At 74.3% G+C, this 224,866-nt stretch carries 214 protein-coding genes, 1 tRNA gene, 3 pseudogenes and 2 riboswitches (2 of these 220 only partly in view); of the genes and pseudogenes, 120 read left to right on the top strand and 98 right to left on the bottom strand.

The features are described 5' to 3' along the window. The 4 genes from CLT72_RS19565 to CLT72_RS19550 all read left to right on the top strand — a co-directional run. Positions 1-567 carry the 3' portion of a methyltransferase domain-containing protein gene (locus tag CLT72_RS19565; RefSeq protein ID WP_101413032.1) on the top strand. 207 nt of this gene lie to the left of the window's left edge, so 567 of the gene's 774 nt are visible here — the last part of the coding sequence; its start codon lies off the left edge, out of view; the stop codon is at positions 565-567. A 44-nt stretch (positions 568-611) separates the two neighbouring features. Next, positions 612-1,778 carry an acyl-CoA dehydrogenase family protein gene (locus CLT72_RS19560; RefSeq protein WP_101413031.1) on the top strand — a complete coding sequence of 389 codons (1,167 nt, stop codon included), beginning with the start codon at positions 612-614 and terminating at the stop codon, positions 1,776-1,778. 100 nt (positions 1,779-1,878) lie between these two features. Further along, positions 1,879-2,937, top strand: a complete 1,059-nt coding sequence (locus CLT72_RS19555) for a type III polyketide synthase (RefSeq protein WP_101413030.1) — start codon at positions 1,879-1,881, stop codon at positions 2,935-2,937. A gap of 31 nt (positions 2,938-2,968) precedes the next feature. Further along, positions 2,969-3,694 carry a hypothetical protein gene (locus tag CLT72_RS19550; protein WP_101413029.1) on the top strand — a complete coding sequence of 242 codons (726 nt, stop codon included), beginning with the start codon at positions 2,969-2,971 and terminating at the stop codon, positions 3,692-3,694. 119 nt (positions 3,695-3,813) lie between these two features. Here CLT72_RS19550 and CLT72_RS19545 read toward each other — a convergent pair whose 3' ends face one another. Continuing rightward, positions 3,814-4,497 carry a hypothetical protein gene (locus CLT72_RS19545; RefSeq protein ID WP_101413028.1) on the bottom strand — a complete coding sequence of 228 codons (684 nt, stop codon included), beginning with the start codon at positions 4,495-4,497 and terminating at the stop codon, positions 3,814-3,816. A 327-nt stretch (positions 4,498-4,824) separates the two neighbouring features. On the opposite strand from CLT72_RS19545, the gene CLT72_RS19540 reads away from it, so the two are divergent. From CLT72_RS19540 to CLT72_RS19525, 4 genes are read left to right on the top strand one after another with little or no spacing between them, the layout of a single operon-like run. Then, positions 4,825-5,310, top strand: a complete 486-nt coding sequence (locus CLT72_RS19540; RefSeq protein WP_091626665.1) for a CarD family transcriptional regulator — start codon at positions 4,825-4,827, stop codon at positions 5,308-5,310. Between the two features lie 56 nt (positions 5,311-5,366). Then, complete coding sequence (gene ispD / locus CLT72_RS19535; protein WP_101413027.1) at positions 5,367-6,062, top strand: 2-C-methyl-D-erythritol 4-phosphate cytidylyltransferase; 696 nt, start codon at positions 5,367-5,369, stop codon at positions 6,060-6,062. Positions 6,063-6,078: 16 nt separating this feature from the next. Beyond that, on the top strand, positions 6,079-6,561 hold the full coding sequence (ispF, locus tag CLT72_RS19530; RefSeq protein ID WP_091101607.1) for a 2-C-methyl-D-erythritol 2,4-cyclodiphosphate synthase: 483 nt from the start codon (positions 6,079-6,081) through the stop codon (positions 6,559-6,561). A gap of 10 nt (positions 6,562-6,571) precedes the next feature. Beyond that, the gene (locus CLT72_RS19525) at positions 6,572-7,597 is read left to right on the top strand and encodes a tetratricopeptide repeat protein (RefSeq protein WP_101413026.1); all 1,026 of its coding nucleotides are present in this window, start codon (positions 6,572-6,574) and stop codon (positions 7,595-7,597) included. A 50-nt stretch (positions 7,598-7,647) separates the two neighbouring features. Here the strand turns inward: CLT72_RS19525 and CLT72_RS19520 are convergent, their stop codons facing one another. The 6 genes from CLT72_RS19520 to CLT72_RS19495 form a co-directional block, all read right to left on the bottom strand. Then, positions 7,648-9,384, bottom strand: a complete 1,737-nt coding sequence (locus CLT72_RS19520; protein ID WP_101413025.1) for a thiopeptide-type bacteriocin biosynthesis protein — start codon at positions 9,382-9,384, stop codon at positions 7,648-7,650. A 17-nt stretch (positions 9,385-9,401) separates the two neighbouring features. Beyond that, positions 9,402-12,272, bottom strand: a complete 2,871-nt coding sequence (locus tag CLT72_RS19515; RefSeq protein ID WP_101413024.1) for a TOMM precursor leader peptide-binding protein — start codon at positions 12,270-12,272, stop codon at positions 9,402-9,404. A 16-nt stretch (positions 12,273-12,288) separates the two neighbouring features. Then, positions 12,289-13,422, bottom strand: a complete 1,134-nt coding sequence (locus tag CLT72_RS19510) for a lantibiotic dehydratase C-terminal domain-containing protein (RefSeq protein WP_101413023.1) — start codon at positions 13,420-13,422, stop codon at positions 12,289-12,291. A gap of 91 nt (positions 13,423-13,513) precedes the next feature. Continuing rightward, on the bottom strand, positions 13,514-16,300 hold the full coding sequence (locus CLT72_RS19505) for a lantibiotic dehydratase (protein ID WP_101413022.1): 2,787 nt from the start codon (positions 16,298-16,300) through the stop codon (positions 13,514-13,516). A gap of 103 nt (positions 16,301-16,403) precedes the next feature. Next, a complete protein-coding gene (locus tag CLT72_RS19500; RefSeq protein ID WP_144082276.1) occupies positions 16,404-16,586 on the bottom strand; it encodes a thiopeptide-type bacteriocin in 183 nt (60 codons plus the stop codon). A 274-nt stretch (positions 16,587-16,860) separates the two neighbouring features. After that, positions 16,861-18,027 (bottom strand): homogentisate 1,2-dioxygenase, encoded by a 1,167-nt coding sequence (locus CLT72_RS19495; protein WP_089003131.1) that lies wholly within the window; start codon positions 18,025-18,027, stop codon positions 16,861-16,863. 95 nt (positions 18,028-18,122) lie between these two features. Here CLT72_RS19495 and CLT72_RS19490 point away from each other — a divergent pair, with 95 nt between their 5' ends. The 8 genes from CLT72_RS19490 to CLT72_RS19455 all read left to right on the top strand — a co-directional run bounded on the left by CLT72_RS19490 (position 18,123) and on the right by CLT72_RS19455 (position 24,999). Beyond that, positions 18,123-18,995, top strand: a complete 873-nt coding sequence (locus tag CLT72_RS19490) for a hypothetical protein (RefSeq protein ID WP_101413020.1) — start codon at positions 18,123-18,125, stop codon at positions 18,993-18,995. 76 nt (positions 18,996-19,071) lie between these two features. Continuing rightward, positions 19,072-20,271 (top strand): fumarylacetoacetase, encoded by a 1,200-nt coding sequence (fahA, locus tag CLT72_RS19485; RefSeq protein ID WP_101413019.1) that lies wholly within the window; start codon positions 19,072-19,074, stop codon positions 20,269-20,271. A 178-nt stretch (positions 20,272-20,449) separates the two neighbouring features. Beyond that, positions 20,450-20,659 (top strand): DUF397 domain-containing protein, encoded by a 210-nt coding sequence (locus tag CLT72_RS19480; protein WP_089003827.1) that lies wholly within the window; start codon positions 20,450-20,452, stop codon positions 20,657-20,659. 100 nt (positions 20,660-20,759) lie between these two features. Continuing rightward, positions 20,760-21,233 (top strand): SRPBCC family protein, encoded by a 474-nt coding sequence (locus CLT72_RS19475; protein WP_101413018.1) that lies wholly within the window; start codon positions 20,760-20,762, stop codon positions 21,231-21,233. A gap of 174 nt (positions 21,234-21,407) precedes the next feature. Then, positions 21,408-22,697, top strand: coding sequence for an outer membrane protein assembly factor BamB family protein (locus tag CLT72_RS19470; protein ID WP_101413017.1), 1,290 nt, complete (start codon positions 21,408-21,410; stop codon positions 22,695-22,697). 58 nt (positions 22,698-22,755) lie between these two features. Further along, on the top strand, positions 22,756-23,289 hold the full coding sequence (locus tag CLT72_RS19465; protein WP_101413016.1) for a hypothetical protein: 534 nt from the start codon (positions 22,756-22,758) through the stop codon (positions 23,287-23,289). A gap of 59 nt (positions 23,290-23,348) precedes the next feature. Then, on the top strand, positions 23,349-23,891 hold the full coding sequence (locus CLT72_RS19460; protein ID WP_101413015.1) for a hypothetical protein: 543 nt from the start codon (positions 23,349-23,351) through the stop codon (positions 23,889-23,891). A 25-nt stretch (positions 23,892-23,916) separates the two neighbouring features. Beyond that, a complete protein-coding gene (locus CLT72_RS19455) occupies positions 23,917-24,999 on the top strand; it encodes a hypothetical protein (protein WP_199184603.1) in 1,083 nt (360 codons plus the stop codon). A 49-nt stretch (positions 25,000-25,048) separates the two neighbouring features. Here the strand turns inward: CLT72_RS19455 and hisC are convergent, their stop codons facing one another. The 5 genes from hisC to hppD are packed head-to-tail and all read right to left on the bottom strand — an operon-like array spanning position 25,049 to position 29,167. Continuing rightward, positions 25,049-26,152 (bottom strand): histidinol-phosphate transaminase, encoded by a 1,104-nt coding sequence (gene hisC, locus CLT72_RS19450; protein ID WP_101413014.1) that lies wholly within the window; start codon positions 26,150-26,152, stop codon positions 25,049-25,051. Then, a complete protein-coding gene (locus tag CLT72_RS19445) occupies positions 26,149-27,183 on the bottom strand; it encodes an RDD family protein (protein ID WP_101413013.1) in 1,035 nt (344 codons plus the stop codon). Before CLT72_RS19445 ends, hisC begins: the two co-directional genes overlap by 4 nt. Positions 27,184-27,205: 22 nt before the next feature. Next, positions 27,206-27,649, bottom strand: coding sequence for an RDD family protein (locus CLT72_RS19440; RefSeq protein WP_486484284.1), 444 nt, complete (start codon positions 27,647-27,649; stop codon positions 27,206-27,208). 23 nt (positions 27,650-27,672) lie between these two features. Next, the gene (locus tag CLT72_RS32920) at positions 27,673-27,951 is read right to left on the bottom strand and encodes a hypothetical protein (protein WP_486484283.1); all 279 of its coding nucleotides are present in this window, start codon (positions 27,949-27,951) and stop codon (positions 27,673-27,675) included. 10 nt (positions 27,952-27,961) lie between these two features. Further along, on the bottom strand, positions 27,962-29,167 hold the full coding sequence (hppD, locus tag CLT72_RS19435) for a 4-hydroxyphenylpyruvate dioxygenase (RefSeq protein ID WP_101415268.1): 1,206 nt from the start codon (positions 29,165-29,167) through the stop codon (positions 27,962-27,964). Between the two features lie 150 nt (positions 29,168-29,317). Between hppD and CLT72_RS19430 the strand changes: the two genes are divergently transcribed. The 3 genes from CLT72_RS19430 (at position 29,318) to CLT72_RS19420 (ending at position 33,072) form a co-directional block, all read left to right on the top strand. Beyond that, the gene (locus tag CLT72_RS19430; protein ID WP_101413012.1) at positions 29,318-29,806 is read left to right on the top strand and encodes an Lrp/AsnC family transcriptional regulator; all 489 of its coding nucleotides are present in this window, start codon (positions 29,318-29,320) and stop codon (positions 29,804-29,806) included. Between the two features lie 106 nt (positions 29,807-29,912). Continuing rightward, positions 29,913-31,337 carry an outer membrane protein assembly factor BamB family protein gene (locus CLT72_RS19425; RefSeq protein ID WP_101413011.1) on the top strand — a complete coding sequence of 475 codons (1,425 nt, stop codon included), beginning with the start codon at positions 29,913-29,915 and terminating at the stop codon, positions 31,335-31,337. A gap of 67 nt (positions 31,338-31,404) precedes the next feature. Then, the gene (locus CLT72_RS19420; RefSeq protein ID WP_101413010.1) at positions 31,405-33,072 is read left to right on the top strand and encodes a fumarate hydratase; all 1,668 of its coding nucleotides are present in this window, start codon (positions 31,405-31,407) and stop codon (positions 33,070-33,072) included. A gap of 58 nt (positions 33,073-33,130) precedes the next feature. Here the strand turns inward: CLT72_RS19420 and CLT72_RS19415 are convergent, their stop codons facing one another. After that, positions 33,131-34,978: a DNRLRE domain-containing protein gene (locus CLT72_RS19415; RefSeq protein WP_101413009.1), complete on the bottom strand. Its 1,848-nt coding sequence runs from the start codon at positions 34,976-34,978 to the stop codon at positions 33,131-33,133. 171 nt (positions 34,979-35,149) lie between these two features. Between CLT72_RS19415 and CLT72_RS19410 the strand changes: the two genes are divergently transcribed. Further along, positions 35,150-36,559, top strand: coding sequence for a class II fumarate hydratase (locus CLT72_RS19410; RefSeq protein ID WP_199184602.1), 1,410 nt, complete (start codon positions 35,150-35,152; stop codon positions 36,557-36,559). A 78-nt stretch (positions 36,560-36,637) separates the two neighbouring features. Here the strand turns inward: CLT72_RS19410 and CLT72_RS19405 are convergent, their stop codons facing one another. Next, positions 36,638-37,183 carry a CGNR zinc finger domain-containing protein gene (locus tag CLT72_RS19405; RefSeq protein WP_101413007.1) on the bottom strand — a complete coding sequence of 182 codons (546 nt, stop codon included), beginning with the start codon at positions 37,181-37,183 and terminating at the stop codon, positions 36,638-36,640. Between the two features lie 75 nt (positions 37,184-37,258). Here CLT72_RS19405 and CLT72_RS19400 point away from each other — a divergent pair, with 75 nt between their 5' ends. Together CLT72_RS19400 and CLT72_RS19395 are read left to right on the top strand one after the other, a co-directional pair. Then, positions 37,259-38,221: an EamA family transporter gene (locus CLT72_RS19400; RefSeq protein WP_101413006.1), complete on the top strand. Its 963-nt coding sequence runs from the start codon at positions 37,259-37,261 to the stop codon at positions 38,219-38,221. A gap of 133 nt (positions 38,222-38,354) precedes the next feature. Next, positions 38,355-40,043 carry a S8 family serine peptidase gene (locus CLT72_RS19395; protein ID WP_101415267.1) on the top strand — a complete coding sequence of 563 codons (1,689 nt, stop codon included), beginning with the start codon at positions 38,355-38,357 and terminating at the stop codon, positions 40,041-40,043. A 95-nt stretch (positions 40,044-40,138) separates the two neighbouring features. On the opposite strand, the gene CLT72_RS19390 is transcribed toward CLT72_RS19395, so the two are convergent. Both CLT72_RS19390 and CLT72_RS19385 read right to left on the bottom strand, forming a co-directional pair. Continuing rightward, the gene (locus CLT72_RS19390; RefSeq protein WP_101413005.1) at positions 40,139-41,128 is read right to left on the bottom strand and encodes a hypothetical protein; all 990 of its coding nucleotides are present in this window, start codon (positions 41,126-41,128) and stop codon (positions 40,139-40,141) included. A gap of 176 nt (positions 41,129-41,304) precedes the next feature. Further along, positions 41,305-41,952 (bottom strand): IclR family transcriptional regulator, encoded by a 648-nt coding sequence (locus tag CLT72_RS19385; RefSeq protein WP_101413004.1) that lies wholly within the window; start codon positions 41,950-41,952, stop codon positions 41,305-41,307. 64 nt (positions 41,953-42,016) lie between these two features. On the opposite strand from CLT72_RS19385, the gene cysS reads away from it, so the two are divergent. Further along, positions 42,017-43,432, top strand: coding sequence for a cysteine--tRNA ligase (gene cysS / locus CLT72_RS19380; RefSeq protein ID WP_101413003.1), 1,416 nt, complete (start codon positions 42,017-42,019; stop codon positions 43,430-43,432). Then, entirely contained in the window at positions 43,432-44,565 is a 1,134-nt protein-coding gene (gene rlmB / locus CLT72_RS19375) for a 23S rRNA (guanosine(2251)-2'-O)-methyltransferase RlmB (RefSeq protein ID WP_101413002.1), read from the top strand. Before cysS ends, rlmB begins: the two co-directional genes overlap by 1 nt. Before the next feature lie 127 nt (positions 44,566-44,692). Here the strand turns inward: rlmB and CLT72_RS19370 are convergent, their stop codons facing one another. Beyond that, on the bottom strand, positions 44,693-45,784 hold the full coding sequence (locus CLT72_RS19370) for an ABC transporter ATP-binding protein (protein ID WP_101413001.1): 1,092 nt from the start codon (positions 45,782-45,784) through the stop codon (positions 44,693-44,695). A gap of 331 nt (positions 45,785-46,115) precedes the next feature. Between CLT72_RS19370 and CLT72_RS19365 the strand changes: the two genes are divergently transcribed. From CLT72_RS19365 to CLT72_RS19355, 3 genes are all read left to right on the top strand, one after another. Beyond that, positions 46,116-46,192 (top strand) — tRNA-Thr (locus tag CLT72_RS19365). 347 nt (positions 46,193-46,539) lie between these two features. After that, positions 46,540-46,986: a helix-turn-helix domain-containing protein gene (locus CLT72_RS19360; RefSeq protein ID WP_199184601.1), complete on the top strand. Its 447-nt coding sequence runs from the start codon at positions 46,540-46,542 to the stop codon at positions 46,984-46,986. 10 nt (positions 46,987-46,996) lie between these two features. Continuing rightward, positions 46,997-47,416: a VOC family protein gene (locus CLT72_RS19355; RefSeq protein ID WP_101413000.1), complete on the top strand. Its 420-nt coding sequence runs from the start codon at positions 46,997-46,999 to the stop codon at positions 47,414-47,416. 67 nt (positions 47,417-47,483) lie between these two features. Here the strand turns inward: CLT72_RS19355 and CLT72_RS19350 are convergent, their stop codons facing one another. Both CLT72_RS19350 and CLT72_RS19345 read right to left on the bottom strand, forming a co-directional pair. Next, positions 47,484-48,686 carry a LysR family transcriptional regulator gene (locus tag CLT72_RS19350; RefSeq protein ID WP_101412999.1) on the bottom strand — a complete coding sequence of 401 codons (1,203 nt, stop codon included), beginning with the start codon at positions 48,684-48,686 and terminating at the stop codon, positions 47,484-47,486. 39 nt (positions 48,687-48,725) lie between these two features. Further along, a complete protein-coding gene (locus CLT72_RS19345) occupies positions 48,726-49,946 on the bottom strand; it encodes a LysR family transcriptional regulator (RefSeq protein WP_101412998.1) in 1,221 nt (406 codons plus the stop codon). A gap of 483 nt (positions 49,947-50,429) precedes the next feature. Here CLT72_RS19345 and CLT72_RS19340 point away from each other — a divergent pair, with 483 nt between their 5' ends. Beyond that, entirely contained in the window at positions 50,430-51,026 is a 597-nt protein-coding gene (locus tag CLT72_RS19340) for a hypothetical protein (protein WP_101412997.1), read from the top strand. Between the two features lie 283 nt (positions 51,027-51,309). Here the strand turns inward: CLT72_RS19340 and CLT72_RS19335 are convergent, their stop codons facing one another. The 3 genes from CLT72_RS19335 to CLT72_RS19325 all read right to left on the bottom strand — a co-directional run bounded on the left by CLT72_RS19335 (position 51,310) and on the right by CLT72_RS19325 (position 54,105). Further along, complete coding sequence (locus tag CLT72_RS19335; protein WP_158242043.1) at positions 51,310-51,900, bottom strand: TetR/AcrR family transcriptional regulator; 591 nt, start codon at positions 51,898-51,900, stop codon at positions 51,310-51,312. Between the two features lie 2 nt (positions 51,901-51,902). Then, positions 51,903-53,522, bottom strand: coding sequence for a succinic semialdehyde dehydrogenase (locus CLT72_RS19330; protein WP_101412996.1), 1,620 nt, complete (start codon positions 53,520-53,522; stop codon positions 51,903-51,905). Positions 53,523-53,625: 103 nt separating this feature from the next. Beyond that, positions 53,626-54,105 carry a protealysin inhibitor emfourin gene (locus tag CLT72_RS19325; RefSeq protein ID WP_101412995.1) on the bottom strand — a complete coding sequence of 160 codons (480 nt, stop codon included), beginning with the start codon at positions 54,103-54,105 and terminating at the stop codon, positions 53,626-53,628. A 183-nt stretch (positions 54,106-54,288) separates the two neighbouring features. Between CLT72_RS19325 and CLT72_RS19320 the strand changes: the two genes are divergently transcribed. Next, a complete protein-coding gene (locus CLT72_RS19320; RefSeq protein WP_101412994.1) occupies positions 54,289-56,682 on the top strand; it encodes a M4 family metallopeptidase in 2,394 nt (797 codons plus the stop codon). Between the two features lie 123 nt (positions 56,683-56,805). Beyond that, the gene (locus tag CLT72_RS19315; protein ID WP_101415264.1) at positions 56,806-57,579 is read left to right on the top strand and encodes an enoyl-CoA hydratase/isomerase family protein; all 774 of its coding nucleotides are present in this window, start codon (positions 56,806-56,808) and stop codon (positions 57,577-57,579) included. 96 nt (positions 57,580-57,675) lie between these two features. On the opposite strand, the gene CLT72_RS19310 is transcribed toward CLT72_RS19315, so the two are convergent. The 4 genes from CLT72_RS19310 to CLT72_RS19295 all read right to left on the bottom strand — a co-directional run bounded on the left by CLT72_RS19310 (position 57,676) and on the right by CLT72_RS19295 (position 61,743). Next, positions 57,676-58,119 carry an HNH endonuclease gene (locus CLT72_RS19310; protein ID WP_101412993.1) on the bottom strand — a complete coding sequence of 148 codons (444 nt, stop codon included), beginning with the start codon at positions 58,117-58,119 and terminating at the stop codon, positions 57,676-57,678. Positions 58,120-58,370: 251 nt separating this feature from the next. Next, on the bottom strand, positions 58,371-59,579 hold the full coding sequence (locus CLT72_RS19305; protein WP_486484282.1) for a hypothetical protein: 1,209 nt from the start codon (positions 59,577-59,579) through the stop codon (positions 58,371-58,373). Positions 59,580-59,628: 49 nt separating this feature from the next. Beyond that, on the bottom strand, positions 59,629-61,161 hold the full coding sequence (locus CLT72_RS19300; protein ID WP_101412991.1) for an FAD-dependent oxidoreductase: 1,533 nt from the start codon (positions 61,159-61,161) through the stop codon (positions 59,629-59,631). Between the two features lie 90 nt (positions 61,162-61,251). Next, positions 61,252-61,743, bottom strand: coding sequence for an MSMEG_6728 family protein (locus tag CLT72_RS19295; protein WP_101412990.1), 492 nt, complete (start codon positions 61,741-61,743; stop codon positions 61,252-61,254). A gap of 100 nt (positions 61,744-61,843) precedes the next feature. On the opposite strand from CLT72_RS19295, the gene CLT72_RS19290 reads away from it, so the two are divergent. Further along, entirely contained in the window at positions 61,844-63,622 is a 1,779-nt protein-coding gene (locus tag CLT72_RS19290; RefSeq protein ID WP_486484281.1) for a potassium channel family protein, read from the top strand. A gap of 45 nt (positions 63,623-63,667) precedes the next feature. On the opposite strand, the gene CLT72_RS19285 is transcribed toward CLT72_RS19290, so the two are convergent. Both CLT72_RS19285 and CLT72_RS19280 read right to left on the bottom strand, forming a co-directional pair. Next, a complete protein-coding gene (locus CLT72_RS19285; RefSeq protein WP_088998113.1) occupies positions 63,668-64,906 on the bottom strand; it encodes an APC family permease in 1,239 nt (412 codons plus the stop codon). A 9-nt stretch (positions 64,907-64,915) separates the two neighbouring features. Further along, positions 64,916-65,683 (bottom strand): phosphatase PAP2 family protein, encoded by a 768-nt coding sequence (locus CLT72_RS19280; RefSeq protein ID WP_101412988.1) that lies wholly within the window; start codon positions 65,681-65,683, stop codon positions 64,916-64,918. 112 nt (positions 65,684-65,795) lie between these two features. Between CLT72_RS19280 and CLT72_RS19275 the strand changes: the two genes are divergently transcribed. Beyond that, positions 65,796-67,007, top strand: coding sequence for a DUF4032 domain-containing protein (locus tag CLT72_RS19275; RefSeq protein WP_101415263.1), 1,212 nt, complete (start codon positions 65,796-65,798; stop codon positions 67,005-67,007). A 295-nt stretch (positions 67,008-67,302) separates the two neighbouring features. Here CLT72_RS19275 and nagA read toward each other — a convergent pair whose 3' ends face one another. The 3 genes from nagA to CLT72_RS19260 are packed head-to-tail and all read right to left on the bottom strand — an operon-like array spanning position 67,303 to position 70,258. After that, positions 67,303-68,412, bottom strand: coding sequence for an N-acetylglucosamine-6-phosphate deacetylase (gene nagA / locus CLT72_RS19270; RefSeq protein WP_101412987.1), 1,110 nt, complete (start codon positions 68,410-68,412; stop codon positions 67,303-67,305). Next, positions 68,412-69,332 (bottom strand): ROK family protein, encoded by a 921-nt coding sequence (locus tag CLT72_RS19265; RefSeq protein ID WP_101412986.1) that lies wholly within the window; start codon positions 69,330-69,332, stop codon positions 68,412-68,414. The genes nagA and CLT72_RS19265 overlap by 1 nt, the downstream gene beginning before the upstream one ends. After that, on the bottom strand, positions 69,329-70,258 hold the full coding sequence (locus CLT72_RS19260; RefSeq protein ID WP_088998117.1) for an SIS domain-containing protein: 930 nt from the start codon (positions 70,256-70,258) through the stop codon (positions 69,329-69,331). The genes CLT72_RS19265 and CLT72_RS19260 overlap by 4 nt, the downstream gene beginning before the upstream one ends. Before the next feature lie 195 nt (positions 70,259-70,453). On the opposite strand from CLT72_RS19260, the gene CLT72_RS19255 reads away from it, so the two are divergent. The 19 genes from CLT72_RS19255 to CLT72_RS19165 all read left to right on the top strand — a co-directional run bounded on the left by CLT72_RS19255 (position 70,454) and on the right by CLT72_RS19165 (position 83,249). Next, complete coding sequence (locus CLT72_RS19255; RefSeq protein WP_088998118.1) at positions 70,454-71,239, top strand: DeoR/GlpR family DNA-binding transcription regulator; 786 nt, start codon at positions 70,454-70,456, stop codon at positions 71,237-71,239. Between the two features lie 142 nt (positions 71,240-71,381). Further along, positions 71,382-72,392: an ATP-binding cassette domain-containing protein gene (locus CLT72_RS19250; protein WP_101412985.1), complete on the top strand. Its 1,011-nt coding sequence runs from the start codon at positions 71,382-71,384 to the stop codon at positions 72,390-72,392. Beyond that, positions 72,389-73,405, top strand: a complete 1,017-nt coding sequence (locus CLT72_RS19245) for an ABC transporter permease subunit (RefSeq protein WP_101415262.1) — start codon at positions 72,389-72,391, stop codon at positions 73,403-73,405. Before CLT72_RS19250 ends, CLT72_RS19245 begins: the two co-directional genes overlap by 4 nt. 183 nt (positions 73,406-73,588) lie before the next feature. Further along, complete coding sequence (locus CLT72_RS19240) at positions 73,589-74,140, top strand: DUF3263 domain-containing protein (RefSeq protein ID WP_101412984.1); 552 nt, start codon at positions 73,589-73,591, stop codon at positions 74,138-74,140. Positions 74,141-74,360: 220 nt separating this feature from the next. Further along, complete coding sequence (locus CLT72_RS32915; protein ID WP_101412983.1) at positions 74,361-75,074, top strand: hypothetical protein; 714 nt, start codon at positions 74,361-74,363, stop codon at positions 75,072-75,074. Beyond that, positions 75,071-75,463 (top strand): phage holin family protein, encoded by a 393-nt coding sequence (locus CLT72_RS32910; RefSeq protein WP_101412982.1) that lies wholly within the window; start codon positions 75,071-75,073, stop codon positions 75,461-75,463. The genes CLT72_RS32915 and CLT72_RS32910 overlap by 4 nt, the downstream gene beginning before the upstream one ends. 22 nt (positions 75,464-75,485) lie before the next feature. Then, positions 75,486-76,193: a DUF3618 domain-containing protein gene (locus CLT72_RS19225; RefSeq protein WP_101412981.1), complete on the top strand. Its 708-nt coding sequence runs from the start codon at positions 75,486-75,488 to the stop codon at positions 76,191-76,193. Continuing rightward, the gene (locus tag CLT72_RS19220) at positions 76,162-77,061 is read left to right on the top strand and encodes a hypothetical protein (protein WP_101412980.1); all 900 of its coding nucleotides are present in this window, start codon (positions 76,162-76,164) and stop codon (positions 77,059-77,061) included. The genes CLT72_RS19225 and CLT72_RS19220 overlap by 32 nt, the downstream gene beginning before the upstream one ends. 152 nt (positions 77,062-77,213) lie before the next feature. Further along, entirely contained in the window at positions 77,214-77,723 is a 510-nt protein-coding gene (locus CLT72_RS19215; protein ID WP_101412979.1) for a GNAT family N-acetyltransferase, read from the top strand. 263 nt (positions 77,724-77,986) lie between these two features. Then, positions 77,987-78,463, top strand: a complete 477-nt coding sequence (locus CLT72_RS19210) for a hypothetical protein (protein ID WP_101412978.1) — start codon at positions 77,987-77,989, stop codon at positions 78,461-78,463. A gap of 2 nt (positions 78,464-78,465) precedes the next feature. Beyond that, on the top strand, positions 78,466-79,563 hold the full coding sequence (locus CLT72_RS19205) for an SRPBCC family protein (protein ID WP_101412977.1): 1,098 nt from the start codon (positions 78,466-78,468) through the stop codon (positions 79,561-79,563). Next, entirely contained in the window at positions 79,560-80,003 is a 444-nt protein-coding gene (gvpJ, locus tag CLT72_RS19200) for a gas vesicle protein GvpJ (protein WP_101412976.1), read from the top strand. Before CLT72_RS19205 ends, gvpJ begins: the two co-directional genes overlap by 4 nt. Before the next feature lie 2 nt (positions 80,004-80,005). After that, on the top strand, positions 80,006-80,761 hold the full coding sequence (locus CLT72_RS19195; RefSeq protein WP_101412975.1) for a GvpL/GvpF family gas vesicle protein: 756 nt from the start codon (positions 80,006-80,008) through the stop codon (positions 80,759-80,761). 3 nt (positions 80,762-80,764) lie between these two features. Beyond that, positions 80,765-81,076, top strand: a complete 312-nt coding sequence (locus tag CLT72_RS19190) for a gas vesicle protein GvpG (RefSeq protein ID WP_101412974.1) — start codon at positions 80,765-80,767, stop codon at positions 81,074-81,076. Beyond that, the gene (locus CLT72_RS19185) at positions 81,030-81,374 is read left to right on the top strand and encodes a gas vesicle protein GvpO (RefSeq protein ID WP_088998130.1); all 345 of its coding nucleotides are present in this window, start codon (positions 81,030-81,032) and stop codon (positions 81,372-81,374) included. Before CLT72_RS19190 ends, CLT72_RS19185 begins: the two co-directional genes overlap by 47 nt. Before the next feature lies 1 nt (position 81,375). Continuing rightward, the gene (locus CLT72_RS19180) at positions 81,376-81,744 is read left to right on the top strand and encodes a gas vesicle protein (protein WP_088998131.1); all 369 of its coding nucleotides are present in this window, start codon (positions 81,376-81,378) and stop codon (positions 81,742-81,744) included. Then, positions 81,728-82,579, top strand: a complete 852-nt coding sequence (locus tag CLT72_RS19175) for a GvpL/GvpF family gas vesicle protein (protein WP_101412973.1) — start codon at positions 81,728-81,730, stop codon at positions 82,577-82,579. The genes CLT72_RS19180 and CLT72_RS19175 overlap by 17 nt, the downstream gene beginning before the upstream one ends. Next, a complete protein-coding gene (locus tag CLT72_RS19170) occupies positions 82,576-82,830 on the top strand; it encodes a gas vesicle protein (RefSeq protein ID WP_101412972.1) in 255 nt (84 codons plus the stop codon). Before CLT72_RS19175 ends, CLT72_RS19170 begins: the two co-directional genes overlap by 4 nt. Continuing rightward, entirely contained in the window at positions 82,827-83,249 is a 423-nt protein-coding gene (locus CLT72_RS19165) for a gas vesicle protein K (RefSeq protein ID WP_101412971.1), read from the top strand. The genes CLT72_RS19170 and CLT72_RS19165 overlap by 4 nt, the downstream gene beginning before the upstream one ends. Before the next feature lie 34 nt (positions 83,250-83,283). On the opposite strand, the gene CLT72_RS19160 is transcribed toward CLT72_RS19165, so the two are convergent. From CLT72_RS19160 to CLT72_RS19130, 7 genes are read right to left on the bottom strand one after another with little or no spacing between them, the layout of a single operon-like run. Next, the gene (locus CLT72_RS19160; protein ID WP_101412970.1) at positions 83,284-85,584 is read right to left on the bottom strand and encodes an AAA family ATPase; all 2,301 of its coding nucleotides are present in this window, start codon (positions 85,582-85,584) and stop codon (positions 83,284-83,286) included. Positions 85,585-85,606: 22 nt separating this feature from the next. Continuing rightward, positions 85,607-86,155: a hypothetical protein gene (locus tag CLT72_RS19155; protein ID WP_101412969.1), complete on the bottom strand. Its 549-nt coding sequence runs from the start codon at positions 86,153-86,155 to the stop codon at positions 85,607-85,609. 44 nt (positions 86,156-86,199) lie between these two features. Continuing rightward, a complete protein-coding gene (locus CLT72_RS19150) occupies positions 86,200-86,937 on the bottom strand; it encodes a GTP-binding protein (RefSeq protein ID WP_101412968.1) in 738 nt (245 codons plus the stop codon). Then, positions 86,915-87,388, bottom strand: a complete 474-nt coding sequence (locus CLT72_RS19145) for a DUF742 domain-containing protein (protein ID WP_101412967.1) — start codon at positions 87,386-87,388, stop codon at positions 86,915-86,917. Before CLT72_RS19145 ends, CLT72_RS19150 begins: the two co-directional genes overlap by 23 nt. Beyond that, positions 87,385-87,855, bottom strand: a complete 471-nt coding sequence (locus CLT72_RS19140) for a roadblock/LC7 domain-containing protein (RefSeq protein WP_088998136.1) — start codon at positions 87,853-87,855, stop codon at positions 87,385-87,387. The genes CLT72_RS19145 and CLT72_RS19140 overlap by 4 nt, the downstream gene beginning before the upstream one ends. After that, the gene (locus tag CLT72_RS19135) at positions 87,852-90,482 is read right to left on the bottom strand and encodes a nitrate- and nitrite sensing domain-containing protein (RefSeq protein WP_101412966.1); all 2,631 of its coding nucleotides are present in this window, start codon (positions 90,480-90,482) and stop codon (positions 87,852-87,854) included. The genes CLT72_RS19140 and CLT72_RS19135 overlap by 4 nt, the downstream gene beginning before the upstream one ends. Next, positions 90,469-91,638 carry a hypothetical protein gene (locus tag CLT72_RS19130; protein ID WP_101412965.1) on the bottom strand — a complete coding sequence of 390 codons (1,170 nt, stop codon included), beginning with the start codon at positions 91,636-91,638 and terminating at the stop codon, positions 90,469-90,471. Before CLT72_RS19130 ends, CLT72_RS19135 begins: the two co-directional genes overlap by 14 nt. Positions 91,639-92,000: 362 nt before the next feature. On the opposite strand from CLT72_RS19130, the gene CLT72_RS19125 reads away from it, so the two are divergent. Next, entirely contained in the window at positions 92,001-94,865 is a 2,865-nt protein-coding gene (locus CLT72_RS19125; RefSeq protein ID WP_101412964.1) for an alpha/beta fold hydrolase, read from the top strand. Continuing rightward, positions 94,862-95,737, top strand: a complete 876-nt coding sequence (locus CLT72_RS19120) for an ABC transporter permease (protein ID WP_101412963.1) — start codon at positions 94,862-94,864, stop codon at positions 95,735-95,737. The genes CLT72_RS19125 and CLT72_RS19120 overlap by 4 nt, the downstream gene beginning before the upstream one ends. Here CLT72_RS19120 and CLT72_RS19115 read toward each other — a convergent pair. Further along, the gene (locus CLT72_RS19115) at positions 95,674-95,997 is read right to left on the bottom strand and encodes a DUF4232 domain-containing protein (RefSeq protein ID WP_144082274.1); all 324 of its coding nucleotides are present in this window, start codon (positions 95,995-95,997) and stop codon (positions 95,674-95,676) included. The two genes, CLT72_RS19120 and CLT72_RS19115, sit on opposite strands and share 64 nt — an antisense overlap. Before the next feature lie 492 nt (positions 95,998-96,489). On the opposite strand from CLT72_RS19115, the gene CLT72_RS19110 reads away from it, so the two are divergent. Then, positions 96,490-97,413 carry a hypothetical protein gene (locus CLT72_RS19110; protein ID WP_144082273.1) on the top strand — a complete coding sequence of 308 codons (924 nt, stop codon included), beginning with the start codon at positions 96,490-96,492 and terminating at the stop codon, positions 97,411-97,413. 76 nt (positions 97,414-97,489) lie between these two features. Here CLT72_RS19110 and CLT72_RS19105 read toward each other — a convergent pair whose 3' ends face one another. After that, positions 97,490-98,227 carry a hypothetical protein gene (locus CLT72_RS19105; RefSeq protein ID WP_101412960.1) on the bottom strand — a complete coding sequence of 246 codons (738 nt, stop codon included), beginning with the start codon at positions 98,225-98,227 and terminating at the stop codon, positions 97,490-97,492. A 176-nt stretch (positions 98,228-98,403) separates the two neighbouring features. Here CLT72_RS19105 and CLT72_RS19100 point away from each other — a divergent pair, with 176 nt between their 5' ends. The 4 genes from CLT72_RS19100 to paaN all read left to right on the top strand — a co-directional run bounded on the left by CLT72_RS19100 (position 98,404) and on the right by paaN (position 103,507). Further along, entirely contained in the window at positions 98,404-98,832 is a 429-nt protein-coding gene (locus tag CLT72_RS19100; protein ID WP_101412959.1) for a DoxX family protein, read from the top strand. A 120-nt stretch (positions 98,833-98,952) separates the two neighbouring features. Then, positions 98,953-99,088: riboswitch (SAM riboswitch) on the top strand. A gap of 10 nt (positions 99,089-99,098) precedes the next feature. After that, the gene (gene thrC, locus CLT72_RS19095) at positions 99,099-100,385 is read left to right on the top strand and encodes a threonine synthase (RefSeq protein ID WP_101412958.1); all 1,287 of its coding nucleotides are present in this window, start codon (positions 99,099-99,101) and stop codon (positions 100,383-100,385) included. 376 nt (positions 100,386-100,761) lie between these two features. Further along, positions 100,762-101,781: a GNAT family N-acetyltransferase gene (locus CLT72_RS19090; RefSeq protein ID WP_101412957.1), complete on the top strand. Its 1,020-nt coding sequence runs from the start codon at positions 100,762-100,764 to the stop codon at positions 101,779-101,781. Positions 101,782-101,833: 52 nt separating this feature from the next. Beyond that, entirely contained in the window at positions 101,834-103,507 is a 1,674-nt protein-coding gene (gene paaN, locus CLT72_RS19085) for a phenylacetic acid degradation protein PaaN (protein WP_199184600.1), read from the top strand. Between the two features lie 74 nt (positions 103,508-103,581). Here the strand turns inward: paaN and CLT72_RS19080 are convergent, their stop codons facing one another. Beyond that, the gene (locus CLT72_RS19080) at positions 103,582-104,115 is read right to left on the bottom strand and encodes a GNAT family N-acetyltransferase (RefSeq protein WP_101412955.1); all 534 of its coding nucleotides are present in this window, start codon (positions 104,113-104,115) and stop codon (positions 103,582-103,584) included. 210 nt (positions 104,116-104,325) lie between these two features. On the opposite strand from CLT72_RS19080, the gene CLT72_RS19075 reads away from it, so the two are divergent. From CLT72_RS19075 to groL, 3 genes are all read left to right on the top strand, one after another. Then, positions 104,326-104,529: a cold-shock protein gene (locus tag CLT72_RS19075; RefSeq protein ID WP_067305333.1), complete on the top strand. Its 204-nt coding sequence runs from the start codon at positions 104,326-104,328 to the stop codon at positions 104,527-104,529. Positions 104,530-104,704: 175 nt separating this feature from the next. Next, positions 104,705-105,778 (top strand): hypothetical protein, encoded by a 1,074-nt coding sequence (locus CLT72_RS19070; protein ID WP_101412954.1) that lies wholly within the window; start codon positions 104,705-104,707, stop codon positions 105,776-105,778. A gap of 274 nt (positions 105,779-106,052) precedes the next feature. After that, positions 106,053-107,675: a chaperonin GroEL gene (gene groL / locus CLT72_RS19065; protein ID WP_088998150.1), complete on the top strand. Its 1,623-nt coding sequence runs from the start codon at positions 106,053-106,055 to the stop codon at positions 107,673-107,675. 57 nt (positions 107,676-107,732) lie between these two features. On the opposite strand, the gene CLT72_RS19060 is transcribed toward groL, so the two are convergent. The 3 genes from CLT72_RS19060 to CLT72_RS19050 all read right to left on the bottom strand — a co-directional run bounded on the left by CLT72_RS19060 (position 107,733) and on the right by CLT72_RS19050 (position 109,701). Then, positions 107,733-107,930, bottom strand: coding sequence for a hypothetical protein (locus CLT72_RS19060; RefSeq protein ID WP_101412953.1), 198 nt, complete (start codon positions 107,928-107,930; stop codon positions 107,733-107,735). A gap of 91 nt (positions 107,931-108,021) precedes the next feature. Further along, positions 108,022-108,951: a GNAT family N-acetyltransferase gene (locus CLT72_RS19055; RefSeq protein ID WP_101412952.1), complete on the bottom strand. Its 930-nt coding sequence runs from the start codon at positions 108,949-108,951 to the stop codon at positions 108,022-108,024. 129 nt (positions 108,952-109,080) lie between these two features. Continuing rightward, on the bottom strand, positions 109,081-109,701 hold the full coding sequence (locus CLT72_RS19050; protein ID WP_101412951.1) for a winged helix-turn-helix domain-containing protein: 621 nt from the start codon (positions 109,699-109,701) through the stop codon (positions 109,081-109,083). Between the two features lie 63 nt (positions 109,702-109,764). Between CLT72_RS19050 and CLT72_RS19045 the strand changes: the two genes are divergently transcribed. Then, the gene (locus tag CLT72_RS19045) at positions 109,765-110,355 is read left to right on the top strand and encodes a dienelactone hydrolase family protein (protein WP_101412950.1); all 591 of its coding nucleotides are present in this window, start codon (positions 109,765-109,767) and stop codon (positions 110,353-110,355) included. A 16-nt stretch (positions 110,356-110,371) separates the two neighbouring features. Here the strand turns inward: CLT72_RS19045 and CLT72_RS19040 are convergent, their stop codons facing one another. Beyond that, positions 110,372-112,927 (bottom strand): S8 family serine peptidase, encoded by a 2,556-nt coding sequence (locus tag CLT72_RS19040; RefSeq protein ID WP_101412949.1) that lies wholly within the window; start codon positions 112,925-112,927, stop codon positions 110,372-110,374. A 78-nt stretch (positions 112,928-113,005) separates the two neighbouring features. On the opposite strand from CLT72_RS19040, the gene CLT72_RS19035 reads away from it, so the two are divergent. Both CLT72_RS19035 and CLT72_RS19030 read left to right on the top strand, forming a co-directional pair. Continuing rightward, entirely contained in the window at positions 113,006-114,823 is a 1,818-nt protein-coding gene (locus tag CLT72_RS19035) for a glycerol-3-phosphate dehydrogenase/oxidase (RefSeq protein WP_101415261.1), read from the top strand. 123 nt (positions 114,824-114,946) lie between these two features. Beyond that, entirely contained in the window at positions 114,947-115,444 is a 498-nt protein-coding gene (locus CLT72_RS19030) for a hypothetical protein (RefSeq protein ID WP_250101502.1), read from the top strand. A gap of 72 nt (positions 115,445-115,516) precedes the next feature. On the opposite strand, the gene CLT72_RS19025 is transcribed toward CLT72_RS19030, so the two are convergent. Then, positions 115,517-116,917 carry an FAD-binding oxidoreductase gene (locus CLT72_RS19025; protein ID WP_088998157.1) on the bottom strand — a complete coding sequence of 467 codons (1,401 nt, stop codon included), beginning with the start codon at positions 116,915-116,917 and terminating at the stop codon, positions 115,517-115,519. 67 nt (positions 116,918-116,984) lie between these two features. On the opposite strand from CLT72_RS19025, the gene CLT72_RS19020 reads away from it, so the two are divergent. Next, a complete protein-coding gene (locus CLT72_RS19020) occupies positions 116,985-117,395 on the top strand; it encodes a DUF4031 domain-containing protein (protein WP_101412947.1) in 411 nt (136 codons plus the stop codon). A 143-nt stretch (positions 117,396-117,538) separates the two neighbouring features. Here CLT72_RS19020 and CLT72_RS19015 read toward each other — a convergent pair whose 3' ends face one another. Beyond that, positions 117,539-118,180: an HD domain-containing protein gene (locus CLT72_RS19015; RefSeq protein ID WP_101412946.1), complete on the bottom strand. Its 642-nt coding sequence runs from the start codon at positions 118,178-118,180 to the stop codon at positions 117,539-117,541. Positions 118,181-118,254: 74 nt separating this feature from the next. On the opposite strand from CLT72_RS19015, the gene CLT72_RS19010 reads away from it, so the two are divergent. Further along, the gene (locus CLT72_RS19010; RefSeq protein ID WP_250101511.1) at positions 118,255-119,511 is read left to right on the top strand and encodes an FUSC family protein; all 1,257 of its coding nucleotides are present in this window, start codon (positions 118,255-118,257) and stop codon (positions 119,509-119,511) included. Here the strand turns inward: CLT72_RS19010 and CLT72_RS19005 are convergent. Continuing rightward, positions 119,439-120,920, bottom strand: a complete 1,482-nt coding sequence (locus CLT72_RS19005; RefSeq protein WP_101412944.1) for an aminotransferase-like domain-containing protein — start codon at positions 120,918-120,920, stop codon at positions 119,439-119,441. The genes CLT72_RS19010 and CLT72_RS19005 overlap by 73 nt on opposite strands. Between CLT72_RS19005 and CLT72_RS19000 the strand changes: the two genes are divergently transcribed. Further along, positions 120,919-121,857 (top strand): DMT family transporter, encoded by a 939-nt coding sequence (locus tag CLT72_RS19000; protein WP_101412943.1) that lies wholly within the window; start codon positions 120,919-120,921, stop codon positions 121,855-121,857. The two genes, CLT72_RS19005 and CLT72_RS19000, sit on opposite strands and share 2 nt — an antisense overlap. 117 nt (positions 121,858-121,974) lie before the next feature. Here CLT72_RS19000 and CLT72_RS18995 read toward each other — a convergent pair whose 3' ends face one another. After that, on the bottom strand, positions 121,975-123,267 hold the full coding sequence (locus CLT72_RS18995) for an aminotransferase class V-fold PLP-dependent enzyme (RefSeq protein ID WP_101412942.1): 1,293 nt from the start codon (positions 123,265-123,267) through the stop codon (positions 121,975-121,977). Between the two features lie 46 nt (positions 123,268-123,313). Continuing rightward, positions 123,314-123,434, bottom strand: a riboswitch (SAM riboswitch). Between the two features lie 22 nt (positions 123,435-123,456). Between CLT72_RS18995 and CLT72_RS18990 the strand changes: the two genes are divergently transcribed. Then, complete coding sequence (locus tag CLT72_RS18990; protein WP_101412941.1) at positions 123,457-124,950, top strand: PrsW family intramembrane metalloprotease; 1,494 nt, start codon at positions 123,457-123,459, stop codon at positions 124,948-124,950. Positions 124,951-125,014: 64 nt separating this feature from the next. Here the strand turns inward: CLT72_RS18990 and CLT72_RS32335 are convergent, their stop codons facing one another. Further along, positions 125,015-125,182, bottom strand: a complete 168-nt coding sequence (locus tag CLT72_RS32335) for a hypothetical protein (RefSeq protein ID WP_165947924.1) — start codon at positions 125,180-125,182, stop codon at positions 125,015-125,017. A 98-nt stretch (positions 125,183-125,280) separates the two neighbouring features. Further along, on the bottom strand, positions 125,281-125,619 hold the full coding sequence (locus tag CLT72_RS18985; protein ID WP_101412940.1) for a GroES family chaperonin: 339 nt from the start codon (positions 125,617-125,619) through the stop codon (positions 125,281-125,283). A gap of 158 nt (positions 125,620-125,777) precedes the next feature. On the opposite strand from CLT72_RS18985, the gene CLT72_RS18980 reads away from it, so the two are divergent. Beyond that, complete coding sequence (locus tag CLT72_RS18980; protein WP_350822380.1) at positions 125,778-127,076, top strand: AI-2E family transporter; 1,299 nt, start codon at positions 125,778-125,780, stop codon at positions 127,074-127,076. 9 nt (positions 127,077-127,085) lie between these two features. On the opposite strand, the pseudogene CLT72_RS32905 reads toward CLT72_RS18980, so the two are convergent. Continuing rightward, positions 127,086-127,781: pseudogene (locus CLT72_RS32905) on the bottom strand (ATP-dependent DNA helicase); the annotation flags it as partial. 147 nt (positions 127,782-127,928) lie between these two features. Continuing rightward, positions 127,929-129,349: pseudogene (locus tag CLT72_RS32900) on the bottom strand (ATP-dependent DNA helicase); the annotation flags it as partial. A gap of 69 nt (positions 129,350-129,418) precedes the next feature. On the opposite strand from CLT72_RS32900, the gene CLT72_RS18970 reads away from it, so the two are divergent. Further along, the gene (locus tag CLT72_RS18970) at positions 129,419-129,925 is read left to right on the top strand and encodes a DUF402 domain-containing protein (protein WP_088998166.1); all 507 of its coding nucleotides are present in this window, start codon (positions 129,419-129,421) and stop codon (positions 129,923-129,925) included. A 25-nt stretch (positions 129,926-129,950) separates the two neighbouring features. On the opposite strand, the gene sigJ is transcribed toward CLT72_RS18970, so the two are convergent. Then, positions 129,951-130,907, bottom strand: a complete 957-nt coding sequence (gene sigJ / locus CLT72_RS18965; RefSeq protein WP_358164690.1) for an RNA polymerase sigma factor SigJ — start codon at positions 130,905-130,907, stop codon at positions 129,951-129,953. Between the two features lie 313 nt (positions 130,908-131,220). On the opposite strand from sigJ, the gene CLT72_RS18960 reads away from it, so the two are divergent. The 3 genes from CLT72_RS18960 (at position 131,221) to CLT72_RS18950 (ending at position 133,992) form a co-directional block, all read left to right on the top strand. Next, on the top strand, positions 131,221-132,213 hold the full coding sequence (locus CLT72_RS18960) for a PPK2 family polyphosphate kinase (RefSeq protein WP_101412936.1): 993 nt from the start codon (positions 131,221-131,223) through the stop codon (positions 132,211-132,213). Positions 132,214-132,356: 143 nt separating this feature from the next. Beyond that, the gene (locus tag CLT72_RS18955) at positions 132,357-132,983 is read left to right on the top strand and encodes a DUF47 domain-containing protein (RefSeq protein WP_088998168.1); all 627 of its coding nucleotides are present in this window, start codon (positions 132,357-132,359) and stop codon (positions 132,981-132,983) included. Between the two features lie 4 nt (positions 132,984-132,987). Then, positions 132,988-133,992, top strand: coding sequence for an inorganic phosphate transporter (locus CLT72_RS18950; RefSeq protein ID WP_088998169.1), 1,005 nt, complete (start codon positions 132,988-132,990; stop codon positions 133,990-133,992). Between the two features lie 44 nt (positions 133,993-134,036). Here the strand turns inward: CLT72_RS18950 and CLT72_RS18945 are convergent, their stop codons facing one another. Next, the gene (locus CLT72_RS18945) at positions 134,037-135,005 is read right to left on the bottom strand and encodes a Gfo/Idh/MocA family protein (RefSeq protein ID WP_101415260.1); all 969 of its coding nucleotides are present in this window, start codon (positions 135,003-135,005) and stop codon (positions 134,037-134,039) included. A 71-nt stretch (positions 135,006-135,076) separates the two neighbouring features. Here CLT72_RS18945 and CLT72_RS18940 point away from each other — a divergent pair, with 71 nt between their 5' ends. After that, positions 135,077-135,910: an NUDIX hydrolase gene (locus CLT72_RS18940; RefSeq protein ID WP_088998170.1), complete on the top strand. Its 834-nt coding sequence runs from the start codon at positions 135,077-135,079 to the stop codon at positions 135,908-135,910. Between the two features lie 113 nt (positions 135,911-136,023). Here CLT72_RS18940 and pstB read toward each other — a convergent pair whose 3' ends face one another. The 7 genes from pstB to CLT72_RS18905 form a co-directional block, all read right to left on the bottom strand. Then, positions 136,024-136,800 carry a phosphate ABC transporter ATP-binding protein PstB gene (gene pstB / locus CLT72_RS18935; protein WP_101412935.1) on the bottom strand — a complete coding sequence of 259 codons (777 nt, stop codon included), beginning with the start codon at positions 136,798-136,800 and terminating at the stop codon, positions 136,024-136,026. 20 nt (positions 136,801-136,820) lie between these two features. Continuing rightward, positions 136,821-137,909: a phosphate ABC transporter permease PstA gene (pstA, locus tag CLT72_RS18930; protein ID WP_101412934.1), complete on the bottom strand. Its 1,089-nt coding sequence runs from the start codon at positions 137,907-137,909 to the stop codon at positions 136,821-136,823. After that, positions 137,906-138,997 (bottom strand): phosphate ABC transporter permease subunit PstC, encoded by a 1,092-nt coding sequence (gene pstC / locus CLT72_RS18925; protein ID WP_101412933.1) that lies wholly within the window; start codon positions 138,995-138,997, stop codon positions 137,906-137,908. Before pstC ends, pstA begins: the two co-directional genes overlap by 4 nt. A 45-nt stretch (positions 138,998-139,042) precedes the next feature. Further along, positions 139,043-140,149, bottom strand: coding sequence for a phosphate ABC transporter substrate-binding protein PstS (gene pstS / locus CLT72_RS18920; RefSeq protein ID WP_101412932.1), 1,107 nt, complete (start codon positions 140,147-140,149; stop codon positions 139,043-139,045). A gap of 382 nt (positions 140,150-140,531) precedes the next feature. Beyond that, positions 140,532-141,458: a mycothiol synthase gene (gene mshD / locus CLT72_RS18915; RefSeq protein WP_101412931.1), complete on the bottom strand. Its 927-nt coding sequence runs from the start codon at positions 141,456-141,458 to the stop codon at positions 140,532-140,534. A gap of 102 nt (positions 141,459-141,560) precedes the next feature. Further along, positions 141,561-142,490, bottom strand: a complete 930-nt coding sequence (locus CLT72_RS18910) for a polysaccharide deacetylase family protein (protein WP_374208852.1) — start codon at positions 142,488-142,490, stop codon at positions 141,561-141,563. Between the two features lie 106 nt (positions 142,491-142,596). Continuing rightward, complete coding sequence (locus CLT72_RS18905) at positions 142,597-143,316, bottom strand: winged helix-turn-helix transcriptional regulator (RefSeq protein WP_199184599.1); 720 nt, start codon at positions 143,314-143,316, stop codon at positions 142,597-142,599. Positions 143,317-143,560: 244 nt separating this feature from the next. Here CLT72_RS18905 and CLT72_RS18900 point away from each other — a divergent pair, with 244 nt between their 5' ends. The 6 genes from CLT72_RS18900 (at position 143,561) to CLT72_RS18880 (ending at position 148,054) form a co-directional block, all read left to right on the top strand. Further along, positions 143,561-144,622, top strand: coding sequence for a hypothetical protein (locus CLT72_RS18900; RefSeq protein WP_101415257.1), 1,062 nt, complete (start codon positions 143,561-143,563; stop codon positions 144,620-144,622). An 82-nt stretch (positions 144,623-144,704) separates the two neighbouring features. After that, a complete protein-coding gene (locus CLT72_RS18895) occupies positions 144,705-145,493 on the top strand; it encodes an LmeA family phospholipid-binding protein (RefSeq protein ID WP_101412930.1) in 789 nt (262 codons plus the stop codon). Between the two features lie 149 nt (positions 145,494-145,642). Further along, a complete protein-coding gene (locus tag CLT72_RS32895; protein ID WP_311202345.1) occupies positions 145,643-145,720 on the top strand; it encodes an Ms5788A family Cys-rich leader peptide in 78 nt (25 codons plus the stop codon). Positions 145,721-145,922: 202 nt separating this feature from the next. Then, positions 145,923-146,771, top strand: a complete 849-nt coding sequence (locus tag CLT72_RS18890; protein WP_088998178.1) for a sulfurtransferase — start codon at positions 145,923-145,925, stop codon at positions 146,769-146,771. Between the two features lie 3 nt (positions 146,772-146,774). Then, positions 146,775-147,098 carry a DUF1416 domain-containing protein gene (locus CLT72_RS18885; RefSeq protein ID WP_088998179.1) on the top strand — a complete coding sequence of 108 codons (324 nt, stop codon included), beginning with the start codon at positions 146,775-146,777 and terminating at the stop codon, positions 147,096-147,098. A 98-nt stretch (positions 147,099-147,196) separates the two neighbouring features. Further along, positions 147,197-148,054, top strand: coding sequence for a hypothetical protein (locus tag CLT72_RS18880; RefSeq protein ID WP_101412929.1), 858 nt, complete (start codon positions 147,197-147,199; stop codon positions 148,052-148,054). A 9-nt stretch (positions 148,055-148,063) separates the two neighbouring features. Here CLT72_RS18880 and CLT72_RS18875 read toward each other — a convergent pair whose 3' ends face one another. Genes CLT72_RS18875 through CLT72_RS18865 form a run of 3 tightly spaced genes read right to left on the bottom strand, consistent with a single transcriptional unit; the run spans position 148,064 to position 150,925 of the window. Further along, a complete protein-coding gene (locus CLT72_RS18875; RefSeq protein ID WP_101412928.1) occupies positions 148,064-150,118 on the bottom strand; it encodes an amylo-alpha-1,6-glucosidase in 2,055 nt (684 codons plus the stop codon). Beyond that, a complete protein-coding gene (locus tag CLT72_RS18870; RefSeq protein ID WP_101412927.1) occupies positions 150,115-150,495 on the bottom strand; it encodes an SCP2 sterol-binding domain-containing protein in 381 nt (126 codons plus the stop codon). Before CLT72_RS18870 ends, CLT72_RS18875 begins: the two co-directional genes overlap by 4 nt. Positions 150,496-150,550: 55 nt before the next feature. Further along, the gene (locus tag CLT72_RS18865; protein WP_088998183.1) at positions 150,551-150,925 is read right to left on the bottom strand and encodes a DsrE family protein; all 375 of its coding nucleotides are present in this window, start codon (positions 150,923-150,925) and stop codon (positions 150,551-150,553) included. 12 nt (positions 150,926-150,937) lie between these two features. Here CLT72_RS18865 and mtfM point away from each other — a divergent pair, with 12 nt between their 5' ends. Next, the gene (mtfM, locus tag CLT72_RS32890) at positions 150,938-151,042 is read left to right on the top strand and encodes a small membrane protein MtfM (protein WP_267897534.1); all 105 of its coding nucleotides are present in this window, start codon (positions 150,938-150,940) and stop codon (positions 151,040-151,042) included. A gap of 55 nt (positions 151,043-151,097) precedes the next feature. Beyond that, positions 151,098-151,691: a heme-binding beta-barrel domain-containing protein gene (locus CLT72_RS18860; RefSeq protein WP_088998184.1), complete on the top strand. Its 594-nt coding sequence runs from the start codon at positions 151,098-151,100 to the stop codon at positions 151,689-151,691. A gap of 10 nt (positions 151,692-151,701) precedes the next feature. Here the strand turns inward: CLT72_RS18860 and CLT72_RS18855 are convergent, their stop codons facing one another. Next, complete coding sequence (locus CLT72_RS18855; RefSeq protein WP_101412926.1) at positions 151,702-152,550, bottom strand: aminotransferase class IV; 849 nt, start codon at positions 152,548-152,550, stop codon at positions 151,702-151,704. Between the two features lie 68 nt (positions 152,551-152,618). On the opposite strand from CLT72_RS18855, the gene CLT72_RS18850 reads away from it, so the two are divergent. From CLT72_RS18850 to CLT72_RS18835, 4 genes are all read left to right on the top strand, one after another. Next, positions 152,619-153,047 carry a Fur family transcriptional regulator gene (locus CLT72_RS18850; protein WP_101412925.1) on the top strand — a complete coding sequence of 143 codons (429 nt, stop codon included), beginning with the start codon at positions 152,619-152,621 and terminating at the stop codon, positions 153,045-153,047. After that, positions 153,044-154,156, top strand: a complete 1,113-nt coding sequence (gene ygfZ / locus CLT72_RS18845; RefSeq protein ID WP_101412924.1) for a CAF17-like 4Fe-4S cluster assembly/insertion protein YgfZ — start codon at positions 153,044-153,046, stop codon at positions 154,154-154,156. The genes CLT72_RS18850 and ygfZ overlap by 4 nt, the downstream gene beginning before the upstream one ends. A 92-nt stretch (positions 154,157-154,248) precedes the next feature. Continuing rightward, positions 154,249-155,091, top strand: coding sequence for a beta-keto acid cleavage family enzyme (locus CLT72_RS18840; protein ID WP_101412923.1), 843 nt, complete (start codon positions 154,249-154,251; stop codon positions 155,089-155,091). A 96-nt stretch (positions 155,092-155,187) separates the two neighbouring features. After that, positions 155,188-156,147: an asparaginase gene (locus CLT72_RS18835; RefSeq protein ID WP_101412922.1), complete on the top strand. Its 960-nt coding sequence runs from the start codon at positions 155,188-155,190 to the stop codon at positions 156,145-156,147. Positions 156,148-156,162: 15 nt separating this feature from the next. Here the strand turns inward: CLT72_RS18835 and CLT72_RS18830 are convergent, their stop codons facing one another. Both CLT72_RS18830 and CLT72_RS18820 read right to left on the bottom strand, forming a co-directional pair. Then, positions 156,163-157,017, bottom strand: a complete 855-nt coding sequence (locus tag CLT72_RS18830) for a sulfotransferase family protein (protein ID WP_101412921.1) — start codon at positions 157,015-157,017, stop codon at positions 156,163-156,165. A 670-nt stretch (positions 157,018-157,687) separates the two neighbouring features. Next, positions 157,688-158,485 carry an alpha/beta fold hydrolase gene (locus CLT72_RS18820; protein ID WP_199184598.1) on the bottom strand — a complete coding sequence of 266 codons (798 nt, stop codon included), beginning with the start codon at positions 158,483-158,485 and terminating at the stop codon, positions 157,688-157,690. Positions 158,486-158,596: 111 nt separating this feature from the next. Between CLT72_RS18820 and CLT72_RS18815 the strand changes: the two genes are divergently transcribed. The 4 genes from CLT72_RS18815 (at position 158,597) to CLT72_RS18800 (ending at position 161,350) form a co-directional block, all read left to right on the top strand. After that, the gene (locus CLT72_RS18815) at positions 158,597-159,220 is read left to right on the top strand and encodes a helix-turn-helix domain-containing protein (protein ID WP_101412918.1); all 624 of its coding nucleotides are present in this window, start codon (positions 158,597-158,599) and stop codon (positions 159,218-159,220) included. Beyond that, positions 159,220-160,080 (top strand): ribonuclease E domain-containing protein, encoded by an 861-nt coding sequence (locus tag CLT72_RS18810; RefSeq protein ID WP_486484280.1) that lies wholly within the window; start codon positions 159,220-159,222, stop codon positions 160,078-160,080. The genes CLT72_RS18815 and CLT72_RS18810 overlap by 1 nt, the downstream gene beginning before the upstream one ends. 71 nt (positions 160,081-160,151) lie before the next feature. Then, positions 160,152-160,466 carry a DUF2516 family protein gene (locus CLT72_RS18805; RefSeq protein ID WP_088998194.1) on the top strand — a complete coding sequence of 105 codons (315 nt, stop codon included), beginning with the start codon at positions 160,152-160,154 and terminating at the stop codon, positions 160,464-160,466. Further along, entirely contained in the window at positions 160,463-161,350 is an 888-nt protein-coding gene (locus tag CLT72_RS18800) for an alpha/beta fold hydrolase (RefSeq protein ID WP_088998195.1), read from the top strand. The genes CLT72_RS18805 and CLT72_RS18800 overlap by 4 nt, the downstream gene beginning before the upstream one ends. Here the strand turns inward: CLT72_RS18800 and CLT72_RS18795 are convergent. Continuing rightward, a complete protein-coding gene (locus tag CLT72_RS18795; protein ID WP_101415256.1) occupies positions 161,340-162,038 on the bottom strand; it encodes a nucleotidyltransferase domain-containing protein in 699 nt (232 codons plus the stop codon). The two genes, CLT72_RS18800 and CLT72_RS18795, sit on opposite strands and share 11 nt — an antisense overlap. 76 nt (positions 162,039-162,114) lie before the next feature. Between CLT72_RS18795 and CLT72_RS18790 the strand changes: the two genes are divergently transcribed. Next, on the top strand, positions 162,115-163,029 hold the full coding sequence (locus CLT72_RS18790; protein WP_101412916.1) for an SDR family oxidoreductase: 915 nt from the start codon (positions 162,115-162,117) through the stop codon (positions 163,027-163,029). Here the strand turns inward: CLT72_RS18790 and CLT72_RS18785 are convergent. Continuing rightward, on the bottom strand, positions 163,020-164,006 hold the full coding sequence (locus CLT72_RS18785) for a helix-turn-helix transcriptional regulator (protein ID WP_101412915.1): 987 nt from the start codon (positions 164,004-164,006) through the stop codon (positions 163,020-163,022). The genes CLT72_RS18790 and CLT72_RS18785 overlap by 10 nt on opposite strands. Positions 164,007-164,254: 248 nt before the next feature. Between CLT72_RS18785 and CLT72_RS18780 the strand changes: the two genes are divergently transcribed. Further along, positions 164,255-165,046, top strand: a complete 792-nt coding sequence (locus tag CLT72_RS18780) for an EI24 domain-containing protein (RefSeq protein WP_101412914.1) — start codon at positions 164,255-164,257, stop codon at positions 165,044-165,046. Positions 165,047-165,051: 5 nt separating this feature from the next. Here the strand turns inward: CLT72_RS18780 and CLT72_RS18775 are convergent, their stop codons facing one another. The 8 genes from CLT72_RS18775 to CLT72_RS18740 form a co-directional block, all read right to left on the bottom strand. Further along, on the bottom strand, positions 165,052-165,948 hold the full coding sequence (locus tag CLT72_RS18775; protein ID WP_101412913.1) for a GNAT family N-acetyltransferase: 897 nt from the start codon (positions 165,946-165,948) through the stop codon (positions 165,052-165,054). A 1-nt stretch (position 165,949) separates the two neighbouring features. Then, positions 165,950-166,351 carry a RidA family protein gene (locus CLT72_RS18770; RefSeq protein WP_101415255.1) on the bottom strand — a complete coding sequence of 134 codons (402 nt, stop codon included), beginning with the start codon at positions 166,349-166,351 and terminating at the stop codon, positions 165,950-165,952. Between the two features lie 67 nt (positions 166,352-166,418). After that, entirely contained in the window at positions 166,419-167,423 is a 1,005-nt protein-coding gene (locus tag CLT72_RS18765) for a LacI family DNA-binding transcriptional regulator (RefSeq protein ID WP_101412912.1), read from the bottom strand. A gap of 19 nt (positions 167,424-167,442) precedes the next feature. Further along, complete coding sequence (locus CLT72_RS18760) at positions 167,443-168,822, bottom strand: GH1 family beta-glucosidase (RefSeq protein WP_101412911.1); 1,380 nt, start codon at positions 168,820-168,822, stop codon at positions 167,443-167,445. Further along, on the bottom strand, positions 168,819-169,652 hold the full coding sequence (locus CLT72_RS18755; RefSeq protein ID WP_088998202.1) for a carbohydrate ABC transporter permease: 834 nt from the start codon (positions 169,650-169,652) through the stop codon (positions 168,819-168,821). The genes CLT72_RS18760 and CLT72_RS18755 overlap by 4 nt, the downstream gene beginning before the upstream one ends. Then, positions 169,649-170,659, bottom strand: coding sequence for a carbohydrate ABC transporter permease (locus CLT72_RS18750; RefSeq protein WP_101412910.1), 1,011 nt, complete (start codon positions 170,657-170,659; stop codon positions 169,649-169,651). Before CLT72_RS18750 ends, CLT72_RS18755 begins: the two co-directional genes overlap by 4 nt. A gap of 77 nt (positions 170,660-170,736) precedes the next feature. Beyond that, complete coding sequence (locus CLT72_RS18745; RefSeq protein WP_101412909.1) at positions 170,737-172,038, bottom strand: ABC transporter substrate-binding protein; 1,302 nt, start codon at positions 172,036-172,038, stop codon at positions 170,737-170,739. Positions 172,039-172,274: 236 nt separating this feature from the next. Then, on the bottom strand, positions 172,275-173,036 hold the full coding sequence (locus tag CLT72_RS18740) for a maleylpyruvate isomerase family mycothiol-dependent enzyme (protein ID WP_101412908.1): 762 nt from the start codon (positions 173,034-173,036) through the stop codon (positions 172,275-172,277). A gap of 70 nt (positions 173,037-173,106) precedes the next feature. Between CLT72_RS18740 and CLT72_RS18735 the strand changes: the two genes are divergently transcribed. Further along, positions 173,107-174,198, top strand: coding sequence for a UDP-N-acetylmuramate dehydrogenase (locus tag CLT72_RS18735; RefSeq protein WP_101412907.1), 1,092 nt, complete (start codon positions 173,107-173,109; stop codon positions 174,196-174,198). Between the two features lie 182 nt (positions 174,199-174,380). Here CLT72_RS18735 and CLT72_RS18730 read toward each other — a convergent pair whose 3' ends face one another. Then, on the bottom strand, positions 174,381-175,178 hold the full coding sequence (locus CLT72_RS18730; RefSeq protein WP_101412906.1) for a class I SAM-dependent methyltransferase: 798 nt from the start codon (positions 175,176-175,178) through the stop codon (positions 174,381-174,383). Positions 175,179-175,201: 23 nt separating this feature from the next. Then, on the bottom strand, positions 175,202-175,963 hold the full coding sequence (locus tag CLT72_RS18725) for an SDR family NAD(P)-dependent oxidoreductase (RefSeq protein ID WP_101412905.1): 762 nt from the start codon (positions 175,961-175,963) through the stop codon (positions 175,202-175,204). A 180-nt stretch (positions 175,964-176,143) separates the two neighbouring features. Between CLT72_RS18725 and mshA the strand changes: the two genes are divergently transcribed. The 3 genes from mshA to CLT72_RS18710 all read left to right on the top strand — a co-directional run bounded on the left by mshA (position 176,144) and on the right by CLT72_RS18710 (position 179,212). Continuing rightward, positions 176,144-177,508 carry a D-inositol-3-phosphate glycosyltransferase gene (gene mshA, locus CLT72_RS18720; protein ID WP_101412904.1) on the top strand — a complete coding sequence of 455 codons (1,365 nt, stop codon included), beginning with the start codon at positions 176,144-176,146 and terminating at the stop codon, positions 177,506-177,508. Positions 177,509-177,612: 104 nt separating this feature from the next. Continuing rightward, the gene (locus CLT72_RS18715) at positions 177,613-178,200 is read left to right on the top strand and encodes a type III secretion system chaperone family protein (protein WP_250101482.1); all 588 of its coding nucleotides are present in this window, start codon (positions 177,613-177,615) and stop codon (positions 178,198-178,200) included. Positions 178,201-178,279: 79 nt separating this feature from the next. Then, positions 178,280-179,212 (top strand): hypothetical protein, encoded by a 933-nt coding sequence (locus CLT72_RS18710; protein WP_101412903.1) that lies wholly within the window; start codon positions 178,280-178,282, stop codon positions 179,210-179,212. A gap of 491 nt (positions 179,213-179,703) precedes the next feature. Here CLT72_RS18710 and CLT72_RS32885 read toward each other — a convergent pair whose 3' ends face one another. Together CLT72_RS32885 and CLT72_RS18690 are read right to left on the bottom strand one after the other, a co-directional pair. Beyond that, positions 179,704-181,125, bottom strand: coding sequence for an MFS transporter (locus tag CLT72_RS32885; RefSeq protein WP_396799910.1), 1,422 nt, complete (start codon positions 181,123-181,125; stop codon positions 179,704-179,706). Between the two features lie 172 nt (positions 181,126-181,297). Continuing rightward, positions 181,298-182,632: an MDR family MFS transporter gene (locus tag CLT72_RS18690; RefSeq protein ID WP_101412901.1), complete on the bottom strand. Its 1,335-nt coding sequence runs from the start codon at positions 182,630-182,632 to the stop codon at positions 181,298-181,300. A gap of 149 nt (positions 182,633-182,781) precedes the next feature. On the opposite strand from CLT72_RS18690, the gene CLT72_RS18685 reads away from it, so the two are divergent. Beyond that, positions 182,782-183,549 carry a phosphoglyceromutase gene (locus tag CLT72_RS18685; RefSeq protein WP_101412900.1) on the top strand — a complete coding sequence of 256 codons (768 nt, stop codon included), beginning with the start codon at positions 182,782-182,784 and terminating at the stop codon, positions 183,547-183,549. Between the two features lie 64 nt (positions 183,550-183,613). Here the strand turns inward: CLT72_RS18685 and phoU are convergent, their stop codons facing one another. Continuing rightward, on the bottom strand, positions 183,614-184,261 hold the full coding sequence (gene phoU / locus CLT72_RS18680) for a phosphate signaling complex protein PhoU (RefSeq protein WP_101412899.1): 648 nt from the start codon (positions 184,259-184,261) through the stop codon (positions 183,614-183,616). 198 nt (positions 184,262-184,459) lie between these two features. On the opposite strand from phoU, the gene CLT72_RS18675 reads away from it, so the two are divergent. Next, positions 184,460-185,746: an ATP-binding protein gene (locus tag CLT72_RS18675; protein ID WP_101412898.1), complete on the top strand. Its 1,287-nt coding sequence runs from the start codon at positions 184,460-184,462 to the stop codon at positions 185,744-185,746. Between the two features lie 23 nt (positions 185,747-185,769). Beyond that, positions 185,770-186,453 carry a response regulator transcription factor gene (locus tag CLT72_RS18670; RefSeq protein WP_088998216.1) on the top strand — a complete coding sequence of 228 codons (684 nt, stop codon included), beginning with the start codon at positions 185,770-185,772 and terminating at the stop codon, positions 186,451-186,453. A gap of 58 nt (positions 186,454-186,511) precedes the next feature. On the opposite strand, the gene CLT72_RS18665 is transcribed toward CLT72_RS18670, so the two are convergent. After that, entirely contained in the window at positions 186,512-187,321 is an 810-nt protein-coding gene (locus CLT72_RS18665) for a DUF3109 family protein (protein ID WP_101412897.1), read from the bottom strand. A gap of 74 nt (positions 187,322-187,395) precedes the next feature. On the opposite strand from CLT72_RS18665, the gene CLT72_RS18660 reads away from it, so the two are divergent. Beyond that, complete coding sequence (locus tag CLT72_RS18660; protein WP_101412896.1) at positions 187,396-188,340, top strand: Ppx/GppA phosphatase family protein; 945 nt, start codon at positions 187,396-187,398, stop codon at positions 188,338-188,340. A 120-nt stretch (positions 188,341-188,460) separates the two neighbouring features. Continuing rightward, positions 188,461-189,267: a sugar phosphate isomerase/epimerase family protein gene (locus CLT72_RS18655; RefSeq protein WP_199184597.1), complete on the top strand. Its 807-nt coding sequence runs from the start codon at positions 188,461-188,463 to the stop codon at positions 189,265-189,267. Between the two features lie 57 nt (positions 189,268-189,324). Here CLT72_RS18655 and CLT72_RS18650 read toward each other — a convergent pair whose 3' ends face one another. Genes CLT72_RS18650 through CLT72_RS18640 form a run of 3 tightly spaced genes read right to left on the bottom strand, consistent with a single transcriptional unit; the run spans position 189,325 to position 191,354 of the window. Continuing rightward, complete coding sequence (locus tag CLT72_RS18650) at positions 189,325-189,897, bottom strand: CGNR zinc finger domain-containing protein (protein ID WP_101415254.1); 573 nt, start codon at positions 189,895-189,897, stop codon at positions 189,325-189,327. Between the two features lie 19 nt (positions 189,898-189,916). Continuing rightward, positions 189,917-191,083, bottom strand: coding sequence for a glutathionylspermidine synthase family protein (locus CLT72_RS18645; RefSeq protein ID WP_101412894.1), 1,167 nt, complete (start codon positions 191,081-191,083; stop codon positions 189,917-189,919). Position 191,084: 1 nt separating this feature from the next. After that, the gene (locus CLT72_RS18640) at positions 191,085-191,354 is read right to left on the bottom strand and encodes a hypothetical protein (protein ID WP_486484279.1); all 270 of its coding nucleotides are present in this window, start codon (positions 191,352-191,354) and stop codon (positions 191,085-191,087) included. 130 nt (positions 191,355-191,484) lie between these two features. On the opposite strand from CLT72_RS18640, the gene CLT72_RS18635 reads away from it, so the two are divergent. Then, entirely contained in the window at positions 191,485-192,405 is a 921-nt protein-coding gene (locus tag CLT72_RS18635; protein ID WP_101412893.1) for a proline dehydrogenase family protein, read from the top strand. Position 192,406: 1 nt separating this feature from the next. Here CLT72_RS18635 and CLT72_RS32880 read toward each other — a convergent pair. Continuing rightward, positions 192,407-192,525: pseudogene (locus tag CLT72_RS32880) on the bottom strand (VOC family protein); the annotation flags it as partial. 77 nt (positions 192,526-192,602) lie between these two features. On the opposite strand from CLT72_RS32880, the gene CLT72_RS18625 reads away from it, so the two are divergent. The 7 genes from CLT72_RS18625 (at position 192,603) to CLT72_RS18595 (ending at position 198,669) form a co-directional block, all read left to right on the top strand. After that, positions 192,603-193,400: an alpha/beta fold hydrolase gene (locus tag CLT72_RS18625; RefSeq protein WP_101412892.1), complete on the top strand. Its 798-nt coding sequence runs from the start codon at positions 192,603-192,605 to the stop codon at positions 193,398-193,400. Then, on the top strand, positions 193,393-193,971 hold the full coding sequence (locus tag CLT72_RS18620; protein ID WP_101412891.1) for a TetR/AcrR family transcriptional regulator: 579 nt from the start codon (positions 193,393-193,395) through the stop codon (positions 193,969-193,971). The genes CLT72_RS18625 and CLT72_RS18620 overlap by 8 nt, the downstream gene beginning before the upstream one ends. Before the next feature lie 58 nt (positions 193,972-194,029). Continuing rightward, entirely contained in the window at positions 194,030-195,394 is a 1,365-nt protein-coding gene (locus tag CLT72_RS18615; protein ID WP_250101474.1) for a hypothetical protein, read from the top strand. Between the two features lie 525 nt (positions 195,395-195,919). After that, a complete protein-coding gene (locus CLT72_RS18610; protein WP_007465625.1) occupies positions 195,920-196,129 on the top strand; it encodes a helix-turn-helix domain-containing protein in 210 nt (69 codons plus the stop codon). Positions 196,130-196,345: 216 nt separating this feature from the next. Beyond that, positions 196,346-196,447 carry a 30S ribosomal protein bS22 gene (locus CLT72_RS18605; RefSeq protein WP_007465623.1) on the top strand — a complete coding sequence of 34 codons (102 nt, stop codon included), beginning with the start codon at positions 196,346-196,348 and terminating at the stop codon, positions 196,445-196,447. 120 nt (positions 196,448-196,567) lie between these two features. Beyond that, the gene (locus CLT72_RS18600; protein WP_101412890.1) at positions 196,568-197,641 is read left to right on the top strand and encodes an NAD-dependent epimerase/dehydratase family protein; all 1,074 of its coding nucleotides are present in this window, start codon (positions 196,568-196,570) and stop codon (positions 197,639-197,641) included. Positions 197,642-197,859: 218 nt separating this feature from the next. Further along, positions 197,860-198,669 (top strand): lysophospholipid acyltransferase family protein, encoded by an 810-nt coding sequence (locus CLT72_RS18595; protein WP_250101508.1) that lies wholly within the window; start codon positions 197,860-197,862, stop codon positions 198,667-198,669. A gap of 175 nt (positions 198,670-198,844) precedes the next feature. On the opposite strand, the gene CLT72_RS18590 is transcribed toward CLT72_RS18595, so the two are convergent. From CLT72_RS18590 to CLT72_RS18580, 3 genes are all read right to left on the bottom strand, one after another. Then, the gene (locus CLT72_RS18590) at positions 198,845-199,720 is read right to left on the bottom strand and encodes an HAD family hydrolase (protein ID WP_101412888.1); all 876 of its coding nucleotides are present in this window, start codon (positions 199,718-199,720) and stop codon (positions 198,845-198,847) included. A 120-nt stretch (positions 199,721-199,840) separates the two neighbouring features. Next, positions 199,841-200,710 carry a DUF5667 domain-containing protein gene (locus CLT72_RS18585; protein WP_101415251.1) on the bottom strand — a complete coding sequence of 290 codons (870 nt, stop codon included), beginning with the start codon at positions 200,708-200,710 and terminating at the stop codon, positions 199,841-199,843. 287 nt (positions 200,711-200,997) lie between these two features. Next, positions 200,998-201,957, bottom strand: a complete 960-nt coding sequence (locus CLT72_RS18580; protein WP_101412887.1) for an ECF subfamily RNA polymerase sigma factor, BldN family — start codon at positions 201,955-201,957, stop codon at positions 200,998-201,000. Between the two features lie 553 nt (positions 201,958-202,510). Here CLT72_RS18580 and CLT72_RS18575 point away from each other — a divergent pair. The 3 genes from CLT72_RS18575 to CLT72_RS18565 are packed head-to-tail and all read left to right on the top strand — an operon-like array spanning position 202,511 to position 205,147. After that, positions 202,511-204,217 carry an AMP-binding protein gene (locus CLT72_RS18575; RefSeq protein WP_101412886.1) on the top strand — a complete coding sequence of 569 codons (1,707 nt, stop codon included), beginning with the start codon at positions 202,511-202,513 and terminating at the stop codon, positions 204,215-204,217. Then, positions 204,210-204,461, top strand: coding sequence for a glutaredoxin family protein (locus tag CLT72_RS18570; protein ID WP_101412885.1), 252 nt, complete (start codon positions 204,210-204,212; stop codon positions 204,459-204,461). The genes CLT72_RS18575 and CLT72_RS18570 overlap by 8 nt, the downstream gene beginning before the upstream one ends. Before the next feature lie 35 nt (positions 204,462-204,496). Next, entirely contained in the window at positions 204,497-205,147 is a 651-nt protein-coding gene (locus CLT72_RS18565; RefSeq protein ID WP_101412884.1) for an HAD family hydrolase, read from the top strand. 112 nt (positions 205,148-205,259) lie between these two features. Here the strand turns inward: CLT72_RS18565 and CLT72_RS18560 are convergent, their stop codons facing one another. Together CLT72_RS18560 and CLT72_RS18555 are read right to left on the bottom strand one after the other, a co-directional pair. Further along, on the bottom strand, positions 205,260-205,913 hold the full coding sequence (locus CLT72_RS18560; protein WP_101412883.1) for a LuxR C-terminal-related transcriptional regulator: 654 nt from the start codon (positions 205,911-205,913) through the stop codon (positions 205,260-205,262). A gap of 22 nt (positions 205,914-205,935) precedes the next feature. Continuing rightward, positions 205,936-207,237 carry a sensor histidine kinase gene (locus CLT72_RS18555; protein WP_101412882.1) on the bottom strand — a complete coding sequence of 434 codons (1,302 nt, stop codon included), beginning with the start codon at positions 207,235-207,237 and terminating at the stop codon, positions 205,936-205,938. Between the two features lie 400 nt (positions 207,238-207,637). On the opposite strand from CLT72_RS18555, the gene CLT72_RS18550 reads away from it, so the two are divergent. The 6 genes from CLT72_RS18550 (at position 207,638) to CLT72_RS18525 (ending at position 214,729) form a co-directional block, all read left to right on the top strand. Continuing rightward, on the top strand, positions 207,638-208,408 hold the full coding sequence (locus tag CLT72_RS18550) for a redox-sensing transcriptional repressor Rex (RefSeq protein ID WP_101412881.1): 771 nt from the start codon (positions 207,638-207,640) through the stop codon (positions 208,406-208,408). After that, a complete protein-coding gene (locus CLT72_RS18545; protein WP_350823874.1) occupies positions 208,405-209,853 on the top strand; it encodes a glutamyl-tRNA reductase in 1,449 nt (482 codons plus the stop codon). The genes CLT72_RS18550 and CLT72_RS18545 overlap by 4 nt, the downstream gene beginning before the upstream one ends. Further along, positions 209,850-210,818 (top strand): hydroxymethylbilane synthase, encoded by a 969-nt coding sequence (gene hemC / locus CLT72_RS18540; RefSeq protein WP_101412880.1) that lies wholly within the window; start codon positions 209,850-209,852, stop codon positions 210,816-210,818. Before CLT72_RS18545 ends, hemC begins: the two co-directional genes overlap by 4 nt. Beyond that, positions 210,815-212,395, top strand: a complete 1,581-nt coding sequence (locus CLT72_RS18535; RefSeq protein WP_088998234.1) for a bifunctional uroporphyrinogen-III C-methyltransferase/uroporphyrinogen-III synthase — start codon at positions 210,815-210,817, stop codon at positions 212,393-212,395. Before hemC ends, CLT72_RS18535 begins: the two co-directional genes overlap by 4 nt. A gap of 19 nt (positions 212,396-212,414) precedes the next feature. Further along, a complete protein-coding gene (hemB, locus tag CLT72_RS18530) occupies positions 212,415-213,398 on the top strand; it encodes a porphobilinogen synthase (RefSeq protein ID WP_101412879.1) in 984 nt (327 codons plus the stop codon). 824 nt (positions 213,399-214,222) lie between these two features. Beyond that, positions 214,223-214,729: a helix-turn-helix domain-containing protein gene (locus tag CLT72_RS18525; protein WP_486484278.1), complete on the top strand. Its 507-nt coding sequence runs from the start codon at positions 214,223-214,225 to the stop codon at positions 214,727-214,729. 65 nt (positions 214,730-214,794) lie between these two features. Here CLT72_RS18525 and CLT72_RS18520 read toward each other — a convergent pair whose 3' ends face one another. From CLT72_RS18520 to CLT72_RS18510, 3 genes are all read right to left on the bottom strand, one after another. Further along, positions 214,795-218,100, bottom strand: coding sequence for a lamin tail domain-containing protein (locus CLT72_RS18520; protein ID WP_101412877.1), 3,306 nt, complete (start codon positions 218,098-218,100; stop codon positions 214,795-214,797). Between the two features lie 97 nt (positions 218,101-218,197). Next, positions 218,198-219,214 (bottom strand): GNAT family N-acetyltransferase, encoded by a 1,017-nt coding sequence (locus CLT72_RS18515; protein WP_101412876.1) that lies wholly within the window; start codon positions 219,212-219,214, stop codon positions 218,198-218,200. Between the two features lie 72 nt (positions 219,215-219,286). After that, positions 219,287-220,723: a lytic murein transglycosylase gene (locus tag CLT72_RS18510; protein ID WP_144082271.1), complete on the bottom strand. Its 1,437-nt coding sequence runs from the start codon at positions 220,721-220,723 to the stop codon at positions 219,287-219,289. Between the two features lie 39 nt (positions 220,724-220,762). On the opposite strand from CLT72_RS18510, the gene CLT72_RS18505 reads away from it, so the two are divergent. Both CLT72_RS18505 and CLT72_RS18500 read left to right on the top strand, forming a co-directional pair. Then, on the top strand, positions 220,763-220,981 hold the full coding sequence (locus CLT72_RS18505; RefSeq protein ID WP_101412874.1) for an FmdB family zinc ribbon protein: 219 nt from the start codon (positions 220,763-220,765) through the stop codon (positions 220,979-220,981). Positions 220,982-221,168: 187 nt separating this feature from the next. Next, on the top strand, positions 221,169-224,000 hold the full coding sequence (locus tag CLT72_RS18500) for an ATP-binding protein (protein WP_101412873.1): 2,832 nt from the start codon (positions 221,169-221,171) through the stop codon (positions 223,998-224,000). A gap of 84 nt (positions 224,001-224,084) precedes the next feature. Here the strand turns inward: CLT72_RS18500 and CLT72_RS18495 are convergent, their stop codons facing one another. Together CLT72_RS18495 and CLT72_RS18490 are read right to left on the bottom strand one after the other, a co-directional pair. Beyond that, positions 224,085-224,624 carry a phospholipase gene (locus tag CLT72_RS18495; protein WP_088998242.1) on the bottom strand — a complete coding sequence of 180 codons (540 nt, stop codon included), beginning with the start codon at positions 224,622-224,624 and terminating at the stop codon, positions 224,085-224,087. 179 nt (positions 224,625-224,803) lie between these two features. Then, positions 224,804-224,866: the final stretch of a glycoside hydrolase family 10-like protein gene (locus CLT72_RS18490; protein WP_101412872.1), read on the bottom strand. 1,602 nt of this gene lie beyond the right edge of the window; only the last 63 of its 1,665 coding nucleotides appear in the window; the start codon falls outside the window, past its right edge — the gene reads right to left on this strand; the stop codon is at positions 224,804-224,806.

Here is a 224,866-nt window from a genome sequence, read left to right as displayed (position 1 = left end):
GGCAAGGGCTACCGGCACGTGGGCGTCGACCTCACCCGCTCCGCTCTGGAACAGGCCGCCGCGCACGGGGTGACCGCCGTCAACGGCGACGCCGCCGCCGTACCGCTGGTGGACGGCTGCGCCGACGTGGTCGCGGCGGGCGAGTTGCTGGAGCACGTGCCGGACTGGCGGCGCGCGGTGGCCGAGGCGTGCCGGTTGTTGCGGCCCGGCGGCCTGCTCGTCCTGGACACGTTGAACGACACGGCGCTGAGCCGCCTGCTCGCCGTGCGGATCGCCGAGCGGCTGCCGACGGTGCCGAGGGGCATCCACGATCCACGGTTGTTCGTGGACGCCCGGGCGCTGGTGGCCGAGTGCGCCCGGCACGGGGTCGACCTGCGGCTGCGGGGCATCCGGCCGGGGCTGCCCGGCCTGCTCGGCTGGTTGGCCCGCCGGATGCGCGCCGCCGGCCGTCCGGGCGCGACGCCGGGCGGCCGTCCGGACGCGACGGCCGCCGGCCCCACGCCGCGGATCGTGCCGACGTGGTCGACGGCCGTGCTCTACCAGGGGCGTGGCACGCGGAGCGGATAGCGGTGCCCGTCCCTGGGTAGGGAGAGGGCCGAGAAGGGGGCTGTATGACGCAGCACGCGCTCCAGGCGGCTCGCCGCCTGGCACCGAGGCTGGCCGCCCGGGCGGCGGAGCACGACCGGGACGGCTCGTTCCCGTCCGAGGACTTCCGGGACCTGCGCGAGGCCGGGCTCTTCGGCCTGATGGTCCCCACCGCGCTCGGCGGGATGGGCGCCACCTTCGCCGAGTACGCCGCCGTCGCCACCGAGCTGGCCCGGGGCAACGGCGCGACGGCCCTGGTCTTCAACATGCACGCCTCGGTCACCGGCGCGCTCGGCGCGGTCACCGAGGAACTGGCCGAGGCGCTCGGGGTGCCGGACGAGGCGCTGGCCGCCCGGGACCGGCTGCTCGCCGCCGCCGCCCAGGGCGCCTGGTACGCGGTGGCGATGAGCGAGCGCGGCGCCGGCGCCCGGCTGTCCCAGCTCAGCACCGTCTACGAGCCGGCCGACGGTGGTTGGCACCTCAAGGGCAGCAAGACGTTCTGTTCCGGGGCGGGGCACGCGGACGGCTACCTGGTGGCCGCCCGCAGCGCCGCCGACCCGTCGGTGGTGTCGCAGTTCCTGGTGCCGGCGGGCGAGGGGCTGACCGTCGAGCCGACCTGGGACTCGCTCGGCATGCGCGCGACCTCCTCGCACGACCTGCACCTGGACGTGACGGTGCCGGCCGACCGGCTGCTCGGCGGCGTGGAGGGGCTGGCCCTGGTGGTCGCCCAGCTCATGCCGCACTGGCTGGTGGCCAGCTACGCCGCCGTCTACGTCGGGGTCGCCCGGGCGGCGGTCGACGCGGCGGCCGAGCACCTGAACGCCCGCAACCTCGCCGGTCTGCCTGCGGTCCGGTCCCGCCTCGGCCGGGCCGACGCGGCCGTGGCGGCGGCCCAACTGGTGGTCGCCGAGGCGGCCCGGCGGGTCGACGAGGCCCCGGGCGACGCGGAGACGAACCGCTGGGTGTGGCGGGCGAAGCTGCTCGCCGGCACCACCGCCGCCGACGTGGCGGCGTCCATGCTGGAGGCGGCCGGCACGTCCGCCACCCGGCGGGGGCATCCGCTGGAGCGGCTCTACCGGGACGCCCGCTGCGGATCGCTGCACCCGGCGACGTCGGACGTCTGCGCGGACTGGCTCGGCATCGCCGCGCTGGGCGGCGACCCGGACCGCGACACGACGGTTCCTCGTTGGTGAGCGTGGGGGGTCCGCCGGGGCGGCGGACGCGCGGGCGCACGGTACGGGGGGCCTGTCCAGGGGCGGGCTCGGCCGCCCGGTGCGCAAGGCCGGACGAGAGGTGGGCATGGTGGCCGTACCGGTGATCGCGGGGCTGGGGACGGCACACCCGCCGTCGGCCGCGCAGGACGACCTGTGGGAGGGCTTCTTCTCGAAGCACTTCTCCGGCAGCACGCGGGCGCTGGCGCAGCGGATCTTCGCGCACTCGGGGGTCACCCGCCGGCAGGCTGCCGTGAACCCGTTGCTGGAGGACGTCTCCGACTGGCCCACCGAACGGCGGATGCGCCGCTACCTGGTCGAGGCGCTGCCGCTGGGCAAGGAGGCGGTGGGCCGGGCGCTGACGGCCGCCGGCCTCTCCGCCGGCGACGTCGGGCTCTTCGTCGTCTGCTCGTGCACCGGGTACGCCACCCCGGGGCTGGACATCCTGCTCGCCCGGGACCTGGGCATGGCCCCGGACACGCAGCGCATGTTCGTCGGGCACATGGGCTGCTACGCGGCCCTGCCGGGGCTGGGCGCGGCAAGCGACTTCGTCACCGCCCGGGGCCGGCCCGCGCTGCTGCTCTGCGCGGAGCTGACCAGCCTGCACATCCAGCCCTCCAGCGCCCGGGTCGACACCCAGCAGATCGTCTCCCACGCGCTCTTCTCGGACGCCGCCGTCGCCGCCGTGGTCGTCCCCGGCGGCCGGGGGTACGCGCTGCGCGAGGTCACCTCCGTCACGGACACCTCGACGGCCGACCACATGACCTGGGACGTCACCGACACCGGTTTCCGGATGGGGCTGTCGCCGAAGGTGCCGCAGGTGCTCTCCACGCACGTACGCGGCCTGGTCGACGGGCTGCTGGCCCGCCACGGCACGACGCTGTCCGAGGTGGACGGCTGGGCGGCGCACCCGGGCGGCCCGCGCATCCTGAACGTGGTCGAGCGGGAGCTGGCCCTGCCGCCGGAGGGGCTGGCGGCCTCCCGGGCGACGCTGGACGAGCACGGCAACTGCTCGTCGCCGACGGTGCTGCTGATCCTCGACCGGCTGCGCCGGGCCGCGTCGCCGCCCCGGCGGGTGGTGATGCTGGCGTTCGGCCCCGGCCTGACGCTCTACGCCGCGCTGCTCGAACGACAGGAGTGAACCGGTCGCCCGCTGCGGTTACCCTCTGGTAATGGACGCCGACGCGGCAGACCGGCCGGAATCCGGACCGGACCCTGGTGAGCAGGCGACTCCGGGTGGCACGGACGACCGGCTGCGCGGCGCCGTACTGGCCGTGGCGGGGCTGGCCGCCCTGGTCGGCGGCGGCTGGTGGTGGCAGGCGGAGGCACCCCGCACCAACCCCGTACCGGCCGTGTCGAGCAACCTCGCGCCGGCGGACCGGGCCCTGCTCGGCGTGCGCCCGGACGACTCGATCCGGTTCACGGTGCCGCGGGCATCCACCGGGCCGGTCAGCGTCTGGGTGGATCCGCGCAACGGTTCCACGTTCCGGACCGACCCGCGCAGCGGGGCGAGGGTCCGGGTGGACGTCGCCGACCCGGAGCCGCGCCGTGTCGGGGACGGCTGGCGTCAGGAGGGCGGTGGGCGGCGCGGCGGGCTGGACAGCTTCCCCGGCACGCTCTGGACCGCCCGGGCCCTGCTCAGCCCGGGGGAGGGCCTCGTCAAGCAGGCCTCCGCCGAGGGCGGGGCCCGGCACCTGCTCCAGTACCGCTGCGTGGGCCCCGGCGAGCTGCTGATCGTGGTCGAGGGGGCCTGGGCGGCGGACCCGATCACCAGCGCCTGCGACGGCTCGGTCACGTTCACGGAGGTCACCGGCAGGGGCGGGCCGTTCCAGGTCTCGCTGTCGAGCGCCAACGCCGAGCCGCTCCGCGTCGAGGCGCAACTGGTCGCACTGCCCTGATCCGCTGCTTCCGAGGTCCGCCGGCTCCACTGCGCGGTCCAGGGCGCGGGTCTGCCGGCTCCACTGCGCGGTCCAGGGCGCGGGTCTGCCGGCTCCACTGCGCGGTCCAGAGGTGTGGCTCAGGCGGCGAGGCGGGTCAGGTCGGCGCGGTAGTCCTCGGCGGAGCGGATCTCCGGCACCACCCTGACGAGGACGCCGGAGCGGTCCACCAGCAGCGCGGTGGCGGCGCCGGGGCGGGCCGGCAGGTGCAGGAACGCGCGCAGCCCGCCGGCCGGGTCGGCGAGCGGTCGTACGGTCGTCCCGGCGGGCGGCGTGGCGCGTACGGGCCGGGCGTCGGCGACCGTGACCACCGTGACGCCGGCCGGTGCCAGGGCGGCGGCGGTGGCCACCTCCTGCGGGCAGGCGCAGCCGTCGACCAGGATGATCATCGCCGGCACCAGCGCGCGCAGGGGCACCGGTGACTGCCCCGCGTCGACCAGGTCCAGCGCGGGCAGCGGTCGACCAGCCAGCCCGGCCGGCGGCGCGTGCGGCGCGGGGGTGGGCTGCGGGGTGGAGCGGCCGGTGCGGGGCCAGGTGACCGCCGCGAGGCCCGCGAGGGTGGTCAGCACCGCCACGATCAGCACCAGCAGGGGCAGGGCGTACGGGGACCGGGCCGCGATGGCGCGACGGGGCGTACGGCGCAGCTCCTGGCGGATCTGCTCGGCCTCGGTGGCCAGGGCGGAGGCGTCATCGGGCACGACCACCCGGCCCCACTCGGGTGGCAGGTCGGGCAGTCCGGGGCCGTCTGCGTCGGGCTTGCCCATCGCACCCCCAGGGACATCTCGGCGAGCGGACAGCGGCTCGGCCTCCAGCGTCCCGCACGGGGCCGGCTGCCGCTACACCTGGGCGCGTACCCGGCCGGCGGGCTACCATGGGAGGAGCGCATAGCCCTTGATCTCGACGTTCGCGTCACTCGTACCGGGACGTCATCCAAGCGTTACGGAGCGTGGTCAAACCACCGGTTTGGCGGCCTGTCAAGCTGAAGAAATACCTCTCACAGGGCCCCTGAGCTGCGCCAACGGTCAGGACAGCGGTGAGACATCGGTGCCTGAGCGTGTTACCCTAGACACAGCGAAAGGGGTTTCGAACCTATGGTTTTCAGTGTCGGCGAGACCGTTGTTTACCCCCACCACGGGGCCGCACTCATCGAGGCAATCGAGACTCGGGTCATCAAGGGCGAGCCTAAGCAATACCTCGTCTTGAAGGTCGCGCAGGGTGACCTGACGGTCCGGGTGCCTGCCGAGAACGCCGAGATCGTGGGTGTGCGCGAGGTGGTCGGCGAAGAGGGCCTCGGCAAGGTCTTCGACGTGCTCCGTGCACCGCACACCGAGGAGCCGACCAACTGGTCGCGGCGTTACAAGGCGAATCTGGAGAAGCTGGCCTCCGGTAACCCGCTGAAGGTCGCCGAGGTCGTGCGCGACCTGTGGCGCCGGGAGCGGGAGCGGGGTCTCTCCGCGGGTGAGAAGCGCATGCTGGCGAAGGCCCGCGACATTCTCGTCGGCGAGGTCGCGCTGGCTGAGAAGAGCACCAAGGACGAGGCGGAGACGCTGCTCGACAAGGTCCTCACCGAGGCCTAGTCCCCACAGCATCGTCGTACCCGATTCGTGGCGAACAAACCACCGAGGACCGCGACGTGACCGCGCAGCTCAATCCGCGCGGTGACGTCGCGGTCCTCGTGCCTGCGGCTGGTGCCGGCGTACGGCTCGGCCCCGGTCGCCCCAAGGCGTTGCGCCTGCTCGGCGGGGAGCCCCTGCTGGTGCACGCCGTCCGCCGGCTCGCCGCCGCGCCGTCGGTGCACACCATCGTCGTGGCTGCCCCGGCCGCCGAGGTCGAGGCGGTACGGGACCTGCTCGCCCCGGTCGCCCCGGTGACCGTGGTGCCCGGCGGCGCCGAGCGGCAGGCGTCGGTGGCCGCCGCCCTCGCGGCGGTGCCCGCCGGCCCGCAGATCGTCCTCGTGCACGACGCCGCCCGGGCGCTGACCCCGCCCGACCTGGTGGAGTCCGTCGCGGCGGCCGTACGCGCCGGTCACGACGCGGTGATCCCGGTGCTGCCCGTGGTCGACACGATCAAGGAGGTCGGCGCCGACGAGGTCGTCCTCGGCACCGTCGACCGTTCCGCCCTGCGGGCGGTGCAGACCCCGCAGGGCTTCCGCCGGGCCGTGCTGACGGCCGCGCACGCCGCCGCCGGTGACCCGCTCACCGACGACGCGGGCCTGGTCGAGAAGCAGGGCGTCCCGGTGTCCTGCGTCCCCGGCTCGGAGTACGCGCTGAAGGTCACCCGCCCGTTCGACCTGGCGTTGGCCGAGCACCTGCTCGCCACCGGCGCGTGACGCGTACCCTCTTCGCATGATCGTTCCCCGGGTGGCCATCGGCACCGACGTGCACGCCTTCGAGGCGGGCCGGCCGTGCTGGGTGGCCGGCCTGCACTGGCCCGACCAGGATGGCCTGGCCGGGCACTCGGACGCCGACGTGGCCGCGCACGCCGCCTGCAACGCGCTGCTCTCGGCGGCGGGCCTCGGGGACCTGGGCGCCAACTTCGGCGTGGGCCAGCCCGAGTGGGCCGGCGCGTCGGGCGTCGCCCTGCTCACCGAGAGCGCCCGCCGGGTGCGGGCCGCCGGCTTCGCGATCGGCAACGTCTCCGTGCAGGTGATCGGCAACCGGCCCAAGATCGGCCCGCGCCGCGAGGAGGCCCAGCGGGTGCTCTCCGAGGCGGTCGGCGCACCGGTGACCGTCTCCGCGGCGACCACCGACGGCCTCGGCTTCCCCGGGCGGGGCGAGGGCCTCACCGGCATCGCGGTGGCCCTGGTGTACGAGGCTCCGGCCGCCTAGGCTCGCCGCGATGTCCAGCGACGCCACCTCCGACCGCTCCGCCTTCGACGGCTACGTCCAGCGCGCCCAGCTCCTCGCCGAACTCGGGCGCTACGACGAGGCCGCGGGCGAGCTGGCGTACGCCGTCGCGCTGGACCCGGTCAGCGCCGGGGCGCTGACCATGCTGTCCCGGGTGCACCTCGCGGCCGGCCGGCCGACGGAGGCGCTCACCGCCGCCGACGCCGCGGTCGCCGCCGCTCCGGACGCCGTGCCGGCGCTGGTCGCCCGCGCCCTCGCCCTCGGTGACCTGGAGCAGCACGCCGAGGCGGCCCGCACCGCCGACCGGATCCTGGCGCTGGGGCCCGACGACGCGTACGCCCAGCGCAGCGCCGCGGCGATCCTGGCCGGCTCCCGCAACGGGCAGCCGGCGCTGAACGCGGCCTGGCGCGGGGTCGAGCTGACCCCCGAGGAGCCCGAGGCGCACCTGGTCCTGGGGTTGGTCGCCGCCAACATGCAGCTGTACGACCTGGCCGAGCGGGCCTACCGCGAGGCGCTGCGGCTGGACCCGCAGCTCGCCGAGGCCCGCCACGACATCGGGGTGCTGCGGCTGGAGCAGCGGCGCTGGAGCGAGGCGCTGGAACACCTGGCCGAGGCCGCCGCGATGAGCCCCGGCCGGGTCGACTCCGGCCGGACCATCTCGGTCGGCCTGCGCCAGCTCGTGGTCTACGGCGCGGGCTGGACGATGATCACCGCCGTGCTGATCGCCTGCATGGCGCCGGGCAGCGCCGGGCTGTCCCGGGTCGCGGCGGCGTTCGCGGCGCTCGGCGGGGCCCTGGTCGTCTGGCGCTTCGCCGCCCGGCTGCCCGGCCTGGCCCGCACCATCCTGCCGAGCCTGCTGCGCTCCGACCGCGTCCTGGCGCTGGCCGTCTACGCGGCGGCGACCGCCCCGGCGCTGATCCTGCTCTACGCCCTGGTCGGCACCCCGTGGCCGCTGGTGCTCGCCATCCTCGCCGCGACCGCCGCCGAACTCGCCGTCCTCTCCCGCACCACGGCGTAACCGGCACCGTCGGGACCGATCGGCCCGTCGGCTGGCCGGGGGATCCGCCCTCAGCCGAGGGCGAGGGCGTAGAAGACGCTGGCGTCCAGCCCGTCGAGCAGCAGCAGGTGGTTGAGTTCGTCGTCGAAGAATCCGCCGATCGGGGCGGCGGAGAGCCCGAGGGCCGTCGCGGCGAGCAGCAGGTTCTGGGCGAGGTGGCCGGCCTCCATGGCGGCGAACCGGTAGCCGCGCAGCCCGTACCGGGACCTGGCCCGGCGCAGGTCAGCGACCACGAACAGCCAGAGCGGCACCGTCTCGACGTCGAGCCCGCTCGGATCGGCCGGGACGTCGGCTCCGGTGGGGGTGAACTGCGGCGCGACCCGGGACAGCCGGTCGGTGCCCGGATCGGGTGCCACCCGCTGGAGGGCGTGCCGCTGCGGCAGGTACTCGTAGAGTGCCGCCGGCACCGAGGCGACCCGCCGGGGGAGCACCAGCAGCCGGGCGGTAGCCAGGGCGCCCGCAGTCGGATACGCCAGCCGTCGCTGGTCGCCCCCCGGTGGCGAGGTGTCACCCGCCGCGTAGCGCAGCAGCCGGCCCAGGTCCGCCACGTCCGTCTCCCCGCCGCCGCCGAAGTCGTACCGGGAGCGGCGGTCGAGCAACACCGCCGCGAGCGTGGTGTCGGCGAGCGCGCCCGGCGTCGGCTCGGGCAAGGTCAGGGTCACGGCGTCGGACGGGCGGGGACGATCCGGTGCGGACCCGACGGTACGGGGACGCTGACTCGGCCACCGCGTACGGACGAACTTCGCCCCCTCGTGGTAGGCCCGGTCCGGGGCGTCGACCCCGTCGGCGTGGAAGTCCGGCGCAGCGGCCGGCGCTCCGTACGCCAGCGACGCCAACCAGGCGAGGTGGCACTCGGCCGGGATGCTCAGCCCGAGACGGTTGTGCAGCATGTGCAGCTGCGACGCGAGGATGCCGGGCAGCGTCCCGCGCAGCCGGCCCTGCCCGTCGAGCGCGCGTAGCCGCTCGACGTAGGCGGCGACCTCGTCCGCCCAGTAGTTCACCGACGTGCCCGCGCCCCTGCCCCGCGCGACGATGTCGGCGATGAGCCGCTGCCGGGCCGGGTAGACGGACGCGTCGGCGTGGAAGTCGCGTTCCGCCGCGACCAGGGCCGGGCCGAGATCCTGACCGTGCGCCTCGGGCACCAGCGTCCAGCCGTTGGCGTAGCCGCGCAAGAACCGGACCGCCTCGTGCCCGGTGAGACCGCTGGCGGTGAGGAACCCGAACAGCAGGTCAACGGCCGTCGACCGACGCCGGGCGGGCGGCGCGTCGAGCAGCGCGACGGCGACCCGGCTGGACGCGGCGAAGAGCTCCTCGGCCGCGCCGATCGCGTCCGGGCCGCCGTACCGGTCGACCTCCGGCCGGTACGGCTGTTCGAGCACCGTGCCGTGCGGGTGCCAGCCCAACTCCGGCCCACCGCCGGCCCCGTGCCCCACGTCGGTCCGGTCGGAGGTGTGCACGCCGAACTGGGCGTACCAGTCCGCCGGACGCAGCTCCCGGGCCGGTGGCGGCAGCGCGGCCACCGCCTCGACCAGCCCGGCGCGCATCCGCCGTACCGTCTCCGGCGTCGCGTCGGCGACCCGCCAGCGCAGGTGCGGGCCGCCCTCCCAGTACCGGACGAAGAACCAGGAGGAGATCTCGCCCCGGGCGAGCAGGTCCGTCGTGGTCGGCACGATGTGCTCCCGCAGCACCGTCTCGGTGCCTTCGGAACCGGCGTGCAGGTGGACGTGCAGGGCGGACCAGCGACCCATGCGGGGCTCTCTCTCCTTCAGGGGAACGGGTGGGGCAGGAGCGGGCGATCGGGAGCGGCGAGCCGGGCCTGCCGCAGGCGGGGCAGCTCGACCCGCCGGTTGAGGTGCCCGAAGGTCATCGGCACCGCCCCGGGCGTGAGGACCTTGACGGCGGCCAGGCCGAGGCGCCGTTCGCCCGCCCCGGTCTGGTCCACCACCAGCGGCGGCGTCCCGGCGGCGGCCATCGCGTCGAGGACCCTGCGCAGCACCTCGGTCAGGTCGGGGTGCAGCCACCGCTCGCGCCAGCCGGCGAAGTGCTCGTCGAGCGGTCGCGCCGGGCCGGCGGCGGCCTCGGAGAGCGCGAAGTCGAAGCGGGGCAGGGTCTCCGGCAGCAGGTGCAGGGCGGCGTGGTCCCCCAGTTCCGTCACCAGGTCGGCGTCGGCGAGCATCGCGAGCAGCCGGCCGCGCGGCGGGCGGGCCACCTTCGTCGCGACCGCCACGTTGACCCCGACCTCCAGGATCGCCGCCGCGGCGGCCCGGCGGGGATCGGGATGCGCCCCGGCGGCGGAGAAGGTCGCGCCCCGGTCGGGCCGGTCCGTGACGGCGAGGGCCCAGACGGCCGGAATCCCGACGTCGCTGGTGACGTCGAGCAGGTGCAGCCGGTAGCCCTCCGCCGCGATCCGGTCGGCGAGGTGCCGGGTCAGGGGATCGACGTCGGGTGGCAGCGCCAGAGCCGGTGGCGTACGGCCCGCGTACCAGGTGAGCAGGAAGGCGTCCCGCTCGATCGTCTCCAGGCAGGCGTGCAGGACGGCCTCCTCCAGGCAGCCACCCACCGCGCAGCCGCTGGAGGACTCGTGGAGGAACCGGGCGGCCCCGGCACGTTCCACGCCGTAGTAGGCCGCATGCTCCGGCACGAGGACCGGCCGGCCACCGACCAGGTCGTACGCCCACACCCACGACGTCACCGTGTCCGGGGTGTAGGGGTCCAACCGGTACGCGGGATGGCGGACGGCCGCCGGCTCCGGCAGGCCTAGCCGGGCGGGGTCGACGGCGTCGGCGGCGAACTCCCGGTAGCTGCCCAGCGCCGTCGTCCGGCGGCCCTGCGGGCAGCGCCCGGCCTCGCGTTCGACCGCCTCCAGCAGGGCCAGCACCTGCGCGGTCGGTTGGTCCGCCGCTCGACCGTAACCACCGACCCGACCGGACCGACCGGGGACGGGCATCTCCGCCGCCGCGAGCGCGAGCGGACCCTGCCGGTCGGAGTGGACGTGCGTGACCGGCCCGTACCGGTGATCGACGAGTTCGGCGCGGAGCACGGCCAGGTCCGGCGGTTCGGGGCGGGCCCGCAGGCGGTCGGGTGCGGGTTGCCGGCGGGAGCGCAGGGTGATCGTGGCGGCACCGGCCGAGTCGGGTGGCAGCGTCCCGCAGGCCGGACAGTCCGGCACCGCGCGGATCAGGTGCCGGCCGAGCGAGCCGTCGCGGACCGACAGCACGCTGGCGACGCGTGGGTCGGCGCCGTCGGCGAGCCGGTCGGCGGCCAGTTCCCCGATCAGCCCCCGCCAGTACGGCGGCAGCGGCAGCGGCCGGCCGTCGGCGAGGAGCGTGGCGGCGCCACCGGCACCGAGGACGGCCTGATGCCGGGTGTCGGCGCACCGCAGGCAGCCGCCGACGCCGGGGCTGCTCAGCGGGCCGATCTCGACCGCCGTCCCGCGCGCCCGAACCGGGAGGTACGCCCTGCCGGCCGCGTGGGCGGCCCGCTGTTCGGCCAGGTGCCGGGCCGCCGGCCAATCCGCCCCGACGCCCACCACCACGGGCCGACCTGTCTGTCGTCGTACGGCCGCGGTGCCGACGGCGATCGCCCGGACCAGGCGGTCTTCGTCTCCGAACACCCGCACCGGGCCGTCGTCCGCCGCGCCCGAACCGAGGGACGTGGTGTCGGGGTCGACCGGTGGGCGGGCCGGCACCGTTCCCGCCGTCGCCGCGGTGCCCGGCCGCGGGTCATCGGGGAGCGCACCGGCGCCCGGCGCAGGGGCACCGGCGAGCGCCCCGGTCCGCGCTGCGAACGGCCGGGACTGCCTGCCGGTCGGCTCGCCGACACGCTGGACGACCCCGCCGCGCAGCGACAGGGCCGTGCCGTCGGCGAGCCCGGCCAGCGCGCGTACGACCTCGTGTGCCACCAGGAACGGCAGCGACCGGTGGCCGGTCGCCGGCCCGACCGGACCGGCGTCCGTGCCTGCGGCGGCGGTGGCGTCGGTGGCCCGGCCTGTGGTGGCCGTGGCTGCTGTGGCCCGGCCGGTGGCGGTTGGCCGGTCTGCGGCGGCGGGGTGACCGGCCGGGGCCAGCGGGCCGATCAGTGCGCCGTCCGGCCGGATCGTCACCGGTAGCACGGCGGGTCGGGAGGAGCCGGGCTGCCGGGACGCGGCCCGGCGGCACGGCTCCCGCCGGCCGCCGGGATCCTCCGCGTGCACGCACACGACGAGGTCCGCGCCGACGCCGACGGACAACCCGGAGGCGGCCAGCGCCGCCCGTACGGCCGGCGGAAGGTCGCCTTCGCCGGTGACCTCGACCGCGCACCGCGACACCGCGTCGAGCGCCCCGGCCGGATCATGCGCGAGCCCCGCCAGGCAGGCCGCCAACGGGTGGGCGTCCAGCGCCACCCGGACGTCGACCAGGGCGTCGTGCTCGGCGAGGAGACCGAGCAGCCAACCCACCGCCCTGGCGGTCCGGTCGGGCAGTCCCTGGGTGGCGGTCGCCGGGTCGAGACCCCGGCGCAGGAGCGGCTCCAGCCGCTGCCACAGCTCGCCCGCGACCGGCGGGCAGGTCACCACCGAACCGGACCACCAGCCGCTCACGAGCAGCCCGCCCTCGACCGCCCGGACCAGGGTGCCCGGTCGCAGGGTCACCTCGCCCACGTCGCCTCCACGCGGGTCATCCGGTGCGGGCGGTGAGGGCGTCCTGCCACGACACCCCGTGGATCTCCTGGGTCGCCTCGGCGAGCAGGTGGGCACCGAGGTACCGCTCCAGCGGTGCGACGTCACAGAGCGTCAGCAGTTGGTAGAGCATGTTCGTGCAGAACCGGTAGATCTGGAACTCCCGGCTCGCGGCGGTCCGTTGGAAGCCCGACGCCTCCAGCGCCTGGTGGTAGGCGCTCGCCCCGCGACGGCTCAGGTCCCACCGGATCGCCGTGGCGTCGTCGAACGAGGTGGTGCGACGCCGGAACTCGGCGGAGAACGCCCCGTTGAGCGCACCCGCGTCGTACGCCCGCTCGGCGATCCGCCACGCGGCCGCGCTCCAGGCCCGCCACGCCGCCGCCACCGGCTCGGTGGTGTCCGGCGTGGCCGCCTGTCGGACCAGGTCGTGGTACCTCCCGCCGGCCCGCTCGGCGAAGGCGGCGAAGCGCGGGCGGAGGAGTTCGTCCCGCTCGCCGAAGAGGAAGTCCTCCAGGTGGGACAGGAAGGTGTGGTAGCCGGACAGCAGCCGGCCGGGCCAGGTGTCCGCGTGCGCGGCCATGGCGGTGACCACGACGCCCACCCGGGCGGCGGGGGCGTCTCCGACGAGGGCGAGCTGATCGAGCGACATCCGTACCGGAGCCAGCCCGGCGGCGAGGACGTCGGCACGGCATTCGACCGCGCCCGCCGTGCCGAGCAGCGCGACCAGCGCACCCTGGTCGCCGTCGGTCACCAGCACCGTGTTGTCGGGCTGGATCGGGTCGTACGGGGGCGGTACGAGTTCGGCCCGGCCGGCCGCCTCGGACCGCCGCAGCAGCAGCTCCTCGTCGAGGCCGGCACGCGACGGCGCCACCGCCAGGTGCGCACGCAACCGCTCGGCGGCGTCGGCGGCGGCCGCAGCCCGGTGCGCCTCGGGCCCGCGCAGCCGCAGGCGTACGTGCGGGCCGTGCAGCCAGTGCCGTTCCAGGTGGACGGAGAGCCCGGCACCGCGCAGCCGCTCGGCGAGAGGCAGTACGGCGTCGCGCAGCAGCGGCGCCTTGACCTCCTCGTGGTAGTGACACACGACGTCGGTGGTCGGAGTCAGTCCGGTCACGGTCGTGCTCGGCTCGGTCATGGCTCGACTCCACTCGGCTCGATGGTGCGGTCGGACGGCCGGCGCCGGGCACGTTCACGTCGGTCGACGACCCCTGGGGCCACGTGACGGGTCACGGGAGGGCCGCCGGCAGGTAGGTCTCGACGACCAGTTCGGTGACCCGGTGCGGCCGGTCGTGGCCGGCGGGGCGGGGCAGGGCCTCCTCGACGACCAACCGGCCGGTGATCCGCCCGAGCCAACGGGGCACGCAGCGCAGGTGCAGTGGGCTGGCCAGGTCGACGAACTGCGGCTTGGGCCGGGCGACGGCCTCCCGGAGCCCGGCGATCGCCGGGGGCGGCGGCGGGGCGGACGGGTGTTCCGTCGGCGGCCGGGCCTGGGCGCCGGGGTGCTGGGCGGCGTGGCCCGGTGCGGGCGGCTGCCCGGCGTGCCGGTTGCCCTGGTTGAGGAAGACCTGGTCGGGCAGGTCCCAGCCCGCCCGCAGCGCCGCGGCGGCGGCGACCGACGGCCCGGCCGGCGGCGAGCCGAGCCCGCGGAGGTGCCGCTCGGCGCCCTCGTCGAAACGCCAGCTCCGGCGGGCGAGGACGACGCGGCCACAGCGGAGCCGGTCGGAGACCACAGCCTGCCCGCCCGGACCGGACACCGTCCGGGTCGCGGCCAGGTGGCGGAGCCCGACCTCGCCGGTGCCCAGGTCGCCGAGCAGCGCGGCCACCCGGGCCGGCAGCGCCGGCGGCGAGAGGAAACCGAGGTACAGCACGTCGAGCAGCTCACCGGTGGCCGGATCGAGCAGCCGGATCTGGTCGCTGGCCAGGTCGTGCACCAGGTCGATCGAGGTGAGGTCGAGCCCGCCCAGTCGCTGGTCGTCGCCGATGTCCTCGCCCACCAGCAGCGGGTGCAGGTTCGCGTTGAACCCGTGCACCGGTCGGAACTGGGCCACCCGACCGGGCAGTACCCGGCGGAGCTGGGCGGCGACCGCGTCGCGCATGCCGGTGTCGCCGAAGAGGCCCAGGAAGCGGCTGGTGAACCGGCCCCAGCCGCCGTAGATGTGGTTGAGGTGCAGCGATCCGTCCGGGCCGTGCTGGCCGAAGAAGGCGTACGACACCGGTCGGGCCCGCAGCCAGCGGGGCAGTGCCGCGGCCGCCTCGGCGACCAGTTCGGCCCCGATGACGGTCTCCACGCCGTCGTGCCCGCCGTCGGCGCGTACCGCGCGGACCACCTCCTGGCGCAGCGCGGCCAGCGCGGCCAACTCGGGCACCCGGGTGACCGGACCGCCCGTCAGGGCACCGTCCGGGGCCACCGTCGGCAGGTCACCGAAGCCGGCACCCACTTCGGCGAAGAACTCGCCGAGGTCGGCACAGCGGCCCCCGGGACCGTAGCGTTCGACGAACCGGTGCCGCAGGAGCCGGCGCGACACCTGATCCCCGTCGAACAGCAGGGCGAGGCTGGTCAACGCGGCGAGGTCGGCGGTGTCCGCGGGGCGCCGGGTCAGGCGTACCGGCCCGGGCAGTACGACGTCCTCGGTGACGGGCGCGTGTGGCGGCGCGGTGGCACCGAGCTGCTCCAGGGCCTGCTGCCAACCGGTGCCGATCCGTCGTACGAGCGCGCCGCGTCGCGCCGCGTCGGCCCCGGCCAGCGACCGGATGTCCTGGTCGAGTTGCCGTACCTGGTCGGCGAGGGCGGGTGCGCCGGTGTCGCCGAGCCAGTCGGCGACCGCCGCCAGCGCCGCCGGGTCGTGCTCGGTGGTCGGGGGCACCGGAACCAGCAGGCGTTCGTCGCAGAGCTGGGTGACGAAGCGCCGCGCGAGCCGCTCGGCGGCGGCGGCGTCAGCGGCGGGGCGGCCGGCGCCTCGGCCGAGGGCCGCTACGAGTTCCGCCGGCGGGTGTCCGCCCGGTGCGGCGCGGAGCACCCGGACGATCGCGGCCAGCGCGGGTCGCAGTGGCATCCGGACGCGCTCCTCCCGGATCACCGGCATGCCGTCGGCGCCGGTCGTCGGGTGCTCCCGGTAGAACACCACGTGCCCGTCGTGCACGCGGGTGCCCGGTGCCAGCCGGTGCGGGATGCGCGGCAGCTGGTCCGGGCGGCTGGCCCCGGCCAGGAAGAGGCTGGCGACCAGGTTGGCGGGAGGACGGGTCACCGGCAGCGGTTCTCCCGCTGCCGTCAGGTCCAAACCCGCCGCGAGGTCTGCCCCGCCGGGCGGGGACGTCGGCGGGGCGGGGACGGCTCCGGCCTCCGGCCAGGGTGCCCAACCGACGACGGTGTACCAGGACAGTGGGCTGGTCCGGGTGGTGGCCCGCAACGCGTACCGGAGCACGGTGGGTTCGGACTTGCGGCCGCGGGCGTCCGGCTCGCCGCCCCGCGCCGCCGTCCGCCGCGCCGCCGCCAACAGCTCGGGGCTGGTCAACGCGGCCGCCCGACCGAACGGCTCGCTGTCGCACAGGGCGGCGAGCGCGGCGCGCTCCTCGACCAGCGCGGTGTCGGACGCGGCGTCGACGGCGGCGGTGAGCCGGTCGATCTCGGCCCGGGCCCGCAGCCAGCGCCCCAGCGTCGGCAGCCGGCCGGGCAGGTCGCCGAGTCGGTCCCGGATGTCGCCGGCCGGAGAGCGGCCGTTGTGGACGTCCCGCCGCAGCGGCAGCAGGACCGAGCGGCGGTACGCCGGCGGGGCCTGACCGCCGAGCAGGTACAGCTCCTCGGTGAGTTCGGGGCCGAGGGTCCGGCACTCGACCAGGCGGTCGACGAGCTGGTCCTGGAGGCGACGCAGGTGCCGTCCGGCCGGTCCGGCCGCCGGCTGGTCGACCGCCGTCCTGCGGATCAGCACGTACGGAGCGACCTGCACCGCCGACGCGACTCGGCCGCCCGCTGCCGGAGCCGGCGGCGGGGCAGGGGACTGGCGGGTGGTCGTCACGCTCTCCTCCGTACGCGGTCGTCGACGCCGACCACGGTCGAGCCGGTGGGGCCGGCGACCGCCGCTGTCGGCGTCCCCGGCCCCACCGGTCGGTCCTGGTGCGTTACTGGGGCAGCTGGGCGGCGCAGGACGAGTAGCCCAGCCACTGCCAGACGACGGAGGTGCTCGCGGAGGCGCCGGTCTCCGGCAGGGCCACCGACTCGCGGACGGCGTGCACCTCCAGCAGGTCGGACACCTCGAGGTCGGCCAGGTTGAGGTCTTCGAGGTCGGCCAGCGTGGCCGTCATGTCGCGCATGGTGTACTCCGATTCCAGGGATGCCGTCGACGAAGAGGCGCACTTGTCGATGACAAGATGGACAGTGCGCAGAATGTTAGTCAGCTCCGCTGACGAACCAGTCGTCCGAGCGTCCAGTCGCCGATGGCCGTACGACGGCCGTGCGCTGACGATCAGAAGGAACCGCGATCACGCGGCCGATGTGCGGGAGGTCCGACGCCCCACGCGCGAAGGTGCCGCGGTCCGACAGTGTGGACCGCGGCACCGGTCACCCGGGATCGTCCGCCTAGGGGCGGCGGGCCCAGGTCCAGGCGTAGCCGTCGTCCTCGCAGGCGCTCGCGGCGTCGCAGAGGTCCAGCGGCCGGAAGGTGTCGACCATGACAGCCAGCTCGTCGAAGAAGTCGGCGCCGATCGAGCGCTCGGCGGCACCCGGCTGCGGGCCGTGGGTGAAGCCGGACGGGTGCAGCGAGATCGAGCCCTGCTCGATGCCCGAGCCGCGCCGGGCCTCGTAGTTGCCGCCGGTGTAGAAGAGCATCTCGTCGGAGTCGACGTTGTGGTGGTTGTACGGCACCGGGATCGCGTCCGGGTGGTAGTCGACCTTGCGGGGCACGAACGAGCAGATCACGAAGTTGGGGCCCTGGAAGGTCTGGTGCACCGGCGGCGGCTGGTGGATCCGGCCGGTGATCGGCTCGAAGTCGTGGATGGAGAACGCCCACGGGTACATGTGGCCGTCCCAGCCGACGACGTCGAACGGGTGGTTGGCGTAGACGTAGCGGGTCCAACCGCGCCGGTGCCGGACCAGCACCTCCACGTCCTCGCCGTCGACCAGCAGCGGCGCGTCCGGTCCCCGGACGTCGCGCTCGCAGTAGGGCGAGTGCTCCAGGAACTGGCCCCGCACCGAGAGGTAGCGCTTGGGCGGACCGATGTGCCCCGCCGCCTCGACCGCGAGCAGCCGGGTCGGCGCGTCGCCGGTGGGCACCAGCCGGTGGATGGTCGAGGTGGGGATGACGACGTAGTCGCCGGGCACCGCGTCGAGGACGCCGAACGTGGACTCGACGCGCAGGGTGCCCGACTCCACGTACAGGCAGTGGTCGCCGGTGGCGTCGCGGAACAGCGGGGACGGCCGGTCCGCCAGCACGTACGCGATCCGCACGTCGTCGTTGGCGAGCAGGTACTGCCGGCCGAGCACCGGGTCGGCACCGGTGCCGTCGAGCTTGTGGGTGCGCAGGTGCCGGGGCTTGAGCGGCAGGTTCGGCACCCGGGTGAACGCCGGCGGGGTGAACTCCTCGGCCGCGACGATCGCGGTCGGCGCGTGCCGGTGGTAGAGCAGGGACGAGTCGGAGGAGAAGCCCTCCTGGCCCATCAGCTCCTCGGCGTAGAGGCTGCCGTCGGGCTGGCGGAACTGGGTGTGGCGCTTGCGCGGCACCTCGCCGACGCTGCGGTAGTACGGCATCTCGCCTCCCGGTTCGTCCCGTTCACCGATCCAACAGCGTCCGATTATCGGACGCTGTTGTCCGTTCCTCGTAGCGTCCCGTACATTCTTGTCTCGTGTCAACGCAGGTGCCCGCGCTTCTCGACGGCCTCGTCGACGACGCCGCCGTCTTCCCGCCCGGCAGCGCGCCGCTGCCCGACGCCGTCGCCGCGCACCGGCGGCACCGCAGCGCCTGGTACGCGGACCTGGTCGGCCCGCTCCTGGTGCCGGCCACCAGGCTGCCCGAGCTGACGGGCCTGCTCGGCGCCGACGAGCGGATCGCCGTCGGCGTGATCGGCGACGTGCCGCTCGACCAACTCGACGAGGTGCGCGCCACGGCCGACCCGCGCGTCCGCGTACGCCAGGTGGAAGCGGCGGTCGCCAAACGCGGCGAGGACCCGCTGCCCGGCCTGACCGAGCTGGTGGCGCTGGCCCGCCGCTCGGGCGCCGGCCCGGCCTCCCTCGACGCCGTCTACGCCGAGCTGCCGCTCACGTTCGGGCTGATGGGGGCGCTGGACGCGCTCGCCGCCGCCCGCGCCGACGGCGTGCCGGTCGCCGCGAAGTTCCGCACCGGCGGGCTGGCCGCCGAGCTGTTCCCCACCCCGGCGGAGCTGGCCGCCGTGATCTGCGCCTGCCGGGACCGCGACCTGCCGTTCAAGCTGACCGCCGGGCTGCACCAGGCGGTGCGGCACCTCGACCCGGAGACCGGGTTCACCCACCACGGCTTCGTCAACGTGCTGGCGGCGACGCTGGCCGCCGCCGGGGGCGCCCCGGTGGCCCGGGTCGCCGAGCTGCTCACCGCGGCCGACCCGCGCCCGCTGGTGCAGTACGCCGAGGCGGGACTCGCCGAGCCGCGCCCGCTGTGGATCGGCTTCGGCTCGTGCAGCATCCTGGAACCACTGACCGATCTGATCCGGCTGGGGCTGGTGAACGGGGGCTTCGACGCATGAGCGAGCGTCAGCGAGCGAATCATCTTTGCAGGCCGGTGGTGCCTCAGACCGGCCCGGAGCGCAGCGGAGGGCCGGCATGAGCTGGGTGACGGGTGCCGACGGTTCGCCGTACGGGGTGACCAACCTGCCGTACGGGGTGTTCCGCCGGGCGGAGGGCGCGCCGCGCGTCGGCGTACGCATCGGCGACTTCGTGCTCGACCTGGCCGGCGCGGAGGAGGCCGGCCTGGTGCTGGCCGCCGGGGCACTGGGGCGGCCCACCCTCAACGACTTCATGGCGCTCGGACGCCCACAGTGGACGGCCGTCCGGCAGCGGGTGACCGAGCTGCTCACCGACGCCGCGCACCGGGCCGAGGTGGAACCGCTGCTCGTGCCACTGGCCGAGGCGCGGATGCAGTTGCCGTTCGAGGTCGCCGACTACGTCGACTTCTACTCCTCGGAGCACCACGCGTCCAACGTGGGCCAGATCTTCCGCCCCGGCCAGCCGCCCCTGCTGCCCAACTGGAAGCACCTGCCGATCGGCTACCACGGCCGGGCCGGCACGGTCGTCGTCTCCGGCACCCCCGTGGTGCGGCCGAGCGGGCAGCGGGCCACCCCGCAGGGGCCGGTCACCGGCCCGTCCGTACGCCTCGACATCGAGGCCGAGGTCGGCTTCGTGGTCGGCGTGCCCAGCCCGCTGGGCGACCGGGTCCCGGCCGACGACTTCGCCGACCACGTCTTCGGCGTCGTGCTGGTCAACGACTGGTCGGCCCGCGACATCCAGGCCTGGGAGTACCAGCCCCTCGGCCCGTTCCTGGGCAAGTCCTTCGCCACCTCGGTCTCGGCCTGGGTGACGCCGCTGGACGCGCTGGGCGACGCCTTCGTGCCCGCCCCCGAGCAGGACCCGCCGGTCGCCGACTACCTGCGCGACGTGCCGCACCTCGGGCTGGACCTGCGCCTGTCGGTGCAGTGGAACGGGGAGCGGGTGAGCGAGCCGCCGTTCGCCACCATGTACTGGACGCCGGCCCAGCAGTTGGCCCACCTCACCGTGAACGGCGCCGCGCTGCGTACCGGCGACCTCTACGCCTCGGGCACCGTCTCCGGGCCCGAACGGGGCCAGGTCGGCTCGTTCCTGGAACTCACCTGGGGCGGGACCGAGCCGGTGAAGTTCGCCGACGGCGGGACGCGCACCTTCCTGGAGGACGGCGACACCGTCACGATCACCGCCACCGCGCCCGGCCCGGACGGCACCACCATCGCCCTGGGCGAGGTGACCGGGAAGATCGTCGCCGCCCGCTGACCCGCCTTCCGATCATCGCCGGTCCCCGGTCGCACCAAGTGTGCGACCGGGGACCGCGTCTTCCGCGTTGATCGTCGCGGATTCCGTCGCCATGCCGCGCCGGGGCCGGCCCGGACGCCCCCTTCCGGTCCCGGTCCCGGCCGCCGGTTGGCGCACCGACGACAGGAAGGTGACGACGATGAACGATCTCCCGGGCGCGGTCTGGCGCACCAGCAGCCGCTCCAACGACCAGGGTCTCTGCGTGGAGGTGGCGGACAACCTGGTCGATGCCCTCGGCGTGGTGGGCGTACGTGACTCGAAGGACCAGGCGGGCCCCACGCTGGCGGTCAGCCCGCCGGGATGGACGGCGTTCGTCGGCGCGATCCGGGCCGGCCGGTTCGGTCGCTGACGCGTCGCCCACGATCGGGGCTCCCGGCGGGTGTGAAAATTCCGCTCCGGGGCCCCGATCCCCGCTCACCCGGCGTACCGTCGAGGCCACGGGAGGTGGCATGTCGACGGTCGCGGTCACGGAGTTCGTGGAGGCGCACGACGTCGATCTCTGGCGCCTGCTGACCGACCTGACCACCCGCACCCGGCGCTTCACCGGGCCGGTGGAGGTGCTCACCCCCGGCCCGTTCGGCCCGGGCACCGCGTGGCGGGAGACCCGTTCCCAGCCCGACGGCACCGCGCTGCTCGAGGAGTTCGTCGTCATCGAGGCCGAGCCGCCCCGACGGCTGGTGCTCGGCTCGCGGGGCGCCGGGGTGGATTACCAGATCACCTGGACGCTGCGCCCGGTCGAGCGGCGTCGCCGGGGCTGCACCGCCGTCACCGTCGAGCAGGAGGCGGTGCCGACGGCCCCGTACAGCCGGGTGGTGGCCCTGCTGCTCGGCGGGCTGGCGGCCCGGGCGGTCGAGCGCGCACTGCGCCAGGATCTCGCCGACCTGGCCGCCGCCGCGACCACCGGCGCGACCGAGGCGGCCTGAGGCGCACGCCGGGCTCCGCCGGCAGGGGCTCCGGCACCGCTGCGCGGACGCGGACACCGGGCCCGATCCCGACCCCGCCGCGCGCCCGTCGACACCGCCGGTGCGACCGTCCGCCGGCGACCTGACCGGGCCCTGACCGGCCCCGCTGGGTAGGGTGCCGGGCGGAGGTGCGGCATGGGGTTCCCGAACGGCCGGCGGCGGATCGCGGTGGCGGTCGCGGCGCTGCTCGCCACCGTCGCCGTCGCGGCGACGGTCTACCGGGTGCTCGCCCCCGCCGAGGTCGTCACGCCCGCCCGCGCCGAATACCCGGCCGCCGCGTCCCCCGCCGTCGGCGTGGTCGGCCGGCTCCCCGTCGCCCCGCTCATCGTGGACGGGCGGCTGCGGGTCTACGCGGCCCACCGCCAGGTCTACGCCGACCGCCCGGTCGACGGCCGGCACCGGACGACCCCGTACTGGTCGTACCGTCGTTGGCCGGCGGTGCTCGACGGGGTCGTGGCGAGCGGGACGACGGTGGTCACCCGCTGGTCGGACGGTCGACTCGTGGCGCTGGACGCGCGGACGGGCCGGGTCGCCTGGCGGGCGGACGGGCCGGCGCCGTTCGGGGAGCGGACGGTCCGGCGCACCGGCGCGGCGACGGTCTGGGATCCCCGGGGGCTCCTCGTGGCCGCCGCGCCCGACGGCCGGCACGTGGTGGTGGCGGCCGGGGCGCAGTGGGTGCGTGCCGTGGACCTGGCCGACGGCCGCGAACTGTGGCGGTCCCACGTCACCGCCACGGTGCCACCGGGCGACGGCGCCGACGCGGTCACCCGGTGCCGGGACGCGCTCGGCACGACCGGGTCGGGACAGGTGATGATCGTCGACTCCTGCGCCGGGCCGGCGGTCGTGGAGTTCCGCGACGCCGTGACCGGGGCGGTGGGCCTGCGCTGGCGGCCGCCAGGCGCCGGCGACGAACTGGTGGCGACCCCGGTGGGCTGCGGCACCGGCCGGACGGGGTGCGCCGGGCTGCGGACGGCCGGGCCGGGCGACGACCCGGGTCGGGGCTGGCTGCTCGGCACCGGTGCGCCGGTCGCCGCCCCGGCCCTGGACCGGCCGGACGCCGAACTCGTCGGTGGAACGGCCGTGGCGGTCGTCGACGGGGTGCCGGTCGGCCGGTCGGCGCGTACGGGCGCGGAACTGTGGCGCCGGACCGGTCTGCCGCCGGTGCGGCTGCTGGCCGTCCAGCCCGACCGGGTGCACCTGCTGACGGAGACGAACGACCTGGTGACGCTGGACCCGGCGACGGGGGCGCAGCGGTCCTTCTTCGCGCTCAACGTGGGCTCGGACGGCATCGGCTGGGCGCCCGGCGCGGCGTACGCGGCCGACGGGTTCGTGGCCGTGGAGCGGCTCCGCGAGCCGGTCGATCCGACGGGCGACGACCGGCGCTACTTCCTGACCTCGGAGCCGCTCATCCTCGCCGCGACGTGAAACGCCGGGCCGGCGGGGCTACTCGACAAAACGGACATAAGTTATTTATAGTCCCACTGTGCGTCTCCTGGCAGCCCTGTTGGGCGCGATCCTGATCCTCGTCACCGCCTCGCCGGCCGACGCGGCGCCAACCGGCCGCGCGGTCCGGCTGGCCCAGACGGTGGGTGTGGACATCACCGTGCCCGCCGCCGTCAATCTCGGTAGCGGGCTCACCGGCGGCACCCTCACCAGGCAGCTGGGCACGGTCGAGGTGCGCGACTCGCGCGGCCAGGTCAACCCCAACGCCTGGGTCGCCACGGTCTCCGCCACCGTCTTCGTCACCGGCGGCGGAGGTCCCCAGCGCACGATCGGCAACGACCGGGTCTCGTACTGGTCCGGGCCGGCGACGCGGAGCACGGGCGGCGGCACGCTGGTGCCCGGCCAGCCAACCTCCGCGCAGGCCGTGACCCTGGACGTCGTCCGCGAGGCGTTCCGCAAGACCGCCGGCAACGGCAACAACGCGGTGGCCTGGGCGCCGACCATCCGGATCGCCATCCCGGCCGGCATCGTCGGGGGAACCTACCAGGGCTCAATCACCCACTCGGTAGCCTAATGGTTGATTTGTCCGTAAAGCGCCCTCTTGTTCCCTCCGGGCTACCTAGCGTCCGTCTCATGAAGAAGCCACTTCTTGCCCTGACCGCCGCCGCGGCCGCCGTGGTGGCCATGGCGGCGCCCGCCGCGGCCGCGCCGACCGGCGACACCATCGTCACCTTCACCGTCGCGACGGCCGACCTGAACATCAGCGTGCCGGCATCGGTGAACCTCGGTTCCGTCTTCTCCGGTGGCGTCATCACCGGCGAACTCGGCACCGTCACGGTCACGGACAGCCGGGCCGCGCTCAACGCCACCTGGACGGTCACCGTGTCGGCCACCTCCTTCACCACCGGCGGCGGCACGCCCGAGGAGACCATCCCGCCAGCCCTGGTGGAGTACTGGTCCGGCACGGCGACCAACACCACCGGCACCGGCGTCTTCGTGCCGGGGCAGCCCACCCAGGCCGAGGCGGTCAGCCTGAGCGTGCCCCGCACCGCCTTCTCCAAGACCTCGGGCAGCGGCAACAACACCGCGAGCTGGGCGCCGGACATCCGCATCGCCGTCCCGGACACCGCCGTCGGCGGCACCTACACGGGGGTGATCACCCATTCGGTGGCATGACCGGGCCCGCGCCCTCGTCCTGGCCGTGACCGTCCTGGTCGCGGCCGGGGCGCCGGCGTCGGCCGCGCAGCCCGGGCCGGCTTCCGCCGGCCGCCCGCCGGTGCTCGCCGAACCGGGGGTGCCCGAGGCGGACGTGCCGGCCAACGAGCCGCACGGGCCCAAGGGCTCGCCCGGACCCTCCGCGCAGCCGAGCCCGAGCGCCCCGTCGACCACGGTCGGGGTACGCCTGCTCGACGCCCCCGTCGAGCGTCGCGACGACACCCGGGCGCACAAGTACGTCGTGGACCACGTCCGCCCCGGCACGACGATCAAGCGGCGGATCCTGGTGCGGAACAGTTCGGAGATCCGTCGGACGGTCGCCCTCTACGCCGCCGCCGCCGACGTCACGGAGAAGGGGTTCGTCCTCGCCCCCGACCGCACCGAGAACGAACTGAGCAGTTGGATCGACGTCGATCCGCCGGAGGAGGCGCTGGCCCCCGACGAGGAGGTGGAGGCCCGGGTCACCATCACCGTGCCAACCAGGGCCGAGGCGGGCGAGCGGTACGCGGTGATCTGGGCCGAGGTCGCCGGGGTCGACGGGCAGAACGTGCGCAACGTCGGCCGGGCCGGAATCCGGGTCTACCTCTCCGTCGGGCCGGGCGGCGAGCCGCCCTCCGGCTTCGAGATCGGCCCGCTCACCGGCAAGCGGGAGAAGGACGGCACCCCCGTGCTCACCGCCGAGGTGCGCAACACCGGCAGGCGGGCGCTCGACCTGGCCGGCGAGCTGCGGCTCGCCGAGGGCCCCGGTGGGCTCTCGGCCGGGCCGGTGAAGGTGGAGGCGGGCACCCTCGCGCTGGACGGCACGACCACCGTACGGGTCGCCTTGGACCGCCGCCTGCCGGACGGCCCGTGGGCGGCGAAGCTCGACCTGGCCAGCGGCTGGACGAAGCGCTCCGCCGCCGGCCCGGTCAGCTTCGGGCCGGTACCGGTGGCGGCCACCAGTGCCGTCGACCGCCCCGGCCAGGTGCTCACCGGAGGGTTGGTCACCTCGGGGCTGGTCCTGGTGCTGTTCGCGGTGTACGCGTACCGACGTCGGGCCCGGGTCCGGCAGCCGGTGGAGGCCGCCTGAGCAGCCGGTCCGGTCCGCGAGGGGATGGCGGACCGGACCGGCACCCGCCTCAGGCCAGCGCTGCCTCCGCCGCGGCCAGGAAGGCGTCGTTCTCGGCCGGGGTGCCGATGGTCACCCGGACCCCGTCGCCCGCGAACGGCCGGACGATCACGCCCCGCGCCTCGCACGCCTTGGCGAAGTCCACCGCCCGGTCGCCCAGCGGCAGCCAGACGAAGTTGGCCTGGCTGTCCGGCACGTCGCCGACCAGCTTGCGCAGGGCCTGCGTCACGCGGTCGCGCTCGGCCACCACGAGGGCGCAGCGCCGCCGCACCTCGTCCTCCTGGGCCAGGGCGGCGAGCGCGCCCGCCTGCGCGGCCATGCTGCTGGAGAAGGGCGTCACGACCTTGCGCACGGCCGCCGCCACCGCCGGCTGGGCGACTAGGAAGCCGATCCGCAGACCGGCCAGGCCCCAGGCCTTGGAGAGCGTCCGCAGCACGACCACGTTCGGCCGGTCGAGGTAGGTGAGGCCGTCCGGCACCTCCGGGTCGGTGACGAACTCGCGGTACGCCTCGTCGATCACGACCAGCACGTCCTCGCCGACCGTGTCGAGGAACCGGTCCAGTTCCGCCCGGCGCACCGACGTGCCGGTGGGGTTGTTCGGGTTGCAGACCACGATCAGCCGGGTCCGGTCGGTCACCGCCGCCGCCATCGCCGTCAGGTCGTGCCCGTGCCCGGCGTCGTTGGGCACCCGTACGCTGGTCGCGCCGCTGGTCGCCGCGATGATCGGGTACGCCTCGAAGGAGCGCCACGCGTAGAGGAACTCGTCGCCGGGCAGGCAGGTGGCCCGGACGAGGTGCTCGGCCAGCGCCACCGACCCGCAGCCGGTGGCGATCCGGTCGACGTCCACGCCGTACCGCTCGGACAGGGCCTGACGCAGCGCGAGCACGCCCATGTCCGGGTAGCGGTGCACCCCGGTGACGGCCTCGGCGACGGCCTCCACGACGCCGGGCAGCGGCCCGTACGGCACCTCGTTGCTGGCCAGCTTGATCGCCTCGGGGAGGCCGAGTTCGCGGGCCAGGTCGGCAGCGCTGCGGCCGGGTACGTAGTTGGGCAGCGCGTCCAGGTCGGCGCGGGTCAGCCGCAGCGCCGGCTGGTGTCGTCCGGGGTCGGTCATGGGGTGTCTCCCGAGGGGTGGGTGCGGTCGTCGGGGGTGCGGTCGTCCGGGGCGGCGTCCTCGTCGGTGGCGGCGCGCTCGTCGGTGGCGGTGCGCCCGCCCCCGGTGGTGCGGTCGCGGCGGGGGAGCTGGACCACCACGGTCTGCGCCCGCTTGTCGTGCAACGCCTGACGCATCGGGTGGTCGAAGAGCGGGGAGAGCACGTCGACGAGCTGGAGCAGCAGGCCGAGGCCGCAGCAGTACCAGAGCAGGGTGGGCAGGCCGAGGGTGTTCCAGCGGCGCAGCGCCCGGCCGAAGCCGAGCGGCTCGTTCGCGCTCATCGGCACCACCTTGACGCCCACCAGCCGCTTGCCGAACGTCTGCCCGCCCGAGGACATCGTCGGCACCTCGTACGCGAGCCAGAGCGCGGTGGCGATCAGCAGGATCACGACCTGGAGGCCGCCGGCCTGTTCGCTGGGCTGCGGCAGGCCGTCGGTGGAGCTGTCGCCGGCCATCGCCCGCCGGAACACCTCCCGCCAGTACGGCGTGACCTCCTCGACCAGCCGCCAGACGAACCAGCCGTTCACGACGGCGTTCAGCGCGAAGACGATGGCGAAGTCGATCAGCCGAGCGACCAGCCGGGCGCCGAACCCGGCCAGGGGCAGCCCGTGCGGGCGTGGCTCCGGGGGCCGTCCGGGCCAGCCGCCGGGCGGCCAACCGGGCGGGGGTCCGCCACCGGGCGGCCAGCCGGGCGGCGGGGCCTGCGGGTGGCCGTGCCCCTGCGGCGGCTGCCAGGGGTAGGGCTGGCCCGGATGCGGCTGCCCCGGATGCGGCTGGCCCGGCAGCGGCGGCCCGCCCGTGGGGGCGCCCGGCGCGGAGACCGGAGCCACGGGCGACGTCGGGGCGGGCGCGGGGGGCGGTTCGGCCGGCGGCGGGCCCTCGGGCGGGGTGGCGTCGACGGGGATCGGCGCGCCGATCCAGCCCTCGCCGTCCCAGTAGCGCCGGGTGTCCGTGTCTGCCGGGTCGACGTACCAGCCCGGTTCGACGCTCATGGCCTGGCCTCGCTGCGCTCGCTCACGCAGACACCTTAACGACGACGGTGCCGGCGAACTTGTCGTGGAGGCACTGCTGCCAGGGCTTGTCCCACAACTGCCACAGCCCGTCGAGGTAGCTGAGGCCGGGCAGGAAGCCGGCAGCCACGTACTGCACGGCGTACCGCTTGCCGGCCATCCGCCGGTCGAGGGTGGCGGCCGGGTCGAGCGGCACGACGCGTAGCTTAATCACCTTCTTGCCGAAGGTCTGCCCGGTGCGCTTCATGTATTCGACGTGGTAGAGCCAGTAGAGGCCGAACATCACCACCATCAGGCCCAGTTGGAGCAGGAACAGCGGCAGCAGGAACTCCGTGAGGAACGCGTCGGGCGTCGGCCCGAGGGTGCCGTCCGGGTTGGTCCGGGACAGGTCGCTCGTCATGTTCAAGAACAGGATCAGCATCGGCGGCATGAGGAGGACCATCACCACCGCCCCGCTCAGCGCGCCGTCGATCAGCGCGGCGAGCAGCCGGTCACCGAAGCTGGCGAGCGGCTGCCCACCCGGGCCGAGCGCGGGGGCCGGGCGGGGCGGCCCGGCCCAGCCCGGGGGTGGCGGGGTCCAGCCGGGGGTGGCGGGGCCCAGCCGGGCGGCGGGACCTGACCGGGCGGGACGTGCTGCGGTGGCACCGCGTACCCCTGGTTGGCGGGACCGGCGGGCGGCGCGAAGCCGCCGCCGGCGGCGGGCGGGTGCCCACCGGCCGGCGGCGTCGGGTACGTCGGAGGCTGCGTCACGCCGTCAGTGTTACAGGTTGCCGCGCGCTTCCTGCTCCCGCTCGATGGCCTGGAAGAGCGCCTTGAAGTTGCCCTTGCCGAAGCCGAGCGAGCCGTGCCGCTCGATCAGCTCGAAGAAGACCGTGGGCCGGTCCTGCACCGGCTTGGTGAAGATCTGGAGCAGGTAGCCGTCCTCGTCCCGGTCCACCAGGATCTTGCGGGCCTTCAGTTCCTCGATCGGCACCCGCACCTGGCCGATCCGGGCGCGCAGCTCCGGGTCGTCGTAGTACGAGTCCGGGGTGTCCAGGAACTCGACGCCGGCCGCGCGCATGGCGTCGACGCTGGCCAGGATGTCGTTGGTGGCGACGGCGATGTGCTGCGCGCCCGGGCCCTGGTAGAACTCCAGGTACTCGTCGATCTGCGACCTCTTGCGGGCGATCGCCGGCTCGTTGAGCGGGAACTTCACCTTGCGGGTGCCGTTGGCGACGACCTTGCTCATCAGCGCCGAGTAGTCGGTGGCGATGTCGTCGCCGATGAACTCGGCCATGTTCGAGAAGCCCATGACACGCTTGTAGAACTCGACCCACTCGTCCATCCGGCCGAGCTCGACGTTGCCGACCACGTGGTCCACGGCCTGGAAGAAGCGCTTCGGCTGGAGGCCGGCGTCGATCATCGGCTGCCGGTCCACGATCGGCGCGCGGGCCACGAACCCGGGCAGGAACGGGCCCGTGTAGCGGGACCGGTCGACCAGGGTGTGCCGGGTGTCGCCGTACGCCCCGATGGCGGCCAGCCGGACGGTGCCGTGCTCGTCGCTGACGTCGTGCGGCTCGACCAGGCCGGTGGCGCCCTGCGCGGTGGCGTGCGCGTACGCGGCGTCGACGTCCGGCACCTCCAGCGCGATGTCGGAGACGCCGTCGCTGTGCTTCGTCACGTGCTCGGCGCCGTCGGCGTCCGGGCGGACCGCGCCGGTGAGCACGAACCGGGCCGAGCCGCTGGTCAGCACGTACTGGGCGTGGTCGCGGTAGCCCTGCTCCGGGCCCCGGTACGCCACGCAGGTCATGCCGAACGCGGTGGAGTAGTAGTGCGCGGCCTGCTTGGCGTTGCCCACCAGGAAGTGCACGTGGTCGAGGCCCTTGACGGGGAACGGGTCGCGGCTGATGTCGTGGTCGACGGCGCCGACGAGCACGTCGACGTCGACGTCTTCGGTCGCCTGGGGTCGGTCGATCGCCTGGGTCATCGCGGTCTCCCTCAAGTTCCGGTCGGCCTCGTGGCCGCCGCCGTCGGTCGTGTGCCGTGGCTCTGTGGCGAGGATCGCGGTGAAGTGCCGCACTGGGCAACTGTCGTGCCTGTGCCTGGTCAGGTTGCGCATTAAGTAGGGTGCAACGGCATGAGTACTGATCAGGTTGTGCAGCTGGACGCCCTCGACGCCCGGTTGGTCGAACTGCTCGCCGAGGAACCGCGGATCGGGGTGCTGGAGTGTTCCCGGCGCCTCGGGGTCGCCCGGGGCACCGTGCAGGCCCGGCTGGACAAGCTCGTCGCGCGGGGCGTCGTCTCGGGCTTCGGGCCGGAGATCTCCCCGGCGGCGATCGGGTTCGGGGTGACCAGCTTCGTCACGCTGGAGATCAGCCAGCGGCACGGGCACGACCGGGTCGCCGCGCACCTGGGCGCGATCCCGGAGGTGCTGGAGGCGCACACCATCACCGGCTCCAGCGACCTGCTCTGCCGGATCGTGGCCCGCTCGAACACCGACCTCCAGCGGGTGATCGACCAGATCGTCTCGTACGAGGGCATCCGCCGCGCCTCGACGATCATCGCCCTGGCCGAGCAGATCCCCTACCGCACCCTTCCCCTGGTCCGCTCCGCCGCCCAGCGGTGAGCAGCGGGCCGAGGGCCCTTGCGTACGCCCTCGGGCGCGCGAGAAAGGGCGGCGACACGGCGGCGCGGGAGGGCGGGCGCGCGGCGGTCGTCGCTACGGTGTGCGTGTGGCGAAGGCGGGCGGCCTCGGTGGGTGGCGTGGCGGGCTGCTGCTCGCGCTCGTCGCGGTCGTCGCGCTCGCCGCGACCGGGGTGTGGAACCCGTTCCCCGGGATGTGGGACCGGGTGAACCGGAGCCAGCCGATCTCCGAGCCCGACGTGGTCTGGCAGCAACGCGTCGGCGGCACCCCGCGCAGCGTGACCATCGCCGGCGAGACCGTCGTGGTCGAGCAGCGCACCCGAGTGGAGGCCCGCAGCCTGGCCACGGGCGCCCAGCTGTGGGAGCGCAAGGCCGACTGGTCCGCGGTGGCCGGCGGCGACCGCGACCCGGTCGTGGTCGTGGGCAAGCTGCTGGTCAAGGGGTACGAGGTGCTCGACCCGACGACCGGCGCCACGCGGCGGCGCGACGGCGACGCGGTGGCCGTCTGGACGTACCGCAACATGCTGCTCGACGCCCGCTGCGTCGACGCCACCGACTGCACGGTGAGCGCCTGGGACCCGCGCGGCACCGCCCCGCTCTGGACGGCCTTCGTGCCGGGGGTGCGCAGCGGCCTGCTCGGCGACAACCCCGGGCTGCTCGACACCCGCCGCCTCGACGCCGTCCGGATCGACGACGAGGTGGCCGGCCCCGAGCCCGTACCGCCGCTGCTCGGGTTCCCCATCGACGGGCGGGTGCACGTCCTCGACACCGCCACCGGGCGGATGCTCCAGGACGTCGAGCCCGGCCGGGACGAGCGGCTGTCGGTGGTCGGCGGCCGGTTGCTGCGGATCACCGCCCGCTCCCAGGACGGCACCTGCTACTTCGCCATCTCGGGGCGGGACCCGGCGACCGGCCAGGAGGCGTGGCAGCGGGCCGGGATCAACCTGCGGACCGCCGACAACGCCGGCTGCGCGCAGCGCGAGGACCCGTACGGGGCGCGCAACGTGCTGATCGGGGTTGCCCCGGACGCACGCGAGGCGGTCCTCGACGGCTACGACGGGCGGCTGCTGCTGGTCACCGACGCCGGGGAGCGGCTGCTCGCGGTCGACGACCGGCACGCCCTGGTCCGGACGGCCGACAAGCGGGCGGTGGTCGGCCGGGAGTTGGGCGCCGGCCGGGTCCGGTGGACGCGCCCCACCGGGGCGAAGGCCGGCGCCGCGCTCACCCCGTACGCGGCCGTGATCGCCGACGAGAAGCCGTCCCGGCTGGTGGCGCTGGAACCGCGTACCGGGCGGGAACTGGCGAGCCTGCGCACCTCCGCGAACGCCCTCGCGGTCGGCCGGGGCGGCATGGTCATCGGCGAGGGGCGGGAGATCGGCTACGTCCGCTTCGGCGGCGCGCGGGGCGCCCCCGTCCCGCCGCGCGACGGCGGCGTACCGGGCCCCGGCGGCACGGGGAGCGTGCCGGGGCCGGCGGACAGCTGCGGCCCGAAGCGGGAGCTCTGCCCCGGGTGAGAGCGTCGTCCCAGGACCCACCCGGCGGGTGGGACTGATCGACCCTTCTGCCCTAGGCTTTCCGCTCATGAGCAGTGCCGCCGCGTTCTCGTACGCTCCCTTGCTGCCGACCGGTCCGGACCAGACGGAATACCGCCTGGTCACCGACGAGGGCGTCGACGTCGTCAACGGGCCGGGGGGCCGCCGGTTCCTCACCGTGGAGCCGACCGCGCTCACCGCGCTGACGGCCGAGGCCATGCACGACATCGCGCACTTCCTGCGCCCCGCGCACCTGGCCCAGCTGCGCGCGATCATCGACGATCCGGCGGCCTCGCCGAACGACCGGTTCGTCGCGCTCGACCTGCTGCGCAACGCCAACATCGCGGCCGGCGGTGTGCTGCCGATGTGCCAGGACACCGGCACCGCCATCGTGATGGGCAAGCGCGGCCGGCACGTGCTCACCGACGGCGGTGACGCCGAGGCCCTCTCGCGCGGCGTCTACCAGGCCTACACCCGGCTCAACCTGCGCTACTCGCAGCTCGCCCCGCTGACGATGTGGGAGGAGCGCAACACGGGCAGCAACCTGCCGGCACAGGTCGAGCTCTACGCGGAGGACCCCGACGGGCAACCCGACGCCTACAAGTTCCTCTTCATGGCCAAGGGCGGCGGCTCGGCCAACAAGTCCTACCTCTACCAGGAGACCAAGGCGCTGCTGAACCCCACGCGGATGATGCAGTTCCTGGAGGAGAAGCTGCGGCTCATCGGCACCGCCGCCTGCCCGCCGTACCACCTCGCCGTCGTCATCGGCGGCACCTCCGCCGAGTACGCCCTGAAGACCGCCAAGTACGCCAGCGCCAAGTACCTGGACGCGCTGCCCACCTCCGGCTCGATGAGCGCGCACGGCTTCCGGGACCTGGAGTTGGAGGCGGAGGTGCTGGAGCTGACCCGCAACTTCGGCATCGGCGCGCAGTTCGGCGGGCGCTACTTCTGCCACGACGTGCGGGTGGTCCGGCTGCCCCGGCACGGCGCCTCCTGCCCGGTGGCGATCGCCGTCTCCTGCTCGGCCGACCGGCAGGCGGTCGCCAAGATCACCCCGTCGGGCGTGTGGCTGGAGCGGCTCGAGACCGACCCGGCGCGCTACCTGCCCGACGTCACCGACGAGACGCTCGACGCGTCCGAGGTGGTGCGCGTCGACCTCAACCGGCCGATGGACGAGATCCGCGCCGAGCTGTCGAAGTACCCGGTGAAGACCCGGCTGTCGCTGACCGGCCCGCTCGTGGTGGCCCGCGACATCGCGCACGCCAAGATCGCGGAGCGGCTGGACGCCGGCGAGCCGATGCCGCAGTACCTGCGCGACCACGCCGTCTACTACGCCGGCCCCGCCAAGACCCCCGAGGGCTACGCGTCCGGCTCGTTCGGCCCGACCACCGCCGGGCGGATGGACGCGTACGTGGAGAAGTTCCAGGCCGCGGGCGGCTCGCAGGTCATGCTCGCCAAGGGCAACCGGTCCGCCCAGGTCACCCGCTCCTGCCAGCAGCACGGCGGCTTCTACCTCGGCTCGATCGGCGGCCCGGCCGCCCGGCTCGCCCAGGACTGCATCAAGCACGTCGAGGTCCTGGAGTACGCGGAGCTGGGCATGGAGGCGGTCTGGAAGATCGAGGTGGCGGACTTCCCGGCCTTCATCGTGGTCGACGACAAGGGCAACGACTTCTTCGCCGAGGTCACCAAGCCGGTGCTGACGGTCGGCCGCCGCTGACCCGCGTACGCGAAGGGGCGCCGGGCAGTGGCCCGGCGCCCCTCGTCGTTGCCCTACGTCAGCTCGCCCGGCTGGCGTAGAAGGTGCCGCTGAAGGTCTCCGACACGGTCCCGTCGGCGGTCCGCGTGTAGACGGTGACCCGGTGGATCCCGGCCGTCGTCGGGGTGTACCCCACCGACGCCGACCCGTCGGTGCCCGCCGCGACCGTCTGCGCCGGACGGCCGTCGAAGGAGTAGACGAACTCCGTCACCCCGGGCATGCCGGCCTGGAGGACGAACGTCCCCGGCGTGCCGGCGACCGCACCCTGGAACTTGTTGATCGGGTACTCGACCGAGCTGACCGTGGGTTTGGTCGCCAGGTGGAACCGGTAGCTGCCCTCGCCGGACGGCAGGTCACCGGCCGTCCGGCTGCGGACGTACACGGTGTTGTAGCCCGGCTTCGTCGGCGTGATGGTGACCGTGGCCGTGCCGTCGGCGGTCGCCGGCACGGTCTGCTCCGGCCCGTCGTCGAGCCGGTACGTGTACTCGACGACGTCGTCCATCCGGGGCGCGAAGGTCAGGGTGCGCGGCTGGCCGAAGCCGGCCGTCGGGTCGGCGTCGGTGATGGTCGGGCTGGTGGTGCGCACCCGGAACACGTAGCTCGTGGGCGTGGAGCGGTTGCCCGCGAGGTCCACCGCCTCGACGGTGAGCGTCCTCGGTCCGTCCCGGTCGGGGGTGAGGGTGACGGTCGCCGAGCCGCCCGGGACGTCGGCCGCCACGTCGGTCGCCGGCTGCCCGAACACGGTGTAGCGGAATCGCACCGTGTCGGTGTCGCCGCCGGCGGAGAAGGTGAACTGGCCCGGGATGCCGGGACCGCCGTACCAGCCGTCGTCGGCCGGGTAGTCCGTGGAGCTGACCGTCGGCTGGGCGGGGCTGGTGGTGTCGACCGCGAACCGGCACTCCGCCGACCAGGCGGAGGTGGCGTGCTGGTCGGCCGCGCGGACCGCGAAGGCGTAGCGGCCGCCGTCGACCATCGCGCCGGCCGGCACCGTGTACTGGAAGCGGCGCGGCGCGGAGAACGTCCCCGAGGTCCACTCCGTCCGCTCGTCGGGCCGGTCGACCGGCCACCACGCGAAGGTCGCCGTCACCTGTTCGACGAGGCCGGTCCCGTTCGCGTCCGGGTCGGTGACCTCGGCGGTGAGGGTCGGCGTGGCGGTGTCGACCACGTGGTCGCCGGCGCAGTCCCGCCCGGCGACGGTGAGGGCGCCCGGCACGTCGGGCGCGGCGTTCGCGGTCAGCGAGATGCCCGGCGTCCGCAGCCGCCGACCGTGGTGCTTGTTCTCCTCGTGCTCCCCGGGGACCCGGACCATCAGCGTGAGCGAGTCCCGCCCGGCGTCGACCGCCTGCTGCACGGTCCGCGTGAGCGGCAGTTCGAGGTGGGCCGCGGGGCAGGGAGCGGTGGGACCGAGGTCGCCGACCTTCTCCCGTACGGTCGGCGCGTCGTCCCAGGTCGGCGCGGTCGCCGGCGAGTCCGTGCGCCACAGCTCCAGCTCGCGCGGCCGGTCGCAGTCCGCGACCGCCGACTCCCCGGTGCGCAGCGTGGCGTCGATGATCTCCTTGCCCTGGTAGGGCGTCAGGTCGAACGTGAGGTAGGCCCTGGTCGTGTGCTTGACCCCGGCGGTCTCCAGGGTGCCGACCGGGACGTCCGCCTCGGTGGTGGTGAAGGTCGCGCCCTGCTGCCGCGCGTCCGTGTAGCTCACGCTCGTCGGCAGGACCCAGCGGGCCGGTGCGGCGACGGCGGGCTGGGCGGTGACGACGACCGCCCCGGTGGCGGTCAGCAGCGCGGTGAGCCCCGTGGTGAGGAACCGGCGCGGAGCGCGCCGTCGGCGTACGGCGGGCACGCCGGTGAAACCCCGTTGTTCGTGCAAGGTGGAAGACCCCCCGATGGAGTGCGAATACTTCCACGATCTTAAGTGCCTGGTCCCGGTGCCGGCGCCCGACTTTCGACCGGTCCCGTGCGCCGGCCGGTCCCTGCGGCCCTACGCGGGGGCCTGGGTGGACTGGGCGATCATCTGCGAGTCCCTCGTCGAGGCGGCAGGATGGTACGCGTGACGACTCCAGAGGCGACGGGCTACCGGATCGAACGCGACTCGATGGGCGAGGTGGAGGTGCCCACCGAGGCGCTGTGGCGGGCGCAGACCCAGCGCGCGGTGCAGAACTTCCCGATCTCCGGCCGGGGCATCGAACCGGCCCAGATCCGGGCGCTGGCCCAGATCAAGGGCGCGGCGGCCGAGGTCAACGGCGAGCTGGGCGTGATCGACGCGGACGTGGCGGCGGCGATCGCCGCCGCCGCCGCGCACGTGGCCGACGGCGGCTACGACGACCAGTTCCCGATCGACGTGTTCCAGACCGGGTCCGGCACGTCGTCGAACATGAACACCAACGAGGTCATCGCCACGCTGGCCGGTCGGGAGCTGGGCCGCGACGTGCACCCGAACGACGACGTGAACGCCTCGCAGTCCAGCAACGACGTCTTCCCGTCCTCGATCCACCTGGCGGCCACCGAGGCGGTCGCGCGGGACCTGCTGCCCGCGCTGGCCCACCTGGCGGAGGCCCTGGAGGGCAAGGCGGCGGAGTTCGAGACCGTGGTCAAGGCCGGGCGTACCCACCTGATGGACGCCACCCCGGTGACCCTCGGGCAGGAGTTCGGCGGGTACGCCGCCCAGGTCCGCTACGGCATCGAGCGGCTGGAGGGGGCGCTGCCCCGGCTGGCCGAGCTGCCGCTGGGCGGCACGGCGGTGGGCACCGGCATCAACACCCCACTCGGCTTCGCCGCGAAGGTCATCGAGAAGCTGCGCGGTTCGACGGGGCTGCCGCTGACCGAGGCGCGCAACCACTTCGAGGCGCAGGGCGCCCGGGACGCGCTGGTGGAGACCTCCGGGCAGCTGCGTACGGTCGCCGTCGGTCTCTACAAGATCGCCAACGACATCCGCTGGATGGGTTCGGGCCCCCGTGCCGGGCTGCGCGAGCTGCGCATCCCCGACCTCCAGCCCGGCTCGTCGATCATGCCGGGCAAGGTCAATCCGGTGGTCGCCGAGGCGGTGCGGCAGGTCTGCGCCCAGGTCATCGGCAACGACGCCACCGTCGGGTTCGCCGGTTCCCAGGGCGACTTCGAGCTGAACGTCATGCTCCCCGTGATGGGCCGCAACCTGCTGGAGTCGATCCGCCTGCTCGCCGCGTCGAGCCGGCTCTTCGCCGACCGCCTCGTGGTCGGCCTGGTCGCGGACGCCGAGGTCTGCCTGGCGTACGCCGAGGGCTCGCCGTCGATCGTCACCCCGCTCAACCGCCACCTCGGGTACGACGAGGCCGCCTCCATCGCCAAGGAGGCGCTGGCCAAGCAGGTCTCGATCCGCGAGGTGGTGATCTCCCGGGGGCACGTCGACTCGGGCAAGCTGACCGAGACCCAGCTCGACGAGGCGCTCGACCTGCTCCGGATGACCCACCCCTGAGTCGTCCCGTCCCCGCCCCGGCCGCGGGCGCGTGGTTGTGGCTGTGCACCCCGCGCCCGGACGTTTCGCCGCACGCCGTCAAGCGCGCGAGGCGGACCTGCGGGCGCGGTAGGCGGTGACGGCGGCACGGTTGCCGCAGCCGGCGTCGCAGAACCGGCGGGAGCGGTTCTTCGACAGGTCGACGAGCACGTTCTCACAGTCCGGGTGGTCGCAGATCCGCAACCGGCGCAGCTCGCCGGCGCGTACGAGGTCCGCCAGCGCCATCGCGGCCTCGACGGCCATCCGGGTGGCCAGCGGCGCGTCGCGCGGCACGGCGTGGAAGTGGTACGGCTCGTCGTCGTGGGTGATGAGCTGGGGCAACGCGTCGTACTCGCGGAGCAGTTCGTTGACGATCGTGACGATGCCCTCGGTGTCGGCGTACCAGACGCGGCGCAGCCGGGGCCGGAGGTCGCGTACGGCCCGCAGTTCGTCCTCGGTGTGCTCGTGCCGCCCGCTGTAGGCGTGGGCGACGAAGTGCGCGTCCAGGGCGGCGACGTCGGGCAGGCCCTCACCGTCGCGGCTGGCGGTGTTCACCAGCGCTGCCACGGCGGTCAGTGAACATTCCGTGTCATGGGTGAAAAGCAACTTGACTCCTGTCGGGGGGCCGACCTAGCGTCACGAGTGAAGTTGCATTTTACTCATGACAGTGGGAGTGGATCGATGCGTCAGCCACCCGCCGCCGGGCTCGGCCTCGGCCTCGCCCTGCTCTCCGCCGTCACCTTCGCCACGTCGGGCACCTTCGCCCGGTCCCTCATCGACGCCGGCTGGTCGGCCGAGGCGGCCGTGATCGCCCGCGTCGGCGTCGCCGCGCTGATCGTGGCCGTCCCGGCCGCGCTGTCGCTGCGCGGCAGGTGGGGCGTGCTGCGCCGCAACCTCGCCGCGATCGGCGTGTTCGGGCTGCTCGGGGTCGCGACGGCCCAGGTCTGCTTCTTCAACGCGGTGCGCTACCTGCCGGTCGGTGTCGCGCTGCTGCTGGAGTATCTCGGCATCGTCCTGGTGGTGGGCTGGATGTGGCTGGTCCACGGGCAGCGTCCCCGCCGGCTGACCGTCGCCGGCTCGGTGGCCGCCCTCGCCGGCCTGTTCTTCGTCCTGGACCTGACCGGCGCCGGCCGGCTCGACGCGGTGGGCGTGCTCTGGGGGCTGGGGGCGGCGGTCGGCCTCGCCGGCTACTTCGTGCTCGCGGGACGGGTCGACGAGGAACTGCCCTCGGTGGCCATGGCCAGCGGCGGCATGGCCGTCGGGGCCGCCGTCCTGCTGCTGCTCGGGGCGGTCGGTGCGCTGCCGCTGCGGGTGGCCTTCGGCGAGGTCACCTTCGCCGGGCAGAGCACCAGCTGGTTGGTGCCGGTGGTCGGGCTGTCGCTGATCGCCGCCGTCGTCGCGTACCTCGCCGGGATCGCCGGCACCCGGATCCTCGGCGCCCGGCTGTCGTCGTTCGTCGGGCTGACCGAGGTGATGTTCGCCGTCCTCATCGCCTGGCTGGTGCTGGGCGAACTGCCCACCGTGGTGCAACTGCTCGGCGGCGCACTGATCGTCGCCGGCGTCGCCCTGGTGCGCGTCGACGAGCTGCGGGCTCCCCGTGCCGACGACCCGCAGCCGCAGGTGGCCGAGCCCGCCCTGCCGTGACCCGAACGGGTCGCCCGGCGGCGCCCGGCACGGATGAAAGCGAGATTCCCGCCATAGCCGACGTTGCTATGGCGGAAAGTGCCGCGGTGTTGTCTGATGGCTGCCACGTCCCTCAACGAGAGGATCCGATGTGGTGAGCAAGCGCTTCACCGCCGGTGCCGTCGCGACCGCGACGGCACTGGCACTCGCGGTGACGGGCATGAGCGTGCCGGCCAGTGCCGTGCCGACCAGTGCCCGTACCTTCACCGTCATCGCCGAGGACGGTGTCTCCGCGGACGCGGCCATCGCCGCCATCCGGTCGGCCGGCGGCACGGTGGTCTCCCGGTCCGACGAGGTCGGCATGTTCCGGGTCACCAGCGACCGGACGGACTTCGCCGCGAAGGCCACCGCCGCGTCGGCGCTGATCGGCGCCACCGAGCAGAAGGCGATCGGCCGCAAGCCCAAGCTGGACCGGGTCGAGCAGGAGCACCTGCTGGCCGCCGCCGCGGCCAAGGGCGCCGGCGCCAAGCGTGGCAAGAAGATGGACCCGCTGGACGACAAGCTCTGGGGCCTGGAGATGATCCGGGCAGACCAGGCGCGCAAGGTCGAGCCGGGCGACCGCCGGGTCACCGTCGGCGTCCTGGACACCGGCGTCGACGCCAGCAACCCGGACATCGCGCCGAACTTCAACTGGGCGCTGTCCCGCAACTTCGCTCCCGACATCGTCGACGTCGACGGCGAGTGCGAGGTGGCGAGCTGCCTCGACCCGGTCGGCACCGACGACGGCGGGCACGGCACCCACGTGGCCGGCACGATCGGCGCCGCGGCCAACGGCTTCGGTCTCTCCGGCGTCGCCCCGAACGTCTCCCTGGTCGAGCTCAAGGGCGGCCAGGACTCCGGCTACTTCTTCCTGGAGCCGGTGGTCAACTCCCTGCTGCACGCCGGGAAGGTCGGCCTGGACGTGGTCAACATGTCCTTCTACGTCGACCCGTGGCTCTACAACTGCACCGCCAACCCGGCCGACTCCCCGGAGCACCAGGCCGAGCAGCGGGCCATCATCAAGGCCATGAAGCGGGCCCTGAACTTCGCCCACAACCGGGGCGTCACCCTGGTCGGCGCGCTGGGCAACAACCACGAGGACCTGGGTGCCCCGCGCACCGACGTGTCGAGCCCGGACTACGGCGACACCGCGCCCTACCCGCGCGAGATCGACAACGACAGCTGCTGGGACCTGCCCACCGAGGGCCCCAACGTGATCAGCGTGTCGGCGGTCGGGCCGTCGGGCAAGAAGTCGGACTTCTCGAACTACGGCACCGAGCAGACCGCCGTGGCGGCACCCGGCGGCTGGTTCCGGGACGGCTTCGGCACCGACACCTACCGCACCGACGCCAACATGATCCTCTCGACGTACCCGAAGAAGGTGCTCCAGGAGGAGGGCTCGGTCGACGCCGACGGCAACATCGTCGCCGGGTTCGAGGAGACGGTCTTCAAGGCGTGCAAGGCCAACGGGGAGTGCGGGTACTACACCTACCTGCAGGGCACCTCGATGGCGGCCCCGCACGCCTCCGGCGTCGCCGCGCTGATCGTCAGCAAGCACGGCAAGAAGGACGGCCGGGGTGGCTACGGGATGGCACCGAAGCTGGTGGAGCAGCACCTCTACCGGACGGCGGCCGAGCACGCCTGCCCGGAGCCGCGCCTGCAGTCGTACGCCAACGAGGGCCGGGACGCCGAGTTCGACGCCTACTGCGCCGGAGGGCTGAACTTCAACGGCTTCTACGGTTACGGCATCGTCGACGCGTACGCGGCGGTGAAGACCCCGCTCAAGCCCAACGCCCGCCCGTAACGACGCACCACCAGTGGGGCCCGGCCGACTTCGGCCGGGCCCCTCGCGCGTCCGGCGGCGGGCGGTCGATCCGGTGCCCGGCGCGGGTGCCCCGGTCACGGGCGCCAGCCCCGGGCGCCGAGTGCGACGCGAGCCTCGCGCAGGACACCCGGGAAGTCGTGGCGCAGCCGCCTGTCGGTGACCGGCAGTACGAGCCAGCCGGCGCCGACCAGCCGGGCGATCCGGTCGAGGCGCCCGCCGTCGGCCTCGGCGTGCCGCCCGTCCTGGGCGACGGCGACGCGGTACGCCGACCACGCCAGGTCGGCGTGCACGACCAGCCCGGCCGTGATCCGGACCGGGTGCCGGACGGCGGGGCGCGGCAGCCCGGCCAGCACCAGCCGGACCCGCAGCTCGGACTCGGCCGGCGACCGGGCGCCCGGATCCGCCAGGCCGAACACCCAGCGGGCCCGGCGGCCGCCGGGCCGGTCGGCGTTGCGGGCGGCGACGTCGGCGAGGGCGGCACGGCTGGTCAGCCCCTGCCGTAGCAGCGAGTCGACGATGCCGACCGCGCGCAGCGGCTCCAACCAGACCGCCGTCTCCCACGCCGCAGACGTTGGATCGGTGCTGACCGGCACGCCGGCGGTGCGCAGATCCGCCACCCTCAGGCCGGCCGCAACCGGCCGGACCGCGATGTCCGGGCCGCCGGCCGCCGCGCGCAGCGCCGGGCGCAGGCCGCCGCCCGGCCCTGCGGGCTGCCGGTGCGGGCCCGTGGAGTGCACGCGCAGGCCCCGTTGCGGGCCGAGCCGCATCGCCCTCGGGACGAGGACGTGCACGTCGTCGACGAACGAGGCGGCGTGCTCGACACCGTGCAGGTAGGCCGCCGAGGGGCCGGCGACGACCGCCTCGGGCGGCAACCGCAGGGCCGCGGCACGGCAGGCCAGGGCGTGGTCCCGGTCCAGCCGGGCGTCGGCGTAGACGTCGTGGCGCAGGCGCAGCCAGGCGGAGCTGCGCAGTTGGTGCTCGGTGACCAGGCCCTGTCGGATCGCGTCCGAGCCGCGGAAGACCTGCCAGGCCAGGACACCTGGACGGTGCGGTGGAGGTGGCATGCGGCCAGCGTGCCCGCCGCTCGATGCCGCCCGACACCCCTGTGGACGACGCGGGTCGCACCGGGAACCGTCGCCTGTGGACAACCGACACGACGGCCGCCGGATGTGCTAGAGGGTCGCCGCTCGGGAGGCGGAGGACGTCCCCCGCAGGCGGGCGAGGTGAAGGAGCGGGCGGCTCAGGAGAGGGCGGCGGCGATGGCGGTGGCCGCGGCGAGGACCTGCGCGCCGACCACCTCGGCGTCGAGCTGGGCCAGCGCCACCACCCCGACGCTCGCCTCCAGGCCCGGCACGCCGAGCACCGGGGCGGCCACGCCGTACGCCCCGGATTGCAGTTCCCCGGCGGTGCTCACCGGGCCGGCGGCGCCCGCCCGGCCGGCGAGGATGGCCCGCCCGGCCGCCCCGCGCTCCAGCGGGTGCCGCGCCCCCGTCCGGTACGCGACGTGGAACGACGTCCAGCTCGGCTCGACCACGGCCAGCGCGACCCCCTCGCCGCCCTCGACCACGGTCAGGTGGGCGGTCGCGCCGGCCTGCTCCGCGAGGCGGCGCAACGCGGGCAGCGCCCCCTCGGCGAGCAGCGGCTGGGCCCGCCGGGCCAGGTGCAGCACCCCGGCGCCGAGGCGCAGCCGGCCCTCGCCGTCGCGGCGCAACATGCCGTGCGCGGCGAGCGCGCCGACCAGCCGGTACACCGCCGCCCGGCCGACGCCCAACCGGTTCGCCGCCTCGGTGACGGTGAGCCCGCCCGGCGCGTCGGCGACCAGGTGCAGCAGCCGCAGCCCCCGGTCCAGCGTCTGCGCCGTCTCCCCGCCCCGCGCCGTCGTCTCCACGACCAGCAGCGTACGACCCGGCTCCGGACAACCCCGGAACGCGTGGGACGGCTACCCTTGTACGGTGACGCTACGCCTGTATGACACCGCCACCCGATCGGTGCGGGACTTCGTCCCGCGGGAAGCCGGCAAGGTGGGGGTCTACCTGTGTGGTCTCACCCTCCAGGCCCCGCCGCACATCGGTCACCTTCGCTCCGGCGTCAACTACGACGTGCTGCGCCGCTGGCTGCTCGCCGCCGGCTACGAGGTCACCTTCATCCGCAACGTGACCGACATCGACGACAAGATCCTGGTCAAGGCGATGGAGCGGGGCAGGCCGTTCTGGTCGATCGCGTACGCCAACGAGCTGATCCTGACCGATTCCTACCGGGCGCTCAACGTGCTGCCGCCGACGTACGAGCCGCGGGCTACCGGGCACATCCCCGAGATGCACGAGCTGATCGCCAAGCTGATCGCCGACGGGCACGCCTACCCGGCCACCGACGACTCCGGCGACGTCTACTTCGACGTCCGGTCGTGGCCGGCGTACGGCTCCCTGTCGGGGCAGTCGCCGGACGCGATGCAGTCGGCCGGGGACGCCCCCGACCGGGGCAAGCGCGACCCGCGCGACTTCGCGCTGTGGAAGGGTGCCAAGCCCGACGAGCCGGCGGACGCCTACTGGCCGTCGCCGTGGGGGCGGGGCCGGCCCGGCTGGCACATCGAGTGCTCGGCGATGTGCTGGCGCTACCTCGGCGCCGAGTTCGACATCCACGGCGGAGGGCTGGACCTCACCTTCCCGCACCACGAGAACGAGATCGCCCAGTCGCAGGCCGCCGGGCTGCCGTTCGCCCGCTACTGGGTGCACCACGGGCTGCTCAGCATCGGCGGCGCCAAGATGGGCAAGTCGCTCGGCAACGCCCTCGACCTGACGTACGTCGACTCGCTCGGCGTGCGCCCGGTGGAGCTGCGCTACTACTACGCCGCCGCGCACTACCGGTCCCGCATCGACTACTCGGAGGACGCGCTGCGCGAGGCCGCCGTCGCGTACCGCCGGATCGAGGGGTTCGTGCAGCGGGCCGTCGAGCGCGTCGGCCCCGGCCAGCTCGGTGAGCTGCCGGGCGCGTTCGCGGCGGCGATGGACGACGACCTGAACACCTCGGCCGCGTTCGCCGTCCTGCACGAGGTGGTCCGCGACGGCAACACCGCGCTGACCGGCGGCGACGATGTGACCGTCCGCACGGCGCTGGCCGCGGCCCGCGCCATGCTGGATATCCTCGGGATCGACCCCCTCGAACCGGCGTGGACCGGTGGCGGCCGCGCGGACGACCTGCGCGGCGTGGTGGACTCGCTGGTCGCGCTGGCCCTGGAACAGCGCGCACAGGCCCGCGGTCGCAAGGACTGGGCCGCGGCCGACGCCGTACGCGACCAGCTCAAGCAGGCCGGCGTGGTGGTCGAGGACACCCCCCAGGGCCCCCGTTGGACTATTGGAGAGCAGGACTGATGGCCGGCAACTCGCAGCGCCGTGGCCGGCGTCTGACGCCGAAGGCGGGAGCCCCCAAGGGCTCCGGTGGCAAGAACAAGGACTCCCTCGCCGGGCGGGGCAGGACCCTGCCCGCCGACGAGCGGCCCTGGCACAAGGCATACTCGGGCACCGAGAAGCTGCCCCAGCGCACCGCCTGGAAGCAGGACAAGGAGCGCCGGGCGGCGGCCGAGGAGGGCCGCGCTCCCAAGATCGGTCAGCCCGGCAGCAAGGACACCACCTGGGGCAAGGGCGGTGGCCGGGGCGTACCGACCACGGGCGGGCGCGGTACGGGCGGTCGGGGTGCCAGGCCCACCGGTCGCGGCGGCCCCCGGGTCGCCCCGGGCCGCAAGTCCAACCCGTCGAAGGACACCCCGGAGCTGCTGGTCGGACGCAACCCGGTGCTGGAGGCGCTGCGCGCCCTGGTGCCGGCGACCGCGCTCTACACCGCCCAGGGCATCGACGTCGACGACCGGGTCAACGAGATCATCCGGACGGCCGCCGACCGGGGCATCGCCAACCTGGAGATCAGCCGGGCCGAGCTGGACCGGATGACCGGCGGCGTGCTGCACCAGGGCGTCGGTCTCCAGGTGCCGCCGTTCGCGTACGAGCCCTTCGAGGACCTCGTCGCGGCGGCGCTGGAGCAGGCCGCCCCGCTGCTGGTGGCGCTGGACGGGGTGACCGACCCGCGCAACCTCGGCGCCGTGATCCGCTCCGCCGCCGCCTTCGGCGCGCAGGGCGTCTTCGTACCGGAGCGGCGGGCTGCCGGGATCACCGCGACCGCCTGGCGGACCAGCGCCGGCGCGGCAGCGCGGGTGCCGGTCGCCCAGGTGACCAACCTGACCCGGTCGCTGAAGGCCTGCCAGGACGCCGGCTTCATGGTGGTGGGCCTGGACGCCGACGGCGAGACCGACCTCTACGACCTGGAGGCCGCCGTCGGCCCGCTGGTCGTGGTGGTCGGCTCCGAGGGCCGGGGGCTCTCCCGGCTGGTCGGCGAGACCTGCGACCTCACGGTGAGCATCCCGATGATCTCCGAGGTCGAGTCGCTCAACGCCAGCGTCGCGGCCGCCGTCACCCTCGCCGAGGTGGCGCGCCGCCGGGCCGCAGAGGGCTGATCCCGCAGACCCGAAGAAGGGGCGGTCCGCCGATGGCGGGCCGCCCCTTCGCCTGTCCGGGGGCCTGCAGCCGGAGACGACGATGGGGGCGCCCGCCGGTCGGCGGGCGCCCCCATCTCGTCGTACGTCAGATGCGGTTGCCGGTGCTCGCGTTGAAGACGTGGCTGCGGCCCTCGCGCGGCTTGACGAACACGGTGTCGCCCATGTTCGGCATGCTGCGCCGGTCGGTACGGACCACGAAGCGCTCGTTGCTGCCCTCGAGCGCGGCGTGGCCGTAGATGTTGGCGTCCGAGCCGAGGTCCTCGACCAGCTCGACGACGACGGGCATGCCGCCCTCGGTCGGGCTGACCAGGTCGCAGTCCTCGGGGCGGAAGCCGACGGTCACCTTGTCGGCGCCACCGTCGGCGCGGGCCGCCTCGACCTGCTCCCGGGTGAGCGGGATCTGCAGGTCGGCGAAGGCGGCGCCCCGCTCGCTCAGCGGCACGGTCTTGATGTTCATGGCGGGGGAGCCCATGAAGCCGGCGACGAAGACGTTGGCCGGGGTGTCGTAGAGCGCCCGCGGGGTGTCCACCTGCTGGAGCACGCCGTCGAGCATGACCGCCACCCGGTGGCCCATGGTCATGGCCTCGACCTGGTCGTGGGTGACGTAGACGGTGGTGACGCCCAGCTTGGCCTGCAACGACGCGATCTGGGTACGGGTCTGCACCCGCAGCTTCGCGTCGAGGTTCGACAGCGGCTCGTCCATGAGGAAGACCTGCGGCTCGCGGACGATCGCCCGGCCCATGGCCACCCGCTGGCGCTGACCGCCGGAGAGGGCCTTCGGCTTGCGGCCCAGGTACTCCTCCAGCTGGAGCAGCGCCGCCGCCTCCTTCACCCGCCGGTCGATCTCGGCCTTGGAGGTCTTGCGCAGCTTGAGCGCGAACGCCATGTTCTCGTACACCGTCATGTGCGGGTAGAGGGCGTAGTTCTGGAAGACCATCGCGATGTCGCGGGCCTTCGGCGGCAGGTGGGTGACGTCCCGGTCGTCGATGTGGATCGAGCCCTGGTCGACGTCCTCCAGGCCGGCGAGCATGCGCAGGCTGGTGGACTTGCCGCAACCGGAGGGGCCGACCAGGACGAGGAACTCACCGTCGCCGATCTCCAGGTCGAGCTGGTTGACGGCGGGACGCTCGGTGCCCGGGTAGATCCGGGACGCCTTGGCGTAGGTGACCGTAGCCATGGTGGGGTGCTTCCTTTCACCGGCAGGAACGTGCCGGACGATCCGAGTGAAGGAGCGGCCGGCACGGGACGCGCCGGCCCACGGGCAGCCTCTCGAAGATCGAGATGTCGTCCGTGTCACTGCACGGTAAACGGCTTTTCGTCACCTGCCAAGGCGGGGCGCACGGGATGGGACGGGCCGCATAGACATTCCGGTCACTCGGGCACGGGCGGACATCAATCGACCGTCGATAGCGGTACGCCGCAGCGCGGAGGTGACGTTTCCCGTGGTCGGGAGCCCTGCCGAGGCGGAAATCCGGACGTCAGTCGCTATGCTGACGTCGGCACCACACGCCCCTGTAGCTCAGCTGGCCAGAGCACTCGCCTTGTAAGCGAGATGTCGCCGGTTCGATCCCGGCCGGGGGCTCCAAATTTCATCAGCACTTCGCGCCGGGCGGGCGTGGCTGGATGTCCGTGGGCTCCGACGGCCTTCGGGCAGGCCCGCCCCGCTGAGGTTGGGAGGTCGTCGTCCCGCTCCTCCGCGACGAGCTGCTTCGTGTCGCCGTTCGACATGTCGGACACCCTCAGCCTCCAACCCGGCATCCGACCGGATGCTCATCAGGGAAGTGCGCGGAGAGGGCCGCCCGTGCAGTCAGCGGCACGGCGGGTGTCCCTGCTGAAGCTGCCGACGAGCTGTTCGACCGGGGTCTCGACGCCATCCTGGCGTCCGTGCCGGAGTAGCCGGCCCGGCGTGGTGCGCACCCTATGCTGGACGGCGTGAGCAGGGCGACGGAGGAGTCGAACCGGGCCATGCTGCGCGCCCGGGACGCCATGGACCGCGCGTACGACCGGCCGCTGGACATCCCCGCCCTGGCCCGGATCGCGTACGTCTCCGAGGCGCACTTCATCCGCACCTTCCGGGCGACCTTCGGCGAGACCCCGCACCGCTACCTCCAGCGGCGGCGGGTGGAGCGGGCCATGTACCTGCTGCTGCACACCGACCGGGACGTCACCGACGTCTGCTACGCGGTCGGCTTCTCCAGCCTGGGCACGTTCAGCCGCACGTTCCGGCAGATCGTCGGGGAGTCGCCGTCGGAGTACCGCCGCCGCAAGGCGCCGGTCGCCGCCGTGCCGGTGTGCTTCACCAAGGCGTGGACCCGGCCCAGCAGCTTCGGGCAGCAGACGTCAGTTTTGGATAAGCAGCAGGTCAGGGGAGCCCCGTAGCGTCTCCAGCATGACGATGAACGCGATCAGCCGCTCCCAGATCTACGTGCTCGACCAGGACGAGGCCCTCGACTTCTATGTCGGCAAGCTCGGCCTGGAGGTCAACACCGACCAGGACCTCGGCTTCATGCGCTGGCTGACGGTGAACCTGCCCGGCGACCCGGAGCGCGAGATCCTGCTGGAGAAGCCGGGCCCGCCGGCGCTGGACCCGGCCACCGCCGAGCAGGTCCGGGATCTGCTCACCAAGGGCGCGCTGGGCGGCTACCTCTTCATGACCACCGACGACGCGCACAAGACGTACGAGGACCTCGTCGCCAAGGGCGTCGAGATCACCGACGAGCCGATGGAGCGCCCGTACGGGATCGACTTCGGCATCCGCGACCCGTTCGGTAACAGGATCCGTATCGGCCAGATGTTCCCCAAGGGCTGACCCTCGCGGCGGGGGACCCGGATCGGGAGCGTGCCGCCGGTGGGCGCCTACCGACGGGGCCCCCGACTCACGTCGGGGCGTAGCCGGGCCAGCGGGAGGGGTCGGCGCGTAGGGCGGCGAGCAGGTCCGGGCGGCGTTCGGCCAACTGCCCGACGTGTCGGTCACGCAGCCACCGCGCCAACCACGCGGCGGTCGGCGCGGCCGGTCCGCCACGCCGCCACGCGACGGTCAAGGCGACCCGGAGGTCCTCTGCCAGCCGGACGGTGTGCAACTCGCCGGGAGGCACGAGGGTGGCGGTGGTGAGGGCGACCGCTACGCCGTCCTTCAGGATGTGGCGACCACTGGGCCCGTTGGGGGCGGTGAAGCGGATCCGGGGTACGAAGCCCGCGGCTTGACAGACGGCGAGGACCGACCGCTGGTTGCGGGTGCCGGCAGGCCCGGTGAGCCAGTCGTGCTCCGCCAACTCGCGCAGTGCGATGGTCGTCCGGTCGGCACCCGCATCCTCGGGTAGCAGGACGTATGCCGGGTCCTCGAAGGCGACGATCGTGTCCCACCCGGCGGGCGTGGCAAGGCCGGCGAGGGGCAGGTCCGCGTACACGCAGATGTCCGCGGCGAGCATCGCCGGTGTCCAGTTCGGGCCGGGAATGGTGACGACGTGCTGTCGTACGTTGGCCAAGCCGCCGTCGCGCAGCGCGTCGACCAGCCCGGTGAAACCGAACTCACTGGCCACCGTCAGGCCAGCCGGGACCATCGTCGTGTCGTCGGCCATGGTCGTCCCGGACAGCCGGGACATCTCCTTCTCCAGCCTCTGCAGGTGTGGCAGCAACTGGACGAGTAGTGGGCTGGCGGACACTCCCCTGGGAGTCCTGTCGAACAGGGTGCCCCAGCGCCGCTCGATCCGTGTCAGCTGGGCACTAACCGCCGGCTGGGGCAGCCCGAGTTGGCGGGCCGCTCCGCTGATCGATCCGGTTGCGGCGACCGAGGTCACCAGCCGAACGTGCCGCATGGCCACGACGTCGACGCCGATCAGGGCCGCGATCGTCTCGGCAGCGGCCGTCGCCTGACTGACCGATCCCAACGCTGCCTGCCCCTGGCCGGTCAGGTGGTACTCCGTCCCGGTCCGGTGCAGGCACGACACTCCGGCGGAACCGGCCAGCCGGCGTAGCCGCTTGCGGACGGCGGTCTCACTCAGACCGAGTCGGCCGGCGAGGACCGGGCAATCGAGCCCGTCGGCGACGCCCAGCAGCAGCCGCAGGTCGATCGTGTCCACGTTGGTCTCCAGGAGCGCGGGCGGCAGGTTCTCCGGTCGTCACTGACAGTCGGGTCGCGCTTCGGCGAAGGCGGGCCAGCTGACCGGATCGGCACGCATCTCGGCGAGCAGGTCCGGGCGTAGCTCCGCCAGTCGCCGGATCTGACCGTCGCGCAGCCAGCGCACGATCCACTGAGCCGTCGCGGTAGCGGTGCTGCCTCGCCGCCATCCGACGGTCATCCGCACCCGGACGTCCTCTGCGAGTCGGACGGCGCGTAGCGCGCCACTGGGGACCAGGGTCGCGCCGGTGAGGGCCACCGCTCCACCATCTTCGATGATGCGGCGGCCGCTGGGCCCGTTGAGGGCGGTGAACCGGATCCGCGGGTCGAATCCCATCGACCGGCAGAGCAGGAGTACGGACTGGTGGTTGCGGCTGCCTGGCGGACCAGTGATCCAGTCGTAGTCGGCCAACTCGCGCAGGCCCACCGTGGTCCGGCCGCCATCGGCACCGGGTGGCATCAGGACATGGGCAGGATCCTCGAACGCGACGGCCCTGTCCCGTCCAGGCGGGACGGCCAGACTGACGAACGGAAGATCGGCGTACAGGCAGATGTCGGCGGCGAGCATGGTCGGCGCCCAGCCCGGACCGGGGATGTCGATGATGTGTTGCCGCACGTCGACCTGAGCATCGTCGCGGAGCGCGTCGATGAGCCCGTGGAAGCCGAATTCGCTGGCCAACTGCAGGTTGCCTGGGGTCACCGAAGCTTCCTCGGCTATGGCCGGCGCGGCGAGGCAGGACAGCGTCCGTTCCAGCAGGCGCAGGTGTGGCAGCAGTTCGACGAGTCTCGGGGCGGGCTCGACACCGCTTCGGGTGCGCTCGAACAGGGTGACCTGCCAGCGCCGTTCGATCCGCGTCAACTGCGCACTGAGCGAAGGCTGCGGAATCCTCAGTTGGCCGGCAGCGCTGCCGATCGAGCCGGTCGCGGCGATCGTGGTGACCACCCGGACGTGCCGCGTCGAAAGGGACTCGACGCCGAGGAGCCGCGCGATCTCCTGCGATGCGGCCACCGCCTGGCTGGCCGGGCCCAACACGGCCCTTCCCTGCTCGGTCAGGTGGTGACTTCGTCCCGTCTGTCGCAGCCAGGCCGTCTCCTCGGGACCGGTCAATCGCCGGAGGCGCTTCCGCACCGCGGATTCGCTGAGGCCGAGCGAGGCGGCGAGGGCGGGGCAGTCGTCGCCGTCGGCGACACCCAGCAGAAGTCGAAGATCTACCGTCTCCACGAGTTCAGATGGTATGGCCGGTGCGCGTGATCGGTAATACCAACTTCCGCGATGGACTGGTGGAATCGGGCAGGCCGACGGCGGCCGACACGTACAGCGACTGAATGGGCGCTAATTGGTGTTCGCAGTCGCAGGACTCGGCATTTCCTGATCCATTGCCGCCGATCAGCAATGGCGCGTAGGAATAAAAATAGTGATATGACCACGTATTGATGGACTGATCTACCGTTGGGTGCCTCAAGCGCGGCCGCTCCGAGTGGCGTCGGCGGCGGTCGTCGGTTTTGGTATGGGCGACGAAACCAGTTGGTAGTCCCCAGCCCCAGCCGGTTGCTGATCCAATTCACGTGACGGGTCGCGCTGCCCCGGCGGGACGGCGAGTCCTGTCAGCCGGGCCGCTGATGCGGCCGGGCTCGTTCCCAGCCCATTCGCTGCAGTCATAGCCGTTTGCAGTGGGCAGAATCCATCCGCACTGAAGGAGAGTCGATGAAGACGGGCCAGCATCCGAAGAGGCACCTGAGACTTGTGCACCGAATTCTGATGGCGGTGGCGCTCGCCGCGGCCAGCCTCGGCCTCTCTCTCGCGGTTTCCAGCCCCGCACAGGCAGCCACCACCACGATGTGCTCGGCCACGCCGGTCCCCGCAGGCTGGGTGGTCACCCAGGCGCAGAGGGACCCGGCCAGCTGCGGTTCCCACCTGCACTACTGGATCACCAACGATCTCTACAACGGGATGCACATCTGTTCCGCCACTCGCGTGCCCGCCGGCTGGGTGGCCACCCAGGCGCAGACGAACCCGGTCAGCTGCGGGCCTCACCTGAGCTACTGGGTCACGAGCAACCTCTACAACGGGATGCACATCTGTTCCGCCACTCGCGTGCCCGCCGGCTGGGTGGCCACCCAGGCGCAGACGAACCCGGTCAGCTGCGGGCCTCACCTGAGCTACTGGGTCACGAGCAACCTCTACAACGGGATGCACATCTGTTCCGCCACCCAGGTGCCCGCAGGTTGGGTGGTCACTCGATCGCAGACGGACCCGGTGACCTGCGGTCCCTACCTGCTCTACTGGATCACCCGAGTCTGACGGGCGACGCGGGGCGGTCTGAGGAGCACAGAGGCGAGTCAGACGCTGCACCGCAGGAGAACGACCGATGAGAACTGTCGGGGTCGTCTCATGGATCACCGTGAGACGGCCCCGACAGCATCAGACTCCAGACGGCGCGGGTGACCGCCGGGTCGGCCGGCTCTTCCCAAGGCCTCACCTGGCGGCGGCCGTGTCCCTACCGTGGCCCCCGGCACTGGTGGCCGTCGGCGACGTGGCGCGCACCTGCCGCCCCGGACTGCGCGACACCGGCCTCGCCGGAGGACTACCGCTGCCGACCCCGTTCGGTCGGCAGGCCGGCGAGCAGGGTGTCGACCAGGGCGGCGGCGTCGGCGGGGGGCAGCGGGCGGTGCGTGACCACCGCCCGCAGCCAGACCGGCCCGAGCAGCAGGTCGGCCAGGAGGGCGTCGTCCACCGGCCCGGTCAGCTCGCCCCGCGCGCGGGCCCGCCCGGTCAGCTCGGCGACGTGCGCGCAGTGCTGGCCGAGCAGTTCGTCGGCGAGCCGCCCCAGCTCCGCGTCGGCGCCGGTGTGCGCGAGCACGTCGGCGGCGAGGCGCCCCGGCCCGTCGGCGAAGAACGCGGCCTTCGACCTGAGCAGGGCGGTCAGGTCGCCGCGCAGCGTGCCGGTGTCCGGCACCGGCAGGTCCCGGGCGATGGCGTGCCGGAACGTCGCCGCGACGAGCGAGGGCTTCGACGGCCACCACCGGTAGAGGGTGGTCTTGTTGACCCCGGAGCGGCGGGCCACCCCCTCGATGGTCAGCCCGGCGTACCCCTCGGCCTCCAGCAGGTCCAGCACGGCCGCGTGGATCGCCCCCGCGCCGCGCGGCCCCCGGACGGCCGCCGGCCCGCCGGTCACGGTCACAGCCCGGTGCGGCGCAGCAGGCGCAGCGCCGCGGTCATCCGCCGGGTCCAGGCCGCGCTGTGTGCCCCCGGCCGGTGGTACGCGGGGGCCAGGTCCAGCCCGCGCTGCCGGGCGACGGTCTTGACCCGGGTGAACCGGAGCAGCCCGTCGGCGCCGTGCCGGCCGCCCAGCCCGGAGTCCTTCCAGCCGCCCATGGGGGCGTCGACGCTGCCCCAGACGGCGCTGTAGCCGTCGTTGACGTTGACGGCGCCCGCGTCGATCCGCGCCGCGACCGCCTCGCCGCGTGCCCCGGAGCCGCTGAACACGCTGGCGTTCAGCCCGTACGCGGTGTCGTTGGCCAGGGCCACCGCCTCGTCGTCGGTGCGGAAGCGGTACACGGCGACGACCGGGCCGAAGGTCTCCTCGGCGTACATCCGCATGCCGGGGGCGACGCCGGTGAGCACGGCCGGTTCGAAGACGTACGGGCCGATGTCGGGGCGGTGCCGGCCACCGGTGTGCAGGGTGGCACCCCGCTCGACGGCGTCGGCGACGTGCGCGGCGACGGTGTCGAGCTGCCGCGCGGAGGCCAGCGAGCCGAGGTCGGCCTCGAAGTCGCCGCCGACGCCCAGCCGCAGCGTCGCGGTGCGCATAACGAAGCGGCGCAGGAACTCGTCGTGCAGCGGGTCGGCGACGTAGACGCGTTCGGCGGAGACGCAGAGCTGGCCGGCGCTGGCGAAGCAGGCCCGGATCGCGCCCTCGACCGCCCGGTCCAGGTCGGCGTCGTCGAGCACGAGCAGCGGGTTCTTGCCGCCCAGCTCCAGCGACGACGGGACCAGCCGGCGCGCGGCCTGGGCGGCGACCTCGCGGCCGACCCGGGTGGAGCCGGTGAAGCAGACCAGGTCGGCCCGCTCGGTGACCAGCGGCCCGACGTCGGCGCCCTCGCCGGCGACGATCTGCCAGAGCGCCGGGGGCAGCCCCGCCTCGACGGCGAGGGCCCGCAGCCACAGCGCGCTGAGCATGCTCGCGGGGTCGGGCCGGTGCACCACCGCGTTGCCGGCCGCCAGGGCGGGCAGCACCTCGGAGGCGGCCAGCGAGAGCGGGTAGTTCCAGGGCGAGACGACGCCGACCACGCCCACCGGGAAGCGCAGCTCCCGGGTGCGGGTGAGCACCGGCAGCGCCCCGGCCCGGCGGCGGGGGCGCAGCAGCCGGGTGGCGGCGCGCGCGTAGTAGCGGGCGTTGATGGCGACGTCGAGGACCTCCTCGACCGCGTGCCGGCGGGCCTTGCCGGCCTCCGACTGGATCAGGTCGAGCCCCTCGGTCTGCCGGTCGAGCACCAGGTCGTGCAGCCGGAGCAGGACGGCGGCCCGGTGGGCGACGGGCAGGCCGGCCCAGGGGCGCTGGGCGGCCCGCGCGTCGGCGAAGGCGCCGTCGACGTCGGCGGGGGTGCTCGACGCCACGTCCACCGTCCGGGCGCCGTTCAGCGGCGAGGTGGCGCTGAACGCGGGCCCGGTGCCGCGCACCTGCCCGACGAGCGCGCCGGCGCCGTCGGGCAGCGCCGGTGGGCGACCGGGGGCGGCGGGGTTGCCGGTGGCCGGGCCCGCCGGGTCGGCGTGCGGGGTGAGCGCGGTGGTGGTCATGCGTCGACGTTAACGCAACGCGACGTTGCGTTGCAATTGCGCGCCGGGTCGCCCGCCGCCCGGCGTCAACGGCTCGTGCAACGGGGCGACGGCGGTGCGGCCCTCAGCCGGTGGCTCCGACCAGCAGCTCCACCACCGCGCGGGCCGTCGCCGGCGCGCCGCCGTCGGTCGGGCAGTCCACGTACCCGGTCTCCATCGTTCCGACGGTGAGCCGGTAGCTGAAGGCGTCCCGGCAGGCCGTCGGAGCCGACGGGCGGCCCGCCTCGGCGGCGAGCGCGGGGTCGGCGACGAGCCGGCGCAGCCGGTCCAGGTCCGCGCCGGAGAGCCGGCCGGTACGCCGCGACCCGGCGCGGTCGACGACGCTCCACCGCCCGTCGGGCTCCACGGTCACCGTGTCGCCGCGCCCGGCGATCCCGCCCGAGCGGGTCAGCACGACGCGCGCCGGCGTCGGCTCGGCGGGCGGTGGGGCCGTCGTACCGGCCGCCGGGCGGTCGGTCGCGGGCGGCGTGGTCCGGTCCGGCGGCGTGGTCGTCGTGCAGCCGGCCAGGACCGCCGCCACCAGCGCGACCTTGACGCCGGCCATCGAAGCTGATCTCATGCCGCTCGGACGCGCGGCGCGGCGGCGCGGTTCCCACCGGCTCCGGTTCCACCGAACGGTCAATGTCCCGGACGGAATTCGGATCACCCCTTCTCTTTTGGGTCGTCACATCGTTATATCTACATGCGTGACTATCCCTGTCGCGCATACCCCCGTTCAGGAGGGCACGTGAAAAGACCCCTTGCCGCCGTCGGTACGGCCCTGCTCACCAGCGGCCTGCTGACCGGCGTCGCCACCCCGGCGCTCGCGGCACCCCCCACCGCCCCCGCCCCGGGCGGGCCCGCCGCCGCCGCGGCGAGCGTCCTGCGCGCCAACCCCGGTGCCGTCCAGGGCACCGGCGCCGAGGCGTACCAGGTGCACAGCACCAAGGTGGACGCCAACGGCGCCGCGCACACCCGCTACACCCGGACCTACCAGGGCCTGCGGGTGTACGGCGGTGACTTCGTCATCCACACGACCCCGAACGGCGGCTACGCCGGCTCCTCGGTCGGTCTGGACGCCCCGCTGACCCTGCCCACCACGGCCAGGGTTCCCGCCGCGGTGGCGAAGAAGGCCGCCCGCGCCGAGTTCTCCGGCACGCTCACCGCCGTGGGCACCCCGGAGCTCTTCGTCGACGCCAGCTCCGGCAAGGGCCGGCTGGCCTGGGAAACCGTCGTCACCGGCTGGCACCCGGACGGGCAGACCCCGTCGCGGTTCCACGTCGTCACCGACGCCACCACCGGCAAGGTCATCGGCTCGTACGACGAGATCGAGGCCGTCGCCGGCACGGGCAACAGCGTCTACTCGGGCGCCGTCACCGTGGACACCACGCTCTCCGGCAGCACGTACCAGATGATCGACCCGCTGCGCGGCAACGGCTCCACGTGCGACATGAACAACGGCACGTCGACCTGCACCACGATCACCGACGCCGACAACACCTGGGGCACCGGCGCCACCTCCAACCGGCAGTCCGCCGCCGTGGACGCGCACTACGGTGCCGCCAAGACGTACGACTACTTCAAGAACGTGCACGGGCGCAACGGCATCTTCGGCGACGGCCGGGGCGTGCCCAGCCGGGTGCACTACGGCAACAACTACGTCAACGCCTTCTGGGACGGCTCCCGGATGACGTACGGCGACGGCAGCGGCAACTCCCGGCCGCTGGTCTCCATCGACGTGGCCGCCCACGAGATGAGCCACGGCGTCACCGAGAACGTGGTGCCCGGCGGCCTGACCTACTCCGGCGAGTCCGGCGGCCTCAACGAGGCCACCAGCGACATCTTCGGCAACATGGTCGAGTTCTACGCCAACAGCCCCGCCGACCCGGGCGACTACCAGGTCGGCGAGAAGATCAACATCAACGGCGACGGTACGCCGCTGCGCTACATGTACAACCCGGCCCTGGACGGCTCCGGCGACAGCTGCTGGTCCACCTCCACGAAGAACAAGGACGTGCACTACTCGTCCGGCGTGGCCAACCACTTCTTCTTCAACCTTGCCGAGGGCACCGGGGCCACCCCGTACGGCACCTCGCCGATCTGCGGCTCCGCCCCGGCGGTGACCGGCATCGGCCGCGTCAAGGCCGAGAAGATCTGGTGGCGGGCGCTGGACGCGTACTTCACCTCCAACACCTCGTACGTCAACACCAGCAACCCGGCGAACACCGCCCGGGCGTACACCCTGCGCGCCGCCACCGACCTGTACGGCAGCTGCTCCACCGAGTACCGGACCGTCCAGGCGGCCTGGACCGCGGTGAACGTGGCCGGCAACGACGCGCCGTGCTCGACCGGCAACGACTTCTCGGTCTCGCTCTCGCCGACCTCCGGCGCGGTGAACCCGGGCGGCTCGGTCTCCACCACCGTGGCGACCGCCACCACCAGCGGCTCGGCGCAGACCGTGACGCTGTCGGCATCCGGCCTGCCGGGCGGGGCGACCGCCTCGTTCAGCCCGGCCTCGGTGACCTCGGGCGGCTCCTCGACCCTCACCGTCGCCACCACGGCCGCCACGGCGCCGGGCACCTACACGGTGACCGTGAACGGTGCCGGCTCGGTCACCCGCAGCGCCACCTACACGCTGACCGTCAACGGCACCGGTGGCGGCTGCACGAGCCCGGGTCAGAAGCTCGGCAACGCCGGCTTCGAGTCCGGGGCCACCACCTGGACGCAGACCTCGGGCGTCATCGGCCAGCACGGCACCGCGCAGCCGGCCCGCACCGGCACGTGGAGCGCGTGGCTGAACGGGTACGGCCGCAGCCGCACCGACACGCTCGCCCAGTCGGTGAGCCTGCCGGCCGGGTGCACGTCGTACAACTTCAGCTTCTGGCTGCACATCGACTCGGCGGAGACCACCGGCAGCACCGCGTACGACACGCTGCGGGTGCAGGTGCTCAACTCCTCCGGGACGGTGCTGGCGACCCTCGCCACGTACTCGAACCTGAACAAGGCCACCGGGTACAGCCAGAAGTCGTTCTCGCTGGCCGCGTACAAGGGGCAGACCGTGACCCTGAAGTTCACCGGCGTCGAGGACGCGTCGCTCCAGACGTCGTTCGTCGTGGACGACACCGCGCTCAACGTCTCCTGACGTAGTCGTACCGTCGCCGGGCCCGGCGACCACCCCGCCAGGGTGGTCGCCGGGCCCGCGCCGTTATGGTCGCCGCACCGACGCGTCGCCGCTTCCGGCGGCCGGACGGACGTCGAAGGGGTGGTGACGGTGACGGACGCGGAACTCCTCGTCGAGGTGACCGGGCCGGTGGCGACGGTGGTGATCCGCAACCCGGCCCGGCGCAACGCGATGACCACCGCGATGTGGCGGCGCCTGCCGGCGCTGCTCGACGGGCTGGAGGCCGACCCGGCCGTGCGGGCGCTGGTGCTCACCGGCGCCGGGGACACCTTCTGCGCCGGGGCGGACCTGGGCGACCTGGACGAGCTGCTGGACGCCGGCGACGCCAGCATCGCCGTGGCCGCCGAGGAGCGGCTCGCCGCCTTCGCCAAGCCGACCGTCGCCGCCGTGCGGGGCGCGTGCGTGGGCGGGGGCTGCCAGCTCGCCGTCGCCTGCGACCTGCGGGTCGCCACCGCCGACGCCCGCTTCGGCGTACCGCCGGCACGGCTGGGTCTGGTGTATCCCGCGCCGACCACCCGCCGGCTGGCCCGGCTGGTCGGCCCGGCCGCGGCGAAGCACCTGCTCTTCACCGCCGAGCTGATCGACGCCGAGCGGGCGCTGCGGGTGGGCCTGGTCGACGAGGTGCTGCCGGGCGACCGGCTCGCCGCCCGGGTGGACGAGCTGACCGCCGCCGTGGTCGCCCGGTCGCAGCTCAGCGTCGCCGCCGCCAAGGAGATCGTCGACGGGCGGGCGGACGAGGACCGGATCGCCTGGTGGCACGGGCAGGTCCGGGCCAGCGGCGAGGCCCGTGAAGGTGTCGCGGCCTTCCACGAGCGCCGCCCGGCCCGCTTCGGCTGGACCCCGCCCGCCCGGCACTGACCCCGTCCACCGCCCCCGGGGCGGGACAGGGGCCGGCGGGTGCCGCGCCGAGGGGCGTACCCCCGACGCGGCCCCCCGTTCCCGCCGGCCGGTCCGTCACCGCCCGGCCAGCGACGTCCAGGTCGGCACCACCGGCTCGCGCCGCAGCGGCATGCCCGCCTCGGCCGGCGTCCGGTCGCCCTTGCGCTGGTTGCAGCCGTAGCAGGCGGCGGTCGTGTTCCGCCAGGTGTTCCGGCCGCCGCGCGAGCGGGGCAGGACGTGGTCGATGGTGCCGGCCGGCCCCCCGCAGTACGCGCAGCAGCGCCCGTCGCGGCGCAGCACGCCGGCGCGCGACCAGGCCGGGCCGGTGCTGAACCGCCACCGGGTCACCACGTAGCGGACCAGGCGCACGACCCGGGGGACCGGGAACACCCCGATCACCCGGTCGGGCTCGGCCTCGTGGATCTCGGCGACCCGCCGGCAGAGCATCCGGATCGCGTGCTGGACGGTGACCCGGTGCAGCGGGCCGAGGTCGGCGTTGACGACGAGGACGGCGTCCACCGGTGTCTCCCTTCGTGGCGGTGACGGGCTGGGCGGACCGGAGGACGAAAGAGCCGCCCGGTCCGGATGCGGACGGGCGGCTCGACGTCGTGCGGGCACGCGTCAGTCGGGCCGGCCGCCCAGGGGGTGTTCGGCGCGGTGGCCGCCGCCGCTCGCCGGCGACGCCGGACGCGTGGGCAGGGACGACGGCACACAGGTGACGTGCGACATCGACATGACCAGCTCCCGCGGCGGTGGTTGACCTTGCGCGATCACGGTAGGTCGGCGGGGGAGAGAGGGGCAACGGATTTCGATCGAGGCCCCGGCCCGTCGGGGCGGCGCTGGCGGCGGGCCCGGCCGGCGGCCCGCGCGGCGGCCAGGGGCCGGTCGACGCGTACGGCCATCCGGGCGGTCAGCTCGCTCTCCAGCAGCGGCCGGTTGACCTCGGCGGCGACCGCGAGCGCCGGCCCGGAGACCGTACGCCAGATCGCGGCCAGCCCGGCGCCGAGCCCGAGCAGGGCCACGGCGGCCCGGGTCACCGGGGACCCGGCGGCGGCCAGCGCGCTCACCCCCACGACGGCGAACAGCACGGCGAGCAGCGGTACGAGCACCGGCCAGAAGATCCCCCGGACGGCCTGCGCCACCAGCTTCCGGTCCCGGACGATCAGGTTCCGGGCGACGATCGCGTAGTCCTCCTCGTCCAGCAGGTCCCTCGGGTGCAGCCCGCCGGTGAGCACGCTCTGCCACAACTCGCCCTGGTTGCGCAGCTCGCGGGCCAGCTCGGGCAGCCCCGCCTCGGTCGGGTCGCCCACGCCCGCCCTGGTGACGGCCGACGCCCACGCCGACAGGGACCGGCGGACCACCGCGGCCGAGTACGGGGGCAGCACGCTGGCCAGCTCGCCCAGCCACCGGCCGATCTCGAACTGCCGGCCGCCGAAGCGCCGCGCCACCTGTCCCGCGTCGCCGTGCCGGACGGCCTCGCCGTAGCGGACGGTGTCGGCCAGCGAGCGTCCCAGCCGGTACGCCAGCCCCACCCGCTGGTCGGTGGCCATCGTCCAGCGCAGCAGCTCCACGTTGAGGTCGTCGAGGGCGAGCAGCAGGGCGTCGCCGGAGCCGTCGGCCACCCGGCCCCGCGCGTCGGCGGTGGTGGGCGCGGGGCCGACGCGTCGGGTCAGCTCGGCGATGCGGGCGAGGGCGACGTCCACGCCGTCCAGGTACATCTGGAGGCGTCGCGGCCCCGGCATCTCGGTCAGGTTGGACAGCTTCGCCGGTGCGCCCGCCGGCCGGTCGGCCCCGGGGTCGCGCGGCTCGGCGGTCTGCGCGTGGTGGTAGGCGTCGGCCATCCACCAGCCGAGCCGCAGGGCGGTCACCACGCAGGCCCGCTCGTCCCTGATCAGCGGGTACGCGTCGTCCCGCGCCACGTCGGCGACGAGCGGGTCGTCGTCCGTGCGCGGCGACATCCCGCTGACCTCCCGGCTCATCCCAGACGGTCAGCCTAGGTCAGCCGAGCGGCCGATTTGCCCCTTCTGCTCATATCCGTCCGGCGAGCAGGCCCCGGGGCCGGATCGAGCGCACCGGCTCGGCCGCGCCGCCCTCGGCCCGCAGGACGTGGTTGGCCGCGACGATCCCGGTCGCCGCCGAGCGTTCCATCAGCGCGCTCGGGAAATCCGTCCGAATGCCGTCGCCGGCCAGGTAGAGCCCGTGGGCGTCGGTGCGTACCCCCGGCCGCCAGGCGTGACTGCCGGGCGTGAAGGCGGGCGCCTGCGCCTCCACCCGGGCGCGCAGCTCGCGTACCCGCAGCCGGGCCGCCTCCGGCCAGAGCGCGGTCAGCTCGGCCCGCATCCGTTCGGCCAGCTCCTCGGCGGGCACGCCCGCGTCGCAGGCGTACGCGTGCAACTCCACGACCGAGCCGCCGGTGCGCTCGGCCCAGCGGCGGGACTCGTTCTCCAGCCGGTGGTAGAGGGTCACCGAATCCAGGGTGGGCTGCCGGGACACCCCGCTGAACACCGCCCGGTCGGCGGAGACGTCCCCGTCGCACCAGTAGCGCGCCACCGCGTACGGCGGGCCGGGCCGGCCGAACGCGGGCATCCGCGCCGCCAGCCGGGGCGCGTGCTCGGCCAGGCCGGGCGAGGCCGCTACCAGCGCGGCCAGGGCGGGCGGGTCGACGGCGAGCACCACGTGCCCGGCCGGGTACGACGTGCCGTCCGCGGTCGCCACCCGCCAGCCGGCGCCCTCGCGGGCCAGGGCGGTGGCGGCGGCGCCCGTCACCACCCGGCCACCGTGCTTCTCCACGTGCCGCGTCAGCGGCTCCCAGATCGCCGTCGCGTAGTCCTCGTCCGGGCAGTCGAAGGCCAACCCCTCCGGGTTGCCCAGCAGGTAGAAGTGGAACTGGGCGATCATCTCCGCCGCCGACATCTCCGCCTCGTGGTTGAAGAACGAGTGGGAGAAGACCTCGAAGAGCATCGCCCGGGCCCGGTCCGGCAGCCGCAGCGAGGTGAGCAGCGCGTCGGCGGTGCTGTCGTCGAACTCGGCGTAGGTGCGCCCCGGATCGTAGGTGAGCAGCGGCAGCGCCGCGTCCCGGTCCATCCCGCGCAGGTCGCCCAGGCGCAGGCTGGGGCTGCGCAGCAGCAGCGCCAGCAGGTTCGCCGGCGGGGCGGGCGGCAGCCTGCCGAACTCCTCGGTCGGCCACCGCTCGCTGAGGATCGGGTAGCCCGGGACCGGCTTGAGGAAGCCCAGCTCCGGGTCGACGCGGCGCAGGATCGACCGCCAGTTGTAGTACTGCCGGAAGAACGCGTGGAAGCCGTGCTCGTTCATCTGCCGGGTGCCGTCGGCGAGCGTCTCCGGCCAGGCCCCGAGCCGGCCGCCGAGCGTCGGCGCGGCCTCCAGCACGGTCACCGCCACCCCGCGCTCGGCCAGCACCACCGCCGCCGACATGCCGGCGATCCCGCCGCCGACCACCACCGCCTCGACCCGGCCCGGCACGCGGGGGGCGCCGCCACCGCCCGGGTCCACCTCGTGTTCGCGTACGCCGATGAGCCGACCGACCACCTTCGACAGCGCCATGTGCACCTTCCCGCCGGATGGGTCTCCAGTCTGCCCGGTGACCCGTCGGGAGGAACGTTCCCCGAGCGCAGGCGCCTCACGCGCCCCGACTCAGGTCGGCGGCGGCAGGCAGCGGCGCTCGCGGTCCGAGGCGGGCCAGACGTACTCCAGGTCGGTCGGGACGTCGTCGCCGAAGATCGGGCCGTAGTGCCCGGGGTCCTTGCGCAGCAGCGACGAGCGGTGGCTCAGGTGCAGGTCGTCGCGGCCCAGCCAGGGCGGCAGCTCGCCGGCCCCGGCCAGCTCGGCCTGGGTGCGCACCCGGGTCAGGCCGCAGGCGGCGGCGAGGTCGGCGGTCATCGTGTTCGCGCAGGTGTCGGCCCGCCCGGGCTCGCACCAGACCGCGCAGACGTCCAGCCCGTACCGGGTGAGGGCCTCCTCGTACCCGGCCCACATCTTGACCGCCGGGTGGTTGCGCCAGCCGTACGTGGGCCAGGTCAGCCCCCGCAGCACCTGGATGGTCTCCACCCGCTGCTTGCCCAGCCGCTTCTGGTCCAGCGTCCGCGCGCTGGCCAGGAAGTCCGGGTACGGCAGGAACGTCTGCATGCCGGTGCTCTACCCGTCCCCGGATGGGACATGCCGACGTGACCAGCGTTCATGATCACGGGGCTGCGCGCGCCGCGACCGGCTGACTACTATGCGGCGCATGGCGGAGCCCCTGCTGGATCGTGCGCGCCGTGCCGGTCGGCGGCTCCGGGTCAACGGGGACGCGCGGGCGCACTACGTGATCTGTGGCCGTGACGCCCTCGCCTACTGGGTGGTGCGCGCGTTGCTCGCCACCGAGTTTCAGGCCGGCCGCGTCCGGATCACCCTGGTCGTGCCCGAGCGACCCAGCTCCGACGAGCCCGACGGGCGCGACCTCCAGGGCGTCGAGGTCGTCCGCGCCGACCGGCTGGACGAGGTCACCTTCCGCCGGGCCGGGCTGGCCGGCGCCGACGGGCTGGCCCTGCTGCACCAGGACGACGTCGGCAACATGCACGCCGCGCTCTGCGCGCAGGAGGTCGAGCCCCGGCTGCGCCTGGTGGTGCGGATGTTCAACACCAGCCTGGCCAACGGGGTGCGGCAGATCTTCCCCGACTCGGCGGTGCTCTCCGACGCCTCCATGGCCGCCCCCGCCTTCGTGGCCGCTGCCCTGGGCGAGGTCGCACCCACCCACTTCCGGCACGGCGGGCGCACCCTCTACGTGGCCCGCCGCGACGACGTACGCCCGACCGACGTGGTCTGCGGGGTGGCCGACACCCGCGACCCACAGCAGGTCCGGCTGCTGCCGGCCGACGAGGGCGTGGCCGACCTGGTGATCGCCGAGGCGACCGGGACGCCGCCCGGTACGGAGCTGGCCGCCCGCCGGCTGAGGCGCGCCCGGCGGCGGCGCCGGCCGCTGACCGTGCTGCTGCGCGCCGTACGCAGCTTCGCCACCCGCAAGATCGGCGTGGCCGTGATCGTGCTGCTGGCGGTGATCGGGGTGCTCGGCTGGCTCAACGGCTACGCCGCGCACGAGGACTGGGCCGACTCGCTCTACCTCACGCTGGTCACCACGCTGACCGGGCAGGACCCCAACCCGGACAAGTCGGCCGCCGAGCAGGTCATGCAGGTGGTGCTCAACCTGGCCGGGCTGGCGCTGATCCCGCTGATCACCGCCGTGGTGGTCGACGGCATCGTCAACGCCCGGCTGGCCCTGCACTCCGGACGCATCCAGCCGGAGCGCTCCGGGCACGTGGTGGTGGTCGGGCTGGGCAACGTCGGCACCCGCGTGATGGCCCAGCTCTGCGACTTCGGCGTCGAGGTGGTGGCGATCGACAAGCTGGCCGAGCCGCGCGGTGGCGCGCTCGCCCGGCGGCTCGGCGTACCGCTGATCGTGGGCGACGCCGCGCTGGAGGAGACCCTCCAGTCGGCGTCCGTGGGCGGCTGCCAGGCGCTGGTGGTGGTCTCCACCGACGACGAGACCAACCTCCAGGCGGCGCTCATCGGCCGGGCCGTCAACCCGGAACTCCAGGTGGTGCTGCGGCTCTTCGACGGCCACTTCGCCGAACGCATCCAGCAGGCGTTCGGCATCGGCGTCTCGCGCAGCGTGTCCTACCTCGCGGCGCCGTCGTTCGCCGCCGCGCTGCTGGACCGCGCGGTGATCGCCACCATCCCGGTCGGTCGGCACGCGCTGCTGGTCACCGAGGTCAGCGTCGCCGCCGGATCGGCGCTGGACGGCCGGCCGCTCGCCGCCGTCGGGCGGGCCGAGAGCGTACGCCTGCTGGCGCACGCCCGGGCCGGCCAGCGCCCCGACTGGGCGCCCGACGCGCGCCTGGTGATTGTCGCGGGTGACCGGCTGACGGTGGTGGCCCGGCGGGCCGGCCTGAACGCCCTGCTCCGCGAGGCCGTGCCACCCCCGCCGGAGGAGCCGGTCACGCCCGCGCCCCGACAGCCGGAGGAATGACGGGTCGGCACCCGACCCGCCGTCGCGCCGGTCGGGGCGGCGGCGTCAGGCCCGGCGGGGGCGCAGGGCGTACCAGAGGGCGCCGGCGGCGAGCACGGCGGCGCCGGCGAGCACGCTGGCCGGCGGCAGGTTGACCGCGAGCAGCAGGCAGCCGACCAGCCCCAGCACGGCCAGCGCCCGAACCGGCAGCCGCCGGCCCGGGTCCCGACCCAGCGTCAGCGCGGCGGCGTTGGTGATCGCGTAGTAGACCAGCACGGTGCAGCTGGAGAAGCCGATCGCGTCGCGCACGTCGCCCAGCAGCACGATCGCCACCACCACGGCGGCCACGGCCAGCTCGGCCCGGTGCGGCACCCGGTGCACCGGGTGGACGGCGGCCAGCGCCCCCGGCAGGTCGCGCCGGCGGGCCATCGCCAGCGCCGTGCGCCCCACCCCGGCGAGCAGGGAGAGCAGCACCCCGGTCACCGCCACGGTCGCCCCGGCCCGCACCAGCCACGCCAGCCCGGGTAGCCCGGCGGCCGTCACCACGTCGGCCAGGGGCGCGGCGGATGCGGCCAGCCGGTCGGCCCCGAGCACGCCGACGGTCACGACCGCCAGCACCAGGTAGACCGCCAGCACCACGCCGAGGGCCAGCGGGACCGCCCGGGGGATGGTCCGCTCCGGGTCGCGTACCTCCTCGCCGAGGGTGGCGATCCGGGCGTACCCGGCGAAGGCGAAGAAGAGCAGCCCGGCGGCGGTGAGCACGCCCCGCCCGCCGCCGCCGAGGTCGCCGAGCCGGTCCAGCGCGACGTCGCCGCCGACCGCCCCCGCCACCGCGACCAGGGCCAGCACCGCCAGCACCACGGCGACCAGCGCCTTCGTCGCGGTCGCGGTCTTGCCGACGCCGCGCAGGTTCACGGCGGTCACCGCCGCCACCGCGCCGACGGCGACGAGCCGCGCCTGCCCAGGCCAGAGGTACGCCCCGATGGTCAGCGCCATCGCCGCGCAGCTCGCGGTCTTGCCGACCACGAAGCCCCAGCCGGCCAGGAACCCGGCGAAGGGGCCGAGCCGCTCCCGCCCGTACACGTAGGTGCCGCCGGACTCCGGGTAGCGGGCCGCGAGCCGGGCCGAGCTGGTGGCGTTGCAAAAGGCGATGAGACCGGCCAGTACGAGGGCCGCCAGCAGCCCGGCCCCGCCGGCCGCCGCCGCGGCGGGCGCGAAGACCACGAAGACGCCCGCGCCGAGCATCGAGCCCAGGCCGATGACCACCGCGTCCCCTGCGCCCAGCCGGCGCGCCAGTTGATCCACGGCGGGACCCTATGGGGCGGAGATGAACGGACGGTTCCAGTCCCGCAGCGCGCCCGGCAACGGTAGTTCGTCCCAGGGCACCCGGTGCAGCAGCCGGTCGAGGACGAGGCCGAGCAGCAACCCGGCGACCGAGTCGGTCAGCCAGTGAAAGCCCAGGTAGGTGGTGGTGCAGAGCACCACGAGCGGCGGTACGACCCGCACCACGGCGACCAGGCGGGGCGGCATCGTGCGGCCGTACGTGCGCAGCAGCGGGGCGAGCAGCAGCGCGATGACGCCGTACCAGACGATGGCGTTCGCGACGTGGCCGGACGGGTAGGACTGGGCGAACCGCAGCGGCAACTCGTCCTGGAACAACGGGAGGGTCTGCTCGGCGGGCAGGAAGGGATCCTTGACGCTCGCGCTGGGCGCGGGTCGGGCGGTCCACACCTTGAGCGGGCCGATGGTGAGGTAGCTGAGCGCGAAGGCGAGCACCGGCGGCAGCACCGGTCGTACGGATCTCAGCCGCACCGCGAGCAGCACCCCGAGCCCCAGGGCGATCAGCGTCAACGGGGTGCCCTGACCGAGGTAGTTGAGGATCACCGCCGTCCAGTGCGCCGCCGTCGGCCGGTGCGCCTGCGACCAGTCGGCGACCGCCCGGTCGATGCCGAAGAGCCCCTCGTTGGCGAGGGCCACGGTCATCCCGACCAGCGCGGCGAGCAGCAGCGCGTCGAACCACCAGCCGGCCGGCCGGACCGGCCGGAGCTGGACCTTTCCCCGTACCGCCGTGGTCTCGCGCACCCCGTCACGCTACCGGCCCCGGTCGGTGCCGGACCGGGACGGGCCGGGGACCGCTGTGTGCCGAGCCACGAAGGGAGGCGCTCGGCGGGGGGAACCCGTCAGACTTGTGCCCGTGCGGATCACCTCGGCCCTCGTGGACCCGGCGCTGCTCGACCTGCCCTGGTCGACGCCGCTGGAGGAGTGGCCTGCGCAGCACCTGGTGGCGCTGCCGCAGGGCATCTCCCGGCACATCGTCCGCTTCGTCCGGTTGGGTGAGTACGTCTACGCGTTCAAGGAGACCCGCGAGCGGATCGCCGAGCGGGAGTACGACCTGCTGCGCGCCCTGGAGCGGATCGACTTCCCGTCGGTGGAGGCGGTGGCGATCGTGGCCGACCGGCAGACCGACGACGGGGAACCCCTCGAGTCGGTGCTGATCACCCGGCACCTCCAGTTCTCGCTGCCCTACCGCGCGCTCTTCTCGCACACCCTGCGCCCGGAGACGATGGGCCGGCTGCTCGACGCGCTCGCCGCCCTGATCGTCCGGATGCACCTGACCGGCTTCTTCTGGGGCGACTGCTCGCTGTCGAACACCCTGTTCCGCCGCGACGCCGGGGCGTTCGCCGCCTACCTGGTGGACGCCGAGACCGGGGCGCTGCACCACTCGCTCTCCCACGGCCAGCGCGGCGAGGACCTGGAGATCGCCCGGGTCAACATCTTCGGCGAGGCGCTCGACCTCCAGGCCGCCGGGCTGCTGCACGAGTCGATCGACCCGGAGGTCGTCTGCGAGGAGGTCGTGCAGCGCTACGAGCGGCTGTGGCATGAGATCACCTACGAGCAGCAGGTCGAGCGGGAGGCCCGGCACGACATCGAGGGGCGGATCCGCCGCCTCAACGAGCTGGGCTTCGACGTCGCCGAGGTGGCCATGTCCACCATCGACAACGGCCGGTACCTGATCCGGCCGAAGGTGGTCGACGCCGGCTACCACACCCGGCGGCTGCTCCGCCTGACCGGCCTGGACGCCGAGGAGAACCAGGCCCGTCGGCTGCTCAACGACCTCGACGCGTACCGGGCCGAGAGCTACCTGACCGACGAGCAGCAGGCCGCGCACCGCTGGCTGACCGAGGTCTTCGAGCCGGTGGTCCGGGCCGTGCCCGCGCACCTGCGCCGCAAGCTGGAGCCGCAGGAGCTCTTCGCGCAGATCATCGAGCACAAGTGGCTGCTCTCCGAGCGGGCCGGCCGGGACGTCGGGATGGCCCCGGCCGTGCAGTCGTTCCTCGCCGACGTGCTGGTGCACCGCCCGGACGAGCAGGCCGTACTCGGCGTCGAGGTCCCCACCACCGGCTGACGGCCTGCTGCCGCCCGTCCGCCTGCTGTCGGCCGTCGTCTGTGTCTCACCGATGTATCTCGGCTGGGACTGTCGAGCTGCCCCTGTAAACGGGGCAGCCCGGTGGGTGCGTACCACCGTCCGTCGCCACACGGATTCCGAACGCGCAGCGCCAACCCGGCGGAGTGGTCTCACAGCTGGGGCAGCTCGACAGCGCGCGCGGTGTGCGGCGTGGCGGAGCCGGTGATCACCGCGACGAACTCGAACGCGGCGCACAGCCTGGCCCGCGCAGGCCGGAGTCGCGCAGCGCGCCGGGTCACTCCACCCAGGAGCCGCCGCGCATCACCCGGACCACGTTCAGGTCGTCGTCGAGCACCACCAGGTCGGCCCGGAGCCCGACCTGGAGCGCGCCCAGCTGGTCGCCGAGGCCGATCGCGCGGGCCGGCGTGGTGGCGGCCATCCGCACGGCGTCCGCGATCGGGATCCCGGCGGCCACGGCGTGCCGCAGCGCGGCGTCCATGGTCAGGGTGCTGCCCGCGATCGCGCCGTCGCGGGCCAGCCGGGCCACGCCGTCCGCCACCGTGACCGCCTGGCCGCCCAGGTCGTACTCGCCGTCGGCCATGCCGGCCGCGGCCATCGCGTCGGTGATCAGGGCGGCCCGCTCGGGGCCCGCCGTCGACGTGGCGAAGGTCAGCATCCCGTCGTGCAGGTGCACGCCGTCGGCGACCAGTTCGCAGACCACGTTCGGGGCGTCCAGCAGGGCCACCACCGGGCCGGGCTCGCGGTGGTGCACCGGCCGCATCCCGTTGAACAGGTGGGTGCCGACGCTCGCGCCCGCCGCGACGGCGGCGCGGGTCTCGTCGTACGTGGCGTCGGTGTGGCCGACCGCGGCGACCACCTGGTGCGCGGCGAGCAGCTTGATCGCCTCCAGCGCACCGTCCCGCTCGGGAGCGAGGGTGACCATCCGGACCGCCCCGCCGCCCAGGTCGATCAGCTCGGCCAGCTCGTCCGTGGACGGGTCGCGCAGGTACTCGGGGTTCTGCGCGCCGCAGCGGGCCGAGGAGAGGTACGGGCCCTCGAAGTGGATCCCGGCCAGCACCCCCTCGGCGACCAGCGGGGCGAACGCCTCGGTGGCCGAGCGCATGAGCGCGAAGGGCGAGCTGACGAGGCTGGCCAGCAGGGTGGTGGTGCCGTGCCGCAGGTGGAAGTCGGCCGCCTGCCGGGCCTGCCCGGCGTCGCCGGTGGTGAAGGTGTGTCCGCCGCCGCCGTGCGTGTGCATGTCGACGAAGCCGGGCACGATCCAGTGCCCGTCGCGCACGGACGGGTACTCGGCCACGGCCCGGATCCGGCCCTCGTCCAGCTCCACGCAGCCCTGCCGGATCACGCCGGTCGGGGTCACCACCTTGCCGTTCACCCGGTTGGCCATCACTTCTCCAGACTGTCGAGGGCGAGCAGGGCGGCGCCGAGGCAGCCGGCCTCGTCGCCGAGGGCCGCCGCGACCAGGCGCGGCTCCCGGTGGAACGTCATCCGTTCGTGCAGCGCGGCCCGGAGCGGGTCGAACAGCCGCGCGCCGGCGCGCGCCAGCCCGCCGCCGAGCACCACGGTCTCCACGTCGTAGAGGGCCTGACCGGTGGCGAGACCGTCGGCGAGCGCCTCGACGGCCTCCCGCCACACGTCCGCCGCCAGCGGCTCACCCGCGGCCGCCCGGTCGGCGACCTCGGCGGCGCTCGTCGGGACCCCCGCCAGCGCCGAGTAGCGCCGACCGATGGCCGACGCGGAGGCGACCGCCTCCAGGCAGCCGGGCCGACCGCAACCGCAGGGCGGCCCGCCGGGGCGTACCAGGATGTGGCCGATCTCGCCCGCGGCGCCGTGCGCGCCGGTGGCGGCCGTGCCGGCGACCACGTGGGCGGCGGCGATCCCGGTGCCGATCGCGACGAAGAGGACGTGCCCGGCGTCGCGTCCCGCGCCGAGCCGGGCCTCGGCCAGGCCGCCGGCGCGCACGTCGTGGCCGAGCGCCGTGGGCAGCCCGAGCCGATCCTGGGCGAGGTCCCGCAGCGGTACGTCCCGGAAGCCCACGTTGGCCGACCAGACGGCGATCCCGCGCGCCTCGTCGATCACCCCGGGCACCGCGATGCCGACCGCGACCGGGTCGAGCCCGTCGGCGCGGGCCTTGCCGGCGAGCCCCTCGGCGACCCCGAGGACGGTGTCCACCACGGCGTCCGGGCCGCGCCCGGCGTCGGTGGGGTGCCGCTCGGCGTGCAGCACGGTGCCGTCGCCCCGGACCAGGGCGCACTTCATCCCGGTGCCGCCGACGTCCAGCGCGACGACGACGTCGGCCGACCTCACGCGAGGACCACGGAGCGGGTCAGGTGCCGGGGCGCGTCGGGGTCGAGGCCCCGGCTGGTGGCGAGCGCGACGGCGAAGCGCTGCGCCAGGATCAGGTCGGCCATCGGGTCGACGGGCGTACGGCCGGCGGCCCAGCTGCCGAGCACGGTGCGGCAGCCGTGGGTGCGACTGTGCACGAACGCCGCGCCCGTCGCCGCCACGTCGGCCGGCAGCCCGTCGGGCAGCTCGCCGAACGCCCAGACCAGCCGGCCCGGGGCGGCGATCGAGATCGGGCCGTGCCGGTAGTCCATCGCCGGGTACGCCTCGGCCCAGAAGGTCGCCGCCTCGCGGCACTTCAGGGCCGCCTCCTGGGCCAGCCCGACGGTCCACCCACGGCCGAGGAAGGTGGCCTGCTCGATGCGGGTCGGGTCGATCGGCAGCGGGGCGCGTACGGCCACCTCGGCGTCGGCCGCGAGCGCGTCGATGTTGTCGCCGAGGTGGGCGCGGAGCAGGGCCAGCGCGGTGGTCGCGAAGCGCGTCTGCACCACCGAGCGCTCGTCGGCGAAGGGCATGGTGACCGCCGCGTCGGCCAGCGCGACGGCGGGGGAGTCGGGGTCGCCGACCAGGACGGTGCTCGGCACCCGCCCGCGCAGGGCGGCGATCAGCTCGGTGACCTCGGTGGTGGTGCCGGAGCGGGTGATCGCCACGAGCCGGTCGTAGCGCCGGCCGGTCGGGAACTCGGAGGCCTGGAAGGCGTCGGTCTCGCCCTGGCCGAGGTGCTCGCGGCGGGCCGCGTACGCCATCGCCATGAACCACGACGTGCCGCAGCCCACGACGGCGACCCGCTCCCCGGGGCGGGGGAGGTGACTCGTCGCGGTGGCGGCGAGGCGCGCCGCCTCCCGCCAGCAGTCGGGCTGGCTCGCGATCTCGGCGTCGACGTACGACATGAGAACTCCTACGCAGGGGAGCGGTGCGCAATACGGCTCGTTAGAGCCGCCTTTCGCGCGTTATTCTGCGCGAAAGCGGCTGGCTGTGGCAACCAGCCTCGGCATCGCGCAAGACAGGGTTTTGCGCCCTCGTAGTTTCGCGCACTACTGTGCACGCAATCAATCACCGACCGCGCAGTAACGGGAGGGGCCGGGGTGGACCGGTACGCCAGATGGAACGCCCTGCTCGAGATGCTGACCGACAACGGCCGGGTCAGCGTCGAGGAGGCCGCCGAGCGGCTGGACGTCTCCCAGGCCACCATCCGGCGTGACTTCGACCAGCTCGCCCAGCAGCAGATGATCACCCGGACCCGGGGCGGCGCGGTCGCCAACGGCGTCTCGTACGACCTGCCGCTGCGCTACAAGACCGCCAAGCACTCGGCGGAGAAGCAGCGCATCGGCGCCGCCGCCGCGGCGCTGGTCTCGCCGGGCACCGTGGTGGGCCTCAACGGCGGCACGACCAGCACGGAGGTGGCCCGGGCCCTGGCCGTGCGGCCCGACCTGAACACCAGCGCCGAGGGCGCCCAGCTCACCGTGGTCACCAACGCGCTGAACATCGCCAACGAGCTGCTGGTCCGCTCCCGGATGAAGGTCGTGGTGGCCGGCGGCGTGGTCCGCCCGAAGTCGTTCGAGCTGGTCGGCCCGCTGGGTGGGGCGCTGCTGCGCGAGGTCACCCTGGACGTCGCCCTGCTCGGCGTGGACGCCATCGACCCGCAGCTCGGCGCCGCCGCCCACCACGAGGGCGAGGCGGCGATGAACAACCTGATGGTGGCGCGGGCAAAGCGGGTCGTGATCATCGCCGACTCGTCCAAGCTGGGCGGTCACGCCTTCGCCCGGATCTGCCCGGTCGACCGGGTGGAGACCCTGGTCACCGACTCGGGTGCCAACCCCGAGGTGGTGGAGGCGTTCCGGGCCGCCGGGGTCACGGTCGTCTGCGCCTGAGGTACGCGAGCCGCCCAGCAGGGCCGGCCACGCAGAGTCACCTTCCGCATCCGTCGGCGCGTCGGATGCATACCGGGTATTGCGCGCGGCTGCATACCGCGTATGGTGTCGCGTGTCATACGCCCATCGGGGGAGGTGCAGCTTGCCAGCTGTCCTGGAGATCGAAGGTCTCCGCAAGACGTACAAGAGCCGTCGGCGCGGCACCCGCAACGCGCTCGACGGTTTCGACATGCGGGTCGAAGAAGGGCAGGTGCACGGCTTCCTCGGCCCGAACGGGTCGGGCAAGACCACCACGCTCCGTACGCTGCTCGGCCTCATCCGGCCCGACGGCGGCCGGATGACGGTCCTCGGCCACGAGGTGCCCGCGGCGCTGCCCGCCGTCGCCGGTCAGGTCGGCGCGATCGTGGAGAGCCCGCAGTTCTTCCCGCACTTCACCGCGCGCGACACCCTGTCCCTGCTCGCCGGCGCGGGCGACGTGCCCCGGCAGCGCGTCGACGAGGTGCTGGAGCTGGTCGGGCTGCGCGACCGGGCCGGCGAGCGGGTCAAGACCTACTCGCTCGGCATGAAGCAGCGGCTCGCCGTCGCCTCGGCCCTGCTGAAGAACCCGAAGCTGCTGATCCTCGACGAGCCGGCCAACGGCCTCGACCCGGGCGGCATCCGGGAGATGCGCACCCTGACGCGCAGCCTCGCCGAGTCGGGGATGACCGTGGTGCTGTCCAGCCACATCCTCGGCGAGATCCAGCTGATCTGCGACTCCGTCACCATCATCTCGCTGGGCCGGCGGGTGGCCTTCGGGCCGGTGGAGCAGGTGCTCGCCCAGCACTCCTCGGGCGCGGTCCGGGTGCGGCTGGAGGCGGTCGCCGACCTGCCGGTCGCCGCCGAGGCGCTGACCCGCGCCGGCATCCGGGTGAGCGGTCAGCCCGACCACCTGATGCTCGCCGGGGTCGACAAGCCGGCCACGGTGACCCGGCTCCTCGCCGAGCAGGGCCTCTACGTCAGCGAGCTGGCCCCGGTCGCCGTCGACCTGGAGAGCGTCTTCCTCGAACTGACCGCCACCGCGCCGGTACCCGGTCAGCACCGGCAGGTCGACCAGTCCACGAAGGTCGGTGGCGCGGGGCAGCCCGGCGCCGCCGGAGGAGGGTGGGGCGCGTGAGCCTCTACCGTACGGAGCTGCGCCGGCTCGCGAAGCGGCGCTTCACCCGCTGGATGAGCCTGCTGGGCCTGCTGGTGCTCATGGCCGTGGTGGTCGGGGTCTTCTTCACCAACGAGAAGATCGACGCCGCCACGGTGGCGAAGGCCGAGCGCTCGGCCGAGCAGCAGTGGCAGCGGGACGTCCAGCACAACGCGGAGTACCGCGCCGAGTGCGAGCGGGCGAAGGCCGCCGGGACGAGCGGGGACGACCGCTTCCCGCCGGACTGCGCGATGATCCAGCCGCCGCCGCGTGACGCGATCGAGGCGCAGTGGTTCCTGCCCTCCACCTTCGACTTCCGGGAGAACTTCGGCGACACGCTGCTGCCGCTCGCGGCGATCCTCGCGCTGGTCGGGTTCGTCATGGGGGCCTCGTTCGTCGGGGCCGAGTGGAACACCGGCGGCATGATGAACCTGCTGCTGTGGCGGCCGAGGCGGCTGACCGTACTGCTGACGAAGCTGGCGGCGCTGCTCAGCGGGCTGGTCGCCCTGGCGGTGCCCACGACGCTGCTGTGGTTCGGCAGCTTCTGGCTGGTCGCCCACTTCCGAGGCAGCACGGCGAAGATGACCTCGGGGGCGTGGCAGTCCTTCGCCCTGACCGGGCTGCGCGGGCTGGTGCTCGCACTGGTCACCGCGACCATCGGCTTCGCGCTCGCCTCGCTGGGGCGGCACACCGCGATGGCCCTGGGCGGGGTGATCGCCCTGATGGTCGTCGGCCAGTTCGGCCTCGGCATCCTGCTGGCGATGGCCGGCGTGCGCTTCGCCGAGGCCTGGCTGCTGCCGACCTACGCCCTGGCGTGGATGCAGAAGAAGGTGACCCTGGAGGACTGGAACACCTGCCAGGCCACCTACTACGGCGAGTGCAAACCGGACACTCTGGACATCACCTGGCAGCAGTCCTCGGTGATGATGACGGTCGGGTTCGTGGTGATTCTCGGCGCGGCCCTCTGGGCGATGCGCCGGCGCGACATCTCCTGACCGTCGGGCGGTGCGACCGTGGCTCTCCCCGGCCCCGGTCGCGCCGCCGGATCGTCCGATGCGAACCGGGTCCGCCCTGGTTAGGCTGGTGTTCCCCGCCGGTCGGCTGTCGCGGTGTGCCGCCCGCGCGCCGCCCCGGGAGACCGATCCGCCCGGAGCAGGACCAGCCCCACGAGGAGCGCCATGCAGCCCGCCGACGCCGCCCCGGCCGCCACCGAGCCGCCCGCGACGGGACGGTCCGGCGAGCCGGTCGCGACGGGCGAGGCGGTCGCCGCCGACGCGCCCGACGCCGCGGGCGTCGTCCCCCACCCACGCGGCGGCCCGGTCGCCGCGGCACCGACCGTCCCGCAGCCCCGCTCGGCGGCGGAACCGGAACTCGCCGTGGCGCCATCCGGCGCCACCGACCTCGACACCGGCGTCCCGGCGGACGTCGACCTCGACACCGACACCGACGCAGGGCCCGCCGACCTCGACACCGGCGTCCCGGCGGACGCCCGCCCGGAGAGCGGCCTGACCGAGCGGGAACGGCGCATCCTCGCCTTCGAGCGGCAGTGGTGGCGGCACGCCGGCGCCAAGGAACAGGCCATCCGGGACACCTTCGGCCTCTCGGCCACCCGCTACTACCAACTGCTCAACGCGCTGCTCGACAACCCGGCCGCCCTCGCCGCCGAACCGGTGCTGGTCGGGCGGCTACGTCGGCTGCGTTCCTCCCGGGCCCGCAACCGCCGCCGCTGACCGCTGTCGCACCCCACGACCGGTTCCGACCCGTCGGCACCGGCGGTCCGGTGCCGGCGCCGGGGTGCCCCCGGCCGGCCGTCCCACCGCTGTCCCCGACTCCGCGCCGGAATGTCGGCGACCCGCACGGGTACGCGGGTGTCGTTCCGGGCCGCGTGCCGCGGCCGGTACACGTTCCGGGCCGTGACCTGCGGCCCGGGGCCGACGGAGGGAGCGGGCGATGACGCAGATGAACCCGAGCCGGCCACCGGACGGTGCGACCGGCACCGCACAGCAGGCCCGGCAGGAGGCGTCCCGGGTCGGGCACCAGGCGGCCCAGGCCGGCGGACAGGTCGCGCACAGCGCCGCCGAACAGGGCGGACAGGTGGCGTCGGAGGCCCGGCGGCAGGCGCGCAACCTGACCGGCGAAGCCGGCACGCAACTGCGCGAACAGGCCCGGGCGCAACAGCACCGGGCCGCCGACGGGCTGCGCGGCATCGGGCGCGAACTCGGCTCGATGGCGGAGCGCAGCGAGGACTCCGGGATGGCCGGTCAGGCGGTCCGCCGGATGGCCGACGCCGCCGAACAGGCCGCCGGCTGGCTCGACGAGCGCGAACCCACGGCGGTGCTCGACGAGGTGCGGTCGTACGCGCGCCGGCACCCGGGCACCTTCCTGGCCGGCGCGGCCCTGGCCGGCATGCTGGTCGGGCGGCTCACCCGGAACCTGACCGCCTCGGGCGACGGGGCGCGGGGCGCGGGCCAGCCGTCGACCCCGCCGGCCGCCGCCCCGACCGGACCGGGTGCCGCGCCGAGCCCGGCCGGCCCGCGACCGTACGAGCGGACGGTCGAGGCGCCGTACGTGGCCGAGGAGGCGTACACCGGGACGGCCCGGGTGCGCAACGCCTCGCCTCCCGGTCGGCAGGGGCCGGACATCCCCGGCGGGGTGGCACCGTGAGCGCCCCCGAGAAGGAACGGACGCAGTCGGTCGGCGACCTGCTGGGCGACGTGACCCGGGACTTCTCGACGCTGGTCCGCAAGGAGGTCGAACTGGCCAAGGCGGAGCTGCGCGAGGAGGCGGGTCAGGCCGGCAAGGTCGGCGGCATGTTCGGCGGGGCGGCGCTGGCCGGGTTCCTGACGGTGCTGTTCGTGTCGTACGCGCTGTGGTGGGGGCTGTCCAACGTGATGGACCAGGGCTGGGCCGCGCTGATCGTGGCCGTCATCTGGGCCGCCGTCGCGGGTGTCCTGCTCGGCAGGGCGCGCAAGGAGAAGGCGCAGCTCCGCTCGGTGCTGCCCCGGACGAGGCAGACCGCAGGGGAGATGCCGGACGCGATGCGCGGCCGGTGAACCAGCCGGGAGGGAGCAGATCATGTCCAACGATCCGGACCGGATCCGGTGGGAGATCGAGAACACCCGGAACGAACTGAGCAGCGACGTCGACGCGCTGGCCGACAAGGTCAACCCGCGACGGATCGCCGGTGAGCGCGTCGGGCAGGCCCGTGGCGCACTCACCCGGGCCAGGGAGAAGGTGATGGGCGTGCAGTCGGACGGGCACGGTGCCGCGCAGCGGATGTCGCACGCGACAGGCCAGCGCATGTCGCACGCGGCCGATTCGGCGCGAGGGCTCGGGGAACAGTCCCGGGAACGGATGTCGCACATGGCCGGGTCGGTGCGGGAGGAGGCCCGTTCGCTCGGGCAGCAGTCCCGCCAGCAGGCGCAGGGCAACCCCCTCGCGGCCGGCCTCATCGCGTTCGGCGCCGGGCTGCTGGTCTCGTCGCTGATTCCGGCCAGCCGTCCCGAACGGCAGTGGGCCGGGCAGGCCAAGGAGATGGTGAGCGAGCACTCCGACCAGCTGCGTGCGCAGGCCGGGCACCTTCGGGAGCAGGCCAGCGAGGTCGGCCGCGAGGTGGGCCACGAGATGCGCCACAACCTGCGCGAGCCGGCGCAGGAAGCGGCCCGTGCCGTCGGTTCCACCGCCGTGAGCGGCGCGTCCGCCGTCCGGGACCAGGGCCGGTCGGCCGCCCACCAGATGCAGGGACAGGCGCATGAGGCCGCCGACGATCTCCGTCGCCGCTGAGGCGACCCGGGTCGTCGGGGCGGCGCGGACGATGCGGGTACGCTCCGCGTCCGCGCCGCCGCCCGACCGGCCGGTCAACGAGGACTTCGTCTTCCGGTTCGGGCCGCTGGCCGGAGTGCTGGACGGCGCGACCGTGCCGGAGGGCTTCGACACGGGCTGCGTGCACGGGCCGTCCTGGTACGTCCGGCACCTCGCGGCCCGGCTCGGGCTGGCGGAGGCCGTGCGCCCGACGGCGACCCTGATGAGCAACCTGGCGGCGGCGATCCTCGCCGTCCGGGCCGACCACGGCGGCGAGTGCGACCTCGATCATCCGGGCACCCCGTCGAGCACCGTCTGCCTGCTGCGTGACGGCGGCGACCACCTGGACTACCTGGTGCTCTGCGACAGCCCGCTGGTGCTCGACGCCGGTGGCCGGATCAGCGTGGTCACCGACGACCGGCTGGACGCCGCAATGGGGGCGGTGCGGGCCACGGTGGCAGCCGTGCCGGCGGGTTCCGCCGACCGGCTCACCCGGTTCCGCCGGGCCGTCGGCGTGCAGCGGGAGCGGATGAACCGTACCCACGGCTACTGGGTGGCCGCCGCCGACCCGGACGCGGCGTTCCACGCGGTGACGGGCACCCTGCCGCTGCGCGGGCCGGGCGCGGTACGGCGGGCGGCGCTGCTCAGCGACGGGGCGTCGGCCCTGGTGGAGCAGTTCGGTCTGCTCGACTGGGCGGGCCTGCTGGACGTGGCGACCGCGGAGGGGCCGGGCGCGCTGATCGACCGGGTGCGCACTGCGGAGCGTGACCATCCGGACCGGTTGCGTCGGCACAAGCCCGCCGACGACGCCTCGGTGCTGCTCTGCGAGTTCGACGCGGGCGAGCCCTGACCGGACCCCCGCCCACCGGCGGCCCTGCCAGCCCCGACAGCGGAGCGTGAGGCGGAACACCAGCGGTCCGACCGGCCGGTACCTTCCGCCGGACCGCCAGTGGAGGCCCGATGGGGTGGACTTGGGCCGGTGGGGGCGGCAGACTGCGGCACGTGGCGGGAACGGTGCGGTTGGAGCCGGTCGACGAGCGAAACCTGGAGCCATTGCTCTCCGTAGCGGCTGCGGAGGCGGAGCCCATCGACGTGATGCCGCCGGTGGAGGCGCCGGCGGGGTGGTCGCACGCCCGGCGGGAGGCGTTCCGCGAGTTCCACCGGGCCAGCTTCGCCGGCCTGGACGGCCCGACCGGCACCCGCATGTACGCGATCCTGGCCGGCGGCGAGGTGGTCGGCATGATCCGGATGAGCCGACGCGGCGAGCCCGGCACGGTCGAGACCGGGATGTGGCTGGGCCGCTCCGTCCGGGGCCAGGGGATCGGCGCGGCCGCCCTGCGCGAGTTGTTGAACGAGGCGGCGGCGGCCGGAATGCGCCTCGTGGTCGCGGAGACCACGGCCGACAATCTCGGCGCCGTGTCCGTCCTGGAGAAATGTGGCGCTAAATTGCGCGAGGACGACGGTAAGGTGCTCGCCGAAATATGCCTCGATTCGGCGCTGCCGGCCGTGTGACGGCCATTCGGCGGTTCTTCACCCTCTGACGTTCTTCCTGCTCCGGACCGCTTCTGTGTCCCTTTTGCGCGCGTGGGGCGGGCTCCGGTCAATGGCGTCGGCAAAATGCGGAGATGTTTTGCCGATGGGGCAACGGGTACTGCCCGCCGGGTCCGATTGAACGGGACACCTGATGTGCGGTCCGGCGCGTGCTGATCCCCGGCGGCCATTCTTTCGACCATTGCCGTCAGGTGTCCGGCGCTGCGGGGAGCGAAGGAGAACTGATGAGAAGCGGAGCACGAATCGGGCTCGCGGTCGGCTTCGGCTACCTGCTCGGCCGGCGGCGCAAACTGCGTACCGCCCTCACCCTGGCGGCCGCGGTCGCGGCCGGGCGGGCCAGTCGGGAGCCCGGCGGGCTGCTGAAGGCGGGCGGCAACCTGATCCAGTCGTCCCCCCAGTTGAGCAACATCGGTCGCCTCGGCGCCCCCCTCGCCGCCGCCTCCAAGGCGGCCGCGACCGCCGCCGCCGGCAGCGGCATCGACGCCATCAGCGGCAAGCTGCGCGGCTCGGCCGACGCGCTGCGCCGCAAGGGCGGCGCAGCGACCCCCGACGACGACCGGCCGGGCGCCGCCGCCGAGGGCGGGCAGCGGGACACCGGCGCCCAGGGCGGACAGCAGGACGCCAGCGCCGAGGGCGGGCGGCAGGACGCCGACGCCGAGGGCGGGCGGTCCGACGCCGGCACCGGACAGCGGGGGCGGTGACCATGACGGGTACGACGAGCCCCGGCGGCCTCGGGGACAAGGTCAGGGGCCAACTCGCCGGCGAGGCGCGCAACCTGGCCAGCGCCATCGGCGAACGCGCGGTCCAGGTGGTGACCGAGCGGATCACGGGCGCGACGGGCCGGCTCAGCGACTACGCGAAGCAGGGCGGCGGCCCCGGCCTGATCGCCGCCGCCACCGGCGCGCAGAAGCTCGCCGAGGGCGGCTCACCGGTCAAGGCGATGGTCCATGCCGGGTTGGCCGGCGGTAAGGAGAAGGTCATGGCGGCTCTCGGCAAGGGCGGCAAGGGCGGCGGCAAGAAGCTCAAGGTCACCAACATCGTGGAGACGATCGAGGTCGGTGTGCCGGTCCGGGTCGCGTACGACCAGTGGACCCAGTTCGGCGACTTCCCGAGCTTCATGAAGAAGGTCGAGAACGTCGACACCGAGTCGGACGAGAAGCTGACCTGGAAGGCACAGGTCTTCTGGTCGCACCGCACCTGGGAGTCCACGATCGTCCGGCAGATCCCGGACAAGCTCATCCACTGGCGCTCCAAGGGCGAGAAGGGCTCGGTGGACGGCACGGTCAGCTTCCACGAGCTGTCGCCCGACCTGACCCGCATCCTGGTGGTGCTGGAGTACCACCCGCAGGGTCTCTTCGAGCACACCGGGAACCTGTGGCGGGCCCAGGGCCGCCGCGTCCGGCTGGAGCTGAAGCACTTCGTCCGGCACGTGATGACCGAGACCGTCCTCGATCCGGACTCGGTGCAGGGTTGGCGCGGCGAGATCGAGGACTCGCAGGTGGTCCGGGACCACGAGACCGCGCTGCGCGAGGAGCGCCGGCCCACCGCGCGCCGCCGGCCACCGCAGCGCCGCCGTCCGGCCGAGGAGGAGTACGAGGACGAGTACGACGAGGGCGACTACGACGAGTACGGGGAGGAACCGGAGGAGGAGCAGGCCCCGCCGCGCCGCCGCGCCCCGGAGCGGGCCCGCCGCCCCCAGCCGAGGGAGGAGCCCCGCCCCCGCGAGGAGCCCCGGACCCGCCGCTCCCCGGAGGCGCCCCGCCGACCGGTGGTCCGGCGTCGACGGGAGGAACGGGAGTGAGCATCGCGACGAGCGAGGGCCCGGCCGGCGGTGCCCTGGAACGCGGCGGGGCCGGCTCGAGCCTGGCCGACGTCGTGGAGACCGTGCTGGACAAGGGCGTGGTGATCGACGCCCAAATCTCCGTCGACGTGGTCGGCATCCAGCTGTTGGAGATCAACGCCCGGATCACCGTCGCCAGCATCGAGACGTACCTGCGCTTCGCCGAGGCGGTGGACCGGTTCGACATCACGCCGGCGGACCAGAAGGGGCTGACCGACCTGGTCGGGGACGCCGCCGGGGCGCTCGGCGCGGGCGGTGCCGTCCCCGGGATCGGCGGAGCCGTCGGTGCGCTCGGCGGCACCGTCAGGGACACCGTCGGCGGACTCGGCGCCGGCGACCGGGACGGCGGCGCGAGTAGGGACCGCGACCGGCCCCGACGACGCCGGGACGGGGGTCGGTGAGCATGGCCGAGGAGAGCGGACTGTTCATCTACGGCATCGTGCCCTCGGACGTGGAGCCGACTGCGGACGCCGCCGGGGTCGGGGACCCGCCCGGCGAGGTGGCGGCAATCCGGCACGGCGAACTGGCCGCGCTGGTCAGCGAGGTGAGCCTGACCGAGCCGATCGGCCGGCCGGCGGACCTGACCGCGTACCAGGAGATGCTGGACGGCACGGCGGCCGTGGCGCCGGTGCTGCCGGTGCGCTTCGGCACGGTCGTCACCGGGCCCGACGCGGTCGCCGACCTGCTGGACGCGCACCACGACCGGTTCGCCGCCGCCCTCGACGAATTCGAGGGCCGGATCCAGTACACCGTGCACGGCCGCTACGACGAGGCGAGGCTGATCGCGGCGGTGCTGGCGGAGAACCCGGCCGCCGCCGAGCTGGCGGACCAGGTGCGTGGGCACCCGGAGGCGGCCACCCGGCCGCAGCGGATCCGTCTCGGCGAGATCATCAGCCAGGCGGTGGAGCTGCGCCGGGAGGCGGAGAACCGGCAGCTGGTCGACGCGCTCGACCCGCTCGTCGTGGCGAGCGCGCCCCGGGCGCCGAGCAACGAGCTGGACGCGGCGAACGCCGCCTTCCTGGTCGACCAGGACCGGGAGGACGAGTTCGTCGCGGCGGTCGAGGAGTACGCCGAGCAGCGCCGGGAGCTGATCCGGATGCGGCTGCTCGGCCCGCTCGCCCCGTACGACTTCGTCAGCGCCCATCAGCTGACCGGGTGAGCGGTGGACATCCTGTGGGCGCTGCTGACCCTGCCGTACGCGCCGGTGCGGGGGCTGACCGCCGTGGTGAAGGTGGTCGCCCGGGAGGCGGAGTCGCGGCAGCACAACCCCGTCGACGTCCGGCGCGAACTGGAGGCGCTGGACGCGGCGGAGGCCGCCGGCGAGATCAGCGCCGCGGAACGGGACCAGGGGCAGCAGCGGGTGCTGGAACGGCTGACCGGCGGCGCCCGGGTGGCGGCCCCCGGCGGGGGCGAGGGAGGTGAGCGCGATGGTGGATCTGATCCGCGGCGACGGCGGGCGGGCGCGCAGGAGTGAGCCCGTCGACGACCGGTACGACGAGGAGGAGTACCTCGAACCGATCTCGGCCGCCGAGGCGGCGCGCGAGGGGCTGCGGCAGGTCGTCGAGTTGACCGGCCGCGATCCCGTGGGGACCACCTCGCTCAAGTCGTCGCGGGACGGCTGGCTGGTCGGGGTGGAGGTGGTCGAGGACCGGCGCGTCCCGGCCTCCACCGACCTGCTCGGCCTCTACGAGGTGGAGCTGGACCTGGAGGGCGGGCTGCTCGGCTACCGGCGGGTGCGGCGCTACCAGCGCGGCAAGGGCGAGGTGGGTTGAGGTGACCACCCAGCCGCCGCCGGTGGTGCAGAACTCCGGCCAGGTCCTGCCCGCCGGGCACGAGCCGGCCAACCTCGGCGACATCCTGGAACGCGTGCTCGACCGGGGCATCGTGATCGCCGGCGACATCCGGGTCAGCCTGCTCGACATCGAGCTGCTGACGCTCAAGCTGCGGCTGGTCATCGCCTCGGTCGACACGGCACGGCAGATCGGCATCGACTGGTGGGAGCACGACCCGTGGCTCAGCTCGCGGGCGAGGCCGCCTGTGGAGCCCGGCCCACGCGACCCGGAACAGGTGGAGGCGGAACGCCGCCCCCGGGTCGCCCGCAGGGCCGCCCGCGGAGAGGAGTGGGATGAGTTCGACGGCTGACCTCCTGCCCGCCGCCGGGCCGGCGGGCACCGGTGTCGGGGTGTGGCTGCACGGCGTGACACGCGACGTCGATCCGGCCCTGCTCGCCACGACCGTCGGGATGGACGGCGCCGCGGCGCGCGCGGTGCGGGCCGCCGGCCTGGTCGCCGTCGTCAGCGCCGCGCCGCTGTCCGAGTACGGCGAGGAGGCCCTGCGCCGCAACCTGGAGGACCTGGCCTGGCTGGAACGGGCGGCCCGGACGCACCACGCGGTCGTCGCGGCCCTGTCCCGGGGCGGCGCGGTGGTGCCGGCCCGACTGGCCACCGTCCACCACGACGACGCCCGGGTGGCGGGGCAGCTCACCACCCGCCGGGCGGAGCTGACCGCCGTCCTGGACCGGCTCACCGGCCACGACGAGTGGGGCGTCAAGGGGTACGTCGTGCCGGGCGCGACGCCCCGCCCGACGGAGCCCGCCGGGTCTGGTGGCGCCGGGGCGGCGTACCTGCGGCGGCGCCGGGCCCAGCTCACCGCACGCGAGGAGGGGCAGCGGATCGCCGCCGAGGCCGCCGGCGCCGTGCACGAGGCACTGGCGGGGCACGCGGCGGCCGCCCGGCGGCACCCCCCGCAGGACCGCCGGCTCTCCGGGGCGCCCACCGCGATGGCGCTCAACGGGGCGTACCTGGTCGGGCACGGGGCGGTGGGCGGGTTCCGCCGGCTGGTCGACGCGCTCGCCGGGCGGCATCCCGAGATCCGACTGGAGCTGACCGGCCCGTGGCCGCCGTACTCCTTCGCCGACGAACGGCCCGCCGGGCCGGCGCTGACCGTACGGGAGCCGGACCGGGGGCCGGCGACATGACCACGTCGCTCGCGCCGAGCAGCGCCGACGACCCGCTCGCCTACCGGCCGGTGGCCCTGGTCGACCTGCTCGACCGGGTCCTCGCCACCGGCGTGGTGATCAGCGGCGACATCACCATCGCCGTCGCCGACGTGGACCTGGTCCGGATCTCCCTGCGCGCACTGGTCGCCTCCGTCGGCGCGTTGGCCCCGCCGGAGCTGCGCGACGCCGTCCCGGGCGCCGCCGCCGAGATGCCGGCGACGTCGCCATGACCGCCCCGGACGGCCCGACCGGCCCGGGTGGCGGGGCAGTGGACGCGGGCGGACCGGGCGGTGGGGGCGTCCGGCGGGACGAGGCAGCCGAACTCGCCGCCGCGCTCGGTGACACCCGGTGGCAGCCGCCCAGGGTGACGCCGCTGGACCGCCGGCTGGCCGTCGACCGGGACTCCGTCGAGCGGGGATTGGCCAGCCTCGTGCTCACCGTGATCGAGCTGCTGCGGCAGCTCGTGGAGCGACAGGCGCTGCGCCGCGTCGACCTCGGCGACCTCACCGAGGAACAGGTCGAGCGGATCGGCACCACGCTGATGGCGCTGGAGGAGCAGATGACGGGGCTGCGCGAGTACTTCGGCCTCGCGCCCGAGGACCTCAACCTCGATCTCGGGCCCCTCGGCCCCCTCCTGCCGACCGACTGACGCCCGCCGGCCCGTCGCACCGGGGAGCCGGCGGTCAGCCGGCCCGCTTCTCGGCGTACGCGGCGAGCCAGGCGACCTGGGTCGGGTCCAGGGACGGGCGGACCCGGGCGCGGGCCGAGGCCACGTGCGCGGCGGTGACCGTGGACGCGGTCAGCGACTCCCGCATGGCGGCCAGCGCCGCCTCCCGGACCAGCGCGGCGCAGTCGGCGGCCGAGAAGCCGTCCAGCTCCGCGCCCAGCTCCGCGAGGTCCACCTCGGGTGCCAGCGGCACGTTGCGCGCCGAGGCGCGCAGGATCTCCGCCCGCGCCGGCCCGTCCGGCGGCGGCACGTAGACCAGCCGCTCCAGCCGCCCGGGCCGCAGCAGCGCCGGGTCGATCAGGTCCGGTCGGTTCGTCGCGCCGACCACCACCACGTTGCGCAGCGTCTCCACCCCGTCCAGCTCCGTCAGCAGCGCGGCCACCACCCGGTCGGTGGTGCCGCCGTCGCTGGCCTGGCCGCGTACCGGGGCGAGCGCGTCCACCTCGTCCAGGAAGATCAGGGTGGGCGCGGCCTCGCGGGCCCGGCGGAACAGCTCGCGGACCGCGCGTTCGCTCTCGCCGACCCACTTCGACAGCAGCTCCGCGCCCTTCACCGAGAGCACGTTCGCCCGCCCCGAGCCGGCCAGAGCCGTCACCAGGTAGGTCTTGCCGCAGCCCGGCGGGCCGTAGAGGAGCACCCCGCGCGGCGGCTGCACGCCCAGCCGGGCGAAGGTGTCCGGGTAGGTCAGCGGCCACAGCACCGACTCGGTGAGCGTCTCCTTGACCTCCGTCAGGTCGCCCACGTCGTCCAGCGTCACCGAGGCCAGCTCCAGGGTGGAGGCGGCCATGGTGGTGGGCCGGACGACCTCCAGCGCGGCGGTGAAGTCCGCCATGGCCACCGTCGGCGTCTCCGCCGACTTCTGCCGCAGCGCCGCGCGCACCCCGGCCTCGCGGACCAGCGCGGCCAGGTCGGCGGCGACGAAACCGGGGGTACGCCCGGCGACCTCGTCGAGCCGTACGTCGTCGGCGAGCGGGACCTGTCGGGTCAGCACCGTCAACTGCTCCCGGCGCAGGGCCGCGTCCGGCAGCGGGACGCTGATCCGCAGCGAGAGCAGGTCCGGGGCGCGCAACGCGGGGTCGACGGCCTCGGGGCGGCCCGTGGTGCAGACGACCGCCACCCCCGCCCGTACGGTCTCGGCGACCATCTGCCGGAACACGGTCGCCACCGGGCCCGGCCCGTTCGCCGGGGCGAGTGCCTCCACGTCGGTGACCAGCAGCACCCCGGGGCCGTCGGCGCGCGCCTCGGCGGCGGCGGTGCGCAGCCGGTCGGCGGCCGCCTGGTTGGTCAGCGCGGCCACCTCGGGGGCCCAGAGCGGGCTGACCCGGGCCCCGACCCGGGCGGCCACGGCGCGTACGAGCGCGGCCTTGCCGGAGCCGGCCGGCCCGGCGACCAGCACGCCCAGCGACACGGCCGTGCCCAGCCGGCCGAGCACCTCCCGGTGGTGGAAGCCGAGGTCGAGCAGCTCGGTGAGCTCCTCGGCCTGCGCCCGCAGCCCGGGCAGCTCGTCCACCGCGGGCGGCGCGTCGTCGGCGCCCCCGACGGTCCGGCCGGTGGCGTCCACGGCCGGGCCGCCGCCGCGTACGCCCGCGGCACCCGGTCGGCCCGGGGCGGTCCCGCCCGCCGTCGCGCCGCCGGCCCCGAGGCGACCCCCACCGGGCGTGGTGCCGGCGGAGCCGTGGGTCGCCTGGCCGTGTTCCCAGCCGACGACCGTGTCCATGGTGACCAGCGAGCCGGGGCCGGGCTCGGCGGCGACCACGGCGAGCAGGGTGCTGGTCCAGGCGTAACCGACGCTGTTGGAGAGGCTGCGCCGGGCGGCTTCCACCAGGCTGCGCACCGAGGCGTCGGGCAGCACGTCCTGCGGCAGCAGCGACACGTCGTCCCCGGTCGTCACCACCTTGCCGAGCAGGGCCAGCCGGAGCATCTCGGGGGAGACCACGGCGGCGATCTGCGCCGGACCGGCGAGCAGCACCCGGCGGGCCGGGGTGACCGGCAGGGGGCTCACCGTGACCTGGCCGCCGTCGCGGATCCCGAGGTTGCCCAGCAGCAGGTCGTCGGCGTAGAGCAGCGCCGTGCTGGCGGTCGGCTCGGCCGGCGCGACGATGCCGGCGGTCGTCCGCCGGCCCGCCAGCCGCACCGGGTCGCCCGGGCGCAGCGCCAGCGCGGTGAGCACCTCGGGGTGCAGCCGGACGACGCCCCGCCGGGCGTCCAGGGCCGCCGGCCGCAGGCTCGCGGTCAGGGTCAGGTCGGGTTCCGCCACCGCCCGACCCTAGCCGCCGTGGTCACGCCGCGCCCGTTCCCGGGGCGTCGTGCGCCGCGCGGGGCCCGTCACCGTCGCCGAGCAGGGACGGGTCGCGGCGGATCAGCTCGGCCAGCCGCGCCGCCGGGTCGGGGGTCAGCCCCTCCCGGGCCGGCGTCCAGGCCGGCACCGTCTTGACCGACAGGGGCCACGCCGGCGGCGGCGCGGCGGCCTCCGCGTCGACCGTCACGCCCGCGTCGGTCCAGGCGACCCGCAGCGGGTACGCCTGCCCGTCGTGCTCCACCCGGATGCTGACCGCCGTGCCGGGGTGGCCGGCCACCACCCGACGGACGGCCTCGGCGACCTCCGCCACGGGGTCGCGGGGTTCCGCGCCCCGCCGCGTGTCGGCCCAGCCCGGTCCGGCGTTGCGCGCCTCGGCCCGGGTCTCGGCGCGGCCCGGGCCGGAGCCGTCGCGCGCCTGCGCCGGGTCGGCGACCTCCCCGACCGCCGGCCCCGCGTCGGCGGCCCGCCGGCGCAGGGCCTCCTCGCGGCGGGCCATCCGGGCCAGTGTCTCGTCCAGTCCACCTCTCATCACGACCACCCCTTCTCGCGAAACGGGTCGAACCGCCGCAGCGGTCAGGACTTCCTCTCCCGGGTGGCCCGATCGAGTGCGCGGTCCAGGACGACCAGCAGGGCGTCCCGCACCGAGAGCCGGTCCCGGGCGTCGAACTGCACCAGGGGCACGTGGTCGCCGACGGCCAGCGCCCACCGGATCGCGTCGAGGTCGTGCGCCAGCCGCCCGTCGAAGGCGTTCACGCCGACCACGAAGGGCAGGCCGGCCCGCTCGAAGAAGTCGATCGCCGGGTAGCAGTCGTCCAGCCGGGCGCTGTCCACCACGACGAGGGCGCCGAGCGCCCCGCGGGCCAGGTCGTCCCACATGAAGCCGAAGCGGGCCTGCCCCGGCGTGCCGAACAGGTACAGCTTCAGGCTGCGGTCGATGGTGACGCAGCCGAAGTCCATCGCCACCGTGGTGGTGGTCTTCGCGGAGCGTACGCCCGGGTCGTCGATGCCGATCCCGGCGGTGGTCATCTCCGCCTCGGTGGTCAGCGGGGCGATCTCGGAGATCGCGCCGACAGTGGTGGTCTTGCCGACCCCGAAGCCGCCGGCGATGAGGATCTTGACGGGGATCGGCGGCGCGGCGGCCGGCGTGGGCCGGGGCACCGAGGCCACGCCGGTGGCCGGCGACCGGTGCGGCGGCGGGGCGGACGCGGCGGGTTGCGGCCCCGTCGGGGAGCCGTACCGGGCGGCGGCGCTGTTGGCGGCGATCCCGCCCAGCGGGGCGACCGGCCATTCAGGAGATCGCACGGAGTCCATCAATCACTCGGAGGATGATGTCGGGGTCGAGGGCGTCGGCGCCGTCGTGCACGTCCAGGTGGCCCGCCGCGCGGAGGTCGCCGACCAGCACCCGGGCCACACCGAAGTGCAGCCGGGTGCGGGCGGAGATCTCGGCGACCGAGATCGGCTCGTCGCAGAGCATGACGATCGCCTGCAACTCGGGCGCCAGCAGGTTCAGCGGCGCGGACCGGTCGGTCGCCGGCCGGGCGGTCACCTGCGTCTCCAACCCGATCGCCGGGTCGGCGCCGGCCACCCGCCCGGCGGTGAGCACGAACGGGCGTGGGCCCGCCGGCCCGTCCTCGGACGTCGGCGCGGCCGTCGCCGCCGGCAGGCCGGGTCGGGCGTCGTGCGGGGACGACGCGCGCAGGTAGGGCCGGATCCGGATCGTGGGATCCGGGTCCGGTCCCTCGCCGGCGACCTCCGGGGTCATTGCTGAGCGGCGTTCTTCAGCTCGGCGATCAGTCTCGGGGTGAGGGCGCCACCGGCCCGGCCGGCGAAGAGCGTCATCTCGTAGGCCACGGTGCCGAGGTTCGCCGAGCGGTCGGCCACCACCCCGAGCACGGAACCGCTGCTGATCGCGCTGATCAGCAGGTAGCCCTCGGCCATGTCCACGACCACCCGGTTCAGCCCGCCGAGGGCGTACCAGCTCGCGGCGCCGCCGGCGAGGCTCGTCATGCCGGAGACCACGGCGGCGAGCCGCTCCGCGTTGGAGCGGTCCTTGATCGCCGACATGGCCATCAGCAGACCGTCCGACGAGACGGCGATCGCCTCCAGCACCCCGGCCGTGCTGGAGGTGAAGGAGTCCAGCAACCAGTTGAAGGTGCGCGCCTCCGGGCTCAGGTCCCCGGCGCCCGGGTTCTGGTGGTCGACGTTGTCGTGCAGGAAGGGGCTGGTCACCGTGATGTTCCCTCTTCGTAGCGGTGGTCTTGGCTGACTTCACGCAGAGCGCGGGCGACGCCCGCCTCGAACTCGGTGAGGAGGTCGCGGACCTCGTCCGGATTGCCCGGGTGCGGGCTGTCGGGCTGCCGGGCCGGGGTGGCGGCGAGGTTGGCCCCGGGCACCCGCCGGGTCAGCCGGCCCGGCACCGTGCCGTCCGGCGTCCGGCGGCCGCGCTCGGCCCGGCGTACGCCCGACTCGACGGCCTCGACGAGGGCGCGGGCGGCGGCCGGATCGGCGCCGCCGGCCTCCACCGGCCCCACCGTCGGCGGGTCGGCGGGGCGCAGGGTGGCGCCCGGCACCCGCTGGCGGATGCCCGGCGGGGCGGCGTCGGCCGGCGCCTCGGGCTCGCCCCCGGAGCCGAACGCGTCCCAGGGGGCGCCGGCCTCCATGCTGCGCGTGGCGCGGCTCAGCAGCGCCGCGTCGAACCCGGACGGCGGGGCCTCCGGCGCCGTCCAGACCGCCGCGCGGGCCTCCGGCATCTCGGCGACCGCCGCGCGGGGCAGGGCAGCCGGCGCCTCGACTGCCGTGACGCGGGCCCGGGCGGCCTCCGGCGCCTCGGCGGGCGCGACGTGGGAGCGGCCGGGCGGTGCCTCGACGGCCGCCGCGTACAGGTGGGCCGTCGCCGGTGCGTCGGCCGTGCGGGCCCGGGCCGCCTCCGACGCGTCGGCGGGGGAGCGCCGATCGCGCGTGGGTACGGCGGCCCGGGCCACGGCCAGACCGGCCCGCTCGGCGCGGTGGATCACCAGCGAGGTCTCCGGCACCTCCAGGTGGGCGGTCACGCCGCCGCCGGTGGTCGGTGCCAGCCGCACCGTCCAGCCGTGCCGGCGGGCCAGCCGGCCCACCACGAAGAGCCCCAGCACCTCGGTCGGCGCGAGATCCAGCCGCTCCCGCCGGGTGAGCCGGGCGTTCTCCTCCGCCAGCCGCTCCCGGGTCATGCCGATGCCCCGGTCGACCACGGTCAGCCGCGCCCCGGAGCCGGGCTGCTCGCCGTCCACCGTGACCCGGGTGTGCGGCGGGGAGAAGACGGTGGCGTTCTCCATCAGCTCCGCCAGCGCCAGGACGAGGTCGCCGACGGCGCCGGGCGCCACCGACACGCCGGGCGGGACCCGCACGTCGACGCGCGTGTAGTCCTCGATCTCGCCGAGCGCCAGCCGGACCACGTCGCCGAGGGGCACCGGCGCCACGTGGGGGTCCGCGCCGGCCGAACCGGAGAGCACCACCAGGCTGCCCGCGTTGCGGCGCAGCCGGCTGGAGATGTGGTCGAGCCGGTACAGGTGTTCCAGCCGGTCGGGGTCGGTCTCCTGCCGCTCCAGCCGGTCGATCAGCGCGAGCTGCCGGCCGACGAGGTTCTGCGTACGGCGGCCGACGTGGCCGAACATCTGCGCCACGTTGCGCCGTCCGGCGACCTGCCGTTCGACGAGCCGGGCGGCGGTGCTCTGCACCCGGTCGAACGCGCGGGCCAGGTCGCCGATCTCGTCGCGGGCCCGTACGTCGACCGGGTCGAGGCGCACCGGCGCGACGCCCTCGGTCTCGTCGTCGGCGACCCGGGTCAGCTCCGCCTCGGCGACCCGGGCCACCCGGTCGGCGGAGCGGGTGAGCCGGGTCAGCGGCCGGGCCACCGTCCTCGCGACGGCCGCGCTGAGCAGCACCACCACGGCGAGGATCAGGGTGGCGACCCCACCGACCAGGTACGCCTCGGTCAGCGCCCGGCGCTGCTGCCGGGTCACCTCGGCGATGACGTCGGCGACGAGCTTCTTCTCGATGAACTGCCCGAAGGTGATCATCGAGCGGACCGACGGGAAGAGCGCGTCCAGCGGGATGCCCCTGGTCGCGCCGGCCGGGTCCAACGCGCTCGTGTGGAGGAAGTCCGCGCTGGTACGGGCGGCCACGGCCGCGTCGTTGAGTCTCGCCAGCGCGAACTGCTCCGGCGTGATGAGGCTGCGGAACCGCTGGTTGTCCACGCGCAGCGCGGCCATGCAGGCGACGTACGAGGCGCTCGCCCGGGGCGCGCCGGTGGCCTTGACGAGCACGATCAGGGTGGCGCAGGCGGCCAGCCCCTCGTCGGCGCGCAGCAGTCCGTCCAGGGCCAGCACCTGCCGTCCCGCCGCCGTCTCCGTGTCCACCCCGAACGGCAGCCGCAGCGACTCGATCAGCGCCGTGTTGACGGGCCCGTACGCGGCCATGATCTGGTCCGGGGTGGCGGTCCCGGCGAGCACGGCGGCCCGCAGGTCGGTCAGCCCGCGTACGCCGTGCAGGGCCTCGGCGACCCGGGGCGGCAGTTCGTCGCCCCGGGTGGCCCGCAGGTCGGCGACCCGGTCGTCCACGCTGGCCGTCCGCTGCACCAGTTCGGTGCGGGTGACCCGGCCGAGCAGGAGGCCGACGGAGAGGACGCGTTCCTGTTGCAGGTCCTGCACGAGGGTGCCGATGCGGCTGGCGACGCGGACCCGCTCGGCGATGTCGCCGGCGCGCTGGGCGGCGGCCACCCGGTCGAGCACCGCCGGCACGGCCAGCCCCACGATGCTGAGCAGCGGGATGACCACGAGCAGCGCGAGCTTGCCCCGGATCCGGAGCCTAGCGAGCAGCATCGGCGGGCCCCCACTGCGCGCCGGGTTCGCGGGCCGGCCCCACGGGCTGGAGTCGACGCGGTTCGGCGGTCGGCGGCCACGGCGTGTCCTCCGGCGGGCCGGTGGCCCCGTCCCGCTCGCGCCGGGCCTGTGCCGCGCGCTGTCGGGCCCGGCGGGCGGCGGCGAGCCACACCGCGCCGAGTGCCGCCCACAGCAGTACGGCCAGCACCCCGGCCGCGACGGTCAGCCACCGGCTGCGGTCCAGGTCGCCGAAGCGTTCGGCGAGCAGCGCGTCGAGTTCGTCCAGGATGACGGGTTGGAGCTGCTCGGCGGCGGCCTGCGCGTCGCGCCGGGCGCCGGTGATCTGCGCCTGGTCGGCCACGGCGTCGCGACCGGTCGGGGCGGAGCTGGCCGCCAGCGCCTCGACGGCCCGCTGGTACGTGTCGAGCGGGGTCAGCACGCTCGCGCCGAGGTCGGCGCTCTCCGAGCTGTCCACGGCGGCCCGCAGGTCGGTGACCAGGTCGCCGGCCGGGGTGAGGACGGCGACCCGGAGGGCGGCGATCTCGACGGCGGTGCGGTTGCGGTCGGCGGCGGGCCGGCGGGCGGCGAGCACGGCCAGGTCCGCCAGCCGCCCGGTCGCCACCACCGTCTCGGGCAGGTCCCGGCTCGCGTGCTGGAGGAAGAAGGAGTCCGACCGGGGGTCGCGGACGAGTCCGGAGGTCTCCCGGACCTTGTCGTGCAGGGCCAGCAGCAGGTCGGTGGCCTCGCCGTACGCGGCGAAGGCCGCCTCCGGGTCGGCGGGACCGCGGGGGCCCAGCGCCTCGATCTTGGCCCGCAGGCCGGCCCAGCGTTCCTGGGTCCGCAGCTCGGCGCCGATCCGCGTGTCGATGGAGGCGGCGGCCTCGACCGCGCGGGTCAGCGCCGAGCTGTCGGCGGGTCGGGCGGCGACGGCGGCGGACTGGGCGTCGACCAGGGCGTGGGTGACCGGGCCGAGGGCGCGCAGGTACTCCACGCCCAACCGTTCCCGGCTGGCCAGGTCCCGGTCGTCCGCCGTGAGCCGCCAGGTCTGCACGAAGAGCAGGGTCATCGGCGCGAGCAGGGCGACGAGGAGCAGCAGCGGCAGTACGCGGCCCACCGCGGTGGGCCGCCGGCGGGCCGGCGGCGCGGGGACTGTCATGTCTGTCTCCTCCGGCGGGAGCACGGGATGGTGGTGGTGTCGGGGGTCGACGGTGAAGTCCCGTGCACCGGACCGGAAAACTAACCGACCAGCGGGGGCCGTTCCGGCCGCCGGACGGTCAGCTTTGCGTCATGAAGCCCGAAGTAACCCCTGGGTAATCCGCCGGACACGGTGGGTGTCGGGACGGAGAGTGACAAGGATGGATCGGAGTGGATTTCCGACGAACATCGGAATTCACGTGATCCGAATTCATCTTCCTGGGACGGTCTGGACCGCGCGCCCCGGACGCCGATCGGCCCGACCGGACGGACGTACGGAGGATCTCAGCCAACGCTCAGGATCCGGGCCGTACCGTGTGCCGAATGAGATCGCCGTTGTCGGCCGCGTGGATCCGGCGTGCCCTGTCCACCCGCCGGCGCGTCGTCGCCGCCACGGCGGTCGTCGTGCTGCTCGCCGCCGCCGTGACCTGGGCGGTCCTGCCGCGGGAGCCGGCCGTGCGCACCGCGGCGGCGTTCGTGAACGTCGCCTCCGGGCCGACCGGGGACGAGCCCGTCGACCTGGACACCACTCTCTACCTGCCCGAGGGCGCCTCGGCGGCCGACAGGGTGCCGGCGGTGCTGCTGGCGCACGGCTTCGGCGGCACCAAGGAGTCCGTACGCGCCGACGCCGAGGAGTTCGCCGGGCGCGGCTACGCGGTGCTCACCTGGACCGCGCGGGGCTTCGGCCGCAGCGGCGGGCAGATCCACCTGGACCACCCGGACTACGAGGTACGCGACGCGCAGCGGCTGCTGGACTGGCTCGCCGCCCGGCCCGAGATCCGCACCGACGCCGCCGGGGACCCGAAGGTCGGCGTCGTCGGCGGCTCGTACGGCGGCGCCCTGGCGCTGCTGCTCGCCGCGCAGGACCAGCGCGTCGACGCGATCGTGCCGATGATCACCTGGAACGACCTGTCCCGCTCCTTCCTGCCGGAGAGCAGCGGCAAGGAGCCCACCGAGGGCGTGTTCAAGTCCGGCTGGGCCGGGCTGTTCTTCGGCGGCGGCGGCAACGTCGGCTCCGGGCCGGGCGGGCTCTCCGGGGCCGACGCCGCGCAGCCCGAGGGGGCGCCCGTCTCCGCCGGCCCGCCCAGCCCGGGGCCGGGTGCCGGTCCGGGCACCGGCCCGGGGCGCGCGCCGGCCGGCGCCGGCGACCCGGCGTGCGGCCGGTTCGCCGCCGACATCTGCGCCGCGTACCTGCGCATCGCCACCACGGGTCGGGCCGACCAGGCCGCCGTGGACCTGCTGCGCCGCTCCAGCCCGGCCGGGGTGCTCGACCGGATCAAGGCGCCGACCCTGCTGGTGCAGGGCGAGGCCGACACCCTCTTCCCGCTCGGCGAGGCGGACGCCAACGCGCGCGGTATCGCCGCCGCCGGCACGCCCGTGCGGGTGGCCTGGTTCACCGGCGGCCACGACGGCGGCGAGGGCCCGAAGACCGACTCGGACCGGGTGAAGTTCCTGACCGTGCAGTGGCTCGACCACTACGTCAAGGGCGAGGGCGAGGCCCCGGGCGACGACTTCACCTGGTCGCGTATCGCCGGCTTCGACGCCCTCGACCGGGGGCTGGTGGCCACCGGCTACCGCTACGCCGACTATCCCGGCGTCGCCGGTACGGCCCGCCGGAGCGTTCCGGTGGCTGGCCCCGCCCAGCCCGTCGCCAATCCGCCGGCCGGCAATCCCGCCGCAATCTCCTCGGTGCCCTTCGCCGGTGAGCTGTCGGCGCTGCTCGGCGGCGTGGCCGGCGACATTCCCGGCCAGCACGCCCGGTTCGAGTCGGAGCCGCTGGCCGAGGCGGTGGACGTGGTGGGCGCCCCGACCGTCGACGTGCGGGCGGCGTCGCCGACGGGGGAGGCCGTGCTCTTCGTCAAGCTCTACGACGTCGACCCCAACGGCGCGGCCACCCTGCCCAACGGCCTGGTCGCCCCGGTCCGGCTCACCGGCCTGCCGCCGACGATCGACGCGGCACGTCCGGTCACCGTCACCCTGCCGGCGATCGTGCGCCGCATCGAGGCCGGGCACCGGCTGCGCGTGGTGGTGGCGACCTCCGACCAGGCGTACGCCACCCCGGTCGAGCCGGCCGTGCACACCGTCGCGGCCACCGGCGCGGTCAGCCTGCCGACCGTCGCCGGCGACCCCATCCCCACCTCCGCCACCGTGTGGCGCTGGGTGCTGGCCGGCCTGGTCGCCGCGATCGTCGTCGGGCTCGTCGTGGTCGTCGCCGTGGTCCGCCGCCGGCACCGCCGCCAGGACAGCTCCATCCACCCGGCGTACGCGGGCGTCCCGCTGGCCGTGCGGCAGCTCCGCAAGGAGTACGCGGACGGCTTCGTCGCCGTCTCCAACGTGGACTTCGAGGTGCACCCCGGTCAGGTCGTCGGCCTGCTCGGCCCGAACGGCGCGGGCAAGACCACCACGCTGCGGGTGCTGATGGGGCTGACCCAGCCCACGGCCGGCGAGATCTACGTCTTCGGGCACCGGCTGGTGCCCGGCTCGCCGGTGCTGTCCCGGATCGGGGCGCTGGTCGAGGGGCCGGGCTTCCTGCCGCACCTGTCCGGTCTGGAGAACCTGAAGGCGTACTGGCGGGCCACCGGGCGGCCGACCGAGGACGCGCACTTCGAGGAGGCCCTGGAGATCGCCGGCCTGGGCGACTCCGTGCACCGGCGGATCAAGAACTACAGCCACGGCATGAAACAGCGCCTCGCCATCGCGCAGGCGATGCTGGGCCTGCCCGAGCTGCTGGTGCTCGACGAGCCGACCGACGGGCTCGACCCGCCGCAGATCGCGGAGATGCGCCGGGTGCTCCAGCGCTACGCCACGGACGGCCGGGCGGTGCTGGTCTCCAGCCACCTGCTGGCCGAGGTGGAGCAGACCTGTACGCACGCGGTGGTGGTGAACAAGGGCCGCATCGTCGCCTCGGGCCCCGTCGAGGAGATCGTCGGCGAGTCGCCCAGCGTGCTGTTCGACGTGACCGACCCGGAGGCCGCCCGGGCGGTGCTCGACGGCCTGCACGGGGTGCGGGTGCTCCCCGACGGCGAGGGTCAGCTCGTGGTGGACACCAACGGCACCGCCCGCAGCGAGGTGGTCGCCGAGCTGGTCCGGGCCGGCATCGGGGTGGACCGGGTGGTGCCGCGGCGCCGCCTGGAGGACGCGTTCCTCGCCCTGGTGGGCGAGAACTCTCGGGGAAGCGGGGACCGATGATGGCGGGCACGTCACCCACGGCAGGCGCGGCGGCCGGCTACCGGCCGTCGGCGACCCTGCCGTTCGGCGCCGAGTTCCGGCGGCAGGCCTCCCGGCGGCGTACGCAGCTCGCGCTGGGTTTCATGGTGCTGCTGCCGTTGATCATCCTGATCGCGTTCCAGTTCGACACGGGCGACGACGACGACAACGGGCGCGGTGAGTTCGGCAGCCTGGTGGAGTTCGCCACGTCGGGCGGGCTGAACTTCACCCTCTTCACCATCTTCGTCTCGGCGTCGTTCCTGATGGTCGTGGTGGTGGCGCTGTTCTGCGGCGACACGGTGGCCAGCGAGGCGAGCTGGGGCAGCCTGCGCTATCTGCTCGCGGTGCCGGTGCCCCGGGCCCGCCTGCTGACGGTGAAGCTGGTGGTCGCGCTCGTCTACTCGGCCCTGGCGCTGCTGTTGCTCGCCGGCACCGCCCTGCTGATCGGCACGCTGCGCTACGGCTGGGAGCCGCTGCGCAGCACCGTGGCGGCCCAGCTCGAACCGGGCGAGGGGCTGCTGCGGCTGCTGGGGGTGCTCGGCTACCTGGCGGTCGTACTCCTGGTGGTGGCCGGCCTGGCGTTCCTGCTGTCGGTGGTCACGGACGCCGCGCTCGGCGCGGTCGGCGGCGCGGTGCTGCTCTGGATCCTCTCCAGCATCCTCGACCAGATCACCGCGCTGGGCGCGCTGCGCGCGTTCCTGCCGACGCACTACAGCACCGCCTGGCTGGGCCTGCTGTCGACGCCGGTGCAGACCGACGACGTGGTACGCGGCGCGATCTCCGCGATCAGCTACGCGACGCTGTTCTGGGGGCTGGCGTTCTGGCGCTTCACCCGCAAGGACGTCACCAGCTGAGGCGTCGGGTCGAAGCCCGACGTGATCTCCTTGGCCCCCTCGACCACCCGGACCGGTATCGGGTTGCCGTCGCCGTCGTGCAGACGCAGCACGGGATGACCGTTCAGCGGGTAGGGCTCCGTGCCGGAGTTGACCAGCTCCAGCCGCGCGGAGCAGGCGCCGAGCAGGACGAGCCCGGCCATCGCGACGCCGACCAGCGGTGCCGGTGTGGGGACTCCGCCGCGCGGACACGGTGCTGGTCGGTACGCGGGGGTTGCCATCGCCCGATCATCGCACCGGCCGGTGTTCGGCCGGGCTCCCGGACACCCGTCCGGAGGAGGGCTGACGGGCCCTGTCGAGCTGCCCCGTGCGTGGGACCGGCCTCTCCTCGGGGAAGGGACCGGGGAGCGGACTGCTCTCTGTGAGGATGTGGTGCCCGTGAGTGAGAATCGGGTATGTCCACTCCGCCCGCCGTGCCGCAGCCTGAGCCGCCCGCCGAGCCGTCGCCCGCGCCGTCGCCCGCGCCGCCGGCTCAGCCGTCCACGTCCCCGCCCGCGCCGCCCCCCGCCTCCCAGGCTGAACCGCCACCGACGCCCTCACCCGCGCCGCCGTCCGCCTCCCCGGCTGCGCCGCCACCGGGGTCGTCGCCCGCGCCACAGGCTGCGTCCGCACCCGCGCCGCCAACGGGGCAGCGGCCCGGGCCGGGCGCCCTGGCCGTGCTGGCCGACGAACGCCTGCCCGGCTTCCGCAGGCTCCGGCCGAGGCAGCGTGCGGTGTACGCGACCGCCGTCGCCGTCGTCGTCGTGCTCGGCGTGCTGTTCACCTACCACGCCGACCTTCTGCTGGACCGGTCGACGGCCACCGATCGGGCCCGCTCGGACAGGCAGGCCGAGCAGGCGGTCGACCGTGAGCAGCCCGCGTTCGTGTCCACCGTCACCCCCCTCGACTACGAGCGGGACCTGCCCGAGGCCTTCACCGTGCTGCTCGACCGGCCGCTGACCGAGGGCGAGCAGGCCGCCCTCACCGCCCTGACCGGCGACGGGTCGGAGGTGTGGGAGTTCCTGAAGCCGCTCGGCGGCCGAGTGGTCGAGCACGCGTCCTACGTGGCCCCGTTCGAGGACGGCAACGAGAATCGCGGCTATGCCCAGACGTTCGACCTGAACCTGAACAGCGACCGCGCCGCCGGGCTCACGATCAACGACATGACCGCCGTGAAGGACTCGTGCCGCGCACCCACGGCGCGGACCGTCGTCACCATCCCCCCGGCGGGTGCGGAGTCCCGGCAGGGCCTGCTGTGGGATCTGACCGGTGGGCCGACGGACAAGCCGCACGGCCCGTACGCCCTGGCCGAGGGCGAGCCGGAGGAGGGCCAGCTGTACTTCCGCCGTAACGTCGTCGAGCTGGGCAACGGTCAGTCCAACATGGCCTTCCGCATCCAGCCCGAGGTGTCCACCCACACGTGCGAGTGGCACATCGTCGCCTCCTACACCGATACGACCGGTTCCCACGAGCAACGCATCCCGAGCGGCACCGGCACGTTCACCACCGAGGCCATCCCGTCGCAGCCCGTCCAGTACTTCGAACGCCCCCCGGGCACGCAGTGGGGCTGCCTCGGCGAGGTGCGCCAGCGGAATTGCCCGGCCACCGCATCCGTACGGCTCCCGCGGCCACCGGTCCACCGGCCGGTCCCGGGCTGAGCCGCGCGTGCTCGTTCCGGCCGGAGCCGGCAACGATCGACGGGGCCCGGGCTGAGGCCGCCCGGTCGCGGGGACGTCAGCGGGACCGGGGCCTGCGCTTGCGGGTGGGGGAGTCGGGGGAGTCCGGCGCGGTGCCGGAGTCGGCGGTGTCCCCGTCGCCGGACGCGTCGGTCACCCGGGCGTCGGTGTGGCGCAGCTCGGCCAGCGTCGTGCCCCGGAGCTGGTAGACGGCGGTGCGCCGGATGCTCAGTTCCGCCATCGGGCCGTCCGCCGGTCGGGTCAGGTAGACCACCGTCGCCCTGCCGTCGCGCACGCTGACGCTCTCCACCGGCGTACGGTCGCCGAGGTCGACCTGGGCCTGGTAGTCCGGCTCCCCCCTGACGTTGCGCCAGGCGGCGAGGGTGAAGAAGCGGCCGGTGCCGCCGCCGTCGAGCACGACCACCCCCACCGCGTCGCCCGCGCCGTCGCCGTCGAGGTCGCCCACGGCGCACGGCCGCTGCAACTCCACCGTCGTGCCGTCGGGGCCGGACCAGCGGCCGTCGGCGAGGCGGATCGGGGCGGCGTGCCCGCGGTAGCGGACCTTCCTGCTGCCGACCAGGGTGTCGCGCAGTTCCAGGCAGGTGAGTTGGTCGCCGGTGCGGCGCGGGGTGGGGGTCGCCCGGGCGGTGTCGACGTCGTCCCGCTCGACGGCGGTGCCGGCGGGCCGGTCGGCGGACCGGTTCCGCTTCTTCCGGTTGCCCGTGGAGCAGGCGGTCGCCACCACCAGCAGGCAGGCCATGGTCAGCGCCACCACCGGGACGAGCTTGCGACGCATTCGCACGTTCCTTTCCGTCGATGTGACCGGCACCGTAACGGGCCCGCGCCAGCGCGCCCGGCGACAGGGATCCCCCTGCCCATGGGAGCGTTCCCACGAAGAGGGAATTCATCGACACGATCGAATGCCTATCGGCATTCTGGTGCCGTCCTGTCGTCCTGATCGGAGGTGCCCTGATGCTCGCTGACCGGATCGGTGGCCCGGCCCTGTCCCTGTTCCGTGCCGTCGTCGGCCTGCTCTTCCTCTGCCACGGCCTGGCCGCACTGCTCGGGATCCTCGGCGGCAGCCGGGGCACCGGCGAGGCGGTCCCGCTCGGCGAGTGGCCGGGCTGGTGGGCCGCGCTGATCCAGGCGGTCTGCGGCGGCCTGGTCCTCGTCGGGCTGTTGACCCGGCCGGCGGCCCTGCTGGCGTCCGGCTCGATGGCGTACGCGTACTTCGTGGTGCACCAGCCCGACGCGCTGCTGCCGCTGCGCAACGGCGGTGAGCTGGCCGTCCTGTTCTGCTGGTCGTTCCTGCTGATCGCCGTCTTCGGCCCCGGCGCGTGGGCGCTCGACACCCTGCTGCGCGCCCGGCGCTCCGCCGACGCCCGCTCGGTGACCGTCTGAATCCGTACCGTCGAGGAAGGTCCGCCGCCCGCCCGGCGGCGGCTGCGGGATCGCTCACAGCGTGGGATCTCCCGTCGATCCGGGCGGCGTCGGTGCTTAGACTCGACGGCACAACTGCATACCTCATCCAGAGGGGCTGAGGGATACGGCCCGACGACGCCCCGGCAACCACCCCGCGCGCTCACCGCAGAGCGACCGGCGGGGCAGGTGCCAATTCCGTCCCCGCCGCAGGGTGCGATGCGGGGAAAGATGAGAGGACCCTCGACATGACGTCGACGTTCGCCCCCTCCGGCATCGACACCACCGCCAGCCCCGCCCGCGCCCTGGTCTGCCGCGCCTGTTCGGCCCGCTACCCGCTCGCCGCCCAGCACGCCTGCTACGAGTGTTTCGGCCCGCTGGAGGTCGACTACGACGCCGCCGCGCTGGCGACGGTCACCCGGGAGCAGATCGAGGCGGGTCCGCGCAACATCTGGCGGTACGCGGCGCTGCTGCCCGCCGGGCAGGACCCGGCCACCCGGGTCACCCTCGACCCCGGCTTCACCCCGCTGGTGGCCGCCCCGCACCTGGCCGCCGAACTGGGCGTCACCGGCCCGCTCTGGGTCAAGGACGACAGCGCCAACCCGACCCACTCGTTCAAGGACCGGGTGGTCTCGGTGGCGTTGACCGCCGCCCGCGCGCTCGGCTTCAGCCGCTACGCCTGCGCCTCCACCGGAAACCTGGCCAACTCCGTCGCCGCGCACGCGGCCCGGGCCGGCGCGCCGTCGGTGGTCTTCATCCCCGGCGACCTGGAGCAGGGCAAGGTCATCACCACCGCCGTCTACGGCGGCGAGCTGGTCGCCATCGACGGCTCGTACGACGACGTGAACCGGCTCTGCGGCGAGCTGGTCGAGACGGACGAGTTCGAGGACACCGCGTTCGTCAACGTCAACGTGCGCCCCTACTACGCCGAGGGCTCGAAGACGCTCGGCTACGAGGTGGCCGAGCAGCTCGGCTGGCGGATCCCCGCGCAGGTGGTGATCCCGATGGCGTCCGGCGAACTGCTCACCAAGATCGACAAGGCGTTCGCCGAGCTGGTCGAGATCGGCCTGGTCGAGGCGCCGGCCGGCGGCTGGAAGGTGTTCGGCGCGCAGTCGGCCGGCTGCAACCCGATCGCCACCGCCCTGCACGCCGACACCGACACCATCACCCCCGTCCGGCCGACCGGCATCGCCAAGTCCCTGAACATCGGCGACCCGGCCGCCGGCATCTACGCCCTGGAGGCGGTGCGCCGCACGGGGGGCTGGATGGAGTACGTCGACGACGACGAGATCCGCGCCGGCATCCGCCTGCTGGCCCGCACCACCGGCGTCTTCGCCGAGACGGCCGGCGGCGTGACCGTGGCCGTGCTGCGCAAGCTGGTCGAGTCGGGCCGCCTGGACCCGGCCGCCGAGACCGTCGTCTTCAACACCGGCGAGGGCCTCAAGACCCTCGACGCGGTGGCCGGCCAGGTCGGCCCCACCCACCGCATCAAGCCCTCGCTGCGCGCCGCCCGCGACGCCGGCCTCCTCGGCTGACCCTCCCCTCCCCTCCTCTCCCCCCACCCCACCCCACCTGCTCCGCGTCGATCATGAGGTTGACGGCGAAGTTGATCGCGGACAGTGCCGCCAACCTCATGATCGACGGTCGGGGGCCCGGGGGTTGGGGGTTGGGTGGGGGATTCGGGGGGTAACTGGGTTTTCGCTGTGAGTGCGGAAAACGCGCCGACAAGGACTTGACGGCAGGAACCGGACGGCGCAAGATGCTCCGTGCGGGAGGGCGTTTCGCCGGAGACCTTGAGTTCTTGCGACCCAACGCCGGAGGCGTTGTGCGAGCGTCCCTCCCGACCAACTTCCGATCGGGCCAGCGTTAATTCGCTGGCCCGATCGTCGTCTGGTGGCGCACCCTCAGCCGATGAGCATCGCGATCGCGCCGCTCGACGCCGCCGACCAGGCCGCCGTCGACGAGGCGTACCGGATCGGCGCGGCGGCCAACGACGCCGACCTGCCGGACTTCCCGCCCCTGTGCCGGCGGCGCTTCGAGGCGGCGATCCGGCACCCGATGCCGGGCAACGAGCCGCTCTGGGCGCTGGCCCGGCTCGACGGCGTGCCGGCCGGCTACCTCGCGCTGGACCTGCCGCAGCTCGACAACACCGAGAACGCCACGGCCGAGGTGGTGGTGCACCCCCAGTGCCGGCGTCGAGGTGTCGGCCGTGCGCTGCACGAGCACGGCGTACGCCTGCTGCGGGAGCGGGGCCGCAAGCGGGTGCTGGCGATGGCGGTCTCCGCGCTGCCCGGCGGCCCGGCCCGCTCCGGGGCCGCCGCCGCCTTCGCCGCGTCGACCGGCGCCCGGCCGGCGCTGGCGGAGGTCCGCCGCCGGCTCGACACCACCCGGCTCGACCACGACGGCCTGGCCGCCGCGCTGGCCGACGCCCGGGGCCGGGCCGCCGGCTACGACGTCGTGCGCTGGCGGGGGGACACCCCCGAGGAGTACGTCGCCGACATCGCCTACCTGGACGGCCGGCTGATGACCGACGCGCCCCTGGGTGACGTGGAGTGGGAACCGGAGCGGATCGACGTCGAACGCGTCCGCGGCATCGAGCGGGCACTGCGGGCGCGGGGGCGGCGGCGCTACCACACGGCGGCGCGCCACGAGGCGTCCGGCCGGGTGGTCGCCTGGACCCTGCTCGACGTCGGCGCGTCGGCCGACTGGCACGCGTTCCAGCAGATCACCATCGTCGACCCGGAGCACCGCGGCCACCGCCTCGGCCTGCTCACCAAGGTCGAGAACCTGCGTCACCTGCTGGCCCACGAGCCGGCGGTACGCGCGATCGACACCTTCAACGCGGCCGAGAACGCCCACATGGTGCGGATCAACGAGCAACTCGGGTTCCGTCCCGTCGACGGTTGGACCGACTGGCAGCTCACCATCTGAGTTGTGACACGCCCCTACTGATCTGAGGGCTTCCTGTTGCATGATGGCGGGCATGACGGAGACCCCGCACCCCCTGTACGACAGGCACGCCGACACCCTCAACCGGGCGCTGACCGCGATCACGGAGCGCGGGTACTGGTCCGCCTACCCCGAGTCGCCCAGCCCCCGGGTCTACGGCGAGACCGCCGCCGCCGACGGCAAGGCCGCCTTCGAGGCGTACCTCGGCGGTGACTTCCCCCTCGACCAGCCGGGCGCGGCCGACCGGGTCGCCACCGAGGCCAGCCCGTTCGGTGTCGAGCTGGGCGTCCGCTACCCGCACGCCGGCGCCGACGAGCTGGTCGCCGCCGCCTCCGCCGCCCTGCCCGCCTGGCGCGACGCCGGCCCGCAGGCCCGGGCGGGGGTCTGCCTGGAGATCCTCGACCGGCTGCACAAGCACATCTTCGAGCTGGCCAACGCGGTGCAGTTCACCAGCGGCCAGGCCTTCGTGATGGCGTTCCAGGCCGGCGGCGCGCACGCGCTGGACCGCGCGCTGGAGGCGGTCGCCTACGCGTACGCGGAGATGACCCGGCACCCGGCGACGGCGGGTTGGGAGAAGGCGGCCGGCAAGGGCGACCCGCTGCGGATGAGCAAGACCTTCCACGTGGTGCCCCGTGGCGTGGCGCTGGTGATCGGCTGCAACACGTTCCCGACCTGGAACTCGTACCCGGGGCTGTTCGCCTCGCTGGTCACCGGCAACCCGGTGGTCGTCAAGCCGCACCCGCGCGCGGTGCTGCCGCTGGCGATCACGGTGAAGTACGCCCGGGAGGTGCTCGCCGAGGCCGGCTTCGACCCGAACCTGCTGCTGCTCGCCCCCGAGGCCCCGGGCGAGAAGCTCGCCTCCACGCTGGCCCTGCACCCGGCCGTGAAGATCGTCGACTTCACCGGCTCCACCGAGTACGGCGACTGGTTGGAGGCCAACGCCCGGCAGGCGGCGGTCTACACCGAGAAGGCCGGGCTGAACACGGTGGTGATCGACTCCACCGACGACTTCGCCGGCATGTGCCGCAACCTCGGCTTCACCCTGACCCTCTACAGCGGCCAGATGTGCACCACGTCGCAGAACATCCTCATCCCCTCCGGGGGCATCGAGACCGACCAGGGGCACAAGAGCTTCGACGAGGTGGCGGGCGGGATCGCCGCGGCGGTCGCCAAGATCACCGCCGACCCGGCGCGCGGGGTGGAGCTGACCGGCGCGATCGTCAACGACGGGGTGCTGGAGCGCCTCGACGCGGTCACCAAGGTCGGCGAGGCGGTGCTGGAGTCGCGTACGGTCGAGCACCCGGCCTTCCCCGGCGCGGTGGTCCGCACCCCGACGGTGGTCAGGCTGGCGGCCGACGACACCGCGACCTACTCGCAGGAGTGGTTCGGGCCGATCTCGTTCGCCATCGCCACGGGCTCCACGGCGCACAGCCTGGAGATCCTGCGCGCCACGGTCGGCGAGAAGGGCGCGCTCACCGCGGCGGTCTACTCCACCGACGAGGCGGTCCTCGACGCGGCCGAGGCGGCGGCGGTCGAGGTCGGGGTGCACCTGTCCTGCAACCTCACCGGCGGGGTCTTCGTGAACCAGTCGGCGGCCTTCTCCGACTTCCACGGCAGCGGCGCCAACGCGGCGGCCAACTCCGCCCTCACCGACGGCGCGTACGTCGCCAACCGGTTCCGCGTCGTGCAGTCCCGCCGGCACGCCTGACCCCGTCGCGGCTGTCCGGGTCGGCCCCAGGCGGGCCGGTCCGGGCGGCCTCGGGCCGGGCGCCGGGCGGCCCGTCAGGCCGGGCGGCGCATCTGGAGTTCGGTGAGCGCCGGCACGGTGGGGTGCGGGACGCGTACGCCGGTGTCGACGAAGCCGAGCCGCTGGTACGCGCGGTAGGCCCGGTCGTTGCCGACCACGACCTCCAGCAGCAGTTCGGGGCGCCCGCAGGCCCGCGACCAGGCCGCCACGGCGTCGACGAGGTCGCCGAGGAGGCCGCTGCCCCGCCAGGCCGGGGTCACGTAGACGGCGTACACCACGGTCAGCCCCGGCTCCCCGGGAGCCGCCGTGCCGCCGGCATGCCCGACGAGCCGGCCGCCCGGGTCCGCGACGAACTGCGCGGTGCCCGCCCCGACGGAGACGGACGCGATCCGGGCCGCGTAGTCCGCGTGCGACCGGGCCGCCGCGTCGGCGAGGGTCTCCAGGAAGGCCAGTGGGGCGTCGGCGAGCATCTCCAGCCGCAGGGCCCGCACCCGGGCGGCGTCGCGCGGCCGGACCCGACGTATCTCCGCCCGCCGCGCAGGCGGCGACCCGGCGGGCGCGCTCGTCATGACGCATGCCTACCACAGCGATGAACGCCGATGCCGCTCGGTCGAAATTCGCCCGATTTGTGGTCGTGCGCCGTCGTCACGCTTCGTGTAGCGTGCGATTTCGGTCACCGTTTCAGCGGCCCTCGTCGATCGCCGAGCCGGTGGTCCTCCGGTGCCGGCCCGCCCGGCCTCCGGGGTCGTGGAACGCCGCGCAGAGTGAGGAAGTGCACCGTGGCACAGGGCACCGTCAAGTGGTTCAACTCCGAAAAGGGCTACGGCTTCATCGCCGTCGACGGCGGGCAGGACGTCTTCGTCCACTTCTCGGCGATCGAGATGGACGGCTACAAGGCGTTGGACGACGGCCAGCGGGTCGAGTTCGAGATCGCCCAGGGCCAGAAGGGGCCGCAGGCCGAGCGCGTGCGCGTCATCGCCTGACCCCGGCACTTCTCCCGCCCCGCGCCGGTCGCCCCCTCGGCCCGGCCGTGGGGGTCGGGGCGACCCGGCGACGCGGGGCACCCGTGACCGGCCCGTCCCTTGGGGGCGGGCGTCGGCGCGGTTGCGTCGGCAGGGGAGGATCGTGAGCCGTTCCAGCCATCGCTGAGGAGGGTTCATGTCCGACCAGCCGCCCCAGGCCGCGCCGCCCCCGGGAGACCCCGACCCCTCCGCGCCGCCCCCGGGCGGCGCGCCGGCCGGTCCGCCGCCGCAGGGCTGGGTCTTCCCGCCCACCGGCGGGTACCCGGTCGGCTCGGGCCCGTACGGCGGGCAGCCGTGGTATCCGGGCGCCCCGGTCGCCTACCCCGGGCAGCCGGGCCACGGGTGGTACCCGCCGGGGCACGGCCTCGACCCGGCCGACCTGCTCGTCACCCCGCCCGGCGCGGGCGTCAACGGCTGGTTCAACCGGTGCGTCGGCGCGGTGCGCCGGGGGTGGCTGCTGCTGCTGCCGATCCTGCTGCTCACCCAGGTGCTGCCGGCCCTCGTGGTGTCGGTGCTCTCGTTGGTCTTCGACCCGACCGCCAAGTGGGAGCAGTCGATGGGCGACGATCCCGCCGCCCTGCCCGACACCTTCGTGACCGACCTGGGCGTCATGCTGTCCGTGGTGCTCGGCAGCGCCCTCGTCTTCGGTTTCGTGCAGAGCCTGGGCTGGGCGGCCGGCACCTGGGTGGTCACCCGGCAGGCGGCCGGTCAGCCGGTCAGCTTGGGCGCCGCCCTGTCGTACGGGGTGCGCCGGGCCCTGGGCCTCTGGGCCTGGACCCTGCTGATGAGCGTGATCATCGGCCTCGGCCTCTGCCTCTGCTTCATCCCCGGCATCTACTTCGCCTTCGCGCTGAGCATGGCCGGCCCGGTCTACCTGTTCGAGCGGCAGCACCCGATCGGCCGGTCCTTCCGGATGTTCCACGACCGGCTCGGCCTGCTGCTCGGCCGGGTGGCGCTGGTGGCGGCGGCGGTGATCGTCGGCGGCGGCGCCGCGGGCATGGTGGAGGGCATCGGCGCGCTGCCGTTCGGCACCACCCCGATGGACTCGCCCGGCACGGCGGTCGGCGTGATCGTGGTTGCGGTGGTGGGCGCGCTGCTGGCCCTGCCGGCCCACCTCGCCCAGCTGGTCGGACTGGTCGTCACGTACGCCGAGCAACGCGCCCACGAGGGGCCGGTGGACAGCGCGCGGCTGGCCGGCGAACTCGGCTGACCGGGCCCATCGTGCTTGCACTCGGCAGGGGAGAGTGCTAAACAAGTCATTGGCACTCGCATACCGTGAGTGCCAATGGTCGGGGCGGTAGGGCCACGGTCGTAGCGGCGTCCAGACGCGGCTGCGGCACATGGCCGGTCGTCGCGGGCTATCCGGCCCGGCCGAGGAGACGTCGTCGTCGCCAGGTGGCGACGTCCCAAGGTGCGTACACCAGGCGGCCCATCCGGGACACACACTCCGGGTGGCCCGTGAGTGTCCAGGAGGACAACGCCGTATGGCCAAGATGATCGCGTTCGACGAAGAGGCTCGCCGCGGCCTCGAGCGGGGCATGAACCAGCTCGCCGACGCCGTGAAGGTGACGCTCGGCCCCAAGGGCCGCAACGTCGTGCTCGAGAAGAAGTGGGGTGCCCCCACCATCACCAACGATGGTGTGAGCATCGCCAAGGAGATCGAGCTCGAGGACCCCTACGAGAAGATCGGCGCCGAGCTGGTCAAGGAGGTCGCGAAGAAGACCGACGACGTCGCCGGTGACGGCACGACGACGGCGACCGTCCTGGCCCAGGCCCTGGTCCGCGAGGGCCTGCGCAACGTGGCCGCCGGTGCCAACCCGATCGCCCTGAAGCGGGGCATCGAGGCCGCCGTGGCCAGCGTCTCGGAGGAGCTGCTCAAGCTCGCCAAGGACGTCGAGACCAAGGAGCAGATCGCCTCCACCGCCTCCATCTCCGCCGGTGACACCAGCGTCGGCGAGATCATCGCCGAGGCGATGGACAAGGTGGGCAAGGAAGGCGTCATCACCGTCGAGGAGAGCAACACCTTCGGGCTGGAGCTGGAGCTCACCGAGGGCATGCGCTTCGACAAGGGCTACATCTCGGCCTACTTCATGACCGACCCGGAGCGCATGGAGGCCGTCTTCGACGACCCCTACCTCCTGATCGTCAACAGCAAGATCTCGTCGGTGAAGGACCTGCTCCCGATCCTCGAGAAGGTCATGCAGTCGGGCAAGCCGCTGCTGATCATCGCCGAGGACATCGAGGGCGAGGCCCTGGCGACCCTGGTCGTCAACAAGGTCCGGGGCACCTTCAAGTCGGTCGCCGTCAAGGCGCCGGGCTTCGGTGACCGCCGCAAGGCCATGCTGGCCGACATCGCCATCCTCACCGGTGGCCAGGTCATCAGCGAGGAGGTCGGCCTCAAGCTGGACGCCGTCGGCCTCGACATGCTGGGCCGCGCCCGCAAGGTCGTGGTGACCAAGGACGAGACCACCATCGTCGACGGTGCCGGCGACGCCGAGCAGATCCAGGGCCGGGTCAACCAGATCCGGGCCGAGATCGACCGGAGCGACTCCGACTACGACCGCGAGAAGCTGCAGGAGCGGCTGGCCAAGCTGGCCGGCGGCGTCGCGGTGATCAAGGTCGGCGCGGCCACCGAGGTCGAGCTGAAGGAGCGCAAGCACCGCATCGAGGACGCCGTCCGCAACGCGAAGGCCGCCGTCGAGGAGGGCATCGTCCCGGGTGGTGGCGTCGCGCTGGTGCAGGCCGGCAAGACCGCCTTCGACAAGCTGGACCTGGTCGGCGACGAGGCGACCGGCGCGCAGATCGTCAAGATCGCGCTGGACGCCCCGCTGCGGCAGATCGCCGTCAACGCCGGTCTCGAGGGTGGCGTGGTCGTCGAGCACGTCCGCAACCTCAACCCGGGTCACGGCCTCAACGCCGCCAACGGCGAGTACGTCGACCTGCTGGCCGCGGGCATCATCGACCCGGCCAAGGTGACCCGCTCGGCGCTGCAGAACGCCGCGTCGATCGCGGCGCTCTTCCTCACCACCGAGGCCGTCGTGGCGGACAAGCCGGAGAAGACCCCGGCCGCCCCGGCTGGTCCGGGTGGCGGGGACATGGACTTCTGAGTCCAGCTCCGTACGCCGGAAGGGGCGGGCCGCGTCAGCGGTCCGCCCCTTCCGCTGTCACGTCGGCAGTGGCCGTTGGTTGCGCCTCTTCTGCGCCCGGTCGTACGGCTGCGGAATCTGCACCGGCTCGTCGACCAGCGTCACCGGATCGTCGGCCGGCTCGTCGACGCCGGCCATCTCCGCCTGCTGCTCGGCGTCGCCGTAGTCGAGCCGGTCGAACGGCAACGGGCCGGGGCGTTCGTCGTCCGTGGTCATGGCTGCCTCCTCTACCGGAAACGGTAGGGCGCGACGATCACCAATGCGGGCAAATGGCGTTATGGGGATCTATATCCCGTTCGCCCCGTTGTCAGCCCCGCAGTGACCTGCAGTACAGGAAGAAGACGCGCTCGATCCGGGCACCCGCGCTGCCCGAGTAGAACGGGACCGGCCCGACCCAGCCGATCTGCGCCGCCGAAACGCCCGCCGCCCGCTGGTCGCGCAGGCAGCGGCGCAGCAGCACCCCGCCGATCCCCGAGCCCTCGGCCGCCGGGGCGGTGCCCATCGGGCCGAACCAGCTCGGCCGCGACGACCCGTACGCGGCGAAGCCGAGCACCTCGCCGTCGCGCTCGGCCAGGTGGCAGCCCGCCCCCTCCCGGCCCACCGAGCCGGCCAGTTCGGCGTCCCAGGCCCCGCCGAAGGTGGCGCGGGCGAACTCCGCCAGCGCCGGCAGGTCGCCCGCCCCGGCGCGGCGGACCGTGACGCCCTGCCCGGCCAGCCGCGCCTCCGCCGGCTCCGTCGGGCGCAGCGCGGGCGAGCCGTCGTACGACAGATCGGCGGTCATGTTCCACGCCGTGCGGTCCTGCCGGTAGCCGAGCGCCAGCGCGGCGCAGATCGCCGGGGTGTAACGCACGTCGATGCCGGGCCAGGCGTAGTGCGGCGGGTTGCCGGCGAGCAGCACCTCCACCGCGCCGAGCTCGGCGAAGCGCGCCTCGGCGACCGCCAGCATGGCCCTCCCGACACCCTTCCGCCGCTCCTGCGGTGCCACCGCGACCAGGTCGACGTGACCGCGGGCCTCGCCGTCGCCGGCGGCGAGGGAACCGACGAGCACGCCGACGAGGCGCCCCTCCCGGTGCGCGCCCCACGCGAACACCGGGCGGTGGGCGGCGGCCCGCGCCCAGAGGGTGTCCACGACGGCCGGCGCCTCGGCCGCGTCCTCCGGCAGGTCCAGTGCCCGCCCGCAGAGCTCCACCACGGCGGGCAGCCGGTCGGGCCCCAGCTCGACGATCTTCAGGTCCATGGACGCCGACCCTAGGCCACCGGAGCGCTGCTGTTAAGAAGAGCCCCTGTCGGCCGCCTGGGAAGAGTCCCCGTTGGCGCCGCCCGGCCGGCGGTCCGCCGTGGCGTGCCGCGACCGACCCGGGTCGCCTCAGCCGGCCGGCTCGGCTTTCGGCTCCGGCTCCGGCTCCGGCTTCGGCTTCGGCTCCGGCTCGGGAAGGGTCGGCGCGTCGGTGGGGTAGAGGCCGGCGACGAACCCGTACACCTGGTCGCCGGCCCGGGGGATCTGGGCGAAGCGACGGGTCAGCGCCTGCACCTCGGCCCAGAACGCGCGTACCTCCTCGATCGGGATGCGGGCGTGGACGAGGGTGCACCGCAGTTCGTCGGCGGCGTGGGCCGCGGCGGATTCGGCGACGGCCTCCGCGAGCCCGTTGACGGCGGTCGCGACCTGTCTGTCCTCGGGGCGGGTGAGCGCGCCGATGTAGAGCGTGCGGGCGACCCGGCCGTAGTACCGCTCGTCGATCGCCCGCACCCGCCGGGTCCGCACCACCTTGAGCAGGCCGGCGTCGACGAGCGCGGTCACGTGGTAGGCGACGCTGCTCTTCGGCCGGTCGACCGCCCGGGCCAGCTCGGTCACCGTGGCGGCCCGCTCCAGGAGCAGCTCCAGGAGGGTGGCGCGCAGGGGATCGGCCAGCGCGCGAAGCTGCGCGGGCGCGGTGACCACGAGCATCTCGTCGAGGTCGTAGTCCGGGATCCGCTCATTGCTCGACATTTCTCGACCGTTCTAGAATCATGGATCATTCGATCGTTGTCGTCTGTTGACAGGAGTGTAGAGATGGCCGACGTGGTCCTGTTCCACCATCTGCTTGGAGTCACCGACGGGCTGCGCGGGCTCGCCGACCAGTTGCGGTCGGGCGGGCACACCGTGCACACCCCCGACCTGTTCGACGGTGAACGCCCGGCGACCCTCGACGAGGGCTTCGCGCTCACGAAACGCATCGGGAGCGAGGTGCTCCGCGAGCGCGCCGACCGGGCCGTGGCCGAGCTGCCCGACGGCCTGGTCTACGGGGGCTTCTCCTGGGGGGCCGCCACCGCCCAGCGGCTCGCCCAGACCCGGCCCGGCGTCCGTGGCGCGCTGCTCTACGAGTCCTGCCTGCCCGTCACCGGCGAATGGGCCGTCGGCCCCTGGCCAGCCGGGGTCCCGGTGCAGATCCACGGCATGGACGCCGACCCGTTCTTCGCCCTGGAAGGCGACATCGAAGCCGCCCGCGAGCTGGTCGGCATCGCCGGGCCCGACCTCGGCGAGCTGTTCGTCTACCCGGGCGACCAGCACCTGTTCACCGACAGCACGCTGCCGTCGTACGACGCGGCGGCGACGGCACTGGTGCTGCGGCGCTCGCGGGAGTTCCTCGACCGGCTGCGGTGAACCGGCGCTCCGCCCCTCACCCCCGTGCCGCCCGCACCGCCGCGTACGCGTCGACCAGGCCGGCGCCGGTGATGTTCTGGTCACCGCCGCAGGTCTGCGTCGCCGACGCGTACGTGGCCACGGCCCGGGTCGCGGTGTCCCGCAGGATCTGCCGGGTGCGGGGCAGGTCGCCGACCAGCGCCGGATTGGCCGACCACATCAGCGCCACCACGCCGGCCACCTGCGGGGTCGCCATCGACGTGCCGCTCAGGGTGGCGTACCCGCCACCCGGCATCGCCGAGAGCACCTCGTCGCCCGGCGCGACCAGGTCCGGCTTGGCCGCCCCCGGCACCGGGCCCCGCGACGAGAACAGGGTGACCTTGCGCTGCCGGTCCACCGCGCCGACGGTCAGCACGTCCGCGTACGGGGCGGGCGGGTCGTCGATCGAGCCGCAGTAGGGCCCCGTGTTGCCGGCCGCGGCCACCACCAGGATGCCGGCGGCGTCCAGGGCCGCGGTGGCCGGCCGGAGCACCCCCGGGTCGCAGCCCTCGATCGACGGGCAGCCCCACGAGTTGGTGAGCACGTCCGGGGCGCGTGCGGGGCGTCCGTCGGTGAACGGGTCCCCGCCCGGCGGGAAGGGCGCCAGCATGAACTGGAGGCAGTCCAGGTAGTAGGCGGGGTTGCCGAGGTTGCGGTCCAGGTTCACGCAGCCGACCCAGCGGGCGCCCGGGGCCACCCCGATGCCGCCCCGCCCCACGGCGCTGCCCGCCGTGTGGGTGCCGTGCCCGCCCTCGTCGGTGGGCACCCGGGTGCCGTTCCAGGGGTCGTGCCACGAGTCGTCGCCGCCCCGGAAGCCGCCCGCCAGCGCCGGGTGCCCGCCGTCCACGCCCGAGTCGGAGCTGCCCAGCACGATCCCGGAGCCGTCAACCCCGAGCTGGGACCAGACCCGGTCCGCGCCGAGCATCCGGACGTTCCACTCCGGTCCGGCCGGCGCGGGCGCGGTGCCGCGACTGCGGCCGGCCGGCGCGGGCAACGGTCGCACCCGCTGGCTGACCAGCACCCGGGCCACCTCCGGCCGGCGCGACAGCCAGGCCCGTACCGCCGGCCCACCCTCGACCTCGACCGCGTTCACCAGGTAGTAGGGGGTGTGGTCGAGCCGCAGCCGGCGCAGGTCGCGGCGCAGGTCGGCCTGGGTCCGCTCGGCGGTCGCGATGAGCCGCCGGTGGACCTCGCCGACCCGGGCGTCCCGGCCGGCCCGGCCGGTCGTCGCCGGCACGCCCGCGAGATCGGCCTGCTCGCGCAGCACCACGAACAGCCGCTCGCCGTGCAGGCCGGGCTGGCCCGCCCCGACGGCCACCGCCCCGACCGCGACGAGCAGCACGCCGGCGGTCACCCCGGCGACCCGCCGGCTCGGCCGCCGGCCCCGGGTCAGCAGTACGCCGTACGCCACGGCGAGGACGGCCGCGACGGCGAGCCCCGCGCCGGCTGCGGCCGCCACCCAGAACGGCACGTCGCGGGTGCCGGCCAGGACGAGGGTGATCTCCTCCGGGTCGGTGAGGGCCAGCGGGCCGAGTACGCCGAGCCCGACCAGCCAGCGGACCGCGGGCCGTACGGCGGCCTCCGCCCCGCCGGCGGCGGCGCCCGGTCCCGGACCGGCCGGGTCGACCGCGCCCGGCGTCGGGTCGACCGGGCTGGCGGGCGGGTGGTGGCGGGTGCCGGCCTGCGGCCGGGCCGCCACGTGCAGGGCCGCCAGCGCGAAGCCGGCGGGCGGCAGCGTCAGCAGCAGGGGCAGTTGGGCGCCGGACTGCCCGACCCCGGCGGCGAGCAGCAGCAGCGCGACCCCGGCGGCCAGCCCACCGACCAGCACCGACGGGGCCGGCCGGGGCGGCTCGCCGACGGCGGAGCGGGACCAGAAGGCGCCGTCGAGAAGCTCCCCGGCCAGCACGCCGACCGCGGCGGCCGCGACCCCGGCGGCCGCGACCCCGGCGAGCACCGTCTCCAGCAGCCCGCCGAGCGCCCCCACCCAGACCCAGGGCAGCAGCAGCGCCAGCCCGCCGGCCGCCCCGAGCAGCGTGGCGGCCGGCGCGGACGCCCCGGGCGTCGCGGGCATTGTGGCGGCGGACGCCGACGCCCCGGGCGGTGCGGCGGCCGTGCGGCGGCCCAGCGTCCGCAGGACGAGGGCGGCCAGGCCGGCCGTGGCGGCGAGCGCGGCGAGGTACGCCTCGTGGTGCACCGGCGGGACCGCCCGGAGCAGCCCCAGCGCGCCGAGCACGAGCGCCGCCGCCAGCCAGGCCCGGCCGGCGGCACGGACCGCCGCCGAGCGCGGCAGCAGGGCGAGCGTCAGCGCGGGGGCGCCGACCAGCAGCACGGTGAACAGCACCGTCGCCGGCCAGAGCCAGACCACCCGGTCCAGCCCGGAGGCCAGCACGACCTGGTCGGCCAGCCACCCGCCGCTCTGGCCCACGACGACCACCCCGACGGTCCAGCAGCCGGTGACCACCGCCGCCACCACCGGCCAGGGGCTCGGCCGGCCCGGCGCGACCGGCGGGTGCGGGACGGGCTGACCGGCGGGAAACGGGGGGTCGACCTCCATCCTGCGACAGTACGGCGCGGACGGGCCGTGCCGCCCGGTGGCGGCGACGGTTACCGTGGACGGGTGCGTGACCCCAACGTGTCTCGAACGACGGCCGGCCAGCTCTCCCCCGAGCGCCGGGCCGCCGACCTGCGCCGCCTGCGCGCCGAACGCTTCGACGTGCTGGTCATCGGCGGTGGCGCGACCGGGGCGGGCGCCGCCCTGGACGCCGCCTCGCGAGGGCTGAAGGTGGCTCTGGTGGAGGCGCGCGACTACGCCGCCGGCACCTCCAGCCGCTCCAGCAAGCTCATCCACGGGGGCCTGCGCTACCTGGAGCAGTTGGAGTTCCACCTGGTGCACGAGGCGCTCACCGAGCGCGGGCTGCTCGCCACCCGGCTGGCCCCGCACCTGGTCCGGCCGGTGCCCATCCTGGTCCCGCTGCCCGACGGGCGGGGCGTGCGCGGCCTGCCGGCCCGGGTGCTGCGCCGCTCCTACTACGGCGCCGGAGTGGCGGCGTACGACGCCTTCGCCGGAGTCTTCGGCGGTGGGCGCGGCATGCCGCTGCACCGGCACCTGACCCGCGAGGGCGCCCGCCGCGTCTTCCCGAGCCTGCGGGCCGACGCGGTGGCCGGCGCGATCCGCTACTACGACGGGCAGGTCGACGACGCGCGGCTGGTGGTGACGCTGGCCCGCACGGCGGCCAGCCTCGGCGCGACCGTGGTGAACAGCACCCGGGCGGTCGGGCTCATCCGGCAGGCCCGCGAGGTCACCGGCGTCCGGGTCCGCGACCTGGAGGCGCCCGCCGGCTCCCCGGACGCCGAGTTCGAGGTACGCGCCCGCACCGTCATCGCCGCCACCGGCGTGTGGAGCGACGACATGTCGCGGATGCTGAACGACGTCGGGCTACGCCCCGGCATCCGCGTCCGGGCCTCCAAGGGCGTGCACCTGGTGGTGCCCCGCTCGGCGATCACCGGCGAGGCCGGGCTGATCCTGCGTACGGCCACCAGCGTGCTCTTCGTCATCCCGTGGGGCGGGCACTGGATCATCGGCACCACCGACACCGACTGGCGCCTGGACCGGTCCCACCCGGCGGCCTCCGCGCGGGACATCGGATACCTGCTGGAGCAGGTCAACACGGTGCTCGACCGGCCGCTCACGACGGCCGACATCGAGGGGGTGTACGCCGGGCTGCGCCCGCTGCTGGCCGGCGAGGCCGACTCCACCTCCAAGCTGTCCCGCGAGCACGCCGTCTTCGAGCCGATGCTCGGTCTGCTGCTGGTCGCCGGCGGCAAGTACACGACGTACCGGGTGATGGCCTCCGACGTGGTCGACCGGGCCGCCCACCGGCTCGGTGCCGTACGCCCCTCCCGCACCGCCGACCTGCCGCTGCTCGGCGCCGACGGCTTCCCGGCGATGTGGCGGGACCGGGCGGACCTGGCCCGCCGGCACGGGGTGCCGGTCGGGGTCATCGAGCACCTGCTGGAGCGCTACGGCACCCTCACCCGCGACCTGCTGGCGCTGATCGACGCGGATCCGCTGCTCGCCTCCCCGCTGGCCGGCGCCCCGGAATACCTGGCCGCCGAGGTGACGTACGCGACCCGTGCCGAGGGGGCGCTGCACCTGGAGGACGTGCTCACCCGGCGTACCCGGATCTCCTTCGAGACGACGCACCGGGGCCTGGAGTCGGCGGGCCACGCGGCCGAGCTGATGGGCGCGGTGCTGGGCTGGGACGAGGCGACCCGGGCCCGCGAGGTGGAGCACTACCGGGCCCGGGTGGAGGCGGAACGCCAGTCCCAGCTGATGCCCGACGACGCCACCGCCGACGCCGCCCGACTCGGCGCGCCCGACGTGCGGGGCTTCGCGGCCGACCGGGGCGCCGACGACGACCAGGCCGAACTGCCGTCCTCGTCGCGCTGACCGGCCGGGCCCCGGTCACCCCCTACGTTCACCGCCCGACCCCCGGTCAGCGGTTACGGCCTCCACCTGCGGTGGGATAGGTTCCGGCGCGTGCCCTCCGCTTCCCGGTCGCGTGCGGTACGCGTGCCTGTCGCCGCCCTGTTGGTCGCCGCCATCGCCGGCTGCTCGCTGCCCGGAAACGCCGACGACGGCCCCGCGCCGGGACCGGCCGGCACCGGGTCGCCGCGATCGGGGCCCGGCGGCGCGGCGACTGCCGGGAAGGGCGAGGTCAGCCTCCTCCAGCGGGTCGGCACGAACGGCCCGCTGCGCACGCTCAGCGTGGCACCGGACGGCAGGTGGGAGTGCGTCGACTGCGCCGGCGACGGCGTGACGTCGACCGGCGTCCTCGGCCCGGAGCACGTCACCCGGCTCCAGGGACTGCTCGCCGACCCGGGGCTGGCGAAGGAGACCGACCAGGTCCGGCGCTACCAGGTCACCTGCATCGACGCGCTCACCTCCAGCCTGGTCACCTCGGCCGGCCTGGTCACGTCGCAGGACTGCCCGGGGGAGGAGCACCCGCCGATCGCCCACGAGATCCTGCTCCTGCTCACCCAGGCCACCCCGGCCGAGCCGACCGCCTGACGCCCGGGCCCGCCCCGGTCCGCGGGTCGGCCGGTGCCCCCGCCGTCGCCGCCGGGCCGGCCGGCCGCGCCGTCAGAGGACCTTGCCGGGGTTGAGCAGGCCGGCCGGGTCCAGGGCGTCCTTGATCGCCTGGTGCACCCGTACGCCCACCGGGCCGATCTCCCGGGCCAGCCAGTCCCGCTTGAGCAGGCCCACGCCGTGCTCGCCGGTGCAGGTGCCGCCCAGGTCCAGGCCGAGGCGCATGATCTCGTCGAACGCGCGCCGACCGCGTTCGAGGCTCGCCGGGTCGGCCCGGTCCACCACGATGTTCGGGTGCATGTTGCCGTCGCCGGCGTGGCCGACCACGCCGATCGGCACGTCGCACTCCACCGCGATCCGGGCCACCCCGTCGAGCAGCGCGGCCAGGGCGCCCCGGGGCACCGCCACGTCGTCGATGACCAGGCCGCCGTTGCCGCCCGGGTACGTCTGGGCCGCGAACCTCTCCATCGCCGGGTGGGCGAGCCGGCGGGCCTGCAACAGGGCCGCCGCCTCCACGGCGTCGGTGGCCGCGTAGACCTCGTCGGCGCCGGCCGCCTCGCAGACCGCGGCCAGCCCGGCCAGGTCGTCGGCCGCGCGGGAGCCGGTGTCGGCGGCGGCCAGCAGCAGCGCCTGCGCGTCCGTGCGCAGCCCCATCGGGCGGTAGGCCTCGATCGCCCGCAGGTGCGTCCGGTCGAGCAGCTCCAGCAGGCTGGGCGAGAGTCCCCGGGCGGCGATCTCGGCGACGGCCGCGCCGGCGGCGGCCGTGGACGGGAAGACCGCCACCATCGTCAGCGACTCCGCCGGGGCGGGCCGCAGCGCCACGGTCACCTCGGTGATCACGCCGAGGGTGCCCTCGGAGCCGACGAAGAGCCGGGTGAGGTCGTAGCCGGCCACGCCCTTGGCGGTACGCCGGCCGGTGCGCAGCACCTCGCCGGAGGCGAGCACCACCTCCAGGCCCAGCACGTACTCGGTGGTGACCCCGTACTTGACGCAGCACATGCCGCCGGCGTTGGTGGCGACGTTCCCACCGATCGTCGACGACTCCCAGGAACCGGGGTCGGGCGGGTACCACAGCCCCTGCTTCGCCACGGCGGCGGCGAGCGTCGCGTTGACCACGCCGGGCTGCACCACGGCGATCCGGCTCACCGGGTCGATCTCCAGGACGGCGTCCATGGCGACGGTGCTCAGCACCATCGCGCCGTCGACGGCGTTGGCCGCGCCGGCCAGCCCGGTGCGCGCCCCCTGCGGCACGACCGGTACGCCGTGCCGCGCGGCGGCGCGTACCGCGGCGGCCACCTGCGCGGTGCTGCGCGGACGGACCACGACCAGGGGCGTGCCGGCGGCGCAGAGGTCGGCCTCGTCCCGCTCGTGCGTGCGCAGCAGGTCCGGGTCGGTCAGCACGGCGTCGTCGCCGAGCGCCGCCCGCAGGTCGTCGAGGAGAGGGGATCCGGCCATGCCGCCGAGGCTACGACCGGTCCCGGGCGATCACCAACCGCTCCCCGGCGCGGGTAGCTTGGCCGGCATGCTCAACCTGGACCGGCCCGCCTGGCCGTGGCGGGGGCGGCTCTGGTCCCACCTGATCAGCGACGTCTCGCCCGCCGAGCTGCACGTCTTCGCCGAGACGCTGGGCGTGTCCCGGCGGGGGTTCGACCGGGACCACTACGACATCCCCGCCGAACGGTTCGCCATGGCGGTCTGGCTGGGCGCGCGGGTGGTGCCGAGCCGGGAGCTGGTGCGCCTGCTGCGCCAGGCCGGCCTGCGCCGCCCCAAGCACCTGGCCCGCCCGCGCCCCGAACCGCCCGCCCCCCATCCCCGCGCCGAACCGCCCGCCACCCATCCCCGCGCCGAACCGCCCACCACCCATCCCCGCGCCGAACCGCCCGCCTCCCGCTCGCCTGGCGACGCCGCGCTTCCCGCCCTCCGCCCGCGCTGACCCGCCGCTGCCGCCCTGTGCCCGCGCTGACCCGCCGCTCTCGTCCTGCACGCACGGGGAACCGCCGCTGCCGTTCCCTGCCCCCGGCGACCCGCCGCCCCCGCCCCGTCGGCGACCGTCCGGCCGCCCCGGCGGGGAGGAGATCAGGGCAGGGACAGGGCGGCCAGCTCGCGGGTCAGGTTGGCGCGGGCCGGCGACTCCCAGCGCCGCGCCAGCGGCGGCAGCCGGAACAGCGCCGGCAGGGCGAGCAGCCCGGCGAGCACCCGGGCCCGGCCCGCCCGGAAGGCCGGCTCGGGCACGTGCGCGTACTCCCGGCGGATCGCCGCGGCGTAGCGGTCGTACGCCTCGGGGGGCGCGGCCAGGATCGCGAGGTCGGCGTCGCAGAGCAGCGATCCGTCGGCGTCGCCCGGGTCCACGGCGTGCCCGGCGGTGAGCAGCACCAGCCGGCGCACCTCCGCCACGGCGTCCGCCGGCAGGCCCGCCCGCGCGAGCAGCGTGCCGGCGAGCGCCGCGCTGTCGCGCTCGTTGGCGTCGCCCCCGGCGCGCGGGTCGTAGACGGCGTCGTGGCACCAGGCCGCGAGGCGCACCAGGTCCGGCCGCCCGGCGGCCGGCGCGTACGCGTCGACGACGTCGAGGACGGCCGTCAGGTGGCGGGTGTCGTGGTGGTGCCGGTGCGGCTCCCCCCACCGGGCCAGCAGGTCCGCGCCGATCCGGGTCAGCTCGGCGGTGTCGGCGGCCCCGGCTCCCCGGGCCGCGGCCCGCCACCGGTCGAGAAGGTCAACCACCCGACCGAGTCTGCCGTACCGCCGTGGGCGCCGAGGATTCACCCGGCGCGGCACGGGTAGTCCCCGCCATGGCCGTGGCCCGGGACCGTCGACCCTCACGGGTGCGACGCGCCGTCCTGCGCGATCGGGGCAAGGAGCTGGACACGGCCCGGGTCGCCCAGGCCGTGCAGACCCTGCGGCACCGCAGCAGGACGACCCTGCACGACCGGCTGCACCGGCTGCGGATGGCGATGGGCCTCGCCGTGCAGGCCGGTCTCGCCGCCGGGCTGTCCTGGCTGGCGGCGCACGAGCTGCTCGGCAACCCGCAGCCGGTCTTCGCGCCGATCTCCGCGGTCGGCACCCTCGCCGCCTCGGTCGGCCAGCGGTTCCGTCGTACGGTGGAGCTGATCGTCGGGGTGGCGATCGGGGTCTTCGTCGGCGACGTCCTCATCTACTTCCTCGGCACCGGCCCGTGGCAGCTCGGTCTCGTGGTGACCCTGGCCATCGTGCTGACCGTCTTCGCCGGCGCCAGCGTGGCGATCGTCATCCAGGCGGCGGCCACGGCGGTGCTGATCGTCACGCTCACCCCGTCGACCGAGAACCTGGAGATCCCCCGGTTCATCGACGCGTTCGTGGGCGGGGGCATCGCGCTGCTGGTCACCGCGATCCTGCTGCCGCTCAATCCGCTGCGGGTCATCAACCGGGCCGCCCGGCCGGCCCTGGACCTGCTCGCCGACCAGATCGACGCCACCGCGGACGCCCTGCGGGACCGGGACCGGGACAAGGCCCAGCGGGCCCTGGACCGGCTCCGCGACAACCAGCAGGAGCTGGCCGCCTTCACCGAGGCCATCGACGGGGCGAAGGAGACCGCCATGCTCTCGCCGGCCCGGTGGCACCGGCGGGACGAGCTCGCCCACTACGCCGAGGCCGCCGGCCCGATCGACCGGGCGATGCGCAACGCCGGCACGCTGACCCGGCGCGCGGTCACCCTGATCGAGGACGAGGAGGCGATTCCGGAGACGATGCCGGACGCGGTGGCCCACCTCGCCGAGGCGGTACGCCTGCTCAAGCACGAGTTCGCCGTCGGCGACGAGCCGCAACAGGCGCGGGAGCGGGCGCTGCGCGCGGTCAGCGAGGCGGGCCGGGCGTACGCCGAGGGGGTCGGCTTCTCCGGCAGTGTGGTGGTCGCGCAGGTGCGCACCACCGCCAGCGACCTGATGGTGGCCTCCGGCATCACGCAGGAGGAGGCCAACCGCGGCGTCCGGCAGTCCTTCGGCGATCAGGACCGGTCGCGCGGGCAGGAGGAGCGGGACGACGCGCCGAAGCCGCCCGCCGCCCCGCCCCTCGGCTGACCCGCGAGCCCGGCCCGCTCAGGCCGCAGGGCGCGGGCGAGGCGGCGGACGGCCTCGTCCATCAGCTCGGGTCCGGCGGCGGCGTAGGTGAGGCGCAGGTGCGCCGCCGGGGGCTCGGCGGCGTACCAGGGGCGGCCGGGGAAGACGATGACGCCCTCGGCGGCCGCGGCGGCGGCCAGCGCCACGTCGTCGGTGCCCTCGGGCAGGCGGACCCAGAGGTGCATGCCGCCGCGCGGGACCGGTTGCCCGACGAGCTCCGGCAGGTGCCGGTCGAGCGCGGCCAGCAGCGCCTCGCGGCGGGCCCGCAGGGCGGTGCGCAGGGCGCGGCGGTGCCGCGTCCAGGCCGGGGCGGTGACGAACTCGAGCGTGGCCTGTTGCAGCGGGCCGGCGACGAAGAAGTCGTCCAGCAGCCGGGCCGCCCGCAGCCGGGCGCCGGCCGGGCCGCGTGCGCCGATCGCCGCCACCCGCAGCCCGGGAGCGGTCGACTTGGTCAGCGAGCGCAGGTAGACGACGTGCCCGTCGGGGTCGTCGGCGGCCAGGGGCGGCGGGGCCTGGCCGTCGATGGTGAGGTCGCGGGCGTAGTCGTCCTCGATCAGGAACGCCCCGGCGTCGCGTACGGCCTCGGCGACCCGGGCCCGGCGGTGCCCCGCCAGGGTCGCGCCGTGCGGGTTGGCGTGCAGCGGCTGGCAGTAGAACAGCCGGGCGCCCGTACGGGCGAACGCGGCGGCGAGCTGGTCGGGCCGTACGCCGTCGGCGTCGGCGGGCACGGGCACCACCCGTAGGCCGGCGGCCCGGGCGGCGGCGAGCGCGCCCAGGTAGGTCGGCGACTCGACGAGCAGGGTGTCGCCGGGCGCGGCGAGCGCCCGCAGCGCGGACGACAGCGCGGCCTGCCCGCCCGGGCAGATCACCATGTCCTCGGCGCGCAGCCCGGCCCCCGCCTCGCGGGCGAACCAGGCGCGCAGGTCCGCGCGTCCCTCGGCCGGCCCCCGCTGCCAGGACGCGGGCTGCCGGGCGGCGCGGGTGAGCGCGGCACCGAGCGCGGCGGCGGGTTGGAGTTCCGCGTCGAGGTAGCCGCCCGACAGCGGGATCGCTCCGGCGGGCGGTAACGCCAGTAGCGCCTGCATCTCGTCCTCGCCCGGCCGGCGGGGGCCGAGCGCCACGGTCTGCCACGACAGGTCGGGCACCCGCCACTCGCGCGGCGGGGCGGCCACGAAGGTCCCCCTGCCGGACCGGGTCTCGATCAGACCCTCGGCCACGAGCTGCCGGATGGCCTCGGCGACGGTGACCGGCGAGGCGTGGTGGCGGGCGGTCAGCTCGCGCACCGAGGGCAGCCGCGTGCCGGGCTCGGCGCCGGCGACGAGCCCACGCAGATCTTGGCTGACGCGCTGGGCTGCGTTACCGTCATTCATGAACGACAAGAGTAGCGCTACTGTCCGGAACGCGGTAACGGCGGACCGGACGGTCGGTCTCGCCCTCGGTGCGCTGGGCGTACTCGCCTTCAGCATGTCGCTGCCCGCCACCCGCGTCGCCGTGCAGCAGCTCGACCCGTGGTTCGTCGCCTTCGGCCGGGCCGTCGGCGCGGGGCTGCTGGCGGTGGCGTACCTGCGACTAACCGCCGCCCCGCGCCCCACCCGCGCCCAGTGGCGGCGGCTGACCGTCGTCGCCCTCGGCGTCGTCGTCGGCTTCCCGCTGTTCACCTCCCTGGCGCTCATCACCCAGACCTCCGCGCACGGCGCGGTCGTCATCACCGTGCTGCCCGCCACGACGGCCGTGTTCGCCGTGCTGCGCGCCGGCGAGCGACCGCCGGCGCTGTTCTGGGTCGCCAGCGCCGGCGGGCTGCTGGCGGTGCTCGCCTTCCTCGGCGCCAGCGGCGCGGTGCGCGGTGCGCTCGCCCCGCCCGACCTGTTCCTGCTCGCGGCGGTCGTGCTCTGCGGCCTGGGGTACGCCGAGGGCGGCGCGCTGGCCCGGGAGCTGGGCGGCGCCCGGACGATCTGCTGGGCGTTGCTGCTCTCCCTGCCGGTCACCGTGCCGGTCACGCTCGTCGCCGCCGTGGCCGCCCCACCGCGCGCCGACGCCGTCGCCTGGTCCGCGTTCGGATACCTCACCGCGGTCTCCATGTTCCTGGGCTTCTTCGCCTGGTACGCGGGCCTGGCCCGGGGCGGCGTCGCGCAGGTCGGCCAGATCCAGCTCGCGCAGCCGGTGCTCACCCTGCTCTGGTCGGCGCTGCTGCTGGGCGAGGCCGTCACCCCCACCTCGATCGCGGCGGCGCTGGCGGTGCTGGCGTGCGTCGTGCTGATCCAGCGCACCCGCGGCCGCACGCCGGCCGCCGTGGCGGAGCAGGCCTGACGGCGCCGCGCGGCCCCGCCCGCCGGCCTCGCCGGTCGATCCCGCGCGCCCGCCGGCCCGGCCTGCCGCTGCGGGCAGAGAGGGCTCCCGGGCCGGCAGGGCCGCCTCCCGGGCCCGTCAGGCCAGCGCGGCGAGGGCGGCGAGCAGCCGGTCCACGTGCCCGGTCGTGCTGCCCAGGCCGATGCTGGCCCGCAGGGCGGTCGGCGGCAGGTCCCGCCGGCCGCTGCGGGCGGCCGCCTCGTCGAGCAGCCGCCGGGCCAGCGGGTGGGCGCAGAAGAGGCCGTCGCGCACCCCGATGTCGTACGTCGCGGCCAGCTCCGCCGCCACCTGTGCCGAGTCCCGGCCGGCCACCACGAACGACACGATGCCCACCCGGGGCACCGCCGGCCCGAACGTGCGCAGCTCCACCACGTGCGGCAGGGCCGCGACGCCCTCGCGCAGCCGGGTCAGCAGGGCCTGCTCGGCGTCGTGCAGGGCGACCCGGTCGGCGTCGGCCAGGGCGGCGCAGACCGCCGCCAGGGCGACCGCGCCGAGCAGGTTCGGGGTGCCCGCCTCGTGCCGGGCCGGGCCGGTCGCCCACCGTACGTCGTGGGTGGCGGCCCCCACGTGGCTGGTGGCGCCCCCACCGGCCAGGTACGGCGGTGCGGCGTCCAGCCAGTCCGCCCGCCCGACGAGCACCCCCGCGCCGAAGGGCGCGTACAGCTTGTGGCCGGAGAGCGCGAGGTAGTCGACGTCGAGGTCGGCGACGTCGACCGGCGCGTGCGGGGCGAGCTGCGCGGCGTCCACCGCGATCCGGGCCCCGTGCCGTCGGGCCACCCGGGCCAGCTCGGCCACCGGCCAGCGCTCGCCGGTCACGTTGCTGGCGGCGGTCACCGCCACCAGCACGGGCGGCCCGTGTCCGGCGCCGGGGCGGGTGGGCCGGTGGCCGGCGGCGTCCGGCCTGCGCAGCTCGCCGAGCGCGGCGTCGAGCGCGCGTACCGCCCCGGCGGGATCCCCGGGCACCGGCAGCCGCACCGAGCCACGCGGCCAGGGCAACAGGTTGGCGTGGTGCTCCCCGCCGAAGGTGACCACCGTCGTGCCGGCGGGCAGCGCCCGGGCCAGCAGGTTCAGCGCGTCCGTGGTGTTGCGGGTGAAGACCACGTGGTCGCCGGCGCGGGCGCCGAGGAAGTCGCCGACCGTCTGCCGGGCGCGCTCGTAGGCGAGGGTGCAGCGCCGCGACAGCGCCCCGGCGCCGCGGTGCACGCTGGCGTACCAGGGCAGCAGCTCGGCCACCGCGTCGGCCGCGGCCCGCGCGCAGGGCGCGGTGGCCGCGTAGTCCAGGTTCACCTGCCCGGGTACGCCGAGCACGTCGAGCGGGCCGGCGACGGCGGGCGGCTGCGGCGCGGGCGGAGGTACGAGGGTGACGGTCACGGCCGACCTCCGGGGTCCAGGACCCCGGGTGGGCGCACACGGGCGGGGTCCGCGCTTGCCCGGCGCGCGGATCGGGCCGGGCCCGGTCATCACCCGGGGCACCCCACCGCGAACTCGACGAGGGTTGCCGGCCAGCAAGCCGGGGCTTGACGCTGGCGCTCGTGACCTGCCGGCAGCATAGCCGGGTCGATGCGACCGGACCAGCCGGCCCGGGATGGCTACGCTGACCGCATGGCCGACACCCCGCCCGGCGCGCCCCTGCCGCCGTCGCCGACCGCGCCCGCCCTCCCGCCGCCCGGCGGGGCCGGGCCCCGGATGCCGCTGCGGCGGCTGGGGTGGCGTCGGGCCCTGGTGCTGGCCGGCACCGTCCTGTTCATCGCGGCGTGCGCGCTGTTCATGGTCTTCACGCTGGGGGAGAACCTGGGCGTCGAGGCGCTGCTGATCGGCGTGGTCGCCGCGATCCTCCCGGTTCCGGTGCTGGTGGGCTGTTTCCTCTGGCTGGACCGCTACGAGCCCGAACCCCTCAAGTACCTGATCTTCTGCTTCGCCTGGGGCGCGTTCGTCTCCACCGCGGCCTCGCTGACCGTCAACGAGTTCTCGGCCGGGCTGTTCGAGGACTGGGGGCTGCCCACCGCGCTGACCGCGGTCCTGGTGGCGCCGTTCATCGAGGAGCTGACCAAGGCCCTCGGGCCGATCCTGATCCTGATCTTCCGCCGCCGGGAGATCTCCGGGATCACCGACGCCCTGGTCTACTGCGGGCTCTCCGCGGTCGGGTTCGCGATGGTGGAGAACATCCTCTACCTGGGCGGCTACGGCTACGCCAGTGGCGTGGAGCGGTACGGGCCGGCGACCGGCACCCAGCAGGTGATCGCCATCTTCATCGTCCGGATCCTGCTCTTCGGCTTCGCCCACCCGCTCTTCACCTCCATGACGGGGGTGGGGCTGGGCATCGCCGCGCGCACCGCCAGCCGGTGGGTCCGGGTGCTCGCCCCGCTCGCCGGGCTGCTGCTGGCGATGATGCTGCATGGGCTGTGGAACCTGCTGCCGACGCTCACCCAGGCCACCGGCCAGACCCTGATCATGCTGTACGGCTTCATCGGCGTGATGGTGCCGGTCTTCTTCGGCATGGTCGGGCTCGCCGTCTGGCTACGGGCCTGGGAGGGGCGGCTCACCGAGCGCACCCTGCCGGACTACGTCCGGGCGGGCTGGCTGACCCCACCGGAGGTGGCGGCGCTGAGCAGCCTGGGACGGCGGCACGCGGCCCGGGTGTGGGCCAAGCGGGTGGCCGGCGACGGCGGGCTGAAGGCGATGCGCGGCTACCAGTTCGCGGCGACCCGGCTGGCGCTGCTGCGCGACGGCGCGCTGCGCGGCCTGGACCGGCGCCCGGCCGACCGGGAGCGGACCGCGCGGGAGGAACGGGAGTTGCTGGAGGCGATCGGCGCGTACCGGTCGTTCTTCGTGGGCCGGGACCCGCAGGTGCCGGTGGGGATCTGGGACGGGCAGCGCTACCACCTGCGCTTCCCGGACGGCACGCAGCGTTCGGTCGAGGCGCCGGACGAGCCCGTCGTGCCGATCCCGGTGGTGCTCGTCCCGCCGCCGCCCCCGGCGCACCCGGCCGGCTTCGGCCCGCCCGGCTGGTACGGCCAGCGCCCGCCGGCGCCCTGGCCCCCCGGCCACCACTGACGCGGGACGCCGGGGGACCCCGGATCCGCGACCGGGGCCGCCCCGCTCGGGCCAGCCCCGGTCGTCAGGTCATCAGGCTGGTGAGGAAGTCACCGAGGCCCTGCGCCATCGCCATCAGTCCCGCCCCGATCGCCTTGAACATCTCCGCCGCGCCCTCCGGCCGGAAGGCCATGAAGTAGATCAGGAACGCGACGCTCCCCCAGAGCAGAATCTTCTTCACGAGTACCGGCATCGTCCCTCCCCAGGGCCGGTGGTGCGGCTGGCTTCCCGGCCGGGAGCGACGCAAACGGCACCGACGCCCTCATCCGGGCGGGTCGGGAGGGGACGGGATCAGAGGTAGAGGCCGGTGGAGTCGTTCTCCACCCGCTCGGCGGCCACGGCGTGCACGTCGCGCTCGCGCAGCAGCACGTACCCGCGGCCGTGCAACTCGACCTCGGAGCGGTCGTCGGGGTCGAAGAGGACCCGGTCGCCCGAGACGATGGCGCGCACGTTCGGCCCAACCCCCACGGCGGTGGCCCAGGCCAGGCGCTTGCCCACGGCGGCGGTCGCCGGGATCACGATGCCGGCGGTCGAGCGTCGCTCACCCTCGCTGCCCTCCATCCGCACCAGCACGCGGTCGTGCAGCAGGCGGATCGGCAGCCCGGAGTCGAGATTCTGGTCGACGGTCACGCCGGAAACGCTACCGTGTCCCGGTCGGCCGGCCGTGGGCGGTTACGCGCCGGGGGCCGGGGGCAATGGGTGGCGGACCTGCCCTACGGTGGCGTCGTCGGACGTATCCTGTCCGCCCATCGGCATGGGCGGGCCGGTTCTCTTGCCAGGAGGTGCGCTTGAGCCGCTTCGAGCAGATACGCGGACGGCTCCGTCGCGCGTACGAGTCGGGCCGGGAGTCGGCGCGCGCCCGCCGCGCGGACCCGTCCGACGCCCCCGAACCGGCCGGCGTGGCCTCGCCGACGTCCCCCGGACCGGCGGCTGCGCCGTCCGCGACCGTGGTCGGCGCCCCGCCGCCCGGTGCCATGCACAACTCCACCTCCAGCCGCGACGACGCGGACGTGCCGCACGCGTTGCGGATCGCCGCCGCGTGGTCCTGGCGGCTGATCGTGATCGGCGTCGTCGCCTGGGCGCTGTTGAAGATCGTCGGCACCGTCCGGATCGTGGTCATCCCGCTGGCCGTCGCGCTGCTGCTCTCGGCGCTGCTCGCGCCGGCGGTCGGCTGGCTGCTGCGGGCCCGCTTCCCGCGTTCCCTGGCGACGGCGGTGGTGCTGGTGGGCGGCCTGGCCGGGGTGATCGGCACGCTGACCCTGGTGGTGAACGAGTTCATCCAGGGCGTGCCGGAGCTGAGCAAGAAGTCCTCCGAGGGCGTCCGGCAGATCCAGGACTGGCTCAAGACCGGGCCGCTGCACCTCTCCGACGGCCAGCTCGACAACTACATCGACGAGGGCCAGAAGTGGATCAACAACAACACCGAGAGGTTCACCAGCGGCGCACTCTCCACGGCCGCCACGCTGGCTGAGGTGTTGACCGGCACGCTGCTGGTGCTCTTCGCCACCTTCTTCTTCCTGCGCGACGGCAACAAGATCTGGCGGTTCCTGGTCCGGCTGCTGCCGGTGGCCGCCCGCTGGAAGGTCGACGACGCCGGGCGGGCGTCCTGGGCGACGCTGGTCGCCTACGTCCGGGCGACCGTGCTGGTCGCTTTCATCGACGCGGTCGGCATCGGCGTCTTCCTCGTCATCTTCGACATCCCGTTCGCCTTTCCGCTCGCCGCCCTGGTCTTCCTCGGGGCGTTCATCCCGATCGTCGGAGCGACCCTGTCGGGCGTGGTCGCGGTCCTGGTCGCGCTGGTCGACAGCGGCCCGGTGACGGCGCTGATCATCCTCGGTGCGGTGATCGGGGTGCAGCAGGTGGAGGGGCACCTCCTCCAGCCGCTGATCATGGGCCGGGCGGTGGCCATCCACCCGCTCGCGGTCATCATCGGCATCGCGGCCGGCGTGGTCCTCGCCGGGATCACCGGCGCGCTGGTGTCGGTGCCGCTGATCGCCGTGCTCAACACGGCCGTGCGCCGGCTCGCCGCCCGTACCGTCCCGGACACCCCGCCCGACGCCGTCGTCGTCGCCTCCCAGGCGCCCTGACAGGGCGGGTCAGGACTTGGCGAGGCGTTCGAGGGCACCGCGGGCGACCTCCGGCCGGGTGGTGTACCAGAACGGCGGCAGCGACCGGCGCAGGAACGCCCCGTAGCCCCGGGCGGTCTCCAGGCGCGAGTCGAGCACCGCCACCACGCCCTTGTCGCCCGTCGACCGGATCAACCGACCCACGCCCTGGGCCAGCCGGATCGCGGCGATCGGCACGCTGACCGCCGCGAAACCCGACCCGCCGCCGGCGTCCACCGCGGCGGCCCGCGCCGCCGCCAGTGGCTCGTCCGGCCGGGGGAAGGGCAGCCGGTCGATGACCACCAGCTGGCAGGAGTCGCCCGGCACGTCGACCCCCTGCCAGAGCGACATCACCCCGAACAGGCAGCTCGACTTCTCCTCGCGGAACCGGCGTACCAGCAGCGGCAGCGCCTCCTCGCCCTGGAGCAGGACCGGCAGGTCGGTCCGCGCGCGCAGCAGCTCCGCCGCCTGCTGCGCGGCCCGTCGGGAGGAGAAGAGGCCGAGCGTACGCCCGCCGAGCGCGGTGACCAGCGTCAGCAGTTCCTCGCCGGCCGCGTCGGGCAGCCCGGAGACGCTGGGTCGGGGCAGGTGCGCGGCGACGTACAGGATGCCCTGCCGGGGGTAGTCGAACGGCGAGCCGACGTCGAGGGAGCGCCAGCCCGGCCCCGAGGTCGCCGGTGCCCCCGCCGCGCCTGCGGCCACGCCACCCGGTGCGGTGCCCCCCTGCGCGGTGCCGCCTTCGGACGGGGTGCCTCGTGCCGGTGCGGCGGCGCCGGTGCGCCCGGCGGACCGGGCGGCCAGGGCGGCGGCGGCCGGTGACGGCGGGTCGGCCGGGGGTGCCTCCAGGCCCAGCGCCCGGGCCACCGTGTCGAACCGGCCGCCCAGCGTCAGCGTCGCCGAGGTGGCGACCACCGTGCGCTCGTCGTACAGGTGGGTGGCGAGCGTGCCGGCGACCGAGAGCGGCGCGACCACCAGCGCCCGGCGACCGGTGTTGTCGTTCTTCTCCACCCAGGCGACGTCGTGGTCGGCCTCCTCCAGCAGCCGCTGCGCGGTGGCGGAGAGCTCGTCGAGCACCGCCTTGGCCTGCTGCTTGCGCACCGGGTCCGGGTCGTCGGACTTGACCTCGCCGATCGCGTCGAGCGCCGCCCGGGTGGCCGCGTCCAGCAGGGTGCACGCCTCGCGCAGCACGGACGGCAGCCCCGAGGTGATCCGCCCGGCCGGCGCCTCGGCCAGCCCGACCGCCAGGGCGTCGCCGGCCGCGGTCAGCGACTCGGCGACGTCCGGCCGCAGCAGCGGGCGGGCCCGCTTCGCTGAGCGGTCGATCAGCTCCGGCACCAGCTCGGCCTGCGCCGCCGAGGAGACCCGGTCGGCCAGCTCGTGCGCCTCGTCGACGATGAGCAGCTTGTGCGGGGGCACGATGTGCCGGCCGGCGAGCATGTCCACCGCGAGCAGGCTGTGGTTGGTGACCACGATGTCGGCCTCCCGCGCGCGGGCCCGCGACGCCTCGGCGAAGCACTCCGCGCCGAACGGGCAGCGGGACGCGCCGACGCACTCCCGGGCCGGCATGGAGACCAGCCGCCAGGCCTGGTCGTCGACGCCCGGGTCCAGCTCGTCCCGGTCACCGGTGTCGGTCTTCTCCGCCCAGTCGCGCAGCCGCTGGACCTGCTTGCCGAGCCGCCCCGCCTCGCCGAGCCACTTGGTGCCGCCGCCGGGGCGCGCGGCCGGGGCGTCGAAGAGCGTGTCCTCCGGCTCGTCCTCAGTGGAGTTGTCCAGCCGGGCCAGGCAGAGGTAGTGGTGCCGACCCTTCAGCACCGCGAAGGTGGGCCGCCGGCCGAGCACCGGCTCCACGGCGTCGGCGAGCCGGGGCAGGTCGTGGTCGACCAGTTGGGACTGCAACGCCAGGGTGGCCGTGGAGACCACCACCGGACCGTCCACCGTCAGCGCGGGCGTCAGGTAGGCCAGTGACTTGCCGGTGCCCGTGCCGGCCTGCACCAGCAGGTGCTCCCGCGCCTGCACGCACTCCTCGATGGCCGTCGCCATCTGCTGCTGGCCGGGCCGCGCCGACCCGCCCGGCACCGCGCCGACCGCGGCGGCGAGCAGTTCGACCCCGCTCGGCCGGGCGCCCCGCCGTCGGCCTCCGGTGCGGGGCGAGGGGGCGGCGGAACCGGTGGCGAGGCGCGGAGTCACCGTGCGACGGTACCCGCCGTCCCCGACACCGGCCGCGCCGATCCGGGCGTGGCGTCGTCACGGTACGGTCTCCCGCCGACCGCGTCCGGTTACTTCCGTACGGCGACGGATGGGCGGTATCGGTTAGGGTGCGATTCATGCCGAGCGACGTGGTCCGCGTGATCTACCGCAAGTACGACGGCAGCGCCCACCGTGACTACCCGGCCCGCCGTCTCGCCGAGGACGACCTCGGCGTCTGGCTCGGCGTGACCGAGGGCACGAAGTCCGTCTACCATGGCCGGCCGTCGGTGGAGCAGATCCCGTTCGTCCTCCTGGTGCCGCACCACGCCTGGTGGACCGGCATGTTCAACCCCCCGCCGCGCACCAGCGAGGTCTACTGCGACATCGCCAGCCCGGCCCGCTGGGAGAACGACGACACCGTCCACCTCATCGACCTCGACCTCGACGTGGTGCGCCGCCGGACAACCGGGCTCGTGGAGCTGCGCGACGAGGACGAGTTCGCCGAGCACCGGGCCCGCTTCGGCTACCCCGACGACGTGGTGACGCAGGCCGAGGCGGCGGCCCGGTGGCTCCTCGACGCACTGGGCGACGGCGCCGAGCCGTTCGCCACGTCGTACCGCAAGTGGCTGGCCCTGGTGGTCTGACCCGCCGGCATCGGCCCCCGGGCCGTCACCAGCGCGGCGGCCAGCCGTCCTCCTCCGTCAGCGGCGGCAGGTCGCCCAGCTTCTCCGGATTCAGCTGGTGGAAGACCCCGGTCACCCGGCCCTCGTCCACGGCGAGGGCGGCCACCACCCGCAGCGGCCGGCCGTCCGAGTGCCGGGTCTCCAGGTGCAGGCCCTCGACGCCGTCGACGAGCACCCGACGGGCGCGCAGCGTTCCGCCGTAGCGCCCGGCACGCCCGAACAGGCCCAGCAGGAAGCGGGCCACCGCGTCGGCACCGAGCACCGGCCGCCGGGCCGCCGGGAAGTGGCCGCCGCTGTCGCCGACGGCGACCACGTCCGGGGCGAGCACCCGCACCAGCGCGGCAAGGTCGCCCGACTCGACAGCGGCCACGAAGGCGGCGAGCACGTGACGCTGCTCGACCGCGTCGGCGGTGTGCCGGGGCGCGTCGGGCGCGTGCACCGCCCGGCGGGCCCGGGAGGCGAGCTGGCGGGCGGCGGCGTCGGTCGTGCCGAGCACCTCGGCGATCTGGGCGAACGGCACGGCGAAGACGTCGTGCAGCACGAAGGCCACCCGCTGCTCCGGTGCGAGGCGTTCCAGCACCACCAGCAGGGCGGTGCCGACCTGATCGGCGCGGACCGCCCGCTCCGCGGGGTCGGGCGCGAAGCCGTCGGGGCGCGGGCCCTGGTCGAGCGGCGTCACCACGGGCTCCGGCAGCCATTGGCCGGGGTACGCCTCCCGCCGCACCCGCGCCGAGCGGAGCACGTCCAGGCAGATCCGGGCGCAGGTGGTGGTCAGCCAGGCGCCGAGGTGCCGGATCTCGGCGCGGGCCGCCGGGTCGGCGAGCGCGCTGGCGTACCGCAGCCACGTCTCCTGCACGGCGTCCTCGGCCTCGCTGCGGCTGCCCAACATCCGGTGCGCCACGCCCAGCAGCCGCCCCCGCTCGGCCTCGAACTCCGTCACCATCTCCCGCACGCCGACCCCCGCTCCACTGCCGGGGCGCGTACCGCCCCGCCCGCGATTCTCCCGCCCCGACCCCACACCCCGAGACTGCGGTCGATCACGCAGTCGTGGTGCCCCGCGTAGCGGGCTGAGTGGGGACCTCGCCCGTCATGGGTGCCCCCAGGATCGCGGGCCGGGCCCGGGGCCGGGGCGGGGTTGCCGGGCGGGTGGGGCGGATGTGGGTGATGATCCGGGGATGCGAGGGGTTGAGGGGAGCGGCGCGGGCCGCGATGCCGTGGGTCAGCACGACGCTGTCGTGGGGCCGGTCGGAGGGACGATGCGGGAGTTGCTGCGGGTGGCGCCCGGCGGAGCGGTCGATCTCGGGGCGGTCGATTCCCGGTCGACGCCCGGGCTGCCCGGGCAGGAGGTGACCGGCCCGCAGCGCAAGGAGTGGGCCCGTGGCCAGGTCACGCTGATCGGCGCGGAACTGGGCGGGCAGCAGGAGATGCTCTTCGCCGACGCCAAGGCCCGGCAGCCGGCTCGACCCGTCGGCGCGGCTGCCGGCGTGGACGGGTCGGCTGGGGGTGCCGAGGGGGCGGCTGCGGCCGGCGGCGCCGAGGGGGCGGCTGCGGCCGGCGGCGCCGACCGGGCCGGTGTGACCGGCGGGCGGCGGGTGCTGCTGGTGCTCCAGGCGATGGACTGCGGGGGCAAGGACGGCACCATCAAGCGGGTGGCCGGCGCGATGAATCCGCTCGGCCTGCACGTGCGCTCGTTCGGCCCGCCCACGGCCGAGGAGTTGCAGCACGACTTCCTGTGGCGGATCCGGCGGGCGCTGCCGCCGCCCGGGTACGTCGGTGTCTTCAACCGGTCGCACTACGAGGACGTCCTCGTGGCGCGCGTCGAGTCGCTGGTGCCCGAGTCGATCTGGCAGGCCAGGTACGACGAGATCAACGCCTTCGAGCGGGAGCAGGCCGACGCCGGGGTGACCATGGTGAAGGTGCTGCTGCACATCTCGTACGCGGAGCAGGGCCGGCGGCTGCTGGAGCGGCTGGACGAGCCGCGCAAGCACTGGAAGTACGATCCGTCGGACGTCGACGCCCGGGCCCGCTGGGACGACTACCAGGCCGCGTACGCCGAAGCCCTGAGCCGGTGCGGCACGGACGCCGCGCCCTGGTACGTGGTGCCGGCGGACCGCAAGTGGTACCGCGACTGGGCCGTTGCGCACCTGCTCCGCGAGACGTTCGACACCCTCGATCTCGGGTATCCGCCTGCCGGTTTCGACGTCCGGCGCGAACGGGAGCGGCTGCTGGGATCGGAGAGAACGTCGTAGGTGAACGGCGGGTGAACGACTGGTGAATGCGGTCTGACCAGGGGGAGGCCGCCGAATCTCCGCTTTCGTCGTTTCCTAGCATTCCCAGGCGGGCACCCTCCGGGCGGCCGCCACCCTTCCACCGACACGACGAGGTCCGTGCTGTGAAGTTTTCCTTCCGCCCGAACGAGGGCGCCTTCTACGAGCTCTTCACCAGGGCCGCACAGAACCTGGTGAAGGGCACCGAGCTGCTCAACGAGCTGGCCCTGCCGGGAGTGGAGGTGCAGTCGGTCAGCGAGCGGCTCACCGAGGTGGAGCACGACAGCGACCAGATCACCCACGAGCTGTACAAGAAGATCAACTCGACCTTCATCACGCCGTTCGACCGGGAGGACATCTACCGGCTCGGGTCGCTGCTGGACGACGTGATGGACCACCTCGAAGCGGTCGGCAACCTGCTCTACCTCTACGGCCTGACCAAGCTTCCCTCGCTGCCCCGCGAGATGCACGAGATGGTCAACGTCCTGGACGCCCAGGCGAAGCTGACCGCCGACGCGATGCCGCGCCTGAAGTCGATGAAGGACCTCGAGGACTACTGGATCGAGTGCAACCGGCTGGAGAACGACGGCGACCAGGTGTACCGGATGCTGCTGGTCCGCCTCTTCTCCGGCGAGTACGACGCCCTGACCGTGCTGAAGATGAAGGAGGTCGCCGACGAGCTGGAGGCCGCCTGCGACGCCTTCGAGCACGTGGCGAACACCGTCGAGACCATCGCGGTCAAGGAGTCCTGATCCTGTGAGTCCCGAACTCATCGCCGTGCTGGCGGTGATCGCGGTGGCCCTGGCGTTCGACTACACCAACGGCTTCCACGACGCTGCCAACGCGATCGCGACCAGCATCTCCACACGGGCGCTCACACCCCGGGTGGCCCTGGCCATGGCGGCGGTCGGCAACTTCATCGGCGCCCACTTCGGCGCCGAGGTGGCCAAGACCGTCGGCAGCGGCCTGGTGAAGCTGCCCACCGGCACAGCGAGCCTCGGCATCGTCTTCGCGGGCGTCATCGGCGCCATCGTGTGGAACCTGGTGACCTGGTACTTCGGCCTGCCGTCGTCCTCGTCGCACGCGCTGATCGGCGGCCTGGTCGGCTCGACCGTCGCCGCGTCCGGCACCGTGCTCTGGACCGGCATCGGGGAGAGCGTGATCATCCCGATGGTCCTCTCCCCGATGGTCGGCTTCCTGCTCGGCTACATCGTCATGATCGCCGTGCAGTGGATCTTCCGGAAGGGGCACCCGGGCCGACTCAACCGGGGCTTCCGCTGGGCGCAGACCGCGTCCGCCGCCGCCATGTCGGTCGGCCACGGCATGCAGGACGCCGCCAAGACCATCGGCATCGTGGTGCTCGCCCTCTACGTCGGCGGCTACCAGGACGACCCCAGCTTCATCCCCGAGTGGGCGTTCTGGACCTCGGCGGCCGTGCTGGCCGCCGGCACGTACGCCGGTGGCTGGCGGATCATCCGGACCCTGGGCCGGAAGATCATCGACCTCCGGCCGCCGGAGGGCTTCGCCGCCGAGACCGTGGCCAGCGGCGTGCTCTACTTCAACGCGCTGGTCCTCGGCGCGCCGATCTCGACGACCCACACGATCACCTCGGCGATCATGGGCGTCGGCGCCACCAAGCGGCTCTCCGCCGTCCGGTGGGGCGTGGCCGGCAACATCGTCGGCGCGTGGATCCTGACCTTCCCGGCCGCCGGCTCGATCGGCGCCCTGATGTACTTCCTGGTCCGGCCCCTGTTCAGCTGAGGTGCGGGGAAGGGGCACCTCGTCGGCGAGGTGCCCCTTCCCCGTCAGGAGTAGTCGACGCCGATCTGGGCGCGGATCCCGTCGAGCAGCGCCATCACCTCCAGCGTGGTGGCGTGGGGGACCAGCGGGCTCTCCGACAGGCCCTCGGCGAGGCAGCGCTGGACCTCGGCGGCCTCGTACTGGTAGCCGCCGCCGACCAGCTCGTCGGTGATCGTCTCCGGCTCGGCGCCGGCCCGGTGCAGGGTCGCGGAGCCGGGGCGGAAGAACGGCTCGGGCAGGTCGATCCGGCCGGTGGTGCCGGTGATCGAGGCGTCCAGCGCGGTGGCCCCGACCATGCCGCAGCTCAGCGTGGCGACGGCGCCCGAGTCGTAGCCCAGGACGATGCCGGTGTTCTCGTCCACCCCCTCCGGGCTGAGCTTCGCCCAGGACCGGACGTGGTCGGGCACGCCGAGCAGCAGGTGGGCCAGGCTGACCGGGTAGACGCCGAGGTCGAGCAGGGCGCCGCCGCCGAGCGTGCGGGCCCGCATCCGGTGCTCCGGCGGGAACGGCCCGGCCACCCCGAAGTCGGCCCGCACGCCGGTCACCGTGCCGATCGCGCCGTCCGCGACCAGGTCACAGAGCCGGCGTACGAGCGGGTTGGTCCGCATCCACATGGCCTCCATGAGGAAGACCCCGGCCGCGCGGGCGGTGTCGACCAGCTCGACGCTGGTCGCCAGGTCGAGGGTGAACGGCTTCTCCAGCAACACGGCCCGGCCGGCCGCGAGGCAGGTCATGGCCGCCTCGTGGTGCGCGGCGTGCGGGGTGGCGACGTAGACGACGTCCAGTTCGTCGTCCGCGGCGAGTTCCGCCCAGGAGGCGTACGCCCGCGGCACGCCGTGCCGGGCCGCGAACCGCTGCGCGCTCTCGGCGGTACGCGAGCCGACCGCCGCGAGTTCGGCGCCCGGCACCAGCCGCAGGTCCTCGGCGAAACGGGCGGCGATGTGGCCGGTGGCCAGGATGCCCCAACGAGTCATGCCGGCCACGCTAGCGAAGGTCACCGGACGGCGGCACGGGCGATCCACCCGTCGGGAACTAGGCTCGGCGCATGACGATCGACGCCGACGGCTTCCCCGCACCCCCGGCGCTCGTGGCGCACGCCCGCCGGTTCCGCGCCGAGGGCGGCACCCCGGCGGCGCCCCGGGTCGCGGCCACCGTGCTGCTGCTCCGTCCGGCCGGCGACGGCTTCGAGGTCTACCTGATCCGGCGGGTCGCCGCGATGGCGTTCGGCGGGATGTACGCCTTCCCCGGCGGCGGGGTCGACCCCTCGGACTCGCAGGCGCACCTGGACTGGGCCGGGCCGACGCCGGCCGGGTGGGGTGAGCGCCTGGGGCTGACCCCCGAGGCCGCCCAGGCGGTCGTCTGCGCCGCCGCCCGGGAGGTCTTCGAGGAGGCCGGGGTCCTGCTCGCCGGCCCCGACGCGCAGACCGTGGTCGGCGACGTGAGCGGTGACGACTGGGAGGCCGACCGGGTGGCGCTGGAGCAGCGCCGGGGCGGCTTCGCCGACCTGCTCGCCCGGCGCGGGCTCACCCTCCGGTCCGACCTGCTGCTGCCGTGGAGCCGGTGGATCACGCCGGAGTTCGAGCCGCGCCGCTTCGACACGTACTTCTTCGTGGCCCTGCTGCCGGAGGGGCAGCGGACCCGGGACGTCTCCGGCGAGGCCGACCACACCCTGTGGGTCCGCCCGGCGGACGCGCTGTCCCGGGCGGAGGCGGGCGAGCTGACCATGCTCCCGCCCACCCTGGTGAGCCTGTCCCAGGTGGCGGCCGGCGGCGACCTGGCCGGCGTCGCCCGCGCGGCGGCGACCCGGGACGCGGCCACCCCGGTCACGCCCCGGCTCGACGAGCCCGACGACGGCGAGCCCCGCTTCGTGCTGGCCTGACCCGCACCGTTGCGGACCTTGGCCGGAAGGCGACCCCCGGAAGGGCCGTCCTCCGCCGAGGTCTCCGCAGCGGGCCCGGTGCGAGCGCGGCGGGGAGGCCCGCTCGACGTGCGTCAGCCGAAGCGGCCGGTGATGTAGTCCTCGGTCTTCTTCACGCCGGGGTTGCTGAAGATCTTCTGCGTGTTGTCGTACTCGATGAGGCGGCCCGGGTCGCCGGTCTTCTCGATCGAGAAGAAAGCGGTCCGGTCCGAGACGCGGGCGGCCTGCTGCATGTTGTGCGTGACGATGATGATGGTGAACTTGTCCTTGAGCTGGAACATCAGGTCCTCGATGGCCAGCGTGGAGATCGGGTCGAGCGCCGAGCAGGGCTCGTCCATCAGCACCACCTGCGGCTCGACGGCGATGGTCCGGGCGATGCAGAGCCGCTGCTGCTGACCGCCGGAGAGGCCGGCGCCGGGCTTGCCCAGCCGGTCCTTGACCTCGTCCCAGAGGTTGGCCGAGCGCAGCGCCTTCTCGGCCGCCTCCTCCAGGATCGACTTGCGGCGGACCCCGTTGAGCCGCAGCCCGGCCACCACGTTCTCGAAGATGCTCATGGTGGGGAACGGGTTCGGCCGCTGGAAGACCATGCCGATCATGCGCCGGACGGCGGTGACGTCCACGTCCCGGTCGTAGATGTCCTGGTCGTCGATGGTGAGGCTGCCTTCGACCCGGGCGCCGGGGAGCACCTCGTGCATCCGGTTGATCGACCGCAGGAAGGTGGACTTGCCGCAGCCGGACGGGCCGATCAGGGCGGTCACCGTCTTCGGCTCGACCGTCAGGTTGATGTTCTCGATGGCCTTGAAGGCGCCGTAGTAGGCGGTGACGTTCGAGGCTTCGATGCGCTTGGCCATGGTGGTGGTACCTCCGGGGTTCATCGGCCGAGCCGGTTGCGACGGGCCAGCAGCTTCGCCGCGACGGTCAGGATCAGCACGAGGGCGACCAGGGTGAGTGCCGCCGTCCACGCCCGCGCCGGCGCGTACCGGGACGCGTCACCGGCCTGCTGGTAGACGAAGAGGGCCAGCGACGACTGGTTGTTCTCGAACGGGTTGAAGTTGATCGCCGCGCCGCCGCCGGCGACGAGCAGCACCGGGGCGGTCTCGCCGGCCGCGCGGGCGATGGCGAGCATGACGCCGGTGACGATGCCCGGCAGCGCGGTCGGCAGCACGACCCGCAGGATGGTCTTCCACTTCGGCACGCCGAGGGCGTACGCCCCCTCGCGCAGCGGCGCCGGGACGAGACGCAGCATCTCCTCGGTGGAGCGGACCACGGTGGGCAGCATCAGCACGCTCAGGGCGAGCGCGGCGGCGAAGCCCGAGAAGCTCGGCCGGCCGTCGTTGAACCACGGCGAGACGATCAGCACCCAGAACGCCAGCACGAACAGGCCGGCGACGATCGACGGGATGCCCGTCATCACGTCCACGAAGAACCGGATCGCGGCGGCGAACCGGCCGCGGCCGTACTCGACGATGTAGATCGCGCAGAGGATGCCGAGCGGGACGGTGATCAGGGCGGCGATGCCGACCTGCTGGAGCGTGCCGACGATCGCGTGGTACGCGCCGCCGTTCGGGTCCCGCGCGCCGATGTTGTTCATCGAGGTGAGGAAGAAGTCGGCGTCCAGCCGCTCGGCGCCCTTGCTGACCAGGGTCCAGACCACCGAGGCCAACGGCAGGACGGCCAGTACGAACGCCGAGTGGATGAGCGCGCTCCAGGTGCGGTTGCGGGCCGACCGCCGCCCCTCGACCTTGTTGGCGGCGGCGAACAGGCCGGCCAGGTAGAGCAGCGCGGCGACCACCACGACCAGCACCGGGCCGCCCGTGCCGGTGCCGTACACGAACGCGGCGGCGACCAGCAGGGCGGCTGCCGCGATGGCCGGCGCGGCGTACCTCGGCAGCCGGCGCGCCTTGAGGGTGGGCGGCTGCGCGGGCGGACGGGTCCGGTGCGACGTAACGACTGTGGTCATGCGGCCGACTCCGTGAACTCCCGGCGGCGGTGGATGATCGCCCGCGCCGTGATGTTGACGATCAGCGTGATGGCGAAGAGCACGAGACCCGAGGCGATCAGCGCCCCCCGTCCTGTGTCGTTCGCCTCGCCGAACGCGTTGGCGATGTTGGCGGCGATGGTGTTGCCACCGTTCTCGATGAGGTTGACCGAGATGTTGAAGGTCGCGCCGAGGGTCAGCGCCAGGGCGATGGTCTCGCCGAGCGCCCGGCCCAGGCCGAGCATCACCGCGGCGATGATGCCGGGGCGCCCGTACGGCAGGACGGCGGTGCGGAGCATCTCCCAGCGGGTGGCGCCGAGGGCGAGTGCGGCTTCCTCGTTGGCGGTCGGGGTCTGCATGAACACCTCGCGGGAGAGCGAGGTGATGATCGGCAGGATCATGATCGCCAGCACCAGCGCGCCGAGCAGGATGGACCGGCCGAACGGGCCGTCACCGCCGAAGATCGGGATCCAGCCGAAGTACGTGTTGAGCCAGGCGGAGAAGTCCCGTACCGGATTGATGAATACGTCGCGGCCCCAGAGGCCGAAGACCACGCTCGGTACGGCCGCGAGCAGGTCGATCAGGAAGCCCAGCGTGGTGCCGATCCGGCGCGGCGCGTAGTGGGACAGGTAGAGCGCGATTCCCAGCGCCACCGGGACCGCGATCAGCAGGGCCAGGGCAGAGCTGAGCACGGTGCCGAAGGCGAGGGCCCCGATGCCGAACTTCGGCTCGGGGTCGTTCGGAAACCAGCCCTCGAAGGTCCAGAAGCTCTCGGTGTTGGCCCGCAGCGCCGGCACCGCCTTGGCGACCAGGAAGAACGAGATCGCCGCGATGATGACCAGGACGGCCGTGCCGGCGGCCAGAGTGAGGCCGCGGAAGGCCCGTTCGGCGCCGAACGCCCGGGCCCGCGGCAGCGCGCCGCCGCCGCCCAGCCCGGCTCCGCCCGGGTTTCGGGTGCTGACTGGTGCCTCGGCCATACGCGCCGAGGCACCGGCGGGCCCGTCGTGACTCTGGGTCACGCTGGTCCCGCCGGTGCCGGCGTCGGCCGAGCGGGTAGGGGTCTCACCCATCTGCTCGCTCGCTTCGGGGTTGGTGGTGATGGTGGTGGGTGGGAGTCAGGCGATGTTCTTCGCCGCCGTCTCGACCTTGGCGCGGACCGACTCGGGCAGCGGGGCGTAGCCGATGTCGCTGAGCACCTTCTGGCCCTCGGTGCTGGCGGTGTAGCCGAGGAAGCTCTTGACCAGCGGGAGCTTGTCGGCGGCGAGGCCCTTGGAGCAGACGATCTCGTAGGTCACCAGGACGATCGGGTAGGCCCCGGCCTCCTTGGTGTTGTAGTCGATCTTCATCTTGAGGTCGTCGCCCGTGCCGGTGATCTCGGCGCCGGCGATGGCCTTGCCGGCGTTCTCCAGGGTCAGCTCGGCGAACTCGCCGGCGCCGTTACCGATCTTGGCCATCTTCAGGCCGGCGTTCTCGGCGAAGGACAACTCGACGTAGCCGATGGTGCCGTCGGCGCCCTTGATGACGCTGGTGACGCCGTCGTTGCCCTTGCCCGCGGTACCGCCGGGGGCCTTCCACTCCTTTGCCTTGCCGAAGGTCCAGTCGGCCTCGGCGGTCTTGGAGAGGAAGTCCGTGAAGTTGTCCGTGGTGCCGGAGGAGTCCGACCGGTGCGCGGTCTGGATCGCCGTGGCGGGAAGCTTGGCGTCCGGGTTGTCGGCCTTGATCGCCGGGTCGTCCCACTTGGTGATCTTGCCTGCGAAGATCTTGGCCAGGGTGGCCGGCTTGAGCTGAAGGTTGTCCACGCCGTTCACGTTGTAGGCGACAGCGACCGGCCCGATCACCATCGGCAGGTGGATGGCCTTGCCGCCGACGCACTTGGCGTCGGCCTGCGGCTGCTCCGCCTCCTTGAGGGCGGAGTCCGAGCCGGCGAAGTCGGCGGTGCCCGCGATGAAGGCCTGGATGCCGGCACCCGAGCCGGACGGCTCGTAGTTGATCGTGGTGCCGGAGCACTTCTGCTGGTACGCCTTGATCCACTCGGCCATCGCGTTCTTCTGCGCCGACGAGCCCTGGGCGTTCAGCGTGCCGGTGGCGCAGTCGGCGGCGGCGGCCGACCCGGAGGCGGAGGCGCTGCTCGCGGGCTCGTTGTTGTCCGAGCCGCATGCGCTGAGAGCGAGCGTCGCGGTAAGAGCGAGGCAGGCGAGAGTGCCGTGCCGCTGGAGCTTCACCTGAGGGGTTTCCCTTCACGTCTGACTTCGCACCCGGATTGGGGCCCGGGGTGCCGGCGCTGACCGGCTGATCCAAAAGTTAGGAGCGCCAGGTAGCCGGTTCGCCGGTCGGAAGTGAACGGGGAGTGAACAGGTGCGGCAGTGCAGATGACCGCTCGCTGAGGGCGGGTTGTCCGTTAAGTGAACTCAGCTGCCACTGTCGGAAGTATGCGGATTTTCCTGGTAGGGCGTCATCTCGCGGGCACACCGCCGTCACCGATGGTGACCCTGTGGGCGGTGCGAGCCGGGCCCGGGCTCGGGTGGGCGTGCGCGGAGCGGCGCGTGACGCGCTCCGAGGTGGCGCGCGAGGGCCCGGGCCGCCGCGGCCCGGGCCCCATGGACGTCAGGCCGACTGGTAGTTCACGTGCGCCGACCAGCGGGCGAAGCCGAGCCGCTCGTAGAGCGCGACCGCCGCGGTGTTCGACTCGTCGACGTAGAGCATGACCCGGTCCAGGTCACGCCGTTCCCGCAGGTACGCCAGGCCGGCCGCGGTCAGCGCCCGGCCCAGCCCGCCCCGGTGCGCCGACGGGTCTACCCCGAGGACGTAGACCTCGCCGGTGCGGGCCGAGCCGGGTCGCTCGTGGACCTTCGTCCAGTGGAAGCCGAGCAGCCGGCCGGTCGCCCCGTCGACGGCGAGCAGGAAGCCCTCCGGGTCGAACCACGGCTCGTCGAGGCGTACGCGCAGGTCGGCGGGGGACCAGCGACCCTGCTCGGGGTGCTCGGCGAAGGCCCGCGCGTTGAGCGCCAGCCATTCCTCGTCGTCGGCGCCGGGTCGGAACGCGCGCAGCGTCACCCCGTCCGGCAGCGGGTGCTCCGGGATCGGGGCGGTCAACGGCCGGCGCAGCTGCCAGAGCACCCGGGCCCGGCGCAGCCCCAGGTCGACGGCGAGCGCGGCGGCCGAGGGGTGGTCGCCGTGCGCCCAGACCCGCAGCGGGCCGTCGGCCGCTGCCAGGACGCCCCGGGCCAGCGCCCGCCCCGTGCCGCGCCGCCGATGGGCCGGGTGCACCACCAGTTCGACGCCGACCCCGGCGGCCGCGTCGGTGGTGTCCAGGTGCGCGTAGCCGGCCAGTGTGCCGTCGTCCGCGTGGGCGGTCAGGTGCACCGCCGGCGCGTCCGGGTCGCGCAGGCGCAGCAGGACGTGCTCGTCGAACGGGTCCGCCCCGTCCGCGTCGCCGGCGGCCCGGGCGAGGGTCGTCACGTCGGCGATCTCCGTGGGGCTGAGGCGCTCGGCCCGGGTCACCCGGCCGCTGCGCGCTTCGGGATTGCTCATGGGATCACCGTAGTCGGGGCGGCCCGCGGCGCCGCCGGGCTCGGGGTGCTCCCGGCGAACGTCCCCGGCGCCCCGTGCCGTACGAACGTCCGCGTGGCCGGCTCACGTCACCCCGTCGGGCAGCGCCTCCACCTCGAACCTGCTGGTCAGCTCCGGCAGGATGCGGTGCAACGCGTCCACGGTGCCCTGTCGGTCGCCGCCGGCGTCGTGCAGCAGCACGACCGATCCGGGTACGACGCCCGCGACGACCGTCGCCGCGATCCGCCCGGCGCCCGGAGCCGCCCAGTCCGAGGGGTCCACCGTCCAGTGCAGCGGCGTCATGCCGAGCTCCTGGGCCACCGAGACCACCTGCCCCGTCCAGGCGCCGCCGGGCTGCCGGTAGTACGCGATCGGCGCGTCGGGCACGGCCGTCCGGATCGCGTCGCTGGTGCGCAGCAGGTCCGTCCGGATGGCGGCGGGCGATCGTCGGCCGAGGGTGACGTCGTGGTTCCAGCTGTGGTTGCACAGGGTGTGGCCGTCGGCCGCGATGGCCCGGATCAGGTCCGGGTGGCGCTGCGCGTTCTCGCCGACCACGCAGAAGGTGGCCCGTACCTGGTGCTCGCGGAGCAGGGCGAGCACCTGCGGGGTGTACTGCGGGTCCGGCCCGTCGTCGAAGGTCAGCGCGACCAGCGCGGTGCCGCTGGTGGTCTGCGTGCCGAACGGCCCGTCCGTCGGGCCCGACGGCGTCGGCGCGTCGGGGCCGGTGCCGCCGTCCTGGCCGGCCTCCGCCGGGCTGGTGTCCGGGGTGCCCTGCGGCGTGCGGCGGGGGGCGTCGTCCACCGGGGGCTGGTCGGCGTAGTGCGGGCCGGTGGCGCTGGTGGTCACGCTGGACCGGGACGCCGGCGGGTCGGGGACCAGGCTGCGCCCGAGGGCGTACGCGGAGCCGAGCAGCGCGGCGACCACCACCGCGGCCAGACCGATGGTGCGCGCCGCCCGGGCGTCCCGGAAGGGTTGGCCCGTCCGTGCCGATCCGCCGCCGCCCCCGTGGTCGATGCGCACCCCGTCGCCCCCTTGTAAGTTGCAAACCCGGCAGTCAGAATAGAACCGACGAGCTGCGCAAAAGGGGCATATGCGGAACAGTCCCCGAAGGGGCGGGAAGTCAGACCGGCAGGGGCGCGTGCTCGCTCTCCGGCAGCGACCGCGAGGGTGGTACGACGAACTTGTAGCCCACCTGCCGCACCGTGCCGATCATCGACTCGTACTCGGAGCCGAGCTTGGCCCGCAGCCGTCGGACGTGCACGTCGACCGTGCGGGTGCCGCCGAAGTAGTCGTAGCCCCACACCTCGCGCAGGAGCTGGTCGCGGGTGAACACCCGGCCCGGGTGCTGGGCCAGGAACTTCAGCAGCTCGAACTCCTTGTAGGTGAGGTCGAGCGGGCGGCCCTTGAGCTTCGCGGCGTAGGTGTCCGGGTCGATCGTCAGCTCGCCGGCGCGGATCGAGCCGCCCGCCCCGGAGGTGGCGTTGCTCAGCCGCCCGACGGCGAGCCGCAGCCGGGCCTCCACCTCGGCCGGGCCGGCGCCGGCGAGGATGACGTCGTCGACGCCCCAGTCGGCGTTGAGCGCGATCAGGCCGGCCTCGGTGACCACCGCGACCAGCGGCACCCCGAGGCCGGTGGCGTGCAGCATCCGGCAGGTGGCCCGGGCCTCGCTCAGCTCGGAGCGGGCGTCGACCAGCACCGCGTCCGGACTGGGGCCGGCGACCAGGGTGCGGACGTCGCGGGGCGCGGTACGGACCGAGTGCGGCAGCAGGTCGAGCGCCGGCAGCACTGCGGACGGTTCGCCTGCGCGTGCGGTCACCAGCAGCAGGATCTCCACGATCACCTCCGTCCCGGCGGCCGTCGGCCGCGCGCGACCAGCGCACTCCTGGCGGGGTGTGGCGCTGATGAACTTGCGTGGGTCCCGGCGTCGCTGACGGGCGGGTAGCGGCTTGAGCGTAACCGATCGCCTCGGCCGGACCTCCGCGTCACTTCCTGTTTGCCCGGCTTGCCCGTGATCGTGCCACAGGTTTTAACGTTGCCGAAACCGTGGTCCCCGCGTGGGCCGGCGGGTCTGGCACGATCGGGGCGTGTTTCCCTCCAGCTCGCCCGAGACCGGCCGCGACCAGTGGCCCGACGCCCCCCGCCCCGGGCCGTCCGGCCCCTCCCGCGGCCAGCCGCCGGCGCCGCGCACCGGGCCGGCACCCGACGACGACGGTGAGCGCCGGGAGCGCGGCGGACCGCGCCGCGCCCGGCGGCCCGGCGAGCCGGCCCGTCGGCCCGACGACGAGCCGGACGACGAACCGGACGAGGAGCCGATCGAGCCGGTCGAGGTGCGCCGCCCGCTCGCCCTGACCGTCGCCGGGTTCGCCACCCTGCTCGGGGTGGGGCTGGTGCTCGGGGCGCAGACCTCCGGCCCGGGGCACCGGCTGCCCTTCGCGTTCGTCATCTTCGGCGTGCAGCTGCTCTTCGTGCTCGCCTGGACGATGGCCATGCGGCCGCCCGCGCTGCTGCTGGTGGCCGCCGTCAGCGTCGGCGCCGCGGTCGCGGCCGACACCGCGGCCGTGCAGACCGACGTCGCCGGCCTGGCCCCGCTGGGCTACGTCGCGGCGGGCGGCTTCGCCCTCGGGGTGCTCGGCCAGCTCGTGCGGCGGGTCGACCGGGTGCGGGTGACCGACTCGCTCGGCAGCACCCTGCTGATCGTGGTCGGCGTCGTCGCCTTCGCCACCCTGATCGTGCTCAGCCGGATCCCGGCGGGCACCCAGGCCATCACGGTGTGCCTCACCGCCAGCGCGGTCGCGCTGACCGTCGCCCGGCTGACCGACGCGGTGGCGCCGTGGCCACGGCTGGCCCCGCAGGTGCCCCGGGGCGCGGCCGGCGTGGTCGCCGGCGCCATGGTCGGCACGCTGGTCAGCGCCCTCCTCGGCAGCTACCTCGTGACGCCCTTCACCCCCACCCGGGCCGCCATCATCGGGCTGGTCGCGGCGGTCGCCGCCGTGCTGGCGGACCTGGCCGTCGGCTACGCCGAGGCGGGCCGGCTGATGGCCGGGGAGCCGCCGACCATGTGGGTGGCCCGGCACATGCAGGGGCCGCTCGGCGGCTTCGCCCTGGCCGCGCCGGCCGCGTACGCCATGTGCAAGCTCGTTCTCTGACGCGGCGATTGAGGATTTCGCGGTTCGGGTACCACCGGTGGGCCGCTTCGCGGCACCCTCGACACTGACGACAGGAGGCGGCGTGGCGCACGACGACCCGTACGAGGAGCGGCCCCGGCGACGCGGGCGCAAGGTGCTCATCACCCTCGTCGTGCTGCTGCTGGTCCTGGGCGGCCTGATCGTGGTGGCCGACCGGGTCGCCGTCGGGGTGGCCGAGCGGGCCATCGCCGACCAGGTCCGCCAGGAGATCGCCAAGCAGGGCGCGCAGTCCTCGCCGCCCGAGGTGGAGGTCGGCGGCGTCCCGTTCCTCACTCAGGTGCTCGACGGCCGCTACGAGCGCATCTCCATCGCGCTGCGCGACGTGCAGGGCTCGGTGCGGGGCGACGCGGTCGCGCTGCCGAAGCTCGACGTGGACGCCCGCAACGTGCGCGCCTCGCTCGACACCATCCGTTCCGGCCAGGGCGACGTGGTCGCCGAGACGGTCGACGGGACGGGCACCATCAGCTACGACAGCCTCGCCAAGCTGCTCGACCGGCCGGGGCTGACCCTCGGCGAGCAGAACGGCCGGCTGGCCGTCACCGCCCCGGTCGACATCCTCGGTCAGCGCCTCACCGTGACCGGCACGGCCGACATCACGGTCGGCAAGGAGGGGCAGGTGGCGCTGCGCTTCAACGACCTGAACGCCGACGGCCTGCCGAACCTGCCGCTGGCCCGGACGCTGCTGAACAACTACGCGCGCGGCATCTCCATCGACGTGCCCCTGCCCGAGCTGCCGTTCCAGCTCGCCGTCCGGGAGGTCCGGCCGCTGCCCGAGGGGCTGGCCGTCACCGCGGACGCCAGGAACGTACCGATCAACTCCGCCACCGGCTGATCCCGGCCGCGCCCGACGGCGGTCCCGGGCGGCGCCCCTTCCCGGGGCCCGGCGCCGCCGGGCGCGCGTGGCGGGTGCCCGCTCGGGCACGTCCCGGATGCTGGTCGGCCCCCTGGTGTCCACGCGCCCGGCTGGTAGGCTCCCTGCTCATGGGGACGCTCCTCACCAAACGGCGCGCGGTCGACCTGTGCCGCGTGGCCACCTGCCTGTGTCGCCCCGTCATCTGACGGCGGGGCTGTCCTCGGCCGCCTAGCGGCCACCGGCACGCAGGAGCCTTTTCTTCTCCCGTGCTCTCTCTCAACGCCCGGCAGCGGCGCCGTCGCACGAACCCGTGATCCGTCCATACGGTGGATCCTGCGCGTGGTGCGATCGTCACGACTTTCGATGCCCCGTGCTGGTCACCATTCATCCTCACCAGGGAGTGATCTGATGAGTCGCGACACCGCACTCGTCTCGGCCGAATGGGCCGAGAAGAACCTCGACGCCCCGGGCGTCGTCTTCGTCGAGGTCGACGAGGACACCTCGGCCTACGACACCGGCCACATCGCCGGCGCGATCAAGCTGGACTGGAAGACCGACCTCCAGGACCAGGTGCGCCGGGACTTCGTCAACAAGAGCCAGTTCGAGGCGCTGCTCTCCGAGCGGGGCATCAGCAACGACGACACCGTCATCCTCTACGGCGGCAACAACAACTGGTTCGCCGCGTACGCGTACTGGTACTTCAAGCTCTACGGCCACCGTGACGTGAAGCTGCTCGACGGCGGCCGCAAGAAGTGGGAGCTGGACGCCCGCCCGCTGGTCCGCGACGCGGTGAGCCGCCCCGCGACGCAGTACGTGGCGCAGGAGCCGGACACCTCGATCCGGGCCTTCCGCGACGAGGTGGTGGCCGCCATCGGCACCAAGAACCTGGTCGACGTGCGCAGCCCCGACGAGTTCGCCGGCCGGCTGCTCGCTCCCGCCCACCTGCCGCAGGAGCAGGCCCAGCGGGCCGGTCACATCCCCACGGCGATCAGCGTGCCGTGGTCCAAGGCGGCCAACGAGGACGGCACCTTCAAGTCGGACGACGAACTGCGCAAGATCTACGCCGACGCGGGGCTGGACGACAGCCGCGAGACCATCGCGTACTGCCGGATCGGCGAGCGCTCCTCGCACTCGTGGTTCGTGCTCCAGGAGCTGCTCGGCCACCGCAACGTGAAGAACTACGACGGATCCTGGACCGAGTACGGCTCGCTGGTCGGCGTGCCGGTCGCGCTCGGCGACGAGCCCGGGGAGGCCTGAGCCATGACCGCACCCACCGCTGCCGGCTGCGCCGCTCCCGACCAGGCCGCCCCGCTGCCCGCGAGCCTGGACCTGGAGAAGGAGACCGTGATCACCGGCGTCGTCCGGTCCGACGCGGGCGAGGCCGTTCCGGGCGCGTACGTCCGGCTGCTCGACTCGACCGGTGAGTTCACCGCCGAGGTGGTGACCTCACCGGCCGGCCAGTTCCGGTTCTTCGCCGCGCCGGGTTCCTGGACCCTGCGGGCGCTCTCCCGGCACGGCAACGGCGACACCGCCGTGACCGCCGCGCGCGGCATCAACGAGGTCACCGTCACGGTCGCCTCCTGACCCGCCCCGCCCCGCCTCGGTTCGTGGCCCGTCCCCTTCGCAGGTGGCGGGCCACGACCGTTTCCGGCCGCGGCTGGGCGGCGTGACACGATGGCCCCGTGAACGGCGTGCAAGCGGCGGGGCAGGCCCCGCCCACCGGTCCCGGGCGGCCGGCGTCCCCCCGACGGTGGCTGCCCTGGCTGGCCGCGGCCACGGTGGCCTGGGCGGTGCTGCTGGCGGCGCTGACCTGGACGTCGGTACGCAACGACCCGCCGACGGTCCGGGAGCAGCGCACCCTGACCGAGGCCGGTCCGGTCGTCGACCGCGCGGTCGGCGCACTCGTAGCGGCGGCCGGCGACACCGCCGTGCTGACCCCGCCCGAGGTCGACCAGGGCTGCCGCGTCACCCCGTTCGCCGACGGCGCGGAGCTGTCGCGGGGGGTGGACGTCTTCGTCGCGACCGGCGGGGAGGCGACGCTGCTGGAGCGGGTCGCCGACCGGCTGCCGGCGGACTGGCGGGCCGGGGTCCGGGTCACCTCGGACGGCCCCCGGTTGCGCGCCGACGCGGGCGAGTTCGTCACCGTCTCCGGCGGGGTCGCGGGTGACGGCCGGGTCCGGCTCATGGTCGACACCGGCTGCCGGCCGGTGGGCGACGGCTACGACGTACCCGCGGCCGATGCCGCCGGTGCGGAGGCGGACGCCCTCGGGGAGGCGCTCCGGGCCCTGGGTGCCCCGGCCGGTCAAGCCCCCGGACGGGTGGTCACCGCGCCCTGCCCCGGCGGTGGCGCCGCCCGATCCGTGCGCTCCGCCGGCGTCCCGGCCCCCGCGTCCCCGGCCGCCGCCCTGGCCCCCGTCACCCGACTCCCGGTGCTGGACGACCCGCAGGCGTACGCCTACCGCCGTGGCCCGGTCACCGTCGTCGCCGACCTCTCGGGCGACCTGGTCGTCGTCTCGGTCACCACCGGCTGCCCCGCCTGACCCGGGCGGTCAGCCGCGCGGATGGTCGTGCGGCGTGCGGCTGCGGCCCAGGGCGTCGACGTGGCCCCAGCGGCCCGGGATGTCGAGCAGCTCGACGCGCCCCATGCCCTCGGGCACGGCGGGGTCGATGATCAGGTGCTCGCCCTGCGGCTCCAGCCCCAGCATCACGCGGAGCAGCAGCAACGGCGTGCCCGCCGACCAGGCCTGTGGGCTGCACGCCGTGGGGTACTCCACCGGGTAGTCGGTGAGGCTGCGTTCGTAGCCGGCGAAGGCTTCCGGCAGCCGTCCGCCGAAGAACCGGGACGCGGCCAGCATCGCGTCGCAGATCTGCCCGGCCTCCCGGCGGAACCCGTACCGCCACAGCCCCCAGGCGATGATCGAGTTGTCGAACGGCCACACCGTCCCGACGTGGTAGCCGACGGGGTTGTACCGCCCCTGGTCGTCGGCGAGCGTACGGACGCCCCAGCCGGAGTAGAGCCGGGGACCCAACAGGTGCTCGGCGATCCGGTCGGCCCGCGACTCGTCCACGATGCCGCTCCACAGCAGGTGCCCGATGTTCGAGGTCAGGGCGTCCACCTGCCGGCCGTCGGCGTCCAGGGCGAGCGCGTAGTACTCCCGCTCCGGGATCCAGAAGTCCCGGTTGAACCGCATCTTCAGCTCGGCCGCCTCCCGCTCCAGCCGGTCGGCGTACGCCGGGTCGCCCCAGATCGTCCGGGCCATCCGGGCGCCGCGCACCTTCGCGTCGTACACGTAGCCCTGGAGTTCGCAGGTGGCGCGCGGGAAGCCGGGGAGCCGGCCGTCACGGTACGAGATGGCGTCCCAGGAGTCCTTCCAGCACTGGTTCGCCAGCCCGGTGTCCGGGTTGCGGGTCTGGTACCAGAGGTAGCCCGTGCCGAGCAGGTCCCCGTACGTGTCGATCCAGGCGAGGGCGGCCCGGGTCTGGGCCTCCAGTCCCCGCACCAACCTGTCGTCGCCGGTCCACCGCTCGTACTCGTCGAGCAGGATGACGAACAGCGGCGTCGAGTCCGCCGAGCCGTAGTACGGCGAGTGGGGCTGTTCCTCGAAGCCCGCCGTCTCGCCGTAGCGCAGCTCGTGCAGGATCTTGCCCGGCTCCTCGTCGCGGAAGTCGTCGATCCGGTGCCCCTGGAGGCCGGCCAGCATCATGATGGTCGGCGGGATCAGCTCCGGCAGGAAGGGCACCAGCTGGAGCGAGGTGATGATGCTGTCCCGGCCGAACAGGGTCATGAACCACGGCAGGCCGGCGGCCATCAGGCGTACGCCGAGGGTGATCGACTCGTAGCGTAGCGCCGCCAGGTCGTTGAGGCTCTGCCGGTACGCCCCGGCCAGCGGCTCGCAGTCGCAGCCGAGCTTCGGTGCCCGGGCGACCAGGTCGTCCTGCTCGGCCTGGATGGCGGCCGGGTCGCGGCTGCCCCCGTACTGCGGCAGGTTGGCCCGGACGTCCTCGCCGCGCGCGCCGTAGACGACGGTCGACACGTGCAGCCGGGTCGTCCACTCGCCGCGCGGGCCGACCCGGATCCGGTAGGTCATTCCGGAGACCTCGACGTGCGCGGGCGAACTGCTGGTGATGACCGTCTCGCGGTGGAACCCCTCGCGGCGGTAGGCCAGCCGCAGCTCGTTGTCGCCGACGGTGGCGGTGGTGTGGCCCTGCTTGCTCCGGACGTGCTTGATCTCGAACAGGTCCGCGAAGTCGGATGCCATGTCGAGGCGGACGACGAACTCCGCCTCCTCCCCGGAGTGGTTGAGCAGGGTCAGCTCCTCTTCGAAGCTGCCGCCGATGGCCCGGCTCCGGATCACCGAGACCTTGGCGTCCAGGTAGTGCGTCGGCTCGCCGGGAACGAGGAAGAAGCGGGTGCGGAAGGACTCCGCGGTGTCCACCGAGAGGGCGTGCAACCGCTCGCCGTCGAGGGTCAGCAGCCAGGTGGAGAGGTGCCGGGTGTCGAACGAGAAGAGCCCGGTCGGGAAGTCGAGGGACGGCTCGACGTCGCCGCACTTGTCGCTGACCAGGAAGGTGTTGCCGTCGAGGATGCTGACCAGGTCCTTCACCGCAGCCGCCCGAGCTGTGCGCGGGCGGCCTCGCGGGGGTCGCGGGTGCCGGGCGGGTCGGGGAAGAAGCGCCGGAACAGCAAAAAGAGCACGACGTCGCCGCTGAAGCTGCTCTCGTTGCGCAGCACCGACGAGATCGCCTGGGCCCGGCCGGTGACGAGCCTGTCGAACAGCTCCTCGCTGGTGTACCAGATCGCGTCGGCGGGCCCCCGGTTGCGGCTCACCTCGATCGCGCCCGGTCGCAGGTGGGCCAGCCAGTGCACCGTCCGGGTGCCCTGCGCGAGGTCGATCTGCATCGTCCCGCTGACCGGACTGACCAGCACCTCCGGGGCACGCGCCGGCAGTGATTCGAAGAACCGCTCCGTCGCCTCGGTCACACCCGAATCGTAGGCATTTGCCCGACGTGCCGGGTCGGTATCGGCGGGTGGCCCGTCAGTAGACCAGGGCCTGGGCGCCCTCGGCCATCGCCTCCTCGACGAAGACCGCGGCGCCGGCGATGCGGACGCCGGGCAGCACGTCGTCCGGCCCGATGTCCCGCCGGGCGGCGCACTGGGTGCAGGCCGTCACCGTGCCCGTGGTGAGGATCACGTGCAGCAGCTCGGCCAGCGGGGCCGAGTGCGGCAGCTCGAACTCCTGCGCCCGCCCGGGCAGCGCGAACCAGGTCGACTCCCCGGTCAGCCAGAGCGACACGTGCACCCCGGCGGCGGCCGCAGTGGCGGCGACGGTGAAGGCCTGGGCGCACCGCTCCGGGGCGTCCGCGCCGGCGGTGGCCTTGATCACGAGAGAGCGGGCCATGGGGCCCAGCATAGGATGGTCCCGATGGTCACCGAGATCGGGTTCGTCAGCCTGCTGGTCGCCGGCCTGGGCGCGCTCGCCGGTGGCCTGGTCTACCTGGCCGTACGCATATCGAGAGGACGCTGGTGAGCGCGAGGAGTGAGCGGGGTCTGCGAGCCCCGCAGTCGCGAACGAAGGAGGCCTGGTGAGCGACGAGAACCCCCTGCAGCCGCCGCCGTGGCTGAACGCGCCGCCGGTCGACCCGTACCCCTACGAGGAGAGCCACGACCTGCGCGTCGGCCCGAAGCTGCACCCCACGCTGGACGGTCTGCTGCCGTACGTCGGGGTGTGGCGCGGCCGGGGGCGCGGCGGCTTCCCCACCATCGAAGACTTCGACTTCGCGCAGGAGATCCGGATCAGCCACGACGGCCGGCCGTTCCTGTTCTACGAGTCCCGCGCCTGGCTGCTCGACGAGCAGAGCCGCCCGGTCCGCCCGGCGGGCCGTGAGGTCGGCTGGTGGCGGCCGGTGATGGACGGCGACCGCGCCACCGACGAGTTGGAAGCGCTGATGACCGTCCCCACCGGGGTGATGGAGCTGCACATCGGCAAGCGCAAGGGCACCCAGATCGAGTTCGTCACCGACGCGGTGGTCCGCACGTCGACCGCCAAGGAGGTCACCGCCGGTCACCGCCTCTTCGGCATCGTCGAGGGCGCCCTGCTCTACGCGCAGGAGATGGCGGCGGTCGGCCACCCGCTCTCCCCGCACCTCTCCGCGCGCCTCACCCGGGTGGCCGGCTGACCCTGCCGGGTCACGGGCGGGGAAAGCCCAGGAACGCCTGGAGGGCGGGCGTACGCGCGCAGCGGCGCAACGGGACGCCGTCCAGGGCGCGGATCTCCACCAGGCCGCGGACGGACGAGCTGAGCCAGACGCCGTCGGCACCAGCCAGCTCGGCGGGGGTGACCAGGCGCTCCTCGGCGCGCAGGCCCAGCTCGTGGGCGTGCCCGAGGAGCCAGGCGGCGGTCACGCCCGGCAGGATGCCGGTCCCGGCGGCGGGCACCGTGCGGAGGGCGTCACCGGTCAGCCAGACCAGGTTGGCCGTGGGCCCCTCCAGCGCGTACCCGTCGGAGGAGACCCAGAGCGCGTCGTCCACGCCCGCGCGGGCGGCCCACCGGCGGGCGGCGGTGCTCACCGCGTACGAGGTCGACTTGATCCCGGTCGGCAACCAGTCGAGTTCGGCGCGGGCCCGCGCCGCGACGCCGAGCGGCAGGGTCGCCACGGTGACGCCGTCGCGGCGGGCCGCCCGGGCAGCCGCCGGCACCTCGGCCAGCGTGGCGTAGCCGGTCGGCGGGCCGCCGCCCTCCGGGCCCCGGGTGCAGACCAGCCGCAGCGCCCCCTCCACCTCGGCGGGCCAGCCGGCGCGTACGGCGTCCAGCAGCCCGACCAGCACGTCGGCGGCGGGCAGCGCGAGGTCGACGGCCGCCGCCGCCCGGGCCAGCCGGGCCAGGTGCGCGTCGCGCAGCCACGGGAGCCCGGCGCGCAGGTGCATCGTCTCGAAGAGCCCGTCGCCGTGCAGTACGCCCAGGTCGTCGCCGCGCAGCACCGGCTCCCCGGGCGGCACCAGCCCGCGCCCCGGTACGGCGATCCTCGACGCCACCATGACCGCCGAGCCTAGCGGCGGGCGGTCGACCGGGCTGCGGGCGTGGCGGAGCGAACTATGATCGGACGGTGTCCGAATCCTCCCTCGCGGAAATGCTCCGGGCCCGTGGGCTCCGGCTGACGGCGCAACGGCAGCTGATCCTCCAGGCCGTGCTGGAGCTGGGGCACGCCACCCCGGAGCAGGTGCACACAGCTGTCCGGGAGGTCGCCGCAGGGGTCAACATCACCACCATCTACCGCACGCTGGAGCTGCTGGAACGGCTCGGCCTGGTCACCCACACCCACCTCTCGCACGGCTCGCCGACCTATCACGCGGCCGGCGAGGACCAGCACGTCCACCTCGTCTGCCGGGAGTGCGGGGCGATCGACGAGATCGATCCGGAGCTGCTGCGTCCGCTGGCCGACGAGTTGGCGAGCCAGCGTGGGTTCCGGGTCGACATCGGCCACGTCTCGTTCTTCGGCGTCTGCGTCCGCTGCGAGAACGGGGACCGGAAATGATCGACATCGCGGGTGCGGTGAGCGTCGAGAGCATCGACGAGGCCAGCCGGGACCAGCCCGAACCGGCGCACGCGGCGGCCGGCGTGCGGGGCGTGGCGGCGCACTACGGCGACCCGATGCGCGAGCAGCGCACCCTCGACACGGCGGTCGGCCTGGTCGACCGGTCGCACCGGGGCGTCGTCGCGGTGCCGGGCGAGGAGCGGATCGGCTGGCTGCACACCCTCACCAGCCAGCACCTGGCGCAGCTCAGCGCAGGCCAGGGCACGGAGCTGCTGGTGCTCTCCCCGCATGGGCACGTCGAGCAGCACGCCATGGTCGCCGAGGACGGCGTCACCACCTGGCTCGACACCGAGCCGGGCGCCACCGCGGGCCTGCTGGCGTACCTGGAGCGGATGCGGTTCTTCAGCAAGGTCGAGCCGCGCGACGTGACCGCCGAGCACGCGCTGCTGTCGCTGGTCGGGCCCGAGGCGCCGGCCGCGGCGGAGACGCTCGGCGTGACCGGGCTGGCGGCGCCCGACATGGTCGCGGTGCCGGGTCCGAAGTTCCGCGCCGGCGAGCTGCCGCCGCGGCCCACCGCGCTGTACGACGTGCGCCCGCTGCCCGTGGGCGGCTGGGCGCGCCGGGGCCCGCTCGGCGTCGACCTGCTGGTGCCCCGGGCCGCGATGGAGCAGGTGGTCACCCAGCTGCGGGGCGACGGGGTGCCGGTCGCCGGGCTGTGGGCGTACGAGGCGGTGCGGGTGGCCGCCCGGCGGGCCCGGGTCGGGGTGGACACCGACCACCGGACGATCCCGGCCGAGGTGGACCTCGTCGCCCCGGCCGTGCACCTGGACAAGGGCTGCTACCGGGGCCAGGAGACCGTGGCCCGGGTGCACAACATGGGCCGGCCGCCGCGTCGGCTCGTACTGCTGCACCTGGACGGCGTGACCACCGACCAGCCGCCGGCCGCCGGCACGCCGGTGACCCTCGACGGCCGGGCGGTCGGCTTCGTCGGCACGGCCGTGCACCACCACGAGCTGGGCCAGGTCGCCCTGGCCGTGGTCAAGCGCAACGTGGCCGACGACGCCCGCCTGCTCATCGGCGAGACCGCCGCCGCGATCGATCCGGTCTGACCGCCCATCGGCGAAAGATTCTCTGCTCGGAGGCGCCGAGGCCGGAAAAGTTCCGGTCGACTGGCTCGCCGGCCTCGGTCTAGGATCCGGGCATGACGACAGGGACGTTGATCACGGTTGCCCCCACCGGCGCGGAGTCGGCAAAGGCCGAGGTGCCGGCGCTGCCGGTGACTCTCGACGAGCTGCTGCTCACCGCCAAGGAGTGCGAGGCGCTCGGCGCCGCCGTGATCCACGTCCACATCCGCGACGACGAGGCGAAGCCCACCCTCGACCAGGGGCGGCTGCGGGAGACCGTGACGGCGCTGCGGGAGAGCACCGACCTGATCGTGCAGCTCTCCTCCGGCGGCGCGGTGACCGATCCCGAGGCCGACCGGCTCGCGGTGCTCGACGCGGGCCCCGACATGGCCTCCTGCACGATGGGCACGCTCAACTTCGGCGACGACGTCTTCCTCAACCGCTGGGAGTTCATCGTCGACCTGCACACCCGGATGCAGGAGCGGGGCATCGTGCCCGAGTACGAGATCTTCGACCTCGGCCACCTCACCGCCCTGCAACGGCTGCTCGGCAAGTACGGCCTGCCGGCCGGCGGGCACGTGCACGTCGACTTCGTGATGGGCGTGCCGGGCGGCATGCCGGGCACCACCCCGGCGCTGGTCGCCGCCCACCAGGCGCTGCGCGACCTGCCCGAGGGCACCACCTTCGCGGCCACCGGCATCGGCCGCAGCACCATCCCGGTCATGCTGGCCTCGCTCTCGGCCGGCGGGCACCTGCGGGTCGGCATGGAGGACACGGTGACCTACGCCAAGGGCCGCCCGGTGGAGTCCAACATGCAGCTCGTCGCCCGGGCGGTCGGCTTCGCCCAGCTCGCCCAGCGGCCGCCGCTGACCACCGCCGAGGCGCGCGGTCTGCTCGGCGTGCCCGCCGCCGGCCGGTAAGCGGCGACCCCGGCCGGCGCTGCTGTACACCGGCTGCTCGACGGCCTGCTCACCCGCGTGCCGGGCGCGGTCCACGGTGCCGGTACCGTCCACCCTGTGGGAAAGACGTACGAGGGCGGCGCGCCGCTCGCCGAGGTGGTCCGGTCGGGGTTCGTGGAGGGCGTGCACCGGGGCTCGGTGGTGGTGCTCGACGCCTCGGGGCAGACGATGACCGGTGCCGGGGACGTGACCTTCCCGGTCTTCCCGCGCTCGTCGAACAAGCCGATGCAGGCGGTCGGGATGCTCCGCGCCGGGCTGACGCTGGCCGATCCCGCCGACGTCGCGCTGGTCTCGGCCAGCCACGCCGGGGAGGAGTTCCACCTGGCCCGGGTCGGCGCGCTGCTCGCCCGCGCCGGGCTGGACGAGTCGGCTCTGCACTGCCCGCCGGACCTGCCCGTCGGCGACGAGGCGCGGACGGCCGTGCTGCGGGCCGGCGGCGGCCCCACCCGTACGCAGATGAACTGCTCCGGCAAGCACAGCGGGATGCTGCTGACCTGCCTGGCCGCCGGCTGGCCGCTCGACGGCTACTGGCGCCCGGAGCACCCGTTGCAGCAGGCGCTGCGGGACGCGGTGGAGGAGTTCACCGGTGAGCGGGCCGCGGCGGTCGGGGTGGACGGCTGCGGCGCCCCGGTGCTCGCCGTCTCGCTGACCGGCCTGGCCGGCGCGTACCTCCGGCTCGTCTCGGCGGAGCCCGGCACCGTGCCGCGGACGGTGGCCGACGCGATGCGCGCGCACCCCGACCTGGTCGGCGGCACGCGGGCCGAGGACAGCCGGCTCATGCGCGGGGTTCCCGGGCTGCTCGCCAAGGTGGGCGCCGAGGGGGTCATCGCCGCCGCGGTGCCCGGTGTCGGGGCGGTCGCCCTCAAGATCGACGACGGTGCGGGCCGCGCCCGGATGCCGGTGCTGGTCTCCGCCCTGCGCCGGCTCGGGCTGGACGCCCCGGTGCTGACCGAGTACGCCGAGCTGCCGCTCTTCGGCGGCGGGCTGCCGGTCGGCGCCGTCCGCTCCCTCTGGTAGCCCGAGCCGGAGCCGTCACTCGTATCCCATGGCCGGGATGACCTCGCGCAGCGCTTCTTCGGTGAACTCGCGGGTCTCGTCGTCGAACTGGTCGTTCCGGTTCGTCAGCTTGTGCGACTGGAACGTCGAAGCGGTGGCGAAGTCGTCGACGTCGAGTCGCTCGAACAGGGCGCGGCGCTGCCCGGGCCAGTCGGCTGCGAGGTCTTCCGCCTTCACCTCGACGTATCGCCGGCCCGTCAGGTCGACCGTGTCCTTCCAGGTGAGCCACCGGTGGTAGATCGGCGCGAGGTAGGCGAGCGCACCGTCGACGGTGGGCGGCGCCCACGGCTGGGCCAGGTGGGAGGCGAGCACTGAGACCGGGTGACGCTTGATGTGCACGATGGTCGCCTCGGGGACCAGTTCCCAGAGGAACTCCATGCACAGCAGGTTGAACGGCGTCTTCTCGCACCAGGTCGGCTTGCCCGCGTCGACGGCTGCTCCGCCGAAGATGGTGTCGACCAGGCCCCGCAGGATTCCGAGCAGCTCGGCGCGGTCGCTGAAGTATCTGGGAACCACCCGCCGGCGGCTCAGCGGCGCGAACGGCCCGGCAGGACGGTCGGCGTCGCCGAAGCCTTCCGCGGGCGCAGGTTCGTCGAAGGTGTACGCGATCAACTGCGGCCAGAGTCGTTCCACCGCGTCCCGGTAGCACCGCTCGCCGACCAGTTCGGGAACGGTCCTGCCGCGATCGTCGCGCCGGCCGGGCACCCGTACGGTGAGGAAGTCGCTCAGCCGGTGCAGGGCGTCCTCACCGACGGTGGGGTCGTATCGACCGGTGAGCGCGTCGGCCAGGTCCCGCAGGCCACCCGGGTCGATGAGGAACCTGGTCTCCATGGGGATCCGGTGGATCAGCGGATGTTCGCCGATGATGTCGGCGAGCCGTGACGTTCCCGAACGACCCGTACCCGCAACGAAGACGGGTGAGGGGGAAGGCGGCATGGCGGGCAGTCAAACTCCCAGCCCGGCGGCCGTGCAAACCATTTATCCCCTTCACGAGCGACCGCCTCCTGCTGCGCCCCTGGCGCGACGAGGACGCCGACCTCCTGCTGGATCTCGAGTCGCGCTGGGAGGTCGTACGATCCTGGGCGCCGACCGACGTCGAGATCGGCTGGCACCTGCATCCGGACGCTGGGGGCACGGCGGGCCGCCTCCACCGCTCGCCACCACCCACATCCGCGCCTCGCCAGCGGACCTCCCGGCTGCGCCAAACCTCGACGACGGGGCCGGCGTTCTCCGCGACGCGGCAGGACGCCGGGTTTGGTGTAGTCCGCTCGTCGCGCGGGCGGGCCTGCCGGCGGACGTGGTGGCGGAGGGTGTGCCGGCCGCGATACCACACAGGCATTTTTATACCCGAGAGGTATCAGTGTTCCCTGCGGCACCGGTCCATCAGATTCACACGCCCCGCCACTTCCGAACCTCGCCGTGATCGGGGTCTCCGCCCCGAAACCCCCGCACCGTCGTCGACGAGGGGGCGAGTGCCGGGCAGGAAACGAGGGGGCGGGTGTCAGGGCAGGAAGTCGAGCAGGGCGGCGTTGACCGGGGCGGGTCGCTCCAGCGGCAGCAGGTGACCGGCGTCCGGCACGTCGGGCAGGCGGACGGCGTGCGGCGCCTCGGCGGCGATCCGGTCGGCGAGGCGGCTGATGTCGGGCACGTCGGCCGCGCCGGCGCCGACCAGGACGGGCATCCGCAGCTCACCGAGGCGGCCGATCGCGGGCGGGTCGAGTTCGGCGACGTCGACCGCGCTGAGCGCCAGCTCGGCGGCGAGCGCCCGCTGGTCCATCTCGCGGGCGAAGGCGAGCAGTGCCGGGTCGACGTCGGCGGGCTCGCGGCCCGGGCCGACCACCCAGAACCGCACCTCGCCGGCGGCGCTCGCGGCGAAGTCCTCCGGGTCGACCTCGCCCACGAGGCTCTCCCAGAGGTCGTTCGCCTCCTCCGACCACTCGTGGCCCGAGGCGGCGGAGCCGAGGAGGGCGAGCGCGCTGACCCGCTCCGGGTGGGCCAGCGCGGTGTCGATCGCGACGGCGCCGCCGAAGGAGCAGCCCACCAGGGCGGCCCGGGGGAGGTCGAGCGCGTCGAGCAGCCCGGCCACGTCGTCGTGGTGGGCGAACGGGGTCGGCGGCAGCTCGGATTCGCCGTACCCGCGCAGGTCGAGGGCGATCACCCGGTGGCGCGCGGCCAGCGGGCCGACCTGCTCCCGCCACATCCGGCGGTCGGCGATGCCGGCGTGCAGCAGGACGACGGGCGTGCCGCTGCCGGTGTCGTCGTACGCGAGCAGGGCGCCGTTCACCTCGATCTTGGTCACTGCGGCAAGGTACGCACCGGGGAGACCGGGACGCAACCGCGAAGTGAGACGTCGCTAACTCTGGTTAGCACTTTGCTTGCAGGAGCTAGCGGGGCGCGTTAGCGTCGAGCCATGGCCACTGGTAAGGACCTTCCCGACGTCGGCGGGTTCATTCGCGATCTGCGCCGCAACGCGAAGATCTCGCTCAGGCAGCTCGCCGAGCAGGCGGGGGTCAGCAACCCGTACCTCAGTCAGATCGAGCGCGGCCTGCGCAAGCCGAGCGCGGAGGTGCTCCAGCAGCTCGCCAGCGCGCTGCGGGTCTCCACCCCGGCGATGTACCTGCGGGCCGGGCTGCTCGACGACAAGGAGGGCCAGGGCGTGCTCGCGGCCATCTCGGTCGACCCCGACCTGACGATGGCGCAGAAGCAGTCGCTGACCCAGATCTACGAGACGTTCCGCCGGGAGAACGCGCGGCTCGCCGAGGCGACCGCGGCGGCCACCGGCGCGACGCCCGCCGCCGGACCCGAGACCGCCCCCGGCGCGGGCACGCCGGATCCCGTCGAGGCGGCGCCCGACCTGGCCAACCTCGCTGCCACGGGTCCCACCACGGCGGAGGGCACCCCGACCGAGGCTGTTCTGGAGTCGGTCGCCGTCACCGAGGCCGGCCCCGCCCCCGCTCCGACCGACACCCCCGAGAAGAAGGCCGCCCGCAGCGCGGTCCGGAAGGCCGCCGACGCGGCCGAAGAGGAGAAGTGATGACCCAGCCGAAGACCAGCCGCATCCCGGCCCCGATCTACGCCGCCGCCGGCGCCGGCGAGCTGGCCCTCCAGCAACTGCGCAAGCTCCCCGCCGTCGTGACCGACCTGGGCAGCAAGGTCGTCGCCGACCTGGGTGGCAAGGCCGTCGTCACCGGCGTCGAGCTGCGGCAGAAGGCCAACGACACCCTGCGTACGGCGAACCTGACCGCCGAGGGCCTGCGCGAGAAGGCCGTCCCGACCGAGCTGGACCTGAAGCGCCTGCGTGAGGCCGCCGACCTCAACAAGCTGCGCGAGGTGGCCGACCTCGACAAGCTGCGCGAGGTGGCCGACCTGGACCGGCTCCGGGCGCTGGCCACCCGCAACGCCGCCGTGGTGGTCGCCGGCGCCCAGGCTGCGCAGGAGCGGGCGCAGGCCGCGTACGTCGCGCTGATCGCCCGTGGTGAGCGGGTCGTCGGGGCCGGCGTGCTGGAGGCCGCCGAGACCGTGAACGCCGACATCGAGGCGACCGAGGCCGACACCGAGCCGGTCGAGACCGGCGCGAAGCCGGCTGCCGTCCGGCCCGCCGCCGAGGCGGCGACGCCGGCCGTGACCGCCGAGACGGCGACGCCGGCCGTGACCGCCGAGACGGCGACGCCGGCCGTGACCGCCGAGACGGCGACGCCGGCCGTGGCCGCCGAGACGTCGGCCGCGCCCGCCGAGGTGCCGACCCCGGCCGAGGTGGCCGAGGTGCTGGAGGCCAAGCCGGCCGCCGCGAAGAAGGCGACGACCCGGGCCACCAAGGCCGCCGCCAAGCCGGCCGCCACCCCGTCGGCCAAGCTGCCCCGGGCCACCAAGCGGACCCGCCCGGCCGCCGAGTAGTTCGTCCCGCCCGGTGAGCCCGGATGCGTCCTGTCGGACGTATCCGGGCTCACCGGCTTAAGCTTGCCGACATGGCCTACGCCGCGCCGCTCTTCGCCTTCGATGTTCGCTACGTGATCGAGCTGATCCTGCTCGTCTTCGCGTTGATCGTGCAGGGCATCGCCCTGGTGCACGCCATCACCCAGCGCTCCGACGCCTTCGCCGCCATCGGCACCCTGCCCAAGGGCGGCTGGATCGCGATCCTCGCCGTCTGCCTGGTGCTGACCCTGCTCGGCTTCGGCCCGATCAGCCTCTTCGGACTCGTCGGCATCGCCGCCGGCCTGATCTACCTGCTCGACGTCCGGGTGGGGCTGCGCGACCTGAGTGACGGTAAAGGGTTCTGGTGAGAGGTTTCCGCTGGCCGCCGCCGCCGGACGGCGGGCCCCGCACCTGGGGGCCCGGCCCGGGTGGCCCGCGCACCGGCAGGCCGGCCCTGCCGGAGCCGGAGACCGAGCTGATCGCCACGCCGCACGGCGTACGCCTGGAACAGCTCCTCACCGGCGCGGGTGACCCGGTCACGGTGTTCGCCCACGGCCTGGGCAACGGCATCGCCACCACCCGGCCGTTCGGCAGTGGGGTGACGGGCCGCAAGCTGTTCTTCCAGTTCCGGGGGCACGGCCGCTCCGACGCGCCGCCCGGTCCGTGGAGCTACCTGGACCTGGCCCGTGACCTGCGCTCCATCGCCGACCTCGGGGGTGCCACCCGGGCCTTCGGCGCCAGCCTCGGCGCGGGCGCCCTCTGCCGGCTGCTCGCCGAGAGCCCCGAACGCTTCGAGCGGCTGGTCCTCTTCCTGCCAGCGGCGCTGGACCGGCCGCGCGGCGAGGTCGCCCGGGCCCGGCTGACCGCCCTGTTCGAGGCCGTGGAGAGCGGCGACGCCGCCGCCGTGGCCGACGTGGTCCAGGCCGAGCTGCCGCCCGCCGTACGCAACACCCCGGCCGGCTGGGCCTACCTGCGTCAGCGCCTCGACCAGCTCCTGCGCGACGGGCTCGCCCCGGGGCTGGCGAGCCTGCCCGAGCAGGCGCCCCTGCGCGACGCCGGTGCGTTGGCCGCGGTCACCGCGCCGGCCCTCGTCATCGGCTGCGCCGGCGACGACCTGCACCCGGTCGAGGTCGCCGAGCAGCTCGCCGCCGCGCTGCCCCGGGCCACCCTGCACGTGTACGACCGGCCCGGCGTCCTCTGGACGGAACGCGCCGACCTGCGAAGCCGGATATCCGCCTTCCTCAACGAGTAACGAGCCCTGACGGCGGCAGGTGGGCGGCGCGTACGTCGAGCAGCCAGCGTTCCACGGTCGCCTCGTCCGGGCGGTCCGGCAGCGGGGTGCGGATCCGGTCGAAGTCGCGCTCCGCCTCGGCGATCAGGGCCCGCGCCTCGTCCAACGCGCCACCCGCCACCCGCTCGCCGAAGCCGCGGAACCACTCCGGGTCGGCGAGCCGGATCTCCAGCACGCCGGTTGCGTAGAGCAGTCGGCCCTGGTGCACCAGCCGGGCCAGGTGCCGGGCGTGCTTGGCGGTGCGCCGCCGGGTGTCGGCCGAGAACGTGCCGTCGTCCCGGGACTCCAACTTGCGGAACTGCTGGCCGGCGTAGCCCAGGTAGGCGTCGCGGACGCGGGGCGCGCTGAGGAACGCCGAGCGGATGGCGACCAGCCGGTCGCCGAACTCCGTCCGGGTCTCGTAGCAGTCCTGCGGCAACCAGGCCAGTTCGGTGGCGGTCGGGTTGCCGCTCAGCGCCAGGCGGCACCACTTCGCGGCCTCGTGCAGGGTGATGTCGGGATCGGTGGTCACCACCGACTCGCGGGGCGGGCGCAGCCCGTGGAAGGCGACGGTGGGCGCGGCGAAGACGCCGATCCGGTCGACGTCGGAGCCCGGCCCGGCCAGCCCGTACGCGACCGAGCCGACGATCCCGGAGAGCAGCAGGTGCATGCCGGCGAGCATGACGGACGACACGGCTTCGCGAAACCGGACTTCGGTTGTCAGGTATCGCTGACAGGCTCGCCGCATGACGAAACCGCTGACAGGGAAGATCGCGCTCGTCGCCGGGGCGACACGGGGCGCCGGCCGGCAGATCGCGGTCCAGCTCGGCGCCGCGGGCGCCACGGTCTACGCCACCGGCCGCAGCAGCCGGGCCGGTCGCTCCGAGATGGACCGCCCGGAGACCATCGAGGAGACCGCCGAGCTGGTCACCGCCGCTGGCGGCACCGGCATCGCGGTCCGCGTCGACCACCTCGTTCCCGAGCAGGTCCGTGACCTGGTCGCCCGGATCGACGCCGAGCAGGGCCGCCTCGACGTGCTGGTCAACGACATCTGGGGCGGCGACCCCCTGACCACCTGGGAGAAGCCGGTCTGGGAACAGCCGCTGGAGGCCGGCTTCCGCAGCCTGCGCCTGGCGATCGACACGCACATCGTCACCGCCCACCACGCGCTGCCGCTGCTGATCCGCCGCCCCGGCGGGCTGGTCGTCGAGGTCGGTGACGGCACGAAGGCGTACAACGACGACCACTACCGGCTGTCGGTCTTCTACGACCTGGCGAAGACGTCGGTCAACCGGCTCGCGTACGTCTGGGGACACGAGCTGAAGCCGCACGGCGGCACCGCCGTGGCGCTGACACCGGGCTGGATCCGGTCCGAGGCGATGCTGGAGCACTTCGGGGTCACCGAGGAGACCTGGCGGGACGGCGCCGCCAAGGATCCGCACTTCCTCATCTCGGAGACCCCGGCCTTCGTCGGGCGCGCGGTCGCCGCGCTCGCCGCCGACGAGGACCGGGCCCGCTGGAACCAGGCATCCGTCTCGGCCGGCGAACTGGCCCAGGTGTACGGGTTCACCGACGTCGACGGCAGCCGGCCGGACGGGTTCCGCTACATCACCGAGGTGGTGGAGACGGGCAGACCGGCCGACGTGACCGGCTACCGCTGAACGGGCGCCACCCGGTAGACGGCGGCGGACCGCCTGGCGGCGTCGACCATCAGCTCCCGCAGTTCCGGTGGGCCGAGCACCTCCACCTCCGGCCCCAGGGACAGCAACTGGGCGTACGCGACGTCGACGGACTCGACGGGCAGGCGGGTCACCACCCACCCCTGCCCGTCGGGCTCGCCGGCCGCGGCGAGCGCCTCGTCGTACGCGAAGGGGGCGTCGGCGACGAAGCGGAGCCGGCGCAGGCCGACGGGGCTCAGCCGCACCGTGACCTCGGCCCGGAGCATGCCGCGCAGGAACTCCTCGGCCTGCGCCCGCCAGTATCCGGCCAGGTCGAAGCCGGCGTCCCGGTCGAAGGTCGCGGTCTGGACCCCGACGTGGGTGACCCGGTCCACCCGGTACGTGCGGTACGCGCCGCCGACCCGGCCGACGAGATACCAGACCCCGTTCTTGAGGACCAGCCCGTACGGGTGCGCCTCCCGTTCGACCTCGCGGTCGCCGCGCCGGTAGCGCAGCTCGACGATCCGGTCCCGCCAGACCGCGCCGGCCAGCGCGGTCAGCCACGGCGGCGGCCCGGCCTCCCGGAACCAGCCCGGCACGTCCAGGTGGAAGCGCTGCCCGGTGCGCACCGGCGCGTCGCGCAGGCTCGGTGGGAGCGCGGCGAGCACCTTCAGCTCGGCCGAGGCCACCGCGTCGGCGAGCCCCATGTCGCCCGCCGGCCCGGGCAGCCCGGCCAGGAAGAGCGCCTCCGCCTCGTCCCGGGTCAGCCCGGTCAGCCGGGTGCGGTAGCCGCCGAGCAGCCGGTAGCCGCCGGCGCGGCCCCGGTCGGCGTAGACCGGCACCCCGGCGGCGGAGAGCGCCAGCACGTCCCGGTAGACGGTCCGCTCGGAGACCTCCAGCTCCCGCGCCAGCTCCGCCGCGGTCATCGTCTCCCGCGCCTGGAGCAGCAGGACCAACGAGATCAACCGGGCCGCCCGCACCCGTCCATCCTGCTCGCCGCCGCAGCCCGGCGGTCGTCCACCTCGGGCCTCTGTCAGCCGCGCCCGTGGGGGCGTGTCCGAGAGCGGTTGGTCGTGCAGCGGGGCGAATGGCTACCGCCACAACGCTGATACCTGTGTGGCATGAAAATGCCACACAGGTATCAGGGTGAGTGACCACACCGCCGGTCCCCGCCCGCAGTCCGACGCGACCGGGCACGGGTCCTGGACAGACCGTAGGCTCTGCGGTCGTGAACGCACCCCGCATCGCCGCGCCCGTGACCGGCGCCGCCAGCCGGTTCTTCACCGGCGTGGGCCTGCTGCTGCGCGGCCTCGGCCTCTACGTCCGCAGCCCCGGGCTGATGCTGCTCGGCGTCATCCCCGCGCTGATCTCGGGCGCGCTCTTCGTGACGGCGTTCGCCACCCTGGCGTACTTCGTCGACGACCTGGCCGCGCTGGTCACCCCGTTCGCCGACGACTGGTCGGCCACCTGGCGCAGCGTCGTCCGCGTGATCGCCGGGCTGGCCTTCCTCGGCCTCGGCGGCCTGCTCGCGGTGGTCAGCTTCACCGCCGTCACCCTGGTCATCGGCGACCCGTTCTACGAGAAGATCTCCGAACGGGTCGAGGAACGCCTCGGCGGTACGCCGAATGCGGTCGACGTGCCGTTCTGGCCGTCGCTGCGGCGCAGCATCGCCGACTCGGCGCGGCTGGTGGGCCTGTCGATCCTCTTCGGCATCCCGCTCTTCGCCGCCGGCTTCATCCCGGTGGTCGGCCAGACCGTGGTGCCGGTGATCGGGGCGGCGGTCGGCGGCTGGCTGCTCGCCGTCGAGCTGGTCGGGGCCCCCTTCTACCGGCGCGGGATGCGGCTGCCGGAGCGGCGGGCACACCTCAAGGCGGACCGGCCGACCACGCTCGGCTTCGGCGTGGCGGTCTTCGTCTGCTTCCTGATCCCGCTCGGCGCGGTGCTCGTCATGCCGGCCGCCGTCGCCGGGGCGACCCTGCTGGCCCGCCGCTCCCTCGGCCAGTCCGTCACGGAGGGCTGACCCGGTCAGGCGAGTTCGCGCAGGCAGGACCAGCTCGACCCGACCGGGCGGTAGCCGAGCCCGACGTTGATCGCCAGCATCGGCGCGTTCGCCTCGTCGTTCGAGGTGTAGGCGACGCGTACCCCGCCCGCGGCGGCGCGGTGCAGCGCCGCCGTCTTGACCAGGCGGGCCAGCCCGCGCCCCCGGTGCGTCGGCAGCGTGCCGGTGTAGTCCGACCACATCCGGTCGCCGTCGCGCTTGACGAGGCTGAACGCCACGATCTCGTCGCCGGCCTCGGCCACGGTGCTGGCCGCGCGGTCCAGGCCCAGGTTGTCCCAGACCTCGGAGTACCAGTTCTCGTAGCTGATCGAGTCGGCGGGAACGTCGCCCGGTTCGTCCGCCGCCGTCGCCACCTCGGCCCGGTGGACCCGGCGCGGGTCGAGGTCGGTCAGCGGGAGCAGGCGTACGCCCGGCGGCGGTTGCGGCATCGGCGGGGCCGGCCGCAGGTCCAGCGCCGAGTAGCGCAGCTCCCGGCTCGGTGTGAAGCCGTGCCGGCGGGCGAACGGCAGCGACTCCGGCAGCGCCCAGGTGCGCACCGTACGCGCCCCGATGTCCCGCAGGTGCCCCAGCGCGGCGGTCAGCAGCGCGGTGCCGGCGCCCCGACCCCGGTGCTCCGGGTGCATGTGCAGGGTGGCGACCTCCCCGACGTCCGCCTGCGAGGTCTGGGCGTTGCGGTACGCCGACACCCAGCCGACCACCGTGCCCTCCACCTCGACGACGTACGCGGCCCAGTCCTCGTCGGGCGGGGGCTGGTCGATCATCCGCCGGGTCGACTCGACGCCACGCACCAGGTAGGGGTGCACGAGCGCGCGCAGCGCCACCACGGCGGGCGCGTCGTCGGGGTGGGCGGCTCGAATCCGCACGTCAGCCCTCCCCGCGTACGGCGGCGACGGCCTCGACCTCGACGAGCTGGTCGGAATAGCCCAGCACGGCCACCCCGAGCAGGGTGCTGGGCGGGTCGTGGTCGCCGAACGCGTCCCGGACCACCTCCCACACGGCCACCAGGTCGGCCTGGCGCGACGACGCCACGTACACCGTGGTCTTGACGACGTCGGTGAGCCGTGCGCCGGCCGCCGCGAGCGCGGTCTCCAGGTTGACCATCACCTGCCGGGCCTGGCCGACGGGGTCGCCGGGCGCGACGGTCCGCCCTTCGGCGTCGAGCGGGCAGGCGCCGGCGGTGTAAACGAGTCGGGCCGGTGGCTCGACCGTGGCCGCGTACGCGTACTCGGCGACGTCGGAGAGGGCGGGTACGCGGATCAGCCGCATCGGTGGGGTCACGGCGGCGACGCTACCGCCGGGCCCCGCGCGGCTCGACCGGTTATCCGCCGGCCGGTCAGGCGGACTCGCGGACGATCAGCTCGGTGGGGAGCACCACGGGCTCGATGGCCTCGCCGGCGGCCAGCCGCAGCAGCAGCCGGGTCATCTGCCGGCCCAGCTGCACGATCGGCTGGCGGACGGTGGTCAGCGGCGGCTCGGTGTACGCGGCCGTCTCGATGTCGTCGAAGCCGATCACCGCCACGTCGTCCGGCACCCGCCGCCCCGCCTCGCGCAGCGTACGCAGGGCGGCGTGCGCCATCAGGTCGGAGGCGGCGAAGACCGCGTCCAGGTCGGGGTGCTCGGCGAGGAGCTGCCGCATCGCCGTCGCCCCGGACTCGCGGGTGAAGTCGCCGGTCGCCACCAGTTGCGGCAGCCCGGCCTCGGCGACGGTGTTCCGGTAGCCCGCGAGCCGTTCGATGCCGGCCACCATGTCCTGCGGGCCGGCGATGGTGGCGATGCGGCGGCGCCCGCCGTCGAGCAGGTGCCGCACCGCCGTGGCCACCCCGCCGACGTGGTCGACGTCGACGTAGGGCACGTCCGCGCCGTCGAGCGGCCGGCCGCTGCACACGACGGGGATGCCCAGCCGGGCGAGCCGGCCGGGCAGCGGGTCCTCGCCGTGCAGCGAGGCGAAGAGCACCCCGTCGACGTGCCGGCCGGTCGTGTAGCGCTCGACCCGGTCGTGCCCGGCGGGGGAGCCGGCCAGCATCAGCACGAGCTGCTTGTCGGCCGCCTCCAGCTCCTGCGCCGCGCCCCGGATGATCCCGGGGAAGACCTGGTCGTCGGAGAAGACCCGGGTGGCGGCCTCCGGCAGCACCAGCGCGATCGAGTCGGTCCGCTGGGTGACCAGGCTGCGGGCGGCCAGGTTCGGCACGTACCCCAGCTCGGCCACCGCCCGGCGGACCGCCTCCCGGATCGGCTCGGCGACCGTCATGGAGCCGTTCACCACCCGGGACACGGTCGCCCGCGAGACCCCCGCCCGTCGGGCCACCGCCTCCAGTGTCGGCCGCTGCGCCGTCGTCATCCCCGTTACCACCGCCTCGTCACAGCCCGTTCCGGGAGATCACCTCCTGGTACCACCGGGCGCTGGACTTCGGTGTGCGTCGTTGCGTCAGGTAGTCGACGTGGATGATCCCGAATCGTCGACGGTAGCCCTCTGCCCACTCGAAGTTGTCCAACAACGACCATACGAGATAGCCCCGCAGGTCCACTCCCCGGGAGATCGCTTCGTGCACGGCGCGCAGGTGCCCGTCGAGGTAGGCGATCCGGTCCGCGTCCAGCACCTGCCCGGCGCCGCCGCTGTCGTCCGTGCCGGCCTTGTCGGGGAACGCCGCGCCGTTCTCGGTGACCATCAGCGGCACGCCGGGGTAGTCGGTGGCGATGCGTTCCAGCAGCCGGGTCAGCCCGGCCGGCTCGATCATCCAGCCCATGTCGGTCAGCGGCCCGGTCGGCGGCAGGAACTCCACCGCGCCCTCGGTGCCCGGGTAGGCGCTGCCGCCCGCGCCGTCCGGCCGTCCGGCGACGTAGGTGGGGGCGTAGTAGTTGACGCCGAGCAGGTCGATCGGGGCGGCGATCAGCTTCTCGTCGCCGTCGCGGATGAACGTGGGCTCGACGATCCGGGCCACGTGTTCCAGCACGTCGTCGGGGTACGCGGCGCGCAGCAGGGGATCGAGGAAGATCCGGTTGTGCAGGCCGTCGACCAGGCGGACCGCCGCCGCGTCCGCGGCGCTGTCCGCGTCGGCCGCGCGCACGTCGGCCGGGTTGACCGTGATCCCGACGGTCTTGGCGCCGGCGGCGCGCAGCGCGCGGGCCGCCAGGCCGTGCCCGAGCAGCAGATGGTGTACGGCGGCGAAGGCCGCCCCCGCGTCCTGCTCGCCGGGGGCGTGCACCCCGTTGCCGTAGCCGAGGTAGGACGAGCACCACGGCTCGTTGAGCGTGGTCCAGGTCGGGATCCGGTCGCCGAGGCGGGTGTGCACCGCCGTGGCGTACGTGGCGAAGTGCTCGGCGGTCTCCCGGTTGGTCCAGCCGCCCCGGTCCTGAAGCGCCTGCGGCAGGTCCCAGTGGTAGAGCGTGACGATGGGGTCGATGCCCCGGGCCAGCAGCGCGTCGGTCAGCCGGTCGTAGAAGTCCAGGCCGCGCGGGTTGACCGGGCCGGTGCCGTCCGGCTGGATCCGGGGCCAGGCCACCGAGAAGCGGTACGCCCGCAGCCCCAGCTCCGCCATCAGCGCTACGTCGTCGGCGTACCGGTGGTAGTGGTCGCAGGCGACGTCACCGGTGTGGCCGTGGTGGACCTTGCCCGGCGTACGGCTGAAGGTGTCCCAGATCGACGGGCCGCGGCCGTCGTCGGTGGCCGCGCCCTCGATCTGGTACGCGGCGGTGGCCGCCCCCCAGACGAAGTTGTCGGGGAATCGCAGAGTGCTCACGCCTTGACCGCACCTTCCATGATGCCGCCGATGATCTGGCGGCCGAACAGGACGAAGACCAGCAACAACGGGAGGGTGGCGATGGCTGTCCCTGTGAACACCTGCGACATGTCCGTGTAGTACCCGTCGGACAGGGTGCGCAGGGCCAGCTGCACGGTCGGGTTCTCCGGGTCGTTGAGGACAGCGTACGGCCAGAGGAAGTCGTTCCAGGTCGTCATGAACGTGAGCAGCCCCAGCACGGCGGCGGCCGGGCGCAGCGCCGGCAGCACCACGTTCCAGTAGATCCGTGCCGTGTTGCAGCCGTCCACCCGGGCGGCCTCGATCAGCTCGTTGCTGACCGCCTGGCCGGCGTACTGCCGCATCATGAACACCCCGAAGCCGGTGACCAGCGCCGGCACGATCACCGCCGGCAGCCGGTCGTTCCAGTTCAGCTTCGTCATCAGCAGGTAGAGCGGGATGACGCCGAGCTGGGTGGGCACCATCATCGTCGCGATGATCACCATGAGCAGCGCGTTGCGCCCCCGGAACCGCAGCTTGGCGAAGGCGAACCCGGCCAGGGTGGAGAAGAAGACCACCGAGACCGTGACCGTGGTCGCCACGATCGCCGAGTTGACCAGGCCGGCGACGAAGTACGCGTCGGTGTTGTTGAGCAGCCGGGACACGTTCGCGCCGAAGTTGCCGCCGGGGGTGACCGGGGGCGGCAGCTGGCCCATGGCGTCGTTGGAGCGGCTCGCCACCACGAACATCCAGTAGATCGGGAAGATCGACAGGACCCCGGCGGCGATCAGCGCGGCGTAGGTGAGCCGGCTGGCGGCCCAGAGGCGGGTCATCGCGCTCCCTCCTTGGACTTCGCGTCCTCCTTCGGGGGCTTCGCGCCGCCGAGCCGGCGCAGGAGCAGCACGTTGATCGCCGCGACGACCGCGATCAGCGCGAAGAGCAGCCACGCCACCGCCGAGCCGTACCCGAAGTTGTAGTGGGGCGCGAAGGCGTTCTCGAACATGTACATGGTCACGGTCTGCGACTCCCGTAGCGTCCCGCCCCGGATCGGGTTGGTCCCGGAGTGGAACAGCCGGGGCTCGGTGAAGAGCTGGAGCCCGCCGATGGTGGAGATGATGACGGTGAAGATGATCGTCGGCTTGAGCAGCGGCACGGTGATCGACCAGAACTGCCGCGCCCGGCCGGCCCCGTCGATCGCGGCCGACTCGTACAGGTCGCGCGGGATGGCCTGCATGGCCGCCAGGAAGATCAGCGCGTTGTAGCCGGTCCACCGCCAGTCGACCATGGTGGAGATGGCCACCCAGGACGCGAACCGGTTCGACTTCCACGCGATCGCGTCGATGCCGACCAGGTCGAGCAGCCAGTTGATCATGCCGAACTCGCGGCCGAAGAGCACCCCGAAGACGATCGCGACGGCGGCGGTCGAGGTGATGTTCGGGATCAGCACCGCCATCCGGAACGTCGTGCGGGCCCGCAGTTGCCGGTTGAGCAGGTTGGCCAGCCAGAGCGCGGCCAGCAGCTGCGGGATGGTGGAGATGACGAAGATGCCGAGGGTGTTGACGACCGCGTGCCAGAAGTCGGCGTCGGCGAGCAGCCGGCTGTAGTTCTCCAGCCCGACGAACGGGTGGTTGCTGCCGAGCAGGTCCCAGTCGTGCAGGGAGACCCAGAAGGTATAGATCAGCGGATACGCCCCGAACACCCCGAAGAGCACGAAGAACGGGGCGATGAACAGGTAGGGCGAGTACTTCGTGTCGAGGCGGCTGAACCGCATCGCCGGCGGGCGCCGGCCGGTGCGGGGCGCCGGTGCGACCGGCGGACGCGCGTCGAGCTGGACGGTCATGCCCGGACCACTCCTTTCCCGGGTGCGGGCGGGACCGGCGCCCCCGACGCCCGCCCGCCCGCATCCCCTCACTCGGGCTACTTGGCGGCGGCCTTCTTGGCGTTGTTGACCGCGTCCGTCCAGCCCTGGTCGGGCTTGCGCTGGCCCAGCTCCACCGTCCGGACGGCGTTCTCGACCTCCGTGCGTACGGCCTGGTTCTTCGGTCCCATGTAGACGGGCTTCAGGGTCTTGGCGCCCTCGCCGAAGATCTGCCCGACGGGGGCGTCGGAGAAGTACGCGTTCTTGGCCTCGACGATCGCGGGGTCGGCCAGCGCCTGCGGCGAGGAGGGCAGCGGGCCCTTGGCCTTGAACGCACCGATCTGGCCCTTGGCGCTGGTCAGGAACTTCGCCAGCTCGATCGCCTCGGCGCGGTGCTTGCTCTGGGTCGGTACGGCGAGCCACGACCCGCCCCAGTTGCCGCCGTTGCCGGGCACCCGGGCGATGTCCCACTTGCCCTTGGCCTCGGCACCGGCGTTGCCCTCGATGACGCCGGTCATCCAGGCCGGGCAGGCGATGGTCGCGAACTTGGCCTGCTTGAAGGCCGACACCCACTCCTCCGACCAGGAGCCGTACCTGCCGGAGAGGCCGGAGTCGACGATGTCCATCGTGGTGTCCCAGGCCTGGCGCACCGCCGGGTTGCTGTCCACCACCAGGTTGTCGCTGGTGTCGTAGTAGTGGTAGCCCTGCGCGTTGCCCGCCGTCTGGAGCACGATCGTGTTGAAGATGTTGGTCGCGGCGTCCAGGAACGCCGCGCCGGTGTTCTTCGCCTTGAACTGCTCGCCGACCTTGATGTAGTCCTGCCAGGTCGGCCAGAGCTTGGAGACCGCCTCGCGGTCGGTGGGCAGGCCGGCCTTGGCGAAGAGGTCCTTGCGGTAGCACATGGCCATGCCGCCGACGTCGGTGCCCAGCCCGATCAGCTTGCCGTCCTTGGTCTTGCCGCCCTCCCACTTCCACTCCAGGAAGTTGCCCTGGAGTTCGGCGCCGCCGTGGTCGAGCAGGTTGACGAAGTTGTCGGGGTTGGCCTTGTACTCGACCATCAACCCCTCTTCGATGGCGACGACGTCGCCCGCGCCCTTGCCGGCGGCGAGCCACTGGGTCAGCTTCGGCGAGTAGTCGTCGAGGTTGGTGCCCGTGCCACGCTCGACGATCTTCACGTTCGGGTGGCTGGCCATGTATTCCTTGTAGAGCTCTTCGTAGCCGAACTGGCTGAACACGTCGACGGTCAACGTGATCTTGCCGTCCTCGGCAGGTTCGTCGCCGGCGCAGCCGGCGGTGGCGAGCAGCGCGCCGGCGGCGACGAGGGCCACCGCCGCGAGGCGGCGGCGCGGAAAGACACCCATGTTGGTCGGACCCCTCTCAGGTCGTCTGAGGTGGTGAGGCAGGTGGTGGAGCAGAGCTGAGAGAGCGCTCTCACGACAGGGTGGTGGTTGGGTCCCGCCGGTGTCAAGAGAGCGCTCTCCGCAGTTCTGGGAGGCCGGACGCGAAGAGAGTGGCCGCCTGTGCCGGGCGGCCACTCTCTCAGGACGTGCGGTGGGACTGCGCGGAGCCCTCGGGGCCCGGCTCCGCGCGGCGGGACTCAGCCGACGCGGAGGCCCTCCAGCAGGCTGCGGTCGCCGGCCACGTCGAGCGTGTCGAGGCCGAGCCGGCCCCAGAGCGCCAGCAGCAGGTCGCTCGCGGTGCCGCTCACCTGGGCCCGCGCGTGGTGGTCGTCGTGGTCGAAGATGGTGGCCGTGTCGAGCAGGGCCACACCCTCGCCGCGCAGCCGCAGGAACCACTCCTGACCGGCGTCGACGGCCGAGAGCTGCACGACCCCGCGCCACTGGCCCGCCGTGCGGCGCCGGCCGGCCGGCAGCCAGGTGTCCAGGATCTCGCTCACCCCGTCGGCGGCGAGCTTCGCCTCGACCGGCTCGCCCGCCGCGATGGCGAGCTGGGCGTCCCAGCGGTGCACCGCGGTCTCGTGCGCCATCCGGCGCGGCCAGAAGCCCGCCCTCTTCGGCTGCGGCGCCCAGTTCCACGCCGGGGCCTCCGGGTCGAGGCCGTCGAACAGGGTCATCAGCTGGTCGTACGCCTGCTGCCAGAGCTGGAGGGGGGTGACGCCGGGCTCCGGCTCGACCGGCTCGGACCTCCCCGGCGACGGGGTGGTGGCGCCGGAGCCGGCGAACGAGTGCACCCAGCGGTAGATGGAGGTCAGGTGCAGCGTCAGGTCGGCGACGGTCCAGCCGGGACAGGACAGCACCGGTGTCTCCGGCGGCGCCTCCGCCACGGCTGCGGCGAACGCCGGGCCCTCCGCCCGGAGCGCTCCCATCCAGAAGTCCTTCGTGCCGTGCAGTCTGCTCATCGCCATCCTCCCGGGGGTGACCGGGCCACCAGTGGGCGCCGCGGCTACCCCTCAGCCTAGGGTGAAAGGCGTGTCAGACGTCTACGCCCAGCCGACAACCGGAACCGAACCCGCCAAGACGTGCGACCTGGCGCGATACACGACGCTACGCCTGGGCGGTCCGGCCGGCCGCGTCGTCGCCGGCACCGACGCCGACGGGATCGTCCGGGAGGTGCGGCAGGCGGCCGAACGCGACGAGCAGGTCCTGCTCCTCGCCGGCGGCAGCAACGTCGTGATCGGCGACGCCGGTTTCCCCGGCACGGTGGTCCTGGTGCGTTCCCGGGGCCTGCGGGTCGTCGCCGAGGACGCCGACACCGTCACCGTACGCGTCGAGGCCGGCGAGCCCTGGGACGAGCTGGTCGCCACCACCGTGGCCAACGGCTGGTCCGGCCTGGAGTGCCTCTCCGGCATCCCCGGCTCCACCGGCGCCACCCCCATCCAGAACGTCGGCGCGTACGGGCAGGAGGTCGCCGAGACCATCACCGGCGTGCAGGTCCACGACCGGGTCGACGGGACGGTCGGGCGCATCGCCGCCGCCGACTGCGGCTTCGCGTACCGCTCCAGCATCTTCAAGTACAGCGACCGCTGGGTGGTGCTCTCCGTCGACTTCCGGCTCGCCCGCTCGCCGCTGTCGGGCCCGGTGCGCTACGCGGAACTGGCCCGGGCGCTCGGCGTGCAGGTGGGGGAGCGGGTGCCGCTGGCCGACGCCCGGGCCACGGTCCTGCGGCTGCGCGCCGGCAAGGGCATGGTGCTCGACCCCGCCGACCCGGACACCCGCTCGGTCGGCTCGTTCTTCACCAACCCGGTGCTGGACGTCGCCGCGTACGAGCTGCTGCGCGAGCGCGCCGCCGACATCGGCGAGCCGCCCGCCTGGCCGGGCGCGGGTGACGTGGTGAAGGTCAGCGCGGCCTGGCTGATCGACAAGGCCGGCTTCGGCAAGGGCCACCCGGGGCCGGAGGGCGTCGCCATCTCCAGCAAGCACACCCTCGCCCTGACCAACCGCAGCGGCACCGCCAGCACCGCCTCCCTGGTCGAGCTGGCCCGGGAGATCCGCGACGGCGTGCACCACCGCTTCGGCGTCACCCTCCACCCCGAACCGGTCCTCATCAACTGCACCATCTGAAACCCACCCCACCTCGGAAGCCCCGAACCACACGTGCAGGGTCGGCGTGGGTTCGGGCCCGGCGACGGTCGGCGGTGTCGGGGCTCGTCCCGATACCACAGGGGCATCTTTATGCCACAGAGGTATCGGGGCTTCGGCGGCAGTCGCTCGTCCACCAGCCCCCGCCACTCGTGAAGCTCGCCTCAGGCGGGGGAGACCCGGGGCCAGGGGAGGGTCAGTTCGCCGTGGCGCCAGCGGCGGGGGCCGTCGAGGACCGGCCAGCCCGCCTCGCGGATCGCGGACACCGCGCGCAGCCAGCGTTGGCGGGGGCCGTACGGGGCGTAGCCGGCGGCGGCCTGCCAGGCGTCGTCGAGGGCGCGGATCAGGTCGTGGATCCGCTCGCCGGGGACGTTGCGGTGGATCAGCGCCTTGGGCAGCCGCTCCGCGAGCTCCGCCGGAGTGTCCAGGGTGGCGAGCTTCGCGGCCAGGGTGAGCGTACGGGGGCCGTCGGCGTCGATCAGCAGCCAGCCGCCGAGGCGCCCCAACTCGTCGCAGGTGCCCTCGACCAGCAGCCCGCCCGGGGCCAGCCCCGCGGTCACGGTGCGCCAGGCGTGGGCGACCTCGTGCTCGTCGTACTGGCGCAGCACGTTGAAGGCGCGGACCAGGGCGGGGCGCAGCCCGGCCAGCTCGAACCCGCCCCGGGCGAAGGTGAGCCCGGGCGGGTCGGCGGACGGCTGGGCGGCGGCGACGCGTACCGGGTCGATCTCCAGCCCGACGACCCGTACGTCGGGGCGGACGGCGGTGGCGAGCCGGGCGCGCAGTTCGACGGCGGTCACCGGGCTGGCGCCGTAGCCGAGGTCCACCACCAGCGGGTCGGCCGCCCCGCGCAGCGCCTCGCCGCAGGTCTCGACGATCCAGTTGTCCACCCGGCGCAGCCGGTTGGGGTTCGTGGTGCCCCGGGTGACCACGCCCAGCGGCCGGTGCCGCGCCGTGCCCGCCATCGTCGGTGACCGTCCGGGCCGGCTCAGCCGACCCGGTGCACCTTGTGCTGGGCGGCCTGGGCCAGCGGGCGTACGACGAGTCGGTCCACGTTGACGTGCTGCGGGCGGGTCGCGCACCAGGCGACGCAGTCGGCGACGTCCTCGGCGACCAGCGGTTCGGCGACCCCGGCGTAGACCGCCGCGGCCCGCTCGGCGTCCCCGGCGAAGCGGACCAGCCCGAACTCGTCGGTGCGGACCATGCCGGGGTCGATCTCGATGACGCGCACCGGTCGGCCGCAGAGTTCCAGCCGCAGCGTGCCGGCGATCGCCGTCTGCGCGTGCTTCGCGGCGGCGTAGCCGCCCCCGCCCTCGTACACGGTGAAGCCGGCGGTCGAGGAGACGACCACGATGGTGCCGGCCCCGGACGCCTCCAGCGCGGGCAGCAGCGCCTGGGTGACGCGCAGCGTGCCGAGCACGTTGACGTCGTACATCCACTGCCAGTCGCCCACGGACCCGGACTCGACCGGATCCAGGCCGCGCGCGCCGCCGGCGTTGTTGACCAGCAGCGTCACCGGGCCCAGGGCCGCCGCCGCGTCGGCCAGGCCGGCCACCGACTCGTCGGAGGTGACGTCGCAGGCCACGGCGGTGGCCGCGCCGCCGGCGCCCTCGATCTCGGCCACCAGGGCGGCCAGCCGGTCGGTACGCCGCGCGGCGGCGAGCACGTGGAATCCCTCGGCGGCGAGGCGGCGGGCGGTGGCCGCCCCGATCCCGCTGGACGCTCCGGTGACGACGGCGACAGAGGTCATCCGGTCATTCTCCCCGCGCTACCGGGACGAATGCCGGCGGCGCGGTGATGAGGTCCGTCACGCCCGGGGGTCGCCCCGGCGCATTAGGTGTGCCCGATGGGGAAGATGACATCGGCCGAGGACGTTGTCCGTTAAGCGCCGGGCGTGCCGACGGCATAAACCGTGACAAAGGGAGCGGACGTGGCGGAGTTGCACACCGGTGTGGGTCGTCAGCGCGGTGCGCGACCGTGGCCCCGCCCCCGGCGGATCGCGACGCTCTCAGTACACACCTCCCCCCTGCACCAGCCGGGCACCGGCGACGCAGGGGGGATGAACGTCTACATCCTGGAAATCGCCCGCCGGCTGGCGGAGGCGGACGTCGAGGTGGAGATCTTCACCCGGGCCACCTCCGGCGACCTCCCCCCGGTGGTCGAGACGGCCCCGGGCGTGCACGTCCGGCACGTCCCGGCGGGCCCCCTGGAGGGGCTCACCAAGGAGGAGCTGCCGGGGCAGCTCTGCGCGTTCACCGCGGGCGTGCTCCGCGCCGAGGCGGCCCGTCCGCCGGGGCACTACGACCTGATCCACTCCCACTACTGGCTCTCCGGGCAGGTCGGCTGGCTGGCCAAGGAGCGCTGGGGGGTGCCGTTGGTGCACACCGCGCACACCCTCGCGAAGGTCAAGAACGCCCAGCTCGCCGCCGGCGACCGACCCGAGCCGAAGGCGCGCGTCATCGGCGAGGAGCAGGTGGTCGCCGAGGCCGACCGCTTGGTCGCGAACACGACGGTCGAGGCCCGTGACCTGATCGACCGGTACGACGCCGACCCGGCCCGGGTCGCGGTGGTCGAGCCCGGCGTGGACCTGGACCGGTTCCGCCCGGCCCCCGGCGACCGCGAGCGCGTCGTCGCCGACGCCCGCCGGCGCCTCGGGCTGCCCGCCACCGGCTACGTGGTGGCCTTCGTCGGCCGCATCCAGCCGCTGAAGGCCCCGGACGTGCTCATCCGCGCGGTGGCCGCCCTGCGCGAGCGCGACCCGGGGCTCGCCGACGAGGTGACCGTGGTGATCTGCGGGGGCCCCAGCGGCAGCGGGCTGGACCGCCCGACCGCCCTGATGGAGCTGGCCGCCACGCTCGGCGTCGCCGACCGGGTGCGTTTCCTGCCCCCGCGCACCGGCGACGACCTGCCCGCCCTGTACCGGGCCGCCGACCTCGTCGCGGTGCCGTCGTACAACGAATCCTTCGGCCTGGTCGCGCTGGAGGCACAGGCCTGCGGTACGCCGGTGGTGGCCGCCGCCGTCGGCGGCCTCGTGACCGCCGTGCGGGACCAGGTCAGCGGCGTGCTCATCGACGGCCACGACCCGGCCGACTGGGCCCGTACGCTCGCCCGCCTGCTGCCGGCCCGGCTCCGCCGCGCCGAGCTGGCCCGGGGCGCCGCGCGGCACGCCCGCAACTTCTCCTGGCACCGCACCGCCTCCGGGCTGCTCACCGTCTACGGCGAGGCGATCGCCGCGCACCGGTCCCGGCTCGCCTCCGAGCTGGCCTGCGGCCCGGCGATGTCCTGCTCCTGGTGACCGACCGGGCCGGCCACCGTCGCCCGGTGGCGTGCAGGGGCGCGACGGCCGGGCCGGCCGCCGTCGCCCGGTGGCCCGGCGGTGGCGGCCGTAGAGTGGATCCGATGAGCGGGAAGAGCGATCTTGCGGCCCTGATCGAGTCGGTCTGCGACGAGCGGGAACTGGCCTGGGAGTCGACCGGCCCGGGGTCGTACGCGGTCACGCTGCCGGGCACCCACAAGTTGAAGACGATCTGCAACCTGATCGTCGGCGAGCACGCGCTGCGGATCGAGGCGTTCGTGATGCGCCAGCCGGACGAGCGCCGCGAGGAGCTGTGGGCCTGGCTGCTCCAGCGCAACGCCCGCATGTACGGCGTGTCGTTCTCCGTCGACGCGGTCGGCGACGTCTACCTGACCGGCCGCGTCAACCCCGCCGGCATCGACGCCGACGAGCTGGACCGGCTGCTGGGCGCGGTGCTCACGTACGCCGACGAGTCCTTCGACACGATGCTGGAGATCGGCTTCGGCAGCTCGATCCGGCGGGAGTGGGAGTGGCGGGTCAAGCGGGGCGAGTCCACCGCGAACCTCGCGGCGTTCGCGCACCTCTTCGAGCCGTCCCCGGCCGCCGCCGATCCCGGCCGGCCGGCCGCCGCCGGGCAGTCCGGCGACGCCTCGGGCACAGGTGCCCGGGTCGGAGGTTCGGACCGGTCCTGACGGGTATGCCGCACCGCGCGGTGCGGCACTGGGACCCGCCGCGCGCCGAGGACCAACTGTCGAGGAGCGTGAGCGTCCCATGGCTCAGCGGAACAGCTCAGGTCGCGGCGGGACTGCGACCAGGACGAAACGGCAGGCGGGCAACCAGACCCCGAACACCCCGACGATCTCCGAATCCGAGATCTCCCGGATGAAGGTGGACGAGATCCGGGGGCAGCTCCGCAAGCGCGGGGTCTCCGGCATCTCCGCCCTGCGCAAGCCGGAACTGGTGAAGACGCTGGCGAAGACCCTGCGGGCGGAGCGGCCGGCGGGCGGTGCCGCGCGCCGCAGCACCGGGCCGGCCGGTCGGGCGACGGGGACCCGGGCATCCGCCGGACGGGCGGCCGCCACGAAGAAGGCCGCGTCGGGCCGGGCGGCGGGCAAGGCCGCCCCGGGCCGTGCGCAGGCAGCGAACAAGGCCGCACCGGGCCGTGCGCAGGCGGCGAACAAGGCCGCCCCGGCGAAGAAGGCGGCGGCGAAGAAGGCCCCGGCCAGGAAGGCAGCCGCGAAGGCGGCCCCGGCCAGGAAGACCACGTCGGCGGCCCGGAAGGCCGCGCCGGCCCCGGCGCGGGCGGGCACGCCTCGCGGGGGTACGACGACCGGCGTACGGACCGGGCGGAGCAGCTCGCGGTCGGTGCGTTCCTCGCAGCTCATCTCGTCCACCGCTGATCGGCCGGAGCGCCCGGGCCGCAGCCTGGTGACCACCAACCACGAGGTCATCCAGCGCTGGGCGCGGGAGCGCGGCGCCAAACCGGCGACGATCGCGGGCACCGAGCGGGCGGGGCGGGCCGGCGTGCTCACCTTCAACATGCCCGGTTACCGGGAGAGCAGCCGGATCCGCGAGATCACCTGGGGCGAGTGGTTCCGCACCTTCGACGAGCGGAAGCTGAACCTGATCTACCAGGAGCAGTTGCGTGACGGTCGGCCGAGCAACTTCTTTCGTACGGAATCACCCGATCGTGAGGACGCCTGACGTGTTTCGGGGAATGGCGGGCGGGTAAGCGCTGTTCGGCTGACCGAGACCGGAACAGCGGTCACCCCCGGGTGGGACACCGGGAGCTGTGACCGGCGAGACAGCCCATTCAGGTTGTCTTCGTAATACCGGGCGAACTAACTTTATTGCACCGCGCCACGCTTGGAACCGTTCGGGGGAGCGGTGGATCGATCAGATCCGTGCACCGAGCGAGGCGCAGGGGACGGGTGGAACAACACCGTTGGGGGACGGTGGCCACCTGTTTGGACCGGCGGCGCGAGCGGGCGACGCCTACGGGGGTGGGCTTCGCCCGCCGCCGCCGGTCATACGGTGCGAGCGCCCATCGCGATCACGAGTCGCGGTGGGCGTTCTGCTGTCCTCCCCCCTCCCGTCCCGACCCTCCGTCCCGCCCCCGCCACCCCGGTCCGCCGCCTCGTTGATCATGAGGTTGGCGGCGATGCCGATCTCCCTGGACGCCGCCAACCTCATGATCACCGCGTGGCGGCGGTGGGAGTCGGGGGCGGGGGTGGGAGGGGAGCGGAGATGCGGCGGAGGGCGGCGACGCGCCGTTCGCGGGGTGGCCCGGCCAGCAGGTGGCAGCCGGCGGCCAGCAGTCCCAGCCCGCCGACGATCAGCCAGTGCCGGTCCCCGAGGTACTGGAGGCTGACCCCGCCGAGGGTGGGCGCCACGAACGACGCCGCCGGGAACGCCAGATAGAACACCGACTGGTAGCGGGCCCGCAGCTCCAGGGGGGCGAGGTCGGCGTTGATCTGTGCGTTGGGCGGTGCGGCGAGCATCTGGCCGGCGGTCCAGACCACCGCCGCCGCCAGGTAGACCATCACGTCGTCGGCGAACGCGAGGGCGGCGAAGCCGAGCGCCAGCAGCGCGGTGGAGACGGCCAGGACGCGGTCCTTGCGGTGCCGTTCGATCAGCCGCGGCACGAAGAGCTGCCCGAGCACGATCAGGACCCCGCCGAGCGCCACCACCGCGCCGTACGCCGACGGGCGCAGGCCGTCCGACCGCATGGCCAGGGGCATGATCGTCGACGTCTGCATGGTCAACACGGCCAGGACGAAGGTCAGGCCGACGAAGGTGAGGAACGTGCGGTCGGTCAGCGCGGTGTGCAACCCAGGCTGCCGCTGCCGCCCCGCCCGCCCCAGCCACCAGGCCCGCCGCTGCCGCCCCACTGCCCCGCCGCCGACCACCGGCTTCGACGGCACGCCGGGCGAGCAGGTCGTCGAAGCCGCCGACGGAAGATCTTGGACGCTTTCCGTCCGGTCGGAACGGGAAATGTCCAAGATCGGCACAGGGCCGGCGAGGCGGCGGGGGAGCGTCTCCGGGACCTTCCACGCGATGACCGCCGCCGCGAGCACGGTGGCGGCGGCGTCGACCAGGAAGAGCGCCACGAAGCTCGCCTCGGCGAGCAGGCCGGCCAGCAGCGAGGCCACGGCCATGCCCAGGTTGAACGCCCAGAACTGGAGGTTGAAGGCCCGGGAGCGGCGTCGCTCGGGCACCACGTCGACGATCGCCGCCACGAAGGCGGGGCTGGGCATCGAGTGCGCCACCCCGACCAGGGCGGCGAGTGCGGCGATCATCGCCAGGTGCCGGCTGAAGGCCAGCCCGACCATCAGCCCGGCGGTGGCGAGGTGGGCGGCGAGCAGGGTGGACCGCCGCCCCCACCGGTCGGCCAGCACCCCGCCGAGCAGCACGCCCGCCGCGCCGCCCAGCCCGTACGCCCCGACGACCGTACCGGTGAGCGCCTCGCTGGCACCCCGCGCGTCGGTCAGGTAGAGCGACAGGAAGAGCATCGCGAAGGCGCCGGCCCGGTTGATCAGCAGCCCGGCCCAGAGGTACCAGAAGGTGGCGGGGAGCCCACCCGCGGTGTCGTCCAGCCAGCGGCGCAGGGCCCGCACCGGTCCTCCCGACAGTTTTGTTTCCTAACCGAATCGCCCTAGACCGTAGGAAGCCGCCGGTCGACGCGCCAGGGTGTCGCTGGTCACCGCCCTGCCTGCGGGCTGCTCCGCGCCGACTACGGCCCGGGCGTCGACCGTCGCGGGTCACGGCCGGGCGTCGACCGTCGCCGGTTTACGACCGGGCGTCGACCGTCGCCGGTTCGGCGGGTGCCGTCGCCGCCGCCTCGGCCGCCTGCGGGGCGGGCGGCTGGATCGCCACCACCGGTACGGCGGGACCGGTGGCCGCCCGCAGCGTCGCGGCCCGCCGTTCCCGCGTCGGGCCGGAGACCAGGTGGGCGACCGCCATCAGCCCGCCGATGGCGGCGCAGCCGAACCAGAGCTGGGCGTTGCCGGCCTGCTCCCGGACGAGGCCGCCGAGGACCGGCGCGATCGCGGCGGCCCCCTGCCAGGAGAGCGAGAAGACCCCCTGGTAGCGGCCGCGCAGCTCGGCGGGGGAGAGTTCGGCGATCAGGGTGGCGTTGGACGGCGAGTTGAGCATCTCGCCGACCGTCCAGATCAGCACGGTCAGGCCGTAGAACCAGGCGGTGTCGGCGAAGGCGGTGAGCCCGAACCCGACGCCCATCACCACCGACGCGAGGGCGAGCACGTGCGACCGGCTCCGGCCCCTGATCAGCCGGGGTACGAAGAGCTGGCCGACCACGATCAGCACCCCGTTGAGCGCGATCACGGAGCCGTAGGTGGTGGGGCTGAGGCCGGAGTCGCCCATGGCGATCGGCAGCATCGAGATGTGCTGGAGGAAGACCAGCGCGGCGAAGAGGTTGAGCGTCACGAAGCCGAGGAAGACCCGGTCGCGCAGGATGGTGCGCAGCGCCCCGACCGGAGCGCCGGCGCCCTTGTGGCCGTTGCCGACGACGGGGGCCCGCCGGGTCTCGCCGACCTTGACGAAGATGATCAGCGCGGTGATCACGGTGGTGGTCGCGTCGACCACGAAGAGCAGCAGGAAGCCGGCCTCGGCGGCGAGGCCGGCGAGGATGGCCGCGCTGGCGAAGCCGAGGTTGATCGCCCAGTAGTTGAGCGAGAAGGCCCGCAGCCGGTCCTTCTCGGGCACCACGTCGATCACCATCGCGCCGAAGGCGGGCCGGGCCGCTTCGGCGAACATGCCGAGCAGCAGGGCGCCGAGCGCCACCGCCCACAGCTCCCTCGCGAAGCCGAGGGCGAGCATCATGGCCGCCGCGCCGAGATGCGCGGTGAGCAGGGTGGGCCGGCGGCCCCAGCGGTCGCTCAGCGTGCCGCCGGCGGTGGTGCCGACCGCACCGCCGACGCCCCACAGGCCGAGCACCAGCCCCGCCTGGGCCGGGGAGAAGCCGCGCTCCTGCGTCAGGTAGATGGCCAGGAAGACCAGGACGAACGAGCCGAGCCGGTTGATCAGGGTGCCGGCCCACAGGTACCAGAAGGTGACCGGCAGGCCGCCGGTGGTGTCCCGGAACCAGCCCTGCATCGTCCGCACGTCGGCGCCCCCGCCCGTAATGACCGTCTTGATTGTCGCGCCTTACAACCTAGTGCCAGGCCGGATCTCCGGGCAGCGCATTTTCCACGTGGTGGTCGTCACGACCACTGCCCGCGCGTCGCCCGGCGGCGTGCGGCAGGATGATCGGCATGACTGCTAGCGAGGGGCCCACCGTCGGGACGCTGGTCCTGCTGCGGCACGGCGAGAGCGACTGGAACGCCAAGAACCTCTTCACCGGCTGGGTCGACGTCGACCTGACGGAGAAGGGCGAGACCGAGGCGCGCCGCGGCGGCGAACTGCTGCGCGAGCACGACCTGCTGCCGGACGTGGTGCACACCAGCGTGATGCGCCGCGCGATCCGCACCGCCGAGTTGGCGCTGAACGCCGCCGACCGGCACTGGATCGCGGTGCGGCGGTCGTGGCGGCTCAACGAGCGGCACTACGGCGCCCTCCAGGGCAAGAACAAGAAGCAGACCCTGGAGGAGTACGGCGAGGAGCAGTTCATGCTCTGGCGCCGCTCGTACGACACCCCGCCGCCGCCGATCGCCGACGACGACGAGTTCTCGCAGGTCGGCGACCCGCGCTACGCGTTGCTGCCGGGCGAGCTGATGCCCCGCACCGAGTGCCTGAAGGACGTCGTCGAGCGGATGCTGCCCTACTGGTACGACTCGATCGTGCCGGACATCCTGGCCGGCCGAACGGTGCTGGTGGCCGCGCACGGCAACTCGCTGCGCGCCCTGGTCAAGCACCTGGACCAGATCTCCGACTCCGCGATCGCCAAGCTGAACATCCCCACGGGCATCCCGCTGCGCTACGACCTGGACCCGCAGCTGCGCCCGCTCACCCTGGGCGGCACGTACCTGGACCCGGCCGCCGCGAAGGCGGCCGCTGCCGCCGTGGCCAACCAGGGTCGCTGACGTAGGCAGAGAAGGGGCCCCTCTCCGACGCGACACGCGCGGGGATGGGGCCCCTTCTGTGATCTCAGTTGGGGGTGGTCTGCCCGGTGATCAGGTAGACCACCTGTTCGCCCGCGTTGACGGCGTGGTCGGCGAAGCGCTCGTAGAAGCGGCCGAGCAGGGTGGCGTCGATGGCGGTCTCCACCCCGTACGGCCAGTCCTCGCCGAGCAGCAGCCCGAACAGGCTGCGGTGCAGGTCGTCCATGGCGTCGTCGTCGCCGTCGAGTTCGGCGGCGAGGTCGGCGTCGGGCTTTGCGAGCACCGAGCCGATCTTGATGGCCATCCGGTCGGCGATGGCCGCCATGTCGGTGAAGGTCGGCCGCAGCTCCGCCGGCACGGCCGGCGAGGGGTGCCGGCGCAGGGCGGTCTTGGCGACGTGGTCGGCCAGGTCGCCCATCCGCTCCAGGTCGGCCGCGACGTGCAGCGCGGTGATCATCGCGCGCAGGTCGGAGGCGACGGGGGCCTGCCGGGCGAGCAGGTCGCAGACGCGCTCCTCGACGTGCCGGTAGAGCTCGTCGATCTCGGCGTCCCGCTCGATCACCGTCTCGGCCGCCCGGCGGTCCGCGGTGAGCAGGGCGCGGGTGGCCTGCCGCATCGCGGCCCGGACCCCCTCCGCCATGTCCACCAGCAGCTGGCTGACGATCTGCAGGTCAGCCCGGAACTCGTCGCGCATTGTCACGTCCTGTGGTCGGTGGTCGCCGGCCCGGGGGCCGGCGGGAGCAGGTGCGCCGCCCACGGTAGGTCGGACGGGGGGACCCGAGGTGAACCCCGGTGAACGACGCCCGGCGCGGGAGTGAACTTTCCCGGAAGCGAAGGTGATTCATCCCATTTGTGGGGGTTGCCAGGTTAACAATGACCCTACGATCGCCGGGTGGAATGGGCGGTGACGGTCGCGGTGGCCGTGGGACTGGCGGTCGGGCTGATCGCCGGGGTGCTGCTGCCCCGGTTCGTCCCGGCGCTGGGCGACCGTGCCACGCGGGCGGGGGGCCGGGCCGGCTTCCCCAACACCTCCGGGAGGCTCCCGATAGCCGAGGATCCGCAGTCCGGGATCGGTCGCCGGACCATCGATTCGCTGCGGGCCGGCGTGGTCGTACTCGACCCCGACGACCTGCCCGTCCTGGTCAACCCGGCCGCCCGCGCGATGGGGCTGCTCCGCACCGGCCCCACCCAGGGCTCGATCGCCGCCCACCCCCTGATCCGTACGCTCGCCGGGCAGGTGCGGCGCACCGGCGTGCGGCGCGAGATCGAGCTGGACCTGCCCCGGGGCCGCGACAACGCCGGGGTGAACCCGCTCGGGGTGCACCTGCGGGCGATGGGGATCGGGGCCGGCTTCATCGCCGTCGAGGCGTCCGACGTGACCGAGTCGCACCGGCTGGCGCGCGTCCGGCGCGACTTCGTCGCGAACGTCAGCCACGAGCTCAAGACCCCGATCGGGGCCCTCCAACTCCTCGCCGAGGCGCTGCTGGACGCCACCGAGCCGGCCGGCGCGGGCGCACCCGACCTCTCCGAGGACCTGGTCGCCGCCCGCCGGTTCGCCGAGCGCATCCAGCACGAGTCGACCCGGCTGGGCCGCCTCGTGCAGGAACTGCTGGAGCTGACCCGGCTCCAGGGCGCCGAGCCGCAGCCGCCGCCGGAGCCGGTCGCGGTCGACTGGGTCATCGCCGAGGTGATCGACCGGACCCGCACCTCCGCCGCCGCCCGGCGGATCGAGGTGACCGTCGACGCCGAGCGGGGCCTGACCGTCCACGGCAGCGACACCCAGCTCGCCACGGCCGTGTCCAACCTGGTGGAGAACGCCGTCAACTACTCGGGCGAGGACACCACCGTCCGGATCACCGCGCGCGCCACCGACGAACACGTGGAGATCTCCGTCGCCGACCAGGGCATCGGGATCGCCCCGACCGACGTGGACCGGATCTTCGAACGGTTCTACCGGGCCGACCAGGCCCGGTCGCGTTCCACCGGCGGCACCGGCCTGGGGCTGGCCATCGTGAAACACATCGCCGGCAACCATGGCGGAAGGGTGGAGGTGTCGAGCACTCTTGGTGGTGGATCGACGTTCACCCTCCGGCTGCCCACCCGTCCCCCCGACGAGGTCCCGGCGATACCACCCTCCGCTGGGATCGAGGCCGCTCCGGCCGAACTCCGGCAGGCCTGACAGCACATGGAAAGGAAGTCCCGTTGAGCCGCGTTCTGGTGGTCGAGGACGAGGAGTCGTTCTCCGACGCCCTGTCGTACATGCTCCGCAAGGAGGGTTTCGAGGTCTCCGTCGCCGCGACGGGCACCTCCGCCCTCACCGAGTTCGACCGGACCGGCGCCGACATCGTGCTGCTCGACCTGATGTTGCCCGAGATGTCCGGTACCGAGGTGTGCCGGCAGCTCCGGCAGCGCTCGCACGTGCCGATCATCATGGTCACCGCCCGGGACAGTGAGATCGACAAGGTGGTCGGCCTGGAGATCGGCGCCGACGACTACGTGACCAAGCCGTACTCGCCCCGGGAGCTGGTCGCCCGGATCCGGGCGGTGCTGCGGCGGCAGAGCGCCGAGGCCGCCGAGTCGGGTGGCCCGACGCTGGCCGCCGGCCCGGTGCGGATGGACATCGAGCGGCACGTGGTGACCGTCGACGGCGCCCCCGTGCAGCTTCCGCTCAAGGAGTTCGAGCTGCTGGAGCTGCTGCTGCGCAACGCCGGCCGGGTGCTCACCCGGGGCCAGCTCATCGACCGGGTCTGGGGGGCCGACTACGTCGGCGACACCAAGACCCTCGACGTGCACGTCAAGCGGCTGCGCTCCAAGGTCGAGCCGGAGCCGTCCGCGCCGCGCTTCATCGTCACCGTGCGGGGTCTCGGCTACAAGTTCGAGCCCTGACCGGCGTACGCACGAAGGGGCCCGCGCCGCACGCGGGCCCCTTCGTCGTCGGTCGGTGTCAGGCGCCGTCGGCGGGATGCGGGGCGATGAGGCCCTGCCGTCCGCGTGCCCCGCAGACCTCGGCCAGCTTCGCGTACGCGGGGGCGCCGACCAGGGCGGTCAGCTCCGGACCGTAGGAGACGTACATCGGCTCGGTGCCGACGTGCGCGTCGGTGGAGGAGGTGCACCACCAGTCCAGGTCGTGCCCGCCGGCGCCCCAGCCCCGCCGGTCGAACTCGGAGAGCGTGGAGACCAGCACCTTCGTGTTGTCCGGCCGCTTCACCCACTCCTGGTCGCGGCGGATCGGCAGCTGCCAGCAGACGTCCGGCTTGTATTCCAGCGGATGCACCCCGTCGCGCAGCGCCTGCGCGTGCAGGGCGCAGCCGGCGCCGGCCGGGAAACCGGCGTCGTTGAGGAAGACGCACGGTCCGTCCGCGCCCTGCGTGGCGGTGCGGCGGGCGGAGTTCTTGCCGTCGATGGTGTCGTTCTCGGTCCAGTTCTTGAACCCGCGCCGGAAGTGCTGCCACGTCGCCGGGGTGAGCCGCTTGACGGCGGCCCGGACCCGCTGCTCGTCCTCGGAGTCGGTGAAGAACGCGCCGTGCGAGCAGCAGCCGTCGGCGGCCCGGCCGGCGACGATGCCGTGGCAGCCCCGGCCGTAGACGCACGTCCAGCGGGAGAGCAGCCACGTCAGGTCGGCCCGGATGAGGTGGTTGTCGTCCGCCGGGTCGGTGAACTCGATCCACTCCCGGGGGAAGTCCAGTGGCACCTCGCGGCTGCGCGGGTCGTCCGGGTCGTCCACCAGCACGCGGAGTTCGATCTGGCCTGTCACCCGGCCCAGCGTACGCCCGGCGCCCCCACCGGTCCGCCGAGCCGCGCAATCCGGTTGGCCCTAGTGTCTTCAGCATGCGACTGGGTGTCCTCGACGTCGGTTCCAACACGGTGCACCTGCTGGTGGTCGACGCCCATCCCGGGGCGCACCCCTGGCCGGCACACTCCGAGAAGGTCGTGCTGCGGCTGGCCGAGCAGATCAGCCCGGACGGCGCGCTCACCGAGGCCGGCGCGGACGGCCTGGTCAAGGCGGTCGGCATGGCCAAGGCGGCGGCCGTCGGGCTCGGTGCCGACGACCTGATCGCGTTCGCCACCTCCGCCGTCCGCGACGCCACCAACGCCGCCGAGGTGCTGGCCCGGGTGCGCGACGAGGCCGGCGTACGCCTGGAGGTGCTGCCGGGCGCGGACGAGGCGCGGCTGACCTTCCTGGCGGTGCGGCGCTGGTTCGGCTGGTCGGCGGGCCGGCTGCTGGTGCTGGATATCGGCGGCGGCTCGCTGGAACTCGCCGCCGGCATCGACGAGGACCCGGCCGTCGCGGTCTCCCTGCCGCTCGGCGCCGGTCGGCTCACCCGCGACCGGCTCCGGGTGGCCCCCGACAGCACGGCGCCGCCGCCGGCCGAGGCGGTCGACGAGCTGCGGGCGTACGTCGACGGGCTGCTCGAACCGGTCGTCGCGCAGCTGACCGAGGTGGGCTGGGAGCGGCCGGTGGCCACCTCGAAGACGTTCCGGACCCTGGCCCGGCTGGCCGGCGCGGCCCCCTCCGGCGCCGGGCTGTGGGCGCCGCGCCGGCTGACCCGCGCCGGGCTGCGGCAGGTGCTCGCGTTCATCCGGCACATCCCGCCGGCCCAGCTCGTCGAGCTGGAGGGGGTCAGTGCGGGCCGGGCCCACCAGCTGCTCGCCGGGGCGGTCGTCGCCGAGGCCGTGCTGCGCCAACTGGACGTGGACGCGCTGGACGTCTGCCCCTGGGCGCTGCGCGAGGGCGTCATCCTGCGCCGCCTGGACCAGCTCGGTCCGGTGTGAGTCCGGGGGCACCGCAGCCGCGAACGGAAGCCGGTCCGGAGTGGGCGCGGGAAGTGTGATCTGGGCGGTTTGCAATCTCTCGTCACGAGGTGTCGATCGATCCCGGCTACCCTCGATGGTGTGACTTCCCGCGTCCCGGTGCTCCTGTCCACGTCCTCGGTCTTCCCTGAGCGGACCGCGGCGGCGTTCCAGCTCGCCGCCGCCCTCGGCTACGACGGCGTCGAGGTGATGGTCTGGACGGACGCCGTCAGCCAGGACGTCGGCGCGCTGCGGGGGCTCGCCGAGCACTACGGCGTCCCGGTGCTCTCCGTCCACGCGCCCTGCCTGCTGGTCACCCAGCGGGTCTGGAGCCCCGACCCGTGGGAGCGGCTGCGCCGCTCGGCCGAGATGGCGGCGACGCTCGGGGCGCCCACCGTGGTGGTGCACCCGCCGTTCACCTGGCAGCGGGACTACGCGCGCGGCTTCGCCGACGGGCTCGCCGCGATCGCCGCCGACTACCCGGACCTGCGCTTCCCGGTGGAGAACATGTACCCGGTCCGGATGGCGGGCCGGCAGTTCGTGCCGTACGTGCCGGGTTGGGACCCGACCGAGACCGGCTACGCCTCCTACACGCTCGACCTGTCGCACTGCGCCGCCTCGCACACCGACTCGCTGGCGATGGCCGACCGGATGGGCGCCGGCCTGGCCCACGTGCACCTCGGCGACGGCACCGGCGAGGGCCGCGACGAGCACCTGGTGCCGGGCCGCGGCACCCAGCCGTGCGGCGAGCTGCTGTCCTCGCTGGCCGGGCGCGGGTTCACCGGCTCGGTCGCCGTGGAGGTCACCACCCGGGGCGCGAAGAGCCGCGCGGTGCGGGAGGCCGACCTGCGGGAGGCACTGGCGTTCGCCCGCCAGCACCTCGGCACGCCGTCCCCGGTCGACGCCTGAGCCTCGGGCGAGGCCCGTCTCCCGGCCGACGCGTGGGTGCCGGCCGGGGGCGGGGCGTCAGACGGCCGTGGTGAGCGATTCCTTGGTGCCCGCGCCGGCCTGCTCGCCGATGGCCGCGCGCTTGCGGGCGCGGTGGGCGGCGACGTGCGAGCGGGTGGCGCAGCGTTCCGAGCAGAACCGTCGGCAGCAGTTGGACGAGGTGTCCAGGTAGACGTTGCCGCAGCGCTCGTCGGCGCACACCCCGAACCGGGCGCTGCCGTACTCGCAGAGCCAGACCGACAGCCCCCAGGCCGCGCCGGCCAGGTATTCGGCGCTCACGGAGGCGCCCCGGCTGGTGACGTGCATGTGCCAGTCGCTGGAGTCGTGCCCGGAGATGCGGGGCTGCACCGGGAACGCCTCCAGCATGGCGTTGAGCTCGGTCACCGCCTGGGCGTCCCGCCCGGAGGTGCCGTACTCGAAGACGTCGCGCAACCGCTTCTGCGCCCGCCGGAATGTCGCCAGGTCCCGCTCCGCCACCTCGTCGCGCATCCACGCGTTGTCGTCGGGGAAGAGGGCCCGCAGGTCGTCGAGGTCGTCCAGGCGGGCGTTGACGAGGTCAACGCCGGTCCGGGCGTACGCGTCGAAGTTCACGCCCACAACGGTAGACGACTCAGGGGGCCCGTGGCGCGTCGATGTAGTGCGGCAGGAACCGCGCGTAGCCGTCGGTGATGAGGCTCGCGCTCTCCCGCACCCCCACCCCGGCCGACTCGCCGTCGACGATCCAGCTGCCCAGCACCACCCGGTTGCCGGCGAACTCCGGCAGCGCCCGGAACTCCTGGTAGCACCAGCCCTCGTCGCCGTAGATCCCTGGATTGGTGATCTCGGTGTCGCCGGTGACGATCCGCACCGAGCCACCCTCCCGGCCGAGCAGCGGCTTGGCCACGTACTCCGGCATGCCGCGCGGCGAGTCGAGGTACGCCGGCAGCAGCAGCTCGTGGCCGGGGTACAGCTCCCAGAGCACGGCGAGCAGCGCCTTGTTGGACAGCAGCAGCTTCCACGCCGGCTCGATCCAGGTCGTCGGGGTGCCCGGCTCCAGCGCCAGCGGCCCGTACGGCTCGGCGAGCATCCACTCCCAGGGATAGAGCTTGAAGCAGGTGGTGACCGGCTGGTCGGCCGCGTCGACGAAGCGCCGGCCGTCCCAGCCGATGTGCTGGATCGGCTGGAGCGTGACCTCCAGCCCGGCCTGGCGGGCGGTCTCGGCGAGGTAGCCGGCGGTCATGTGGTCCTCGCCGGACTCCTCCTCGTTCGACCAGAGCACGTGCACCCGGCGGTCGTGCAGGCCGGCACCGATCTTCGCCCAGGCGCCGACGAGGCGTTCGTGCAGGCTGTTCCACTGGTCCAGCTCCGGCCGGGTGTGCTCCAGCCAGTACCACTGGACGATGCTCGCCTCGACCAGCGCGGTGGGGGTGTCGGCGTTGTATTCCAGCATCTTCGGCGGCCAGCTGCCGTCGTAGGCCAGGTCGAAGCGCCCGTAGAGGGTGGGGGGCGCCTCGCGCAGCGACCGGGCCACGGCCTCGGCCGCCCAGTCCGGGATGCCGAACTCGGCGTGGCGGCGGCGGGCGACGACGTGTTCGGCGGCGGCGACCGACATCCGGTGCAGCTCCTCGGTCGCCTCCTCCAGCCGCAGCACCTCGTCCAGCTCGAACGCGTACGCGGCGGTCTCGTCCCAGTACGACATGATGCCGCCGTCGGGCAGCTCGGTGTCGACGTACACCAGGCCCTGGGACCGGATCGTGGCGTCCCAGTCCGGGCGGGGGGTGACCGACTCCCGGCGCACGTCAGCCGCCGCAGGAGGCGAGGTGCGTGCCGAAGCCGCCCAGGTCGGGCACCGCCGCGGCGGCCGGCTCCGGCGCGGCGCGGCCGGTGGTCACCACGGGCGCCCGCAGGGCCAGGGCCACCGTCTCGCCCCCGCCGACCGGGCCGAGGGCGCAGTCGTCATCGTCGTCGTCCGAGGTCATGTTGCAGCCGGAGAGGGTGAGCGCGAGGACGGTGAGCGCGCCGAGCTGCACGGAGGCCGACCGCAGTCGGCGGCGGGGGCGTTGTTCCACGTCATCGTTGTAACCGATGGGGGCCACTGCCGTCCCCCCGCGGCTGGTGCCTGTGATGCGGTTGGGACCTGACGTCCGGGGCTGCGCCGCTGCCCCGCGCGGGCGCACCGGCGGGCGTTAGGCTCGATCCATGCTCCGTACCGTCATCCTCGCCGCCTCCCGGTCACCCCAGGTCGAGCGGCTCGTCGCGACGGCCCCCTTCACCCGGGACCTCGTCCGCCGGTTCGTGGCCGGCGCCAAGACCGACGACGCGTTGCGCGCGACCCGCGAACTCGTCGACGACGGTCTCGCGGTCACCCTCGACAACCTCGGCGAGGACACCGTCACCCCCGAGCAGGCCACCGCCACCCGCGACGAGTACGTCGGGCTGCTCCGGCGGCTCGCCGGGGCGGGGCTCACCCCCGCCGCCGAGGTGAGCGTCAAGCTGTCGGCGCTGGGCCAGATGTTCGACGAGCAGCTCGCCTACGACAACGCGCGGGCGATCTGCGCCGCCGCCGAGGAGGCGGGCACCACGGTCACCCTGGACATGGAGGACCACACCACCACCGACTCGACCCTGGACATCCTCGCCAAGCTGCGCAAGGACCACCCGTCGACGGGCGCGGTGCTCCAGGCGTACCTGCGGCGCACCGAGTCGGACTGCCGCGAGCTGGCGACTGCCGGTTCCCGGGTGCGGCTGTGCAAGGGCGCCTACAAGGAGCCGGAGTCGGTGGCCTACCAGTCCGCACGCGAGGTGGACAAGTCCTACGTACGCTGCATGAACATCCTGATGTCCGGCGACGGCTACCCGATGCTGGCCACCCACGACCCCCGCCTGATCGCCATCGGCGAGGACCGGGCCCGCTGGTTCGACCGCGGCCCGGAGCGGTTCGAGTTCCAGATGCTGTACGGCATCCGACCGGAGGAGCAGGCCCGGCTGGCCGGCGAGGGCTACACGGTGCGGACCTACCTGCCCTACGGCGAGGACTGGTACGGCTACCTGATGCGCCGGCTCGCCGAGCGCCCGGCCAACCTCATGTTCTTCGGCCGGGCCGTGCTGTCGAGGAAGTGAGTCAGCCGTTCGACCAGCCCCGGGTGCTCAGCACCAGGCGGTAGCCGTCCGGATCGGCCAGCGTCACCCCCAGCGGTCCCAGTGCGGGCCGGCGGAGACCTTCGTCCCGCCGGCCCGTTCCCGTTGCCGGACGAGTTCGTGCCACCTGGTGCGGTCGGCCCTTGACGATGCCGGCTAAGGCTATTAGCTTTCAGGTTATGGCAGTTAGCTACGTGGAGCGGGGCGGCGGACGGATCGCCTACGAGGCGCACGGGCAGGGGCCGCTCGTCGTCCTCTCGCACGGCATGGGGGAGAACCGCGGCTCGTTCCGCCACCTGGTCCCGCTGCTCGTCGCGGCCGGGCACCGGGTGGCCTCGGTGGACGTACGGGGGCACGGCGCGTCCAGCGTCGGCTGGCCGACGTACGCCCCGGCGCAGGTCGGCGCCGACCTGCTCGCGGTGGTCCGCGACCTCGGTGGCGGGCCGGCCACCCTGGCCGGCAGCTCGTCCAGCGCGGCGGCCGTGGTCTTCGCCGCCGCCGAGGCCCCCGCCCTGGTCGACGGCGTCGTCCAACTCGCCCCGTTCGTCGAGGAGCCGAAGCTCAACCCGTTCATGCGGGTGGGGCTGGCCGCCGTGCTGCGCAGCCCCCGGCTGTTCGGGCTCTTCCACCGCACGCTCTTCCCGTGCGACCGGCCGGCCGACGACGCGGCGTACCGCAGGGCCATGGTCGCCACCCTGCGCGAGCCCGGCCGGATGGCGGCGATGCGCGGCCTGATCGCGCCCGCCGAGCCGCACTGGACCGCCCGCGCCCCCGAGGTCCGGCAGCCGGTGCTGGTGCTGATGGGCACCAGGGACCCGGACTTCCGCGACCCGGGCGCGGCGGCGCGGGCGGCCCGCCGGCTCTTCGCCACCGCCGAGGCGCGGATGATCGACGACTCCGGCCACTACCCGCACGCCGACCAGCCGGCCCGCACGGCCGCCCAGCTCACCGAGTTCCTGGCGGTCACCGGTGCCTAGGGTCGGGCTCAACCAGCACGCCGTGGTGCGCGAGGCGGCCCGCCTCGCCGACGAGGTCGGCGCCGACCAGCTCACCCTCGCCGCGCTGGCCAACCGGCTCGGCGTCGCGCTGCCCAGCCTCTACAAGCACGTCCGGGGTGCCGACGCGCTCGCCCAGAAGCTCTCCGCGCTGGCCACGGCCGAGCTCGCCGACGAACTGACCGCCGCCGTCGCGGGCCGGGCCGGCGGGGACGCGCTGCGGGCCGTCGCCACGGCCTACCGGGCGTACGCCCACCGCCACCCCGGCCGCTACCCGGCCGCCCAGCGGGTGCCGGACCCGACCGACCCGGAGCACGTCGCCGCCGGGGAGCGGGCCGTCGGGGCGATCCGGGCCACCCTGCGGGGCTACGGGCTCGACGGCGACGACGCCCTCGACGCGACCCGGATGCTGCGCAGCACCCTGCACGGGTTCGTCTCGCTGGAGGCTGCCGGCGGGTTCGGGCTGCCCCGCGCCGTCGACGCCTCCTTCGACAGCCTGGTCGCCGCGCTGGACGGCGCGTTGGGGTCCTGGCCCCGGCGGGAGGACCGGTGAGCGCTCGCCCGGCGGGCCCTGGTCGCCCGGCCGCCCGGGTGGTCGTACCCTTCGGCGGGTGACTGACGGGCAGCCCGGGACGGACGACCGACCGGCGCCGGACGACGCGCCGGAAGTCGTGGCGGCCCCCGTAGTGCCCCTCCCGTCGGCGGTGGGTGGCGGACCGGCGGCGCGGCGGATCCGGCCGCCCGGGGCGGTGCTGGCGGCGGTCGTCCTGCTGCTGGCCTGCGGCCTGCCCGCGGCGCTGGTGGCCGGCCTGGTGCGTGCCGGTGACCCGCCGGCCCCGCGGGCGTCCGCCGCCGCGTCCGACGACCCCGCCACCGTGGCCGCCCGCCGCCTCGGGGAGCGGATGACGGCGGAACTGGCCCGGCAGTCCGCCGCCCTGCTCGGCGGGGACCGCGCCGGGTTCCTGGCCGTCGCGGAGCCGGTCGCGCATCCCGACCTGCGCCGCCGGTACGCCGCGCTGCGCGCGCTGCGGGTGACCGCCTGGGAGGCCGACGCCACCGGCCTGCCCACCCCCGTCGACGGCCGCCCCGGCGAGTGGCGGCTGCTGGTCGAGTTCCGCTACTGCTTCGTCGCGCCGGGCTGCCGCACCAGCCGGGTGCTGACCGGCACCCGCTGGCGGGAGGGGGAACGACCCCGGCTGCTCGCCGTGGAACCGTCCCGATCGGCCGGGACCGGCACCCGGCCCTGGGAGGTCAGCGAGCTGGCCGTGGCGGTCGGCGCGCGTACGCTCGTGGCCACCACGCCCGCCCTGCGCAAGGAACTGCCCGGCCTGCTCGCCCAGGCGGAGGCCGCCGCCAGGATCGCCGACACGTACGCCGTCGGCGGCCGCGCGTCGGACCGGTACCGCATCTTCCACGCCGGCCGGGGCGAGTGGCAGCGCTGGTACGGCGGCGGCCGGCCGAAGTGGACCGGCGGGTACGCGGTCACGGTCGGCGGCGGCCACCACGAGGTGGTGCTCAACGCCGAGGGGCTCGTCGCCGGCGGGGTGGACGACCTGCTGCGCCACGAGCTGACGCACGCCGCGTCCCTGCCCGAGCGCGGCTACCCGGGCAGGGACACCTGGTGGCTGGTGGAGGGGCTGGCCGAGTACGCGGGCGCCGACGGCGAGCCGATCGACCGGTACGCCGGGCTCGACGAGGTCCGGGGCCTGCTCGGCGGCGGCTGGGACGGCCGGCTCGACAGCCTCAGCCCGGCCGACGACGCCCCGGCCGACCGGGTCGGCGGCAGCTACGGCATCTCCTACCTGGCGGTCCGGCACCTGGTCGACCGGTTCGGCCCGGAGCGGCTGCGCGCCTTCTTCGCGGCGGTGGTGCACGAGCGCACGCCGGTGGCGGAGGCGGCCGAGCGGGTCCTCGGCGATCCCTGGCCCGCCCTGCACGCCGAGTGCGTCGCCTACGTGCGGGCCGTGGTGGGCTGACGGAACCGGGACGGCGCGGTGGCGGTGGGGGGAAGTGGCGGGAGAAGGCGGCCGGGCGCACGGCCCGGGGCGGGTCGGCTCCCGTTCATGATCGACCGCTGTCGGGCGGCGCCGGACGACCTGACACACTGGTGCCCGCTCCCAGCGCGGAGCCCCGGTCCGCGTCCGGAAGCGGCCCGGGGCACCCGCCCGGTGGCTCCGGCGGCGCCGCCGGAGCCACCGGGCGCCTTCCGCGCGGCGGCGACCCCCGCGACCTGCGGTGTCCCACGGCCCGCACGCGGCGCTCCGACCGCCCCGAAGCAGCGGCGGCTTCCCGGCGAGGACCGATCGGGCGCCGGGCGCAACGGGTTCGGCGACGAACCGACCGGACGGGTGGTCACCCGGCGAGAACCATGATCAGTTGTACGAAGGGATCGCGCCGGTCACAGCCGTCCCGCTACCGTACTGGTAACACGCGCGTCGCCGGTCCGGGCGGGACGAACCCGTCCGGCCGCACGCGCCGGGCATGGGATGGGTCGGTGAGCCATGGCCGGGTCGCAGTCCGACGGACGGCTGTCGGAGGTCAAGTTCCTCACCGTCGCCGAGGTGGCGACGGTCATGCGGGTGTCGAAGATGACGGTCTACCGCCTGGTGCACAGCGGTGAACTCACCGCGGTCCGGGTCGGCCGGTCGTTCCGGGTGCCCGAACACGCCGTGCACGAATACCTGCGGGGCGCCTTCCAGGAAACCGCCTGACCCCTGCGCGGGCCGCCCGTCGAGGGCGACGTGACGGGCATCGACGGGGGCGCGTTGGTCCTGCTGACGCTCTCCGGCTACCCTGGAGCCCGACCGTGACCGCAGGCGCGCCCTGCCGCAAACCCCGCTGGTCCGGTCCGTTGTCCGCAAGCGGTCGCCGACGTCACACCGTGGCGTCATCCGGTCGCCCCGCACGTTGCATCGAAAGGCTTTCGTATGGGCTCGGTGGTCAAGAAGCGCCGCAAGCGCATGGCTAAGAAGAAGCACCGCAAGCTGCTGCGCAAGACCCGCGTCCAGCGTCGCCGTCTCGGCAAGTGACCGGGGCCGGGTCCCGACCCGGCTCCCGTCGTCACTTGCCAACTGTCGACCCTCGGAGGCTCTGGTGATCACGCCGCGGATGTCCCGGCTCGATCCCGCCTGCCGAGGAAGGTGCGCGACATGACCCCCGGTGGCACCCCAGGTGCCCCGGGGGTCGTCGTCGTCACCGGGGTCAGCCGCTACCTCGGCGCGCACGTGGCCGCCCGGCTCGCCGCCGACCCCCGCATCGAGCGGGTCATCGGCGTTGACCAGCCCGAGCCCGGCGCCGAGGTCGCCGACCTGCTCGACCGGATCGAGCGCGTCCGCATCGACCCCGGCTCGCTCGGCGGCCTCCTCGCCGACCTCGACGTCGACGCGGTGGTCCACCTCGCCCTGGTCACCTCGCCGGATCCGCAGCACGGCGGGCGCGCGGCGATGAAGGACCAGAACGTCATCGGCACGATGCAGCTCCTGGCCGCCTGCCAGCGCGCCCCCCGACTGCGCAAGCTCGTGGTGCGTTCCTCGACGGCGGCCTACGGGGCGTCGTTCCGCGACCCGGCCGTCTTCACCGAGGAGACCGAGCCGCGCGAGGTGCCGCGCGGGGGGTTCGGCCGCGACATCCTCGACATCGAGGGGTACGTCCGCGGCTTCCGCCGCCGCCGCCCCGACGTCACCGCGACCGTGCTGCGCTTCGCGCCGTTCATCGGCTCGACCGCCGACACCACCCTCACCCGCTACTTCTCCCGGCCGGTGGTGCCCACCGTGTTCGGGCGTGACCCCCGTCTGCAGTTCCTGCACTTCGACGACGCGTTGGAGGTGCTGCACCGGTCGATCGTCGAGGACCACCCGGGGACGTACAACGTGGCGGGGCCCGGCGTGCTCTCCCTGTCGCAGGCGATCCGCCGCGCGGGCCGGGTCGCCGTGCCGGTGCTGGAGCCCGGCCTCTCCAGTGCCGCCGCGATCGCCCGCAACCTCGGCTTCGGCCGCTACGGCCTCGACCAGGTCGACCTCTTCGTGCACGGCCGGGTCGTCGACACCGGCCGGCTGGAGCGCGAGTACGGCTTCACGCCCCGCTCCACCGCCGCCGCCTTCGACGACTTCATCCGCGCCCACCACGGCGGGGTCGTGGTGCACCGGGACCAGTTGGCCGTCGCGGAGCAACTCGTGCTGGACGGGATCCGGCAGGTCCGGTCGGCCGTACGGGAGGGCTCGTGAACGCGCCGGACGAGCGGCGCGACGGCCGCTACGACGTACCGCTGAAGGTGGCCGCGCCGGGCGCGGAGCCCGCGCGGGCGAACGGACACCACCCCGTCACGCCCGACGAGCCCGACCCGGCCGCCACGGACGAGGCGGTCGCGGCGCCGGCACCGGCGGGCGGGCCGGCGGTAGCGGACCGGCCCGGCGACCACTGGGACCGCAAGGTCGCCAAGGGGCTGGCGTTCCTGCGTCGCCGGCTCTCCGGCGACTACGAGGTCGACGAGTTCGGCTTCGATCCCGACATCACGGAGGCGGTCTTCCACCCGCTGCTGCGGATGCTCTACCGGGATTGGTTCCGCACCGAGGTCACCGGCCTGGAGCACGTGCCGGCCGAGGGCGCCGGCCTGGTGGTCGGCAACCACTCCGGCACCGTGGCGCTGGACGCGCTGATCCTGTCGGCCGCGCTGCACGACCAGCACCCGGCCCGCCGCTACCTGCGGCTGCTCGGCGCCGACCTGGTCTTCCGGATGCCGGTGGTCTCCGAGATCGCCCGCAAGACCGGCGGGACGGTCGCCTGCAACCCGGACGCCGAGCGGTTGCTCGGCAACGGCGAGCTGGTCGGCGTCTTCCCCGAGGGCTTCAAGGGCATCGGCAAGCTCTATTCCGACCGCTACAAGCTGCAACGCTTCGGTCGGGGCGGGTTCGTCTCGGCGGCGCTGCGCACCGGCACGCCGATCGTGCCGGTCGCCATCGTCGGCGGCGAGGAGATCTATCCGATGCTCGCCGACATCAAGCCCCTGGCGCGGCTGCTCAAGCTGCCCTACTTCCCGGTCACGCCGACGTTCCCCCTGCTGGGGCCCCTCGGCGTGGTGCCGCTGCCGAGCAAGTGGCTGATCGAGTTCTGCCCGCCGATCCCCACCGCCCACCTGATGGACTCCGCCGACGACCCGCTGGTCGTGTTCAACCTCGCCGACCAGGTGCGGGAGACCATCCAGCAGACCCTGCACCAGCTGCTGGAGCGGCGCCCGGACCCGTTCGGGCCCTGACGGACGTCCGCCCGGTGCCGCTCCGGTCCTTTCATGAGCCGTGACCGGCTGCGCCGGACCTCGGCCGGCGGTGTGTGGCCCCATCGCCTCGATACCACACAGGTATGTTTATGCCTTACAGGTATCAGCGTGCCCGACGGCAGTGGTTCGGCAGCCTCACGCGCCTTCGACGCCGTCAGCCGTCGCGGCGGCGACGGTGCAGCGCCAGCCCGGCGGTGACCGCCCCGGCGACCAGGCCGGCCGCCGCGGTGGACGGTACGGCGATCTTGACGGCGCGGCGGCCGGTGCGGAAGTCGCGGACGTCCCAGCCGCGCTGCCGGGCCTCCCTGAACAGGGCGGCGTCCGGGTTGACCGCCACGCCCCGGCCCACCATCGAGAGCATCGGCAGGTCGTTGCACGAGTCGCTGTAGGCGGTGCAGCGGGCCAGGTCGAGCCCCTCGACAGCGGCGAGCTGGGAGACCGCCTCCGCCTTGGCCGGCCCGTGCATCAGGTCGCCGACCAGCCGGCCGGTGTACGCGCCGTCGACGATCTCGGCGACGGTGCCGACCGCGCCGGTCAGGCCCAACCGCGCGGCGATCACCCGGCCGATCTCGACCGGCGCCGCGCTGACCAGCCAGACCCGCTCGCCGGCGTCGAGGTGGCGCTGGGCGAGCTGGCGGGTGCCGGCCCAGATGCGGGGCGCCATCAGCTCGTCGAAGATCTCCTCCGCGAGGCGTTCCACGTCGTCCACCCGCCAACCCTCGACGAAGGCGAGGGCTGCCTCCTTGGCCTGCGACATGTCACCGGCGTGCTCGGTGGCGAGCAGTCGGAACCGGAGCTGCTGCCAGGCGAACCGGGCCAGGTCGGTGGTGGTGAAGTAGTTGCGCGCGGCGAGGCCCCGGGCGAACCAGTAGATCGACGCGCCCCGCATCATCGTGTTGTCGACGTCGAAGAAGGCCGCCGCGCTCGGATCCGGTTCCGGGGGCGCCAGGGGCGCCAGGTCGGTCTCCGCCCAGCCGGCGGTGTGACCGTGGGCGTCGGTGCTGACCGTCACCTTGCGGCTGCGGGCCACGCGACCTCCCTCCGCTCGACGTGTGCCTCCCGCGAGGGTAGCCGGGCCCGGGTGACGGACGTCCGCCCCACGGGTGAACTGTGGCGCGGACGTCTCGGCCGGTCCCGGGCGGCGGGACGGTCAGCGTTCGCCGGGGCAGCTCGCCGGTGCCGGGCCGAGGGCGTCGCTGCCGGCCGGCGCGGGCAGGCCGCAGGCGATCGCCGCGCGCAGCGCGTCGGAGCGCTTGCGGGCCGCGTCGAGCAGGGCGAGGGAGCGGCGGGTCCGGTCGCGGTCGGCCCGGCCGGCGTCGTCGAGGAGCCCGCCGACCGCCCGGCGCTGGCCGGTGAGGAAGGAGTTGATCGCGTCCAGGGCCGCCGGGTCCGAGCGCTGCGCCGCGGCGGTGGTCAGCAGGCGTACGCCCTGGCGGGTGTCGGCGTCCATGTCGTCCAGCACGGCGCTGAAGCCGTCCTCGTCCCCGCGCAGTGCGGCCGCCTCGGCGAGCCGGGTGCGGGCGAAGTCCAGGAACAGCTGGCCCCGGCTGACGTCCGAGCTGGCCAGCGCGAGCTGGGCGCGTTCGGTGGAGCGCTTCATGCCGTACAGCGCGTCGCCGGGGACGGCGTTCTCGCTGGCGGCGGAGATGCCCGAGAGGGCGACGGCGCCGGCGGCGACGCCGACGAGGATCGCACCGCGGGCGCGGGCCCGGCGGGCGGTCACCGCCGGTAGCAACCGGCTGCGGCCGGCGTCGGCGGGGCGCCGGGATGACGGCTCGGCCGGGGCACCGATGCCCTCGCGCTCGGCCGTGGCCAGCAGCATCGCCCGCAGTCCCGTACGGAACTCCGGGTCCACCTTGACGGCGGGCGGGGCCACGGCAAGCCGTCGACCGACCGCGACGAGCGCGGTCAACTGGTCGTCGGCCCGGGAACGGACGTGGTGTCGCCGGCCCCCGTTGGCCTCGTCGAGAAGCTGCGCGAAGCGCTCCGCGCGCCGACGGGAGAAGAGGTTGCTGTCCACCGCGGGCACCTCCTCTCGCTGGTCGCGGCCGGTCGGCCGCTGTCGTCGACAGCGACCGGTGACGGCGGGACACCACGGACGAGGCTCGTGGCCGGCCGCACTGCCGGACCTCGGGGGCCCGGGGATGCCGGGGCTACCACCGGTCGCACCCGGAGAAACGGTCCGCACCGGACATGGGTTACGGGGCCGGCGGCGGCGAAATCACGGAAAGTGATCGGCGACACGGGGGCACGACGGCGCTGAGCTGCGCGTACGTCCATCGATGCGCGGCGGTCTCCTGCACGGGACTACGGTTGGAAGCCGTCCGGCAGCAGCCGCGCCAGCGCCCGCACCGCGCGGTACTGGAGAGCCTTGATCGCGCCCTCGTTCTTGCCCATGGCGCGGGCCGTCTCGGCCACGGAGAAGCCCTGGAGGAAGCGGAGCACGATGCACTCCTGCTGTTCCGGGTTGAGTTGCTTGACGGCGCTGAGCAGGGCCACGTTGGTGATGTGCTCGACGACCGCCGCCTCCGGGCTGCCCTCGGGACCGCGGTCCTCACGGTCGGCGTCCAGCACGTCCCCGGTGGTGACCTCGAGGCGGTAGCGGCCGGACTTGAAGTGGTCCGCCACCAGGTTGCGGGCGATCGTGACCAGCCAGGCGCCCAGGTCTCGCCCCTGCCAGGTGAAGCTGCCGATCCGCTTGAGGGCGCGCAGGAAGGTGTCGGAGGTGAGGTCCTCGGCGAGCTGGCGGTTGCCCACCCGGAAGTAGACGAACCGGAAGACCGTGTCGACGTACCGGTCGTAGATCAGCCCGAACGCCTCGGACTCGCCGGCCTGGGCCCGCTCGACCAGCCCCCACACCTCGGTGGCGGGGTCGGACGGGTCGGGACGGCTGGGGAAGCCCGTCGAGGCGTTGACCGGCGCGAGGGCGGCCGGCACCGCCGGGAGCACCGCCGTCTCCGGGCCCGATTCGTCGGGCACCTTGGCCGGCTCGGTGGTGCGGCGACCCTGCGCGGGCATGGTGGGTCGGGCGGGGACCACGACCCGGCCGCCGGCCGGCTTCGCGTTGCCGCCCGGTGTCGCGGAGCGTGGCGGTGGCTCGTTCTGGTGCGGCCGGTTGCGGGTCCGGCTCGACGCGCCGTCCCCCCGTACGACGAGGTTGCCCGTGTCGTCCAGCGGGCCGCGCGCGGCGGGCCGCTCGTTGACCGCGCCCCGGATCGCCGGGTTGGTCAGGCCGGCCGGCCGTTCCGCGTATCCGAAGGTGGTCACCGCGCCGCCTCCGTCCCGCCGGCCGGCCGTGCCGGCCGGCGCGTCGCCGTCGTGGCCCGGCCGGCAGGGCCGGGCAGGGCTGGCTCGGGGTGTGCCGACGGGCGGCAGATCCCCTTGAGGTGCTGGTCCAATGCGCTCACAGGCACGGGGGCCTCCTCGGGCTGAGGGGTGTCGACTCACGGCAAATGGGGTGAGCCGACCCGAGTGATGATAGGGCCAACGTCACCCACGCGTGGCAAGTCCGTTACACAGGGCGGAAGTATTTCCCGCCGCGTCGCACAGCTGGCGGACCGGTTGTCCGTCGTGTGCGGTTGACTTTCGGATTGCGGCGTGATTGCGAAGGAAATTCCAGGTCAGTGCGCCGATCCGTCGCGCCGGACGGGACGCCCGCGCGACTGTCGCCTCAGGATCGTCGGACGCGCCCGGTGGGCCGGACGCGTCCCGTGCGCGGGACCGGTGCCGTCCCGTCCGCGTGCCCCGCTCGTCCCGTCGACGGGACTTTCCCGAGCCGGCGGTCCCGCCCACCGCGACGCCGCACCGGCCCTCGCCGGGCATGGCCCACAGGCCCCGCGCTGTGCCAGACTCAGCCACCGTGCAGGACGCAACCGACAGTTCCGCCTCGACCCTCGTCGAGCGGCTCCACCGGGCGGCCACCGCCGACGGCGACCGACCCGCGCTGCACTGGGGCGACCGGACCGTCACCTGGTCCGAGTTGGACGCCTCGGTGACGGCCACCGCCCACGCCCTGGTGGCCCTGACCGGGCCGGGCCCCGCCGCCGACCGGCACCCGCCCCGGGTCGCCGTGGCGCTCGGCAACTCGCCCGACTTCGTGGTGGCCTTCCTGGCCGCGCTGCGCGCCGGGCTGGTCGCCGTGCCGGTCAACCCCGGCCTCACCGCCCCCGAGCTGCGGCACGTGCTGGCCGACTCCGGCGCCTCGGTGCTGATCGGCACCGAGCGGGTGCGCGACCTGGTCGCCGGCGTCGCCGGGGACCTGCCCGCGCTCGTCGCCGTGCACACCGCGCCGCCGGTGGCGCCGGCCGGCCCGCCGTTCCCCGACCGGGGCGGCGACGACCTGGCGCTGCTGCTCTACACGTCCGGCACCGAGGGGCGGCCGAAGGGCGCGATGCTGACGCACCGGGCGCTGGCGGCCAACCACGAGCAGGTCGGGCGCATCGACCCGCCCGTCGTCGGTCCCGACGACACCGTGCTGCTGGCGCTGCCGCTGTTCCACGCGTACGGGCTGAACACGGGGCTCGGTGCCGTCGTCCACCATGGCGCGACCGGGGTGCTCGTCGACAACCTCGGCCCCGACGCGGGACTGGCCGAGATCGCCCGGCACCGGGTCACCGTGCTGGTCGGCGTACCGACGATGGTGGCCGCCTGGTCCACGGCGGACGCCGCCGCCCTCGCCGCGGCGACGGCGTCGGTCCGGGCCGTGGTCTGCGGCGCGGCGCCGCTGGAGCCGGCCGTCGCGGCCCGCTTCGCCGAGGTCGCCGGTCGCCCGGTGCACGTCGGGTACGGCCTGACCGAGACCGCGCCGGTGCTCACCTCCACCCTGGTGGGCGGGGAGCCGAAGCCCGGGTCGATCGGCCGGCCGCTGCCCGGCGTCGAGCTGCGTCTGGTCGGGAGCGACGGGGCCGACCTGTGGCGCGACGGCGTGGCCGAGCCGGAGGACGATGCCGACGAGCTGGACCTCTCCGACGTCACGCCCGGCACCGATCCGGGCCAGGTCGTGGTGCGCGGGGCGAACGTCTTCGCCGGCTACTGGCCGGACGGCCGGGGCGGCCCGGACGCCGACGGCTGGTGGCCCACCGGCGACGTGGCGTACGCCGACTCCGACGGCGACCTCTTCCTGGTGGACCGGATCGGCGAGCTGATCCTGGTCAACGGCTTCAACGTCTACCCGCACGAGGTCGAGCTGGTGCTCCGCGGGCACCCGGGGGTGGCCGAGTCGGCGGTACTCGGTGTGCCGCACCCGCGCACCGGCGAGACTGTCCGGGCGTACGTGGTGGCGGCGCCGGGGGCTGCGGTGACCGAGGCCGAACTGCTCGCCCACTGCGCCCGCAACCTGGCCCGGTTTAAGTGCCCGACGGCCGTCGAGTTCGTCGACGAGTTGCCGCACTCGGTGATCGGCAAGGTACGCAAGACCCTGCTCCGGCCGGCGCCGTCCCCGGCCCCGGTGCCGTCCCCGGCGGCGTCGCCGGAGACCCGTACGTCGGCCCCGGCCGGCACCAGCACGACGGAGGAGACCGATGCGTGAGCCCCGACTCGCCCTGATCACCCGCCCCGGATGCCACCTCTGCGACGAGGCGAAGGTGGCGCTGGACCGGGTGGTGGCGGTCACCGGGGACCGGTGGACCGAGAAGGACGTCACCGACGACATCGAGCTGGAACGCGAGTACGGCGACCGGCTGCCGGTGGTGCTGCTCGACGGCAAGGAGCACGGCTACTGGCGGGTGGAGGAGGAGCGGCTGCTGCGCGACCTGACCACCCCGCAGCTCTGACGAGCCATGTCCGGCCCGGGCGCTAGGGTGCTCGGATGACCCCTGCGCGCAACCACCTGGTGTGGGACTGGAACGGCACCCTGCTCAACGACCTGAGCCTGGTGGTCGCCTCCACCAACGTCGCCTTCGCCAGCGTCGGCGGGCCCGCCGTGACCGCCGACGAGCACCGGGTGCGGTTCCGCCGGCCGATCGCCGACTACTACGCCGAGGTGCTCGGCCGGGCGGTCGACGACGACGCGTTCGGCCGGCTGGACCGGATCTTCCACGACGCGTACCGCACGGGGCTGACGACCTGTGAGCTGGCGCACGACGCAGGCGTCGCGATGGCGGCCTGGCCGGGCAGCCAGTCCCTGCTGTCCATGTGGTTCCACGAGGAGCTGGTGCCGACCGTGCGCACGTACGGGCTCACCGGGCACTTCGTCCGGGTGGACGGGCTGCGGGCGAGCGTCGGCGGGGACCGCAAGGCCGAGTCCCTCCGGCGGCACCTGACGGAGCTCGGCGTGGACGGCCGGGACGTGGTGCTGATCGGGGATTCGGTCGACGACGCCGACGCCGCCGTGTCGGTGGGGGGCCGCGCCGTCCTCTACACCGGCGGGTTCACCGACGCGGCCCGGCTGCGCGCCTCCGGGCACCCGGTCGCCGACACCCTCAGCGAGGCCGTCGGCCTGGCGGCCACGCTGCCCTGACCGGCCCGGGCGGGTCCGCCCGGCGCCGACGGCGGGTGCGCCCGCTGCCCGGCCCACGGCGAGTGCCCGGCCGCCCACCGCTACGTCGACGGTGCCGCACCAGGGTGTCGGGTCAGTTGCGCAGGTAGGCCAGCACGGCCAGGACCCGGCGGTGCTGCTCGGTGTCGGGCGCGAGCTGGAGCTTGGTGAAGATGTTCCGCACGTGCTTCTCGACGGCCCCGTCGGTGACCACCAGGGTCCTCGCGATCGCCGTGTTGGAGCGGCCCTCGGCCATCAGCGCGAGCACCTCGCGTTCGCGCGGGGTGAGTTCGCGCAGCGGGTCGTCGCGCCGGCGCCGGGCGAAGAGCTGCCCGACCACCTCGGGGTCGAGCACCGTCCCGCCGCCGGCCACCCGGTCCAGCGCGTCGAGGAACTCGTCGATCGCGGCCACCCGGTCCTTGAGCAGGTAGCCGATCCCGCCCCCGCCGCCGCCGGTGGTGGCGAGCAGGTCGTCGGCGTACGACACCTCGACGTACTGGGAGAGGACCAGGATCGGGGTGCGGGGCACCAGCCGGCGGGCCTCCACCGCCGCGCGCAGCCCCTCGTCGGTGTGCGAGGGCGGCATCCGGACGTCGACGATCGACACGTCCGGCCGGTGGGTCACCACCCCCGCCACCAGCGCCTCGCCGTCGGCCACGGCGGCCACCACCTCGTGCCCGCGCTCGGTGAGCAGGCGTACCAGCCCCTCCCGGAGCAGCACCGCGTCGTCCGCGATCACGATCCGCATGCGCCTGTCTACCACGTACGGCTCACAGCGGGAGTTCCGCGCGGATCTTGGTGGGGCCGCCGGCCGGGCTGGTCACGGAGAGCCGGCCGCCGGCGGCGCGGACCCGGTCGGCGATGCCGACCAGCCCGTGCCCCTTGGCCAGGTGGGCGCCGCCCTGCCCGTCGTCGTCGACGTCGACCTCCAGCCGCCCCTCGTGCCGGGTCACGGTGACCTGGCACTCGGTCGCGCGGCTGTGCTTGGCGACGTTGGTCAGCGCCTCGGACACCACGAAGTAGGCGGTGCTCTCCACCGCCGGGTCGAGCCGGCCGGCCGGGCTGCCCAGCTCCGGGTCGAGCCGCAGCTCGATCGGGATCAGGCCGCGCCCGGCCAGGGCGGCCAGGGCGCTGGGCAGTCCCCGGTCGACCAGGATCGGTGGCGCGATGCCCCGGGACAGGGCGCGCAGCTCGGCGAGCGTCTCCCGGGTCTGGGCGACCGCCTCGTCCAGGGTGCGTGCGGCGGCCTCCGGGTCGACGGCGAGTTGCTGGCGGGCCCGGCTGAGGTCCATCGCCAGCCGGACCAGGCGCTGCTGCGGGCCGTCGTGGATGTCGCGCTCCAGCCGGCGCAGCGCGCTCGCCTCGGCGGAGACTGCGGCCCGCTTCTGCTCCTCCAGCACGGTGATCCGGTTGCGCATCTCGGCCACGCCGGTGAGCAGGGCGCGCCCGAAGCTCGCCTGGAGCAGCGCGCAGCCGCGCGCCACGATCGGCAGGGTGATCAGGAAGAACACCCCGATCGCGGTGTGCAGGCCGATCCGCGCGATGGTCGAGTCGCCCAGGCCGAGGAGTTGGGGGAGGCCCACGTCCTCCGGGTCGCCGTGCGGCAGCGCCCAGTCGTACGCCCAGTAGAGGCTGCCGGCGACGGCGCCGGCCCACCAGACCAGCGTGACCACGAAGGTGACGATGGCCACGATCAGCTTGAGGATGCCGTGGGCGAGGTCGAGCCAGGACTGCGCGTCCCCCATCGGCACGAAGATGCGCCGCCAGGCGCTCGCCCCCGGCTCGGCGAGCCGGTACTGGGGGCGGATACGGGACTGGTGCAGCACGGCGGGGAGGCGTAGCCGCTCGATGTCGGCGAGGCCCCGGGCGGCGTAGAGGGTGCCGCTGAGGATCGGCAGGCCGATCACCGTCACCACCAGCCCGAGCCCGGCCGCCAGGCCGACCAGCAGGACGACGAAGCTGGCCAGGGCCAGCGGGAGGCCCAGCAGCACGTAGCCGGAGTCCAGCAGGAGCTGGCGGGAGATGGTCGGCGCCGGCACGGGCTGGTCGGCGGCGACGGGTACGGCGGTCATGCCACGAGGCTAGGCAGAACGGGGTGGCCGACCCATCCCGTCGGCCCGCCTCTGCGGCGTAGGGCTGGCCCTACCGTGACCGGATCGTGGGCGTGCCGTGGGTCGCGTGATTGGTCAGAGAAGTCTTAATTGAGCAATAATCGGCGCGGCCAGCGCCAACGGCGCCGCCCGGAGGTCGGGCGGCGGCCGGCGGAGGCCGCTGGATCGATCTTGCGGAATGGAGGGGCTGGTGAAGCCGCGTCGCGAGCTTTCAAGATCGCGATTTGTGCACGCCTTCACAAGCGCCTACTCTGTAGTTCCGACGCGCCCTGCTAGCACAGCCGGCAATCTCGGTCGCCAGCGGGAGTCCCGAAACGGCCGGCCGGTGGAGTTGGCCGAGGATCGCACCGCACGGAGTCTCATGAGTCAGCACCGTCACCCTGGCGCGCCCGGTCGCGCCGGTGCCGTACCGGCGCTCCCGGATCTGCCGGAGGCGACCGTCGCGCGGCTCCCGGAATACCTCCGTGCCCTGCACAATCTCGCCGAAACCGGCCACGAGACCGTGTCCAGCGAGGGTCTGGCCAGCGCCGCCGGCGTGAACTCCGCGAAGCTGCGCAAGGACCTCTCGCACCTCGGCTCGTACGGCACCCGTGGCGTCGGCTACGACGTGGCGCTGCTGATAGACCAGATCGAGTACGTGCTCGGGCTCACCCAGCGGCGGGCCGTCGCCCTGGTCGGCGTGGGTAATCTCGGTCACGCCCTCGCCGGCTACGACGGCTTCGCCAGCCGCGGCTTCCGGATCGCCGCGCTCTTCGACGCCGACACCGCGCGGGTCGGCGAGGAGATCAACGGGCTGGTCGTGCGGCACATCGACGAGCTGCCCCGGGTCGCCGCCGAGGAGTCCATCGCCATCGGCGTGATCGCCACCCCCGCCTCGGCCGCGCAGACGGTGGCCGACCAGCTCGTGGCCGTCGGTGTGACGAGCATCCTGAACTTCGCCCCGTGCGTACTCTCGGTCCCGGAGGGGGTCGACCTGCGCAAGGTCGATCTCGCCATCGAGCTGCAGATCCTGTCCTTCCACGAGCACCGCAAGGCATCGCTGACCGCGCTCCCCGCCACCGGTGGGTCCGCCCTCACCGCCCTGCCCGGGGGGCTCGCCGTCACCGACCCGCAGGAGGCGATCGGCACGTGAAACTGCTCGTCGTCGGCGCGTCCTACCGCACCGCTCCCGTCGCCACGCTGGAGCAGCTCGCGGTCGGTCCCGCGGACCTCACCCGCACCCTCGACCGGCTGGTCGCCCAGCCGTACGTGACCGAGGCCGTGATCGTCTCCACCTGCAACCGGGTGGAGGTCTACGCCGCCGTGTCCGGCTTCCACGGCGGCCTCGGCGACATCTGCGCGGTGCTGGCCGAGCAGGCCGGCTGCCAGCCCGCCGCGCTCGCCAACCACCTCTACGTGCACTTCGACGCCGCCGCCGTGGACCACGTCTTCCGCGTCGCCGCCGGGCTCGACTCGATGGTGGTCGGCGAGGCGCAGATCCTCGGCCAGCTCCGGGACGCCTACCATTCCGCGACCGGGGCCGACACCGCCGGGCGGCTGCTGCACGAGCTGATGCAGCAGGCGCTGCGGGTCGGCAAGCGGGCGCACGCCGAGACCGGAATCGACCGGGCCGGCCAGAGCGTGGTGACCGCCGCGCTGGAACTGGCCGCCGGGCACCTCGACGGTGACCTCGCCGGCCGTCCCGCGCTCGTGGTCGGTGCGGGCGCGATGGGGTCGCTGGGCGTCGCCACGCTGTCCCGGCTGGGCGCCGGGCCGCTCACCGTCACCAACCGGGGCACCGACCGGGCCGTCCGGCTGGCCGAGGCGTACGGGGCCGGCGCGACGCCGATGGCGGAGCTGACCACCGTGCTCTCCACAGTGGACATCGTAGTGGCCGCCACCGCGGCCGCCGAAGCGGTCCTCACCCGTGAGGTGGTGACCCGGGCGCTCGCCCGGCGCGACCCCGACCGGGGGCCCCTGGTCCTGCTCGACCTCGCCGTACCGCGCGACGTGGAGGCCGGCGTCGCCGAGCTGCCCGGCGTCGAGGTCATCGACATCGACCGGATGGCGGCGCTGCTCGCCGACGGCCCCGCCGCCACCGACGCCGCCGCCGTCGAGCGGATCGTGGTCGGCGAGGTCGACGCCTTCCTCACCTGGCTGCGCGGCGCCGACGTGGCGCCCACGGTGGCGGCCCTGCGCGGCCGTGCCGACGACGTGGTGGGCGCCGAGCTGCGCCGCCTCGCCCAGCGCCGCCCGGACCTCACCGACGACCAGCGCGCCGAGGTGGCCCGTACGGTGCACCGGGTCGTGCAGCGGCTGCTGCACCAGCCGACCGTGCGGGTCCGTCAGTTGGCGGCCGAGCCCGGCGGCGACCAGTACGCGGCCCTGCTGCGCGAGCTGTTCGACCTCCAGGTGCCGCAGACCTCGCCCGTCGACAACGTCCCCGACATCGGGGCCGGCGACGCCGCGCCGCCGTTCGGGCTCGCCGACGCCGCACCACCGTTCGGCCTGGCCGACGTTCCGCCGCCCGTCGGCCTCGCCGACGTTCCACCGTCGACGCGCTCCGCCGACGTCCCGCCCATCGGAGGTGAGCGATGAGCACGCCCCTGCGCCTCGGTACCCGAGGCAGCAAACTGGCCATGGCCCAGTCCGGCCACGTCGCCGAGGCCCTGACCGCCGCCACCGGCCGGCCCGTCGAGCTGGTCGAGGTGGTCACCGCCGGCGACCGCTCGTCCGCGCCGGTGCACCGGCTCGGCGTCGGCGTCTTCGTCTCCGCCCTGCGCGACGCGCTGACCGCCGGCACGATCGACTTCGCGGTGCACTCCTACAAGGACCTGCCCACCGCGGCGGCGGCCGGGCTGCACGTCGCGGCGGTGCCGACCCGGCAGGACCCGCGGGACGCGCTGGTCGCCCGGGACGGCCGTACCCTGACCGAGCTGCCCTCCGGCGCGACCGTGGGCACGGGCGCGCTGCGCCGCATCGCCCAGCTGCACGCCCTCGGGATGCAGCTGGAGGTCACCCCGATCCGCGGCAACGTCGACAGCCGCCTCGCGCGGGTGCTCGGCCCGGAGGCCGACCTCGACGCGGTCGTGCTGGCCCGGGCCGGGCTGGCCCGGCTCGGGCGGACCGATGTGATCACCGAGACGCTCGACCCGATGCTGATGCTGCCCGCGCCCGCCCAGGGCGCGCTGGCGGTGGAGTGCCGGGCCGACGACACCGACCTGGTCGAGCTGCTCGCCGTGCTCGACCACGCACCGTCCCACGCCGCGGTCGTCGCGGAGCGGGCGCTGCTGGCCACCCTGGAGGCCGGGTGCTCCGCCCCGGTCGCCGCCTACGCCGAACTCGCCGAGGGCGACGCCGGCGAGGAGATCTATCTGCGCGGGGCGGTGATCAGTCCGGACGGTACGAGAGACCTCCGGCTGTCCCGCACCGGAACGCCCGCCGACGCGGCGGAGATCGGCAAGGCACTCGCCGCCGAACTCCTCGACCTCGGCGCCGACTCGATCCTCGGCCACGATGGACACGCCGGCCCGGGGACCCAGCAATTTGGGAGCACAGAATGACCCGCACCCGTAAGCCCGTAGGCCGCATCGCCTTCGTCGGGGCCGGTCCCGGCGACCCGGGCCTGCTGACCCGCCGGGCGCACGACGCCCTGGTCGACGCCGACCAGGTGGTGTACGACCGGGGAGTCCCCGAGTCGCTGCTCGACGCCGTGCGCGCCCAGGCCAGGTCCGACGCCGAGTTCACGCCGGCGGAGGGCGCGCCGGGTGACGTGGCGAAGGTGCTGATCTCGGCGGCCCGATCCGGGCTGAACGCGGTGCACCTGGTCGCCGGCGACCCGTTCGGCCACGACTCGGTCGTCAAGGAGGTGCAGGCGGTCGCACGGACCGCCGCGCACTTCGAGGTGGTTCCCGGCGTCGGCCAGGCCGAGGGGGTGGCGACCTACGCGGGCGTGCCGCTGCCGGGCGTACGGACGGCGGCCGACGTCGAGGACGTCAGCACGCTGGACTTCGACGCGCTGGCCGCCGCCGTTCGCCGAGGCTCGCTGGCCCTGGCCGTGGACGCCGGTGACCTCGCCGCGATCCGCGACGGGCTGCTCGCCGCCGGCGTGGAGGGCACCACCGGCGTGGGGGTGACCGGGGACGGCACCGGCGAGACGCAGTACACCACCACCTCGACCGTCGACTCGTTCGTCGCGGCGGCGCTCGGCTTCACCGGCCGGGTGGTGCTCACCGTCGGCGAGGGCGTGGGCCAGCGCGACAAGCTGAGCTGGTGGGAGAACCGGCCGCTGTACGGCTGGAAGGTCCTCGTGCCCCGCACCAAGGAGCAGGCCGGCGTGATGAGCGCGCGGCTGCGCGCGTACGGGGCCATCCCCTGCGAGGTGCCGACGATCGCGGTCGAGCCGCCGCGTACCCCCGCCCAGATGGAGCGGGCGGTCAAGGGCCTGGTCGACGGCCGGTACGCCTGGGTGATCTTCACCTCCGTCAACGCGGTCCGCGCGGTCTGGGAGAAGTTCGCCGAGCACGGCCTGGACGCCCGGCACTTCGGCGGCGTCAAGATCGCCTGTATCGGCGAGGCGACCGCCGACGCCGTCCGCGCGTTCGGCATCCAGCCCGAGCTGATCCCGTCGGGCGAGCAGTCCTCCGACGGGCTGCTGGCCGAGTTCTCGCCGCACGACGAGATCCTCGACCCGGTCGGTCGGGTGCTGCTGCCGCGCGCCGACATCGCCACCGAGACCCTCGCCGCCGGGCTCACCGAGCGCGGCTGGGAGGTCGACGACGTGACCGCGTACCGGACGGTCCGGGCCGCCCCGCCGCCCGCCGAGATCCGGGACGCGATCAAGTCGGGTGGCTTCGACGCGGTGCTCTTCACGTCCAGCTCCACGGTGCGCAATCTCGTGGGTATCGCGGGGAAGCCGCACGCCCGTACCGTCGTTGCAGTGATCGGGCCCAAGACGGCGGAGACCGCGACGGAGTTCGGCCTGCGGGTCGACGTCCAGCCGCCGCACGCCTCGGTCCCCGATCTGGTGGAGGCGCTCGCCGCCTACGCCGTCGAGTTGCGCGAGAAGCTCGCCGCCATGCCGGCGAAGCAGCGCCGTGGCTCGAAGGTGCAGGGGCCGACCGCCCTGCGGTTCCGGTAGTCGTAGCAGGAGGTCCGTGATGCCGTACCCCGAGATCCGGCCCCGCCGGCTGCGCCGCAACGCGGCCATCCGGCGGCTGGTCTCCGAGACCCGCGTCGACCCGGCCGAACTGGTCGTGCCGATGTTCGTCAAGGAGGGGCTGACGGAACCGCGGGCGATCGCGTCGCTCCCGGGGGTGCTCCAGCACTCCCGGGACTCGCTCCGCAAGGCCGCCGCCGAGGCGGTCCAGGCGGGCGTCGGCGGCATCATGCTCTTCGGCGTGCCGGAGCAGCGGGATCCCACGGGCTCCGGCGGCATCGACCCGGACGGCATCCTCAACGTCGCGATCCGTGACGTCGTCGCCGAGGTGGGCGACGCCACGGTCGTGATGAGCGACCTCTGCCTGGACGAGTTCACCTCGCACGGGCACTGCGGCCTGCTCACCCCCGGCGGCGACGTGGACAACGACGCCACGCTGGAGGCGTACGCCGAGATGGCGGTGGCCCAGGCCGCCGCCGGGGTCGGGGTGGTCGGGCCGTCCGGGATGATGGACGGCCAGGTCGCGGTGGTACGCCGGGCGCTCGACGCCGCGGGCCACCAGGACGTGGCCGTGCTGGCGTACGCCGTCAAGTACGCCTCGGCCTTCTACGGCCCGTTCCGCGACGCGGTGGAGTCGGCGCTGGAGGGCGACCGGCGTACCTATCAGCAGGACCCGGCGAACCTGCGGGAGTCGCTGCGCGAGGTCGAACTGGACGTCGCCGAGGGCGCCGACATGGTGATGGTCAAGCCGGCCCTGCCGTACCTCGACGTGGTGGCGGCCGTGCGCGCGGCGGTGGACGTGCCCGTCGCCGCCTACCAGGTCTCCGGCGAGTACGCGATGGTCGAGGCGGCCGCCGCGAACGGCTGGATCGACCGGGAGCGGGTCATGCTGGAGACGCTCACCTCGATCCGCCGGGCGGGCGCCCAGATCATCCTCACCTACTGGGCGGTCGAGGCCGCCCAACTCCTCCGCCAGCGCTACTGACCCGCCACCTCGACCCGGGCCGGGCCGGGCCGGACCGGACCGGACCCGACCCGGGCCGGACCCCGCTGGGCCGGGCCGGGCTGGCGGGCTCTGCGCTGGTGCTTCCTGCGGCCGGCGGCGCGCTTTCGGTGCCTCGCCTCGCCCCCGCAGCCTCAGGTGTTGGTGTGCCACCTCATTGGTGCTGCCCGGCACCGGCTTGCTCGCCGGCAAAAGGTCGAACGTTCGTCACGTTCAGTGATATCACTGCGCCCGAGGGTCAGTGACCTCCCGACGCTTTGCTCTGCAGCCATATACGCACCGGCGACCCACGGTGACCGTTGCGTATATGGCTGCAGAGCAAAGGGCGCGCGGAGGTGGGTGGCTCCGCAGCGAGCCGGAAGATAAAACTGCTGGTCAAGCCGTTTCGATCTCTGGTGAGGTCGCTGAGGGTCGCTTCGAGGCGAAGGATGTAATTACGCAGAGTAGGAGTTGGGCGGGAGCTCGCTTCTGTTACTGCGAGTCACCATCCGACGGGTGGGGCCGGCTTGCTTCGGTGTGGCGTCGGGCAGTGGGTCTTCCACAGGCGGCTGGGTTATCCACAGGCAGCGCGGGTGGGATTGCGGGAGGGCGCGGCAGCGGGGGAGCGTGACCGGATGACCGCCCTACCCGCAGAACCGGCGAGTGGCCGGCCCCTGAATCCCGCCGCCGTGCCGGGCTCCGCCGCCACGCCCGGCTCTGCCGCCACGCCCGGCTCTGCCGTCGCGCCCGGCCCTGCCGTGCCGGGCTCTGAGGGCGTCGCGCCGGGACCTGAGGCCGCCGCGTTGGGCTCGCGTGAGCCGTCGGTGATGTTGACCGAACCGTTCGACACGCCGTGGCCGGCTGCGGGCATCGTCCGGGCGGTGCGGCGGTACGCCAGCCTCAGTCAGCGGGAGCTGGCCCGGTGGGCCGGGGTCAACCACTCCACCGTCGGGCGGATCGAGGTGGGCCGGCTGGTGCCGAGCATCCTGCTCCTGCGCCGCATCATCGGGGTCGCCGGCTTCCGGCTGGCCGTCGTCGACGAGTTCGGGCGGGTGCTGAAGCCGATGCGGGACTGGCAGGACACCCGGGACGGGGCGGGGCGTCGCTATCCCTCGCACCTGGACACCATTCTCGACCCCGAGCCGGGCGAGTGGTGGGCCGACGTCTACGGGTTGGCCCGCCCGCCGGAGACCTTCTACCGCGACCGCAGGGTCCGCGACGCCATGCGGCGGCGCAGCCAGTGGGAGGTGCGGGTGGCGAAGTACCGCAGCGTGCCCCCACCGCCGCGCGTGCCCCCGCCGCCGGGGCTGCCCGACCCACGCTCTCCGTGGTGAGCGAACGGCCCGCCACCCGGGAAACTCCTGGGCGGCGGGCCGTCGGGGCGGGCTCCGGTGTGACGTCAGTCGTCGTCGGTGATGGTGCCCACGGCGAGGGGATCGGCCAGCCGCAGGCCGGGCACGCCGGCCACGACCAGGTTCACCTTCTCGTCCGCCTCCCGCTTCCGGTCACCGCGTACGGTCACCGGGAAGTCCAGGGACGTCTGCCCCGCCGCCAGGACCTTGCATCCGACGTACGGGTCGTAGTCGGCGCCGGCCTGGGCCGTGGTGCCGTACGTGGCGGCGCAGAGCAGCACCGGCTGCGACAGCGGGCGCGACACGGTGGCCGTGAAGGTCAGCGGCCGGGTGCCCCGGTCACCCTCGACCACCGACGCGTCGCCGACGCTCAGCGACGCCCGGGAGCGGAAGCGGGCCACCTGCGGGTCGTGGTCGCTGGAACCCCGGCTGCCGTCGGCCGCGTGGTCGGCCGGCCAGTCGGCGTTGACGTGCGCCGCCCGCATCTGCACCAGGTCCCGGTGCAGCGCGCCGTTGACGAACAGGTGGTCCAGCGTCTGCGCCTGCCCCTCGAAGCTGTACGAGTAGGCCGACGACGGCGCGTCGGCGAGCAGGTCGTCCCAGAGGTTGCGCATGCCCGCCTCGTACAGCGGCCCGAGCTGGTCCGACGGGGTGGGGTCGGCCGCCGTCGCGCTGCGCTGCTCGTCCCCGGGCACGGGGAACGGATCGTCGGGGCGGGGGAAGACGTTCAGGTCCCCGCCGTAGACCACCCGCGCGTGCGGGTCCGACGCCTCGATCGCGGTGACGATCGCGGCGCCGTACGCGGCCTGCTCCCGGCGCTGCCCGACCCGACTGTCCGGCCCCGACGAGTAGTGGTTGCTGGCGGCCCACAGCGTGTACCGCTCGGCGGAGCCGGGCGCGGCGGCGACGGTGAACTTGCCGAGCTGCGGGGCGCGGGTGAAGACGTTGTTTCCGTCCTTGCCGGTGGAGGTGTCCACATCGGCGGGGAGCACCGCGTTGAGCGCCTTCGGGTTCTGCACGTCCGCGTTGCCCGGCAGCCCCGCCCCCCGGTACTCGACGGTCGGCGCCGAGCCCAGCAGCGGGTCGGCGGCGGTGGGCGCCGCCAGCGACACCCGGTCGGTGCGGAACAGGAACGCCGCCGTGATGCCCCGGGCGTCCGCGCCGGTCCGGTCGTACGCGGCCTGGTAGGCCGGGCCCCCGGCGGCGGCGATGGCCAGCGCCAGGTCCTGGAGGCTGTCCGGTGCGCCGTCGGCGTTGTCCGTGCTGCCGCAGACCAGTTCGGTGCCGGAGACCGAGCAGATGTCCTGGTCCTCGGCCTCCTGCACCAGGATCAGATCGGGGGAGTGCAGGTCGGTGGTGATCTGGTCGGCCAGCGCGACGAGCTGCTCGCGGTACTCCTGCTCGCTGCCCGGGACGTAGTCGAACGGCGGGCGCACCCCGGTGCAGCCGGCGTTGCCGGCGAAGTCGCAGCCGTCGAACGGGTCGTCGCGGTAGTCGTACAGGTTCTCGACGTTGTAGGTCGCGACCGCGACCTCCTCCGAGCGGTTGGCCGGCTTCGGCGGCTCGTTCTTCGACGGGTCGGCCCCGCCGGTGAACGCGGCTGTCTCGACCTGCACCCCGTACTTCTCGAACGAGTAGTAGAGCCCGCCGACCGCGTCGGCGGTCAGCGTGTCGAAGGTGCGCGCGGGCGGGAGCAGCGCGGCGCTGTCACCCGTGCTGCCCTTGACGCCCATGCTGCCGAGCAGGACGCGCTGCCCGTTGCCGTCGTCGAAGCGGCGGGTCGGGTCGTTGTCCAGCGGGTGCGCGTCCCGGAACACCCGGCGGGCGTACGCGTCGGCGCGGTCGAGCAGCGGGTCGTCCCGGTCGATCACGAAGATCTCGGCGTCGGCGGTGGAGGCGAAGACGTTGCGTCCGCTCACCGCGCCGCTGCCGGCGCGTACGCGCAGCCGGGCGCCCTCGTGCCGCTCGAAGAAGCGCTGCGCCGCGGCGACCTCGACCGGTGGCACCGCGTCGGTCACCTCGACCTCGGCGTTCACGTCCACCCCGGAGGCGATCCGGCGCACCAGCGACGCGCCGGAGAGCTGGGTGAAGTTGAAGTACTCGGAGACCCGGGCGCGCAGCACAACCTCGTCGCCGACCGTCGGCACGTAGCCGCCGATCAGCGAGGTGAACGAGCCCATGAAGACGAAGATGCCGTCCGAGCTGGTCGGGTCGCCGTCGGTGGCGTCGGAACGGCTCTGGAGGAAGAAGCCGTGCTGGTCGCGGCCCGACGAGTCGCGGGCCAGGGTGCGCTGGGTGATCACGCCGCGCACGTCGTACAGCGTGCTGCTGGTCCCGTTGCCCGTGGCCGGCGCGAGCGGGGACCGGTCGGCGGGGCCGGACTCGGCGTCGGTGGTCGGGCCCTGCACCTCGCCGACGGTCAGCTCCCGGGTCACCTGCACGGCCAGCGTGCAGGTGGCGGTGCCGCCGTCCGCGTCGGTGGAGGTCAGCACCACGGTGTACGCCCCGGCGGCCAGGTCGGCGCTCGTGGCGACCGTGGCCCGGGCGGTGCCGCCGACGGCGTCGGCGGGGGTGACCGCCGAGCGGCTGACGGAGCCGGTGGCCGGGGTCGGGCTGACCGAGGTGACCGCCAGGTCGACGATGCGGTCGTCGGTGTCGGTGGCGGTGACCTCCCGGGTGGCCGCCGTGCCGGCCGAGGTCACCAGGGCCGGGCCGCAGGCGAGCGTGGCGGGCGCGTCGACCGGTCCGCCGCCGTCGACGGCGTGCGTGCCGAGGCCGTCGAACGTGTCGACGGGGAAGCCGGCCCACTGGGCGGCCGGGTCGAACGCGTCGGAGGGGTCGGTGTCGCCGGACGTCACGGCGGCCGACCGGCGCAGCGTGTTGTCGGCGGTGCTGGTGACGCCCGTGCCCCACTCGGTGCCCGGGTCGACGCCGACCTGGCCGATCGAGTCGAGCACGGTGCCGCCGCGACGCAGCACGATCGCGTCGTCGCCGTTGAACAGGCTGGCCCCGGTGGTCTGGTCGGCCCGGTCGAGGATGGCCGGTGCGGCCGAGGCGGCGGCGAGGACGAAGACGTCCCCGGCCGCGACGGTGCCGGTGAGGGCCAGGTTCGTCGGCGTGGTGGAGCCGTTGAAGTGCAACTGGAGCTGATAGCCGCCGGCGGCCAGGTCGACGGCGGCGCCCGTGCCGTTGAACAGCTCGATCGCCTTGTTGTTCGACGAGCCTTCGACGTACTCGGAGATGAAGAGGTCGGTGGGCGCGGCGCTGGCCGCGGTGGGTGCGACGCCGACGGCCGTGACGGTCACGGCGGCGGTGGCGGTCGCGAGCGCGGCAAGAGTGCGGCGCGGGCGCATGAGGCCTCCACGATGGGTGGACGGGGAACTAACGCACGTTAAGGGTCGCTGCTGACCGCCGTCCATCCCCCAGCGGACGGATTCGTGAACGTTCCGGTCAGCGTCCGGCGTCGAGGCGGTGCACCAGCTCAGCCACGTCGATGCTGTATTCGCACCATTCGCGGTCCGGGCGGTAGCCCAGCTCGGCGTTGACCTTGAGCATGGCCTCGTTGGCCTGCGCGTTCCAGGTCTGCACCTCGGCCAGCTCCGCCTCCGCGGAGCGCAGCTCCATCAGCATCCGGGCCTTGATCGCCCGGTCGATGCCGTAGCCCCGGTGGTCCTGCACGACGATCGTGTCGTACTGGTCGGCGCGGGTGGGATGCTGGACCGGCACGACCACCTCGGTCAGCCCGGCCACCTCGCCGGTCTGCTCGTGCAGGGCGAGCACGATGTAGGGCTTCATGCCCCGCCGGTGCAGGCAGTCCAGGCTGTCCCGCAGCCGCTCCGGGTCGTAGGAGCTGGGGCGCAGCTCGCCGTCCTCGACGTCGCGCACCTCCGCCTTGGCCCGGGCGTACGCCTCGATCAGCTCGTCCGGCGGGCCGCCCGGGTGGAACTGGAGGTGGTAGCCCGCGCCGATGCCGGTGGCCATCTCGGCCAGCTCGGCCCAGTCCACCCCGGACAGGTCCAGCACGCTGCGGGTCTCGACGTATTCCTTCGAGAAGCCGAGCGACTCGTAGAAGGCGACGGCCGGCGTGTCGCCGACCACCTCCACCCCGATCGACTGGAAGCCCTCCTGGTAGACCCGTCGGGCGGCGGTCAGGACGAGGTCCCGGCCGAGGCCCGTACGCCGCGCCGAGGGGTGCACCAGCACCTCCAGCACGCCGATGTCGCCGAGCAGCAGCACGTGCACGTGGCCCAGGATCGCCCCCGGACTGCCGTCGGCCGCCGGTTCCGTCTGGGCGACCCAGGAGATCCGCCGTTCGCCGGGCATCACCTCGGCGAGGTATTCCCGCATGGAGCTCTCCCGCCACGGCGGATCCTGCGGCAGATCGGCCGCCAGGACCGCGTTCAGCGTGTCCAGCAGCGACGCGATCTCGGCGGACGACGCGGTCCTGGGGTCCCACTCGCGCACCATCACCCGTCTAGCTTGCCGCTAACCGCTGCCCGGGGGAAGTGTCCAGTTCTCCAATGTACGCGGACGATCACTTCATGTGCGGCTGGCCTGTCCGTACCGGTTGGCGGTGTCGTAGACGTCCTGGGCGTAGCGGCGGACGTCGTTGTAGGACAGGATCGCGTTCCACCAGTCGGCCGGGATGGTGAGGTTCCGGCTGCCCTTGCAGAGGTAGTTGCCGGCGGCGAGGGCGGCGTCGTCCAGGTCGTGCGGGTCCTTGACGCCGTCGTTGTCGGCGTCGGCCCCGATCTCCTGCCAGGTCGTCGGGATGAACTGCATCGGCCCGACCGCCCGGTCGAGGACCGGGTCCTTGTCCATCACGCCGCGGTCGGTGTCGGGGATGCGCATCCGGCCGCCCTGCCCGTCGAGCGGCAGGCCGATGATCTCGGGCAGCGCCTTGCCGTCCTGGCGGAGCGTCGCGCCGTTGGCCTGACCGTGCCCCGACTCGACGAACCCGATGGCCGCCAGCGTGGTCCAGCTCAGCCCGCAGCTGCGGTTGGTCTGGGCGAGCACCACCTCGGCGTAGCCGTACGCCTGCATGGCCACCGGCGAGATGCCGACCTTGGGCCCGACCTGGGCGGCCCAGCCGGCCAGCGCGTCCGACGGCCGACCGGTGGAGCCGCCGACGACCGGGCCGGTCGGTGCCGTGCCGGGCGGCAGCACCGTCTGGGTGGGCGGTGGCATCCCGCCGGGCGGTGGCGTGCCGCCGGGTAGCGGCGCCTGCGGGTCGGTGGTCTGGGCGGGGGAGGTGGCGTCGACCGCGACCGGCCGGGTTCCCCGGGCCGTCGCGGGCACCAGCAGCGCGCCGGCCGCAGCCGTCGCCGCGACCAGGGCGAGCAGGAACACCCCGGGCAGGGTGAGTCGCCCGCTGGGTCGCCGCGACCAGTCCCGCGTGGCGCGGGCGGCGGCGATCGCGACGCGGTGCGGAGGCTGGCGTACGGCGTGCGCGAACTGCACCCGGCGGCGCCGGGGCCCGGCGGCCGGTTTCGTCGCGGGCAGGTCGACCTTCGTCTGCGCGAGGTCGCCCGCGCCCGACGCCGCGCCCTCGCCGTCCTTCGCCCCGCTCGCGGTGGCCGCCGCTCCCGTGGCCGAGGTCCCGGTGGCCGGCTTCGCCTTCTCGGCCGGCTTCGCCTTCTCGGCCGGCTTCGCCTTCTCGGCCGGCTTCGTCTCGGCGGTGGGCTCTTCCACCGGCTTCGCGGCGACCGGCTCGTCGGCTGCCTTCGCTTCGGCTGCCTTTGCTTCGGCCGCCTTCGTCTCGGCCGCCTTCGTCTCGGCCGCCTTCGTCTCGGTGGCCGGCTTCGTGTCCTCCCTGGAGGTGGATCTCAGCCAGGGGCGGCGGGGACGCGGCAACCGCGTCGCCGGCCCGGGCACGGCGCCGGATTCGGCGAGCGGCCCGTCGATGGGTGCCGCCGGCCGCAGGGGCCGAAGGGTCTTCCTGTCCTCGCCGTCCACCACAAGTTGAGTATCACCCATGTATCCCCGTACGTCAGGACCGGTCGTACCCTGGGTGCCATGCCCCGGTACGAGTTTCGTTGCCGCGCCTGCGGCGACACCTTCGAGGTCAACCGTCCGATGGCGCGGGCCGCTGAGCCGGCGTCCTGCCCGCAGGGGCACGCCGACACGGTCAAGCTCCTCTCCACCGTCGCGGTCACCGGCCGGGGCGGCGGTGCAGCCGGTGGCGCGCCGGCGCCGGCCGGCGGAGGGTGCTGCGGCGGCGGCTGCGGCTGCTGACCGGCGGGGTCCGCCCACGCCCGTCCGGGCCGGTGCCTCGCCCGGCCGCGACGTCCGCCGGCCCAACCCCTCCGGCCAGCCGGTGCGGACGGCTCCCCGGGGGCCGGAGCCGCCCGACCGTTCTCACGATGCGTGATGGTCCGGTTTCAGGCAGCATGAGTCCGACGTCACGGGCGGAGGTTCCACCATGTCGCCACGGATCCATCTCCCGAGCGGGTTGGTGACCTTCGTCTTCACCGACATCGAGGGCTCCACCCGGCTGGCCCAGCTGCTCGGGCCGGACTACCCGCCGGTGCTGCGGGAGCACCGCCGCCTGCTGCGCCGTACGATCGCCGCGACCGAGGGCGCGGAGCTGCTGACCGAGGGGGACTCGTTCTTCCTCGCCTTCGGCGACGCGACCGCCGCACTGACCGCCTGCCTGACCGCCCAGCGGGCGCTGGCCAGCCACGAGTGGCCCACCGCCGACGCCGTGCCCCGGGTCCGGATGGGGCTGCACACCGGCTGGGCGGAGCCGCGCGACGGCGAGTACGTCAGCCCGGAGGTGCACCGCGCGGCGCGGGTGGCCGCCGCCGCCCACGGTGGGCAGGTGCTCTGCTCGGCGTCGACGGCCCGGCACGTGGAGCCGTTGCCGCCCGGCGCGTCCCTGATCGACCTCGGCCTGCACCGGCTGCGCGGCTTCGACGACCGGGAACGGCTCTTCCAACTGGTCGCCCCCGGCCTGGAGCGGCAGTTCCCGCGGCCCCGCACGGCCGACGCGAGCGCGCACAACCTGCCCACCCCGGTCACTTCGTTCGTCGGCCGGGACGCCGAGCTCGCCGAGCTGAGGCGGCTGGTGGAGGCGCACCGGCTGGTCACCGTCCTCGGCGCGGGCGGCGCGGGCAAGACGCGGCTGGCCGTGGAGCTCGCCGTCGACCTGGTGGAGTCCCATCCGGACGGGGTCTGGTTCGTCGACATCGCCGCGGTCACCGACCCGGGCCTGGTGGCGTTCGAGGTCGCCGCCGTGCTCGGTCTGCGTCCCGAGCCGGGCCGCCCGATGGTGGACACCCTGGTGGAGTACGCGGCCGCGCGCCGCATGCTCGTCCTCCTGGACACCTGCGACGCCCAGCCGGCCGCCTCGGCCGACGTGATCTCCCGGCTGCTCGCGGGCGGGATGGGCGTCCGGGTGCTCGCCACCAGCCGGGAGTCGTTCGGGCTGCCGGGCGAGGTGGTCTGGCGGATCCCGTCGTTGTCGGTCGACCCGCCGGTCGAGGGGGCGGAGAGCGACGCCGTCGCGCTGCTGCTGGACCGGACGGCGGCGGCCCGGGGCGGCCGGCCCCCGGACCCGGCGGAGTCGGCCGACCTGCGGCGGGTGGTGCGCCGGCTGGACGGGTTGCCGCTCGCCATCGAGCTGGCCGCCGCCCGGTTGCGGGTGCTCTCCGTCGGTCAGCTCGCCGCGCGTCTCGACGACGTGCTGGGCACCCTCGACGCGGGGCGGGAGGACCCGTCCCCGGCGGAGCCGGACCCGTCTGGCGACCGGCAGGACGGCGTGGATCCGGTGGCGGCGGCCGTGGGGACGGCGTCGCCCAGCCCGGCCGTCCGGGCGGTGCAGCGCTCCGCCACCGAACGGCACCTGACCATGCAGGCCACGGTCACCTGGTCGTACCGGACGCTGGGGCCACGGGCCGCCCGGCTGCTGCGCTGGCTGGCGGTCTTCGCCGGCCCGGTGGACCTGGCGGCGGTGGAGTGGCTGCTCGGCGACGACCCGCTCGATCCGCTCTCGGTGCTGGTCGACAAGTCGATGGTGCTGGCGGAGCCGCACGCCGCGGGCAGCACCTACCGGATGCTCGACCCGATCCGGGCGTACGCGGCCCGGCGGCTGGTGGAGGCGGGGGAGGAGCGGTCGGCCCGCAACCGGCACGTGGCGTGGTCGATGCACGCGCTGGAACGGGCGCACCTGGGCCCGGACGGGCGGCCGGTGACCCTGTCGCTCTACGCCCTCGACCCGCTCGCCGGCGAGCTGCGGGCCGCGCTGCGCTGGTGCGCCACCGGCGGCAGTGCCCGCGCCGGTCTGCGGCTGGCCGGGGGCCTCGACCAGTGGTGGCGGGAGCGGGGCCTGGCCCGGGAGGGGCGGCTCTGGCTGTTCCGGCTGTATGGGCGCATCGCCGAGACCGGGGAGCGGATCCCGGAGGCCGAGCTGGCGGCGGCGTACCACATGCACTCGCTGCACGCCGGCGCGGACGGCGAGTTCGCCGAGGAGCTGCGCTACTCCCAGCGGGCGGAGGCGGCGGCCCGGCAGGCGGGCGACGCGGGCCTGCTCGCCCGGGTGCTCGCCGGGCGGGCCGCCCCGCTGGTCGACATGGGACAGTTCGCGGAGGCCGAGCGGATCTGCCGTGAGGTGATCGACTGGGCGTCCGGCCAGGAGGTGCTCGGCGACGCGCTCTTCGGGGTGTTCAGCCTGGCCGAGCTGCTGTGGCGGCGGGGTGCCCTGGACGAGGCCGCCGAGCTGCTGGGCGCGGCGCGACCGGTGGAGGCGGCCCGGCCGGTGGAGCGGGGGCGGCGCTCCGTCGACATGCTGCTCGGGATGGTCGCCCTGGCGCGTGGGGACCTCGTCGCCGCGCACGAGCATCTCCAGGTGGCGCTCCGCTCGCGGATGAGCCACGGCTTCCACGGCCGGGCCTGCGACACGTTGAACGCGATGGCGGTGCGCTGCGCGGCCGGCGGCGACGGCCTGACGGCGGCCCGCCTGTTCGGCGCGGCGGGGGCGACCCGGGCGAGCATGCGCTGCGCCCCGGGCATCTACGGCGGGTACTGGGCGCAGCGGCAGGGGGAGCTGCGCCGGGAGTTGGGCGACGCGACCTTCGACGGCGCGTACGGCGAGGGGACCGAGCTGGGGCTGGAGGAGGCGGCGGCGCTGGCCCTCGCCGTCGAGCACCCGGACCTGGCGGCCGGTTCGGCGCGGTTCGGCGCCGGTCACGCCCGCGTGGCGCCCCGCCAGCCCGTCACCCCCGACCGGCGCCGCCACCACACGGGGCACGCCTGACGGCGGGGTCCGCCGTCCGTGCCGGTCGGGGTCCGCGTCGACCCGGTGGGCCGGGGACGCGGACCCCTGGGCGGTACGGGTGGGTCAGCGGCTCAGCGCGGCGCGGCGCTCGGCGTCGGCCTTCATCCGGGCGGCGCGGTCGATGTCGGCCTGCTGCACGGCGGCGACCGAGCCGAACGCGCTGACGGCCTGGTAGTACGTCCAGGCGAGGCTGGTGCAGGCGGGCCGCACGACGCTGTTGTAGGTGGCGCAGACCCGCTTCAGGTCGGCGTAGAAGGCGCTGTCCAGTCGGGCCTTGTTCGCCGAGAACCGGCTCATCGCCTTGTAGTTGCGGTAGCCGAAGTCGTGCCGGTAGCAGGAGAGACTGAAGTTGAAGCCGAGCGGGTTGTCCGGGCTCGACGAGCAGTAGTCGGTCGACCAGTTGAACTCGTACGCCGCCCAGGCGCCCTTGTTCAGCCGGCCCGAGTTCCAGGAGTTGTAGCTGGTGGCGCTCGTCTGCGTCCAGCTGGACAGGACGGAGAGTTTCTGCGAGGTCGTGACGGCGGCGGCGGGGGAGGAGACCCCGAAGACGAAGAGCATCGTGAGCGCGGCCGAGGCGAGCAGGGTGGTGAGGCGTCTGGGCACGGGTTACCTCCGCGGGGGATGGCGGGCGGGACGGGGGTTACCGGCGGGTCACCGGAATGCCGACCAGTGTGGATCATGGAGGGATCCGGGGGATGTGGTGCCCGCCGACAATTGGTGACAGGCGTTGAAACAGACGAATGCCCCGGGCGCCAGGGGCGCCCGGGGCATCCGGTCGGACGTCAGCGGACGAAGGCCGGCGGGCTTGCCGGGCTCTCGTTCGACAGTCGGTCGAGCGCGGTCAC

This window comes from Micromonospora sp. CNZ309 (assembly GCF_002846525.1).
Note: the sequence above shows the minus strand (reverse complement) of the source record. Positions and strands in the feature narration are given on the sequence as shown.

Bases quoted from the DNA above. Each gene is read 5' to 3' on its own strand.
- CLT72_RS18730 (WP_101412906.1), bottom strand. From the start codon at position 175,178: ATGGCGGGCACGGCGCGGCACCGGCCGCTGGGCGTGGTCACCCGGGGC.
- CLT72_RS19175 (WP_101412973.1), top strand. From the start codon at position 81,728: ATGAGTTCGACGGCTGACCTCCTGCCCGCCGCCGGGCCGGCGGGCACC.
- CLT72_RS19480 (WP_089003827.1), top strand. From the start codon at position 20,450: ATGAACGATCTCCCGGGCGCGGTCTGGCGCACCAGCAGCCGCTCCAAC.
- CLT72_RS18635 (WP_101412893.1), top strand. From the start codon at position 191,485: ATGCTCCGTACCGTCATCCTCGCCGCCTCCCGGTCACCCCAGGTCGAG.
- CLT72_RS19120 (WP_101412963.1), top strand. From the start codon at position 94,862: ATGATGGCGGGCACGTCACCCACGGCAGGCGCGGCGGCCGGCTACCGG.
- CLT72_RS19205 (WP_101412977.1), top strand. From the start codon at position 78,466: ATGACGGGTACGACGAGCCCCGGCGGCCTCGGGGACAAGGTCAGGGGC.
- CLT72_RS18805 (WP_088998194.1), top strand. From the start codon at position 160,152: ATGGCCTACGCCGCGCCGCTCTTCGCCTTCGATGTTCGCTACGTGATC.
- CLT72_RS19165 (WP_101412971.1), top strand. From the start codon at position 82,827: ATGACCGCCCCGGACGGCCCGACCGGCCCGGGTGGCGGGGCAGTGGAC.
- CLT72_RS19210 (WP_101412978.1), top strand. From the start codon at position 77,987: ATGAGAAGCGGAGCACGAATCGGGCTCGCGGTCGGCTTCGGCTACCTG.
- CLT72_RS19150 (WP_101412968.1), bottom strand. From the start codon at position 86,937: ATGGACTCCGTGCGATCTCCTGAATGGCCGGTCGCCCCGCTGGGCGGG.
- hisC (WP_101413014.1), bottom strand. From the start codon at position 26,152: ATGACCGACCCCGGACGACACCAGCCGGCGCTGCGGCTGACCCGCGCC.
- CLT72_RS18890 (WP_088998178.1), top strand. From the start codon at position 145,923: ATGAGTCGCGACACCGCACTCGTCTCGGCCGAATGGGCCGAGAAGAAC.
- CLT72_RS19390 (WP_101413005.1), bottom strand. From the start codon at position 41,128: ATGCCACCTCCACCGCACCGTCCAGGTGTCCTGGCCTGGCAGGTCTTC.
- groL (WP_088998150.1), top strand. From the start codon at position 106,053: ATGGCCAAGATGATCGCGTTCGACGAAGAGGCTCGCCGCGGCCTCGAG.
- CLT72_RS18550 (WP_101412881.1), top strand. From the start codon at position 207,638: ATGAGTCAGCACCGTCACCCTGGCGCGCCCGGTCGCGCCGGTGCCGTA.
- CLT72_RS18500 (WP_101412873.1), top strand. From the start codon at position 221,169: ATGTCGCCACGGATCCATCTCCCGAGCGGGTTGGTGACCTTCGTCTTC.
- ispF (WP_091101607.1), top strand. From the start codon at position 6,079: ATGATCGTTCCCCGGGTGGCCATCGGCACCGACGTGCACGCCTTCGAG.
- CLT72_RS19355 (WP_101413000.1), top strand. From the start codon at position 46,997: ATGACGATGAACGCGATCAGCCGCTCCCAGATCTACGTGCTCGACCAG.
- rlmB (WP_101413002.1), top strand. From the start codon at position 43,432: ATGGCCGGCAACTCGCAGCGCCGTGGCCGGCGTCTGACGCCGAAGGCG.
- sigJ (WP_358164690.1), bottom strand. From the start codon at position 130,907: ATGGTGACGGAGTTCGAGGCCGAGCGGGGGCGGCTGCTGGGCGTGGCG.
- CLT72_RS18750 (WP_101412910.1), bottom strand. From the start codon at position 170,659: ATGACCGTCCAGCTCGACGCGCGTCCGCCGGTCGCACCGGCGCCCCGC.
- CLT72_RS18610 (WP_007465625.1), top strand. From the start codon at position 195,920: ATGGCCGGGTCGCAGTCCGACGGACGGCTGTCGGAGGTCAAGTTCCTC.
- CLT72_RS19295 (WP_101412990.1), bottom strand. From the start codon at position 61,743: ATGCAGACGTTCCTGCCGTACCCGGACTTCCTGGCCAGCGCGCGGACG.
- CLT72_RS19020 (WP_101412947.1), top strand. From the start codon at position 116,985: ATGCTCAACCTGGACCGGCCCGCCTGGCCGTGGCGGGGGCGGCTCTGG.
- pstB (WP_101412935.1), bottom strand. From the start codon at position 136,800: ATGGCCAAGCGCATCGAAGCCTCGAACGTCACCGCCTACTACGGCGCC.
- CLT72_RS19290 (WP_486484281.1), top strand. From the start codon at position 61,844: ATGGCGGAGCCCCTGCTGGATCGTGCGCGCCGTGCCGGTCGGCGGCTC.
- CLT72_RS18745 (WP_101412909.1), bottom strand. From the start codon at position 172,038: ATGGGTGTCTTTCCGCGCCGCCGCCTCGCGGCGGTGGCCCTCGTCGCC.
- CLT72_RS18555 (WP_101412882.1), bottom strand. From the start codon at position 207,237: ATGACCGCCGTACCCGTCGCCGCCGACCAGCCCGTGCCGGCGCCGACC.
- CLT72_RS32915 (WP_101412983.1), top strand. From the start codon at position 74,361: ATGACGCAGATGAACCCGAGCCGGCCACCGGACGGTGCGACCGGCACC.
- mtfM (WP_267897534.1), top strand. From the start codon at position 150,938: ATGGTCACCGAGATCGGGTTCGTCAGCCTGCTGGTCGCCGGCCTGGGC.
- CLT72_RS19460 (WP_101413015.1), top strand. From the start codon at position 23,349: ATGAAGAAGCCACTTCTTGCCCTGACCGCCGCCGCGGCCGCCGTGGTG.
- CLT72_RS19130 (WP_101412965.1), bottom strand. From the start codon at position 91,638: ATGACAGTCCCCGCGCCGCCGGCCCGCCGGCGGCCCACCGCGGTGGGC.
- CLT72_RS19050 (WP_101412951.1), bottom strand. From the start codon at position 109,701: ATGTCGAGCAATGAGCGGATCCCGGACTACGACCTCGACGAGATGCTC.
- CLT72_RS19025 (WP_088998157.1), bottom strand. From the start codon at position 116,917: ATGGCCGGATCCCCTCTCCTCGACGACCTGCGGGCGGCGCTCGGCGAC.
- CLT72_RS19400 (WP_101413006.1), top strand. From the start codon at position 37,259: ATGCGTCAGCCACCCGCCGCCGGGCTCGGCCTCGGCCTCGCCCTGCTC.
- CLT72_RS18830 (WP_101412921.1), bottom strand. From the start codon at position 157,017: ATGGAGACCAGGTTCCTCATCGACCCGGGTGGCCTGCGGGACCTGGCC.
- CLT72_RS19525 (WP_101413026.1), top strand. From the start codon at position 6,572: ATGTCCAGCGACGCCACCTCCGACCGCTCCGCCTTCGACGGCTACGTC.
- hemC (WP_101412880.1), top strand. From the start codon at position 209,850: ATGAGCACGCCCCTGCGCCTCGGTACCCGAGGCAGCAAACTGGCCATG.
- CLT72_RS18810 (WP_486484280.1), top strand. From the start codon at position 159,220: ATGACCCAGCCGAAGACCAGCCGCATCCCGGCCCCGATCTACGCCGCC.
- CLT72_RS19185 (WP_088998130.1), top strand. From the start codon at position 81,030: ATGGTGGATCTGATCCGCGGCGACGGCGGGCGGGCGCGCAGGAGTGAG.
- CLT72_RS18790 (WP_101412916.1), top strand. From the start codon at position 162,115: ATGACGAAACCGCTGACAGGGAAGATCGCGCTCGTCGCCGGGGCGACA.
- CLT72_RS18575 (WP_101412886.1), top strand. From the start codon at position 202,511: ATGGCCCACAGGCCCCGCGCTGTGCCAGACTCAGCCACCGTGCAGGAC.
- CLT72_RS18940 (WP_088998170.1), top strand. From the start codon at position 135,077: ATGACGATCGACGCCGACGGCTTCCCCGCACCCCCGGCGCTCGTGGCG.
- CLT72_RS19125 (WP_101412964.1), top strand. From the start codon at position 92,001: ATGAGATCGCCGTTGTCGGCCGCGTGGATCCGGCGTGCCCTGTCCACC.
- CLT72_RS18765 (WP_101412912.1), bottom strand. From the start codon at position 167,423: ATGACGACGGCGCAGCGGCCGACACTGGAGGCGGTGGCCCGACGGGCG.
- CLT72_RS18560 (WP_101412883.1), bottom strand. From the start codon at position 205,913: ATGCGGATCGTGATCGCGGACGACGCGGTGCTGCTCCGGGAGGGGCTG.
- CLT72_RS19070 (WP_101412954.1), top strand. From the start codon at position 104,705: ATGTCCGACCAGCCGCCCCAGGCCGCGCCGCCCCCGGGAGACCCCGAC.
- ygfZ (WP_101412924.1), top strand. From the start codon at position 153,044: ATGATCGACATCGCGGGTGCGGTGAGCGTCGAGAGCATCGACGAGGCC.
- CLT72_RS18770 (WP_101415255.1), bottom strand. From the start codon at position 166,351: ATGCGGCTGATCCGCGTACCCGCCCTCTCCGACGTCGCCGAGTACGCG.
- CLT72_RS19540 (WP_091626665.1), top strand. From the start codon at position 4,825: ATGGTTTTCAGTGTCGGCGAGACCGTTGTTTACCCCCACCACGGGGCC.
- CLT72_RS19560 (WP_101413031.1), top strand. From the start codon at position 612: ATGACGCAGCACGCGCTCCAGGCGGCTCGCCGCCTGGCACCGAGGCTG.
- CLT72_RS18515 (WP_101412876.1), bottom strand. From the start codon at position 219,214: ATGGTGCGCGAGTGGGACCCCAGGACCGCGTCGTCCGCCGAGATCGCG.
- CLT72_RS32895 (WP_311202345.1), top strand. From the start codon at position 145,643: ATGGGGACGCTCCTCACCAAACGGCGCGCGGTCGACCTGTGCCGCGTG.
- CLT72_RS19430 (WP_101413012.1), top strand. From the start codon at position 29,318: ATGAGTACTGATCAGGTTGTGCAGCTGGACGCCCTCGACGCCCGGTTG.
- CLT72_RS18815 (WP_101412918.1), top strand. From the start codon at position 158,597: ATGGCCACTGGTAAGGACCTTCCCGACGTCGGCGGGTTCATTCGCGAT.
- CLT72_RS32335 (WP_165947924.1), bottom strand. From the start codon at position 125,182: ATGCCGGTACTCGTGAAGAAGATTCTGCTCTGGGGGAGCGTCGCGTTC.
- CLT72_RS19090 (WP_101412957.1), top strand. From the start codon at position 100,762: ATGAGCATCGCGATCGCGCCGCTCGACGCCGCCGACCAGGCCGCCGTC.
- CLT72_RS19340 (WP_101412997.1), top strand. From the start codon at position 50,430: ATGAAGACGGGCCAGCATCCGAAGAGGCACCTGAGACTTGTGCACCGA.
- hemB (WP_101412879.1), top strand. From the start codon at position 212,415: ATGCCGTACCCCGAGATCCGGCCCCGCCGGCTGCGCCGCAACGCGGCC.
- CLT72_RS19495 (WP_089003131.1), bottom strand. From the start codon at position 18,027: ATGCCGTACTACCGCAGCGTCGGCGAGGTGCCGCGCAAGCGCCACACC.
- CLT72_RS19510 (WP_101413023.1), bottom strand. From the start codon at position 13,422: ATGACCGAGCCGAGCACGACCGTGACCGGACTGACTCCGACCACCGAC.
- CLT72_RS19410 (WP_199184602.1), top strand. From the start codon at position 35,150: ATGGTACGCGTGACGACTCCAGAGGCGACGGGCTACCGGATCGAACGC.
- CLT72_RS18970 (WP_088998166.1), top strand. From the start codon at position 129,419: ATGCCGAGCGACGTGGTCCGCGTGATCTACCGCAAGTACGACGGCAGC.
- CLT72_RS18660 (WP_101412896.1), top strand. From the start codon at position 187,396: ATGCGACTGGGTGTCCTCGACGTCGGTTCCAACACGGTGCACCTGCTG.
- CLT72_RS19330 (WP_101412996.1), bottom strand. From the start codon at position 53,522: ATGACCACCACCGCGCTCACCCCGCACGCCGACCCGGCGGGCCCGGCC.
- CLT72_RS18565 (WP_101412884.1), top strand. From the start codon at position 204,497: ATGACCCCTGCGCGCAACCACCTGGTGTGGGACTGGAACGGCACCCTG.
- CLT72_RS18605 (WP_007465623.1), top strand. From the start codon at position 196,346: ATGGGCTCGGTGGTCAAGAAGCGCCGCAAGCGCATGGCTAAGAAGAAG.
- CLT72_RS18600 (WP_101412890.1), top strand. From the start codon at position 196,568: ATGACCCCCGGTGGCACCCCAGGTGCCCCGGGGGTCGTCGTCGTCACC.
- CLT72_RS18710 (WP_101412903.1), top strand. From the start codon at position 178,280: ATGGCTCAGCGGAACAGCTCAGGTCGCGGCGGGACTGCGACCAGGACG.
- CLT72_RS18715 (WP_250101482.1), top strand. From the start codon at position 177,613: ATGAGCGGGAAGAGCGATCTTGCGGCCCTGATCGAGTCGGTCTGCGAC.
- CLT72_RS19500 (WP_144082276.1), bottom strand. From the start codon at position 16,586: ATGACGGCCACGCTGGCCGACCTCGAAGACCTCAACCTGGCCGACCTC.
- CLT72_RS19145 (WP_101412967.1), bottom strand. From the start codon at position 87,388: ATGACCCCGGAGGTCGCCGGCGAGGGACCGGACCCGGATCCCACGATC.
- CLT72_RS18510 (WP_144082271.1), bottom strand. From the start codon at position 220,723: ATGGGTGATACTCAACTTGTGGTGGACGGCGAGGACAGGAAGACCCTT.
- fahA (WP_101413019.1), top strand. From the start codon at position 19,072: ATGAGCTGGGTGACGGGTGCCGACGGTTCGCCGTACGGGGTGACCAAC.
- CLT72_RS18535 (WP_088998234.1), top strand. From the start codon at position 210,815: ATGACCCGCACCCGTAAGCCCGTAGGCCGCATCGCCTTCGTCGGGGCC.
- CLT72_RS18865 (WP_088998183.1), bottom strand. From the start codon at position 150,925: ATGCTGGGCCCCATGGCCCGCTCTCTCGTGATCAAGGCCACCGCCGGC.
- CLT72_RS18840 (WP_101412923.1), top strand. From the start codon at position 154,249: ATGACGACAGGGACGTTGATCACGGTTGCCCCCACCGGCGCGGAGTCG.
- CLT72_RS18960 (WP_101412936.1), top strand. From the start codon at position 131,221: ATGCGGGAGTTGCTGCGGGTGGCGCCCGGCGGAGCGGTCGATCTCGGG.
- CLT72_RS18740 (WP_101412908.1), bottom strand. From the start codon at position 173,036: ATGAGCAGACTGCACGGCACGAAGGACTTCTGGATGGGAGCGCTCCGG.
- CLT72_RS19445 (WP_101413013.1), bottom strand. From the start codon at position 27,183: ATGAGCGTCGAACCGGGCTGGTACGTCGACCCGGCAGACACGGACACC.
- CLT72_RS19420 (WP_101413010.1), top strand. From the start codon at position 31,405: ATGAGCAGTGCCGCCGCGTTCTCGTACGCTCCCTTGCTGCCGACCGGT.
- CLT72_RS19225 (WP_101412981.1), top strand. From the start codon at position 75,486: ATGTCCAACGATCCGGACCGGATCCGGTGGGAGATCGAGAACACCCGG.
- CLT72_RS18520 (WP_101412877.1), bottom strand. From the start codon at position 218,100: ATGCGCCCGCGCCGCACTCTTGCCGCGCTCGCGACCGCCACCGCCGCC.
- CLT72_RS18505 (WP_101412874.1), top strand. From the start codon at position 220,763: ATGCCCCGGTACGAGTTTCGTTGCCGCGCCTGCGGCGACACCTTCGAG.
- CLT72_RS18525 (WP_486484278.1), top strand. From the start codon at position 214,223: ATGTTGACCGAACCGTTCGACACGCCGTGGCCGGCTGCGGGCATCGTC.
- pstA (WP_101412934.1), bottom strand. From the start codon at position 137,909: ATGACCACAGTCGTTACGTCGCACCGGACCCGTCCGCCCGCGCAGCCG.
- CLT72_RS19135 (WP_101412966.1), bottom strand. From the start codon at position 90,482: ATGCTGCTCGCTAGGCTCCGGATCCGGGGCAAGCTCGCGCTGCTCGTG.
- CLT72_RS19220 (WP_101412980.1), top strand. From the start codon at position 76,162: ATGAGGCCGCCGACGATCTCCGTCGCCGCTGAGGCGACCCGGGTCGTC.
- CLT72_RS19115 (WP_144082274.1), bottom strand. From the start codon at position 95,997: ATGGCAACCCCCGCGTACCGACCAGCACCGTGTCCGCGCGGCGGAGTC.
- CLT72_RS18625 (WP_101412892.1), top strand. From the start codon at position 192,603: ATGGCAGTTAGCTACGTGGAGCGGGGCGGCGGACGGATCGCCTACGAG.
- CLT72_RS18795 (WP_101415256.1), bottom strand. From the start codon at position 162,038: ATGCACCTGCTGCTCTCCGGGATCGTCGGCTCGGTCGCGTACGGGCTG.
- CLT72_RS19550 (WP_101413029.1), top strand. From the start codon at position 2,969: ATGGACGCCGACGCGGCAGACCGGCCGGAATCCGGACCGGACCCTGGT.
- CLT72_RS19170 (WP_101412972.1), top strand. From the start codon at position 82,576: ATGACCACGTCGCTCGCGCCGAGCAGCGCCGACGACCCGCTCGCCTAC.
- nagA (WP_101412987.1), bottom strand. From the start codon at position 68,412: ATGGCCAACCGGGTGAACGGCAAGGTGGTGACCCCGACCGGCGTGATC.
- CLT72_RS18945 (WP_101415260.1), bottom strand. From the start codon at position 135,005: ATGACTCGTTGGGGCATCCTGGCCACCGGCCACATCGCCGCCCGTTTC.
- CLT72_RS18990 (WP_101412941.1), top strand. From the start codon at position 123,457: ATGCGACCGGACCAGCCGGCCCGGGATGGCTACGCTGACCGCATGGCC.
- CLT72_RS18755 (WP_088998202.1), bottom strand. From the start codon at position 169,652: ATGACCCGCCTCTGGGCCGCCAGCCGGCTCACCTACGCCGCGCTGATC.
- CLT72_RS19240 (WP_101412984.1), top strand. From the start codon at position 73,589: ATGCAGCCCGCCGACGCCGCCCCGGCCGCCACCGAGCCGCCCGCGACG.
- thrC (WP_101412958.1), top strand. From the start codon at position 99,099: ATGACGTCGACGTTCGCCCCCTCCGGCATCGACACCACCGCCAGCCCC.
- CLT72_RS19055 (WP_101412952.1), bottom strand. From the start codon at position 108,951: ATGGACCTGAAGATCGTCGAGCTGGGGCCCGACCGGCTGCCCGCCGTG.
- CLT72_RS19545 (WP_101413028.1), bottom strand. From the start codon at position 4,497: ATGGGCAAGCCCGACGCAGACGGCCCCGGACTGCCCGACCTGCCACCC.
- CLT72_RS19080 (WP_101412955.1), bottom strand. From the start codon at position 104,115: ATGACGAGCGCGCCCGCCGGGTCGCCGCCTGCGCGGCGGGCGGAGATA.
- CLT72_RS18570 (WP_101412885.1), top strand. From the start codon at position 204,210: ATGCGTGAGCCCCGACTCGCCCTGATCACCCGCCCCGGATGCCACCTC.
- CLT72_RS19040 (WP_101412949.1), bottom strand. From the start codon at position 112,927: ATGGAGGTCGACCCCCCGTTTCCCGCCGGTCAGCCCGTCCCGCACCCG.
- CLT72_RS19325 (WP_101412995.1), bottom strand. From the start codon at position 54,105: ATGGCCGGCGTCAAGGTCGCGCTGGTGGCGGCGGTCCTGGCCGGCTGC.
- CLT72_RS19005 (WP_101412944.1), bottom strand. From the start codon at position 120,920: ATGAATGACGGTAACGCAGCCCAGCGCGTCAGCCAAGATCTGCGTGGG.
- CLT72_RS19195 (WP_101412975.1), top strand. From the start codon at position 80,006: ATGGCCGAGGAGAGCGGACTGTTCATCTACGGCATCGTGCCCTCGGAC.
- CLT72_RS19300 (WP_101412991.1), bottom strand. From the start codon at position 61,161: ATGGCGCTGTCGAAGGTGGTCGGTCGGCTCATCGGCGTACGCGAACAC.
- CLT72_RS19100 (WP_101412959.1), top strand. From the start codon at position 98,404: ATGCTCGCTGACCGGATCGGTGGCCCGGCCCTGTCCCTGTTCCGTGCC.
- CLT72_RS19470 (WP_101413017.1), top strand. From the start codon at position 21,408: ATGGGGTTCCCGAACGGCCGGCGGCGGATCGCGGTGGCGGTCGCGGCG.
- CLT72_RS19045 (WP_101412950.1), top strand. From the start codon at position 109,765: ATGGCCGACGTGGTCCTGTTCCACCATCTGCTTGGAGTCACCGACGGG.
- CLT72_RS19000 (WP_101412943.1), top strand. From the start codon at position 120,919: ATGAACGACAAGAGTAGCGCTACTGTCCGGAACGCGGTAACGGCGGAC.
- hppD (WP_101415268.1), bottom strand. From the start codon at position 29,167: ATGACCCAGGCGATCGACCGACCCCAGGCGACCGAAGACGTCGACGTC.
- CLT72_RS18855 (WP_101412926.1), bottom strand. From the start codon at position 152,550: ATGGTGGCGTCGAGGATCGCCGTACCGGGGCGCGGGCTGGTGCCGCCC.
- CLT72_RS18725 (WP_101412905.1), bottom strand. From the start codon at position 175,963: ATGACCTCTGTCGCCGTCGTCACCGGAGCGTCCAGCGGGATCGGGGCG.
- pstC (WP_101412933.1), bottom strand. From the start codon at position 138,997: ATGGGTGAGACCCCTACCCGCTCGGCCGACGCCGGCACCGGCGGGACC.
- CLT72_RS19260 (WP_088998117.1), bottom strand. From the start codon at position 70,258: ATGTCGTACGTCGACGCCGAGATCGCGAGCCAGCCCGACTGCTGGCGG.
- CLT72_RS19370 (WP_101413001.1), bottom strand. From the start codon at position 45,784: ATGGCTACGGTCACCTACGCCAAGGCGTCCCGGATCTACCCGGGCACC.
- CLT72_RS18885 (WP_088998179.1), top strand. From the start codon at position 146,775: ATGACCGCACCCACCGCTGCCGGCTGCGCCGCTCCCGACCAGGCCGCC.
- phoU (WP_101412899.1), bottom strand. From the start codon at position 184,261: ATGCGCGACGAGTTCCGGGCTGACCTGCAGATCGTCAGCCAGCTGCTG.
- CLT72_RS19520 (WP_101413025.1), bottom strand. From the start codon at position 9,384: ATGGGTCGCTGGTCCGCCCTGCACGTCCACCTGCACGCCGGTTCCGAA.
- CLT72_RS19155 (WP_101412969.1), bottom strand. From the start codon at position 86,155: ATGAGAGGTGGACTGGACGAGACACTGGCCCGGATGGCCCGCCGCGAG.
- CLT72_RS19475 (WP_101413018.1), top strand. From the start codon at position 20,760: ATGTCGACGGTCGCGGTCACGGAGTTCGTGGAGGCGCACGACGTCGAT.
- CLT72_RS19305 (WP_486484282.1), bottom strand. From the start codon at position 59,579: ATGAGCCGGGAGGTCAGCGGGATGTCGCCGCGCACGGACGACGACCCG.
- mshD (WP_101412931.1), bottom strand. From the start codon at position 141,458: ATGAGCAATCCCGAAGCGCGCAGCGGCCGGGTGACCCGGGCCGAGCGC.
- CLT72_RS19060 (WP_101412953.1), bottom strand. From the start codon at position 107,930: ATGACCACGGACGACGAACGCCCCGGCCCGTTGCCGTTCGACCGGCTC.
- CLT72_RS18685 (WP_101412900.1), top strand. From the start codon at position 182,782: ATGACTGCTAGCGAGGGGCCCACCGTCGGGACGCTGGTCCTGCTGCGG.
- paaN (WP_199184600.1), top strand. From the start codon at position 101,834: ATGACGGAGACCCCGCACCCCCTGTACGACAGGCACGCCGACACCCTC.
- CLT72_RS19105 (WP_101412960.1), bottom strand. From the start codon at position 98,227: ATGCGTCGCAAGCTCGTCCCGGTGGTGGCGCTGACCATGGCCTGCCTG.